Origin of the sequence: Panacibacter microcysteis (assembly GCF_015831355.1) — a bacterium.
Taxonomy (GTDB): Bacteria; Bacteroidota; Bacteroidia; order Chitinophagales; family Chitinophagaceae; genus Panacibacter; species Panacibacter microcysteis.
The window spans coordinates 2,422,203-2,652,888 of record NZ_JADWYR010000001.1 but is presented as its reverse complement, the minus strand read 5'-3'; the positions used below and the strand labels follow the sequence as shown (position 1 = coordinate 2,652,888).

The following is a 230,686-nucleotide window of genomic DNA, read 5'->3' as shown; positions in this document are numbered from 1 at the left end:
AACTGATCAGACCGAAAAAAAAACCAACACAGAAAATCAAAACAATTCTGCCACTAATAACGAAGGCGGAAATAATATAGTATATAATAACGATGACAAGTATAAAAGCATCTGGGGTGTATGGGGAGGTGGTGAACTCACCTCTGACCAGGTATCGCAATACAAATTTTTAAAAGGCTGGTATATTGTTTACCAGTGGAAAAAACTGGAACCTCAAAAAGATAATTTCGACTGGAACTATTTCGACAGCCAGGTAAAGTTTGCAGCAGACCATAATCTCGCTATCGGCTTTATGATTTGGGTAGGCCCCCATAGCCCGGAGTGGATATACAATAACGGGGTGCCGAAAGTAACTTCCCAGACCGTTAAAAGATCTGGCGAGTTTCCTTATTACCTGGATAAGACATACAAAGACAGGTATTATAATATGATAGACAAAGTATCTGATCATATCAAAAAAATGCCTCCCAAAATGCGTGACCAGATTGTAATGTGGATGGCCGCAGAAGGAAGTACCGGAGACCCTCAGCCTTATAAAGGATTACTGAATGATTCCAGGTATACCATTTCTGAACAGCAATGGTTCGACTTTAAAAAAGATGTGTGGACACACATGTATAACCTGAACAAAAAGGAAAACCCTAATGTTCACCTGCTCGTAAACCAGGCCAACGACGGGAAATACTTTAACTGGCTGGTGAATAACCTGCCCGGTGTCTGGATGAAAGCGGGCGACATTTCGCACACCTATCAATTCAATGGCGAACTGGATTTTTACGACAGGATGAAAAAGCTGGAGGCCAGGACCCAACAAGACCTGAGTGCCAGCAGGCTACGGGGCGAAATAACAGTACAAGGCACCTGGTTTAACCAGAACGAAAGCTGGAATATGTATGCCCTGCTTACATCATCTCTTCATTTTGGGCTTGATATATTTAACGCCGCACCGAAGTACCTGCAAAACCCCGGCGATACATCCACCTTCAACTTCTTTAATTTTTATGCCGGCCAAAAAGTACCGTCCGAATCGCCAGGCGCATTCTGTGTTTTCAAAGATGCATTGGATGCCGCCGATACCCGGCGTTTCCCTGAATCAAAATACGGACCTGTAGTAGACCCTTCCAAACAGTCTACTTATGCACGTGAACTGGAACGCAAAAAAATGAAAGCCATCAGAACGGGCGAGGCCGAAGATGAAGATAATGACGGTGAAGACCAGGGTGCCATTGAATCCAATGCAAAAAACAACAATCTTTCAGACCAGCGCATACAGCGAATCTTGCAGGAATATGCGCCATACGGTGCAAAACGCGGCGACTTTTTGAGCGACGGAGGTGATAACAATGAAGCCGGTGCCGCAGAAGAGGATGTAAGGACAACCAATAAAAAAGGCAAGCCGATCAATCCCAAAAGGCAGCAAAAAATGGCGCAGATACAACGCAAAGGCGGTGGCAAAGACCAATCTACGAGTTACCAGAAAAAACGCGAGGCAAACATGGTTGTGAACGATATTGGTGTAAACCTTATTCCGGGCAATTATTACCGTTATCTTTCCCAATATTCGCCCAATACAACCAGTCGTGGTTACTGGCGTATCGGGCCAACAGACCAGCCATACGGCCGGTTTGCACGTGGTTTCGATGCGAAAAACGGTATGACAGAGATGTTCTTCACACTTGACAAAGATTTTTACAAAGGCAGTTCTGCCAAACAGAATGCTACGATCAGGATAATATACCTGGATAAAGGCACCGGCACATGGTCGCTTAATTATAGCGACGGAACAGCTAAAAAAGAAGCCTATAAAGTTACCTGTGGTAATACCGGCCGCTGGATCATTAAAAGTGTTCCGGTAAGCGCAGTGTTTGCTCAAAAGCTTGAACACCAGTGCGATCTATCTATCAAATACCTGTCGGGAGATAATACAATCTTCAACTCCATTGAAGTGTTGAGATAAACGAACCGCTTGTTTTTGAAACGACCCCGTTACCAGTTAACGGGGTTTTTTTATGGTGTTTGCAGGCTATAGTGCATGCATCAACATCGTTGTGTCACTCACTTGTACGCCTTCCTAAAGCCCGGCTTGTGCACAACCGCCATTCATCCCTCCTAATTACCGTTCGACTCAAAACATGGTACTATGCGTTACATAGTACCTATCTTTGAACTGTAATAATCAAAATAAAGTACTAAAAATATAGGAGGTTACTATGAAAAAGAACTTAATCATCGCCGGCCTGGTTACTGTAGTTATCGCTTTAGGCAGCATCGCTTACAAACCAGTTATGAATGTTTTGACAGAAAAGCCCGTTGAAAAAAGCATTGCGCTAAACGTTTACAGGGCAAACACATATAATGGAGATATCTACAACCAAACATCTGCACGGGTACATGTAATTGTAGAAAAAGTAAGCAAACGTGGCCGCTCTATCGTATTTGAGAAAACACTGGATGCAAAGCTGCTTAAACAATACCCTACAGCAGACCAGCCAATAATCGAAAGAATTATTGTGCCTGGCATCAACGACAGGAAAGAACATCTAGAGGTAAAATATGTGCTTACTTACGATACAAAAGGCAGCCAGCTCGAAATGCAAAGTGGAACGGTAATGTCAAAAGGCATAAGTACAGAAAAACTTGATATCAATATTTAAAACAAGCAACCATGAAACACAACAATGGCGGCCTGCGGTCGCCATTGTTATTTAATAACTGTAGCTGTATAATATGATCAGTGATTAATTTGTCTTTGCGGAGTGATCATGTTCGTTTTGAAGAAGCAACATTGTGCCCGGAGTGCTGACTAAAGTTTTGCCGTACAAGTGTGCGACGCAACAGCAGCCTCATGCATGTTCTACAGTTGGGTGCATAAAAAAATCCCCCATAGAAATGAGGGATCATTAACCCTTAAAACAACCAACATGAAAAATAATTCAACGATAATATAACAAGAACAAAGCCACAATTGTTTTGTGGCATTATTAATAATTATACCAGCGCAATTTCTAAAACCTGTTGCATTGTTTTTACATAATGAAATTGTAATCCTTTTATAAAATCACCGTCGATTTCTCTAACGTCTTTCTCATTTTGTGCACACATCAGTATTTCTTTAAGGCCTGCACGCTTAGCTGCCAGTACTTTTTCCTTTATACCACCTACAGGCAGTACCTGCCCGCGCAAAGTAATCTCTCCGGTCATAGCCAAATATGGCTTTACTCTTCTGCCCGTAAACGCAGAGGCAAGCGAGGTTAACATTGTTACACCTGCACTAGGGCCATCTTTGGGCACTGCGCCTTCGGGCACATGTATGTGTGGATTTTTTTTACCAAACATGGTGGGGTCTATGTTGAGTTTTTTGGCGTTTGCCTGCAGGTAGGTGTAGGCAGTTGTTGCACTTTCCTTCATTACATTGCCCAGGTTTCCGGTAAGCAGCAGCTCACCTTTGCCTTCGCTTAAAACTGTTTCTATAAACAATATGTCTCCGCCAACGTATGTCCATGCAAGCCCCACAGTAACACCCGGCATATTGGCCGTTTTATAGATCTCGTTACTGTATCTTGGAGAGCCGAGAATTTTTTCTACATCCTGCAGTGTGAGGGCGGGTTTTATCTTATTCTTTGTGGCGTATTCTTTCGCTTCAAACCGCATGATGCTTGCCAGTTGCCTGTCCAGCTCACGCACACCACTTTCCCTGGTGTAATTTTCAATGATCTTTTCCAGTACTTTATCGTTGATCCTGAAATTGATTTTTTCCAGGCCATGCGCCTCTTTTTGTTTGGGCACCAGATGCCGCCTGGCAATTTCAATTTTTTCTTCAACAGCATAGCCGCTAAGGTCAATGATTTCGAGCCTGTCTCTCAGCGCCGGCTGAATATTCTGCAGGTTGTTGGCAGTAGCGATAAACAATACTTTACTCAGGTCATATTCCAGCTCCAGGTAATTATCATAAAAGCTGTTATTCTGTTCCGGGTCCAGCACCTCGAGCAAAGCAGAAGAAGGATCTCCGCGAAAATCATTACCAATTTTGTCAATCTCGTCAAGGATCATTACAGGATTGGAAGATTTGACCTTACGGATGTTTTGCAATATTCTGCCGGGCATTGCGCCGATGTATGTTTTACGGTGACCACGAATTTCACTCTCATCGTGCAGGCCACCCAGGCTAACCCTTACGTATTTGCGCCCTACAGCATGTGCAATACTTTTACCGAGTGAAGTTTTGCCGATTCCCGGAGGGCCGACAAAACAAAGTATCGGGCTTTTCATATCCCCCTTCAGTTTAAGCACGGCCAGGTATTCGAGAATACGTTCTTTAATTTTTTTCATGCCATAATGGTCATGATCGAGCACTTTGCCGGCATGCTTAAGATCGTAATTGTCTGTGGTATAATCCTGCCATGGCAGGTCAAGCATAAGATCGAGGTGATTGTATACTACAGAATAATCCGGCGTGCTGGGGTGCATACGCTCCAGTTTTTCAATACCGGATTTAAACATGCTTTTCGCGGCATCAGGCCATTTTTTTGCTTCTGCCTTTTTCTTCATTTGCACCACCTCGCGTTCATTACTATCCCCACCCAACTCTTCTTTAATGCTCTTCATCTGCTGCTGCAGAAAATATTCTCTTTGCTGCTTGTCTATTTCTGTACGGGTCTTGGTGGTTACCTTGTTTTTCAGTTCTGCAAACTGCAGTTCCCGTTGCAACAGGTGTACGAGTTTTTCGGCACGTAGCTTTACATCGTCGGTTTCGAGCAACGCCTGTTTTTCGGTCAGTTCACTATTTATATTGCTGCTTACAAAATTGATCAGGAAAGAAGCATTTTCTATGTTCTTTAAAATGATAGATGCTTCGGTAGGCATGTTGGGTGATAACTGAATGATCTGCGATGCGAGGTCTTTTATTGTAGCCGTGTATGCATCAAAATCATCGCCTGATAAAGACTCATCTTCCTGCAATAATTGAATTCGTGCTTTAAAATATGGTTCCTCCTCCACCAGCGACAGCATTTGAAAACGCTTTTTGCCCTGTATAATGATCGTTGTACCACCATCGGGCATCTTGATCAGTTTAACGATTTTGGCTACGGTGCCTGTTGCGCACAAATCCTTCAGTTCAGGGTCTTCAACGTTTGCATCATTTTGTGCAACTACGCCAATTAGTTTATCGTCTTTATACGCATCATTCACAGCTTTAATGCTTTTATCTCTGCCAACAGTTATTGGCAGAACTACGCCCGGGAAGAGCACTGTATTCCTTAATGGCAACAGTGGTAAAACATCTGGTATTACAAGGTTTTTATCCTGCTCGCTGTCATTTTCGTTGATTGGAATGATCGGCAAAAAATCGGTGTCCTCATCTGTTCCAAAATTTATTCCTCTATTCTTCATATTATTTGGCTTAAAGTCAAATTGTCATTTACCCACACGATTTTATCGTTTACATGGGGGCGTACTATGGGTCAATTTGAGTGCCAAAGGAAAAGAATTAAACTACTACGAACAAATTGACGTAAAAAAGGCGCAAAGCATGCTGCTTTGCGCCCCTGGTCATTCTATACTTATCCAATTACAAAATTTTAAACCCTACACCCAGTTGTATAGCCTGGTTTTTCCATTTTTCCTGGTCAACAACATCGTTTACTTTAGACAGGCCAACGTTATATCTTCCATAAATTCTCAATGCGCCCACATTTACCTGTGCACCCGCAACCATGCCGAAGTCTCCGCTCTTGAAAGCATCTTTACCATTTTGCAATAAAGTTTCTTCGTTGTTCATCAAAATGCCAAACTGAGGACCTACATTAAAAGTCAGGATTTTACCCGCATTAATTCTCAACAATACCGGAATGCTCAGGTAGTTAAGTTTAATTTTTTTACCAGGGGAAAATACGTCGTTCGGATCGTCGGTAACCTTTGTGTTGGTCTGGTTAAATAATACCTCGGGCTGAATACCGATGTGCTCATTAAAATCGATCTCCGCAAAACCACCGGCGTGGTAGCCAAGTTCAAAGCCGTCTTTGAACGTTTGTCCGTCGATCTTTGAAAAGTTAGCACCAACTTTTGCACCAACATGAAAACCCTGTGCACTTGCAGCAACGGTAAATCCTAAAATAACCGCAATTGATAATAAGGTCCTTTTCATAGCTTGTTTGTTTTAAAATGTTTGTCAGCCAATTCCTGTGCCATATCAACGCAAAAAAACGGCACCAATTAAATATGTATTGTTAAAAGAATTACGAATTAACAATCATACATGCCTGAAAACATGGTGGTACGTGTAAAACATAAAAATGTTACAACACCATAAGTAAGCAAATGAACCAGGACACCATAGTGCACATACGTCGCAATATTTGTGTTTTTGGTCTATTAATTTTACGACTAATGAAGGATTTACTATATTAGGAGAAATATTTTTCCCATGTTCACAACCAACAAAAAGAAATTAACCGTAATCGCGGCATTATGCGCCATCTCCTCCATGGGCATTTTTGCATATACGCCGGATAAACCACAGGAGGGCTTTAAAAACCTCCAGGTTTTACCAAAAGACATTTCAAAAGATGACCTTGATAAAGTGATGCACAGCTTTAATGATGCGCTGGGCGTAAAATGTATTTTTTGCCATGTGCATGAAGGCGAAGATTTCAGGCAGGGATGGAAAATGGACAGCGATGACAAGCCGGAAAAGAACATCGCCAGGCACATGATGCGTATGACCATGGGCATAAATGCTACCTACTTTAATTTTGAAAACTCTACCAAGCCCGATACAATCAGGGTAGTAACCTGCAATACCTGCCACAGAGGCATACCACACCCTGATGAAAAGGGTATTGCGGAACAACTGGCCAATGGCGGCATGAAAACTCCGCCACCACCACCGCCACCAAAAAATTAATTATTGTGAGCCCGGCTGCAGTCTAAGCATCAGGCTTCCGTTGCGTCGCACTCTTGTACAGCAGTACAAGGGGCAACAACAATACTGCAACCTGAATGTGCAGCTTAAACCTGTAGCCTCCAATAAACAAATTATTGCAACTCAAAACCGGCAAATTGCCGGTTTTTTTGTGCCGGTAAACTACCCTGAACATTACAATTAATATTTGTGTATTTATTACACAATACTTATTTTAGCCACATTATCTCAGCTGCCGTTGATGAATATATACGATTGCCTGGCCTTGTTTACGATGTCTTGTCCGGATCGCTGAAGTTCATAAAGGATACTACAGTACAAGTGTGCGACGCAACGGCAGTTGAAGAGCATTACCAATGCCGGCTACCAAAATAACAACTGTTATTAAAGCATTTTTAAATAACATGGTTGTAATGCCTGTGGCTGCTGCATCTTACTTAATTTCGCAACTCCAAAAATTATGAACCTGGCATCTGAAAACAATAAAATGAGCAAAGCAAAAAAAGTTGAGATTAAGAGCGCTGCATCTTTAGGCGAAACAGGGAAGGAAACAAAAAAAAGTGAACCAAGAAAAGATGCCCCGCAGCCAAAAAAAGCAGTAAAAGCCGGTACCAAAAAAGAAAACACAGAAGCAGTTCCAGACATACCTGCAACGGAACAACCGGCAATTAACCCGGTGCTTCCGGCAACTCCAAAACCTGCCACTACAGAAGCGGCAGCCAATAAAGAAGTGACGCCTGTAAAAAAAGCTGCTGCAAAGAAAGCCGCGGTGAAAAAAAGTGCCGGTAAGAATGCGCCGGCGAAAGCAGTAATACCTGGAGCAGCAGCGCCTGCTGCTAAAGTAGCCAGGAAAGCTGCCGCAAAAAAGATTACGGTGAAGGAGGCTTTGCCCGCAATCTCAAAAGTAACTTTTGTTGTAAGGTTTCATACCAACTATGGCCAGTCATTATTTATAACCGGCAAGCACCCATTGTTCGGCGGAGAAACAGCAGCATCTGCATTACGCATGCAATACCTCAATAATGATCTCTGGACGCTAACAATTGACGTTGACAAAAATGCACTACCCAAAGAAGGCATCGTTTACAATTATATGGTACAATACGAAGATGGTACTGTGAGTTATGATTGGGGCAGCGACAAGGTTTTAAAAACAGGAGACCTGGCTTCAGAAGAAATACTGATCATAGACGCATGGAATTTTGCCGGGTATTTTGAAAATGCTTTCTACACAGAACCTTTTCAAAACGTGTTACTCAAACACCGTCATAAACCTGCCGTGCCGGCACCCAAAACATACACACATACTTTCAGGATAAAAGCGCCGCTGCTTAAAAAAGATGAAACAATCTGTTTAATTGGCAACGATGAAAAACTCGGAAACTGGAACGAAGCAGCAGCATTGCTGATGGAGCGTAATGACGGTGACAGCTTTTACTCGGTGCGTGCTGACCTGTCCAGGGCGCATTTCCCGGTGGTTTACAAATACTGTGTTTTTGATACTTCTGCCGGCCGCATTGTACGCTATGAAGATGGCAATAACCGCGTACTGTACGATGCATTTGTAAAAAACAAAAAAACGATTGTAAATGATGGTTTCGCGGTACTGCCCTCCACCAGTTGGAAAGGTGCAGGTGTAGCAATACCTGTTTTTAGTTTGCGTGCAGAACAGAGTTGTGGCGTAGGAGAATTCAGCGACATAAAGCTACTCGTAGACTGGGCAAAATCTGTTGGCCTTAAGCTGGTACAAATACTGCCTGTAAATGATACCACTGCCACACATACCTGGACGGACAGCTATCCCTATGCAGCCATATCAGCATTTGCATTGCACCCCATGTATCTCAACCTTGCAAAAGCTGCAGGCGAAAAGCATGCACAACTGGTAAAAGACGTTGAAGCAGAAAGACAACGCCTGAATAAGCTGGACGCGGTAGATTATGAAGGGGTAAACAATCTCAAATGGCGCGTAATTAAGCAACTTTACCCACTGCAGCAAGAGGAGATTTTCTCCTCTGCCGGTTACAAAGAATATTTTGAACTCAATAAACACTGGCTGGTTCCCTATGCTACATTCTGCTATTTCAGGGATAAATACAACAGTGCCGATTTCAATACCTGGCAGACACATAAAACCTACGATGCCGCAGAAGCTGCCGCATTGCTGGAAACCGGTGCCGGCACATTCAACGACGTGGCCATTCATATATATGTACAATACCTGTTGCATCTTCAGTTGAAAGAAGCTGCCGAATACGCGCATCAGCATGGTGTGATCGTTAAAGGAGATATACCAATCGGTATTTACCGTTTTGGTGTGGATGCATGGCAAAACCCCGAGCTGTACCACATGGAAATGCAGGCCGGCGCACCGCCAGATGACTTTGCAAAAACCGGCCAGAACTGGGGCTTTCCTACGTATAACTGGGAGAAAATGCAGGAAGATGACTTTACCTGGTGGAAGCAGCGCTTTGAACAGATGAGTTATTATTTCGACGCATTTCGCATAGACCACATTCTGGGTTTCTTTCGCATATGGAGCATCCCTATAGATTCCGTTGAAGGCATCATGGGCCATTTTGAACCGGCCATACCCGTACATATCAATGAATTTTACGAGCGTAATATGTGGTTTGATTATGCCCGCTATTGCAAACCATATATTACAGAAAGGTTATTGAACGATACATTGGGCGATCAGAAGGAACACGTAAAATATACATTCCTTAATTATGATGGCTTCGAAAAATACCAGCTAAAACCTGAATTTTCCACGCAGGCAAAAGTGGAAAACTATTTTTCGTGGCAGCAGGATAGTGAGCATAACCGCTGGCTTAAAAAACAATTGTTCAGCTATCTCTCCAATGTGTTGTTATTCGAGGTAGAAGGCTCGCAGGGGCAGCAGTTTCACTTCCGTTTTGGCATAGAAGAAACCCCGTCGTTTAAAGACCTTGATCCGCATTTGCAATACCAGCTAAAACAGCTGTACGTAAATTATTTCTTTGAGCGGCAGGATGATTTCTGGATGAAAAAAGCCATGCAAAAATTACCGGCATTAAAACGTGCTACCAATATGCTTGTATGTGGAGAAGACCTCGGTCTTGTGCCGCGCAGCGTTCCAGAGGTCATGCGGCAGCTAGGTTTGCTCAGCCTCGAAATTCAGCGCATGCCCAAAGATCCCAATAAGCAATTCTTTCATCCTGCAGATGCACCATACCTCAGCGTGGTTACACCATCTTCGCACGATATAAGCACTATTCGTGGCTGGTGGGAAGAAGACCGCAACTTATCCCAGCAATTCTTTAACGATGAGTTGGGGCAGTGGGGACTGGCGCCTTATTTCTGCGATGCATGGGTAAACAAAGCCATCGTGGTGCAACACCTGTACTCACCCGCCATGTGGAGTATTTTCCAGTTGCAGGATATACTGGGTTGCAACAGGCAGATACGCAGGCCCAACCCGCACGAGGAACGCATCAATGTGCCCGCAGATTCCAAACATTACTGGCGCTACCGCATGCATTTAACCCTCGAAGACCTGCTGAAAGCTTCGGCGTTCAACAGTGAGTTTTCATCTATGGTTAAAGAAAGCGGCAGAGCGTAACAGTGCATATACAGGTTTGCTTACCCGGCTGCGCAGGTTTATGTACCAGGCAGCAGGGTAAGCATTAAGCTTTCGTTGCGTCGCACTCTTGTACTGCACAACGCCTGGCGGCTGCAGCTATGCTAAAGGTTCATCCTTTTTGCATAAACCAGCAAGCGACAACACCCACATTCAAATGCTTTTTCCCGCTTTACAACCGGGCAGTGTAAAAACCATCCCATGAAGCTTTATTATCATCAGCTTAATCTTCCTTTTGAATACCCGTTTACCATTTCCGGTGGCAGAACAAAAACACACCAGCCATCTTTACTTGTGGCATTACAATTGGGCAACCTGGTTGGTTACGGGGAAGCGCCTGCAATTACCTATTACAACATTACGGTTGAGCAAATGATTGCAGATATTGAGCAGAAGAAAAAGATGATTGAAAAGTTTGCTTTCACAGAACCGGAACGTTACTGGCATTATTTGCACCATCTTATACCCAACAATCCATTTCTTGTTGCTGCGCTGGATATGGCAGGCTGGGATCTTTATGGCAAACTGAAAGGGCAGCCACTATATAAACTCTGGCGCACAACATTTGAACAAACACCGGTTACCGACTACACCATTGGCATTGATGCCGTTGAAAAAATGGTGCATAAAATGAAAGCAAAACCATGGCCGGTTTACAAAATAAAAGCAGGCACAGCAAATGATATTCAAACAATCGAAGCATTACGAAAGCATACTGATGCCGTGTTTCGTGTAGATGCAAATGCCGGCTGGACGACGGAAGAAGCCATGCATAAAATTCCACTGCTGAAAGAACTTGGTGTTGAACTTGTGGAACAACCACTTGCCAAAGACGATTGGGATGGTATGAAAATACTATTCAGGGAATCTCCGCTGCCGCTGTTTGCAGATGAAAGCTGCGTGGCAGAGCACGATGTAGAGAAATGTCATAACCACTTTCATGGTATTAACATTAAGCTCACCAAATGCAGCGGTATTACACCAGCCATACGCATGATTGCAACAGCAAAAAAAATGAACATGCAAATAATGATGGGCTGTATGAATGAATGTACAGTAGGCAGCGCTGCTGTAGCACATTTTTTACCACAGCTCGATTTTGTAGATATGGACGGACCTTTACTATTGGCGCAGGATGTTGCAACCGGTATCAGCTACGATTTTGGTAAAGTACAGGTTTCAAACGGGCCGGGACTTGGAATAAAAATGAAACAGTAAACGCGTATATAAATTACCTGTCATTCCACAGATCGTATTTTCAACCCATGCAGCCGAAACACAACGCTGCAGCCGCCATACAAACCGAACGTACAAGTGAGTGACACAACCGCAGCTTAACAGAATTCCCAATGCCCGAACACCCAATCTTCTTACACTTCACTTACCCAGCTGTCACGATCATCGGGTGAGAACTTCCACGGTGCAAAATTGTTTTCTGTATTGCTGAACATACCATTCCATTCCTGCGGCGCACTGCTTTCTTCCATTACGAGAAAACGGCGCTGCTGTAAAATAATATCGAGCGGGTTGATGCTTACAGGGCAGGCTTCCACGCAGGCATTGCAGGTGGTACATGCACGTAACTCTTCAGCGGTAATGTAATCGTGCAACAGCGTTTTGCCATCGTCAACAAAAGATTTGTTTGCCGTAATATTCTTGCCAACCTCCTCTGCCCTGTCACGCGTCTTCATCATAATCAGGCGTGGGCTTAGTTTTTTGCCGGTCATGTTTGCGGGGCAGGCCGCACTGCACCTGCCACATTCTGTACAGCTATATGCATCCAGCAGGTTCTTCCAGCTTAGATCGAACACATCTTTTGCGCCGAACTTTTTATGGTTCTCCGCCGCTTCGGCGGGTATCAGTTCAGGCTGCATGGCATACAACACTTCCTTTTGTATGTCGGGCATATTTTCCATTTTGCCCTGTGGTTGTAAACGCGTGTAATAAGCGTTGGGAAAAGCAAACAGTATATGCAGGTGTTTTGAATAAGGCAGGTAATTGAGAAACGCCAAAATACCGGCAATGTGCAGCCACCAGCACGTTCTTTCGATAAGAGTTAAGGCGTCTGCAGACAAACCACCGAGCAACGGATGCAGAAAAGAAGAAAAAGCAAAATTTCCTGTTGCCGAAGCCGCATAATGTTCTGCACCGCGCTGCTGCAACAATGTATCGCAGGCATTCATGGTAAGGAACAGGCCCATAAGCAATATCTCGGTTATAAGAATATAATTTGCATCACTCCTTGGCCAGCCGTTAAGGTCTTTACTCATAAACCTTTTCAGCTTAAGCAGGTTCCTTCTTGCAAGAAATACAACACACACAACAAGCACACCAACAGCCAGTAATTCAAATGCATTGATAAGAAAACGGTACAAGCCCGCAGGCAATACAGCGGTAAACAAACGGTGCTTGCCCAATATACCATCCAGCACAATTTCAAGTACTTCCAGGTTGATGATGATAAAGCCGGCATAAATGATAAAATGCATGATGGCCACCAGCGGGTTTTTAAACATTTTCTTTTGCCCTAATGCCAGCAGCAGCACATTGTTCCACCGCACGGCGGGCTGATCTGTAAGATCCTCATCCCGGCCAAGCAAAATATTCCTGCGTATCTGTAAAATATTTTTACTGAAGAGCCATGTGGCGGCACCTGCCAGTAAAATAAAAGCTACCTGAAAAATTATTTCCATAAAATCAAGCTTATACTGCTAAGATAGAGCTTTGTTTATATGCGGCGTGTTTTTGAGTAAGCAGGAATGATGAACCCGGCTGCAGCAACAGCGTGGAGCTTTTGTTGCGTCGCACTCTTGTACTGCACAGCAATGTGCAGCAACGATGCGTGTTTGCGTGCACCATGCAGTGCAGGTGTACACAGCAGAAATATTTACATGTTATGTATTCAGTCATTACTTTTGGTTTCATTTTTACACCAACGATATTATGGAGCAGACAAAAAATTTTTTGAGCAAAGCAATAGCAGAACAAAAACTTCACCGCCTGGCACTTGAGGTTGCTGAAACTTTGAGTGGTGATGATGCTCCCCTGATACTGATTGGTATAAGAAACAGTGGTATGGTGGTAGCTGAGAAGATCGGTACATTTCTTAAACCATATATCTCCACCCCTATGGAGATCATCTCTGCTTCTTTTGATAAACATGTGCCTAAGGAAATAGTGATGAGCAAAGAAGTAGATTTCAACGATAAGAATGTTATCATTATTGATGACGTATCCAACTCCGGCAAAACACTGCTGTATGCATGTAAACCTTTGCTAAACTTTTACCCGCGCCGTATACAAACACTGGTGCTTATAGAACGCATGCATAAACTGTTTCCTATAAAACCTGACTACGTTGGGCTTTCTATGGCCACCACCATGCAGGATCATATTCACGTGGTAGTTAGTGAAGGTGAAGTAGCAGGTGCGTACATCGAATAAAGCAGCTGCCATGAAAAACGGAACCCTGAACTGAGCGTAGCAACAGGCGATGCCACAACGTACATCTGCCGGCCTCATAAAAAGATTTATTTGAGTATTTTTAAGCATGGAACTGTTGTATGCACTGCTTACCATTAACAATGTGGTTTTCTACATTGCTGCAGGCTATATTGCTCTTCTGTTGTTGCTATACTTTTTACAGGAGAGGTTCATTTTTAAACCGGAAAAACTTCCCAAAGATTTTGTATACAAATATGATGTGCCTTTTAAAGAACTTTTCTTTGATGTGGCCACAGGTGTTACCATCAACGGGCTTCACTTTTACTGCAAAAAGCCACATGGGCTTATACTATACCTGCATGGCAATACCCGCAGTATTAAAGGCTGGGCAAAATATGCCAGGGATTTTTACCGGTACAACTACGATGTGGTGATGGTTGATTACCGCGGTTTTGGCAAAAGCACGGGCAAACGCAGTGAGCGGGACATTAAACAAGACCTGCAGTTTGTGTACGATACACTGGCAGTACAATACCACGAACACCATATTCTTGTATATGGGCGGAGCCTTGGCAGTGGCTTTGCTACGAAGCTTGCTGCAGATAACAAACCACGTTACCTCATTATCGATTCTCCTTATTTCAGCTTTAAAAAAGTTGCGGAAAGGTTCCTGCCATTTCTACCACATCAATATGTGTTGCGGTATCATTTGCGTACAGATAAATGGATTACAAGGGTTAACTGCCACACGTATATTATTCACGGTACAAAAGACTGGCTTATACCCATAAGCCACAGCGAAAGACTGCGGGCACTTAACCCGAACAAGATTACGCTTATTACGATACATGGTGGCGGGCATAACAATCTTCCTTCATTCCCCGAATACCATAATTTTATCCGCGATATATTGCGCTATTAAACCTGCACGATGAAAAAGAAGATCAGGAACTGGATTGGTATTATTGTGATCATCTACGTGGTATGTGGCATAGCTTTGTACTTTCTGCAGCCGGTGTTGCTTTTTCACCCGGAGCCTTTACCGCAGGATCATACTTTTTCTTTCAGCCAGCCTTTTGAAGAGAAAAAAATTTACTACGACAGCAGCACCATGTTTGATGTAGTGCGGTTCAGGACCGGCAATGACGCACTGCGCAAAGGTGCCGTACTCTACTTTCATGGCAACATGAACAATATTGAATACTATGCCCATTTTGCACCATACTTTACGAAGAACGGCTACGAAGTCTGGATGATAGATTACCCCGGGTATGGTAAATCTACCGGTGAAAGAACAGAAGCAATGTTTTACACGCTTTCTGACCAATTGTATAAACTATGCCGCGCCGCTGGCTTTGCGGCTGACAGCATCATTATTTATGGCAAATCCCTGGGAACAGGTATTGCCACGCAACTGGCCTCTGTAAAGAATTGCAAACGGCTGATACTTGAATCGCCGTATTACAGCATACCACAGATTGCAAAACATTATGCATTTATGTACCCGGTAGAGTGGATGAGCGAGTTTACCATTCCCACACACGATTTTATTACGAAGGTAGTTGCGCCTGTTACTATCTTTCACGGCACCGACGATGGCACCATACCTTACAGCAACACCGGGAAACTACAGCCCCTCTTAAAGCCGGCAGATGAAGTGATCACGATAGAAGGCGGTGGCCATAACGACCTGTATAATTTTCCTGTTGTACCAAAGAAAATAGACAGCCTGCTAAACGGGCAATAGAAAAAGTAACCGTATAATAACAGGCATAACGTTTCAGTTTGTATCTTACCAGCTCATCAAATTGCTTGTTAGCCGATGTCTTTCCTAATACTGGCGCTGGGCATACTTCTCCTGATCTTACTGATAACATTGGCAAAACTGAATGCTTTTTTATCATTCATCATTGTATGTCTTTTTGTTGGCCTTTGTAATGGGATGGACGTAATTGCCATTTCCAATGCGGTGCAGAAAGGCATGGGAGATCTGCTGGGCACTTTGATCATTATTATCGGTCTTGGTGCAATGCTGGGTAAACTGGTAGCAGAAAGTGGCGCAGCAGAGCGTATAGCGGCTGGTCTTATAAAATTTTCAGGAAAGAAAAACCTTGTGTGGGCATTGCTCATTACTGCCTTTATTATTGGCATACCGCTTTTTTATAATGTTGGTTTTGTGCTCATACTGCCGTTGGCTATCAGTATTGCCACCAGGTACAAAATACCACCTGTTTATCTTGCATTGCCGGCCGTATCTGCCTTATCTGTTACACATGGATATTTACCGCCGCACCCCTCACCTACAGCGCTGGTGCAGCAATTCCATGCAGATCTCGGGTTAACCATGCTGTATGGTTTTATCGTCTCCGCACCATGTATCATTCTGGCCGGGCCGGTATTTGCAAAAACACTCAAAAAATACAACAACAGGCCGCTCGAATCTTTTATAGCTCCGCCAAAAGATGAAGCATCATTGCCGGGTATGTTCATCAGTATACTTACCGCATTTATGCCCGTTATCCTTATTTCTGCTGCCACACTTACCAAAATGTTTTTCAATACAGCAGGCACCTTTGGTAAAATTGCCACAGCAGTAGGCGAACCGGCTATTGCCATGCTCATTACAGTGTTGTTTGCAATTTATACGTTGGGTATCAGGCAGGGCAGAAAGATGTCGCAGATCGGTAATTCACTGAATGATGCCGCAAAAGACATTGCTGTGATCCTGTTTATTGTTGGTGGCGCAGGCTCGTTAAAACAGGTGCTGACAGATACCGGCATCAGCAATGAAATCGCAGCTTCTTTACAAAACCTGCACATCAATCCTTTGCTGGCTGCATGGAGCATCAGCGCAATCATTCGTGTGGCAATAGGCTCTGCAACTGTTGCCGGCCTTACTACTGCGGGTATAGTGGCGCCATTAATTGCCTCTACCGGTGCAGACCCAAACCTGATGGTATTGGCCACGGGCGCAGGCAGTTTATTCTTCTCTCATGTTAATGATTCGGGCTTCTGGCTCTTTAAAGAATATTTCAACCTCTCCATCAAGCAAACCATGAAAACATGGAGTATTATGGAAACAATTGTTTCAGTTGTTGGTATTATTGCAGTGCTTTTACTGAATTATATCATTCACTAAACACGACACAATGACTCCCGAAGAAAATTTTGCTGCACTTGGTCTTCAACTTCCGCCGGCCCCGGCACCAATGGGTGTTTATAAACCTTGCCTTGTAAACGGTAATCATTGCTATGTTTCAGGCCATGGACCGGTACAAAACGACCAGACACTGATCGTTGGCCGTGTGGGCAAAGACCTTGATATAGAGCAGGCCAGGCTGGCTGCGCAGCAGGTGGGTCTTACCATATTATCTACACTAAGAACCAATCTCGGTTCGCTTAATAAAATCAAAAGAGTGATCAAAGTGCTGGGCATGGTAAACTGCACAGCAGATTTTGAAAAACACCCGTACGTAATCAACGGCTGCAGTGAATTATTTGCAAAAGTGTGGGGAGAAGAAGATGGTATTGGTGTAAGAAGTGCAGTTGGTATGGGTACATTGCCCGGCAATATCCCTGTAGAAATCGAAGCACTTTTTGAATTAAGCTAATTTTATTTTTTTGAACCCGGCAGTAGCGCTACTATTACGCTGTCGTTGCGTCGCACTCTTGTACTGCAAAGCAGTATTCAGCTGCAGCGATCAGTAAACAAGCTGGTTGACAATACTCAACCTTGTATTTATATCAGTAACAAACGCCTGTTTTTAATATATCCGGAAACCGGTGATGAACGTTTATAAAAGCCTGCTTTCAAACCAATGCCGTTGCCCGTTACAGCACTCCTGCATGTAATAACCGTACCCAAATACACCATCATAAAATATACTTCAACAAAACACTATGTATGAGTTGGTTTGAGATAGAAAACATTGACACAACTGATTCTCCTGCGTTGGTTATTTATAAAGAACGCGTAGAGGAAAATATCAGGCTGGTAAAAAGCATGGTAAAAGATGTAAGCTTGCTCAGGCCGCACGTAAAAACAAATAAAATTGCTGAAGTGTGCCAGATGATGATGGCGCACGACATACAAAAATTTAAATGCGCTACCATTGCAGAAGCAGAAATGCTCGGTACCATACAGGCAAAAGATGTGCTGCTGGCCTACCAGCCGGTAGGCCCCAAAGCATTGCGGTTATTAAAACTGGTGGAAGCCTTCCCGGGCACCCATTTTTCCTGCATTATAGATGATATTGGCGCTGCCAGCAACCTTTCCGACATTTTCCTGGAAGCAGGCAAAGTAATAGACGTTTACCTCGATCTTAATACAGGCATGAACAGAACGGGCATCAGGCCATTTCATGCTGTACAGCTAATCGAATTGTTCAGATCGCTTGGCGGCATTAACATTATTGGCCTGCATGCTTACGACGGACATATAAGAGATAAAGATTATTCGGCCCGTAAATTCAATTGCGACCGTGCATTTCTCCAGGTTACTTCTTTGGCAGAATCATTAAAGAATACAATGCACAAAGAGCTTGCAATTGTAGCAGGCGGCACTCCTACCTTTCCCATACATGCTCACCGCGAAGGTGTGGAATGCAGCCCCGGCACATTTATATTCTGGGATTGGGGTTACCAGCAAATAATGCCAGACGAACCTTTCTTATTTGCCGCACTTGTTGTTACCCGCATTATTTCTATAACAGACGCAGATACCATCTGTACCGACCTGGGCCATAAATCTGTGGCTGCCGAAAATCCTTTTCCACGGGTGCATTTTCTTAACCTGCCGGGCGCAGAGCCAATAGGCCAGAGTGAAGAACACCTGATACTGCGCGTACCAGACACATCACTGTTTACTGTAGGAGATGTATTGTACGGCGTACCTGTGCACATATGCCCTACCGTTGCACTCTACGATACTGTAAAAGTGGTGGAAGACAAAATAATTACCACAGCCTGGCGCGTAGTGGCAAGAGACAGGTCGATCTCTGTTTAGCATCGTTGCCCAAAAAAGTGCTGAACGCTGAAGTGAGTGACACAACAGGTGCCCCATTGAAATACTGTTGCCGGCTAACAATATTTCTTTCTTTTTTATTTACACTACCGCGTTTATACATATTCTAAAAAAATTTACATAATGCCGGTTTGCATATGAAATAGGATGCATGTGTTGTGCTTACATAAGCAATAAGATGAATACTTAAGCTTTTGAGAACCCCAAAAACTAATTTCTAAGTTTAATTTAATACTGTTTATTTCTGCATAGTCTAAAAACAATGAAATTTTGTATAAATCCAATACATGGAAAGCCGCAATCTCATCATTGTTTCACACAAGAGCTGTTTTGATAGAACAATTACAGGTGCTGTAGCTTCTCCGCGATTTTCTTTTCATTCATCAGTTTGTGGCATGTAAGACTACAGTCCCTGGCCAAAGTGTAAAGAAAAAAGATCTGATCATTTGCTATCCGTGTTTTGGATCTATTAAAAAAATCAGGAAAAACCTTTAAGTGCTTTACTACACACACCATTATTCATTATTACTATTACCGCCATTTGTTATGCGCCTGGTTAAAGGAAAGCATTTGCTGTAAACACAGACTGCTGGCCGGTAAATGTATTACGTGTAGTTATCCATACCCCAAAAAATGAAAGCAACGCAGTTACTATGGTGCGGATGCAACAAAATTTTGACGAAACTGCCAGTGCTTTGCAAATTGAACCATCGCAGTTAGACCGCCTGTTCGCCAGCTATATTCTCGCCGGCAAAGACTTTGTTATTTGCAGGCACAGCAATACGGTATCAGAACACTTCGGCAGCCTTGCAGGCCTTTTACTATTTGATTTTTTTACCATTAGTGCAGGCACATCTGTAATTGCTGATACAGAAACATTGTTGCTCCACTGCGGCAACGTTATAACACTGGCAGGCACAGGCATTTTCATGAAATGCCGGTTTGAATGTATGCAACCGGCAGGCTATCTTTTTGTAATTGAGCATGATTTTACCAATAACAATTTTACGGAAAACATTGAACAGGTTGCAGACAATATCTGGGAGCACAACTTTACCACCGGTATTACCAGGTTTTCAAAAAAACAATCAGAACTACTGAATGCGGGTATTGAAGACGATAATGTAACACTGTGGTGGAACAGTATTCACCCGAGCGACCGCCCTGTGCTGGAAGCAATAGATGCCCGGTATAAAGAGGGTACAATTGACCATCATTGTCTTGAATACCGGCTGCTTTGCAAAGACGGTTCTATAAAATGGGTGCTTGATAAAGGCGTGGTCGTAAAGAAAAATGCCGCTGGTAAACCGCTAATAACAGCCGGTACACATACAGATATTACCAGCATTAAACAGGCAGAAAGTGCCTTACGGCAGAGTGAACAGCGCTTTAATTCGTTATCGGAAAATTTGAATGATGGTATACTGGTAGAAGATGAATACAGGAATGTAATACTAAGCAACCAGCAGTTCTGCACCATGTTCAATATCTCGTTTACACCGCAGGCGCTGAGTGCACTTGGCGCTGCTGAAGTGATCAATCACTGTGGCAAATCTGCTAAAAGTGCGGCACTGTTTACAGACCTGGTAAAGAACCTGGTACAGCAACGCAGTAAAGTAACAGGGCTGATCATTGAACTTTTCAACGGGAACATTTATGAGATAGCCCATACACCTGTTTTCATAGATAATGAGTTCAAGGGCATACTGTGGAAGTTCTCAGATGTTACTGACCGCATTAACGCCGATAAAAAACTTGAAGCCCAAAAGAAATTTTATGAAGATGTTTTGAATGAGATACCTGCAGATGTTGCAGTGCTGAATGAAAAACGTGAATACCTCTATGTAAATCCCTACGCAGTAAAAGACGATGAACTGCGCAGGTGGCTTGTGGGCAAAAAAGACGAGGACTTTTGCCTTCAGCGCAATAAACCACTTGATATTGCCCTTAGACGAAAACAATTATTTGAACAGGTAATCGAATCCGGAAAACAACTGGAATGGGAAGAGAAAAATATTACCAGGGATGGTAAGGCACTGCATTACCTGCGCAAGCTCTACCCCGTTATAGATGACAATGGCAGGGTGAAATTCATGATTGGTTATGGCATAGATATTACAGACCGCAAGCAGTTTGAAGATGACCTGAGCCTTAGTGAAAAAAGATACCGGGATCTGTTCAATTTCAGCCAGGCACTCATTTGCACGCATGATATGCATGGCACGATACTCACAATTAACCCGGCTACATGCAGGCTACTAGGTTATAGTGAAGCAGAAATGATTGGCCACAAGTTGTATAGCTTTATTCCGCGGGAAGACCTGGTATTATTCAAAGAAAAATACCTCGATGCTTTTTCTCATGGTGGCAGCCACAAGGGCGTCTTTTGTGCGGTAAGTAAAAGCGGCAAAAAGAATTACCTCCTGTACCAGAATTACAAAGTAGAAGAACCCGGTAAAGAGCCTTACGTAATAGGCTTCTCGCAGGATATTACAGAAAGAAAAAAAATAGAAGAAGCTATACGCAACGGCGAAGAAAAATACAGGAGCATCATCGAAAACATGAACCTTGGAATGGTAGAGCTGGACGCAGATTCCACCATACTTTTTGCCAATGAAAACCTCTGCCGTATGAGTGGCTACGATATGCCGGAACTCATTGGTAAAAAATTATACAACGTTTTTTCAGAAGGCGAAAGCAGGCTTTTCATTAAACAGAAAATGTACCTGAAAAAAGAAGGTGTTTCTGAAGTATATGAATTTGTTACACGCAATAAAGCCGGTGAGCCACGCTGGTGGCTGGTAAGTGGCTCGCCGCTGCACCTGCATACGGGTGAGTTCAAGGGTTCACTCCTTATCTGCCTGGATATAACCAACCAGAAAATACTGGAGCAGGAACTGCGAAAGGCCAAACAACTGGCTGAGCAATCTTCCAAGGCCAAAGACCTGTTTCTTGCAAACATGAGCCATGAAATAAGAACGCCGATGAATGCAATTCTCGGCATGGCCAAACAGTTGGAAAGAACCGTGATGGATGGCCAGCAGCAATTCTATTTGAACGCCATTAATAATGCTGCATCCAACCTGCTCGTTATCATCAATGATATCCTCGACTTTTCTAAGATAGAAGCGGGTAAGATGACATTGGAAAGCACAGCATTTGAGCTGGAAGCAGTGGTGGGAAAGGCTTTGCAGGTTATTGTACACAAGGCCGAAGAAAAAGGTCTTGCGCTGTACTCAAAAATAGATACTACCATTGCGCCTGTTCTTATCGGCGATCCATACCGCATAAACCAGATCCTCATCAACCTCTTGGGTAACTCTGTAAAATTTACAGAAAAGGGAAGTATCAGTATTTACTGCAGCGTATCTGCTGAAAGGGAATCGAGCCAGCTCATCAACATAGAAGTGGTAGATTCAGGCATTGGCATGAGTGATGATTTCCAGCATTCATTGTTCAACAAGTTTGAGCAGGAAGACGACAACAACGGCAAACGGTACAGCGGCACAGGCCTGGGCATGAGCATTGTGAAAGAACTCATAGAACTCATGCACGGCAATATCACGGTGCAAAGCAAAAAGAATATTGGCACCATCGTTAGTGTAAACATACCATTCAACAAAGGCATAAAAGAAGACCTTGCACAAACAGAAGCCAAAAAGATCAGTTCAAATACACTGCGCAATAAAAGGATATTGCTGGTAGAAGACAATGAGATGAACCGTGTGCTTGCTACTATTATCCTCAAACAATACAGTGCAATTATAGACGAAGCCATCAATGGTGAAGAAGCCATTGCCGCTCTCAAGACCAATGAATACGATCTTGTATTAATGGATATGCGTATGCCTGTAATGGACGGTATAGAAGCTACACAGGTCATCAGGCAGGAAATTTCTAAAACCATACCCATTATTGCCCTTACCGCAAATGCTATCACAGGCGAAAAACAGAAATGCCTTGAGTCTGGCATGAATGATTTTCTTGTAAAACCATTCGAAGAAGAAGAGCTGGTACAAATGCTGGCAAAGTGGTTAGGCATCAATAGCCTGTACGAGCAGACAAATAACCAGGCCGGCAGTGCATCGCTTGTTTCAGAACCGCTGTTCAGCATAGAAAACCTCAAAAACATAAGCCGTGGCAATAAAGAATTCATTGAAAAAATGCTGACCATTTTTGTCAAAGAAGTAAAGCTTGCATTGCAGGAGATCCGTTTGGCAGAAGAGAGCAGCAATATCGATAAAATAAGGTCTACCGCCCATCGCATAAAACCATCGCTTACCAATATGGCGGTAAATGCTATCAGGCAGGAAATTCTCGATCTCGAAGTGTTTGAACTGGCAGGAGAAAAACTGTCGCAGCTCCCGGAAATGATCAATAAAGTAGAAAATGTACTAACAGATGTGATAGAGCAAATAAACGAAGTAATTATATCTAAAAATTATTAATACAATAGCGTGTAAAACATTACGTTATTATATAAACAAGAAAGTTTTTACAGAACCATCAAGTGTATACAGGCCGCTGGAATATTTATTGAACCAGGCATTGGAATAACTATTAAGCTTCGTTGCGTCGCACTCTTGTACTGCAACAATACTATTCGGCAGCTTAGAGTATACCTACTTGTGAACTACTGCAAAACGTCATAGTAAAATCCAATATCATGCAAGCTCCAGAAAATTTACCTGTTGTCGTTATTGTTGAAGATGATCTTTACATGCAGGGAATACTCTCTCAATGTTTAAGCGGGCCTTTTGCACCGGTAGTTTTCCAAAACGGAATGGAAGCATTCAGCTACCTGCAGCAAGGCAATATCCCCGACATTATTATTTCAGACCTCAACACACCTGTGCTCAATGGTATACAGTTTCTTGAGCAGGTGAGAACAAGCGGCTTCTTCAGCGCCATTCCATTTATTATGCTTTCGGGTGTTGATAATACAGATACAAGGATCAAATGTCTTGAAGCTGGTGCAGACGATTTCATTGTCAAACCCTTTAATCCCCGCGAACTCGAAGCGCGTTTAAAAATCATTTTAAAAAGAGCCGGTAAACTCGTTTTAAACTAAACCAACATGGAAAACCAATCTTCAACTGTTGCACTTATTGCTGCAGATGAATTACTCATACAGGCAGCAGGTAAGCTGAATATACCGGGGTGTACTATACTGCAATTTGAAAATGGTATAGACCTGAGTAATAACTGGTCAAAAAAGAAGTTGAATATCGTTGCTATTCTTTCCCGCTCCGAAATTATTGGCCCAAATGGCATCTCACTAAAACATGCATTACAGGCCAGGAAATTTGCAGACGTTCCGTTCTTTATTATTTCCGATCATGTAAACGATCACCTCAAAGCTATCGCGCTAAAAGAAGGCATTGCAGATATTTTTCATAAACAACAGTTGCAGTACAACCTGCAAAAACGCCTGCCTTTTATCATCAGCAACTGGCATCATATTAAAACAAACAACGCCGTATCTGGCCAGTCAGCTTACAAAATACCGCTCGAAAAAAGAATTTTTGACGTTGTTTTTTCTTCGCTGGCGCTGCTGTTACTTTCCCCTGTCTTACTCATTACAGCACTGGCAGTAAGGCTGGAATCAAAAGGCCCGGTATTTTATTATTCCCTGCGCGTGGGTACAGGTTATAAAATCTTCAAATTTTTCAAGTTCCGCTCCATGTATGTAAATGCAGATGCACGTTTGAAAGATCTGAAACACCTCAACCAGTACGGCGCTGCTGCAGAGACCGAAAAAGTTGATACTGCAGGCTTCCGCTGCGATGATTGCAAACAAATGGGCACATCATGCCAGGCATCATTGTATGCAGATAAACATTCGTGGTGCGAAAAACAATATGCGCTTACCAGGAAAGCAAGTGCTGGTGCAGCGTTCATTAAAATAAAAGACGACCCGCGCATAACCCGTGTGGGAAAAATTTTACGTAATACAAGTATGGACGAACTGCCGCAGCTTGTTAACGTGCTCATTGGAGATATGAGTATTGTAGGCAACCGGCCATTGCCTTTATACGAAGCGGAAAAACTTACTACAGACAAATACGCACAACGCTTTATCGCACCTGCAGGCATTACAGGTTTGTGGCAGGTGGAGAAACGCGGCAAGTCTGCAGAAATGTCTGAGGAAGAACGCCTGATGCTGGACAATACATACGCGGAAAATCACAGCCTCTTAAATGACTTCCGGCTTATTTTCCGAACCATACCGGCACTGTTTCAAAAAGAGAATGTGTGATGAATATGTTATCAAAAAGAAAACCGATCGTAATGCTGCTCGTCCTGTTGAGCAGCATATCCCTAAAAGCCCAGCAAACCGATTCACTGCTTGTCAGGGCTATTGAATCAGGCAGGCTGCTGCCTATGCTCATCGACTCAGCTATCAAAAACAATCCTGAAGTAAACAGGGTTGACAACAGTATTGGGTTTGCCAGAGAAAACCTGGCGCTTACAAAGAAAAACATTTACAGCGCTGTGTCTTTGTTCTCTTCTTACAACCATGGCAACAATGCCAATGTTATTTCGGGCACGGTAAGCAATGTAAGCCTGGTACAATCAAACTTTTACAATGTGGGTGTTTATTTTCAGTTGCCGCTGACACACGTGGTATCCCGCAAAAATGCCATCAAAGCAAGCGAGTACCAGGTAAAAATGGCTGAAGCTGAAAAAGAAGGCGCAGCAAAGTACATTACACAGGAAGTAATACGGGTCTACCAGGAACTAAGGCTTGCGCTTAACCTGGTAAAAGTGGCTACAGACAGTAAGCAGACAGCGCTGGTCAATTACCAGATGTGCCAGAAACAATATTTGAACAACGACATACCACTAACAGAGTTATCAAGAATACAGGACATCTATTCCAAGGCTTCCATTGAATATGAGACAGATCTCAACAGGTTTCAAACAGCATACCTGCAGCTTGAATCTTACACAGGCGTTCACCTATCAACAATTATTGCATCCATCAGATGAGTTTAATTCATTTCATACGATTACTGTTAAAAAACTGGAAGCTGCTATTGCTGGTACCAATGGCCATGGCAATTTCTATTTACTATTTCACCAGGAATGAAAAGAAAACATTCTCTTCTGAAACAGTTGTGTACACAGGTATTGCTTCGGGATACACACTGAATGGCAGCAACAAAGCAGATTATTTTGAAACAAGTAATGCTTTTGATAACCTCTTAAACATCATAGATTCGAGAGAAACAAAACAGGAAGTTGCCCTTAAACTGCTGGCCGAACACCTCAGTTTAAAAAAACATGATCCTGCAATAATGCAATGGGGCTCTTTCGATGACTTGCATAAAATTGTTCCTGACAGTATAAGAAGCATGCTGGTAAAAGACAATGTGGATTCAACTTTTGCAGCACTGGAAAAGTTTATGCAAACAACAGAAGGAAATGTTATCTACAACATCATCAATTCTGATCATGCATTGTATTCTATCAATGCGCTGAGAAGTATTAAAGCCTCCCGTCTCAATTCAAGTGACCTTATTAAAATCTCTTACTCCACGCAGGATGCATCAGTTTGTAAAAGAACACTGGAGCTGCTGGAAGAAACTTTTATGCGTAAGCATAAAGCATTGAGGGAAGGGCAAACAGAAACAGTAATTACCTATTTCGAAAATGAAACAAAAAAATCTTTTGCCAGATTAGATTCCGCAGAACAAATGTTCCTTGATTTTAACAGGAACAATGACATCATCAATTACTACGAACAAACCAAAGCAGTGGCCGGTGCAAGAGAAGACTTATTTGCGCTCAATCATACACTCGAGATGGACCGTATGGCAAACCAGGATGCATTGGGAAAAATTGATAATGAGCTAAGAGACCGTGCCAAACAGTCTATGTACGGCAGTAAAGTGATCACACAAAGAAACCAGCTTTCTGATATATATGGTAAGATCGCCGTGTTTGAAACATTCAGCCAAACGGATCCTTCAAACAAAAAAATTATTGATAGCCTGAAGAGTGTAGCCTCTTCCGTAGAAAATAACCTTCGCAGTGCGGTAGATGACCTGTATGTACAAACTACAACACCGGGCGGCATTCCATCCAAAGACATGCTGGAAGAGTGGATAAAAACTACTATTTCTTATGAGCAAAGCAAGGCAAGGCTTACTGTAATGGACAAACGCAAAAAAGAATTTGATGAAGAGTACAGCAAATTTGCACCGCTTGGGGCAATGCTGCAAAAAATCGAACGCCAGATATCTGTTGCAGAGCAGGAATATCTTGAAATGGTGCATGGATTGAATCTTGCAAGGCTTACCCAACAAAACAATGAGCTTACATCCAAACTTACCGTAATTGATCCGCCATACCTGCCGCTAAAAGCAAATCCTTCTACAAGAACTGTAATGGTGGCAGGCGGTTTCATGGCGGGCTTTATCGTTATTCTTTCTTTATTGCTTACAAGATTTTTAATTGACAAAAGTCTGAAAGAACCAGCAAGGGCTTCGAAGATTACAGGTCTTAAACTACTCGGTATTTATCCATTATTGAAAGAACAAAATGATGTATTGCAAAAAGCGGCCTTGCGTTTACTACAACAAACATTATCTGTTACTGATACTTCCAGGCAACACATCAACATAGGTTTTATTTCTATTGAAAACAAAGAAGGTAAAAGCACTATTATAAACATACTCAATGCAGGTTTTAAACAGATCAATACCAGCAATGAAATTGTTCAATGGCCTGCTGAAAACTATGCAGGATCAGCGCGAATAAATATGATTGAGTTGCCTGCACTTGACAGTTACATATATACTGCCGGGACACTGCCGAAACTCGACAATCTTTTTATTGTTTGCCGTGCAAACCGCATCTGGACAAAAGTTGACCACGAATTATTGAATAACTTTTCAAAAGCATGTGGCATAAAAGCAACCATCATATTGAATGGTGTGGAACTTGATTTTGCTGAAGATTATATCGGCGAAGCACCGAAGAAAAGAACAGTGATAAGATCGTTGCTTAAAAGACTGATGAAGTTTGAGTTTGGCAACAAGAAATATCTGGTTAAAACAAAAATGAGAACAGGTTTCTAAACAGTATGCGCTGTATGACGTTGAGCCATAGCTGCCAATTGATTTACAGTACAAGTGAGTGACACAAGGAACGATGCCACAGCGTACAAATGCCGGCCACAAAAATTTATACACCGGCAATTTATTAAACGTGTAAAAAAGTGCTGTAATAACTACACAGCAAACATTCAATATCTATGAGCAACAAAAAAAATGCATTATTACAGGCACAGGCATTTGCAAGCCAGTTACTGCCCGCAATAATTGGCGTATTGTCTTTTATGTTGCTCGTAAGAAACATACCACAAGAAGTATTGGGCGAATACCTGATTTATATGGCCGCAGTGGTTTTGTTTGAAATGATCAAATCTGGTGGTTTACAATCTGCGCTGGTAATGCGTTTGGCAGGCGCAAAAGAAGAAGAAGAGCGCACGATAATGGGAAGTGCATATTGGCTTGGCGCTTTACTTGCAGGCGGCATATCATTGGTGCTTGCAGTGTTGTATTTTACCAATGTATTTAAATCAAACCCGGGCATACAGGTGTTTTGCGGCTGGTACGCATGTGTGGGCATCATCACACTTCCGCTACATATTGCAGAGGCTTCTGCGGTTGCAAAACAGGACATCAGATTCCTGCTGTGGTTACGCATATTACAAAGTTTAAACGCATTCAGTATTGCTGTGTATGCTTTCTTCTTCAAAGGTTCGCTTGAAGCGTTTGCAACCATACATCTTTGCTTTAATGCAATATTATTGCTGGTTGTGTTGCTTTCAGGCAAAACAAATCCGCTCTTTATTTTACGCAAAGCAAGAGCAGAAGTAAAGGAACTGTTTGCACTTATCCGATACACACTGGCTACCCTTGCCACAACAAACCTTTTAAAAAGTGCAGACACATTTTTGATAGGCAGTTTCTTAGGACCCAAACTTGTGGCCGCCTATGCTGTGCCGCTTAAACTTACTGAACTATTCGAGATACCGCTTAGAAGCCTTAGCACCACTGCATTTCCACAACTTGCTGCAAAAAACAACGGTAATGACAAAGCAGGTTTCAATAATCTTTTTACACAATATATTTCATGGGCTTACATGCTGTATATACCCGCACTTATAGCAGCATTTATCCTTGCACCTTTCCTGGTAACATTTATCGGTGGTCATGACTATGCTTTTACGGCTCCTGTTTTTCGTGTGTTTATTTTATACGGCCTGTTGCTGCCTGCTGACAGGCTTACCGGCATATCGCTCGATGCACTACAAAAGCCCAAACTCAATTTTGTAAAAGTGCTGATGATGGCAGTGATCAATATACTTGGCGACATAATGGCCATACAATTCAGCGGAAAACTTGAGTGGATTGCATTTGCATCTGTACTGAATGCAGCCACCGGTGCTTTCTTTGGCCTGTGGATGCTGAATAAGCTACACATCATACAATCAAAAAAACTATATACGGAAATGTGGGCATACAGCTTTGGGTTTATGAAAAAAAGCTGGCAACATGTAAAAGGAACATTGTAACAAATGCAGGAAAATCTTTTCTATACAAGCGTTAACAAAGACTACAAAAAGTGGTTACTGCCGGCATTACTGCTTGCGGTTTTCTTTGGCTGGCTTATAGCAGGAAAAGGAATGACCATTAGCCTGATGCTTGTTGCCATACCTTTTGCTGCAGGCTTTCTCACCATCGTTTTTTATTATCCACGCTTCGGTTACATCTTTCTTATCGCTTATTGTTTTTTGGTACCGGGCCTCGGCAGGCACATAGAGGGGCCGCAATTTGGTTTGGGGCAGGATGGGTTGCTGTTACTTACATGGCTTGGTGTAATTTTTCACAGAAGCGGCAAATTTCGTTACAGGCATTTGAATAATGATCTTGTATGGTTAAGTGTAGTGTGGTTCATTATTACAGTACTCGAAATAGGCAACCCCGAAAGACCCAGCATTCTCGGCTGGTTTTATGAAATGCGTTCTGCAACGCTTTACTGGGTGTTGTCTGTACCGCTGGGATTTCTTGTATTCAATAAGAAAAAAGATCTGGACCTTTTTATCTATATCATCATCATATTGTCTGTCATCGGCTCGTTCTGGGGAATGAAACAATTATATATCGGGCTCGATGCATCAGAAAACCGGTGGATGGAATCTGGCGCAAAAAAGACACATTTACTATTTGGTAAACTACGTGTATTTTCTTATTACACAGAAGCCGCACAGTTTGGTGCATCACAGGCAATGCTGGCCGTTATATGCGGCATACTGGCATTTGGCCCTCATACAAAAGCAAAGCGCATATTCTTTGCCATTGCGGCATTGCTTACCTTTTATGGTATGCTAATTTCAGGTACACGTGGCGCCATGTTCGCATTGGTGGGTGGTGGTTTTGTATTTCTTGTTTTGAGCAAACAGATTAAAATACTTCTTATTGGTACGCTGTTCGGTCTTGGGTTTCTTGGCATTTTAAAATATACCACCATCGGTAATACCAACGCGCAGATTGTAAGACTAAGAACATCACTCGATCCCAATGATCCATCTTTAATGACGCGCCTGAACAACCAGAAAGTATTGCAAAGTTATCTTGCGGATAAACCTTTTGGCACCGGTGTGGGAACACTTGGTATGTGGGGTGTAAAATACAACCCCGGGAAGTTTATCTCTACTATTCCGCCAGATAGTTTGTATGTAAAAATATGGGCCATGTATGGCATTGTTGGCTTTATCATCTGGTTTGGCATTATGCTGTATATATTGGGTAAATCGGCTGGTATTATATGGAACACAAGGGATAAAGCGTTACGTAATAAACTAAGTGCATTATGTGCCGGTAGCGCAGGTATATTGCTTTGCAGCTACGGCAACGAGGTAATGAACCAGATGCCATCATCAATAATTGTGTATACAACATGGGTATTAATATGGCTTAGCCCGCGGTGGGATGAGAAGCCCCTTGCTGGTGCAAAGTAGTAATTGTGTGGAGCCCGGCTGTATTACTACTATTGGGCATCGTTGCGTCGCACTCTTGTACAGTTGTACATGTAGCAGCACGGTGCAACCTTGCTCACTTAAAAATATACAGCACAAGAGTGCGACGCAACAGGAGCTGATGTGTATTCCACTGCCTGTTACATCATAAAACTTTTTAAAAAATAACGTGTAATGTTATCAGCAACAGGATCAATTATTGAATATGCCATATTGGTGTACCTGTTTATACAAATTGGCTACCTGTTTATTTTTTCTATTGCAGGAAGTATTGCAACCAGAAAAAAAGTAGTAACAACAGGTAAGCTTAACAGTATACGGGTCTTTATTCCAGGTTACAAAGAAGACAGTGTGATTATAGCGACTGCAAAGGCGGCAATTGCACATGACTATCCGAAAGACTTGTATGAAGTAGTGGTGATTGCAGATTCATTTGCGCCTTCTACAATTGCTGCGCTAACTGCATTGCCGCTAAAACTGGTAGAAGTAAGTTTTGATAAAAGCACCAAAGGCAAAGCGCTCACCAAAGCACTGGAAGCCTGCGCCGATGATCCGAAGGACCTGATAGTAATTCTGGATGCCGATAACATCATGGCTCCGGGCTTTTTGCATGCAGTAAACGATGCATATAATGCAGGCTACAACGCTATACAAGGCCACAGAACAGCAAAGAACATGCAGACTGCTTTTGCTTTTCTTGATGCCTGCACAGAAGAGATCAATAACCACATTTTCAGAAGAGGGCATGTAGCGCTTGGGTTATCATCTGCATTGATCGGTAGTGGGATGGCTTTTAAATACAGCTTGTTTACATCATTGCTGGAAAACATTGGCGAGACTGCAGGTGAGGATAAGGAAATAGAATTCAGGCTTGCGCACAGGAGAGAAAAAGTTGCCTTCCTCGATGGTCATTATGTATATGATGAAAAGGTTGCCAACACAGCCGTGTTTGCCAGGCAGCGCAGCCGCTGGCTTGGTGCACAGGTGGAGTTTTTTGAAAAATACTTTGTTGAAGGCTGGAAGCAATTGTTCAAAGGCAATAGAGGATTTTTTGATAAGGTAACGCAGACTTTCCTGCTGCCACGTGTAATGCTTGTAGCATTAACATGTCTGTGGCTGCTGTTTGTATTATTCTTTGCAAAACCATTGCTTTATGTATCTGCGGTGCTATTTGCGGCATTGACAATAGCATTACTGTGCGGCATACCTGCAAAGTGGTACAATAAAGAACTGGTGAATGCGCTGCTGCAGATACCAGGCGCAGTGCTTTCTATGATAAAGGCAATGTTGAACATTGGCAAAGCACGCAAACAATTTATTCATACACCGCATGGTGAAATAAAACACTAAACAATGCCGTGGAATATTATTGCAATACCCGCCATTATAGCACTTATATGGGGATTTAAACAAGGTTTAAAAACAAAAAAACGAAGCGATGTTTTTAAAAGAAGTTGAACCATACATTGTAATTGCCCAACAGGAATGGAAACTAAACCTGGGCAGTAATGCACGCAACCTTGCTGTTGAATTCAGCAAAACGAGGCCTGTTATGTATGTTAACCCGGCTATTGACATTAAGACGTCACTGTTATCGGTAAATACTGCAGCAGGCAGAAAGCGGCTACACATTGCATTGGGTTTGTACCCGAACACAATACAGGTGGCCGATAACCTTTGGGTGCATACACCTTCGTCTGTGAATATTTCCATCAACTGGCTGAAGCAGGTTACACTATATAACATGCTGAACAAAAGCAATGCAAAAAGATTTTTCAAAAGTCTTAAAAAGGCAATAGATGAACTGGGATGGCAAACCAATAAATGCGTAGTATTCAACGATAGCCAGATGTTTACCGGATTATATACAAAAGAATATTTACAGCCGTTGCTTAACTTTTACTACATACGGGACAACCTGATCGAGCATCCTTATTTTAAATTTCATGGCAGCAGGATTGAACCAAAAACAATACAACATGCAGATTCCGTTTTCGCCAACTCTTCTTACCTGGCGGAATATGCACGAAAACACCATAGCCTTAGCATTGATATAGGCCAGGGTTGTGAGCTGGAGATATACGATGCAAAGAAACATTACACTTTACCTGATCAATATAAGAGCATACCACATCCAAGGATTGGCTACATTGGTTTTCTTACCGGCGAAAGACTGGATATTGCTTTACTCGAAGAGCTGGCAATGAAAAAGCCGGAATGGCACTTCGTGTTCATAGGTCCCGAAGAGATCATGTTTCAGCAAAGCAGGTTACATGCCATGAAAAATGTTCATTTTCTTGGCGCTAAAAAACCCGAAGATCTGCCCGCTTACATGCAACACCTGGATGTATGCCTGAATCCGCAACTTATTAATCCTTTAACAGTAGGCAATTACCCAAGAAAAATAGATGAATATCTTGCGATGGGTAAACCGACCGTTGCTACAGATACACCAGCCATGCAAATGTTTTTGCCGCATGTGCACCTTGCGAAAGGTGTAAGCGGGTATATATCAGCAATAGAAGCAGCACTGAATGAGCAATCTGCTGCAGGCGCTTCTGAAGCAATCAGCTTTGCGAAGGCGCATACCTGGCAGGCCTGTGTGGAGAAGATTTACCAGACACAAAAACAACTCTTACATGTATAAATACATTAAGCAATTGTATGCGGTACAAGGCAGCGGCATTGGTAAAGTATACCCTGGCTTAAATGCTGCAAAGGGCACATTGATATTACTGGTGATCTTCACGCACTCTTTACCGGATGGAATGTTGTTGTACTTCAATTACTTTTTTCACATGCCGGTATTCCTGGCTGTAAGCGGTTACCTGCTTAAGGCATCTGCTTTTAAATATGGTTTGCGCAGTTACCTGAAAAGGCTGACGCAGCGCTTATTTATACCATGGCTTATTGCATCTTTGTTATACCTGCCTTTTAGTTTACGCGGCAGGTCCTTATATGAACTGACCCCAACAGATTTGCTTTACCCTTTCTTTCATCTATGGTATGTACCAGCATATTTTATGGGCGCAATGCTATGTTATGTTGTAACGAGGTTTAAAATACCCGTAAAGCCTTTAGTATTTTTAACCGGTTGTATTACGATTTGCTGGTACATCTTTTACAGGGATAACCAGTTGCCCGTTTCTGAACAACCATTGTATTGGTTTGGAGAAAAAAGACTTTATGCCTACCTGTTTTTCTTTCTTACAGGTTTTAGTTTGAGAAATGAGCTGGTAAAGTTTTTCCCGCACCCGCTTTTTTTGCTTGCCACCATTGTTATTGCTTTCACTTCGATCGTTGTATTTGTTTACAGCCATGTACCAGACTTAGCAACTGTAATACCTTACATGATATTCAATAGCAGCCTCGTATTGTTCCTGCTGATCTATGCGGCGCCACAAAACTGGTTTCAAAACAAGCTGATATTGCTTACCAATAAACAATCGCTTGGTATTTACTTATACCACCCAATGATCATTTTTATTATCTACAGAATAATTGGTGACCCTGAGAAAAAACACGCAACCAACCTGCAGGGTTTTGGTGTAGGACTTTTAACGCTTGCTACAATTCTTACTTTAGTTTGGCTGATACAAAAATGGAGCTTCACCAACAGGTATTTACTGGGCATTGTAAAGGAAACAAAAGAGCCGGTATTAAAAGTGGTGAATATTGCCACAACATAACGTTAGCGTTTGTACAATCTTACATATGCTTCTTTTGTTAACTGCCACAGATTTACTTCCTGCTCAGCATTTAAAAAGCCAGGTATAGTACGGTATTGCTTTACGAAATCAAAGCCTGCTTTGGGTAATGTTTTATTGGGAGCAGGATTTAAAGCATACGGCTCGCAGTATAATGTATCGAGCTGATAATTTTTAAAGTAATAAGGCAAAGACATTTGTATAAAACGCACACCACTACCTTTTGCCCTTGTGGAAACATTCCACAGATGCAGGTGCATATACGCTTCTTTCCCAAATTGTATTTTGTTGATGTTGGAATGACCAACAGGCACACCATCTATAAGCCAGATGATGCAGTACGCTTTCTTTTGCTTGTAAGGCTGGTTTAACTGGTCATACAACATTTTCTTCCATTCTGCTGCGGAGGGCATTTTATATACATCTACTCCCATAGCATTCAGATGCGAAGCTGAAGCTGTAAGCCAGTAGTTCGTTATTAATGGCACATCGTTATGCGTAATTTCTCTTACAGACAATACATTGCTCATGTGCAGTATTCATGTAGCTATAAAAACAGCGGATGATCTTTTTAATGACCTTCTTTTTACCACGTGTAACCAATTGTAACGTGACGGTACCCGCAAGTGCTGCATAAAGATATGCCGTACAAGAGTGCGACGCAAGGAACGATGCCATAACAAACCGGTGTTGGGTACACACAAAAAAAGCCGCTCATTAAAAGCGGCTTCCTGAGTTGTTATAAGTGGTTAGTGTTTATAGATAAGATCGTTCTTCCTGTTGCCTGATACATTTTTGTACCAATCTACATTTTGCATGCCGCCGGTTTCTGCCCACTTAAGAAAGTAGTTGTAAACTTTGGAAATGTTGTTACCTTCTGAAGGATATTCGAAATCTTCTACAAAACTTAGTGCCCATGGCCAGTTGTTTGCCGTGAGATAATATTTTGCTTTGGCAGCAGATGTACGGTCTTCTCCTGTACCAAACAATTTTGCATCTGCAAGATCTGTTGGAAGTTTACCGGGCAAATGCACTTCGTAACCTCTTTGCTGGCTAAGAATAATGAAAGGGTTAAAAGGCCCGCTGCCAAGCTCGGCCGCAGTAAGCGCGCTTGCAAGCGTAACAACAACATGTGCTGTATCGCTCTTGGCATACGGCCCGCCAATGGTAGTGTTTACATAAAGATCTGAAACCATTGATTTGGGATCATCAAAAGGAACGATCACTGCATTCTTCTGCCCTGCTTCTGTACCATTTACATTTTGCTTAATGTAACCCGCTTTGAGTACCTGCCCTGTAACAGATTTTACTTTATCCTGTGTAAATGGGAACTGCACAGCGAAACCATTTTTCTTTGTTGCGCCAAGGCCTTTGATGGTATAGTCGGCATTTATCTGTACGGTTTTGTTCAGTGCATTATTGATAAACGTGTACTGGTAATTAACCACGAGGTCGTTAAGATCATAATCTCCTGTAGAAGGCCACAGATCTTCAAATGCAAGTGTGCCCCAAACATCTTTGGAAGGGAAATACTGGATGTATGCTTTGGTAGCATCATTTGGAAATTTATCATACACATCTGTAACGCCGTCGCCATCTGAATCGATCGGCTTATCGATGGGATTTACTTTATCTACAGAAATACCATCTACAGGATTGGATGTTGCATAAAAAATAAGATCGTTAAAATCATTATCAGAACTGCCATTGTCGCGCTGAAGATCTTCGAAGCCCTGTAAAAACAGTTTGTTTTTATCATCGTACAACAACACCGTATGCCTTTTGTAGCCTGCTTTTTCATTGTTGAGCAAATCATCGCCAAAAAACTTGGTGGCATCTGTGTTTACTTTTCTTGTACTGCTGTTCCATGCATTTTGCAGCAACACAAACCCAATAGATGTACCCGCATCGAATCTGCCGATTTTGATTTTATCGCCCGAACGCATAGCACCACCCGAACCGGAAAGCGATGCATTGGGTATAGCGATCTTAATTGCATCGATATCACTTAAAGATTTTGGCGGATTGGCCGTTTTGTACGTGTAATAGCCGAGTGAATTGTAATACCCTGCACCTTCGTGCACAAACGTAACCCAAACATCTGAAAGCTTTTCGATGCTGAGGTTGGTTGCAGCGCTTTCAGTTAAGAAATCCGGGTGGTAGGTAGGAACAGGTTTTTGCTCAGGTAAAGATGCATTGATGAAGGACAATAGTTCAGCAGAAATAGCAGCTGATGCTTCGCGGTTATCCGGCCTGCCATTGTTGTCATAGCCGCCGAGGTAGCTATAGGTGATACCACTTTCTTTACCGGTAACTGAATGATCGTATGACAAAGTACTTGCTACAAGCTGATCGCCGATGTTGGTTTCATTCGCTTTGATGTCTCCGCTGTAACCTTCGCTGCCACCAATCGTGCATGAGATACTGTTTCCATTGATGATACCGAGTGCATTTCTTAATAAGCCAATGTACGATGGATCGATCAATACAGTATCCATATAAGCAGGTACCACGATCTTTGCTGCAATGTTTCCATTGGCATCGCTCAACGCGGTAAACAGCGCACTCTTCACATTTGTTGTACTGTAAAAGTTTACCAGTACTCCGCTTAGTGGCTTATCATCATTTGTTTTAAGTGCAACGTTTACACTTACTTCTTTTGATGTTGTAAAGTTGAAGCCGTCGGGAGCAATGGGGTTTGTTTCAACAGGGTCGACAGGCTCCTGCGGAGCATTATCAGTCTTCTTGCAGGATGCCATAAGTGCCACACAAGCCATGGCGCACAGTAATTGTCTTTTCATATAAAGGATTTATTATTACGAAATTAGAAGCGTAAAGCCACAGCGACTGTAGTAGCAACCACTACAAGCGCTTAAATTCCCATAAAGATGTAACGCTTATGAGAGTGTGTGGTATACATCGACCACTTCTTTTGCTGTTTTGCTCCAGGAAAAAGAAGCTGCTCTTTGTATACCGTATGCAACAGTATTTTTTCTTAATGTATCATTATTCAGCAACTGTAGTATGGTTTCTGCTATCTGTTCTGCTTTCAGCGGGTCTACCAGCAATGCATCTTTACCGGCTACTTCGGGCATGGCAGAAGTATTGCTGGTTATAACCGGCGTGCCACATGCCATCGCCTCAAGAATAGGTATACCAAAGCTTTCGCGCAATGACGGATAGAGGAATATTTCTGCAAGCCGGTACAGATCGGGCAATTCATTATTGGGAATATATCCCGTAAGCATAATATGATCTACCAGGTGTTCATTGTGCTGTTGCTTCAGGATATTCAGCAATCCATCGCGGCCAAAATCGGGCATTACCAGTTTAAAATCGAGTTTGCCCTTACTATGAATGATGCCCAGCGCCCTTATTACATTCGGCAAATTTTTCTTGGGGTCGGTATTACCGAGGAATAAAATAAACCTGTCGGGCAACTTCATTTTCTCCTTAAACGCTTTCAGCTTTACGCTATCGCGCTCAGGCGTAAAGTGCGTGCCGCAAGCATTATAAATTGTTCGCACTCTTTCGGGCTTTATATGCAGCCCGTCTATAATACGTTCTCTTTCATAGTCGCTTACAGTAATGATCATTTCAGCACGGTCGGCAATCTTCGGCACATTCCATCTCCTGTACAGGTTACCAAACCGCTGGTACCAGCTTCCTTCGCGTATCATCCATTTTTCCAGGTAAATAATATCATGTATTGTTACCACCAGTGGTACTTTTACTGTAACAGGTGCGGTATTGCTGGTACAATGCAGGAGCTTCACCTTATCTTTTTTTACAGATGCAGGCAGCACTTTCTGCTCCCACACCGGGTACGATGCAGGCCCCGCCATTTGCAGGTTGATGTTATGGCCGTTGGTTAAAGTTTTGGTATCACTGTCTGGTTGCGCATATACAAAAAATTCATCAGCCGATTGCAGGTGTTGCAACTGTTTCAACACTTCAAGAATCACAATATCCATCCCGTGTTTTTTAGGACGAAAAATTCTTTGTGCCTCTATTCCTATACGCATACTGTTCGTTTTATTTTTATTATGAGACGGGCTGTATACCGCTGTGCAGCTTTGGTTGTGTCACTCACTTGTACTGCAGCGCTGTATGCAGCTGCAGCGTGCTGCTTTCCGGCATGCCGCCAAAAGCCCTGCTATTACATTATTGATCATGCACGTCTTTTGTACCATGAGAGAAGTTCCATACAAACCCTTTCCAGAAGACATTCATATGGTCCCATTCTCTTTTGCTTACAAACTGCAACATATTTTTTGGTACAGCAACCGCATAGTAATACAGGTACATCAACAACTTCTTTAAGCCAGATGTGTTCCTGCGCAGGTACAATAACCTGTTGCGGCTATAGTAGTACGTTTTAAGTACAGAGCCTTTGCCGGTACTGATGGATTCTTTATGCCACACCACGCTTGCCGGTTCGTACCAGATCGTATAACCGGCTCTTTTAAATCTTTCGCAGTAATCCATTTCTTCGTAATAGAGAAAGAAAAGCTCGGCCATCATTCCAACTTTTTTAAATGCCCGTCGGGAGAACATCATGGCTGCACCGTGTGCCCTCGATGTTTCTTTTGCGGTATTGTATTGTCCTTTGTCCTGCTCAAGATAACCGATGGTAAAGCCCCTGCCTGTAACCGGGTTAATAGGCGAGAACCCTGCAAATTGTATAACATCCGGCTGATCAAAATATAATAGTTTGGGGCACACCACGCCAATGCGTTCATCCTGTTGCATACGCGTAACAAGTGGTGCTAAAAAATCCGGCGCTACTTCTGTATCGTTGTTTAATAACAACAGGTAATCGCCTTCTGCCACTTCAATGCCTTTATTATTGCCACCGGCAAAACCAAGATTGGCACCTGTTTCAACATATTTTATCCAGCTAAATTCTTGTGCTAAAATATTGCAGGGGGTTCGGGAGCCATTGTCTACAACAATTACTTCCCAATTGGGCCAGGTTAGTTTTTCGAGCGAGTGTAATAATGCCCTTGTTACTTCAGTTCCGTTGAAGTTAACTGTAATGATGGACACTTTAGGATATTGCTGATTCATTCGTCTGGTCAAAAAAAAATTTATTACAACACTAAGAGATCATTGCTTTGCTTCGGTCTTCGCAGTTGCTGCTCAAAGATTCAACAGTACAAGTGAGTGACACAACAGGAGCCCAATGCCTGTACTGCAGCCGGTTTCATCATCCTTTACTTTTTGCTGCTAACGGCTTCCCAGTCTTTCAACTGGTGGTTGTAACGCCTGATTACTCTTGCAGGGTTGCCAACAGCTACGCTGTATGCAGGTATATCTTTTGTAACAACCGCGCCGGCTGCAATTACACTGTGCTTACCGATGGTAACGCCGGCAGTAATGACTGCATTTGCACCTATCCAACATTCATCTTCAATAGTAATGAGTGCCGTTGAAACCGGCTGCTGGTGAATAGGTATACTAACATCTTTATAACCATGATTGAGACCGCTGATAACGATATTCTGTGCAAGAATAACATCGTTGCCAATATTTACCGGGCCAATTACCACATTGCCGATACCGATGCGTGTGTTGCTTCCTATATGCACGGGGCCCACGCCATTGTTCACTGTTGCAAAATCTTCAATTGTGCTGTAATGCCCGATACTGAAGGGATTAAAAGGCAACACATCCATGCGTGTACGCCTGCAGATGGTAACGCCTTTACCCTTTTTGTGGTACACGGGGTTTACAAAAAACTTTACCCATGTGCGTGGCCTTGCCTGGTGTTTGGGTATAAGCAGCCAATGCACAAAGTTCTTTAAGCGGTCGTTGGATTTGATGGTGTGTACAATTGACATGGCTTAAATTTTTAGCAGGTGCTTTTTTACACGCAGGGTTAATGCTTTTCTTAAACCACCATCAATTTCTATACGGCGGTCGCTCGTCCACACTTTTGCTGCTTCATTATATACAGCGGCTATCTTTCCACCGGCTTCCTGTAAGCGGAGCGCCATCATACCGTCTTCGCAGGCATTGCTATCGCCGCCGGCCACACCGCGAAAAGTTCGTTGCACCGCAATATCGTAACCGTTAACATCAATACCTTTCTGGCGTATAAAGCCACTGTTGTAGCCCAACACGTTTAAAAATGGCTGTTCTTTTTCTTTCTTCTTTATAACATAACTGCTCAGCATTTCGTAACAGCCATATTGCCACCGTGGTGTATGTATACCCGGTAAAAAGGAATAACTTCCATGCACACAGTACACGTTACTATCGCCAAGCATAGGGTTTACCATGCTGGTGATCCACCCCGGCGGATAAAGCGTGTCACTATCTCCGGTAAGAATATATTTACCTTTTGCATAATGTAACCCTGCTGTTCTTGCATGGCCTACACCCTGCTTTGTTTCGAGTAAAGTTTTTATACCAAGTTTCTGCAGCAATGCGGCTGTGCCATCAGTTGAATTATTGTCGACAACAATGAGCTCAACGGGCAGTTGTGTAGAAGTGTTTGCCAGCGAAATGAGTGTATGCAGTATACCTTCTTCTTCGTTCCACGCGGGAATAACCACACTCACTAATGGATTGGAAATATTAAACCGTTGAAGCTTTTGCTGTAGTTCGCTTACAAAGGCGGGATCATTATTTTGTAAACGTAACGGCTTTTCTAATATTTCTTTAACCCAAACCGGTAAAGAAAAATGGATCATTGGATTTATGTCTTTATAAATATAACGCCGTAGTTTCCATAATATTACCTGCAACAAAAACTCTATAAAAAATTATTTGTTTTTTTACGGCAGCACGCAAAATTATTTCGGCACACACAGCGTTATACAAACACGCAGCACATCACTGCACAACCAGCTAATTCAATATCCATGATATTCTTCTTTTGGGCATCACTGCTAATTGTTTTCTATACATTTATTGGTTATGGTATTTTATTATTCGTGCTGGTAAAACTGCGCCGCCTGGTTATTGGCCGCAGGAGAAATAATGCTGACATCAACGATCTGCCCACCTGCACACTCATCATTGCATCGTATAACGAGGCAGACATATTAAGAGAAAAAATATCCAACACACTTGCACTTAGTTATCCTGAAAAAAAATTATCCGTGGTATTTGTTACAGATGGCTCGTCTGATCATTCGCCCCAGATCATTAATGAATACAGTACAATAAAGCTGCTGCACTCGCCGGAACGTAAAGGCAAGATACACGCCATGCACCGCGCCATGCAGCAGGTAACAACAGACATTACCATTTTTACGGATGCCAATACATTTTTAAACAAAGATGCGCTCATCAATATTGCACGCCATTATGCAGACAGCTCTGTTGGTGCAGTTGCCGGGGAGAAGCGTGTACAGATCAATGAAAGTGCAGATGCTACGGCGGCGGAAGGGTTTTACTGGAAATATGAATCTGCGCTGAAGAAGTGGGATGCCGAGTTGTATTCTGTTGTAGGTGCAGCCGGCGAACTGTTTAGCATACGAACAGACCTGTATATTCCTGTAGCGCCGGATACAGTGCTGGATGATTTTATGATATCGCTGCGCATTGCAGAAAAAGGTTACCGCATTGTGTACGAGCCGGAAGCTTATGCGCTGGAAACACCATCGGCCAATATAAAAGAAGAACTGAAAAGAAAGATACGCATTGCAGCGGGCGGCATACAGTCTGTGTTGCGGCTCAAAAGTTTACTCAACCCGTTTGAAAATTTTGTGTTGTCGTTTCAATACATCAGCCACCGCGTATTGAGGTGGACCATTACACCATTCCTTTTGATACTTGCGTTTATACTAAATATCATTATCGTTTTTGAAACCAAAGCCCTTTTTTATGAACTACTTTTAGCTGGACAATTCTCCTTTTACCTGCTGGCCTTTTCAGGCTGGTTGCTTGAGCAGAGAAGTATCCGCATAAAGGTTTTGTTCATTCCTTATTATTTCTGCGTAATGAACTACGCAGTACTTGCCGGGATCTGGCGCTACATTTTCTCCGAACAAAAAGTTACGTGGGAAAAAGCAAAGCGGAAGTCGTAGACTTTTGCACCAGGTTTCGGCAAGCCAATAAGGAAGCACATTACAGGCGCTGCATACAATCTGTTTTTTATGAAACAGGCAGTTGTTTTTTATGGCACCGCCTGTTGTGTCACTCCCTTCAGCGTTCTGTTGTTATGGCATCTGTGGCGTTCTGTTTCTACAAGCTTGTTGCAGTTACATTGCTTCACTTTTTATTTTCCATATAACCATGTGCAATAATACAAGGCGTGTTGTGCACCGTGCGCTGCCTGCTGAATAATGCCTGGAAAGTACAAGTGAGTGACACAACAGGCGCTTAATAGCAGCGCTGCAGCCGGCAACAAAAAAATTCATTGTATTTATAAGACTACGTTTATATTTAGCATCTGGTATAAAGCTGTATGAAAGATAGTATTGCTGCACTCATTCATCAACTGCAAAACAAAGAAACTATACTGCCACAGAAAAAAGTGGCTGCAGGTTTCGATGGTTTTATAGATGCTATTGTGCGCATCATAAAAACAAAAGACGACGCGCAACAACCATCGTTTTTTTCATCTACAGGAGAATTGGGAAACTACATAACAGCCAAAGCTGGCAGCAGCTTTGGTTTGGAGCTGGAACCGCTACAGGAAAAGATCGGGGGTAATATGCCGATAACTGCAAAGGCGCTATACAATGTTGGCGTTCAGGTAAATTGTATCGGCGCGCTTGGCTATCCATCAATACACCCACTGTTTAAAGAGCTGGTGGATAATTGCCGCTGCTACAGCCTGGCAGAACCAGGCACAGCAACGGCGCTGGAATTTGATGATGGAAAAATCATCCTGTCTCAAATGAAACAACTCAATCACCTGCAATGGAAGGCGATAAAAGAGATCATTGGCATTGAAACACTCATCAGCATTTATGAAACAAGCGATGTTTATGCACTGCTTAACTGGAGTGAATTAGCGGCAGCTACAGGTATCTGGAAGGGCTTGCTGGAAGATGTATTACCGCATTGTACAGGAGAAGGGAAGACTGCATTCTTTGATCTTTGCGATTGTTCCACACGCGCTGATAATGATGTATATGAAATGCTTTCCTTGCTGCAACAGTTTTCAAAATACTGCAACGTGGTGCTGAGCCTGAATAAAAATGAGAGCCGGCGCATTTATGAAGTGCTATACCACGAACCGTGGAATGGTTATATTGAAGATATAGGTACACCTATACAGGCAAAGCTTCAAATAACTACACTTATACTGCATACAGCCGCATTTTCCATTGGCTATACTACGGCCAGTGCTTATAAGGCCACTACTTTTTTTATAGAACAGCCGGCATTGTTAACGGGTGCAGGCGATAACTTTAATGCCGGCTTTATGGCAGCAACTTTATACGGGCTTTCGTTAGCAGAGTGCCTTGTGTTTGCCAACGCAACAGCCTCGTTGTATATGCAAAAAGGCTTTAGTGCAACGCTGCAGGAAATAACCGCATTTTTAACTGATCAAATAAACTGATCTATGGAAATATTGATTGATAAAGATTATGAAGCGATGTCGTTACGTGCCGCCAATGCAGTAGCAGAATGTATAAAACGTCAACCCGATGCCGTTATTTGTCTTGCATCAGGCGATACACCTAAACGCATGTGTACCTTGCTGGCAGAAAAAATACAATCAACCGGTATCGACATCTCTCAATGCAGTTTTATAGGGCTGGATGAATGGGTGGGTATACCGCCGGAAAACGCAGGAAGCTGCAGTAATTTCTTCCATACTTACCTGTTTAACCCACTACAATTACCTGCTTCGCAATACTACCTCTTCGATGCAATGGCCGGCGACCTGCAACAGCAATGCGACCTGATGAATGCACATATTGCAGCAAAAGGCGGCATAGACCTGATGATGGTAGGTGTGGGTATGAATGGCCATATTGGATTTAATGAACCAGGTGTTTCAATAGACAATCACGCACACGTAATAGTACTGGATGAACTTACGCAGACAGTAGGACAAAAATATTTTAACGGGCCTGTAACCATTGATAAAGGCATAACCTTAGGCTTACAAAATCTGCTTGAAGCCAGGCAGGTAATCATGATTGCCAACGGGGCAAAAAAAGCACCCGTTATTAAACGTGCAGTGCATGATGAAATAAGTACTTCTTTTCCTGCAACGATCATGCGTATGCATACCAACAGCATACTGATGTTGGACGAAGCAGCGGCCGCAACCATCTAATGATACACCTGTTTACCCCAAAACGCCTCCGCCACCACACGATATACCACTGAGGACAAGCAGGATGGCCGCGTTGATCAAAAAAACACTGCGCCATACACGATTACCGGATAACAGGAACAGGATGCCGGCCAGTAAATTCAGTATGCCCAGTATAAGGCAGATGATACCAAAGCTTATAGCGAAATCTGCCGCATTGGAGAAGTTTGCACCATTGGCAAACATGATGATAACAGTGATCACGATTGCAATGGCAATATTGATCAGCAGAAATTTGGAAGATAGTCCCATATAGGTAGTTTGTGGTTTATATTATAAGGTACAAAAGGGCAAAACCAATCAGCAAAGCCGTACCTGCATGTATCACCCTACCAATTCTATTACGCATTTTGCTGCTGGTATTTTTTTACAATATGCTCCTTATCATCGCGGTAAAACATATTCATTGTTTCAAAAGGAATAATGCGGTTGTCTTTGCTTACAATGTGCACACAGCTTCGTTTAATGGCACGTACATCAAAATCCCATGCATCTATAAAGCGCATAATGACGATCCGGAATAAATTATTGTACGTAAGGCCCGGTGCATGTACCTGTGGCAGGCAACAAAGTAATTCTTTAAAATTGTCTTCTACCCTGTCAACAGAAATACCGGTGCTGAAAATTTTGATCATGTGCGCATGCAATTGTTCATCCTGTTCATACACGATGGTGTTGCGGCTGTTATTCAGCAGGTGAGCGGGGTCTATGTAACGTGTCATCGGGAAAACCTGGCCGGCCAGTTTTAGCGCATAACCCATCACCAGTGCATCGGGGTTACAAGGCACAGGAATGAGATCGTTTGGCTGGAACACATTGGTTTGTTCCAGGATTTTCTGCCGTACATCCGTTAACGTAATACGATCGGTTGCCGGGTTAAAATCCTGCAACCTTCCTGCTACCTGCGTAGGCTGAAAAGTTACGCCACGCACACACGGTTGCTGAACCGCGTAATCTATGATATGGCCTATTTCATCATCATTTAGGCCTTTCTGCAAGGTAACCACCAGCGTGGTTGATACATTGTAAGCATTGAGGTTTTCCAGCGCTTTCTTTCGTACCGTTGTAAGATCTTCCCCGCGCAGCGTTTTCAGTACTTCGGGCCTGAAAGAATCAAACTGCAGGTAAATTTCAAAATCGGGCATATAGGAAGCGAGCTTTTCAACAAATACTTTGTCTTTTGCTATGCGTATGCCATTCGTATTGACCATCAGGTGCCTGATGGGTTTTGTCCTGGCAATATCAAGTATCTCAAAAAACTGCGGATGCACAGTGGGCTCTCCCCCACTGATCTGTACTACATCAGGCGTGCCTTCATTTGCAACGATTACATCCAGCATACGCTCTACTTCTTCCAAAGTTCTGTGTCTTCCATAATGCGGAGAACTCATGGCATAGCAGGTGGGGCAGGTAAGATTACAGCGGTCTGTAATTTCCAGCACGGTTAAGCAACTATGCTGTTCATGATCGGCACACAAACCACAATCGTACGGGCAGCCATAATGCGTTTGCGTATTGAATTTTAAAGGCATCTCACTGGGCTTGTTGTAATTCCGGATATTCTTATAGTATTCCCGGTCGGTAGCAATCAGCACTTTGTGAAAGCCATGATCCGGGCAGCTTTTGAGCATAAAGACATTGTTGTCTTCAAATACAATCTTTGCATCTATCCTTCTAAAACATTCAGGGCATAGGCTGACAGTAAAATCGTAGTAGGTATATGGCCGTTCGGGCATGGTATAAAGTATATAATGGTGTAATGAACAATCCTCTTACTGAAATCAATCATCATCACTACTTCACAAAATCCTGCAACGGGCTGTGTAAGTTTTCCTTCTTCGCAAAATGTATACTTAAGCATATCGCCGTCTGCGGTTCTTACAACACAATACGTGATGCTTATCGGATAGCCTGCTGCACCATTTGCCGTTTTTGCACGATAAGGCTTGCAGGCTGTACCATATAACGGTAATAATAGAGCAGGCCCAGCAGGGCCGTAACCTGTATAGTTGATAAACCAAAGCCGAATGTGTAATGCGGTTTTACAAAATCGAGCATAAACCTGAACAGGCAGTAGGCTATCATAAATAACTTGAAACGGGCTCCATTCTGCAATGCATACCTCACTTCCAGTTGCAATAAAGTAAACCATAATAAAACCAGGAACAACACCTCGTATAAAGCAACAGGGTGACGGTAGAACGCATCGCCCAGTTTTATGCCCCATGGCAAAGTGGTGGGCAATCCATACGTTTCTTCATACACACCCATACTGAAACAGCCAATGCGGCCAATGATTAATGCAAGGATGATGGGATAGGTAAAAAGGTCGCCGGAAGCAGTACGTTCCCCGATAATCTTTTTTACAAGTTCTACGCTGAGCAGGCCACCTAAAAACCCACCCAATACGGTTTTCTGCTGGTAGAAATAAACAAAAACATTGTCAGCGGCAATCATTTTCACCGGGTCTTCCAGCCCGCCAACCAGGCGGCTCCCGATAAAGGCGCCGAAGATGGCAGCAATAAGTATAGACACCCGATTAGGCTGCCCGATAATATCTCCCTGCTTCTTACGCAGGTAAAGAAAATAACGAAAGCCAATAAAGAAGCCAAGGAACTCGGTTATGTTATGCAGTAAGATCTTTGCGGGGCCTATAGCTATGTCAACTGGAAAGTGCAAGCTGCTTTATTTACAGTTAAGTTAGTTGTTTATTGTGATGTATTATTTGACAATAATCAAAAAAAATGGCGCAGCCTTCGGCTGCGCCATGTATATGCCTGAAGAACAGGAGCTAATTTCTCTTTTCAATTTTGTCGTAAAAACCGCCAAAATTGTTTTGCCTTACACCATCTTCTTTGAAGAAATTACCCGGAAAACCGAGGTCTATTTTGCTGGCTTCGTCAAGCCTTTGCATATCTTCTGCTGAAAGCACCAGAGCTGTTGTTTGAAGATTTTCTTCAAGCTGACCTGCTTTTGTTGCGCCAACAATTGGTATAGCTGAAACGCCTTGCTGCATCGTCCATCTGAGCGCTACATGCGAGGGCTGTACACCCAGTTTATCTGCAACAGCCATTACTTCTTTTGTGATGCGCTGGCTGTTTTCATTTAAGCGGTTGCTGCCTTCTTTAATGCGGCCCTTATCCCCACGCAGGTATTTACCGGTTAATGCGCCACCGGCAAGGGGCGCCCATGGGGTAACCGTCATACCAAAATGTTTTGCCATAGGTAACAGCTCTCTTTCCGGTGTACGCTGCAACAGGCTGTACTCTACCTGCAATGCAACAAACTGGCTCCAACCCATCAGTTCAGCCATTGTATTACCTTTTGATACGATCCATGCCGGCGTATCGCTGATGGCAGCATAATTTACTTTACCCTGTCTTATCAGATCATCAAGGCCGCGCAATACTTCATCTATTGGCGTAAGGTCATCCCAGATATGCAGGTAGAGTATATCTATAAATGCTGTCTTCAACCGCTTCAGGCTCTCTTCCACGCTGCGCATCATGTTCTTGCGGTTGTTACCACTCGCATTGGGATTTGTTGTATTATCCCTGAGCGAATACTTTGTTGCGAGTACCCAGTAATCCCTGTCCCTGCTGCTCATAAATTCCCCGATGATCCTTTCACTGGTACCAAGTTTATAAATGTTGGCGGTATCCATAAAATTACCCCCGGCGTTGCCAAAGGTTTCCATGATCCGGAAGCTTGTCTCTTTATCTGCACCCCATCCCGCTTCCGTGCCAAAGCCCATGGTGCCCAGGCATAATTCAGATACTTTCAGCCCGCTTCTTCCAAGTAGTTTATATTTCATCAGTTATTTTTTTGTACAACAAACTTAAGTATTTGTTGAGCCGCTCCCTCTGCCCCACACCGGAGAAGATGGACATTTAAAAAACATGTTTGCGCTGTTTATTTTTTATGATAAACTTTTCCTGCTGCTAAACGTGGCACACGCTTTTCCTGCTGCGCTATAAAGTTGTTTGTGATCTTTTTGCAACTTCGCACTTGCTGAGTATAGAACTGAACGTACAAGTGAGTGACACAACCAAAGCTTAATAGCAGCAATATAGCTTAGCCCTATAAAAAAAGCACTGAATTGCTTCAATGCTTTTAATCACCATACCAACCCTTCTATATATTTTCCAATAATGCCAGGATATCTTTTTGTATGCTTACTGTTTTATCCTTTGCATACCATTTATGAATCTCTTCTTTAATTACATCATTGTTCATGGCATTTGCTTTCATGTGGTAGTACAGTTCCTGCAATGCAGCCGGCCGCGGACCCCAGCTAAACAGCTCGTTGTTGTTTTCATCCAACACAACCAGTTTTGGAATACTGCGGCTGATGCCATTGGTAAGGTATTGATCCATCAGCTCCAGGTTCTCATCTCTCAGCAAACATTTTAGCTGAATGTGATTGTTCAGTGCCGTCATTTTTTGCAATACCGGAATAATCTGCGCCGCATCACCACACCATCCCTCTGTAAGTATCAGCCACGTTTGCGGCGCAGTTATCGCACGTATCCTTTCTTCCAGTTCCGGTATGATTGCTGTCGTTTTATCAAGCCGGTTCATCCGAACCACATTTAGCTTGCTGTATTCTACCAGGCTCTCGCTTTCTTTTTTGGCGGTAGATTTACCCACCATTAAAAATGCATCGATCAGCCTGCGGTATTCATCATAGTACATGCCGCGGTCAGTATATTTTTCGCTTACATGTTTTCTTATTGCTGCTGTTATCATAGCTTCCATAATTATGCAGACGTTGTGTTTGCTTAATACTTACAATTTATTACCAGGGCAGTTCTTCACCAAGGTGTATATATTTTCCGGACGGCCCGTCTTCGCCGGTTAGTGCAAGCTGTACAGATGTTTTGGCGCCATCTGCAACATTCATTGGTGCTGCATCTGTACCCATATCTGTCTTAACCCAGCCCGGGTGTGCTGCATTTACTTTAATGTTTGTAGCTTTCAATGCATGCGCAAGGTGAATGGTATAAGCATTCAACGCTGTTTTGGAAGTGTTGTATGCAAATAGTTTCGAATCATAAATGGGCGAAGCAGGGTTTGCATGCAAGTTGAGTGAACCAAGTATACTGCTGAGGTTAACAATACGGCCGGCATTACTTTTTTTCAACAGCGGCAACAACGTATTGGTAAGCTGCACCACGCTGAAGAAGTTTGTATCGAGCGTTTCTCTTAGCACCTGGTCTTCAATTTTTGGCGCAGTATTCTCTCCCCAGCCGTTGCTCTCCAGTTGCACGCCGGCATTGTTGATCAGTATATCCAGCCTGCCATATTTCTGATCGATATAATCGTACGCACGCTGTATATCGGCCGCGTTGTCTACATCCAGTTGCAGAAACTCCACATCAAAACCCTGTTGTTGTAATGCTGCGGTGGCAGCTTTACCTTTTGCTTCGTTTCTTGCGGCTGCTATTACTATAACGCCTTCCTTTGCCAGTTGCCTGGCGGTTTCAAAACCAATGCCCTTATTGGCACCGGTTACCAATGCAATTTTCTTTGACATAACCTTTCCTGTTTAAGGATAATGTGTAAATGTTTTTTAACTGCCGGCTGTTTTATAATACCGGCTATGGTTTTTCATGGCATCTTCGTTGCGTCGCAATCACTTCATCTGCAGTACATGTGGCATCTGCAGGCTGCAGTTTGGCGCTCTACGCAACAGTAAGGATTACTTTTCCTCTTGTTCTGCCCAGGTGTACATATTCAAGTGCAGCTTTGGCATCTGTAAGGGTGTAAGCCTTATCAATACATACTTTTACAATACCCTGTTCAACCAGTTCAACAATTTGCTTCAGTTGTACGGGGTTAGAGATAAATAAAAACCTGGTGGCGCTGATGTCAAATCCTTTCAATAATTCTTCTCTTGGCCCTGCTGTTATAGAAACGTATTTTCCACCAGGTTTTAAAGCTTTGAACGATTCAAGCTGTACTTCAGGTGTGGCAATGCTGTCGAGCACCAGGTCTGCATTGTTTACCTTTTCTGTAAGCCTGTACGCTGTATAATCTACTACTTCATCTGCACCTTCTGATAAGAGGAATGCCCTGTTTCTTTCCGATGCTGTGGCTATAACGTATGCGCCTTTCCATTTTGCAAGTTGTAATGCGAATAAGCCAACGCCACCGGCGGCTGCGTGTATTACGACCCGCTGGCCTTTTTGCAAATTACCATGGTCAAACAAGGCCTGCCATGCGGTTAGCGCTGCCAATGGTATTGCCGCAGCCTCTTGTAAAGAAAGATTAGACGGTTTGTGTGTAATGTATTGTTCTCCTGTTGCCACAAACTCAGCAAAAGCGCCCTGCTTTGCCCATTCCAGCGAGCCTATTATTTCATCGCCTGCCTTAAAATGCTTTATATCTTTACCCACCGCTTCTATTGTACCAGCTATATCACTGCCTAAAACATGTGGCGGATTAAAATAACCATTCAATACTGCTTTCCAGTCTACCGGGTTTACGCCTGCCGCTGCCACCTTTACCAATACTTCACCTGCTGCTATAGCAGGTATTGCTGCTTCTTTTACTATTACGTTATCGAATGTTCCTTTCTCTGTTATAACGATCGTCTTCATTGATTTGCGCTTTTGCCGAGTAATGATTTATAACCTGCTTATCGTGTGTTGGGTGCTTTAACTGCGTACATTGGTATGCAGTATCGTTGCTGAAAAAAGCTATAGTGTACAAGTGAGTGACACAACAGGTTCCGGGCTTTGTACCATAGCCTGTAACCCAATCCTAGCCTGCATTATAGGCTGTTGCAAATATTTTGGCAAAATCGTGCAGTTTGGTTTTGCCGGACACGGGTGTATGATTTTTCCAATAATCTTCGTACATGGTGCCGGAATTTACAGCGTGGCCCATTTCTGTATAATTGGCCGCAATTTCTTTGGAAAGGCCAGCCTGCACCATGCCTTCAAAAGCCTGCTCATCTGTAAAAGGAACCCATGGCAATGCCGGTTTACCGATAGCATTGCCAATTGCGCCTGCAATGTCTGCTGTGGAAACTTCATCACTGGCTATATACTCGTAGCTATGACCTGTAAAATTCAGCTCCAGCAATGCTTTTGCTGCTACGGCTGCAATATCTGCTGTATCTACGAGTACGAATTTTTTATCGTTCACATTAAAGTTAGAACCGATAATGCCGGCCTGTTTGATAAGCCCGATATTGGCGTAAAGATTATCGTAGAAATAAGCGGGACGAAGGTGTTTTACGTTTACATCAGACAACGTATTCAATGACTGCTCAACAAGGTATAACCCGCTAACAGGGCCTACGCCGTCAGGCAGGTGTGCGCCAACACTGCTAAGGTTTACAACATATTTTATACCTGTTGCTTTGATAGCTTCTGTATAGTTCCGGCCTATACTGCCGATCCATTTTTTCCATTCGGCAGCGCCAAAGTTGGGCGGTACCATGGTATACACTGCATCGGCACCGGCGAATGTGTCTTTCAAAAACTGTACATCTTCTACCGAACCAACGGCTGCTTTTGCACCAAGTGCTTCAATAGCGGCAACATTGTTTTGCCTGGAAGTGATGACGGTAGCAGTATGCCCTGCAGCAATCAATGCTTTTGTGAGTGGTGAGCTAATGTGGCCTGTGGAGCCTGTGATAATGTAATGCATTTTACTTGTGTTTGGTTTGTGATTATTATATTTGTATATACAAATGTTAAGAGAAAAAAAATCATTCTTCCATTTTATCAGCCATTTTATTCATGATGGCTACCAGCTTACAGCTTTCCTCTTTACCGATTATGCCTGTGCATGCATCATTGAACTTTTTGGTACACTGCTTTAATGCTGTGTGCAGTTCTTTTGCCTTGGGTGTAGGGTAAACATTGGCTATTTTACCTTCTGTGGTACGAACCACGAGTTTCTTTTCCTCCAGTTTTTCAATCAAACGTGTAATGGTACTGGGCTGCAGCTGCAACTGGTGTGCAATACAACCAGGCTGCATACCCGGCTCTTCCAAGACACATAAAAGCAGGTAACCATGGCTGGGTGAAAGCCCTACGGACTTCCAGCTTTCTACGGCTATCTTTTCTATCTTACGGGCAAATGCCGAAGAAGAAAAATAAACACACTGGCTAAACCTGCTTTCTGACGTTTTCATTGACAGCACAAAGATAAAGGGGTTTTATTTGTATATGCAAATATATTTTAGAATTAACTTCATAAAAATTTCTTAAAGCATACAAATACGCACATATTTGTAGTATTCAAAACTGAAGTGTACATGAAATACCTGCTGATGTTTTTTACATTGCTCACCGGCGCTATGGTTCCTGTACAGGCCATACTAAATGCGCGTTTGGGAAAAATAACGGGCGGCCCGTTGATGGGTTCGCTACTCAGTTTTTTTACCGGTTTTATTTGTTTGCTGGTATTAAATATTGCAACCAACCACCCCGCCGTACTACAGGTAAAGGATAACGCGGCCGGGCCGTGGTATATATGGCTGGGTGGACTGATAGGTGCGATATTCGTGGGCTACATCACCTGGGTTAACCAGCAACAGGGCGTGGCACTAACATTTGCGCTGGTAGTAAGCGGACAGATTTTTATGAGCCTGCTGGCAGACCATTACGGCATGTTTGGATCTATGGTACAACCTATAACTTTGCAAAAGGCTGCAGGTGCAGCATTGATCATTGCAGGTTTGATATTGATAAAGAAATAATGAACAATCCCAATTTAAATACGGACAAAACACAACTGAGTGCTGCTGAAAAAGAGTACGAAAACAGTATAAGACCCAAAGAACTGGATGAGTTCTCGGGCCAGCCACAGCTTATTGAAAATCTTATCATATTTATTAAGGCTGCCAAAATACGCGGAGAAGCACTCGATCATGTGCTTTTCCACGGACCGCCCGGTTTGGGGAAAACAACGCTTTCGAGGATTGTAGCAAACGAACTGGGTGTAAACATCAGGGAGACCAGTGGCCCGGTAATTGAAAAACCTGGTGATCTTGCCGGCCTGCTTACCAATCTTCAGCCTAATGATGTGTTGTTTATAGACGAGATACACCGGTTAAGTACGGTAGTGGAAGAATACCTCTATGCTGCAATGGAAGATTACCGTATTGATATAATGATAGACAGCGGGCCCAATGCCCGCAGCATTCAACTTACTTTAAATCCTTTTACATTAATCGGCGCCACTACGAGGAGTGGTTTACTTACAGCCCCGCTGCTCTCCAGGTTTGGTATAAAATCCCGCCTTGAATACTACCATGCGGAAACATTGAAAAAAATCATTCAGCGAAGCGCGGCTATTTTAAATACGGCTATTTCAACCGATGCCGCTTTTGAGATAGCACGCAGAAGCCGCGGTACGCCACGTATTGCCAATGGCCTGTTAAGAAGGGTAAGAGATTTTGCCCAGGTATTAAACGACGGTACTATAGATATCGGCATCACACAACATGCATTGCGTGCGCTGAATGTAGACGAGCACGGACTTGACGAAATGGATAACCGTATATTAAGTGCGATAGTGGAAAAATTCAAAGGAGGACCGGTAGGTCTGACTACCATTGCAACAGCAGTAGGTGAAGAACCTGGTACACTCGAAGAAGTGTATGAGCCATTTCTGATACAGGAAGGATTTATACAACGCACACCAAGGGGCAGGGAAGTAACACTGAAAGCTTATGAGCACCTGGGCAAAAAGCCCGGCAATACGTCAGGAACATTGTTTAGTTAAAAGACCCGTTGCTCCTGTTGATTTCGGAGCTTGCAGAATCCTGCACAATTTCCTGGTTTTGCTTATTTATATTCACCAGGTGTTGCATATCGTTTTTGGTAAGAAAAGCGATCATCGTCATCACAAGCGCCACAAAAACGGTAGTGAAAAAGGATACATAAATGCGTTTCATAGTTTACTCCTGTCTTTAGTAATTCAATCAATAACAGTATTGCAAAGCTAGTGCCTGATTATTCCGGACGCAAGCGTGTTTTTACCTGAAATGCCGTGATTTTTAACATCCCGTCTCCTTTTCATTTTACTAAAACAGCATCATCCTTTAACGATTCAGGTAAAGTTTTCCCCGCATCGCTTAATTTTTTATGGGTATTTTCGCGGCATGCAAAAAAGAATACAATACTTGGCTTTACTGTTTCTTTTTGCGCTTGCAACATCGGCATTTGCAACAAACGGGCAGTGCTTTAAAATATGTGCGGTGCCGGCTCTCAGGCATGCATGCATTCACAACATTAACACTACCAAACGCAATGTTAATACGTCTCTTTGTCATAATGACAGCGACGAAAAATTTGCCAGCAATACTCCTGGTGAAAAGCCAATAATTATAAGTGTTTTAAAATCTACGGCATTTGTACCTGTAAAAGATGTTGCAGCTCCTGCAACGGACTTTGTAAGCTTTCCTGTTCCCCGGTACAGGTACAATATTCTTATACACCGGCTTAAATACATATACCTGTTCTCATTTCATTTTTTTTGGTAAAGCCTTCGCTTATTCTTTGGTTTTGTTAATCATTTTTCAAACAAATAACCGGGTTTAATAACCCTGCAGATAAGCCTATGACACATTTACCACATCTTATTACAGATCTTGCGCTGATACTTGGCGCAGCGGCTGTTACAACATTGATATTTAAAAAGCTTAAGCAACCACTTGTACTGGGGTATATTATTGCTGGTTTTCTCGTGGGACCAAATTTTCACGTTTTCCCCACCATCACAGATATAGAGAATGTAAAAATTTGGGCCGATATAGGAGTTATATTCCTGTTGTTTGGCCTTGGCCTGGAGTTCAGTTTTAAAAAGCTCGTCAAGGTTGGGGGTACAGCAGCCATAACGGCAATTATTGAAGTTGGTGCCATGCTCGTACTCGGTTACCTGATGGGCACCATGATGGGCTGGTCGCTCATGGATAGTCTTTTCATGGGTGGTATACTCGCTATAGGCTCTACAACCATCATCATCAGGGCATTTGATGAACTGGGTGTAAAGAGCCAGAAATTTACCGGCGTTGTGCTGGGTGTGCTGGTAATTGAAGATCTCGTTGCAGTAGTATTACTTGTGTTATTATCTACTATCGCCGTAAGCCAGCAATTCTCCGGTGGAGAACTCGCTACTTCTGTACTGAAGCTGATATTCTTTTTGATACTATGGTTTGTGGCGGGTATCTTCTTTATACCAACACTGCTTAAGAAAAGTCATCATTTAATGAGTAATGAAACCATGCTTATTGTGGCACTGGCATTGTGCCTTGGTATGGTGGCACTGGCAACTTATGTTGGTTTTTCTTCTGCACTCGGTGCTTTTATCATGGGTTCTATACTGGCAGAAACATTGCAGGGGCAAAAAATAGAGCACCTGTTGCAACCGGTGAAAGATCTCTTTGGTGCTGTCTTCTTTGTTTCTGTAGGTATGCTGATAAACCCGGAATTAATGTTAGAGCATTATGTACCTATACTGATCGGTACAGTTTTATTGCTGATAGGGAAACCACTGTTTGTGACCATTGGTGCACTGGTTTCCGGGCAGCCGCTCAAAACCGCTGTTCAGTCCGGTATGAGCCTTTCACAGATCGGAGAATTTTCTTTTATCATTGCTACGTTGGGCATAACGCTGGGTGTAACAGCAGATTTCCTATACCCCGTGGCTGTAGCCATCTCCGTACTTACGGCTTTTACCACCACTTACATGATAAGGTTTTCTGAACCTGTGTATGGTTTTTTATCAAAGAAATTACCCGCCCGGTGGACATCCGGTTTAAGCCGCTACAGTTCCGGGATGCAAAGCATCAATACCGCAGGCAACTGGAAAAAAGTATTGCGGTCTTATGGCATCAATATGGTTGTTTATTCGGTGCTTATTCTGGCGGTTATTTTTCTGTCAACCAGGTATATCCAGCCGTTGTTCAGAGATTCTACCTGGAACAGTCTCATCACGCTATCGGTTACACTCCTGCTCATTGCACCATTTTTATGGGCATTGTCTGTAAGAAGATTTCAGAAAGAAGCGCACGCCAACCTCTGGCTGCGGCCCATCTATCGTGGCCCGCTCATTATGCTGGAAGTATTGCGCATCGGGCTGGCACTTTTTTTCATTGGTCTTTTATGCGATACATTGTTCTCTCCCACTACCGCATTTATTGTTACCATCATCATTATTGTATTGCTGGCTGTTTTTTCACGAAAACTACAGGCCTACTACGATAACCTCGAAAAACGCTTTCTTACCAACCTTTACCAGAATGAACTGGCAGGCGAAGCACAGGATACAGATGTACTTGCACCATGGGATGCACACATTGCCTATTTTGAAGTACACCCGGATTCAAAGCTTTCCGGCCAGTCGCTGGAAACACTGGCACTCCGGGAGAAGTTTGGTGTAAACGTTGCCATGATAGAAAGAGGCAGCCGCTACCTTATGGCGCCGGTAAGGGGCGAACTGCTTTTCCCGGGCGATGTGCTTACTGTAATCGGCACCGATGAACAGCTAAACCAGTTCAGGCCTTATGCAGAATACAAATCCGGCACAGGTAACAAGATCAGGCAAAAAAGAGAAGTGGCATTAAAGCAATTGTCTGTACAGCAACACTCGGAGTGGATTGGTAAAAGCATCCGGGAATCTGCCATCCGCGAAAAAACAAAGGGTATCATTGTAGGTATAGAAAGAAAAGGCGAACGATTACTCAACCCTCCTTCTACCCTTATTTTCGAAGAGCATGATATTGTGTGGATCGTTGGTAATGTACAGCGCCTGCTGGTGGTTGCGGGCGAAAGCAAATAGTTATCTTTTTGATTTCACAACATTCAAGCGCAGGTCTGTTAGGCCTGCGCTTTTTTTATAACCATGAATATGCTTGCTCACCATAAAAACTAACACTTGTTAAACATTATATAAATGGATTGCTCCAACAAATCTTTAAGAGAATCTGGCGAAAGAGTTGCATTCACAGCGTCAAACAACAATTTATTTGACAACTTTTAAAATAACCTTTTATGAAATCAATTCTACGCTTAAGTACTGTTACCATTCTCGCTATCTTTTTGCTAAGCAGTTGCGTTAAAGTAAACGTTACACCAGAAAGCCCTGTCACCGGTTCATGGGTCATGAACAGTGCGGCAGAAGGCGATTCTTACGGCTGGTCTCCTTTTTATACAGGTCTCGAAAACGGCGTATTTACCATGTACAGCAACGGTTCCGCCACGTATGAAGATGCAGATGTAAGCATGACAGGTAGTTGGTACATCACCAGTGTATCGGGTGGATACTTCGATGCAAACGGCAATTACTACAATGGCGTGCATAACGCTTTACAGTTGAAGCTGAATGATCCATACACACATAGTTCCATCAATCTCAACTTTGACAACGCTGACTTTTACGGCAACAGTTTTACCGCAACTTATTTCAATGGCGACCTGATAGAACGTTACAATTTTGTGCGCTACTAATCAGAAAAACTATAGCATTATTCGCAGCAGTTGCACCCAATTACTATATTGATTTTTGTTTACCAGCATTCGCTTTGCATGGCATCGCCTGTTGTGTCACTCACTTGTACTGTATGTTTTCATGGCAGCAGCAGTCTGCGGGTTAATCTTACAAATCAACATTCAAACCACTTTGTAACCCAACGTTCATTATTCAACAACTATACATTCCGAATGCCTGCGTGTAATAGCGCGGGCATTTTTTATTTTTGCAGCTATAAACAGGAACCCGCATGTTCGCCATAACTGATATTGCCATTATACCTTACAACAAAGCGTATGCAACAGATTTTAAAAAACTCAACCTTGCATGGATTGAGCAATACTTTGTTGCAGAGCCACACGATGTAGAAGTGCTGGATGACCCTGAACATTTTATTATTCACCCCGGCGGAGAAATTTTGTTTGCCAAACATGGCAATAATATTGTGGGCACCTGTGCCCTGGTAAAAACAGCACCACAGGAATTTGAGCTTGCCAAGATGGCTGTTGCAGCAGACATGCGGGGTAAAAAGGTAGGCAACCTGCTGGGTGAAGCTGCGCTTGAAAAATGCCGTGCAGCAGGTGCCAGGCGTATATGGCTGGAATCTAACAGGCAGTTGGTGGCAGCCATAACATTGTATAAGAAACTTGGCTTTACAGAAATACCAATTACCAATACACCCTATGCACGTGCAGATATAAAAATGGAACGATGGCTGTAAATGCCCGTAACAGGAACAGCAAAAATATAGTACGCCGCAACTTCAATAAGGCAGCTGGTATAACGCATAAAGGTGCACCCGGAAATGTTGCATAGCGTGATGCAGTACAAGAGTGCGACGCAACGAAAGCCACACGCTTATTCAAATGCCGGGCTCCATACATTCCTTTATACAACCACTTAACGGGCCTGTAAGGCAGCTAAAAAAATTTGATGCATTAACTATATTTCACTTGTTTTGCCCTCTTAACTTTCGGCTTAAATTAATATTCATATATGATAGCAGTAGGGGGTAAAACGCTTTCTTTAGAAGACTTTGCCAGCATCGTTTATAAAGACAGTGGTGTGCAACTGCAAGCCCAGGCACTTGAAAATGTAGACCGGAACTATGCATTTTTGAAACAGTTTTCAACTGAAAAAGTGATCTACGGTATCAACACCGGTTTTGGGCCAATGGCACAATACAGGGTTGGGGAAGACAAGGCGCTGCAGTTACAATACAACCTTATCAGGAGCCACAGTTCGGGCAGCGGCAAACTGATGCCCGCCCTGCTTGCTAAAGCTGTTATGGTGGCCCGTTTAAATACACTGATGCAGGGCTACTCCGGCGTGCATACAGAAGTGGTGGATCTGCTGGCAGAACTGATCAATAAAAATGTGGTAGCCTGTATATATGAGCACGGCGGCGTTGGCGCCAGCGGAGACCTTGTGCAGCTTGCTCATCTTGGTCTTACACTTATTGGTGAGGGTGAAGTGATCTATGAAGACAAGGTACAGCCGGCCGCAGAAGTGTTTGCAAAACTTGGCATACAACCGTTAAGCATTCATATACGCGAAGGGCTTGCCATACTCAATGGCACATCTGCCATGACGGGTATAGGCATGCTGAATATTATACAATCCAGGAAACTGCTGGACTGGCTGATAATACTCTCTTCTATTACCAACGAGGTGGTTTGCGCATTTTCAGATCACTTCTCTTACGAACTGAATATTGTAAAACATCATAAAGGACAAAACTGGGTAGCATCCGCCATGCGTACTGTTTTAAAAGACAGTAAAATGATCCGCAACCGTAATGAACACCTGTATGAAGCAGACCATGTAAAGCAACAGGAAATTTTTGAAGACAAGGTGCAGGAGTATTATTCATTACGCTGTGTTACACAGGTACTCGGCCCCGTGTACGATACCATTGCACATGCACAGAAGATCGTAACAGACGAATTGAATTCGGTAAATGATAACCCGGTGGTTGACCATCATAACCAGAACATTTTTCATGGTGGAAACTTTCACGGAGATTACGTAGCGCTGGAAATGGATAAGCTGCGAACCGCTATTACAAAACTTTCTATGCTATCTGAAAGGCAACTGAATTACCTGCTGAATGATAAACTCAACAAGAAATTTCCGCCTTTCTTAAACCTTGGCGTACTTGGTTTTAATTTTGGTATGCAGGGTGTGCAGTTCACCGCGGTATCTACGGTGGCAGAAAACCAGAGCCTCTCCTTCCCTGTTTACGTGCACAGCATTCCCAATAATAATGACAACCAGGATATCGTAAGCATGGGTTGCAATGCTGCCCTGTTTACAAAACGTGTAATAGACAATACGTTTGAAGTGCTGGCCATACAAATGATGACGGTATTGCAGGCGGTGGATTTCCTCGCCTGCGATGAATTGATGTCTTCCAAAACAAAAGCGGTGTACAAAGCCATCAGGGCTATCTTTCCAAAATTTGTGGAAGACACACCAAAATATAAAGATGTGGCGCGTGTAAAGCAGTACCTGGAGCAGCAGGACCCGCTTGCATTCATCAACGATTTTGTAAACGTAGAATCTGCTACAGGCACGGCCAGGTAAATAAGTTAATAATACAGGTAAAGTAATTCATTTATGAAATGTGCATTAGTAACAGGCGGGTCCAGGGGTATAGGCAGGGCAATATGCGTAAAACTTGCAGAACTGGGTTACCATGTATTGATTAATTACAAAGGCAATGAAGCTGCAGCCGCTGAAACACTGGAACTGGTTAAAACAAAAGGTGCTACGGGTGAAACACTGCAGTTTGATGTAGCTGATAAAACAGCGATTAAAGAAGTGTTGGGCTCATGGATAGAACACAACAACGATAAAACAATAGAAGTACTGGTAAACAATGCCGGTATAAAGAATGACGGTCTTATGTTCTGGATGAAAGACGAACAGTGGGACGACGTTATACGCACCAGCCTCGATGGTTTCTTTTATACTACCCGCCTGGTAATAAACAACATGCTCACCAAACGCTATGGCAGAATTATCAATATCGTTTCCGTTTCCGGTTTAAAAGGCACACCGGGACAGGTTAATTACTCTGCGGCAAAATCCGGTGTTATTGGCGCTACCAAAGCGCTGGCGCAGGAAGTAGGCAAACGAAACATTACCGTAAATGCCATTGCACCCGGGTTTATTAAAACTGATATGACCGAAGACCTTGATGAAAGCCAGCTAAAAGCCATGATACCTGTCAACCGTTTTGGCACCCCTGAGGAAGTGGCGCATGTAGTAGGTTTCCTGGTTGCAAAAGAAGCCGCATACATTACGGGTGAAGTTATTTCCGTAAACGGTGGCTTATACTCATAGTGCCATTTTGCAAAACATCTGTAAGAAATTGCTGGTTTTACAACATCTCATTAATTACTGTAGTAATTTAAAGCTTCATTTATAAACCGTTTTGCATGAAGCGCTGTAAGTTACTGCTGCCACCCCTCTGCTGCATCATAAGCTTTCTCGTATTTATACATCCTACAACTGCCGCTCAACAGGCTGCAGTACCATTATTTCCCGATAGTCTTGTAACACCAAGAATGCGTATCATCATCGACAATGATTTTGGTGGTGACCCCGATGGTTTATTTCAACTGGTGCAGCACCTGCTTTCACCTTCGGTGGAAATACGCGGTATCATTGGCTCTCACCTACGGCCCGGTGATGGCTGGGACCCCTCCAATGAAACTGCCACACATGCAAAACAAAAAGCCGAAGAGCTGCTACGCATTATGCATCTCGAAAAAGCATATACTGTTTACCAGGGCTCCAACTTTCCGCTGCAAAATGACAGTACCCCGCAAAAGTCTGATGCTGCCGGTTTCATCATTAAAGAAGCAATGAGAGATGACACCAAACTGCCTTTGTATGTGGTGTGTGGTGCAGGCCTTACAGATATTGCAAGTGCTCTTTTGATGGAACCTGCAATTGCAAAGCACTTAACGTTGATCTGGATTGGCGGGCCCGAATATCCTGGGCTGGCAACACCGCCGCCCGGCTATACCACCATGGAGTACAATCTTGGTATCGATCTTACCGCAGGGCAGGTAGTGTTCAATAAATCGGCAGTGCCCATCTGGCAAATTCCCCGCAATGTGTACAGGCAGGTCATGATGCCTTATTCCTCCATGTTGCTGAAAGTAAGACCACAGGGTACAATTGGCGAATACCTTACTACCAATATTGAACGCATTATGAAAATGGGTATCAAATTCAATTTCAATGTTGGTGAAGTATACATTGTTGGTGATAGTCCGCTTGTTCTGTTAACCGCTTTGCAGTCTTCTTTCGAGCCCGATCCTTCATCCAGTTTTTATGTATTGCGCCCATCGCCGCTGATCAACAACCTGGGCATTTACGAAATAAACCACAAAGGCAGGAACATACGGGTGTACACAGCACTGGATGTGCCTTTGCTGCTGGATGACCTGTATGCTAAACTGGCCTTGTATAATATAAGAAAGTTGTAAGTGTTAAGTTGTAAGTGTTAAGTTGTAAGTGTTAAGTTGTAAGTAATTTTTGGTAACCGGCAGCGGTGCAGGTGGCATCGCCGGTTGTGTCACTCACTTGTACGGTTGGAAGTTGTCTGAGCTTTTCGATGCGCATGATCAGCCAGCAGGATGTTGCCAACAGTTGTGCTGCTAAATCCGCAGACTGGAGATGCCATTTTTGCTACAGATGAACGTAATGCGACGCAACAGGCGATGCCATGGAAAACAACTGCCCGTAACCAAAAGAAAAAATAGCCTGTTCAATATTGATGCAAAACATACTTACGGTAAAAATATATACATGAAAAAATTACTGGTATTGCTGCTCTGCATTTGCACGTTTGCAACAATTGCGTGGCCACAGTCAACGGAAAAGCGTCGTGTACTTGTACTTACAGATATTGAAGCAGACCCAGACGATGCACAATCGCTTACCCGTTTTCTTTTGTACTGCAACCAGTGGGATGTAGAAGGTCTTATTGCCACCACATCTATTCACCAGCAAACGATGGTAGCCCCGGAAACCATCAGGAACATTTTATCTGCATACAAAAAAGTGCAGCCCAATTTATTGCTGCACGAGAAAGGCTACCCGTCTTATGAACTTTTACTTTCGAAAGTGAAGCAGGGGCTTGCTGTATATGGCATGCAGGGCGTGGGTGCCGGTAAAGATTCTGAGGGTTCGGAATGGATCGTTAAAATACTCGAACAGAAAGATGAAAGACCATTGTGGGTATGTGTGTGGGGCGGCGCCAACACATTGGCGCAGGCATTATGGAAAATAAAAAATACAAAGCCGGCAGCAGAAGCGGAGCAATTGTATAAAAAATTGCGTGTGTACACTATCTCAGACCAGGACGATAGCGGCCCGTGGATCAGGAAAAATTTTCCGGCTATATTTTTCGTGGTTACACCAGGATATAACTATGCAAACGCAACATGGCTTGGCATGTCATTTCCAATGCCGGGTTCCGATGTGGCATGTGTATCGGCAGAATGGCTGGCAAAAAATATTCAGCAGGGGCATGGTCCGCTGGGCGCCATCTATCCTGATGTGGCGTATGGTATGGAAGGTGATACTCCGTCGTTTCTAAATTTGATCGATAACGGTTTAAACGATCCTGAACACCCCAACTATGGCGGCTGGGGTGGCCGTTACGAATTGTATCTGCCGGAATTTGAAGATTCTAACACGGGCATGTTTAAAAGATTAAACTGGCCACAGGATGAGCCCGAAACAAGACCGGTGTGGACGAATGCCAGTGACGCTGTTGTTTCCCCGCTGGATAAAAAACCGTACACCGGCAACCGCGAGACCATCTGGCGCTGGCGCACAGAATTTCAAAACGACTTTGCCGCACGTATGTTATGGACCACAAAAAAATACAGTGAAGTAAATCATCCGCCGGTGCCCAGGCTCGCACACAGCGATCGTCTTACCGTAAAATCAGGTGCCGTATTTTCTTTAAGTGCAGCGGGTACAACAGACCCCGACGGTGATTCTATGAGTTATCTCTGGTTTCAATATGAAGAAGCAGGCACTTATAAAGGCGATGTTTCCCTGCGGCCTTTTGCACCAAATATGTATCGTATACCCGCCGTAACAGCACCGGTAGTAACTGTACCGCAAACCATTCATTTTATTTTGAAAGTGACCGACAAAGGCACGCCGGCCATTACAAGGTATAAGCGTTGCATTGTAACGGTGATACCATAGCGCTGCACACATAGTTTGATGCGGTAAAATTTCCCGTTGTGTAAAGATGATTTATGCGTGATATTATTCTTTTCAACAAAATATTGCTGTTCTGCCAATTCATACTACATTCTCTACTGTTAATCAGGTTTAAATGTCATAATTCACGGTATCTCATTAAATTCGCGGCCATCTAATGAGTATGAATCGCGTTGTGATAACTGGTATGGGCATCTACTCCTGCCTTGGTAAAAACCTTGATGAGGTACGTGATTCTTTGCATGCAGGTAAATCTGGAATTATACTCGACCCTGTACGTAAAGAGTTTGGCTACCGCTCTGGTCTTACCGGCTATGTAGATAAGCCAAACCTCAAAGAATTGCTTGACCGCCGTGCCAGGATAATGCTGCCCGAGCAGGGAGAATATGCTTACCTGAGCACACTGGAGGCGTTTAAGCAGGCAGGTATCGACCAGGATTATATCAATGAAAAAGAAATAGGTATTCTGTTTGGCAACGATAGCTCCGCTAAGCCTGTAATAGAAGCAACAGATATTATGCGGGAAAAGAAAGATACCATGATGGTAGGATCTGCATCAGTTTTTAAAACCATGAATTCTACCGTAACCATGAATCTGTCAACAATATTTAAACTAAGGGGTGTAAACTTTACCGTTAGTGCTGCCTGTGCCAGTGGCTCGCACGCCATAGGTTTAGGTTATATGTTTATCAAAATGGGGTTGCAGGATTGTGTGGTTACCGGCGGTGCCCAGGAAATCAACCATCTTTCCATGGGCAATTTTGATGCACTTTCGGCGTTTTCTGTGCGGGAATCGATGCCTGCACTGGCATCCAGGCCGTTTGACAGGGACCGCGACGGGCTTGTACCAAGCGGTGGCGCCGCAACGGTCATTTTAGAAAGCCTGGAATCAGCGCAAAAAAGGGGCGCAAAAATTCTCGGCGAAATAATCGGGTACGGGTTCTCATCCAACGGTGAGCATATTTCAAACCCAACAGTAAACGGCCCGGTTCGCTCTTTGGAAATGGCTTTAAGAGAGGCTGGCATGGCTGCCAGGGATATTGATTACATCAATGCACATGCCACCTCCACGCAGGCCGGCGATACCAGCGAAGCAAGAGCCATACACGAGGTTTTTGGTACGGCTTACCCGCATGTAAGCTCAACAAAATCTATGACGGGGCATGAATGCTGGATGGCAGGTGCCAGTGAAATAGTTTACTCCATGCTCATGATGGAAAACTCTTTCATTGCACCCAACATCAACTTCGAAAACCCCGATGAAGACTCGGCAAAACTGAACATTGTCAAAAAAACCATGGATAAAAATATAAATGTATTTTTGAGTAATTCTTTTGGTTTTGGAGGCACAAACTCATCTATCATTGTAAAAAAACACTAAACCTAGGCTTGTTATGAAGAGTAAGGAAGCAATCATAGACAGAATCAATGAATTCCTGTCTGAAGAATTTGAAGTGAGCCCCGAAAAAATAGTGCCGGGTGCCAGTCTCAGGGATACACTTGAGCTAGACAGTCTTGATTATATCGACCTTGTTGTGGTAATAGAAAACAATTTCTCTTTTAAAGTAAAACCAGGCGATTTTACGCAGATCGATACATTCACAGATTTCTATGAGTATATTATTTCAAAAGTTAGTGTAAAGGAACCTGCATAATGCCATCCTGGCAAGGAAAATCTAAAGGCACTCCACTGGGTTACCGCATTTTTGTAGCAGTAATAAAAAGAGCAGGCGTATTGCCTGCATATATCTTACTAAGGTTTGTGGCTTTCTACTATTTCCTGTTCTCATTCAGCTCCTCAAAAATCATTTATCGTTTTTACCGGTATCGGCTCCATCAACCGGTGTTGAGGTCTTTGCTCAACCTCTATCGCAACTATTATATTTTCGGTCAAACGCTCATTGATAAAATAGCGGTAATGGCCGTATCAGAAAATAAGTTCACTTACAATTTCGACGGAGAAGATATACTCCGCCAGGTAACCGCGCAACAAAAAGGCGGCATGTTGCTGAGTGCGCACATTGGCAACTGGGAAATAGCAGGCTTCCTCCTCAGGCGCCTCAATACAAAGATCAACATCGTTATTTTCGATGGCGAGCATGAACGCATCAAACAATACCTCGGCTCTGTAACGCAACAATCTGCCGCAAAATTTATCATTCTCCGCAACGACCTTTCCCACATTTACGAAATAGCGGCCGCACTTAAAAACAACGAACTGGTATGTATGCATGCAGACAGGTTCCTGGAAGGTAATAAAACACTTACGGTAGATTTTCTTGGCCGGCCCGCCAAGTTTCCGCTGGGCCCTTTCCTGCTGGCCGCACAGTTTAAAGTGCCCGTTTCCTTTGTCTTTGCCATGAAAGAGTCTGCCTTGCATTATCATTTCTTTGCCAGCCCTGTAAAGAATCTTACCGCCACAACAAAAGAGGCCGCTATGCAGCAGATGCTCCATGCATTTTCAACTGAGATGGAACAAAAAGTAAAAACTTACCCTCAGCAGTGGTTCAATTATTACGATTTCTGGCAATAATTTTTTTTGAGCCCGGCAGCAAAACGCTGCGCATCGTTCCTTGCGTCGCACACTTGTACAGCATATCTTTAAGCAGCAATGGCACAACCTTGCTTTATTCAGCACAATTTGTTACAATTGCAGTCTTATGCCAGAACTGAATATTTTAGACCTCGTACCACAAAGAGCCCCCTTTCTAATGATCGGTGAACTCATTGCATCAGATGATAAAACAACAACCACTACTTTCGAAATAAAGCCAGGCAATATTCTTACAGAAAACGGTAAATTCTCCGAGGCAGGTCTTATAGAAAACATTGCGCAAACTGCCGCGGCAAGAGCAGGCGTAACCGCCATCAGGAAAAATAAACCTGTTGCAGTAGGTTATATTGCCGCTGTTCAAAACCTCGAAGTGTTTTCACTTCCATCTGTAAATTCAACAATTCATACAGAAATAACGGCCGATAATGAAATACTCAACGTACTCTTGATCTCCGGCAAAGCAACCTGCAATGGTGAACTACTGGCAAAATGCACCATGAAAATTTTTATTGATCAAAATAAAAAACCGCAAACATGAAACGCACATTCATATCTGCAATCCTGATTGCATTATCAGTTGTATGTACCGTGGCAGCAAATGCGCAAACGATACAGGATGTATTCAAAGCTGAAACAAATCTTACCTGGCTCGGAATAGATTTCTCGGGTGTAAAAATCCTGGGGCATACAGATATTGAAGTGGAAGATTTCACCAACAGGCAATTTGCGGGCATTAATGAACTGGTATTAAACGAGCCTAAAAAATTCGACCTTCCAAAAGCATTTCACAAAGCAGGTGTTGAAACCGATCTCTCTGTGGTGAAAGCAAAAAATAAAGGTTTAGATCCTGACAAAATAAAATCTGCCAACGACGCAGACAGGTCAAGGTTTACCAATAAAACCATTGAAAAAATGGTAAAAGGCTATAATATCAGCGGCAAAAAAGGTGTAGGTGTTGTGTTCATTATGGAATCAATGAGTAAAACAGCAGAAAGGTCGTCTATGTATATCACCTTCATCAATATGAGCACTGGAAAAGTTATTCATACCGAAAGAATAGAAGAAAAAGTGGGCGGTTTCGGGTTAAGAAACTACTATGCAAAGTCGATCTACGAAGCACTGAAAGACATTGAGAAAACAAAATATAAAGACTGGAAAGGATAATCTTTGTTTGCAGCGGGTTGCAGCATCAGCGCCTTGCAAAAACGGTGCGGCCTGTGTTAAAAACAAATGGTTCAATTTATTGTTTCACTTATCCTGTAAAAAACCAGGCACCAACCAATGAGTATATCTTTAACTGAAAGAACAGAGGTAAGAGTTAGGTTTAATGAAGCTGATCCGCTGGGTATTGTATGGCATGGCCACTACATCCGCTACTTCGAAGATGGCCGCGAAGCATTCGGAAACAAATATGGCATTGGTTACCTGGATTTTTATAATAAAGGTTATGTTGTGCCGGTTGTAAAAGTGGAATGTGATTATAAGCGGTCATTGCGCTATGGCGACAGTCTCGTTGTGGAAACCACGTACGTACCGTGCGAGGCTGCAAAACTCAGGTTTGAATACAAATTGTACAACGCAGGAAACGGCCAGCTTGTAGCCACCGGTTTTTCTGTACAGGTATTTCTTGATAAAGAACATTCATTACTCCAGTTAACCAACCCACCTTTTTTTGAAGAGTGGAAAAATAAATACGGGCTATAGCTTAATACATGAAAGAAGTTTTTGTTGTTGCCGATAACATTGTTTCGCCAATTGGTACCACATCTGCTGAAAACTTTCAGCAATTACAAAAAGATGTTTCCGGTATACGGCAGCAGCGCTCACTTGCCGATCAACCTGCCTATGCTTCATTGTTTGCAGCCGATGTTATAAAGCCGCAAAACAATGTTACCAGGTTTGAGCAACTGGTTATAGATGCTGTAGCAGGCGCACTGGCCAATACCTCGCTGGATGTAACAGGCAGCAAGACCATCTTCATCCTTTCTTCCACGAAAGGAAACATCAGCCTGCTCGAAAAAACAACTTATACAGACACTCTCAGGGAAAAAATTTCATTGCCGCATTCAGCAAAAATTGTGGCAAAGCATTTTGATTTTTATCATACACCACTGGTGGTGTCTCATGCCTGTATTTCAGGTGTACTGGCATTGATTACTGCAATGAGACTGCTGCGTACCGGCGCATATGACCATGCCGTTGTAACAGGCGCAGACCTTATAACGAAATTTGTGTTCTCAGGGTTCGCATCTTTCCAGGCCATCAGCAATGAACCTTGCAAACCATTTGATGCAGACAGGAAAGGTGTAACACTTGGCGAAGCTGCCGGAACAATCATACTTTCTTCCAATAAGGCGTTCTCCAATGGTATACAGCTTTGCGGTGGTGCAGTAAGCAATGATGCCAACCATATATCCGGCCCGTCCAGAACAGGCGCAGAACTGTATGCGGCCATCAGCCAGGCATTGTCTGAAGCGGGCATCACCAGCCCGGAAATCGATTTTATTTCCGCCCATGGTACAGCAACTGTTTACAACGATGAAATGGAAGCAAAAGCCTTTGATCTTGCACACCTCAACGATACGCCTGTGAACAGTTTGAAAGGTTATTATGGCCATACACTTGGCGCGGCAGGCATCATTGAAACGGTAATGTCTGTACACGCATTACAGGAAAACATCATACTTCCAACAAAGGGTTTTTTAAATCCGGGAGTTTCAAAAAACCTGCATATTTGCAGGGCTTTGCAAAAAGGAAATTATAAGTATTTTTTGAAAACAGCATCCGGCTTTGGCGGTTGCAATGCAGCCGTTGTTTTTAAAAAAACAGATCACCAACTACAATAACATTCATGCAGTTTTTTTCTACAGATAAGAAGTCGGCATTAGAGGCAAAGAACATGGCGCAGTTTATTGCATTCGGTCCTGTCATTTTCCAGGTAGCCAGGATCATGCGCAACTCCGGCATATTGCATGAAATTGAAGCCAGCGGTTCTGCGGGCCTTACACTGCAAGAAATTGTAGCAAGGGTACAACTACCCAACTATGGCGTGCGTGTGTTGCTGGAGTCGGGCCTTGGCATTGGCCTGGTTATCATCAACGATGAACGATACCGCATTACAAAAACAGGTCATTTCATTTTGCATGATCCGCTTACCATTGTAAACATGGATTTTATGCACGATGTAAACTACAACGGCATGTTTTACCTGGAAGATGCTATCAAAAACGAAAGGCCCGAAGGCCTGAAAGTTTTTGGTAACTGGCAAACCATTTATGAAGGCCTCTCCCAGCTACCCAAACATGTACAAAAAAGCTGGTTTGCATTTGATCACTTTTTTTCAGATACAGCCTTCCCCGCTGTTTTGCCGCATGTATACAATAAGCACAACCACATAAAAAAATTACTCGATATTGGCGGCAATACAGGCAAGTGGGCTATTGCAAGTACAACATTCGATCCCGAAGTGCATATAACAATCATGGATTTGCCGGGCCAGTTGAATGTAGCCAAAACAACGATTGCAGAAAAAGGGCTTACAGACCGCGTAAGCTTTCACCCGGCAAATATCCTGGATGCAACCCAGCCGTTTCCAAAAGGCTTTGATGCCATCTGGATGAGCCAGTTTCTCGATTGTTTTTCTGAAGATGAAATTACCTCCATCATGCAGCGTTGCCACGAAGCAATTGATGAAAACGGTTTCGTTTATGTACTCGAGGCATTCTGGGATAAACAACGTTTTGAAGCCGCTGCTTTTTGCCTGCAACAAACCTCTGTTTATTTTACAGCATTGGCCAATGGCAACAGCCAGATGTACAATTCTGAAATATTTAAAAATGCAGTACTTAAAGGTGGTTTTGAAATAGTGGAAGAAATAAACAACATTGGTTTAAGTCATACACTCTGGAAACTGAAGAAACGAACAACAGTTACTGCATAGATTTTTTATGAGCCCGGCATTTGTGCAGGTGGCATCGCCTGTTGCGTCGCACTCTTGTACGGCAGTATATAAAGCAGCAGGAAAAGGCAAAATATTCAAGCGGTAATGTTTACGCATCGCATAGCTCAGTATAGGTACAGCCGTACAAGTGAGTGACACAACCAAAGCCCAATAGTAATTCAACAGTTGGTTACATAATTTTATATACACCCTTAACACAACCATAATGAAAAAGAGTAATGTTGATGTACTGGTAATTGGTGCCGGTCCGGCGGGAACCGTTGCCGCATCTATTGTAAACAAAGCAGGCTACAGCGTAAGAATTGTAGAAAAACTGCAGTTTCCAAGATTTGTAATAGGCGAAAGCCTCTTGCCGCGGTGCATGGAAGCGCTTGATGAAGCCGGCTTTTTAGATGCTGTAAAAGCAGCAAATTTCCAGGAAAAATACGGCGCTCTTTTCGTAAAAAACGGTGTAAAATGCGACTATTCTTTTGCAGACCGCTTTACCGAAGGCTGGACATGGACCTGGCAGGTACCGCGTGCTGAGTTTGATAAAATTCTTGCAGATACAGTAGTTTCAATGGGTGTACCGGTAAGTTATGAAACCACCGTTACAGGTATCGTGTTCAATGGCTCAGATTCTGTGACCACGGTTGAGCAAGCAAACGGAGATAAAGAGGAAATTGAAGCAAAATTTATCATAGACGGCAGTGGCTACGGCAGGGTTATACCCAGCTTGTTTAATATGGACAGGCCTTCTAACCTGCCGCCACGCAAGGCTGTTTTTGCACATACGCAGGATGTTAAACGTTCAATGGCCGATGAACCAAACAGGATAACGATCATTGTACATGAACCGGGTGTCTGGATCTGGGTAATACCCTTCTCTACGGGTATTACTTCTGTTGGTTTTGTGGGCGACCCTGCATTCTTTGAAAAGTATGCAGGCAACATGGAAGAACAGTTTCGCGGCCTGGTAGCCTCGCAGCCACATCTTGCCGAAAGGTTTAAAGATACCGTACTGGTTTTTGAACCGCGTGTGTTACAATCGTGGAGCAAAACCACCGACAAGTTTTATGGCGATGGTTTTGTACTCACCGGGAATGTAACAGAATTTTTAGACCCGGTATTTTCATCGGGCGTTACTTTGGCTACGGTTAGCAGCCAGAAAGCTGCCAGACTGGTGCTGAAGAAATTAAAAGGAGAAGACGTTGACTGGGAAGCAGAATATACACAGCCAATGATGCAGGGTGTAAACACCTTTCGTTCGTATGTTATGCGGTGGTACGATGGCACACTGGATACAATATTCTTTGCAGACGACCAGGATGCGGAGATCAAAAGAAGAATTTGCTCTGTACTGGCCGGCTATGTATGGGACACGGAAAACCATTATGTAAAAAATCATGATACAGCCTTATTTAAACTGGCTGCTACTATAAAAACGAGAGATAAATTCAGGGCATTGAATAAAGAGGCTTAAACAATCAATCATTTGACGGATCTTTTAAAAATAACAGCATACAGCTTCGCCGGTAACAACACGGTTGGTAAAAACGGCAACACGGTTTTTGAGGTTTCACCGGCAATGCAACCCGAAGATTTTTTGCAGGCTGCTTACCAGCACCTGAACATTGGTTATCCAAAATTTTACAAGATGGATAATCTTTGTAAGCTGGGGTTTTTAGCTACCGAGGTGCTGCTGCAGGGTGCAGGCAAAATAACTGACCCCTTTGCCACGGCCATTGTTTTAACCAACGCAAATGCAAGCCTGGATGCAGACATCAGGTACTACGATTCTCTTGCAAACATTCCCAGTCCTGCATTGTTTGTATACACATTACCCAATATTGTCATTGGTGAAATAAGCATCAGGCATAACTTGAAAGGTGAAAATGCGTTTTTTATCTTTGAAACTTTTGATGCCTCTTTTATAGAAACGTATGTAACCAATCTTTTCAGCACCACAGCCATTGAAAGATGCATTTGTGGATGGATAGATTTTATAAAGGATTCGTATGAAGCCGTTTTATTTCTCGTGGAAAAAGACCACAGATCAAACGAGGCTAAAGCGTTTACAAAAGATAATCTTAACAACATATATTTAAAGCATACATGGAAAAAGCAACATTAATGGAAGATCTGAAGCGCCGGATCATTACCCAGCTCAACCTGAAAGATCTTACACCCGAGCAGATAGGTGATGAGCAGCCGCTTTTTGTGGAAGGTCTTGGGCTGGATTCTATTGACGCCCTCGAACTGATTGTGCTTTTACAGCAGGAATACAGGATAAAACTTTCCAATGCCGACGACGGACCGAAAGTGTTCAAATCTGTAAGCACAATGGCTGATTACATACTCGCACATCAAGCGGAGAAAGCCTGATGAACAGCGGCGTTTTTGTAGCGGGCACCGGCGTAGTTTCAGCCATTGGCAACAATGTAGCTGAGCACCTGCTTGCGCTGGAACATGGCAATGCCGGCATGGGCAATATGACGTTGCTTGATTCTGTTCACCGGTCAAGCCTGCCCGTAGCTGAAGTAAAACTCAGCAACAAAGAGCTGGCAAAGCGCACAGGACTGGCAACAGGTATTACCCGCACAGCACTCCTGAGTGCGCTTGCAGCGCAGGAGGCAGTAAACGATGCAGCCATCGATCTTAAAAACCTGAGAACCGGTTTTATCTCTGCCAATTCTGTTGGCGGCATGGATAAAACTGAAAATTTCTACGCACAGTTTCTTGCCGATACATCGGCGGGCCGTTTACGCAACGTGGTAAACCACGAATGCGGCAGACCTACAGAAATCGTTGCAGACCTGCTGGGCATCAGTCATTTTGTTACGACCATCAGTACCGCCTGTTCTTCCTCTGCCAATGCTGTTTTTCTTGGTGCCAGGATGATCAGGCATAACCTGCTCGATGTAGCAGTAGCAGGAGGTGCAGACGCGCTTACAAAATTTACGCTCAATGGTTTCAACAGCCTCATGATACTGGACAATGAGTTTTGCAAACCTTTCGATGAAAATCGCAAAGGACTTAATCTTGGCGAGGGTGCCGGCTATATTGTACTGGTTTCTGAAAAAATTGCCAGGCAGTTGCCCAAAGATGTTTATTGTGCCATCAGTGGCTGGGCAAACGCCAATGACGCCTACCATCAAACGGCATCTTCACCCGCAGGCACCGGTTCTTTGCTGGCCATGAATGGCGCACTGCATAAAGCAGGCATTCAGCCATCAGCAATCAGTTACATTAACCTGCATGGTACCGGCACACAAAACAACGATATTGCCGAGGGCACGGCCATCAACACTTTATTTGCCCCTCACTTCCCAAAACTCAGTTCTACCAAATCTTTTACCGGTCATACATTGGGCGCTTGTGGTGGTGTTGAAGCTGTATTTTCTGCATTGTCGGTAAGGCACGGCCTAGTCTACCCAAATTTGCGTTTCCATACACAAATGAAAGAGTTGCCGTTTGCACCGCAGACTGTATTTTTAAAAAACCAGCAGATCAGTCATGTAATGAGCAATTCGTTTGGTTTTGGCGGCAATTGTTCCTCTTTGATTTTTTCAAAAGTATGAGGCCGGCAGCAGTTTTTCATGGCATCGCCTGTTGTGTCACTCACTTGTACGTTTGGAAAATATGGCAACAGGGCGAAGAGGCTACAGGCATGGAAGCAGTAAAGATGACGTTGTATTTGCAGTGAACGGTTTGTTGAATTTTGATTTATTTACATGAGTATTTATATACAATCAGCATACGGCATTACTCCACAACCATTGTATGATGGCAGTGAACTGCTGCCTGTTATGCACAACAAAACAGGCAACCAGTTGCGGTGTGTTGAACCCGATTATTCGCGATATATAGATGCAAAGCTTATAAGGCGCATGAGCCGCATTATAAAGATGGGCAGCGCAGCCGCCATGCAATGCTTACAAGACGCAAATCTTGCCATGCCCGATGCCATTGTTACCGGTACAGCGTATGGCTGTTTGCAGGATACAGCAATATTCCTGAACAGGATGGTAGAGTTTAAAGAAGAATTGCTTACACCCACCGCTTTTATTCAATCAACACACAATACAGTCAGTGCACAAATAGCATTGATGCTGCAATGCCATAACTACAACAATACTTACGTACACCGTGGTTTTTCGTTTGAGTCTGCGTTGCTTGATGCCATAATGATGTTGCAGGAAAAAGAGATCAGCAACGCATTGGTTGGCGCAGCAGATGAGATAACAGATACAAGCCATGCTATACTGTCAAGGTTTGGGTTATATAAGCACGGTGCTGTTTCAAATACCCGATTGTTTGAGGACAAAACAAAAGGAACTATTGCAGGAGAAGGTGCTGTTTTTTTTACATTGCATACAACTGATGCCGGCAGTAACCTCGCAAGACTGGATGCAGTAACCACTTTCTACAAGCCTGCTGACGCGGATGTGGTAAAAGAAACAATAGCCGCGTTTCTTGCGGGCCAGTCGGCAGATATAGAAGAAATAGATTTGATCATTACCGGCAGAAACGGCGATATTAGTAACGATGCCATTTACGACGTTTTGGCTGGTTCACTTTTTTCGGCTACACAGACCATCCATTTCAAGCAGCTTTGCGGAGAGTACCCTACTGCCTCTGCATATGCATTATGGCTTGGTGCCGCTATCATTCAAAACGGGAAAATTCCTTCAACACTTCTTCCTGCACCAAACAAAAAGCCCGTTAAACGTGTCTTGATCTATAATCATTACCAGCATACCCATCACGCATTATACCTGCTCTCTGCATGTTAAACTTCAGGAATACCAATATTGTTTTCGTGTTACTACTGGTGATACTTGCATGGTTACATATCAGCTTCGGCATTCCATACTGGTATTTTGTGGCGGCACTGTTGGTTTACTCTCTTATCTTGTTTTGGGGTTGCTATTATGTTGGCTCAAACTTTTTTATTGACATTACCTGTAAAGGCACAACCGAAAAAAAAGAAGTTGCTATTACGTTTGATGATGGCCCTGCACAAAACCACACTGCGGATATACTGGCCATACTTGCAAAAAACAATATACACGCCGCTTTCTTTTGCATTGGGCACCACGTAGAAAAAAATGAATCCTTGCTGGAGCAGGTACATTTACAGGGTCATATAGTGGGTAATCACTCGTATTCGCATGCACACTTGTTCGACCTGTTCCCAGCCCGAAAAATGTATGCAGATCTTGCAGCAATGGATACTGCAACACTGAAGGCCATTGGTGTAAAGCCGCGGTTGTTCAGGCCGCCATATGGCGTAACAAACCCAACGGTTAGAAAAGCGATCATCAATGGCAACTACATACCCGTTGGCTGGAGTATCCGTTCATTGGATACGGTCATCACGGACAAACAAAAACTACTTGGCCGGGTGGCAGGTGTAAAGCCCGGCGATATCATTCTCTTTCATGATACGAGCAAAACAACGGTTGATATTTTACAAACATTTATAGACCATGTACACAGGAGTGGATTTACATTTGTAAGATTGGATAAACTTCTTAACGTAGAACCGTATGTTTAAATACCTGTTTATACTTTTCCTTTTTGTTACCTCCACCCTGATGGCACAACATACAGGTTATACACCTGTTGCAGATATAAGCGGTTTTCAACAGCAGTTTGCTGCAGCATCTCAAAAAATAACCAGTATAAAAAGCGATTTTACACAGGTAAAAAACCTGAGTATGCTTGCAGAAAAGATAACCTCGAAAGGGAAATTCTGGTTCAAGAAAGACAACATGGTGCGTATGGAATACAACCAGCCATTCCAATACCTTATGATCTTAAACAAGAATGACATCTACATTAAGGACGGGCAAAAAGAAAACCGCGTTTCCACCAAATCCAATAAACTATTCCAGCAGGTTAACCAGCTTATGGTTGACTGTGTACGCGGTACTGCTTTTGCAAATAAAGACTTTACAGTAAAAGCATATCAAAACACCACAGGGTATCTTATAGAAATGAGCCCGGTAAATAAAACCATGAAGGAGATGTTTAAAACCATTAACGTGGTGGTTGACAAAAAGCAGTTTTCAGTTAACTCCATTGAGATGGTTGAGGCATCGGGTGATAATACACTCATTACTTTTGTAAACAAGGAACTAAACACCAGTTTACCGGATGCGCTATTTACTCATTAGCATGATGTTTCTTTTCAGTGCATGTGCATCGCAGTACAGGCACCTGCAGCAAGCAACCGGTAATAGCAATTGCCTGGAAAAATTTAAACCTGTCTTTACACGGGCTTTGTACTACACCCAGGTGAATGTTACCGGTAAACACTTAAGCGGCCTGTTACTCATTAAGCAAATGCCTGACAGCAGTACAAGAATGGTATTCTCCAATGAAGCTGGTTATAAATTTTTCGATTTTGAATACACACAAACCGGCGATTTTAAAGTTCACCAGGTTATTGATCAGCTTGATAAAAAACCAGTGATTACAACACTGCGGAAAGATTTTGAACTGGTGATGATGCACGCCAATGTAATGCAGAATGGTTTTGTTAAGAAAGACAGCAGCGGCCTGGTGTATTACGGCTTTCCTGAAGAAAAAGGCTATAACTATTACATTACAGATGCTGATTGCAGCAAGCTGGTAAACATGGAAAGGGCATCAAACCGTAAGGCTGTGGTAAAAGCTGTTATGAAAGATTACCGGGATGGAATACCTGATACTATTGGCATTAGTCATACAGGTTTTCAATTTGATATTGGCCTTAAAAGACTCGAACAGGATAACCTGTGAATCGTCCGGGAACATTACGAATTCATTTGTATTCAGAAATTTCAACCTTCCCGGGCATTACTTGCAACTGTAGTTTCTCTACACATGTTTAAGGCTTGGTCTATTGTTTACGTGGGTGCTGTGTGGCGTCTGCATGCTGCATAGCGATATGCAGTACAAGAGTGCGACGCAACGAAAGCTTCATTGAAAAACGATAGCCGGGCTCCAAAAAACTTACTTTGATCTTATTGCCACCACGGGGTTCATTTTAGCAGCGATTGAGGCAGGAATAATGCCTGATAAAACACCGAGGATTACACATATTGTAAATGCAAGTGCCATAATATTTGTGGAAATAACGATGGGGAATGGCAGGATACCACTGAGTACCAATGCAAGGCCGCCAACCATTAGTAAACCCATTATGCCACCAATGATACAGAGAAAGGCACTTTCGAGCAGGAATTCTAATAAGATGGTTTTGCGTTTTGCCCCAATGGCTTTCTTTAAACCGATCTGGCTGGTACGTTCCCTTACGGTTACAAACATGATGTTGGCGACACCAAAGCCACCTACCAGCAAGCTTAGAAAGGCTATTACCGCACCGCCAATATCTACCTGGCCAAAGAAACCACTGAGCTGCTGGCTAAAGAGGTTAATGTCGTTCAATGCAAAATCATCTTCCTCCGTTGGGCTGAGACGGTGTGCCTGCCGCATGATGCCCCTCAGTTCATCAATAAGCGCGGTGGTAGCAATGCCGTCTTTTCCGTTCACCATAATAAAGGGTTGGGTATTATCGCTGTTTACATCGTAAACAGCGGCATACGCACGATAAGAGAGGATTACACACTCGTCGTAGTTGAAACCGCCCACAAAACTCTGTCCCTGTTTCTCAATTACACCAACTACATTAAACTTATGACCGTCGAAAGTGATGGATTTATCAATAGCACGTTCAGGCTTATCAAACAGTTGTGTGGCAACCCTGTCGCCTATTACACAAACCGGGTTACCGCGTGTGAATTCTGTAGCGTTAAGATAACGGCCAAAAGCAATACCAATGGTTTGCATTTCAGAAAACTCATCGCTTACCCCATAAATACCAACATTGTTTACCTGGTTGTTTTCGTAAGTAACATTGGAACCGGTAGAATTAAAATAACTTACAAATTTGGCAAGCGTGCTGGCATTTTTTATAAATGCCACTTCTTTGTATTTGGGTGTAGGGCGGTTTACAAACTTCCACCATGGATAATCTTCGCCGTCATCGCCGCCGCCATATTGCCATTTGTCTATGTATATTGTATTGGAGCCAAGTGCGGAGATGTCTTTCTGCATTTTTGCTTCGAGGCTGCCTACCGTTGCCAGCACACCTATTATGCAGAAAATACCAAAAGCGATACCAATAAGGGATAATGAACTGCGCAGCTTATTGTTGTTTAACTCCTGCACACTCATTTTAAAGCTGTTCCAGAATATGGAGAGCGTTTTTAGCATATTTCAAAAATAACAAAGGCTGCAGTACAAATTACTTTTTTTAGATAAGCGGACTAAAAATAAGATGAGGTAGTACAAACAGGCCGGCTTTGGAATTTGCTGATGGTATTGCGCTGAACATTTACCGGGTATCTTGTAACAAACAGGTAAAGCGAAGCCTGACAATATTCTTAATAAAACAAGGTTTGTGAAGCATCAGCGGGTAAAATTTATTTGTATTTCCGCAATACAGTATGAGATAATAATCGTGTTACCAGCCGAACAAAATTTTACTGTGGTTGTTTTATAAGATGATGAAGCTTTGTATTTTAAAAAAACATTTTAAAAAAACATAAACTGGCAATCGTGCCGTACTTTTGCACCGATTTTCTAACATATAACCAAGCTATATGACCTGGAAACAAGTCTTCGTCTCTTCTATCGGCAGAAAATTAGTAATGGCATTTACCGGAATCTTTCTTGTTCTTTTCCTGATCATTCATGTGGGTTTAAATGCCTGTATATGGGCAAATGATGGTGGCGAAATGTTCAATGCCGGTGCACATTTCATGGGTGGTAACTGGGTGCCCAGAATCCTTGAGATTGGTTTGTTTGCAGGCTTCATCCTACATATTGTGCAGGGTTATATGCTTACTGCATACAATCAGCAAAAGCGCAAACAGGGGTATGCAGTAGATTATGGAAACCGGGGAAGCAGGTGGTACAGCCGCAGTATGGCTTTACTGGGCACAATTATATTGTTGTTTCTTGTTGTGCATATTGGCGATTTCTGGTTGCCCAACCGCTCTCACCAGGGTTTTCTTTTAGGTGAAGAGATCAATCTTTTTGAAAAAATGAAAGAAGTATTCAGCCAGCTATGGGTAGTTATACTTTATGTAGTGGGTTGTATATCGCTTGGCTATCACCTCGCACATGGTTTCCAGAGTGCCTTCAGAACATTAGGCGTTTACAACAAACGCTACAATATCATGTTAACTTCTTTAGGCTATGGTTTTTCAATCATCGTTTCCCTGATGTTTGCCATGATGCCTGTTAGCTTTTATTTGGGTTGGATCAGGTAACTGATTCTAACCAGTTACCGGCACTGTAAATAATAATCATTCTAATCAGATAAATACACTGGTTTATGTTGAACGCAAAAATACCTGCAGGACCATTAGACGACAAGTGGACAGATTACAAAGGACACTGTAAACTGGTTAACCCTGCCAATAAGCGTAAGATTGAGGTGATTGTAGTGGGAACAGGCCTGGCAGGTGCTTCAGCAGCTGCGTCTCTTGGCGAACTTGGTTATAAAGTAAAAGCATTTTGCTTCCAGGATTCGCCGCGCCGTGCGCACTCTATTGCTGCGCAGGGCGGCATCAATGCTGCGAAGAATTACCAGAATGATGGAGACAGCGTATTCCGTTTGTTCTACGACACTATAAAAGGCGGTGACTATCGTGCCCGTGAAGCCAATGTACACAGGCTTGCAGAAGTAAGCGCCAACATTATAGACCAGTGTGTAGCGCAGGGCGTTCCGTTTGCACGTGAATACGGCGGGCTGTTAAGTAACCGCTCATTTGGTGGCACGCAGGTACAAAGAACATTCTATGCTGCAGGCCAAACCGGCCAGCAGTTACTCATAGGTGCTTACCAGGCACTCGAAAGACAGGTAGCTCTTGGAAATGTGAAAATGTATACCCGCCACGAAATGCTTGAAGTAGTGAAGATCGACGGCAAAGCACGCGGTATCATTGCCAGGGATCTTATCAATGGTAAACTGGAAAGACATTTTGGGCATGCAGTACTGCTTTGCTCGGGTGGATATGGCAACGTTTTTTACCTTTCTACCAACGCTATGGGCAGTAATGTAACTGCTGCATGGAAAGCACATAAGGCAGGTGCCTATTTTGGTAACCCTTGCTTTACACAGATACATCCAACATGTATACCTGTAAGCGGAGACCACCAGAGTAAGCTTACCTTAATGTCTGAGTCTTTGCGTAACGATGGTCGCATATGGGTACCTAAAAAACAAGGTGACACCCGCAGGCCAAACGAGATACCTGAAGAGGAAAGAGACTATTACCTGGAAAGAAGATACCCTGCATTTGGTAACCTCGTACCAAGAGATGTGGCCAGCCGTGCTGCCAAAGAAAGGTGCGATGCAGGTTATGGTGTCGGATCAAGCAAACAGGCTGTTTACCTTGACTACGCTGCAGCTATTGAACGTTATGGTAAAATAGAAGCCGGCAAACAGGGTAACGACAGCGCAGGCAAAGAAGAAGTTATTACCATGGGTAAAGAAGTAGTAAAGGAGAAGTATGGTAACCTTTTTGACATGTATGAGAAGATTACCGGCGAGAACCCTTACGAAGTACCTATGCGTATTTATCCTGCAGTACATTATACCATGGGTGGCTTGTGGGTTGATTACGAACTGATGACAACAGTGCCGGGTTTATATGCACTGGGCGAGGCCAACTTTAGCGATCACGGTGCAAACCGCCTGGGTGCAAGTGCGCTTATGCAGGGCTTGGCAGATGGATATTTTGTTATTCCTTACACACTAGGTAATTACCTGGCAGACGATATCCGCACTGCCGCTATACCAACAACACACCCGGCATTTGAAGAAGCCGAGAAAAAAGTATCAGACCGCATCAATACCTTAATGGGTATACAGGGCAAGCAAACCGTTGAAAGCTTGCATAAACGCCTTGGCAAGATCATGTGGGACAAGTGCGGTATGGCACGTAATGCAGATGGCCTTAAACAGGCAATAGCTGAAATACAACAGTTGAAAAAAGAATTCTGGAGCGATGTTAAGATACCGGGCAGCATCAATGAAATGAACCCGGAACTTGATAAAGCCGGCCGGGTAGCAGACTTTATAGAACTGGGTGAACTGATGTGCCTCGATGCGCTGAACCGCGAAGAAAGCTGTGGTGGCCACTTCAGGGAAGAACACCAGACAGATGAAGGCGAAGCAATGCGCCATGATGACCAGTTTATGTATGTTGCCGCATGGGAGTTCAAAGCAGAACACCAGTGGGAACTGCACAAGGAAGAACTGAATTATGATGTCGTAAAACCAAGCCAGAGAAGCTACAAATAATCTTTGCCTGTACAGGGAAAAGACAAAACAAAAGCAATCGTTCTTTATATAATTAAACTTTAATTCCCCTTTTGGGGTTAGGGGCTTTATTATGGAGCATTACAATATGAATCTCACACTGAAAGTGTGGAGACAAAAAAACAGCAGCGATGCAGGACATTTTGAGACTTACCAGGTAGGTGATATTTCATCTGAAATGTCTTTCCTTGAAATGTTCGACGTCCTGAATGAAAGGCTGATCAGCGAGGGTAAAGATCCCGTTGCATTCGACCATGATTGCCGTGAAGGTATTTGCGGTATGTGCTCTATGTACATAGATGGTAAGCCACACGGGCCATGGCAGGCAAATACAACCTGCCAGTTGCACATGCGTGCCTTTAAAGATGGTGATACCATAACAGTGGAACCATGGCGCGCCAATGCATTCCCTGTTATCAAAGACCTTGTAACAGACAGAACGGCATTCGACCGCATAGTGCAGGCAGGTGGATATATTTCTGTAAATACCGGTAATGCTGTTGATGCCAACGCAATACCAATAGAGAAAGATAAAGCGGATGCGTCTTTTGCTGCTGCAGCCTGTATTGGTTGCGGTGCCTGCGTGGCAGCATGCAAAAACAGTTCAGCTATGCTGTTCCTGTCCGCCAAAGTTTCTCACCTTGCACTTTTACCACAGGGCGAGCCTGAAAGAAAAGTACGCGTGGTAAACATGGTAGCACAAATGGATAAAGAGGGTTTTGGCGCCTGCACCAACACCGGCGCATGCGAAGCTACCTGCCCCAAAGAAATCTCGCTGCAAAACATAGCAAGGTTGAACAAAGAATACCTTGTTGCCAGTTTAACGGCAGATAAATAATACTGAAGTCCCACCATGTAATAGAAGCTGTTTCTTTTTTTACGAAACAGCTTTTTTATTATAGCATAATTATGTACCCAGCTGCAGTACATGCATTGAGCCCGGTTGCGTCGCACACTTGTACTGTATATCTTTATGCAGCAGTTCCGGTACTATCGCCGCATGTATCAGCAGTCATCGATTACGGGGTTGTCACTTACTGGTGATCGTTTAGCTCATCAGCAATAAAAAATTCGTCTCATTCGTGCATTTCACTTAATTCGCGCTATAAATATTTGTACTGCGCATGCCAAACAACTTCTTCCGTTTTAAAGAATTTACGGTTCACCAGGAACTTTGTGCCATGAAGGTGTGCACAGATGCCTGCCTGTTTGGTGCATGGCTGGCCGGGAAGCTAAAAGACAAAGCGCTTAAACAAATCCTTGATATTGGAACAGGTACAGGTTTGTTATCACTCATGCTGGCGCAAAAAACCAATGCCTTTTTCGATGCTGTTGAAATTGATACCAACGCTGCAGTACAGGCGCAGCAAAACTTCCGGGCTTCGCCGTGGGCGGACAGGCTGAGGCTTTGCAATGTAGCGATACAGGCGTTTAAACCCGCACATCAATACGATTGTATCATCAGCAACCCACCGTTCTTTGAAAATGACCTGAAGAGCTTAGACTGTAAAAGAAACCTGGCCCTGCACAGTGCAGCATTAAGCCTGGAAGAGTTGTTGCAATTTGCCGCAGACCATCTTGCAGCAGATGGCTTATTTGCGGTGCTGCTGCCCTTTCACCGCAGTGCATATTTCGAACAAATGGCGCAACGCAGGCTTTACCTGCAACAAAAGGTATTGGTGAAACAAACAATGGAACACCCTTACTTCAGAAGCATGTTATTGTTCGCAACTTCACAAAAGACCTGCACACAGGAAGACACCATCACCATCCGTGACAACAAGCGGGAATACAGTGAAACTTTTGCATCGCTGCTTAAAGATTATTATCTGTACCTCTGATCAGTCAGTGTAGTTTTTACAATGAAGGTTGCTATTGCAGATAAAAGGAGTAATCAGGAAAAAGATAACACTTTGGAGTTTGTAAGAAGGCTTTGCCAGCCTGAAGCTATTCCTGTAATCTTTAGCCAGCCTGAGTTTTTGCAACAAAGAAGTGCTTTGTTGTTTTTGTGCATTATCCATCGCAATGCGGCTGGCACATTCAAATAAGTATTCGGTGTTTAATGCAGGTGTTACTTTCCAGTTTGCAACGGCATTTGCGTTACCGCTGTTCCACATGGCATGTGGCTCATGCTTTGGTATATGTATACAATCTCCCTTTTGCAATACTTTTATGTCGTTACCTATTCTTACAGTTAAAGTACCAGAGGTAACGTAAAATTCTTCTGACTGAAAAGGATGGTAGTGCAATGGTGGTTGTGGCGAATGTGCGCCCCATACTGATACCATCTCGAGTAATGCGCCACCGGTACCTGCAGCAGTTTGTATAAAGGTGATCTGCTGTTTGTTTTCGGGGTTATAGATCACCTGGTTTTGATACGCCATACAGTCAAATTTTTGCTGGTGTAAATTTCCTGTATCAGTCATACATGCCAGACGATGAAAGCGATGAACTGCATCAATACCTGCATGAAATGCCTGTAAACACATGGTTGTGCGGCGCCTTTCTGCTGCGGGACTGCACACAACTTTTGAAGACTGTGCCTGGGCTGAGAAAAGCTATACAGCACAAGAGTGCGACGCAACCGGGCTTAATGCATGTACTAATGCCGGGTTCACCATCTTTATTGCATAAAAAAAACCCCGCTTTCGCGGAGTTTTTTTATGCTTGTGTAGCAGGCTTAATTTTTGGGAAAGTTGGGGTCAGCTTTTACTTCTTCTATCTGTGCTGTGTGGCGTTTGCTGTGTGCGGCAATAAACAACACCAGCTGGTAACTGTCGTACGTTCCAAAAGGCAATGTTGCCACATGGCTGCGCAGATCATCATTGGTGGTCTTTACGTATTCTATAAGCTTTCCACGATTTGTCTTAAAAGATTGTAAAGCATCATCCATTGTTTTGTATTCTGTGTTCTGCGGTTCCATTGTTGGTGCAGTTTTTACTTTATGCTCGCGGCTTTCGATCATTTGTACCACCTGGTCATCCGTAGCCTTTATTTCGGCACGTTTTTCAGGATTGGGTGCGGCTTTTATGGTGCCTTCAGTCATTTGCCATAAGCCACCTTCCGTAACGGCAATATGCTTTACACATTCTGCCACACTCCATTTGTCGGGAGCCGGTTTAAAATTTAACTGTGCTTCACTTAAGCCTGCAACTGCTTTTATAACGCCATCTTCAGTTTGCTGCAGCAGGTCGACAGCCATTGTTCTTTCTGCATCGGTAAGACCGGCAGGTTTAATTGCGAAACTTAACAGGACAAGGCCCATAAAGAGCGTGGATAATTTTTTCATACAATGTAGTTTTACGGTTAATGTACTATGACGTTTTAAAAATGAGTAAGCGGACAAATATTTCGATAAGGTATAAATAATATGATAAGAAAGCAAGTTAGTATACGCCGTTAACTGAAAAATCTGCTAACTTGTATAATCTCAAAAGCACAATTCTTCAATACAAAAATCATGTCAAACTTTATGTCTTGCCGTAAGTTCTTCCCTTTAATAGTGATTGGTATACTTTGCTCGTTTGGCAGCTTTGCACAAACACTGGTACGCAGCGAGCCTGAAGCACAGGGCGTATCATCAAAAGCGATACTGGAATTCCTGGATGCAGCAAATAAAAGCAAAACAGAATTTCACAGCATTATGATTGTAAGACATGGAAATGTAATTGCAGAAGGTTGGTGGAACCCTTATAAGCCAAACCTGAAACATACTTTATACTCCTGCAGCAAAACATTTACCGCAACAGCGGTTGGCTTTGCCGTGCAGGAAAAACTTTTATCTGTTAATGATAAAGTAACATCGTTCTTCAAAGGCGAGTTACCGGATACGATAAGTGCAAACCTTGCTGACCTTACTGTAAAGGATGTATTAATGATGTCTGACGGGCAGGAACCCGACCCAACTTTTAAAATAGGTGTAGACAGCAACTGGGTGCACGCTTTTCTTACCACGCCGGTAGTGCATGATCCCGGTACAACGTTCCTGTACAATTCGCTTGGTACCTACATGCTGTCTGCCATTGTACAAAAAGTAACAGGCCAGAAAATTGTTGACTACCTGAAGCCGCGGCTATTTGACCCGCTGGGCATTACCGGTGCAGACTGGGAAGAAGATACAAAGGGCATAAACACCGGCGGCTGGGGCCTGCGTGTAAAAACAGAAGACATTGCAAGATTCGGGCAGTTGTTCCTTCAAAAAGGTATGTGGAACGGTAAACAAATACTGCCGGCCTCGTGGGTTGAAGAAGCTACCACCGCACAGATCATGCAAAAGCCTGGTGCAATGCCGGAAGAGAAAGCAGCCAATGATTGGATACAGGGATATTGCTACCAGATGTGGCGCTGCAGAAACAATGCAGTACGTGGTGATGGCGCATTTGGGCAATACATGATTATTATGCCTGAGCAGGATGCTGTAGTTGCCATAACAGCAGAAACCCCGGATATGCAGGATGAGATAAACCTTGTTTGGAAATACTTGTTACCTGCCATGCAAAAAAATGCATTACCTACAGATAAAGCCGCTGCAAAACTGCTGAAAGAAAAGCTTGCAACGCTTGCACTGGCGCCACCTGCAAAAAACAATACTGCAATGGCCACAACTATTGCCGGCAAGCAATATGTGTTTACCGCAAATGACAGGCACCTGAAAAACATCTCTTTTACTTATAAAAAAGACATGTACCATGTAACGCTAACGACAGACACGGCAAAGTATGAGTTTGATTTTGCAGCGGGCAAATGGCAGCCGGGCACAACCGATAAACCCGGGCCCTCGCTTACAGGTGCGGGGTTTGAAAACCGTGCCATGCTATACCCCGCAAAAACAATGGCCGGCTACACCTGGGTAGATGATAACAGTTTACAGTTGAAGCTTCGTTATATAGAAAGCCCGCATACAGAAACATTTACCTGCCATTTTGATGGCAATAAATTAACCATGGATGTGGAAAGAAGTTTTGACTATGGCAAAAACACAGCAACGTTAACGGCGGAAAGTAAATAGATTTTTTATGTAGCAGGCTGCAGTGCATGGCTCAGCGCCTGTTGTGTCACTCACTTGTACGTTCTTACCCATATGCAGCAACGATGCTTCGTGTGCGAAATGATCTTGCATAAAAGGTTGCAGGGATAACCGCAGGATGACTGTGCCTTGCTGAAATATTTGTTGCCGTACAAGTGAGTGACACAACAGTTGGCGATAGTAGTAATGCAGCCTGTAAACAATTATTCTTAGTCTGTCAATGCATTTCACGGTTTTATAAATCACATACCAATAAAGCCCATTACTTTTTCTTTATAGTTTACGCCAATGGGTAAGGTTGCCTTACCAATATCGATCGAATTACCAAAAATGCTTTTTACATGGTTGAGTGCAATGATATAAGATTTGTGTATGCGCATAAATTTACCTGCAGGCAATAACTGCTCCATCTCCTGCATGGTTTGGTGCGTCACCAGCATGTTTTCGTGCGTATGTATTTTTACATAATCTTTCATGCCTTCTACATAAATAATGTTATAGAAATCTACTTTATAAAACCGGCTGCTGCTTTTAATAAAAATATGTTCGTTGTGTTTGTTGATAATGGTGGGCTGCCGGTCGTCTAAAAACTTTCCATCTACAATTTTATTCAATGCTTTGCTAAACCTGTCGAATGATATTGGCTTTAGTAAGTAATCAACCACGTTATAATCATAACTCTCCAATGCATAATCTGCATAAGCGGTGGTAAGCACTACCAGCGGCGGATCCTGCAATGTGCGCAACAAGCCCAGCCCGGTGATGCCGGGCAGTTGTATATCGAGAAACATTACATCTACTTCCTGCGTGCTTAGCAGTTGCTGCGCTTCTTTTGCATTGCTGCACACCCCCACGAGTTGAAACCTTTCAACCTTTTGCAGGTGGCTTTGTATAACCTGCTGCGCCAGCACTTCGTCTTCTACTATTATACACCTGATCAAGCTGCTTTTCTTTTTATAATGAGTGAAACGGTAAAAACATTGTTTTTTAAAATTACATCCAGCGTATGAGCATCTGGATAAAAACTCTCCAGTCTTTCCTTTGCATTTTTTAAACGCACTTTACTCTCCTGCCGTTCGTCTTTGTTTGTTTGAATAATATTCAGCTTATAGGCAGACGGGTATAGTAACTCAAGCAAACTTTTGCTGCCCGAAATGCCTTTGCCATTTATGCGCTTGGCCTGCGTTTCAAGGTCAATGTCTGTATTATTGATAACGTTTAAAACAATTTCTTCTTCGCGCACTTTAATGGTGATGTAAATGAAGGGTTTTATTTCCGGGTTGTTCATAGCATGCTTGAAACCGTTTTCAATAAAGGAGATAAACAGAAAAGGTTCTATCAGAATGCCTTCCGTTCCACCTTCTACAGTAAACTTTACATCGGCATTGAAACGGATCTTTTCAATCTCTATGTAATTTTTGATAAAGTCAATTTCTTTGGAAAGCGGTATGTGCTCTTCGTTGCACTCATAAATAAGGTAGCGCATTACATCTGCCAGCCGAATAACGGCGCCCGGTGCATTATCTGACTTTTGAAGACTTAAAGAGTAAATGCTGTTGAGCGCATTGAATAAAAAATGTGGGTTTAACTGTGCACGTAAATAACGAAGCTTGTAGAAATTATTCTCTTTGCGCAATGCCGCTGCCACATCTTTTTCAGTCATGGTTTTTCTCAGTAAAAAGATGCCCGCTGCCAACGCAAGATTGATGATGATCCACAAACTTTCCCGGAGAAAGGTGGACGTTGCGTATATAAAATAATCTGACTGGCTTTCGTCTGTTTGTACCTGCCTGAAAAAATAATAGAGTAACATCAGCAACAGGTGAGCTGCAATGAAAATGGCAACACCTGAAAGTAGCAGCCATACTTTTCGCTTTTGCAAAAAGACGGGCAAAACCCATACAGAACAGGTAATGTAAAGTGGGAGTACAATTACTGCCGCGAGTGCCACAAATATTGCAGCAGTGAAGTTATTGGTGAATAAAGTGAAGATATTTACCAATGGATAAAGCAGCGCAGCCAAAACCCAGTAAAAAACTTCGATCTTATTTTTATGGCGGATTATCCTGTCGTTATCAAATTCCATAGCAGCAGTTCATTTGTATAAAGCTACTGCTTTACCCAGGGCAACTTTCTGCATTTCGACCAAGTATAAAAAAATTTCGATCAATTTCAGGTGCGTTCTATTATATCGCCCGTTGCTACTATACCATTGCCTTTGTACAACAGGTTTTGGCCAAACAACACTTTGTTGTTCTGCATACGATAAGTGCTGAGTGTTTTTAATGGCTCTTTTCCTTTGATGCCGTTTTGCTGATCTATATTGGTTACAACACAGCGTGCACAGGGTTTGGCACAAGAGAATTGAATGCCGTTGATCTGAAAGGCAGTGATATCATCTTCCTGGAATGGATACCCGCCTGTAAAAACGATATTCGGCCTGAACCTTTCCATAGATAACGGCTCTCTGAGCCTGCTATTCAAATCATCCAGAGAGGCCTGGCCGATCATCAGGAGAGGATAGTCATCTGAAAAACTGGTAATTTCATGATTGTGTGCGTAGCGTTGATCTACCAGTCTTTTCACATCATCCGGCATAAAAACCAGCCTGCATTGTACGGAGAGCATATCTGAAAACCATGCATCAGCATAGTTACCTGCGTTTACCGCAATACATTGATCATTCCATACGCGTACAACAGACCGCTCTGTTTGGTTGCTTTCGTATGCAATAAAAAAGCGTTCGGCTGGTTTAGCTGCGTGGTACACGTCAAAACCACCTGGCTGCATATCTATTTTCAGCAACGACATCCGCGGCATTTCGCGCTGGCTAAGAAAAACATTATCCCTATCTACAAGCATCCAGCGGCGGTCATGCTCAAAACCGCGGTCAGTAAGCATCGCCTGCTGAATTTTAACACCTCCCAGCGATTTTACGGGATAGATATATAATTCACTCACATTAAGCATATCAGGTATCAAATGGTATGTATGTTGTAAAGATTTCCAATTTACAAATATTGCTACATTATGGTAGCCGCCTTACTAAAGCATAACACAAATACCGGCGCAACATATGTTTATAAAAATCATTGTTTAATTTCAGTTATCAAACTGTGCTATGGTCAATAAGATTATCATCATTATACTTGCTGTAACATTTTTTGCCTGCTCATGCAATCCATATACTGCTACTAATAAGCTATACAAAAACCAGGCAAAAGCTTACGGGAAGGTAATGGCTGCATACCCAATTGAAGATACCATGCAAACAGCGGCATATTTCGTTGGTACAACCAATTTCAATATGCGCAAGCCAAACTTTGTCATTATCCATCACACCGCGCAAAACAGTTGCGAACAAACCTTAAAGACATTCACACTACAGCGTACACAGGTAAGTGCACATTATGTTATATGTAAAGATGGAACGGTACATCATATGCTCAATGATTATCTGCGGGCATGGCATGCAGGCGCAGGAAAGTGGGGTAACGATGCAGACATCAACAGCAGCAGCATTGGTATTGAATTAGACAATAACGGCTTTGAATTTTTTCCCGATGCGCAAATGCAAAGCCTGTTAAGGTTACTGGCTGCATTAAAGAAAAATTATAATATACCGCAGGCAAACTTTATAGGTCATGCAGAAATTGCACCTGCACGCAAAAACGATCCCAATATTTTTTTTCCATGGAAAGAACTTGCCGGCAGGGGATTTGGTTATTGGTATGATGACACGACCAATGTTATTATACCACCAAATTTCGATAACATGAAGGCACTGCGCATCATAGGTTACGATGTAAAAGATTCTGTTGCAGCCATCAAAACTTTTAAAAGACATTGGCTGCAGGATACATCAGCAGTGCTTACAGAAGCCGACAGGAAAATACTTTTCCTCGTAGAAAGAAAATTCAATTAATACCGATAAATACATTGCTATGGAATTTGGCCGGGTAGATGGATCGTTACTCAACAATATTGACTTCACTTTGCCGGAAGAGCCAGCATCTAATCAACACGTGCTGAAAGGCAAGACTGCACACAAGCCCAAAGTTTATATCGGTTGTGCCAAATGGGGCCGGCCGGAATGGGTTGGGAAAATATACCCGCTTAAAACAAAAGAAAAAGATTTCCTGCAGCATTACGTGGAACACTACAATTGCATAGAGTTAAACGCTACGCATTATAAAATTTATGGTGCTGCCGGTATAGCAAAGTGGGCAGAAAAAGCAAAAGACAAGGACTTTCTCTTCTGCCCTAAAATGTACCAGGGCGTTACACACCGCGGAAGTTTAAAAGGCAAAGATTTTATAACATCAGAATTCTTTCGCGGTATCGTTGCCTTCGAAGACCACCTTGGGCCAATTTTTGTGCAGGTGAGCGATTCATTCAGCCCGAAGAGAAAAGCAGAATTGTTCGATTACCTCGCATCGCTGCCAACCGATCTGCAGTTCTTTCTTGAAGTACGACACCCTGACTGGTTTAGCGTTGACGCGATAAGGGAAGAACTCTTCGATAGGCTGCGTTCATTGAATATGGGTGCGGTTATCACCGATACAAGCGGCAGACGCGATTGCGCTCACATGCACCTCACCATTCCAAAAACGTTTATACGGTATGTTGGCAACAGTTTGCATCCCTCCGATTATACAAGAACCGATATGTGGATCGATCGCATGAAATACTGGCTGGATAAGGGTTTGGAAGAATTGTATTTCTTTATGCATATGCACGATGAAACTTATTCGCCGGAGTTAACCGTGTACCTCGTAGATAAATTAAATGCTGCCTGTAACCTGCAACTGCAAAAACCAGTGTTTATTAAAAACGATCAAAACCAGGTGCCACTTAAGAAACAGCAAAGCCTTTTTTGATTGGTTTTATGTAGCCGGCATTTGTTTTTCATAGCATCGCCTGTTGTGTCACTCACTTCAGGGTTCCGTTGTTATGGCGACTGTAGCGTAACAGTTTTATAGGTTCGTATAAAGCCGTACAAACTCAAATGCAACAATCTTATTCAAAATATTAACTGCCATAAACCTTCATTCATTACGCGTTGATCTTCGCTGTTGCCCCATATTGTTTCAACAGTTGAAGAGTGCGACGCAACAAAAGCTTAATACTTATGCTGAAGCCGGGTACATACATAAAAAAAGGCTGTTCCTACGAACAGCCTTGAATATTGTAAAGCGTTTTGCTTATTCAAATTTAAGATCGAGACCCAAGCCACGTAATTCATGTACCAATACATTGAATGATTCGGGTACACCTGCTCTTGGAATGTTATCACCTTTAACGATTGCTTCATAAGTCTTTGCACGACCAATGATATCATCGGATTTAAGTGTAAGCAATTCCTGCAGAATATTTGCAGCACCGTAAGCTTCAAGTGCCCAAACCTCCATCTCACCAAAACGCTGACCACCAAACTGTGCTTTACCACCGAGCGGCTGTTGTGTAATAAGAGAGTATGGCCCGATAGAACGTGCGTGCATCTTATCATCAACCATGTGGTGTAGTTTAATCATGTAAATAACACCAACCGTGGCTTTCTGGTGGAAGCGCTCGCCTGTTTCACCATCGTACAGGAATGTGTGGCCCATTGAAGGGATGCCTGAATCCTGGCAGTACTGGGCGATCTCTTCAACAGTGGCACCATCAAAAATTGGCGTAGCGAACTTAACACCAAGGCGTTTGCCTGTCCAGCCGAGAATGGTTTCGTAGATCTGTCCGAGGTTCATACGGGAAGGTACACCAAGTGGGTTGAGGACAATATCAACCGGTGTGCCGTCTTCCATAAATGGCATGTCTTCTGCACGTACGATTTTTGCAACAATACCTTTGTTACCGTGGCGGCCGGCCATTTTATCACCCACTTTCAACTTACGTTTTACAGCGAGGTAAACTTTGGCAAGTTTCAATACACCTGCAGGCAGCTCATCACCAATAGAGATGTTGAATTTCTCTCTCTTGTAGCGGCCAAGTTCTTCGTTGTATTTGATATTGAAGTTGTGTAATAAAGTATTGATCTGGTCGTCAACTACAGCATCACCAGTCCAACCTAATGGATTTACGTTTTGATAATCGATAGCGCCAAGGTTCTTTACATTGAACTTAGCAGTTTTACCGATCAGCATTTCTCCAAAGTTGTTGGTAACGCCTGCAGAAGATTTATCGCGGAGTAAGGTTTGCAGTTTGCTTAACAGTACTTCTTTCAGATCTTCCTCGTTCTTCTCATGCACTTTCTCTACTTTTTCCAGTTGTGCTTTTTCGCGAATCTTCGCGTTCTTATCTTTTTTCGCACGCTGGAAAAGTTTCTTATCTATCACTACGCCTTCTGTACCATTTGGTGCCTTCAATGATGCATCTTTCGCATCACCGGCTTTATCACCGAAAATGGCACGCAACAGTTTTTCTTCAGGCGTTGGGTCACTTTCTCCTTTTGGTGTAATTTTTCCAATCAGGATGTCACCTTCACGAACCTGGGCACCAATACGGATGATACCATTTTCATCAAGATCTTTGGTAGCATCTTCTGATACGTTTGGAATATCTGGTGTGAGTTCTTCTTCACCAAGTTTTGTATCGCGAACTTCGAGTTCGTACTCGTCAATATGTATAGAAGTGAAAAGATCTTCACGAACAACGCGCTCGCTGATTACAATCGCATCTTCGAAGTTGTAACCTTTCCAGGGCATGAACGCAACCTGCAGGTTTCTACCTAATGCCAGCTCACCATTTTGTGTTGCATAACCTTCGGTAAGAAAATCGCCTTTTGCAACCTTCTGTCCTTTCTTTACAGCAGGTCGAAGGATGATACAGGTTGACTGGTTTGTTTTGATAAACTTGGTGAGTTTGTAGATCTGGAGATCTTCCTCAAAGCTTACCAGGCGATCCTGGTCATTCCTGTTATAACGTACATGTATTTCTCTTGAATCAACATACTCAACCACACCCTCACCTTCTGCGTGTATCTGGATACGCGCATCACGTGCAGCTTTTCCTTCCAGGCCTGTACCCACAATCGGAGATTCAGGGCGAATCAAAGGAACTGCCTGGCGCTGCATGTTTGATCCCATCAACGCACGGTTGGCATCATCATGCTCTAAGAATGGAATCAGCGAAGCACTTAGACCAACGATCTGGTTAGGCGCAACGTCCATATATTCAACTTCTGCTTTATCCAGGATAGGAAAATCACCTGTTTCGCGGCTGACAATCCTGTCTTCCACGAAATTACCTTGGCCATCTATCACAGAATTAGACTGTGCAATCTTTGCTGTATCTTCTTCTTCCGCACTCAGGAATGTAAGCTGATTCATATTCACCTTACCCTCTGTAACCTTACGATATGGTGTTTCGATGAAACCCATATCATTGATCTTCGCATGCACACAAAGTGTAGAGATAAGACCGATGTTCGGACCTTCCGGTGTTTCGATTGTACAAAGACGACCGTAGTGAGAATAGTGCACGTCACGAACCTCAAAGCCTGCTCTTTCACGGCTCAGACCGCCGGGTCCTAATGCGGAAATACGACGTTTGTGTGTAATTTCAGACAATGGGTTTGTCTGGTCGAGGAATTGAGAAAGCTGAGACGTACCGAAGAATGAGTTGATAACGGAAGACAATGTTCTGGCGTTGATCAGGTCAACCGGTGTAAACACCTCGTTATCACGCACGTTCATCCTTTCACGAATGGTACGCGCCATACGGGCAAGACCAACACCAAACTGTGCATACAACTGCTCGCCCACTGTACGTACACGACGGTTGCTCAGGTGATCGATGTCGTCTATTTCAGCCTTGGCATTCGTTAAACGCACCAGGTATTTAATGATCTCAATGATGTCTTCTTTTGTAAGAACCTTATTGGTAAGCTTTTGGTTCACGCCAAGTTTACGGTTGATCTTGTAACGACCAACCTCTCCAAGATCGTAACGCTTATCACTGAAGAATAATTTATCGATAATACCGCGGGCAGTTTCATTATCCGGGGCATCAGCACCACGCAATTGACGATAGATGTGCTGCACCGCTTCCAGTTCACTGTTAGAAGTATCTTTATTCAAGGTGTTATAGATAATAGCGTAATCTCCACCCACGTCATCACGCTGTACGAATACGCTCTTTATATCCAGTTCACCAATCGTATTTACTGCATCTTCATCCAGAACGGTATCACGCTCCATCACGATTTCGTTACGCTCAATACTTACTACTTCACCGGTATCTTCATCCACGAAATCTTCTACCCATGTACGGAGTACACGAGCAGCCAATTTTTTTCCAAGTTGGTTTTTGAGTGATTTTTTATCCGCAGGAACCTCAGTGGCCATTCCGAAAAGCTCCAGGATATGTTTATCGGTCTCAAAACCTATAGAACGCAATAAAGTTGTTACAGGGAATTTCTTTTTGCGATCGATGTAAGCGTACATTACATTGTTAATGTCTGTAGCAAACTCCATCCAGGCACCTTTAAACGGAATAACTCTTGCAGAGTAGATCTTTGTTCCGTTCGGGTGAATAGACTGGCCAAAAAATACACCTGGTGAGCGGTGTAACTGAGAAACTACCACACGCTCGGCACCGTTGATTACAAAAGTACCACGGGGTGTCATATAGGGAATATTACCCAGGAATACATCCTGAACAATAGTCTGGAAATCTACGTGCTCTTCGTCATTACAGCTCAAACGCAATTTTGCTTTAAGCGGTACAGCATATGTAAGACCACGCTCCATACATTCTTCAATAGTGTAACGGGGCGGATCGATAAAGTAATCCAAAAACTCCAGTACGAAGATGTTGCGGGTATCTGTAATAGGAAAGTTTTCCTTAAATACTTTAAACAAGCCCTCGTTATTACGTTTGTCAGGAGTGGTTTCTAACTGGAAGAAGTCTCTGAATGATTCTAACTGAATGTCTAAAAGGTCAGGAGTTTCAGCCAGGTGTTTGGTCTTACCGAAACTTACCCTGCTTTGCATTGTAGTTGATGACATATCTGTAATTAACCGGTTTTACTGTACAATAAAAAGAATCCTATGATTCTCAACCTTTTCGAATAGTTTACCGCGGATCAGCTGGCCAGCCGAAGTAAATATTGCTAATTAGCCCTAAATTAAAGGAGGGCAAAGGTAATGATAGTGGCTGAATTGTAAAAACAATTTTTAATGCCGGTTCCGGCCGGGGAGGCAATTTAACAGTATTCATTTTAAACCTTTCAGACGATTGAAAATCTCACCCCAAATCAAACTTGATTATGAAAAAACAGCTTTTCCTGATTGTCCTGCTCTGCAGTGCCGTTGCTTTTGAATCGGAGGCGCAATACCGTTACCACTACGGAAGACCAAGAGTAAGAACGCGGGTGAGGGTTTCACCGGCACCCAAAAGACCGGTTCAGCGTATTCCGCAGGCAGCTTTTCAGCCAACGCTAAACATCAGTCTGGGGTATGGTTTCCCAAACCTTGATAAAATGCAACTTGTTGATTTTTACAATGCACAAAAGGGAAACGGTACGCAAACAGGGCCTTTTACCGGCGCAATCGATTACCAGTTCAGCCGCAATATGAGCATTGGTGTAATGGGTACCTACGGCAAGGTTTCAGCTCCTTATTATGATTACGCCAATAATTCCAACATTCCCGATTTTACAGGTAAACTGGAAAACTGGAGTGCCATGCTGAATGTGATGACCTATTTTCCTACTTACAACCGTAAAGTAGAACCCTACCTGAGAACTGCCATAGGGGTAAATAGCTGGCAACAGGATTACACCGATACAGAAGGTAACAAGGTGTACAATGGAGAAAAGCCCACACAGCTTGCTTACCAGGCATCCCTGGGGGCCAGGTTTAATATTACAAAGGGAGCTGGCTTGTACGTGGAAGGTGGTTACGGAAAGTATATACTCAATGGCGGTTTAACATTTAAGTTCTAATCTTCGCTTACTGCTGCTTCATGGTCTGCAGATGAAAGAAATGCGACGCAAGGGACGATGCCATGAAAACCTATAGCTGGTACCAAAATAAAAAAGCCCGGATCTTTATGAGCCGGGCTTTTGTAATACTATGAGGCACCTGTTGCGTCGCACTCTTCAACGTTTAGACCTTTATTGGACAAATGTGAAGATCACGTTTTGTTATAACTGCAACTTTGCTGCTATATACTAAATGCTGTTTGAATAATCTCTTCCTGCTCCTGCTTATGTACTTTGGCATAACCTGTAGCTGTGGCGGCACTTGGATTACGGCTTATTACACCATAATTCAGGCTTTTTAAGTTCATTTGAAGAAATGAGGCCGCACCCATATTCAACGGTTCTTCCTGCACCCAAAACCAAACGGCCTTATTGTATTTCTTATATAAATCTTCCAGTTGTTTCAACGGCAGTGGATAAATCTGTTCCAGGCGTACCAGTGCAATATCGCTCCTACCCTCTTTTTGTTTTCTCTCAGCAAGGTCAAAATACAATTTACCGGAGCAGAACAACACTTTCTTTACCTCATTAGCATTTGCAGCTTCGTCGTCTATGACTTCCCTGAAACCACCGGTTGTAAACTCGCTGATATGGCTGTAACTGCCGGGATGCCTCAGGTTTGCCTTTGGCGCAAAATTGATCAGCGGTTTTCTGAAAGGCCATGCCACCTGTCGTCTTAATGCATGGAAAAAGTTTGCCGCCGTAGTAATATTAGTAATAATCATGTTGTTCTCAGCACAAGCCTGCAGGTAGCGTTCCAAACGTGCACTGCTATGTTCCGGGCCCTGCCCTTCGTAGCCATGTGGTAACAACATAACAACGCCATTCATCCTGTTCCATTTCTGTTCGCCTGCGCTTATGAACTGGTCTATCATGGTTTGCGCGCCGTTGCTGAAATCGCCAAACTGCGCCTCCCAAAGTACCAAAGCATGTGGGTTTGCCATAGCATAGCCATATTCAAAACCCAATACACCATACTCGCTCAGTAAGGAGTTATAAATTCTGAACTGACCTTTGGCACCTTCAATCCTGCTTAACCTGCTGTATTCTTTGTCAGTATTTTCATCTCTCAGCACCGCGTGGCGATGAGAGAAAGTTCCTCTCTTAACATCCTGGCCGCTCATGCGCACATCATTGCCGTCAAGCAATACACTTGCATAACCCAACAATTCGCCGGTTGCCCAGTCAACTTTATTTTCGCCCTGGAAAAGCTTTATTTTATCCTGTATAATTTTTTCGACCTTTTTCAATGGTGTGAAATCACCTGGCCATACCATCAATGCATCGAATAGCTTTTTAAAATTTTCTTCGCTTATTGCAGTATTGGGAGATTGTACAAAATCTTCTGAAGTTGCTTTTCTAAGGCTTTTCCACCACAATTCCGGTTGCTGGTAGTTATAAGGAAGCGGGTTTTGCTTTATTTCATCGAGGCGTTCCTGCAGATCTGCCCAGAATTTCTTTTCCATCTCTTTGGCAAGATCTTTTGCATCAGCTTCGCCATTGTCAAGCAGGTAACTGGTGTAAATTTCTCTTGGGTTCTGGTGTTTGTCGATCAATGCATACAAATGTGGCTGCGTAAACTTCGGATCATCGCCTTCATTGTGGCCATGTTTACGATAGCAAACCATATCGATGAAGATATCTGCATTAAACTGCTGGCGGTAACGGGTAGCAATCTCCACGCATTTAACAACGGATTCTGCGTCGTCTCCGTTTACATGCATAACCGGCGCCTGTATGGCACCAGCAAGCGAGGTACAATAATCAGAACTGCGGGCATCATCAAAATCTGTAGTAAAACCAATCTGGTTATTGATTACAAAGTGTATGGTGCCACCGGTATGGTAGCCTTTCAGATCGCTCATCTGCAACACCTCGTAAACTATTCCCTGGCCTGCAATAGAAGCATCTCCGTGTATGAGTATGGGAAGTATTTTATCGAAATCGCTGGCGTACATTACATCTGCCTTTGCTCTTGCAAAACCCACCACAACAGGATCAACCGCTTCGAGGTGCGAAGGATTGGGCATTAGTTTTAAGTGAATTGTTTTATTGCCGGTCGTCGTTACCTCGCTACCATATCCCATGTGGTATTTTACGTCTCCGCTACCCATGGTCTGGTCGAGTTTGGCGGTGCCTTCAAATTCGCTGAAGATCTGCTCATAGGTTTTACCCATAATGTTTGCAAGTACATTCAGTCTTCCGCGGTGGGCCATTCCAATAACCACCTCCTGTACATCGTGGTCTGCGGCAGTGTTGATAATGGCATCAAGTGCTGCAATAGTTGTTTCTCCACCTTCCAGTGAAAATCTTTTCTGACCGATATATTTGGTATGGAGGAATTTTTCAAACATAACGCCCTGGTTCAGTTTTTCAAGGATACGTTTCCTTTTTTCAAGCGGCAATGGATCATTGAATTTTTTCTCCATTTCGTTGTATAACCAGTCTACCCTTTCCTGCTCGCTGATGTATTTGAATTCAACACCTACATGGGTTGCATAGGCTTTTTTGAGGTAGTCGATGATATTTTTAAGGGTAGTTTTTCCCAAACCTACCAACTGGCCGGCATAAAATTCTTTATCAAGATCAGCTTCGGAAAAGCCAAAAAAGCCAAGATTCAGGTTAGCACCGCGATCTTTTCTTTCCCTGATGGGGTTTGTTTTTGCAATGAGGTGCCCCTTGTTCCTGTATCCGAGAATCATCCTGTACACCCGGATTTCCCTCATCCAGTCTACATTTTCAGATGGTGTAGCAGTGGAAGGTGCTGAAGCGCCATTACCATTGACGGCAACACTGCTTACAGCAAAGTCGAAACCTTCGAAAAACTTACGTAGTTCTGGGTCTACACTTTCAGGGTTTTTGGAAAAATCATTGTATAAACTTTCAACAAATGCGGGATGTGAGCTAGTGATATAGGAAAAATCTTTCATCTTCAGTGCTTTTAAAAAGATATGGCGGATGCAAATATCGCTTATTGAGACCATATTGCAATTGCCGTATTAAAATTTGACATTTGCAAAAACGGATTGCCCGGGAGTAAAATTTTAGGATTTCCCAGCAATTTTTTTTCTTTTTTTAATGGATATACATACCTTTGCCGTCCGAAAAAAATAAAAATGGCAAATCATAAAGCTACAAAGAAAGATACACGCCAGGCAGCGAAACGCAGAGACAGAAATCGCTACTACGGTAAAACTACCCGTAACGCTATTCGTGATCTGAAAGAGGTGAAAGAAGAGAAAGCTTATACCGATGAGCTTCCTAATGTAATCTCTATGATTGACAAACTCGCTAAAAGGGGTATCATTCATAAAAATAAAGCCAACAATCTGAAAAGCAAGCTTTCTAAAAAAGCTGCTTTACCAAAAGCTTAATTAAATTAGTTGTTGAATTATAATTTAAGCTGTGTTATTCATAACACGGCTTTTTTTATTTGCACTAAACCATCGCTTTGAAGGCACGACTGGTTTTAGTGCACATTCAAATACAATCGGGCAGCTACAAAAAAAAATGCGCCTGCAAAGACAATTGAAAATGCTGTGACCAATTGTTGACCATTAACAAAAAAGTTTACGGTTTAACGGCTTTAACTTATATACGGCGGCCGGTATGCAGTAGTGTTGCTGCACAGGGCTTTGCAGTACAAGAGTGCGACGCAACCATAGCTAAATTCTTATTCAAAAGGCGGGTTCATCAATTAAATAACACTGAGGTTTAATTATCATTGCACATCAAAGGAAGCGCATGCATTATTTTATTATTTTCTGGGTTGGCTGGCTGGTGAGTTTTTTAGGACAACTTCCCCTTGGCACCATGAGCATTACCTCTACACAGATTGCAGTACAGGAAAATTTTAAAAATGCCTGGTTATACGCGATTGGTGTTGCAATCGTTGAGATCATATACCTGCGGCTCACACTTTATGGCGTAAACTGGATAATACAGCATAAGCTTCTGTTTGAGGTGCTTGGGTGGCTTACGGTGGCAGTTTTCCTGGTATTGGGCGTCATCAGTTTTATAAGCGCAAGAAAACAGCACGCAGAAAAGAAAGCGCTTTTGTTAAACAACAAGCTTAATCGTTTCTTTCTTGGCCTGAGTATGAGTGCTTTGAACCCGGCCCAGGTACCATTCTGGTTTATCTGGAGTTCTTACCTGATTGACAACAAGGTATTGTCCACAAACTTTACCGAGTTTAATATTTTTACCGCAGGGTGCGGCACCGGTACAATAAGCGGCCTCGCATTATATATGTATGGTGGCAACTGGCTGATAACAAAGATGAACACAAGTACCAAAACGTTAAACAGTATAATGGGTGCAATCTTCGTTATTGCAGCACTGGCGCAGCTTTACCGCATGTTATGGGGCAAGTTTGTGTAGCATTTATTTATTGGTTACTTCAACTACCAGGAATTTAAGATAATTGGTATTTTCCATACCCCATACAATGGGATGATCGCTGGCCTGTGCACGAAAGGTTACCTGCTTTATTTTTTTCCTTGCATCTTTGGCTGCCATATCTATGATCTGCAGAAATAGTTCCGGCTGCACAAGGTTGGTACAACTTGAGGTTACCAGAAAGCCCCCGTTTTTTATCAGCTTCATACCACGCAGGTTAATTTCTTTATAGCCTGTTATGGCTTTCTGAATGGTTTCGCGGCTCTTGGTGAATGCCGGCGGATCGAGCATAACCACATCGTACTGCCTGCCTTCTCTGGCCCATGTTTTAAGCGCATCAAAGGCATTTACTGCTTCAAATTTACAGACATGCTCCAGCCCGTTTAGTTGAGCATTTTTATTAGCCTGCGCTACCGCATTTTCTGAGATATCGATTCCGTAAACACTCCTGGCACCGTAATGCGCAGCATGAATCTCAAAGGTGCCGGTATATGTAAATGCTCCTAAAACGTCAGCCCCTTTTACAATATGTTGTATCTGCCTGCGATTATCCCGCTGATCTAAAAAGTAGCCGGTTTTCTGGCCGTTTTCTATATCTACATGAAATTTCAACCCGTTTTCGGTAATAACAATACTGGTATCGAAAGGAGCAGATAAAAAACCTTTTTGCTGTTTCAACCCTTCCAGTTCACGCACAGGCACATCATTTCTTTCATAAATGCCTTTGGGGGAAAAGATATCTTCCAATGCTTTGATGATCGCCGGCTTCCACACATCTATACCGAGCGCCATGGTTTGTATAACAAAGTAGTCATTGAATTTATCAATGATTAGCGCCGGCATTTCGTCTGCTTCGCCAAAAATGAGCCGGCAATTTTCTGTGTAGCCAATCTTTTTCCTGTATTCCCATGCTTCGCTTATTCGCCTGTGAAAGAATTGATCGTTGATCTCCTCTTTTTTGCGGGTTAAAAGTCTTACAGTAATCTGCGATTGCGGATTAACATAGCCGCGACCTGCAAATTTTCCGTCATGAAAATAAACGTCTGCAATTCCACCGGCATCAAACGCACCTTCTGTCTTATCTATTTCATTCGAAAAAATCCATGGATGGCCGTTCGCTATGCGTTGTGCTATCTTCTTCTTAAGAATCACTTTTGACATGCGGCAAAGATAACCGATGCGGCAATAAATGATGAAAAGCAATACCCATTGTAATCCAATGCAACAACACAGCTTACATTAAGCTTAATTCATATATTTATTTTTTAACAGGTTGAAAAACAATTATTAAAAGCTCATTAAATGTAAACGTCGCTAAAATCAAAAGACAACTTAATTCGTTTTTTTGTAGCAAGCAGATGTCGCAAAACATTAGCTACTTAAAAAAACCAATATCCATGACTAAATTGTTCCTGCCAGGAATATGTATCATATCCTGCTGTCAATTTTCATACGCACAACAAAACCTGCATTCGTTTATCAACGAAACTGTTTCAAACACTTCCATAACTGAATACGCAAAAAATAATATTGGCCAAAACGTTTTATTTACAGACCATACAGAAACCAACAGCAATACACCTTATACCACAAACCCAGACAACACTTTTACACCTGCCAGAGAGCATTACACGAAACTTACAGCAAGATTTATTTACAACAACGAACCGGGGGCACTGAGCGAAGGCTTCAATAATATTTTTGAAAGCGTTGCCGGCAGCAACCCTAATGCAAATAACCAACCAGATACTTATAAAGGCATTTATTGGTATACGGGTGTAAAAGATAATGGCGGCGTACATACCAACAGCAGCGTGCTTAACTTCTGGTTCTACCTGCTTTCAAACGGCGGTAAAGGCACCAATGATAAAGCAGCAAAGTATGATGTTACAGCTATTGGCCACGCAAAAGCAGAGGCTATTGCTTACAGAACCCTTCAATACTATATGCAGCCTGCATCCGGTTATAATGAAGCAAGAACATTTTCGATTATGGCCGCACAGGACCTGTTTGGTAAAATATCAGATGAAGTATTGCAAACAATAAATGCATGGAACGCTGTTGGTGTTGACAGTGCTGCCTTGAAACAAAAAACTTCTTCGCTGTATGAAATACCTGCAGATGCAGACATCACCAATGCGTACACCGTTATAGCCACACACATTGAAGTGAATGCAGCAACCAACCAGTTAACCGTAGAACTTTCCGATAAAAAACCAGCTATAAGAAATATAACTGTGTGCGACCCAAACGATAAAATAATTTATACGAATGATATAAAGACAGTGCAAGGAAACAACCGTTTACAAATCAATCTGCCATCATTGGCTGATGGCACGTATGTTTTAAAGGTTGATAATGTGCATTCAGGGAATTTCCCTGTTAAACATTGATTCGGTTTTTCTTTTGATAACTCGGGCTGCCTTTCTAGGCGGCCCTATGTTTTATTATGTAGCCGGCAGAAGAACTTTGGGCATCGCCTGTTGTGTCACTCACTTGTACTTCCGGTTTTTCATGGCAGCCCGGGCGATCCGTTTTATAGAAGTGCTTTAGAATATGTACAACATATTTTACACCTGTTACTATAATGCCAGTACCCTGCTGAAGCGTTTTACATCAGCAAGCGGTTCCAATAGATGACCATGTACCAACTGGTTTGCAAATTGCTTTGCAAAATATGGCGCCAGCGAACAGCCTTTTGTACCCATACCATTAAAAATACCAATACGGCTATCAGACGGATGCAAACCAACAAATGGCCTGCGCTCCAAGGTAGCTGGCCTTACAGCAGCAACATGATCCAGTACAGAAAAAGGTATACGCAAAACATGCTGCAGTTGTGTTGTTAGCTGTTCCCGGAAAACCGCAGTTGGTTCTGCCGTTTGAAATTCATTTTCGTAACTGCTGCCTGCCCACCATAAACCATCATACCATGGCACCAGTGATAAAGCACCATATTTATACATGTTAATGTGAGATAGACCAGGAATATCCAGGATGAGCGCCTGGCCTTTGTTGCAGACAAAAGGCAGCTTATTCCAATACGCACTTTCAAATGATGTAATGCCGCTACAAAAAATGATCTTATCTGCAGTAATACCATTATAACTGACCGTATTGCCTGCAAAAGAAAGCGCCTCTTCTATAAATATTTCTTCCAAAAGACACTGCTGGTGTTGTAATTTTTTTCGCCAGCCTTTTAGTAACGGGTGAAGGTTTACAAGATATGTTGGCGCAATAAGGTAACAACCAAAGAGGCTGTTAAAGTAGTCTTTCCATATCACCGCATCGGGAAGTTCCTGTATGTATGAGCCGGTTTCCTGCATACGTTTCCGATACGTTTCGTCCATTTGCAGCGACGGAGAGAATGTAATGGTGTTCTTCTTAAAAATGAGCGATTCATTAATAGCGTTACCAATTTCGGTATACGCATCAAAACAAAAAGGCAGCAGTGTTTCGATCATCCATGTAGTAACAACACGCCTGCCGGTTACAGGATTGATAACACCACTGGCCACCCTGCTGGCAGTAAAAGGTTGCGACTCGTCTATAACCAACACCTGTTTGCCAGCCTTTTGTAAGTAATAAGAAAGCATGGTACCACAAATACCCTGGCCTGCTATAATGTAATCCACTTTCATGCGGCGAATATAATTTAGCTGGAATGATTTGGTAACAACACTGCATCTGCTGGCTGCAAAAACACCACCTGACTGCCTACTGCGTGCTGCAAAAAGCGATACAGTACAAGAGTGCGACGCAACAACAGCCTGATGCATATTCTTTAGCCCGGCCCAAAAAATTACTCTTCTTTCTCTGCCACATTAATCCGCACACCTTCGCTATGGGCGGAAAATTCCGGCGCGTACATACATTGAATATTGGCAACGCCTGCTGAAAAATTTCCGGTATGTGTGATGTATACAGGATATTCAAACACATAGGTTCCTTCGGGTAAAAAACCGATAAAGAAATCTGTGGCAATATCTTTTGTGCTTTCATAATAACCAAGTCCATCCTGCCATTTATACGCGCTTAATACATTTACGGGTTCCATTGCTGCGGCGCGCATATCTTTGAGGTGCAGGTATTCCATATCACGATCGCTTTTGAGTATTACCTGCATCACCACTTTATCACCCACATGCAGGGTAGCATTTTCGGCAACAGGTGTTAATACTTTTCCAGTTGCTGAATTTTTTTCGATGAACAATTTTTTACTTAGTGAAAGTGGCGTCTGCGCAGGCGTTATTTTATCGAAATCTTCAAAATATTGCCAGTAAACCGCACCCCATGATGGCGGGTACGATGCACTTTTACCAACCGGGTTCGACACTGCTACAGAGACATTACCCATGGACGGCACCACGTCTTTTGCTTCAATACGTTCTTTGAGATAGCCGGTGCCGGCCTGTTGTTGTTTTTCAACAGAGCTGATCGTATGATCACCCAAATTTATGGTTATTGCAAGTGGCTGATCGCTTAAGCCATTGCCGGCTATCAACAATGCATAAAATGCATCTGCTGTGGCTTTGGTGGTTTGCCAGTTGTTGGTTTGCTTGTTTAGCAACAACCATGTCTGCATATCGCTGATGCGCTGTTTTATATTGTGGTCGCTATTTTGCTGCGCAATTTCATGCATCATTTCAATGATCAGTGCCTGTTGTTCTACCGGCGACTGGTACCAGTAATAACCCCATTTGTTGTTTCTCCAGTACATGCCTTTTGCGTCATCTGTAACTGCACTCTCAAATATTGATGGAATGATGTTCTTTTCGGCAAAGGCTTGCTCTTTATTTCCAAGCATTGCTGCTGCTATCATGGCCTTGAAGTAAATACTTTGCTGGTTCCAGTATTGCATAGCCTGCTGCATGTAATATTTTCCTTCTGCGGAAGGTTTGGTACCAATATTATCACCTGCAAAAAAACTACGCATGTATAGATATTGAATCTGTATACTGCCCAGGTTGTTTTTAGAAAGGTCAGCTTTCCTGATGCGTTTCATATCCTGTTGTATGGCGCGGTCTGCAAACTGCAATGCTCCTGACTCTATGCCTGCCAGCAATGATGCATCTACATTATTAAGTGCTCCCAGCTTCCTGAGTTTGCCAATACCCGTTAAGATGTACTGTGTAATATACCTGTCTTCGTACCCGCCTTTGAACCACGGGAACGCGCCATTACTCAGCTGCATTTGCTGTAGTTGTTGTAAAGACCTGCTGATGCCGCTACTCATATTTGCCACATCGAAAAGTAATGCGATGTTTTTTCGTTGCTGAGCTTCGTTTTGTGCATCTAACACCCATGGCGTTTCTGCCAACAGTATTTGTTTTAATTCCGGGTTCTTTTCGAGATTACCGGCAAATGCTGTTGTGTCTTGTTTCCACTGCTCTAAAACTTCTTTTATACCCGGGTGCCTGTTGATAATGTAAAAAGCAAGTGCATTTGCGTAAAAGCGGTTAAATGTTTGCTCGGCACATTCATAAGGGTACTCCATTACAAATGGCAGGGCCTGCACCGCATACCAAAGCGGTTGTGGTGTATATTCTACCGTAATGCTTTCATTGGTGAGCGTTGGAGATGCATTGGCAAGGAGCTTACTAAACGTAAATTCTTTAGTACCTTCTCCCTTCATGTATAAAGGCAGGGTTTCTGTTACAAGCATCCTGTTCGAAACCACCGGTAATGATTGCTCCTCGCCGTCTGTGTAATTGCCAGCTTTTGCATTAATCGTTATTGTGATCGGGTTGTTATAGTTGTATGGTATAACAACAGGGAACCTTACCACGGTACTTTGTTTGGCTTCTGCAGTAAAATACTGATCGGGAAAAACACTTTGTAATAATCCATCTATAGGCTGGCCGGTGATGGCATCTGCTAATTGTAAGGAAGCAACACCGGTTAAAGCTGTATCTATAAGGTTACTGATCTTTGCAGTAAGTTCTAATTGATCCCCCTGTCTTAAAAAGCGTGGCAGGTTTGGCTGAACCATCAGTTTTTTTTGTGTAATAACTTTTGCCTGCTGCATTCCGAATGCAAGCTCTGTGGTATGGGCGAAGCTTAACCACTTCCATTCTGTTAACGCTTCAGGTATAGTAAAACTAAATGAGAAATTACCCGATGAGTCGGTATGTAACTGAGGAAGGAAAAAAGCGGTCTCATTAAAGTTCTTTCGCGGCAGCACAGATGGCGGATTTTGCGGTTTGTTTGGAGACGCTGCAGTTACACCTTCTGCCACTGAGGAATCTGGTGTGGCTACTTGTTCATCGCTGACAATTTTTGGAGCAGTAAATTTATCCATCTTAATTTGTGGTGCTGCGCCCATTCTGGTCTCTTTCATGCCGGAACTGCTCATAACACGTGAAATACCATCAGCACCATTGTATATAGCTAACTTTAACTGGTCATATACTTTTGCAAATTCTTCCGCAGATGTTTCAAAATAATTTTCTTCACTACTAAGTATGTCGAAATCTTGTCCTGCCTGCCATGTATTGTAACTATAGCCATTCTGCCATATGGCCGGCACATTCCAGCTATGTGGTTTAAACTGATCAAGCGATGCGTCATACATTGCTGTTAAAAGTTCAGCCGATACACTTTCTTTGCCCTTACCCTTTACGGTCACTGTCCATACTTCTTTACTACCCGGCTCTGTTTTATTGCGGTATGTAGTATAATCAACCTGCAGATCTTTATACAAATAAGGCACCTGTATACCTGTACCGCCTGTATAGAAACGATTGTGTTTTACAAATACGTACCATAATCCTGCGCCGTTACGATCTTCTTCTTTTGCAGTATAAGTGAACAACTGCTTTTTGTTATCGATCGGATGCAAAGTATAAACACCTGTGTCTCTGTTACCGGGTAATACCTTGCTCGTATATAGCACCAGGTTGACAGCATCATAAGAAGATCCCACCAATAACCTGGCTACACCTTCCGGCTGCACAACATTTTCTGGTACTGCCTGCCAGTTGGGTTGTGCAGAAGGCAGCCCTGCAGAAGCACCGTTATACAACTGCACATATTTAAGGTCTTTAACAACAAAACCTTTATCATCTGCGGTTGTAGCTTCAACAACATACCATCCTTCTTTAAACTTACCTGTTTCTATATTCAACACTGTACTATCGCTCGTATTGATTACAGCTTCAAAAACAGTCCCGGTTTTTTGCCATGATTGCGGGTCGTTCTCCCGCTCATACAAGTCAAAAGGAAAGGTTGCTTCATATTCCTGCCTGCTAATAACGTGCTGATCAGGTTGCTCCCACAACCTTTCCCGGTACACCTTACCAGGCGCAACCAAAGGGGCTATGTTTACCTCGACCTTTGCAGGTACCTTTTTACCTGCCAGATTTTTTGCACTAACCACGATTGTTTTAAATGCATTGAGATCTGCTTCTTCGGGCGCTTCAATAATCAGTTGTACAGCTGTGTACCCAACACTTATCCTTGTAGTACCATTTCTTGTTTCGCCACTTTGATCAGTAACTGCAGCTTCTACAGAAAAATCAAAAACAGGTGCAGTTGACTTGTCAACCCGCTTGTCAGGTGTAGCTATAAAGCTGAATTCAAACTTTCCTGCTGCATCGGTTTTTATACTGCCATTTTTTATTTGCTGTTTATTGTCCCGCTGCCAGCTTGTACGCCAAAACATCCACGGGTAAAGAAAACGCGTGTTACGCTGTACATTGAATGTTACCACCGCATTATCCAAAGCGTTACCTGCATAACCTTTTGCATAGCCTGTAATAGTAATGGTATCATTCAGCTTATAAGCGGTATTCAGCGTGTCGAATTCAACATAAAACCTGGGTCGTTTATACTCTTCTACGCTAATATTAGCCACTCCCTGGCAATGCTTTGCTGCAATCGAAAAATTTCCCGTCAATACGTTTTGCGGTATGATGAAAGAACCGGAAAACGAGCCATACTCATTTGAAGCAAGATTAGCCGAATCTACCTGTTTTCCATTTACATCATTTAAAAACACAGTGAATTGCTTCCCGGCCTTTGCAATACCTGGCTCACGCTTTGTTTTATCCCTGGTAATACTGATACCCTTAAAATATACTTTTTGTAAGGGCCTGTAAATACTTCTGTCAGTAAAAAAATAGACCGTTGCGTTGTCATCCTCTCCGTTTACCACGTTCAGATCATTCGTGCTGTACAATGGTTCATAATAAGGTTCAGTCCTTGTTTGCAACTGGTCATCGCCATATGTAAAATATAGAATTTGCCGGCTGGCGTTTTGTTTTACTACCGGCAGTGTGAACATACCGTTTTTATCTACCGCTAATCTCACTGGCACTGATGGAACATATTTACCCTTTTTATTGTCATACAACTCATAGCTTAACCTTACTTCTGTCTTTGCAAGTGCCGCACCGGTTTCCCTGTGCAGTACGAAATAGTCATTCCCATTTTGCACATAGCTTATGTTGGATACATCGAAATGCTGCAGTATCATTTTGTCTGTTGATGCATCAAAACCACTGCCTTCCGAAGCCAGTATTGCATAACTACCAGGCTTTAATGCATCTATTTTTATTTCTACCGTGTGCTGCTGGTAATCATTTGGCTGAGGCAGCGGCTGTACATAGGTTTTGATAAAAGATAACCTGCCTGCCTTTTGCCAGAATTTTTCGTCCCATCTTTCCAGCTTTGCAATTGCATCAGCATTAAGTATCCTTATAAATATTTTGTCCGCATTCCGGTAGCGCACCAACATTCTGAAAGGCTGTTCCGGCACGTTGATTTTTTCAACCTTGGATGATAATTCTACACCGGTAATTTCGTGCAGCAATTCCTGCATATTACTTCGGCCTTCACTTTCAGTGGTATCAGCAGACAGTCTTGCATCAATAATCTTTTTGGCGGTCTCGTAGTCAAACCTGTGCACTGTATCTTCAAATGGCTTATACGTAGCGGCGCTATCAGCATACAATCGTGCAATTAAGTACCAGGCCTGCGCTGCTGCATGGTTACCGGGATGCGCTGTTGTAATATCTTCCAATGCTTTTTTATACAGTGTCTCTTTACCTTCCACGATCGCTTTATCGTTTACCCAGGTAATGCGCTCAATGTTTACATCAATAAAAGCCGATGGGTCTTTGTCTCCACGGTGAAACTTCATCAACTGCTGAAACAGTTGCAATGCTCTTAGCATATTCGCTGTTGAGTCATCGCTGCTGAATGTGTGCTGCATAAATGCATCAGCAGGCAAGAGTGCTCCTGCATCATCAATTTCAAAAGCGAATGCAGGCCTGGTAATGTAATTGTTATCGTTCTTGAAATAGTCGATCGCCTGGTGTGCAACAAGATCGTATAATGTGGGTCTCAAGCCACGAACATTGCCTTTAATGATTACAGGATCATATACACTTACTGATGTTTGCTGCAGGGCTTTTACAGGCTCCAGGGCTGCTTCATACAATGTTGTAATGGTTGTACGAAAATCATCTGCATTCCAGGTTTCAATATCATCTTTTTTATAACCGGCTGTTTTACTCCTGCTGCGCAACTGCCATACATGCTCTTCGTAATATGCTGTGTATTGATGTGCCAGCAACAATTGTAACACACTTCTCTGTACTGGATCTTTTGCGTCAGTAATTTCTTTTCGCAGCGTTACTGCATCAAATACCTGCTGATCGCTTAACTGTTTTTGCAGTTCAGTCATATACACCAACGATTTTATCAAATGAGCGCTGTTATTCTTATCCTTTGCATCTTTGTAAAGCATCCGTACTTTCTCCAGGGCAGTTTTTGGCAGCCCTTTCACCGTTATCAATGAATCGATCGCGTTCCATTTCCTGGTATAATCGTCTTTGCTTTGTGCATTTGTCATGATCGCTGCAATTGAAAATATGATGAGTAAGCAGATTCTTTTCATAAAACCATGTTAGTAGTACAAATTAACTGATATTACTACAGATGCAACTGCGAAAGAATTACATAAACCGCTAAAGATGCGATAAAGTTATTGCCGGCACCTGGCTATAGAATAAGCATTGTGCTTTCGTTGCGTCGCACTCTTGTACTGCAAAACCACTGGCAACAACGATACTGCATGCCAGCCATCCTTTGCATAAGATTGTAAGATGAGTTATGTGTATCCGCAGCTTCGCCGTCAATAACTCACGATCATATTGTTACAACTATTTACTTTAATTTGTCAGATAATTTTTTTTATGGCAAAAAAGCGTGGTTTCCCTGCACCGTTAACCATTATTATGATCGTAATTGTGCTTGCTGCAATTGCTACATGGTTTGTGCCTGCAGGTTCTTACAACAGGCTATCATACGGGGAAAACCATTTTGTACTTACTTCGAAAGAAGCTGCAGTTACGTTGCCTGCCACGCAAGAAACGCTTGACAGTCTTGGCATAAAAATAGCCTTGGAAAAATTTTCCGGTGGCGATATTCGCAAACCCGTTGCGGTGCCGGGTACTTATAACCATGAACCAGCAGAAAGGCAAGGCATTATCAGTGTTCTCCAGGCGCCATTCAAGGGCATGTACGACACCATAGACATTATTTTATTTATACTTGCTACCGGAGGTTTTATCGCAATATTTTACGAATCAGGTGCGCTGGAAAAAGGCATTCAGGCTCTTGGGAGAAAAATGACAGGCAAAGAAAACAGCCTTATCATCATTTTCACTTTCCTGTTTGCATTAGGCGGCAGCAGTTATGGTATGGCTGAAGAAACAATAGCATTCTATCCCCTGCTGGTACCCATATTTCTCGCAGCCGGCTTCGATCTGCTGGTGCCCGTGGCTGTTATATTCTTAGGCTCCACTATCGGCACCATGGCGGCGGTCACCTGTCCCTTCTCTGTTATCATTGCATCAAACGCGGCAGGCATCAACTGGGTTGCGGGCACAGGTGGCCGCATTATCATGTTTGTACTTTGCACGGCAGTCACGATATCCTATATCCTTTATTACGGCAAAAAGGTAAAGCGTGATCCTTCCTGCTCTTTTGTGCGCAGGTTTGATGGAGACGTGAAGCCAAAATTCACCGTTACGGAAAATAACGACAACAATGAACTAAGCCTTCGCGATAAATTTGTTCTGTTACTTTTTGCTTTAACCTTTGGCATGCTGGTATATGGTGTGGTGGCATTAGGCTGGTGGCTGCTGGAAATGAGTGCATTGTTTTTTGCATCTTCACTGTTATTGGCGCTCATCATACGTACGCCCGAAAAAACATTTGTTGCTAAATTTATCCGTGGTGCAGAAGACCTCTTGTCTGTTGCATTCATAGTTGGCTTTGCCCGCGGCGTTACCATCATTCTCAACGATGGCCATATAAGTGATTCTATACTGTATTATGCCGCAGGCATTATACAGGGCATGCCTCCGGCACTGTTCATCATAAGCATATTTGTCTTATACCTTTTTTTAAGCATATTCATTGCTTCATCATCTGGCATGGCTGTGTTGACCATGCCCATCATTGCACCACTTGGCGTTATGATAGGCATGGACAACCTCCACATCGTAAACGCATACCTCTTTGGCATGGGCATTATGAACATTATTACGCCTACAGGCCTTGTGCTGCCTGCGCTTACCATGGTAAATGTCAGTTATAAAACATGGCTGCGTTTTATATTGCCTCTTTTGGTAATACTATTTTTCATGTCGATTATTTACCTGCTGATTGGTGTATTATTTTGATGACATAATTATACCGAAAGACAATTTTTTGCCTCAACCTGCCGAAAATCATTTTTTAATAATTTGCTGCTATTATCTTTGCGGCATGTTGAAACAGGTAGTAGCAAGCTTCATGTTGGTCATTTTTATGATGCAGACATTCAGCAATGCTGTTATTGTTGCAGACTATTACCTTAATACCACTGTGTTTGCTGCAAACTGCGAAAACAAAGACAAACCGCAGCTTCATTGTAACGGTCATTGCCAGATGGTAAAAAAAATAGACAGCGAGGGCAAAAAAGATCAGTCTAACCCGGATAGAAAAGCAGAAAACAAACTCGAAGTAATTTCTTCCAAAAATTTTTACCCTTCAGTAACCATCGTTTCACAGGAATCATTGCAGCAATTTGCTGTTTACAATGAGGGCAAACCCATACACCGCTCATCAGCAATCTTTCATCCTCCCTGTATTGGTTAACACCATTCGTTCAACCAATTTCTATCAACAAAAAAAATCTTCTATGACACGTCAGTATCATTGGCGTGATCCTGATGCGCTGCGCAAAGTACGCATACGTGTAAATGTGCTGCTTGTAATTGTTATCGGCACCATGATATGGTTGCAATATGATAACATCACCAGGTTCATACAACTGTTAAAATAACTGATCACAGAGACTATGCCCGCAACGATGACTACATGCAGCATCGCTGCTGACCAGGGCGAAAGCGTACAAGTGAGTGACACAACAGGAGCTGATGAAAGTATCAACAGCCGGTAAATAAATATTTATGAACCCGGCTCTTGTACCCTGGTTAAACTTCTGTTGCGTCGCACTCTTCAACGGCAGGAACTTTTCTGAACAAAGCGGAGCCTTTGTACATGCTTTATCTGTACCGGGCATGAATGATTACTGCATACAACTATTTAAGAACAACAAAACACACCATAAAAATTTTGCAATGAAAAAATTACCTGTTATTGCTGTGGCGCTAACCATACTTATGTTTTCCTGTAAAAAAGAAAGTAACACGCCGGATTTTTCTGCTACAGACAAGGGCGGCATCGGGATTGAATTTGATAATGTAGCAGGCGATGCAGACCTGGTACTTAACACGGCAGCATATACGAATGCTGTGGGTGAAACCTATAACATAACAAAATTCAACTACTATATAAGCAACATTGTTCTGCTCAATGAAAACGGGTCTGAATATACTGTTCCGAAAGATGAGAGTTACTTCCTTGTGGAAGAAGATAACGAGGCAACGCATGTGGTTGAACTTGAAAATGTGCCCGCAGGCAATTATACCGGCATAAGGTTTATTGTTGGTATTGACAGTTTGAAATGTACAGCGCCTGTTGAGGAACGTACCGGTGTGCTGGACCCCGCAGCCGGTGGCGCAGATATGTACTGGAGCTGGAACAGCGGCTATATCTTTTTGAAAATGGAAGGTACATCTTCAGCATCTGCAATGGGTGATTATATGTACCACATCGGTGGCTTTGGTGGTTACAGTTCGGCTACCATCAACAATATCAAAACCATTTCGCTTACGGTACCCGCAGGCGGAAAAGCTACCGTAAGAAAAGACATTACACCCGACATGCATTTACTTATTGATGCAAAAAAAGTGCTTGATGGCACTACCAATGTAAGCATTGCAGCAAACAGCATGGTAATGTTTAACGACTACTCGGTAAACATTGCCAACAATTACGCAAACATGTTCAGAATAGACCATGTACACAATGACTAGAATAATAAAGCCATTGCTGAAAAATGCGGCGCTGATAGCAGGCTGTGCCATATTAATCACTGCCTGTAACAAAAACGACAGCACATCACCAAAGGCAATGCCTTTGGTGATGCCTGCTAACTTTCCACCGCTTGTTTACGATCTTTCGGCTAACCCCATAACGGAAGAAGGTTTTATGCTGGGCAGAAAGCTGTTTTACGATCCTATATTATCTGCCGACAATACCATCAGTTGTGGGTTTTGCCACATACAGGGCAGCGCATTTACACAACATGGTCATAAGGTTAGCCATGGCATCAATGATAAAGTGGGTGTACGTAACTCACCACCCATTATGAACCTTGGCTGGTATACCAGCTTTTTCTGGGATGGCGGAGTATTCAACCTGGACCTGCAGCCGATAGCACCAATTGAAAATCCTGTAGAGATGGGTGAAACCATGCCCAATGTGCTTGCCAAATTAAATGCCAGTGCAGCTTACAGGCAACTATTCAGTAAGGCATTTGGCAGCAGTGAAATTACCAGCGGCAATATGCTGAAAGCATTATCTCAGTTCATGTTGCAGTGCATCAGCGCGAACTCGAGGTACGACAAATATGTGCGCAACGAAGGCGAAACCTTTACGGAAGATGAGAAGGCGGGTATGCAAATATTTCAGCAAAAATGCAGCAGTTGCCATAGCACCGATCTTTTTACAGATAATGATTTTCACAACAACGGGCTGGTGCCAACAATAGTGAATGACAGCGGCAGGTTTAAAATAACGCTGAACCCGGCAGACATGTACAAATTTAAAACACCCAGCCTGCGCAATGTGGCCAATACGCCACCCTACATGCACGATGGGAGGCTTTTTACACTTGAAGCGGTATTGGACCATTATAGCAGCGGTATGGCAGACAGCCCAACGCTTGACCCTTTACTTAAGCAAAACGGTACACCTGGAATACCATTGCTACCGGCTGAAAAAACACAACTGATCGCTTTCCTGCATACACTTTCAGATGAACAATTTTTAAGAGACAAAAAACTCAGTGAACAATGAAAAAGACAATGCTTTATTTGATTGCAACGGTATTGTGCTCCTGCGGTAATACCGTACAGGAGAACACAGCTTCTGCAGACAGCAGTATGCATATGGCGCATGATACTGCGGCACATCCCGATTTCAGCCGTGTTACTTTTGCTTCCCGGCGAGATACTACCTGCCGTATGCCGCTGAGCGCGGGCATTGCAGACACTGCAATTGTGGAGGGTAAGGTGTATGGATTTTGCTCGAAGGAATGCAAAGATGAGTTTGTAAAAACACTGAGCGCCAAAGCTCACCATTGAACGGAACGATGAACGTAATGCGACGCAACAGGAGCTCAATCTGTGTTACTGTTGCCGGTAACCAACTAATTAAATATGAAAAAAATTATCACGCTTACAGTATTGTTACTGGTAGCCGGCAATCTTCTTGCCTGCGATATTTGCGGCTGCGGAGTGGGCAGCTACTACCTGGGTATTTTGCCCGATTTTAAAAAACGCTTTATCGGCTTACGGTACCAGCACAAAGGATTAACAACACACATTAGTGCAGACGGAAGTGTAAGTTACCTTACCAGCCAGGAAATATACCAGACTGCAGAAGTGTGGGGTGCATTTAATATTGGTAAGCGTTTTCGCATAATGGGTTTTGTTCCCGTAAACTTTAACGAGCGGCTAAACCAGGGTAAAACAACATCGAAAAGTGGTATGGGAGATATTGCTGTGCTTGGCTATTTTAAATTACTTGACCGCCAAAAAACAATTGGCGACAAACGTTTTGCTCAGTCGCTTTGGGTAGGTGGCGGCATCAAACTGCCTGTTGGAACTTACGACCCTACAGATGCCAACATTGCTCAAAACACACAAAATACGTTTCAGCTTGGCACCGGCAGTGTTGATTTTACGGTCAATGCTATGTATGATGTGCGTCTGCAGGACGCAGGCATCAACACCAACGTCAGCTATAAAATAAATACTGCAAACAAATATGATTACCGCTATGGCAATAAATTGACAGGCAATGTACTTGCTTACTATAAGTTCAACATCAAAAACAAACTAACCATCGCACCAAACGCGGGTATTATGTACGAGACTGCACAAAAAGACCTGAATGCACGTAAACACTTTGTAGACGAGAGCGGGGGTTACAGCATGATGGGTATTTTAGGCGTAGAATGCAATATCAAAAACATTGCTTTCGGTGGCAATTATCAATCTCCGCTGGCGCAAACGCTGGCCGGCAACAGGGTAAAAGCAAAAGACAGGTTTATGGTGCATGTGTCTTTTAGTTTTTAATGTTATGGGCCCGGCATTGGAATGCATGGCAACACCTGTTGCGTCGCACTCTTCAGCGGTGGGAACTTTATTAGGCCAACGCGAAGAATGAAGCGAGCAACAACGCTTTGTTACAGGCTCAGTAACTGACCGGGCGTTGAGCGTATATAACAAACTTTTAAAATTACGCTTACCCAAAGTGATGAAAAAAGTACACACGCTTTTCATTTGTGCTGTATAATACCTGCTGGCGTTCTTTTTGCCAAATGATGCATAAATAACATATATGGCAAAAAAGAGAGAAAAGGACTTTTACATTTCTGCAAAGACAGATTCCTTTTTTCTTGACATTTATGGCGCATATCAGTTCATAAAGCTTTTTTTTAAAGAACTTTTTCTGCCGCCTTATGAAGGCAAAGAAATATTGCGTCAATGTTATGATATCGGTTACCGCTCCTTAGGACTTATTACCCTTACAGGCTTTATTACAGGACTTGTATTTACAAAGCAATCAAGACCGTCACTGGCAGAGTTTGGTGCTACTTCATGGTTACCATCGCTTATTGCTATTGCAATTATAAGGGCACTTGCACCGCTTGTTACGGCATTGATAGCTGCCGGTAAAGTAGGGTCTAATATTGGCGCCGAACTGGGCTCTATGCGTGTAACAGAGCAAATAGATGCAATGGAAGTTTCTGCCACTAATCCATTTAAGTTTCTGGTTGTTACACGGGTAATTGCTACAACAATCGTAGTACCTATACTGGCAATCTATTCAGGCTTTGTAGGCATGGCAGGCGCCTATCTCAATATTGCAGCAAATGAACACATCAGCGTAAAAGCGTTCCTGCAATCGGCTTTCAACAGCATTAATTTTCTTGATATAACAACCTCTGTTATCAAAGCAGTGGTATTTGGTTTTACAGTGGGTATTGTGGGTTGTTATAAAGGTTATTACACAACACAAGGTACGCAGGGTGTTGGTAAATCAGCCAACTCGGCTGTGGTAATTTCCATGTTTCTCATATTTATGGAAGAGATGATCATTGTGCAAATCGTAAACTTCTTCAGAACCGGCGGATGAAAAAACATACACCACATATTGATAAGAATGAAACGGTCATTCATATAAAGAACCTGCAAAAGTCTTTTGGCAATAACCATGTTTTGCGCGGTATAGACCTGGATGTATACAAGGGAGAGAATGTTGTGGTGCTTGGAAGATCTGGAACCGGAAAATCTGTACTGATAAAAATCATTGCCGGCTTACTGATGCCTGATGCCGGGCATGTTGAAGTGTTGCAACAGGAAATTGAACACATCAGTTTGCAGGAATTAAGGGCGCTGAGGTTGCATATAGGCTTTTCATTTCAGAACAGTGCATTGTATGATAGTATGACCATTTATGAAAACCTGCAATTTCCGCTGGTAAGAAATATGCGCAATCTTTCCAGAAGTGATATTGACAAGGCCATTTATGATGTACTGGAAGCAGTGGGACTATTGCAAACCAAAGACCAGCGTCCTTCCGAGCTGTCTGGCGGCCAGCGAAAAAGAATAGGTATTGCCAGAACACTTATCCTTAAACCAGACATTATGTTGTACGATGAACCTACTGCAGGTCTCGATCCTATCACGAGTATGGAGATCAATAACCTGATCAATGAAGTACAGGAGAATTTTCATACAAGTTCGATCATCATTACACACGACCTTACCTGCGCAAAAACAACCGGTGACCGTATTGCGGTACTGCTGGACGGCACTTTTACCGCACAGGGCACTTTTGAAGAAGTGTTTGCCCAGGCAGACGAAAGGATACAAAGTTTTTATGACTATAACTTTATTAACGGCAAATGAAAAACGCAAAAAATAAAAGAGCAATCATTGTTGGCATATTTATCTGTGTTGGCATTGCCATATTTATCACAACCATCTTTACCATTGGCGGAGAGAAAAAATCTTTCAGTAAAAAATTTCCTGTGAAAGCAATTTTTACAGACATTAATGGTTTGCAGGAAGGAGATAACATTTGGTTTTCCGGGGTAAAGATTGGTACAGTAAAAAAGATAGACCTGCAGGGCAATGCAAAAGTGGAAGTAACAATGAACGTAGATGAAAAGGCTAAACCCTTTATTAAAAAAGATGCAAGAGTAAAAATTAGTTCTGATGGCTTTATTGGCAATAAATTGCTGGTAATATTCGAAGGCACGCCAAACACCCAGCCTGTTGCAGAGAATGACGTTCTACAAACGGTTACCATGCCCAGCACAGAAGATCTTTTTACAACACTGCAGGCTAACAGCCAGAACCTGCTTGCCATTACGGGCAACTTTAAAGAGATCAGCAAACGAATCAACGACGGTGATGGCTCTGTTGGCGCGCTGATCAACGATAAAACGTTATCTGTTAAGCTCAACAATACATTAGAAAATTTCAGAAAAGCATCCCTTGGTTCGCAAAAAGCTATTAACGATATACAATCTTTTACAGCAGCATTGAATAACCCCAACCATGCAGTACATCAACTGGTAACAGATACTATTATGACCGATCTGCTACGAAGCAGTATTGTACAATTGCGGGAAGCAACCTATACCGCGTCTAATTTTGTAAATGAACTGGAAGCTGCTTCTGAAAAACTGAATGATGCAACCTCACCGGCAGGCGTTTTACTAAACGACCAGCAAACAGCGGAAGCACTAAAGGCAACCATTCTCAACCTGCGTTCAGGCAGTAAAAAGCTGGATGAAGACCTGGAAGCATTACAGCACAACTTTTTACTGAGAGGCTATTTTAAAAAGAAAGAAAAAGAAGAAAAGAAAAAAGACTAACCTTCCGCCGCAGCTTTGTATGATAGCTGTACATAGTTGTACAATGCATAAATCCATAACTTTAGCTGCTATAAAAAGCTACGTATACATATATGGAACAACAACTTTTTGAAGCAGTAGACCAGTACATCTGCAACCTGGTAGCGCAGGAAGATGAAGCCCTGCAGGCCACGGTGGAGTCTATAACAAACAACAACATTCCGCAGATAAGCATTTCTGCGGGCCAGGGAAAGTTTTTACAGGTAATGGCCAGGTTATGCAACGCAAAAAAAATACTCGAACTGGGTACACTGGCCGGTTATAGTACCATATGGATGGCAAGGGCATTACCAAAAGATGGAAAACTTATAAGCCTGGAGTATGAAGCACTGCATGCAAAAGTTGCAACGGAAAATATCAGCCATGCCGGCCTTGGTGATGTGGTTGAAATTCGCTTAGGCAGCGCCATAGATCTGTTGCCGGTATTAAAACAGGAAGGGCATGTATTCGATATGATTTTTATTGATGCCGATAAACCACCATATGCTGAATACTTCCAATGGGCATTGCAGCTCTCTCACCCGGGTACATTGATCATTGCAGACAATGTAATACGCGAAGGCAAAGTGTTGGAAAGTGATCATGAAGATGAAAGGGTAAGAGGTGTTGATCGCTTTAACCGCCTGCTTGCCGAAACAAAAAGCGTAACAGCATCCATCATACAAACAGTAGGTGCAAAGGAACATGATGGAATGGCCATTGCTGTTGTAAACCAACATATATAAAAACATAATAAATGCGCCGGCTTTGCCGGCGCATTTATTATTGATGCTACACAAAAAATTCTTCTGATATCACTTTGCCATCTTTTACCTTGTACATACAAAGCTCCGTCATGTCCATCTCCCCGCCCTGTTTCATAACTACATGCATGCGTATGGTACATGCAAACACATTACCTGCTACCAGAGGCTCAGATACTTCAATACCTTTCATCTCCTGTACCATAGAAGCCCATATTTTACCCTTCTCTTTAATAGCTTCTTTGCCCGTTGTTTCTTTTTTGAATTCAGGTGTAGCATAAGGTTCAACGCTTATGGCATCTGCTGCATAAAGTTCTTCCTGCGCAGTTTCAAAATCGCCTTTACGGCATAATTCCACCAATCGGCTGGCAATTTCTTGTGTTGTCATAAATTAGTTTTTAATGTGTGTAAGTTATCAAAATTCTAACGCCGCTGAAGTTATATAATAAAAAATAATCATACATAATATAAATATAACATTTACCCGAACTGCATAAGCCGATTATTGGTTTGTGGCCCTGGCTGCACTGCTACTATCGGCACCTGTTGTGTCACTCACTTGTACTGCAACAAGTATTGCAGCACAGGCTATCTTGCAGTGTATATGCCCAACCTGCTTTGGCAATGATATAGCAAAAGATCCAGGCTTGCTATACAAACATGCCGCACTGCCGGAACGCTGCAGCCGCCATAACAACCGAACCCTGAAGTGAGTGACACAACCGCCGATGCCATGAAATACCAGAGTTGGCTACAAAAAAATTACCTTCACGCCATAACGGGTAATAATGAAAGCAAAAGCACTTAACCTCTCTCCTATGCTGGAGACAAAAGATCTGCCGGCAACAAAAGATTTTTATACAGCCATACTGGGCTTTAATTGCGATACGTACAGTGAAGAATGGGGCTGGGCGCACTTTTCGAAAGATGAGATAGCGATCATGTTTAGTAAACCCAATGAAGAAAGAAATATTCCTGAACCTATCATGAGCGGCTCGCTATACATAACTGTAGACGATATAGACAGCGTGTGGGATGAATTAAAATATAACTGCAGCATTTGCTACCCCATAGAAAATTTTGAATACGGCATGCGTGAATTTGGAGTATTTGATAACAACGGTTACCTGCTGCAGTTTGGTGAAGTGATCAACAAGAATATTCCGTTGGATTAATCTCTTGCCCAGTAATCTACTACAAGTGCTTTATCAAGATAAGGCTTTAGCACTTCTACAAATGCCTTGTGGTCTGCGTGAACAAGATATTCATCGCGGTCTTTTTCGCTTGCAAACGTTACAAAGAAACAGTGTGTAAAGCCCTGGTTAATGTTTTCGGGGCTGTTGTTTTTGCCAAACTCAAAATCTTTGATGAGTTTAATTTTGCCCTTCAGTGCCCGGAAGGCATCTTCCACTTTCTGCACGTCTGCAGCTTTTGCATCATCTTTAAATTTGAATAATACTACGTGTCTCAATACTTTTTCTTTTTCCATACTTTTTTGTGCAAATAATGCGGGTGTTGCAAGCAATACGAGCAATACACAGGTAACGATCTTTTTCATTGTTTACTTTTTATTTGTTTTGTTGTGGCAGGTTCTTTTTGATAATGTAGATGACCGAACTGCAGCGCTTTACATTGTTCAGCGTGCGCATATTGGAGCGCAGGCCAGACCAGAAAGCCGCAACCAGGTTGTTCTTTCCTGTTTTATATTGCTCGCTAAGCATACTTACATAAAAACTGTCGAACCACATAGGCTTGTATTCAACAATTTTAAAACCGTGCTGCTTTACCAGTGCATTAAGGCTTTTGGGAGAAAAGTGATAGAGATGCCTTGGCACATCGTAAGCCGCCCACATATCATCGTACTTTTTTGCATCGTAACTGGTATAGTTGGGTACAGCGATAAACAGCGTACCGTCTTTTTTCAGTATACGGCTGAACGCTTCTATGTATTCATGCAACTGGTGTACATGCTCTAATACATGCCACATTGTAATAGCATCAAATGTTTCAGGCTTGTAAGAAAAGATGGCACTCATATCGCCCAGTTGCAGGCTGTAATTTTTCAGCGCGTTTTCCTTAGCCGTTTTATCGGGTTCCAGCGCCACCACCTTCCAGCCTGCATCATGCATCTCATGTGCAAAGGCGCCGGTACCGGCACCTACATCGAGCAAAGACGCTTTTCTTTTACCGCTTTCTTTTTCCACCATGCGCCGCTTTGCTTTCAGTGTGTAATTTCTTACCGTATGGTATAACCTGTTTACAAGACCCTGCTTTGTGTCGGAATGTGAAACGTAGGCAGCAGACTGGTAATATTTGCCAATGGCTGATGCTTCGGGAACATCCTGCGTAAACCTGCATGAGCAATTATAGCAATGCCATACCGGGAACACTTCCCCGCTTACGGTATGGTCTTTGGCCTCTAATGCATATGAAATGTGATTACTCCTGCAAACCGGGCACTGGCTATATGTTATGGTTTTGCTCATGTTGCAACAAAGAAAGTAAAGTTTCAGTTAAAAAATACCGTGCCACAGGTACTAGTTTTTTTATCCCACACATGTTTCTTTACTTTAACTTTCATAAATAATGGGCAGACTATTCAAAAATATCCGCGGCCTTGCACAACCGGCCGTTTTCTTCATACCATTTACCTTTTACTTTATCTTGTTTACGGTGGGGCTGGTATTTGCAAATTACTGGCTGCATAACAGGTTACTTGCACCTGAAAGTTCCTTTACGGCTATTTTACAACTGCTCGTTAAAACCGGCACATGGTTTCTTATCATTATACTATGGGTGGCTCTGCTTTCGGTGGTTATTTCATTCCTTATTTTCCTGGCGAAAAAAAGAAGCAATCACATCAACGTATCCATCAAAACATTACCGGCGCTCCACAACAACCATCCTGCACAAAAGATTCATATATCAGTAAACCCTGTTGTAAAGCCATTGCTTGGTTTTATCAAACTTCGTTTGCAATACGATCATAACCTTTATTCAGATAAATTTTTATTGGCTGAGGCAAAACAACAACAGCTTTTTTCCACCAGTTTTTCCGGCGACTACGAATGGAAGCTGCCCGAAATAAAAGAATACCATGTACAAAAACTGATCGTTTATTTCGAAGACTTTTTCCAGTTCTTCTCCTTTACAGTCTCATTGCCTGTACAGGATCGGTTTCATACACATCCCTTCGCACCGCCGGTAAAGAATGTACAGCTTACACCGCGCAAGACAGAAGATACTGCTACAAGAATCGAAGAACTGAAGCGGGTAGAAGGTGAATACATCAACTATAAAAATTTTGAAGACAATGATGATGTGCGCCGCATAGTGTGGAAAGTATATGCTAAAAACAAAGAGCTTGTTGTGCGTATTCCTGAAGTGCTCGATCCCTATGCATCACATGCATATATCTACCCTTCGTTTTATACAGGTTTTGATATTGCCGGTAGCCCCACAGCAGAAATATATTTTCTCAACTATTACAAAACGGTTTTGTGGGGCATTTATCAGCAACTGCAAAAGCAGGGTTTTGAATTGAAATTTATACAGGACCAGCAAACCCCCGTTAAACATTTCAATGACCATGCGCAAATGGTTCAATATGCCATTACCACCAGTAAATGGCAAAACGATAAAGCATTAAAAGAGTTTGTAAACAACAAAGATGCATCACTGGTTATTGTATCGTCTTTTAGTATAGCAGATGAGTTGCAAAACATGCTGGACTCAGTTGGCGGCAATACCGTCATTGTATTTGTAAAGCTTAGCAGAAGCCTGCACTATAGTTATTTTACAGGCATACTCAAATGGCTTTTTGTACAGGCCGAAAAAAATGAGCTCGACGTGTACAAATCAAAGTGGCAATTGTCTTTACTAAGACCGAAGGTTATGCAGAACGAAAGAAGAATAGAGGCCATGCTGGAAAAGTACAGTAAAACAATGGTTATATAATTATCAGGCAGGCAATGGAACAAGTGCCAGGCTTCGTTGTGTCACTCACTTGTACGCCTTGTCCGCTATGGAGCGATAGCGATCAGGTTACAGCAACGTCTAAAAAAATTTGTACAGCATTTCACCTGCAAGAAGAAATTGGAGATCAGATAACACAGGCAACATACCTCGTCAACACTTAAGAGTAAGGTATACGGCACATTAAACAATAACAAATGCCAATTGGAAAGGTACATAGCTGGAAAAAAGTAGTCGCACAGATCATATTGCTGGCAATACCTTCTGCTGCGCTGATGTATTATATTGTCTGGAAGGCCAACAGTTTCTACAATATCCTGCAAAACGACTGGCTCATGCAAGGCAGTTATTTTGCTGCGGGCATTATTGCAGCCATCATATTTTACAGTTACAGGTTCAGGTTTATTACCACAACACTTGTATTACTTATCATCTACTGGATAGGTTACCAGGCAATCGGCAATTACGCTGTTGGAGAATTTGATGCATTCTTTGCGTCCATAAAATTTTTGCTCTTTGCTATCTTGTTCACCATTGGCTGGCTTACCGGCTTCGGGCTTTCGCGAACAAGATTTTACACTATTTTCTGGAGTGTTTTTCTGCTTGCCTCGCAGGCCATCATTGTAAGTAAAACATCAGATTTTAAAGCCGCAACCATTATCGGCAATTTTGCACCAATACTTGCGTATGCTTTTTATATCATTTTTACTGCAGAGCTCATACGCAACATGAATGAAGATGAAAAACGCTTCGGCTGGTTCATCATTAAAAGACTGGTTGGGTTTGCAGTAGTATTGATGGCTATTCTTCTTGGCATACTCATGACATTCAACGCAGACTTTAAAGCGATTGAAAAAGAATGGGGCAATGCAAAAGCCAATTACGACGATAAGAACAGTGGCAGCGAAAGCATGACTAAAAAGAACAAGGATGGCAGTGTAAGCAATAAAGACCAGACCCGCTTGACCAGCTCTTTAAGCAAAGGCAAAAGGCTGGTGTTTGTGGCCAAACTGGATAACTTTTTTAGCGACAAGCGCACCCCGAACCCGCTTTACTTCACAGCTTACTATTACACAAAATTCGATACGCTTACACAAACATTCGAAACAGACCCGGCAATGCCGGCCAACGACCTGTTCAGGCCCGACCCTTCAAAAATACCAATCTACTTTGCCAAAACTGATTCTGCCGTAATAAAGAATACCAATGCTACACTTAGCAGGAAAGTAGTTACGGCAGAGGTATATAAAGTATTGCTGGCACCGGATGAATACATAGCGCCCTCCACTGCATTCTTTTGCCAGCCCATTCCTGTTGGTGAAGAGTACAAAGAACAATACAAAAGTGCTTATCGTGCAAAAATGTGGGTAAGCGATTTAAACAGCGCGTACTTCATCTATAATCCCGCCGGTAACCCGGTACTGGAACAATTCCAGGAAGCACGCTTCCAAACGTTGCGTAACGTGAAAGATTTTTCAGCACTTGATAAAAAGATGAAGGACTACTACACCTTCATGCCATCGAATAAAGAATATGATAGCCTGAAAGCATTGGCGCTGCGTATTACAGCAAACGCAAAAACACCTGTCGATAAAATGATTGCTATCCGCGATTACTTTTTGAGCAAGGATGAATTTGATCAACCCTTGTATAAGTATTCAGACAATCCCGGCATACCAGGCATACCGAGCGCAAGCAAGCTCAACTATTTTCTGTTTGAAAACAGGAAAGGATACTGTGCATATTTTGCCGGCGCCACATTGTTTATGCTGCGGGCCATTGGTGTTCCATCAAGAATTGCAGCAGGTTTCCTTACGATCGACAGAAGCAGCAAAAACCCGGGCTGGTACTGGTTTTACGAAGACCAGGCACATGCCTGGGTGCAGGTATACTTCCCCGGTTATGGGTGGATAGATTTTGATACCACAATCCCCGATGTTAATACACAACAGGCCCCTCAGCCAGATGAGACCCCGCCACTAAATATGCAGGATGCTTACTTTGTGGCAGATGGATTCGTTACCGCTGTTGATACAGTAGCCAAAAGAATTAAGCTTGATGTAAACCGCGTGTTGTTTCACGATAAAGATTTTGAAACCAATACAGCAAAAAATATAGAACTCGATGTGTCCATTGCATCCATCTCCAAGGATACCGGCACTGTACCTCTCGGTACTGTCAAAAAAGGCATGCATATTACAGCAGCTTCGTATGCAGAAGCATTGAAAGATATCAGGCCTGCTGATGATGACAGCCTGTTATCTGTGCTGGCAAAAGTGCCCAACCCCGCTCCGATTGACCAGGTAAAAATTATTGAAGAAGAAAACAAGCAGAAACAAAAAGATGCTCAACAGGCAACGGCAGATCAGCCCACCGACTGGATCAAAGTATTGTGGCTCTCTTTGGCGGTTATCGGCGGTTTCGCAATACTTGTTTTACTTACGCCATGGTTTATCTGGCAATATTATCATGCAGCAGCACGTGGTGCAAAAGATGGCAAACAGAAAGCATTTAACAGCCATAGGGCAGTAATGTTTTACTTAAACCAGCTTGGCTACAGCAGAAACAATACCGGCCCGCAAGGGTTCGCATCAACAATAGATCAACAATTCAAAACAAATTTTGCATCGTTTAGTAATGTGTACCAGAAATTGAAATACAGTTCTCTGCCGCTCACTAAAGCGGAAGAAAAAAATGTGCAGGATTTTTACGCGCCGTTTATACAAAGCATACGCCGCCAGGTGCCATTTAAAACAAGGGCATCCAGGTTCATCAATATTTATAATACAATCGCATACTTTACCCCAAGTAAAAACAAATAACTATGGAGCAGGAAATTCAACTGGAACAGGCATTAAACAATATTCAGCGACTGATAGACAATATCGAAAGAGTTATACGTGGCAAAAAAGCACAGATACAGTTTATATTGACAGCCCTTCTTGCAAAAGGCCATATTTTAATGGAAGATAACCCTGGTACAGGAAAGACCGTTATGGCCAAAACACTGGCACAAAGCATTGCCTCGGCAGATCAGCATGGAGCAAACTTTAAACGTATACAGTTTACACCCGATCTCTTACCAATGGATCTTATCGGATCTCATATTTTTGATGATGTGCAGAAAGAATTCATCTTTAAAAAAGGACCACTGTTCTGCAATGTGTTGCTGGCAGACGAAATAAACCGCGCTTCACCAAAAGTTCAGTCTGCCCTGCTGGAATGTATGGCCGAAAACCAGATCACAATGGGAGATATTACTTATAAGCTGGAAAACCTGTTCTTTACTATTGCAACACAAAATCCTGTTGAAATGGAAGGTACTTATCCATTGCCCGCAGCACAGCTTGATCGCTTTTTTATTAAGATCATCTTTGGCTATGTTGATGAAGCAACCGAACTGGATATATACAAAGATTACCTGGGTATACAAAACAACCTGCAACATATAGAACAGGTGCTGAGCATGGAAGAAATATTGTTCCTGCAGCATGAAACAGAAAAAGTATACATACACGAAGAGATCATTACAGCAGTACGCAATATCGTATGGGGCACACGTAAACACAACGATATTATCCTTGGGGCTTCTACACGTAGCGGCATTACCTTTTTAAAATGTTTAAAAGCATTTGCACTGGTAAACGGCAGAAGCTTTGTTACAGAAGACGACATAAAAACACTTACAATTCCCGTATTGGACCACCGGCTTATATACAGGAACAAAGAAGCAAAACAAAAGGCACTTGCAACTATACTTGACAGTGAACTGGCAAGATTGAGCAGGTTAAATATTCGTAATTAATTTTTTGGAACCAGGCATTTGGAACAATATTAAGCTTCGTTGCGTCGCACTCTTGTACTGCAACACACTACTCAGCCAAAGCGAAGAATGAAGCGAAAAAAACCAGTGTAGTCTCGTTACCAAAGAACTTACCGGCAAACATTAACTGGCAATCAGGTATTGCATGCAGGCGCTCAACAAATATTTAATGACAAGATCAATCATATATCATCTCTTATTCATTGCACCATGTTTTTTTATCGTAACACATTGTTGCGGGCAAAGTCTTTCAATGACGTCAAAAGACAAAGCCGCAGCACGCTACGAAATAGATGCAAAACGTGCAGGTGTTGATCCCTCTTCAAAAGATGCACTGCCACGCAGCCGTGAATTTATTCGCCTGGACAGCACTTATTATGTAGGCTGGATGTTTGAAGGCATGTATAAGTACGACAGGAGTGCAGATTATCTGGGTTATAAAAATGCAGCAGTACCGCTTCAAAAAGCCTTCGACCTTATGGAGAAGGATTATGACAAAACATTCCGCAGCATCTTTAACAATGTTAATACCCTTATTGCCAACTTCAACCGCTACCAGGATCTGTATGTAATCTTTTCTGCATTAAAATTTTGCTACGACAATATAGAAATGCCGGATAAATCGATGCAACTCATTCAGCGTATAGAAGCCTATCGTTTTAAAAACGATATCGGTTTTGAACTCTGCTATCAACGTTCCTGGCTGTTTCACCGCAACCGTTTTTTTACTTCAAAAGACCACAGCTTTCTTAAAAATTCTGTAGAAGAAAATGAACGCATGGCTTTTCAATGGTGTTACAACGGCCTTGCGTTTATCAACAGGTACCGAAATGACAACGATGCTATCTGGGGGCAGGCGCAAAGCGAAGAAAGAAAGATGACACTGTATCACAATCTTGCGTTGTTACATTGCTACAATAAAAATTACGACAGCAGTGAGTATTACTACCAGCGTCTTGTAGAGGGCGGACGTGTGTCATGGAACAATTTTGGCGGCATGCAAAGCGAGATTGGCAATTTTGCCATTGCGCAACAGTACTTCAGCGAAGACAAAGACAAAAGTTTTGAAAGATTTTTAAGAGAACCTTACTATTACCTTCCGGAGTTGTATGTATACGCAGGCAGAACCAAAGATGCCATAAAAATGTGCAACGACATTATTGCTGCAAGTGGCTCTACCCCCGGCTTTGGGTGGTACAACATTGCGCTTGCAAGAAGTTACATGTACGATGCCCAGCTTGACAGTGCAGAAGCAGCATTGACTAAAGCAGCAAATTTTAAAGAGCTGCATATAGGCACCACCCTTACGCAAAGTCAGTACGATCTTACCATTAACCTGCTGAAAGTGCAGTTGTTTGATAAAAAAATAGACCAGGAGAAATTTCTTAACAGGGGTTGGTGGTATTCTCCTACCAGCTTATACAACATTGCTTCATATAAAGCGCAAAAAGCAAGCGCGGAATATGTTGTGGTAAATGAGTTGAGTTATAACCCTGAGCGTAACAGATTGCTATACGACCTTTTTTGTGCGGAAGCTACTACCAGTTTTGATGAAGCCTGGTATCTGATGAAAGATTTCAGCACTAAATTTTTCATCGAAAAGTATGCTAACTACCAGCAAACAGACAAGCGTGTAAACATTCAACGTTATTTCAAACTGTTTACTGCAAAATTTAAATGGGTGAAAGGAGATGAAAAACAGGCATTGCAGAATTTTGAAAACCTGGATAAAACTTCTTTTGTAGATACCGCAAATGAAAAATTGTTTATTGCAAGATTATATGAAGGGCTGATCAGGGGATATGATGATAATGGAGATAAAGACAAATTCGACAACTACAATAATGCACTTTTTGAGGTATACCCGCAACTGATACCATACATGAATATCAAAACGCCTGTTAAACTTACCATATCCGGCGTAAATGATGCCGTAACCAGGGAAGTAACGGCTGAGATAAAAGATTGCAACATTTACACAGGCAAACAACTTTGCCCTGCGGCTTCCATCGTTTTTAACAAAAAAGGCAATGCTTACGAAGCGATCATCAACGTTCGCAGCGCAACAGGCAGGCCTGTTATCATCAACCAGCGACTGATATTTAAGAAGGCCCCAGGCGCTGGTAAGGAGATTGCACTGCGTATGTTTGGCAAAGGCGGAGCTGCAATGTACGACCCGGAACCACCGGTAGTAAACAGTAAGCCTGCCAGTGGCCGAAGTGCCCGGTAATGTACAGCAGTACAAGAGTGCGACGCAACAGGCGATGCCATATGTACTGGTGCCTGGCTCATAAAATCTTTAATGCAGAGAATCGAGCACCGACTGAAAATATGTTGCTAATTGCACCTGCTCTGCAGTTCTGCGGCCTGGTTGTATGTTGTTTAGTTCAGAGGGGTCGTTTACAATGTCGTAAAACCTGTTGGTAGAATCATACAATTTGTATTGCTGGTTATGCACATAACGATAGAGTGGTTTATCTTCTGTGCGGTCGTTATCGTAATGACAAAACACCCAATCCCTTATTTTGGTATTCGGATCTACCAGGCTATTCAAAAAACTCACACCATCCAACTGCCCGTAAGTAGTAGGTTTTGGCACTTGCGCAAGATCTGCAAAAGTGCTGAGGAAGTCAGTAAAGTCGATAACGTTATTATTAACTGCGTTGCCTTTAATGCGGCCTTTCCAGTATGCAATCATTGGTACATGCGTGCCCCATACATTTGTCTGCATTTTGCCACCCCGCACCAGTTGCCCGTTGTACCATGAAAAAATTTGTGGCGGCGTGCCATTATCGCCGATAAAAAAGAAAATGGTATTCCTGGAAAGTCCCATACTATCGAACCTTGCCAATACCTGCCCTACTTTTTTATCCATGTAACTGATCATAGACGGGAAAAACGCTGTATCGCTGTTGGTAGCACGGTTATCCCATGTAGCATACGCTGCATCGTCGGGTGTTGGTGAAAAAGGATCGTGTGCCAGGCTCATAGAATAATACACAAAGAAAGGTTTCTGCTGCGCCTTACTTTTAGACGCGTAAGCGGTAATGGAATCAACCAGTATATCATCGCAATATTTTCCAATAACGGTTGCAGGATTGAGATACTTACCGTTAACATACAATTCGGGACTTTTATAACGTCCACGGGTTTCCGTACTTTCATCATGATTGTTTGCCTGGTCTTCATACGGATTGAAAATAATGTATTCATCAAACCCGAAAGTACGTACAGCAAGGTCGCCACCATCTAATTGCCACTTCCCCGCCACATAGGTATTGTACCCCGCAGACTTCAACATGTTGGCGAAAGTTTTTTCAGTAAGTGGCAATGCGCCCCAGCCGCTGTAATTCCTGAAATTGTATTTGCCTGTTAACAACATAATCCGCGATGGCGAACACATTGGCGATGCGTAACATTGTGTAAACTGCATACCATTACGGGCCATGTTATCAAGGTTTGGTGTAAGGTACGAGAGGCCACCGGCATAACGTGGCACTTCATAGCCTACATCGTCGCACAATATCAGTACAATATTTGGCTTACCGATTCGTGCTTCATCAATACTGACAGATGTAACAGGCTCTGCTACATTTTGCTCTTTCATTTCTTTGTTGCACGAACAAAACAGCAGTACCGTGCAAACAATTAATCCATGATAAAATTTCTTCATAAGGATTTTGTTTTGGTATTTATTGGCAGACAATAGCCGGGGGTTAATCTCCTGTACACTCTTCACAGGTTTGACAGGCCGCATTGAAAAATACAAATTACAAACGGGTTTAAAAAATATTATTGTGTAGGTTTGAGCCAATTCTATACGGCATAATGAATTTACTAAGCTACATAAGTGCTTTCCGGCAGGTTTATAAAGAAGTGAACATTCAAAAGCAATATAATAAGACATACCTGTTGCCGTACCTGCAGGAGCTTGAAAACAGGTACCATGGCAGCTTTCAGCCCGAACAACGCAGGAAGATAACAGATTACTATGGCTTGTTTATTACTTCGTTTTTGTGCAGCAGCTACAAAAAATTATATGGTAAAATACTTACTGGTGCGGAACGAAAAAGGGCAACATTATTTGGTATTTTAACCCCTGTTGGTGATGATCTTTTCGATATAGACCAGCTCAACCATGCTGACATAGAACGCATCACTTATGAGCCGGAGAATTATACGGCCACTACCTTTTCAGCACATGTAGCAAAAGAAATTCAAACCAGTCTTTTAAAGGAAGTGCCGCATAAGGCTGCCTACCTGGAGGCATCAAAAAACGTATTGGACATACAGGTTGAAACCGCCAGGCAAAAAAACGCATCGATTACAGCAACCGAAATCGAACATATTACTTACACAAAAGGTGCTGTATCTGTTATCATTTATCACCAGTGTTTGGATGACGCCGCAAGTGAGCAGATGCTTGATGCCCTGTTTTACACCGGCAGTCTCTACCAGCTTGGGAATGATTTATTTGACTTGTATAAAGACGTACGTGATAATATATACACGCTGATCAATAAGTGTGACGATTATGCCGCTCTGCAACAGAAATTTACTGAGCGTGTTACACTACAAAACCGGAAAATAATGGCGCTGCCATACGCGAAGAAAGACAAAGACATTTTCTGTATCATCATGAATACCATCAATGCCAGGAGTATGGTGGCCCTGGACCAGTTTGTGGCATTTGAAAAAAAGCATGGGAAACCGGATTGGTGGAAATTGAAGCGGAAAGACATGATCGTTGATATGGAGAAACCCATCAATCTTTTAAAATGGTTTTATTATATATGGAAACTACCACGACTGATTTAGAAAACACATAATAAGGAAATGCAATGCAGCGGTTCGTTTTGCTAATACTTCTTTCAATATTTTCATACACTGGTTTTGCGCAAAAATCAACGGCTGATTCTTTGCTCATCAACAGCCTGGTAAAGAATATAGCTGCTATGCAGGTTACAGCAGATGGTGAATTTTATAAAGGTATGTTCCCTTCATTCAGGGAGTGCGGCGGGGCGCCACATAACTACCAGCCTGATAACAATATTTTTTTTACCGCTATCAGTGCATTTGCATTCAGGAACATGCTGCCGTATTTATCTGGCTATGATAAAATAACTGCAGAAGATATTATAAAAAAAGCGACTGCTGTTTACCCTTATTACAAAAACCAGTATGGCGATCCATTTTATAATTTCTGGCCTACCGATGCGCCGATAATGCCGCACACTTATTATTTTAAATATTTAAAAAGCGTTTTTGGCCAGGGCGAAGATGCTGATGATTCCGTAATGATCTTGATGACAGGTGACAATGATGACAGCGCAAACACAATATTGAAACAACGCCTCGTAGAAGTTGCCAACAAAAGCAACAACCGCAACATTATTTCCACCTACAAAAGATATAATGATCTGCCTGCCTATAGTACTTATTTAGGCAAACGCATGACACCCGATTTCGATTTTGCGGTGCATTGCAACATCCTGTATTTTATGTACGACAAAGGGCTGGCATTTAACAAACAGGATAGCGCCACGTTGCAGACAGTAAGCCAGATGATAAAAGAGAAGCAGTATATGAAGGCACCGGTCTACCTCTCGCCATATTATGTAAAATCTTCGATTCTTATTTATCATGTAGCCAGGCTGATGGGTGCTTTTAATATTCCGGAATTGAATATTTATCGTCAACAACTGGCAAACGACATCAATACGCTGCTGGCTAAAAGCTTTAATGTGATGGACCAAATCATCTTGCGTACGTCGTTGCTGCGTTTGGGTTTTGCTGCGCCAGCGCTGGAGTTGCATTCCATTGATGCGTTTGAAACCAGTAATCAGCAGCAATATATCTTTTTCCAGGCACGGGCTGCTTTCTCCTATCCTACACCCTTTAAACAGGTGTTCCTGCATTGGAGTTATATCTGCTATTACTTTTATTGTCCCGCTTATAATAAAATACTTTGGCTGGAATACCTGGTGGAGAAAAGAAAACACTAACTGCTCAAGCTGCCTCATTGCAATCTTCCATGTTCCAAAGTTTTGTTTTTACATCGCTTACTGCACCAGCTTTCAAATCACTCATCCTCCTTACTCGCCATCAAATATGCTTTAATGAAACCATCCAGTTCACCATCCATTATTGGCTGAACATTACCAACTTCATGGTCTGTGCGGTGGTCTTTGATCATTTTGTATGGATGAAAAACATAGCTCCTTATCTGGCTACCCCATTCTATTTTTTTCTTGCTTGCGTTGCTTGCATTCTTTGCTTCTTCTCTCCTGCGCAGTTCCTCTTCATACAAACGGCTCTTCAGCATCTTTAATGCCAGTTCACGGTTCTCGCCTTGTGTACGGGCCTGCTGGCATTCCACAATTATACCACTGGGCGCATGTTTTAAACGCACAGCCGTTTCCACTTTGTTTACATTCTGGCCGCCCTTGCCACCGCTGCGGTAAAACTCCCATTCAAGGTCGGCAGGGTTTACTTCAATTTCAATGCTGTCATCAATCAGCGGGTATACAAACACACTCGCAAAGCTGGTATGTCTTCTTGCATTACTGTCAAATGGTGAAATACGCACCAGGCGATGCACACCACTTTCAGCCTTCAAAAATCCGTAAGCAAATGCACCATCAAATTGTAACGTAGCCGTCTTTATGCCGGCGCCATCACCTTCCTGGTAGTCAAGCTCTGTAACTTTCCAACCCTGCTTATCGCCATACATGCGGTACATACGCAGCAGCATTTCGGCCCAGTCCTGGCTTTCGGTACCACCTGCACCAGGGTTGATTTGTAATACCGCAGGCAGCTCATCTTCAGGCTGGTTAAGCGTGCTTTTAAACTCTGCATCTTCTATGGCTGCAATAGCTGCTTCGTATGCAGCTTTTGTCTCCTCTTCCGTAGCATCGCCACTTTTCCAGAAATCAAACAGCACGGCAAAATCTTCCACAGCAGTTTCAACCTGCTTGAACATTTTCAGCCAGTACTCATTCACTTTTATTTCTTTCATGATTGCCGTGGCACGGGTATTATCGTTCCAAAAACCCGGCGAAAGCGAGAGTGTGCGGTCTTCTTCTACTTTATGAGAGCGGTTATCAACGTCAAAGAAACCTCCTTAGAACACTAACGCGGTCCCGTAAAACTTTAATTTGTTCGATTGTCATAATGCTGCGAAAATAATTTGAAAATCTGAGAAAGCGAAGATTGAAAATTCAAAGCAATGTTATGGGCCAGGCTGTATTGCTGCTATTGAGCTGCTGTTGCGTCGCACTCTTGTACATTTTGAACAATACTGAACAACGGGAAGATTACAGCATCCGGCACTTTATTATTTTATTGAATCTGTTAACACATCCATCAGTAAAAAATTGTCTTAAATATTAATCCCACTCCTCCTCGTAAACAAACTGTGGCATTTGCCATTTATACCGTATTGCAAACAACCTTACAATTAAGCCTGTAATGGCGGCTACAATGGCTGCGGTTTCTGTTGTCATCCCAAGTCTTTCAATTCCTATATACAACACGCCGGTAAGCAGCGATGCGGTTGCGTAAATCTCTTTCCTGAACAATAACGGTATATCGTTACATAAAATATCTCTTAGCACACCGCCGCCGCAACCCGTAATTACACCACTCAGCACAACGATGAGTGATGGCATGTGTAACTGTTCGGCAAGCTGGCAACCAATAATGGTAAATACAACAAGCCCCAAAGCATCGAGGAAAAGAAAAACACTTTTCAGCTTTTTCATAACAGATGCAATTACACCTGCCAGTAATGCGCCGCCTATGGTGATAAGGATATACTCAGGATGTGCAATCCAGGACATAGGATAATGACCCAATAAAATATTCCTGATGGTGCCGCCACCCAAAGCTGTTACACAGGCAATGATGCAAACGCCTACCCAATCCATTTTTCTGCGGCCGGCAGAAAGTGCGGCAGTCATTGCTTCTGCAGTAATGGCAATGATGTATAATACCTGTTCCATATATGGTTTGTTATGGTTCTGAAATTACAACTAATACTTACCCGTTAGCATATGTAAAATAAAAAATGCGAAGCTGTGAACTTCGCATTTTTGTTGCCCTATGCATTGCAGTACAAGAGTGCGACGCAAGGAACGATGCCATTATAAACTGCTGTCGGGCTCCATACTAATTTCCTATAATTTCAAATTCTGTTCGTCTGTTCATCTGCCTGCCTTCCGGTGTTTCGTTTGTATCAATCGGAACTTTTTCTCCATAACCGTGTGCCTTTAACCTGTCTTTTGCAATACCATGTTCGATAAGGTATTTTACCACGCTTTCGCAACGTGACTGTGATAAGCGAATATTATACTCATCTGAACCATAACTGTCTGTGTGGCCGCCTATTTCGATCTTAACTGTTGGGTTATCATTCATGAATTTCATTAAGCGCTGCAATTCATTAATGGATTGCGGCCGCAACGTAGACTTGTCAAAGTCGAAGAAGATATTCTTTAAGATGATCTTGTTACCCACTGCTACTTTTTTCAACTCCACATCTTTAATGATTTCCTGGAAGCCGTTTGTTTTGGGAATATTAAAGTTCTCTGAATGGAACAGGTAACCGGGCGCCGTTACCGCTATACCATAGTTGTGACCATCCGGTAATGTTACAAGATATTTACCTGTTGCGCTGTTCGACTTAAATGTTGCGATCAGTTCATTCTTATCAAGATCGTTTAACTCAATCGTTGCCTCCAATGGTTGCTTTGTAATTTCATCTGTGATCGTTCCTTTAAGAATGGTAAGCGATGGCTGCTGCAATTCTACCGGTGGTGCCGGTTGTATAGTTTTTACGGGGGCTGTAACGCTTGCTATCAGGTTATCTTCATTGCTAAGCAAAAAAGGCTTATCATCTCCAAGAAAGGTAATGGAATAAATGTCTTTATCACCATAACCACCTTCTCTGGCAGAGGAATAATAACCCCTGCGTCCATTACCCGCAACTACGAAAAATACATCATCATCAGGACCATTGATAGGCCAACCCAGGTTCTCAGGTTCAGACCATTTGCCATCGGTTAACGTGGATTTGAAAATATCGTAACCACCCATTGAGCCATGGCCCTGGCTGCTAAAATACATGGTTATGCCATCGGGGTGCATAAACACACCTTCTTCGTCATATTTGGTATTGATAGTAGTGCCGATATTTGTAGGATTGACCCAGTTATCTTTTGCATCTTTTGTGCAGTAGTAAATGTCCCGTGCGCCAATGCCTTTGTCCCTGTCGCTGATGAAGTAAACAACTTTGTTATCGAATGATTCGGAAATAGTAGACTCGTGCGCTTTGGTGTTGATGTTTTTATTCATATGCTCGGGAATCTTCCATGCTGTTCCCTTCAGTACACTTTCATAGAGGTCTCCACCATCTCCTTTCTGATTTTCATAAATATACAAGGTAGTGCCATCGTTAGATAAACCGGCTGTAGCATCATGCCCGGGTGTATTGATGGGTGCACCAAGGTTTTGTGCCGACCCCCATTTTTTATCTACCTTATTGCTCAGGTAAAGATCTTCGTAATAGCCCCCGGAAAGCGGATCGAGCTTTTGACCGGTTGAATTATTTCTTCTTGATGTAAACACCACCATCGATTCATCTGTTGTAATAAACGCACTGTAATCAGGAAAAGATGAATTTACACCATCGCCAAGGTTATTGATGCGTACGCGTTTTGGCTTTGACATCAGTTCCTTACCCGTGTTACATTCTGCTATCTTCTTGTTAATATCTTCCAGTTTATACGCAGGTACTTTCGACTGCGTTTTAAGTGAGGTTAGATAAAGATTATAATACTTTAAAGCGTCGTCCCACTTTGCCTGTAAATGATACGCCCAGCCTGCGTAGTAAGAAAACTCAGGAAAGACATTTGGGTTTAACTGAGAAGCTTTTTCAAAATATTTTAATGATGCATCACTCTGGCTGTTGATGGCAAACTTACAAAAGGCAATCATCCAGTTCACATCTGCATTGTCAGGATTGAATGCATTTGCTGCTTCAAGCGGTTTCAACGCGGCACGAAATGCAGCCTCGCCGGCATGGTTATAATCATGGCGGCTTACGGGCATATACTCATGCGAAGAAAGAAAAAAGTCGAGCTCACTTAAATATATTTTATAGCCGCTTAAAAATATCGACTTCCCTTCTTCATAATTTTTCTTTGCTTCTTTGAAGGCATCTTTCTGGTCTGGAAAATTTTCTTTCTCAAATGGTTTATTTACCTGCGCTACTGATGTAATACCTGTTATGAGTAAAACAAATAGTAATATTTTTTTCATAAAGCTTGTTTCTTGGATAAGTGGATTATTCGCACACTACGGATTTATATTGCTTTGCTATCTTAATACCGAGTTCGGCAGCCTTCGTGTAGTCTTCACAGGCACCTTTATAATCGCTGAGCATTTCCTTGGAGATACCACGGTTTAAATATGCTTCGGCGTATTCTGCATTTAACCTGATGGCGGTATTGCAATCTTCAACTGCAGCCTGGAAATCCCTCTTTTTATATTGCACAGATGAGCGGTTATTATACGCAAATGCATAATCCTTTTTTAATTCAATCGCTTTATTAAAATCAGCCATAGCGCCATCAACATCCTGGTCTTCAACTTTGGCCGCTCCCCTGTTATTGTAGGCGACATAATAATCCGGTTTCAGGCCAATTGCTTTATCGTAACTAGATATGGCGTTTTTGTACTCTTTCTTTTTCCTGTAAGCAGTACCAAGATTATTGTAGGTAAATGCAAGGCTCTGATCGGCAGCCAATGCTTTTTTATAATCATCTATGGCATCGTTAAGACTATCTATTTCCATTTTAGCACTGCCCCTGTCGTTCAGCGCATAGGCATAGTCAGGTTTTACTTCAATAGCTTTTGAAAAATGGTCTATAGCAGCAATATAATCCCTGCCCTGGAAAGCAATCAGGCCCTGCAGATAATAGGCTTCTGCCTGTTTGGGATTTATTTCGATGGTTTTACGCAGATCAGCCATAGCATTAGCTGTATCATTTGTATTCCTGTAGGTTTGCGCACGCAGCATATAGCTGTAATCTGCCCCGGCATTGAGTTCTATCGATTTGGAAAGATCTGCGAGTGCCTCAGCCGTTTTGCCTGCTTCAGCATAAGCCAGCCCGCGGTTATAATAAGCTTTCTCTAATGTGGGTTTTAGCGTAAGTGCTTTGGTAAATGCTGCAATTGCTTCATTGTACTTTTTAGATTGCAACAAGCTGTTGCCATTGTTATATGCTTTCTCTGCTTCCTGGTTTGGCTGAATCACTAACCTTACAGTATCAGTTACTGCAAGCCTTACGGTGTCTGTCTGAGCAAAGAGTTGAGAGTTTAAAAGCAGGGTTACTACAAAAAAAACTGATCTTCTCATGGATACTTTTTTGCATTAACGACAAACGATATTATATATTATCACTATATTATTGATTTAAGCGAATCTTAAATACTTTAATTAGCACTTCGCTTGTCAACTGCTGTATTATCAAAATGTAAAGTGCCTGAAAGGGGGAATTCGGCCAAACCTGTGGTTTTGTACATCATTTTTCGCATTACTATTTTAGTATCTTGCTACAACAATTGTTTGAACATGCACGATACACACCTGCATCATGAAGATCATTTGGAAAGTTCAGCATTACTGAAAGATATCGTAATAGGTATGAGCGATGGTTTAACGGTACCTTTTGCATTGGCTGCAGGTCTCAGTGGTGCGGTGGATAATACCAGTGTTATTGTACTTGCAGGTATTGCAGAAATTGCCGCAGGTTCAATAGCAATGGGTCTCGGTGGTTTTCTTGCAGGTAAAACAGAACAGGATCATTACAACAGCGAATTGAAAAGAGAGTACTGGGAGGTTGACCATCTGCCACAAAAAGAAAGAGAAGAAGTAAAAGATTTCTTTGCAGGCCTTGGCTTAAGTGAAGATGTGCAGGAAAAAGCTACAACCGAACTTATAAAAGATAAAGACCGATGGGTGGAGTTTATGATGAAGCATGAACTAAACCTTGATAAGCCAGACCCTAAGCGTGCACGAAAAAGCGCATTTAACATTGGTGTTTCTTACATTGTTGGTGGCCTTGTACCATTAAGTCCTTATTTTTTTGTAGATGAAGCTACAGAAGCGTTGAAATTTTCAGTTGTCATTACCCTCGCCTGCCTGTTTATTTTTGGGTTTTTTAAAAGTAAAATTACAGGCGTAAACCCATGGAGCGGAGGCTTTAAAGTTATGCTTATTGGCGCCGTAGCCGCAGCAACTGCTTTTGGTATCGCAAGACTTATAGAAGGAAAATAATATTGCCCGGCATAGCCGGGCAATAATTAAATTTTGTAAGTCGGCTGCAATACTGCTATTAAGCTGCTGTTGCGTCGCACTCTTGTACGTCTGAATGGTTATTCAGCACTCCGGGCTCAGGCATCCTGCCTTTCCTGCACCACCACAAGATCTGCCATATCAACATTCATTGGTAACAGGCCTATTTGCACAATAGCACGCTTACCACGTATTTCTTTTACTTCGCCTACCTGGTGGTTTTTTTTCATTTTCACTTTTGAGCCAACAACAATATCTGTCTTTACTTCCTTATATTTTGCATCAATCTTTTTGGCAAGCTTGTTTGCCACTACGTGTTCCTTTTTTTTAAACAACAGGTTTTGAATATTCTTTATTACATCTTCCTTGTCTTCAGCCTTGCGCCATTCAATTACGATCTGTTTAAGCTTTCTTTCTGTTTCCTTCATCTGCTCAATACGATCTTCTGTAATCTTGTTTTGGTGTTTCAAAACTTCTACCTGCTGGCGGTGTTTCTCACGGCTCATCACGCCTTCCATTTCTTTTCGCAGCTTATCATTTTCCTGCAACAGTTTGGCAAGTTCTTTCTTGTCCTTATCCAGTTGCTGTTGGTCCTGCTCCGTGCGGTTTAGCAATTTATCCAGCCTGAAATGATCTTCATCCACCAGCTGCCTGGCACGCGTAATCAGTTGCTTTGGCAAGCCTATTCTTTCAGCTATAGCAAATGTGTAAGAACTGCCTGGTTTACCAACCATCAGTTTATACATCGGTTGAAGATTAACTTCATCAAATGCCATGGCACCATTAATTATTCCCACTGTTCGGTTGGCCATCACCTTCAGATTTAGGTAGTGCGTTGTTACTATACCAAATGAATGTTTGCGGGCAAGTTCTTCCATAATAACTTCTGCAAATGATCCACCCAGGTTGGGGTCACTACCGCTACCCAGTTCGTCTATAAAGAACATGGTTTTGCCATTGGCGTTCTCTATAAAATATTTCATGTGCAACAAGTGAGACGAGTAGGTACTTAACTCAAATTCTATACTCTGCGTATCGCCTATGTGTATGAAAAGTTGCTTGAATATACCCATTACAGAAGTAGGATGCACTGGAACCAACAGCCCACTCTGCATCATCATCTGGTTGAGCCCGATTGTTTTCATGGTAACCGTTTTGCCACCCGCGTTAGGGCCGCTGATTACGAGAATCCTTTTTTTATCATCCAGTTCAAGCGTAACGGGTATGGTTTTACGCTGCGAATTTTTATTGTACAAATACAACAACGGGTGATACGCATCCCGCACTTCAATGTGTGCTTTATCAATCACATTCGGGTAATTACCATTTACGTCTACGGCAAGCTTTGCCTTACCACGTATAAAATCATATTCACCTAGTACTGTATAGTAGACATGTAACAAGGCGCTGTAAGAACTTAGCTGTGCGGTAAGTGCTTTTAATATGCGCATTACTTCTTTTCTTTCATCACTCTCCAGCGCAAATACATCATTGTTTATTTCAATGGTTTCTTCTGGTTCAATATAAGCTGTTTTGCGGCTGTCGCTCTCTCCATGAAGAATACCTTTTACCTGTCTTTTATGCTCTGAGAATACTGCCACTACCCTGCGGCCATTGCTAAAGCTTTCTTCTATATCTGCTGCATAGCCCGCTTTATTTAACCGCGCCACCACTTTTTCAAATGCGCGTCTCAGTTCATTTCTCTTACGGTAAAGGCTTGCCCGTATCTTCTGCAGTTCAGGACTGGCTGTATCTTTTACATTGCCATATTCATCCAGTATATCATCTATGAGTTCTGCAATGACTTTTTCATAGTAGGTATCTTCAATAACTTTTGTTAGTGCAGGATAAGCCGTTCTCCTTTCATTATCAAACCACCGGAATATTTTTTCAAGGCTGCTTACCAGTTTTCTTATAAGCATAAATTCATCACCGCTGAGTGTACTGCCCGGTATACCAAGCAGCTTTATTTCACGTGCAATATTCAATACATAATCATTAGGAAAATACTGGGCATGTTGTAACAGTAATTTGAATTCATTGGTTTGTTGCAACTCTAGTTCAATGAATTCTTTTTTGGTATGAATGCGTAACTGTTCTGCTTTTTTCTTTCCGTATTCACTATTGCAATGTTCGGTCAATAAGGCCTTGATCTTATCAAACTCTAACTGCACTGCTGCCGATTCTGGATATAACTTCATGCTTCCCCGAAAAATTTTGTTTGCAAAGGTAATAAACTAACCGCCTGCTATATTAGAACAACATTAGAGTTTTGCGCACCCTGCCGCTATACTTGCTGAAAGTACAAGTGAGTGACACAACAGGCGATGCCACCTGCACTACAGCCTGTTAAAATAATTCTTCTTTTTTAAATCTTTGCTTCTTAACATTTCGTAAGTAGAAAAAACTATTACGATGAAAACATCTACATCAATTCAGAAAACTTTTGCGTTTGCCATTTGTGTAGCATCATCTTCTTTTATGCTCACCAGTTGCCAGAAAAACAATTTTAAAGAAGAAGTACCACCTGCCGTTGCTGCAGAACAAAGCGACGAGCTTTCGGCAAAATCTGCTATGCAGGGATTATTTGTTTCTGCTGCTGATACTGCAGCAAGCGTGGATAACCTGTATAAATATGGCTTACTTAATTATCAAACCGTATTGATGAGCCAGTTTACAACGGGTGCCAAAGATGGTAATGGCGTATTATACAACAAAAAAACTGATGAGGTTTTTCAGCTAAGCCGCCAGAAAAAAACATTGTATGTTTTTGCCAACGGTTCAGATATGTCTAACCCGCCAACATTGGTAAGATCATTTACTGATACTTCGTTAAGTAGCGGAAGAGAGCTTGCTTACGATAAGAAAAATGATGTACTGTTTATTGCCAACAATACAGACAGTACCATCAGGCTTTACAGGAACTTCAATAATTTATCCGGCAATGTAACAGGCGAAAAAGTGAAAATAAGCGGCCAGCCATGGGGCATTATTTATGATGAAATGATGGATAAACTGGTTGTAGTGATAGACCTGGCCGCTATGCGCCTGGATATATTTGATAACCCGGCTATGTTACATACCGGCAATGCTGCTGCCAGCAGATCGCTCGACATAAAAGACAGGCCAAACGGCACTTTCAGCCGCCTGCATGGTATTACTTATAATGCAGAAGCAGATGTGTTGATCGTTACTGAAATTGGTGAGGCTGCTGCTCCCGTTACGCCTACACCTGGCAAACCGGCTTTCAATGCAGATGGTGGTATTTATGTGATCAACAATGGCGCAGCTAAACTTTCATCTGGCGGCAGTGTATATGCAGACGCGGTGATCTATGGCGCAAATACAGGGCTTGGAAATCCTGTGGATGTTGCGAGCCGCTGGTTAAACGGTAAAGGATTTATTTTTGCTATTGAAAAAGCGAACAAGAAAATACAGGCATTCAGAATAACAGATATGGGCGATGTAATGCCTGTAACAACAGTAACCACGCCTTACTCACCGGAAGCAGGCGACCTTACCAAATAAACAGATCATATATTTACGAATAGTCCTCAAACAAGGCAGACCGTTTGGTCTGCCTTGTTTTATTTAAACATAGTGCTTTGCCTGCAATGAGTATCTTTAAATAAAAAATATGCAGACTTATGATACACTGGTTGATGCTTTGAATGATCTTAAAAAACAAGGCTACACAACAGATTTTAATCTTGCTTTTGACCAGCTCAAATGCCATGAGACCGGTGTTTGCCTTGCACCTTCACAATTTGAGATAACCAGCTTCTATCGCTTTGAGGGTATGACCAACCCTGATGATTCATCAATTTTATACGTAGTAGAAGCCAAGGACGGCAGTATGAAAGGAACGCTGGTTAGCGCGTACGGTGTATACAGCGATCCCGTAAGTGACGAAATGCTTAACAAACTAAAGATCCACCAGCAATAGCGTGCAAACTTTGTTGAAATAATGGCTCTTATTGTATGCACCAGAATAGTAACTGCGTGTTACCTTCAAAGCAATTTACAAAACATATTGCAGCATGTTACAACGCCGACGCTTTTTACAAATGGGGTCTTTGGGGGCAGGATCACTCTTTTCAGCAAAACTTTTTGCAGGCACTGCCGGCACCGGTAAGGTGCCTTTGGTTATTTCTACATGGGATGCCGGCATTAATGCAAACAAAGGTGCATGGGAAGTATTGAAAAATGGTGGCACCGCTCTTGATGCCGTTGAAAAAGGTGTGATGGTTACAGAAGATGAGATCAGTTGCTGCGTAGGTCTTGGTGCCAATCCCGACAGAGATGGCCACGTTACGCTCGATGCCAGTATTATGGATGAAAAAGGCAACTGTGGTTGTGTAGCATTTCTTGAACGCATAAAACATCCTATCTCTGTTGCCAGGAAAGTAATGGAAAAAACACCGCATGTAATGCTGGTAGGCAGCGGTGCGCAACAGTTTGCTATAAGCGAGGGCTTTCAACTGGAGCCCGACAGGTTATCTCCCGATGCTCAGAAAGCTTACGAAGAATGGCTGAAAAAGTCGGAATACAAACCACAGATCAATGTAGAGAATACAAAGAACGACCAGTCATTTGCCCCCATCAAATTGCCAAACGGCGCATGGAACCATGATACTATCGGAATGCTAGCCATAGATGCAAAAGGTAACCTCAGCGGCAGTTGTACAACAAGCGGTATGGGTTTTAAAATGCGTGGCCGTGTAGGCGATTCGCCTATTATTGGTGCAGGCTTATTTGTAGACAATGAAATAGGTGCGGCCGTATCTACCGGTCTTGGCGAGGAAGTTATAAAGGTTTGCGGCACACACCTCGTAGTAGAGTTTATGCGCCAGGGCAATTCACCTGAAAATGCCTGTAAACTAGCCGTTGAGCGAATAGTAAAAAAGAATCCCGCCAGGGCAAAAGATTTCCAGGTTGGCTTTATAGCCATCAATAAGAAAGGGCAGTACGGCGGTTATTGTATACAAAAAGGCTTCAACTACGCAGTTTGTTATTCCAATAACGGCAGCGAACTGGTTGATGGCAAATACCTGTTATAATTTTTTTTGAACCCGGCAGCAGCATCGCTACCCGGCACCTGTTGCGTCGCACGCTTGTACGACAACAATACTATTCAGCAGTTCCAAAGTACGGTATGACATTAGAAATAGCAGTCTTCAATATTCAATCGGCAATCATTGCGGCAAATGCAGGCGCAGACAGAATTGAGCTTTGCGAAAATCCTGCAGACGGCGGTACTACTCCATCTTACGGCACCTTGAAAACAGTAAGGGACAAAGTATCTGTACCTGTATTTCCTATCATTCGTCCACGTGGTGGCGATTTTCTGTATACACAGGAAGAATTTGAAGTTATGATCCGCGATGTACAGCTCTGCAAAGAACTGGGGTTCGAAGGTGTAGTGTTGGGCCTGTTAAATCCTGATGGTAGTATAGATGTGCCGCGTACAAAAATGCTCGTTCAGCTCGCCTACCCGCTGGAAGTTACTTTTCACCGCGCTTTCGACCGTGCAGCCCGGCCTTCCAGGGCTTTGGAAGATGTTATCGATTGCGGCTGCCAGCGCATACTTACCAGCGGCCAGGTTCCCAATGCTTTCGACGGAAAATTGCTGATTAAACAATTGGTGGCAGATGCTGCAGAACGAATCATTATTATGCCGGGCAGTGGTGTAAGAGCCGGCAATATCGCAGCGCTCGCCGCTTTTACAGGCGCCACCGAATTACATTCCTCCGCCCGAAAAACGATCGCCTCCCAAATGCATTACTACCCATCGTCTATGGAAGAAGTGCTTGAAAACATAATTCCTGATATTGCCGAAATCAAAGCCATGAAAGCAAACGTTCGTTAATTTTATTACCCCGGCCGGTCTTTTTCCTTTACTTTTGCCCGGCACGCCTGATATATTTTTTTAATATCAGATGGCGAATAGCTATTATTAATATTACCTGGACATTTCTAAATTTTAATAATAATTCTGTAGTTGAATTTCAGCGGTTTAGAAAATCAACTAGTTATCGGGCATAATTATTGCCAACTCTTTGGGCTCGCGGAAACGGATATAAACTCCCGACGAATCAGAAGAAAAGCAGAAAAGCAATTTTCTAATCACGATCAGCAATGATCTAAAAAAGCTATTGCAATGAAGACTTTTTATTCAATTCTTTTGGTCTTAATTTTTATCATGCATGGCAATGCCCGGCCTGAAACGTATGTTTTCCGCCCTCACTTTATCCAGGATACGACTGATACAAATATTACCTTATTACCAGATTCAGTTTTAGCTGTTGCAGAAGAAAAAAAGGTTACCAAAAAAGTTGCTCCTCTTTTAAAGGGCACAGCAAGCTTCTACAGTAAAAGCCTGGAAGGCAGCGAGACCGCCACAGGCGAAGTTTTTAGCCACGCCAACTATACAGCAGCAAGCAACAATTTACCACTTAATGCATGGGTGAAAGTTACCAACCTTCGCAATGGTAAAACTGTTGTAGTACGCATCAATGACCGCATGCACCCAAAGATGGCAAAAAAAGGACGGGTAATAGACTTAACGATTGCTGCTGCTAAAAAGATAGGCCTCACTACTAAAATAGGCCTCACGAAAGTATCGCTTGAAGTAATGGATAAAAGCGATGTTGATGAAACGAATGCTCCCATCATCGCTACTTTATCAAAATAATTGAATTTTCCCTTTATTACTACTCGTAACGTAAAGCTATTATAGGGCTTAGCTTTGACGCTTTTATAGCCGGCCACAAACCTGCCAGCAAGCCTACCACGCTACAAATCAATACTCCTGCAATTACCCAGGCCCATGGCACAACGAAGCCCGTTCCAAAAATCAGCGATGCCACATTGCCCAGTAAAACACCAAACAATATTCCAAAAAAGGCACCCAGTAAACTTATAATGGTCGACTCAAACAGGAACTGCTGACGAATATTCCTTCTTTTACCACCAAGTGCTTTTATCAGCCCTACTTCACGTGTGCGTTCATTTACCGCAACAAGCATGATATTCATTAAACCTATGGCGGCACCTATAAGGGTTATTAAGCCTATGGCACCTGCAGCCCCCTGGATACTACCCAGCAAACCGATAAAAGTTTCAGCTAGTTTATCACTCTTTTCCGCCACAAAATTCTCGTCCTCGCCTGGTGTTAACCGCCTGATACCACGAAAGATAGACGTGGCTTCTGCCACAGCGCCATCCAGTAAACCAACGTCATTTGCCATAACACCAATAGTAAAGGAAGGAGAAGAATTACCCATTCTTCTAACGTTGTTATAACTGGTAATGACCACATTGTCTGCACGCATCAATGCGCTGGAACCTTTGCTTTTTAATATCCCGATTACACGATATGGCACACCTGCCACGCTTACTATTTTGTCTACGCCTTTTTCTTTACCGGTTTCGCCAAACAATTTTTTAGCTACATCGCTGCCCAGCAAACAAACATTCCGGCCGGTCTGCACATCGAGCCTGTTGAGGTTTCTGCCATACTCCACCGCAAAGCCGTTTACCGGCAGGTAATTTTCATCTCCGCCGCTTACCCTTACATTAGGATTTGTTTTCTTGCTTTTATACCGTAATTCTGTTGAGCCCGGACCGCTAAGAGCCACACTTACAACCGCCGGAAAATTGAATGCAGATTTAAACAGTTCAGCTTCTGTAAGCTGTATAGGTTTGTCGAGATTAGATTTTTTTTGCTTTTTGCCCTTTTCCACTTTCTCTGTCTGGTTATCGTTTCCAAACCGGAAACGCTCCTTGTAAGAAATGGTAAACCCGTTGGCACCCATAGTGGAAAAGCTCTCTCTCAAACTTCCGTTCATGGCGTCTATGGCCGTAATAATGCCAATAAGTGCCATAATACCAAATGCAATTATTGCAACAGTAATACCTGTTCTTAACCTGTTACTACGCACAGTGCGGTATGCTAGTGAGAAGGAATCTTTCAACGTCATAGTGCAATATAGATTTTTATGTACCCGGCTTTTGTACTGGCATCATCGTCCCTTGCGTCGCACACTTCAACCGGTGAATGATAAATGAGCAAACGCGAAGACCAAAGCGAAGATTTTAAGAGCAAATTATATAGCTTGTAAGCAGGTATGCCCGCGCAGAACTATGCTGTAATCAAAATACACCGTCTCACCAACCTGCGGTACATGCATATGCAGTGCGCTTCAGCTGAAAATAGTTCCGAACGTACAAGTGAGTGACACAACCGGCGATGCCATGAAAACTACTGCCGGGACAATAATTAAACCTGCTTTGCACGAACAGATGCTACCACTCAATATATTGCTGCTCAAAAAACCACGTCTGCAACGAAAGTGCTGCCTGTATAATAGTTGATATAATATCGCTTTCTACAATGCAACAGCCTGTACAATGCTTATAAAGGTAAAGCCATTCAGCGGTTTGCATTTAAAAATAACACGGATGGAAAACAATTGGTTTGAGTGGTTAGAAATACAACCAGTTGAGGATGGCAGTAGGCAATATACCAAGCAATACAATAATTGCTGCCACCGCTACCAGGCCAAATTTGAAAGAGGAGGTTACAGGTTCGGTTTCAGGATTTCCCTCTTTAAAGTACATAGCCTGTATAACGCGGAAATAGTAATAAGCACTAACTGCTGCAAATATAACACCCACAATAACCAGCCACAGGTATGTTCCTGTTTTTACCAGCGATGCCAGCATAAGGTATTTGGCAAAAAAGCCTGCTGTAAGCGGGATACCGGCAAGTGAAAGTAAGAATATTGTGTTCGTTGCCGCAAGTACGGGTTGAGTTTTGCCCAGGCCGTTGTAACCTTCGAAGGTGTGGTCTTTCATTTTTACGAGTACTGCAAAAATGCCTATGGTAGCAAGGCTGTATGCGGCCGCATATAATAACAATCCTTCATGGGCGGTATCATTTACGCTCATAAGCGCATAGAGCATGAAACCGGCCTGTGCAATGCTGGAGTAAGCAAGCATTCTTTTTACGCTTTGCTGAAAAACGGCGGTAATATTTCCTACCAGCAGTGTAGCAACGATCATGATAGACACAAGTAACTGCCAGTCTATTGCTTTGGCGGTGGCCTCCATTCTTACATCAAACAGGCGGATAAGCGCCACAAAACCTGCTGCTTTAACAATGGTAGCCATAAACGACGTAAACACACTGGGAGCACCGTCGTAAACGTCTGGCGTCCAGAAATGAAATGGCGCGGCAGACACTTTGAACGCCATGGAAACAAGCAGGAATAATAAACCTATAATTTCGAGAAAAGAAGCGACGTTAAGGTAAAGCCCCTGCGATAACCTCATGGTAGTAAGGCTGAATGTACCTGTACCACCATAAGTAAGTGCTATACCCATAAGCATGAGCCCTGTAGAGAAAGAGCCCATCAAAAAATATTTCAGGGCCGCTTCATTACTTTTCATATTTCTTTTGTCGCTGCCGGTGAGAATGTACAACGGAATTGACATGATCTCTACACCCAGGAACAATGTTAAAAGATTATTGTAACAGGTAAGCATGGTTATACCGCACAGCACAAAGAAAATAAGTGTAAAATATTCAGCCGTGTATTTGCCATACTTTTCGATCTCCTTACCTGTGACAAGCACGTACACAAGGGTAGAAGCGAGCATAATGGAGTTAAAAAGATAACCGAACTTCGAGAAGGCCAGTAAGCCGTGCGTATCAATAGCAAACAAGTGCTTACCATAACTATCGGCGATGTTTGCAATGAGCAATAACAACAAACCAACAGATGCTATGTGTCTTAAGCTTTCTTTGTTTTTCAACAAGAAGCTGCAGAACATCATGATCATTCCAAAAACCGCCGAAAGTATTAATGCATTCATATTTGAGATCTATACTTCTTAAACTATTACTTTAAACCCGCTAAAGCTGCCTGCACAGCATCATTTGTTAATTGCAGCATTGGCTGCGGATATACACCGAGCACAATCACGACAATAACCAGTATTACCAGCATAATCTTTACGCCATTGGAGACTTCCACCGCCCCGTCAGTAACGATTGAAGTGTTTCCATAAAATGTCTTCTGAATCATATTGAGTGTATAAACGGCTGCAAGGATAATGCTGACACCGCTTATTGCGGCCATCCATATATTGTACCTGAATAACCCGTTAAACATCATAAACTCGCCCACAAAAGCATTGGTAAGTGGTAACGCAATATTGGCCAATGCCATTACTACCAGTAAAACAGCCAGTGCGGGTGCTTTCTGTGCAAGACCTCCCAATTCGCTGAATTTACGCGTACCCAACTGTGTTTCGATGGCGTCTGCCACTATCCACAAACCAATGACATTAACGCCGTGGTTAAACATTTGTATTATTACGCCCTGCATACCCACCTGCTGGTTTGAAAAGATAGCAGCACACATTAAACCAATGTGCGCAATAGAAGAATAGGCGATCAACCGCTTGAGATCATCCTGGCGGATAGCGATCAATGACGCGTACAACATGCCTGTTACGCTCAGAATGATAATAAGACTGCTAAAGTGAACGGTAGCATTTGGGAATACAGGTACCAGCCAGCGGATAACAGCGAATATACCCATCTTGACCATTACGCCGCTCAGTATCATAGTGACTGCCGTAGGCGCCTGCTCATATGTATCTGGTTGCCATGTATGGAATGGAAATATGGGCATTTTGATGGCAAAAGCAATAAAGAATAACCAAAATGCAAAGTTTTCTTCGCCGGCAGACAGCCTGATCTTATAAAAGGATTGCAGCGCAAATGAATGTTCCGGGTTCTTATAATACAGGTATAATATACCTACCAGCATCAGCAGAGAACCGAGGAAAGTATACACGAAAAATTTGAATGTAACGGCTATACGCTTTTCTCCGCCCCAGCCTGAGCAAAGGAAATAAGCGGGTATTAAAACAATCTCCCAAAAAAAGTAGAAGAGCAACATGTCTGTAGCGAGAAACACGCCCATCAGGCCTGTTTGCATCAAAAGCATAAGCCCGTAAAAAGTACCTGCCTTTTTATAGGTATTGTCATACACGGCCCCAAATACCAGCGGAAAGGCAATTGCTGTAAGCAGGCAAAGCATTTTCCCCATACCATCGAGACCAATACTAAACCTTGCCCCTATAAAAGACAACCAGGAAGTATTGAAAGTATTTTTTTCAACGCCTAACAAGTCGTACACACCTGCAAAAGCAACAGCCAGTGTGATGATGGCTGTAAAAAGCGACAGGCTTTTTGCGTCTCTTTCACTTTTGGTGAAGAAAGTCAATAAACCGCCAGCCAAAGGAATTAATATCAGTAATAATGCGATCATATCTTTTGCTTTACGCTTGTAGTTTTATTGCCTGCTGCCAGCCACCGCAAACAGTTGTGAATGCCTTGGCGAACGTGGCACTTGCCGGGTATTGAACCAACCGTACAAGTGAGTGACACAACCGAAGCTACATAGTAGCAATGCAGCTGGTTACTAAAAAATCTTCTGTAAAAAACCAACGATCTCCTGCTGATGCCAGAAGACAATAAACAATACTACAATAGACAATACCATGAATAATACATAACTGCCCACCTGGCCACTTTGCAACAGCCTCAGTTGTCTTGATGAATAATTTACAAACCTGCCTGTACCGTTTACAATGCCATCGATAAATTTCTCTATGCCAGATTTTAGAAAGCCGGCCAGTGCGTTCAAAGGTTTTACGATAATTGCATCATACAACTCATCGATATACCACTTGTCTGCCAGCACTTTTTTGATGCCGGTATAAGTGCCATCGAATGCCTTTACCGCAAAGAACTTACGTGCGGCTGCATACACAACAATCAACGCTACCACAGTACCGCCAAAAAGCGCCCATTCAACTGTATGGATATTTTCAATCTCGTGTGCCTCTGCAGGTACCACCGGTGAAAGATATTCATTGAAAAAAGGGTGACCGCCAAACATTTCGGGGAATTGAATAGCGCCACCAACCAAAGACAGTATGGCCAATATAACCAGCGGAATAGTCATTGGTCTGGGTGATTCGTGCAGATGATGCTCCTGCTCATGCGTGCCCCTGAAGCCGCCGAAGAAAACAAGCATCATCAGGCGGAACATATATATCATAGTGAGCAATGCAGCAAAACAGGCCAGGTAAAACAAAACCGGGCTGTGTGCGTACGTTGCTATCAGTATTTCATCTTTTGAAGCAAAGCCTGACGTGAAAGGAAAACCTGCAATAGCAAGAACTCCGATTACGAAAGTCCAGGTGGTAACAGGCAATTTTTTGCTTAGACCGCCCATTTTGGTAATATCCTGCTCCCCGCCCATTGCGTGTATTACAGAACCTGCTCCAAGAAACATCAAAGCCTTGAAGAAGGCATGCGTCATGACATGAAAGACGCCTGTTGTGTAAGCACCTACGCCCAGCGCAAGAAACATAAAACCAAGCTGGCTTACCGTGGAATAGGCGAGTACTTTTTTAATATCGTTCTGGTATAGCGCAATCGTTGCAGATAATATAGCCGTTGCAAGACCCACAACCGCAACTACGGTTTGTGTAAGTTCGCTAAGAGAGTATAAGACATTACTTCTTGCAATCATGTATATACCAGCTGTAACCATTGTTGCGGCGTGGATGAGGGCGGAAACAGGGGTAGGACCAGCCATTGCATCGGGTAACCATGTGTATAGAGGAATTTGAGCACTTTTACCCATAGCGCCTACAAAGAACAGCAGCGTTATGGCGGTTACATCACCCGGGCTAAGGGTATCTGCAAGATCAAACACTTCACTGTATGTAGCAGTACCCAGTTTATTCAGCAGCCAGAAAATAGCCAGTAAAAAACCAAGATCACCAATACGGTTCATTACAAAGGCTTTTTTGGCAGCGTAGTTATAGTTGTTATTCTTAAACCAGAAACCAATCAGCAGGTAAGAACAAAGCCCCACGCCTTCCCAACCTATAAACATGATAACATAGTTGGCACCAAGTACCAGCAGCAGCATGGAGAATACAAAGAGGTTGAGGTATGCGAAGTACCTGCCAAAATGCTCTGCAGGTTCATCATGCATATACGAGGTGGAGTACAGGTGTATTAAAAAACCGATGCCTGTAATAATAAGCAGGAATAACGCAGACAAGGCATCTACCTGGAATGCAAACGGGATCTGGAAGTCTGCCACATTGATAAAATCGAAAAGGTTGCTAACGAAACCGCCGCCTGATCTTACCTCGGAAAATAATACTACACTTACGATAAAGGAAAGAAGAATAGAACCACTGCCGATTATACCGATTGCGCCTTTCGACAACGATTTCCTGAAAAGACCGTTGATCAAAAAACCTAGCAAAGGAAATAATGGTACCAGGTAAACTAAATTATCCATAAGCCCCAAACCCTTTTACGGGTAATATTTATAAGTGTTTTAAAATAAAATCCGCCTTCCGGCAATGCAGGCCTAATTCTTTAACCTGTTTAAAAAATTAATATCAACAGAATGAATATTCCTGTACATCATTACAATAATGGCCAATCCAACACTTACTTCTGCAGCCGCAACCACCATTATGAAGAACACAAACAACTGAGCATCTGTACCTGCTGCACCCATAGAACTGTTTACGGCAGCAACCGCAGGACTCATTTTAGAAAATGCTACCAACATCAGGTTAACAGCATTCAGCATTAATTCTATGCACATAAAAATGATAATGGCATTGCGGCGCGTTAGTACCCCCGCTACACCTATACAAAATAAACATGCCGCTAATGCTACGTAATACTGAATTGACATTTGCTGCCTCCGTCTCCCCACCAGGGGAAAGTTTATGATAAAAAGTTGAGAATTCCTGCTACTGAAAAGATTATGCATGGTACACCCCTGGTGCAATTGCTTAATCTTTCTTACCAATAACCACTGCACCAACCATTGCACTTAAAAACAAAACACTGCTTATTTCAAATGGCAATGCATATTCTGTAAACAATACTTTTCCAAGATTTTCGATAAGACCGGCATCGCCGGAATTTGTTTCTACCGTTTTGCCGATCATATCCTGCGATGAACGCAAGGCAGATACCAGCACTGTGAACAATAATCCGCCTGATACTACGCCAAAGAACTTCATCCAGATATTACGCTGGGGTTCCGTTTCTTTATTCAGGTTCATCAACATGATCACAAACAGGAACAATACCATGATTGCACCGGCATAAACGATCATGTTTACAATAGCCAGGAACTGTGCATTTAAAAGAAGGTAATGACCGGATATGGCAAAGAATACAACAATCAGCCATAAAACACTATGGATGGGGTTTTTACTTACAAGCACCATTATTGCACTAAACAATGCCAGAACACTTAAGACCCAAAATAATATTTCAGTAGTACTCATGTATAATTCATCAATTTGACCATCTGAATATCTGACAATCCTAAAATCTGCAGGTTATATCAAACGTTCAGATTATTGCTAATCCAGGTTATAGTCTCTCACCCCTTGCTTTTGCAAATTCTTCCGGCTGTGTTTTAGGATCGGGAATAAGCAAATCGTCTTTTCCGTAAATAAACCCTTTACGGGCATAGCTGGCAGGTGCAAAAGTTTCACTCAGGTAAATAGCATCTTTCGGGCAGGCCTCCTCACACAATCCGCAAAATATGCAACGCAGCATGTTGATCTCGTACTTGGCTGCATACTTCTCTTCCCTGTACAGGTTTTCTTCCCCGGCCTTGCGTTCCGCACCTTCCATTGTAATTGCTTCTGCAGGGCATGCTACAGCACACAAACCGCACGCTGTACAACGTTCTCTTCCTTCTTCGTCCCTGTTCAGCACGTGTAATCCGCGAAATACAGGACTAAATGGTCTTGTTTCTTCAGGATAATTTATGGTAGGCCTTTTCTTAAACATGTGCTTAAAAGTAATGGACATACCTTTCAGCACTGCCGGCAGGTAAATCTTCTCTCCCAGCGTCATCGGCTTCCTGTCTACTTCCTTTACTCTATTGGTTAATGGTTGCATATGTTTTATGTGGTGCCATTGCTGTAAGCGCCGGCTAAAGGTTTGCAAAAATATTTTTATAAACTATAGCTGCCAATTTTATCTGTTACACACGTACTGTTTTATTTGGTAGCCGTCATTTGTACGCTGTGGCATCGCCTGTTGTGTCACTCACTTGTGCTTTCTGCTTTTATGGCGACTGCAGCGATCCGTTTTACCTGGCTTCTTCCGAGTTCATACATTTCATCAATAAAGCATGTTTCGTAACCGGCACATTTGCTGCTTCCATCTTCGCACCAGCCCAATTATATTCCAACTGTTGAAGAGTGCGACGCAACGGCAGCTTAATACTTATACTGCAGCCCGGCTCACCATTATTGTTGCAGGTACAGCACTACTGCGCCGGTAATAATAAGGTTTGCCAAAGCCAGTGGTATCAATCCCTTCCACCCAAGGTTCATCAACTGGTCGTAACGAAAGCGCGGCAACGTCCACCTGATCCACATAAATACGAAAATGAAAATGAAAATCTTGAGCAGAAACGCTGCTATGCCAATAACGGCTGCAATATTTGGTGATAAGGTGCTTTCATCAAGGAAAGGCACATCGTACCCGCCAAAAAATAACGTAGCCATAATTGCGCTGCTGATGAACATATTGATGTATTCCGCAAAAAGATAGAACCCCAGTTTCATAGATGAATACTCCTGGTGATAACCCATGTTCAATTCATTCTCTGCTTCGGGTAAATCGAACGGTGCACGGTTACACTCTGCCAGTGCGCAAACAAAGAATATCAGGAAACCTATAGGCTGGTACAATATGTTCCAGTGGCCTGCAATTTGTGTGTCTACCATTTCCCTAAGGCTGAGTGAGCCTGTGATCATGAGCAACGCAATCAGCGAAAGACCCATGGGTAATTCATAGCTGATCACCTGGCTTGCGCCACGCATGGCAGCCATTAATGAAAACTTATTGTTAGAAGCCCAGCCACCAATCATTATTCCATATACTCCAAGGCTTACCACAGCAAAAATGTAAAGAATGGCTACATTAATATCGGCTATCTGCAGGTTGATTTTCCTGTCGAACAATTCAATATGATCGCCCCACGGCACAACTGCACAGGTCATCATTGCTGTAAGCATGGCAAGGGACGGGCCGAGAATGAATAACAGTTTGTTCGAAGTATTCGGAATGATCTCTTCTTTGAAGAACAATTTTAAACCGTCTGCCAGTGGTTGCAAAAGACCAAAAGGACCGGCGCGGTTTGGGCCACGGCGATCCTGCATCCAGGCTGCTACTTTACGCTCTCCGTAGGTTGCATACATGGCTATAACAAGTGATGCGGTGATGATGATGGCTATCAATACCAGCTTTTCAATTACCAGGCCCCAGTCTATAGTAAGCAGTGTCATGATCAGTTAATCGTTTTTGTTTGCGTTAAAGGTATCACTGGTAGCCGGCCCGTTGATCAGGCTTAACTCAATCGCAGGCTTATTTACTTCACTTACTTTATGAATATCCATAAACAAGCGCGGCTTTCTGCCATCCATTACCCTTTCTATTGTTTCTGCAGGTTTTACAGTATTTACATAATGCCCCTGCGAAATAACCGAATGCCGGCTTATTTTGGTTGGGCCTTCAATCGTCCAGTCGCTGATATGTTTTTTATCAAAGCGGCAGGTATTGCAGATCCACCCCGTAGAGCCTTTACTGCTTTCTGTTATTTCGCCCCATTCATCTTTACGTGCGGTTACACGGAAAACTTCGTCGCCACGCATCCATAACTGCACTTCGCCGCAACAGGTTGGGCAATCTCTGTGTGCATCTACCGGTTTGGTAAACCACACGCGGTTTTTAAAACGGAATGTTTTATCGGTTAATGCACCCACGGGACAAACATCTATTACATTACCTATAAATTCATTATCGAGATTCTTCTCAATAAAAGTCGCGATCTGCGCATGATCTCCCCTGTCAAGCACACCATGCTCCCTGGAGTCTGTTAACTGGTCTGCCGTAAATACACACCGGTAGCATAATATGCAACGGGTCATATGCAGTTGTATCTTGTCGCCCAGGTCTACTTTATGAAAAGTTCTTCGCTGAAATTCGTAACGTGTACCGGCTTTACCATGTTCATACCCGAGATCCTGGAGATGACATTCGCCCGCCTGGTCGCAGATAGGGCAATCAAGCGGATGATTCAACAACAGGAACTCTACTACACCGGCTCTTGCTTCAATAACCCTTTGAGAGGTAATATTTTTAACCTCCATACCATCCATCACCGTAGTGCGGCAACTGGCTACCAGTTTTGGCATGGGACGCGGATCTTTCTCACTGCCCTTAGACACCTCAACAAGGCAGGTGCGACACTTGCCGCCACTACCTTTTAGTTTGGAGTAAAAGCACATGGCCGGAGGCGCTACCTCGCCACCAATCTGGCGTGCAGCCTGCAGAATGGAAGTGCCTGGCGCTACCTCTACGGTAATATTATCAATTGTTACTTTAAATAGTTGGTCTGACATATATAGAAGTCAAAAATTCGAAATTAAAAAGTCGGAAATACTATGCAACTACAGCTCTTTCATCAGCATAGTGAGCAAGCCCGTAGTTGCGGCGCATGCTTTCTTCCGGGTTCAACACATGCCATTCAAATTCATCACGGAAATGCCTGATGGCAGCAGCTACAGGCCATGCAGCAGCATCTCCCAAAGGACAGATCGTATTACCTTCAATCTTACTTTGTATATCCCAGAGTAAGTCGATATCGGTCATTTTACCTTTGCCGTATTCAATGTTGTGCAATATCTTTTCCATCCAACCGGTGCCTTCCCGGCAGGGAGAACATTGACCACAACTTTCATGACGGTAAAACCTTGCCAGCGTTAAGGTATGGCGCACTACACACTGGTCCTCATCCAACACTATGAAACCACCGGAACCCATCATGCTGCCGGTTGCAAAACCACCATCACTTAAGCTTTCGTAGTTCATGTAACGCGTTTCTCCTTTCGCTGTTTTCAATAAAAGACTGGCCGGTAATATAGGTACTGATGAGCCGCCGGGAATACAGGCCTTTAGCTTCTTACCGTTAGCTATACCCCCACAATAGGTATCAGAATAAATAAACTCTTCTACCGAGATCGTCATATCTATCTCGTACACGCCCGGTTTATTCAGGTTACCACACGCTGAGATCAGTTTTGTACCTGTTGATCTGCCCACCCCTATTTTTGCATACTCTTCACCACCCATGTTAATGATCGGCACTACAGCAGCAAGTGTTTCTACATTGTTTACTACAGTCGGCCTGTCCCATACACCCTTCACAGCAGGAAAAGGAGGCTTAATTCTTGGATTGCCGCGTTTACCTTCCAGCGATTCAATGAGTGCGGTCTCTTCTCCGCATATGTATGCACCTGCACCGCGCTGTACGTAGATCTGGCAGTCGAAGCCTGTGCCCAATATATTTTTACCCAGCCATCCGTTGTGGTTGGCTTCTGTAATTGCTTGCTCAAGTATATCAACAATCCATGCGTACTCGCCGCGTATGTAGATGTAAGTAGCATTACTACCCAATGCAAAAGAGGAAACAATTAATCCTTCTATTAAAAGGTGCGGCAGGAATTCCATCAAATACCTGTCTTTGAAAGTTCCCGGCTCACTCTCATCTGCGTTACAAACCAGGTGGCGGGGAACGCCTTCCGGTTTAGCAATAAAGCTCCATTTCATACCTGTAGGAAAACCTGCACCACCGCGGCCACGCAAGCCGCTTTTCTTCACTTCTTCCACAATGGCTTCAGGGCTCATTGTTTTCAAAGCCTTCTCCACACTGCGATAGCCCCCTTCTCTACGGTAAACATCGTAAGAGCGTATCCCGTCTACATGTGCTTTCTCTAATAATAATTTTACTGACATATTGTATTAGCTTTCGGCATTCAGCTTTGTGCTTTCAGCTTTAATTTTATCTGCTGGCTGCGCAGTATTAATTTTCGGGCCCATCTGCAAAGACCGCTTTCCTGCACTAATTATTCACTGCAGCGTGCTGTCTGCATTCATTAATGATGGCATCAACTTTTTCTTTGGTCAGGTGTTCACGATAATATTTACCCATCTGCATCATTGGCGCGTAGCCGCATGCACCCAGGCATTCAACGGTCTTAAGCGTAAACAAGCCATCTGTCGTTGTTTCACCGGGCTTTATACCCAGTTTTTCTCCTATATATGCAATGATGTCGTCACTCCCCCGCAACATACATGGGCCTGTCTGGCAAACCTCGAACATGTATTTGCCCACAGGCTTCAAGTTGTACATGCTGTAAAATGTTGCTACTTCATACACTTCGATTGGCTTAATATTTAGCAGGGAAGCTACATAATCCATTACCTCTGAACTGAGCCAGCCACCAAAACTTTCCTGGGCCAAATGCAATACAGGCAGTAAAGCACTTTTTTGCTTTCCTTCCGGGTAACGGGCCACCAGCCTGTTAAATTCTGCCATCTGCGTTTCTGAAAACTGTGCCATATAAGTAAGAAGTCGAAAGTAAAAAATCAAATAACGTTTTGGCTTTTTACTGTTGTTTAGAATTTTTATGCGTCCATTTCACCTGCAATCAGGTTCAAACTGCTCATGGTTAATATTGCATCACTCAGCATACTGTTTTTAGTCATTTCAGAGAATGCCTGGTAATAAATAAAACATGGTCTTCTGAAATGCAGCCTGTATGCAGCCCTGCCACCATCACTGATCAGGTAAAAACCAAGTTCCCCGTTTGCACCTTCTACGCTGTTATATACTTCGCCCTTTGGAATCTCTGTTTCTCCCATAATGATCTTGAAGTGATAAATAAGTGCTTCCATCTTGGTGTAAACATCTTTTTTATCAGGCAGGTAATACTCCGGTAACTCGGCATGGAAAACCTCAGCCTCTGCACCCTTAAATTCCTGTATTTTCTGGTAAGCCTGTGTAATAATGCTCATGCTCTCCCACATTTCCAGGTTTCTGACAAGAAACCTGTCATAGGTGTCGCCTGTTTTACCAACAGGAATATCAAACTGAAAATCTTCGTAACTGCTGTACGGGTTGTGCACACGAACATCATAGTCTACACCGGCGGCTCTAAGGTTAGGGCCTGTGAATCCATAATTCAATGCTCTTTCAGCACTTATAGGGCCTGCACCAATTGTACGCTCCATGAAGATGCGGTTACGCGTAAGCAGGCTTTCAAATTCTTTCAGCACTTTAGGGTACTCATCTAAAAACTTTTCCAGCTTTGTAAATGCTGCGTTGCTAAAGTTGCGTTCAAAACCACCGATGCGGCCAATATTCGTGGTAAGCCGCGAACCGCAAACTTCTTCGTATATCTCGTAAATCAACTCGCGGTACTGCATTACGTACAGAAATACTGACAGCGCACCGGAATCTACCCCTACAATGGAATTACAGATCAGGTGATCTGCAATACGCGCCAGTTCCATAATGATCACACGCAGGTAATCTACCCTTTTTGGCGTTTTTACACCCAGCAATTTCTCGCAGGTAAGGTGCCAGCCCATATTGTTAATAGGTGCGCTGCAATAGTTTAACCTGTCTGTAAGCGGTGTAACCTGGTATAATGGCCTGCGCTCTGCAATTTTCTCAAACGCACGGTGTATGTAGCCAACCGTTTGTTCAGCAGAAACAATACGCTCACCATCTACCTCAATAATATTTTGAAAAACCCCGTGTGTAGCAGGATGCGTAGGCCCAAGATTAAGCGTGGTCGTTTGCTTTTCTATGGAACCTTCGGGAAGTTTTACGTGACTTGTTGTAAGTTGATCAGACATTACTGTCTTATATTTTTATGTATTGAGCAATTGAATTTCTATTAAGCTTTTGTTGTGTCACTCACTTGTACTTTCTGTTCTCTATTGGGCAAGTGCACAACCAACCTTACAAAATATCGCTGCCTGTCGGTCTTGTCTTCTCTTCTTCTGCAATCGTGGCTGCTGCTGCCTGCGCTGCGGTTGCGGTACCAAAACCAAACGAACCGCCCCGCCCAAACATTTCATCGTCTTTGTCTATCCTTGTCTGGTCTTCCAATGGATATTCTTTGCGCATAGGAAAGTAATCCATCTCATCTACATTCAGAATTCTTTTTAAGTTGGGGTGGCCAACAAAATTGATTCCGTAAAAGTCGTATGTTTCTCTCTCCATCCAGTTGGCTGATTCGTATACTGCCGTTGCAGATAAAACATCCGGTGTATTGATATCAGTAAATACTTTAAACCGAATGCGGATATTATCGTAAAGATTATGCAGGTGATAAACAACGGCCAGTTCCCTGCCTTTGAGATCAGGATAATGAACTGCTGTAAGATCTGTGAGGAACTGAAAGCGAAGCGTTTCATCATCAAAAAGAAAACGCAGCAACTCCACGTTCAAAGCTTTGGGAGCCTCGAATGTGAGCATGCCGTAAGGTTCCTCCACGTTGGTTAACTGTTCTCCGAAGCGGGCAGTTAGTTTTTCCCTGATAATATCGTTTGTTAAACTCATATGCTAAATCCCTGCTCTAAAAGCAAAAGGTTATGTTTTCTTTCATAAAGACCAGCTTCACGCACTCTGTTGTTACAACACCCGATCTCTTACATTGTTACAGAAAAAGATCGCTGCAGCCGCCATAAAAAGGAACGCACAAGTGAGTGACACAACAGGCGATGCCATTTGCGCCGCAGCCGGTAACAAAATTTACTCTATTCCGTAACTGTTGAGCAATGCTTTATAATGCTCACTGTTTCGGCGGCGCAGGCTCTCGTTGTGCACAAGATCCTGTATACGCATGAAGCCATCCAGGATAGCTTCGGGGCGTGGCGGGCAACCCGGCACATAAACATCAACCGGTATTACCTGGTCTATACCCTGCAACACACTATAAGAATCGAATATACCGCCGGACGATGCGCAGGCGCCTACCGCCAACACCCAGCGTGGCTCTGCCATTTGCAGGTAAACCTGTCTTAGAACAGGTGCCATTTTTTTGGCAATTGTGCCCATTACCATCAGCAGATCGCACTGGCGCGGGGTAAAACCAAGACGCTCAGAACCAAAACGCGACAAATCGTAATGAGAACCCATTGTTGCCATAAATTCAATGCCGCAACAGGAAGTGGCGAAGGGCAGCGGCCATATGGAGTTCTTTCTCGCCAGGCCAACCACGCTTTCCAGCTTTGTTGCAAAGAAGCCATCGCCCTGCATACCTTCCGGCATATCTGAGATTGCTACGGTATCGTGCAGGTTTACTTCTTTTGGATGTATATTAAATCTTACGGGACGTGCCATAATTCTGATAGTTATTTGTTATTGTAAAAACATAATCCATGCCTCAATGTTCAACTGCACCAGTTTTTTACATTCGCTTTAGTCTTCCCACTTAAGTGCACCGCGCTTAATAATGTAAATAAAGCCTACAAGAAAGAATCCCACAAAGAGGAGTATTTCTACAAAACCTGTCCAGCCGAGGCTTTTAAAGTTAACAGCATATGGATAGAAGAAAATTACTTCCACATCAAACAACACAAAAAGAATTGCTACAAGGAAATATTTAATAGCCATGGGCTGGCGCGCATCTCCATGCGTTTCAATACCACTGGCAAAGGTTTCGAGTTTATCTTTTGTCTTTCTTTTAGGACCAAACATGTGTGTTAACACCATCATGGTAGCAACAAAACCTACGGCAAAGATCAATTGTATGGCAATCGGCAGATAATCTGAAGTGGTTCCGGTGGCTTGTGTATCTAAAAGAAAGTAGGGAATACTCATAATATTGAATTGCTCCGCAAAAATAAGGGCATGTGCTGTCAAAAAAAAACTCCACTTTAAAAGTGGAGTTTTTATTAATCATTTTGATTGTTATTTTTTTCCTGCGCCGTTACCGGTCTTTGGTTTATCGGCAGTTTCTTTATCAGATTTGGAACCGGTGCTGCCTGATGATTTGCTTTTCGCTTTTTGCAGGATGTCTATATATTTGGTAGCGTCAGCATTTGTTGGATCATACACAAGAATCTGCTGCAAATAGTAGATAGCAGAATCTGCGTCTTTCTTTGTGTTTGCATAATATCCTGCCAAAGCACCATTTACCTGCACTAAAGTGCTTTTGTATTTCACAGTATCTGCTTTCAGGAAACTGATATAATCAAGAGCAGGTTGTACAGCCGTTTCAAAAGTTGTATCTGCAGCCTGCGCTGTTTTATAAATCCACATGGTGCCATAAACCTGGTCAGGGAATTTGTCTTTATAAATCCTGAACATAGAATCGGCGAGCTGATAATTTTTTGCCATGTATGCCGCTTCTCCGTAATCGTAGATATCCCTGTTTGTTGGATTAGCATTCAAAGCATAGCTTTTTGAAACCCACTCCAATCTTTTCGCATGATCTTTCGCCCTTTTATAAACTGCGGAGATGCTGTCTATATACCCGATTTTGTTTTTCTGAACTGTATCAGTATTGTATGCTTTAATAAGATAGTTGACTGCAGCTTCACGTTGTGTACTGTCTTTTGATAAAATAGTTGACGCGATCACGTAATCAGTAGGCGCTATTTTATTTGTATCTGCAATAGAGAAATATTTTTGAATTGCTGCCTGTGCAGATGCCTGGTCTCCTAATTTATTATAGTTATATGCGTAGATGATGTTGATTCTTGGATAGTCTTTACATGCGCCGCTTTCCATTTCTTTGGCTTTTGCTATAGACTCCTGGTTTTTACCTGCACGATACAGGTAATCTGCTACGAAATAATCTGTTTCGCAATCTTTATCAGCATTGGCTACAAATTTATCGAGGTATTCCTTCGCAGCATTAACATCTCTTTCTTTATAGTAATCAAAATAAGTAAGATACACTGGTGCATATGCTGGATCAGCAGCAATCGCTTTTCCGTACCACTCGTTCATATACTCTGTGTTATTTTGACTCTGGTATATTCTGCCTATTCTATAGAAAGCTGCAGCATACTGCGGGTTTCGGCGTGTGGCATCCATGAATGCTTCCACCGCTTCGCCCCCCTTATCTGATCCTAATTTAAGATAGCTGATACCTAAATTAATATCAATACTTGGATCAGTTGTGTTAAGGGTCTGCGCCTGCTTTAATTTTTCAATGGCATACAATGGATCTCCCTGCGCACTGCTGCCATCAGCGTTTGCACGGCCAACAGCGTTCAATATGTCAGCATCAGGATTGCCTTTGTTTTTGCCTTTGGTTGGCGTGGCAGTAGTTATGGCCTGGTCAAATTTTTGACGCGCAGCATTTTTATCGCCGTTTTCCAATAACTCAATATGACCTGAACCAACCCAAATATAGGGGTCATTCACACCATCAGTCAATGCCTTTTGATACAGTGCTTTCGCCTTTGCAAGGTCTCCACTGTTTATATAAGCCTGGCCCAGCCAATATATACTTTTGGCATCTTTCGAATTTGAAGCCACGACTTTCTCTAATGTTTCAACCGCGCTTTTGTTTCGCTGGTAATACAAAAACTTGATTCCCTCGTCCAAACTTTGAGCAACCGTTATTGCTGTTGCCAGTACAACCGAGAATAGCGTTAAAGTTGTTTTCTTCATTTTCTACGTTTTATTCAGGTGTTATATGTTTACTCGATATTACTTGCTCTGATTCTAAAATACATTTTCGCCGGTACAAGATAACTTCTTCTGAAAACCAACTGACCTCTTTCAAGATTGAGATAGTTGGTAAACCCCGTACCAAGACCTGTTGATTTTTCTTTGAGGATATAATACAAAGGACGTACCAAAGGATACTGCCCGTAGCTGATGGTGGCCTGACTTGGCTTTGCAAAACTTCCGGAATCACAATTCCTGTTACATTCCAGTAAGGCAAACCGTATTTTTTCTCTGTAGGCCAATTGTTCAGGGTCCTGGTCGTTTGTAACCCAACTGGAACCTACAAAACCCAATGCGTTTTCATTTTTGGCTACATAATCCACTACTGCTTTGCTGCCGTTGGCTGCCATTACATTTGCGCCAAAATTTTTACCCTTCAACACAGAATCGAGGAGGTACCTTACGGTACTTGTGGCATTGTTTCCATCAACAACCAAAGTTTTAGAACTATCTTTTCCACTCAGCAAATCATGCAACTGAGATAATGTGAATACACTGTCTTTCGCGTTCTTATTTATAATTGCACTTACTGCATCATAAGCAAGAATATCATACTGTGGCGGAAAGGAAAGTTTATCTGCATAGATTTTTCTTTCTTCCTCTGTTAAACCCTTTGCCACTATGATCATTCTTGTACTGTCTTTTTGAAGGTCACGAAAACAATCCGCTTCAGATTTATAACTTGCTATGATCTTTGCATCAGGGTAAGAAGACTGGTACACTTTTATCTGTTCGCTGATAACCGGCTCAAAACTTTCATCTACACTGATATAAATGGTGCCTTCTTTGGGAGAGTCGTACACTTTCTTTTCACCCTCATTGTTACATGCAAAAAACAATACTGCAAGAAGAATGAGATACGGAAATAAAACTACCCTGTTTTTACTGATTTGCATGTTAATCATCTTTCTTGATTCCCCTGTACAATCTAAATCCGCCATACAACAAACACAACCCGCCAAATGCATAGATTAGTACCTGGTCAAATTGTTCAAACAAGCTTAATCCTACCTTATCACTAAAAAACATCAGCAACCCAATGCCAAGAATTAATATACCCATTGTAATATTATACACCTGGCGCATGGTATTGTAATTCTTCTGCTGCCTGTCTCTGAAATCGTTCTCCATTAATTCTTTGTTTGGATCAGGGTTGGCAATATAATAATTTTTATTTGTGTTCATCGGTCTTTTATTACAAAATGAATGAAAGTGATAAATGACTATGCTGACTGATTTTAACAACCTTTAAACTTATGAATAGTAGTTTGTTTACCCGGCAACAGGAATGCTTTTTAACTGTTGTTGCGTCGCACTCTTGTACGGCAACAAATAATTCAGCTTTTACCAGCGCACGTGTGCAGACTTATTTCCGGGGAAAGACAAGCGTGTTTATTAAGCAATCCAACCAACATTAAGAAAGAGATGCTGAACCAGCAAAAAATCCATAAATAAAAATATCCGGAGGCAACGGCTTAACAGTTTGTTGCGATTTTTAAAAGCAATGCAATAATGCCTCTGCTGCTTTACGAAAACCAGGCCTGGATGCTGCGCAACGATATACAGTACAAGAGTGCGACGCAACGAAAGCTGAAAATTGTTTTACAGCCGGGCTCCTGAAAATTACTTGCAATGCAAAGCCTGTGGCTAATATATCTTTGCCGCCGAAATTGAATGCATGAATGTTTTAATGGTGTGTTTGGGCAATATTTGCAGAAGCCCGCTGGCTGAAGGTATATTACAATACAAAGCTTCTGCTGCCGGCCTTTTATGGAAAGTTGACAGTGCAGGAACTGCGGGTTATCATATAGGAAAACCACCACATGAACTTTCGCAAAAAGTGTCGAAAATAAATGGCATTGATATCAGCAGCCAGCAATGCAGGCAATTTAAAAAAGAAGATATGCTGCATTACGATAAGATATATGTAATGGACAGCAGTAATTACCTTGATGTAAAACGCATCAGCGGTGATCTTTGGAACGAATCAAAAACAGACCTGCTGATGAACGAATGCTACCCTGGCCGGAACATGGCCGTTCCTGACCCATGGTATGGAGCGGAAGATGGCTATCATACCGTGTATAAAATGATCAGTGAAGCATGCGATGTAATTATTGCCAGGTATGGCTCAATAAACATGTAATTGTATTTAACAGATGGCAAAACCAACATTACCACAAGGCACAAGAGATTTTAGCGCCGAAACAGTGCGCAAACGCAACTTCATTTTTAATACTATAAAAGTAGTATTTGAGCTTTATGGTTTTCAACCGCTTGAAACCCCGGCCATGGAAAACCTCGAAACATTAATGGGTAAATATGGCGAGGAAGGCGATAAATTGATTTTCAGGATTTTGAATAACGGGCTTGACAAACAGGAAAAGCATGATAAAGCAAAAGCTGATTTCGAAAAAATACTGGAAGGCAGGAATGTTACGGGTATTACTGAACGGGCGTTGAAATATGATCTTACCATTCCTTTTGCCCGCTACGTGGCCATGAATCACGGCCAGTTGACATTTCCTTTTAAACGCTACCAGATGCAGCCCGTATGGCGTGCAGACCGGCCGCAACGTGGCCGCTACCGCGAATTTTACCAATGCGATGCAGACGTGGTGGGCAGCAGTGCATTGATAAATGAAGTTGAGCTGGCAAATATATACGCCACCGTATTTGATAAATTGGGCATAGCAGTAGAAATAAGAATCAACAATCGTAAAATACTCGCCGCGCTTGCCGAGTTGTGTGGTGGTGCTGATAAACTTACAGCCATAACGATTGCGATTGACAAACTGGATAAGATTGGTTTGGATAAAGTAAAAGAAGAATTACTGCATAAAGGTCTGCATACACAACAGGTAGCAATCATTGAACAATACTTATTGATAGAAGGCAGCAACGAACATAAACTTGCAACACTCAAAAACTTACTGGGCACAAATGCCACAGGTGCCCAAGGGCTGGCAGAACTGGAATTTATTTACAACTTTAAACCCACGAATAATAAACTTGTTTTTGACTTTACACTGGCAAGAGGCCTTAATTATTACACGGGTACAATTTTCGAAATAAAGGCTAAAAAGGTTTCCATGGGCAGCATTGGCGGTGGCGGCCGGTACGATGACCTCACCGGGTTATTCGGCGTTCCAAACCTGCCGGGTGTGGGAATAAGTTTTGGCGTTGACAGGATTTACGACGTAATGGAAGAGCTGCAGCTATTTCCTGAAACCGTGCAGACCGGAACACAGGTATTATTCTTTAATCTTGGCAAAGCCGAATGCAGCAAAGCTTTTGAGCTGATGCAGCAGCTAAGAAACAATGGCGTAAAATGCGAGATTTACCATGAGCAGGCAAAATTTGACAAACAGTTTAAATACGCTGAAAAAAAGAACATACAGTACGCCGTAATTATCGGCAGTAAAGAATTGGCCGAAAATACCTGCGTGGTAAAAGAACTGCTGAAAGGCGAACAACAAATTATAAAGCAGGATATGCTGCACCTGTTTGAATTCTAAACAAAAAACCCCGCTTTTCCGCGGGGCTTTTGCTTATCTACAGTCCTTCGTAAATTACCGCGGCACCCTGCCCCACACCTACGCACATGGTTGCAAGACCATATTTACTTTTTCTTCTGTACATTTCATGAATAAGTGTGGCAGATATTCTTACGCCACTGCAACCTAGCGGATGCCCGAGTGCAATAGCACCACCATTTACATTTACTTTTTCCTGCGCCAGCTTAAGCTCCTGCATACAGGCAATTGACTGAGATGCGAAGGCTTCATTCAACTCTACCAGATCGAGGTCTTCTACACCAATGCCGGCTCTCTTCAATGCCTTGCGTGTTGCAGGTACCGGGCCAATTCCCATAATGGCCGGATCTACACCGGCTACACCCATGCTTACCACCCGTGCAATAGGTTCCAGCTGAAACAATTTTACCGCTTCCTCACTTGCCAGCAACATGGCTGCTGCGCCATCGTTAATACCGCTTGAGTTACCCGCGGTTACTGTTCCATCTTTTGCAAAAGCGGGCTTTAAGCCTGCAAGCTTTTCCAGGGAGGTTTCCCGTGGGTGTTCATCCTGTGCAAACCATGTAATCAATCGGTCGTTCACCATTTCTACAGGTACAATTTCATCTTCCCATTTTCTCTCATTAAGCGCTGCAAAATATTTCTGCTGGCTCTCCAGTGCAAAAACATCCTGCGCCTCGCGGCTGATGTTCCATTTTTTGGCAACATTTTCTGCCGTTTCACCCATGGAGTAAGGGTGATACATGTCAGCTAAAAATTTATTGGTAAAACGCCAGCCTATAGTAGTGTCATATATTTCATTTTTGCGACTCCATGCGCCATCGCTTTTGGCCATTACAAAAGGTGCCCTGGTCATACTTTCCACACCTGCCGCAATGTATAACATGCCTTCATTGCACATTATACCACGGGCTGCATCCATTACTGCCTGCAGGCCACTTGCACACAAACGGTTTACGGTATTACCTGCAACACTTACAGGCAAGCCTGCAAGCAAAGCAGCCATACGGGCTACGTTGCGGTTATCTTCACCTGCCTGGTTGGCATCTCCTGCTATAACGTCTTCAATGGCGTTCAGGTCTATGGTATCGTTCCTGTTTACCAAAGCTTTGATGGCGTGCGCAAGCAAATCATCCGGTCTTATTGTACTCAGTTTACCGCCATAACGCCCGATGGGCGTTCTTACAGCATCAATTATATATACAGGTTTCATGCGCTGATTTTAGCTGCGCAAGTTAACAGATACCGGTTGTATGTAACAGATATTTTTATGGGCCGGGCTATCGTTTTACATGGCACCAACTGTTGCGTCGCACTCTTGTACTGTTGGTCTGTGTGCGGCAGAAAACGCCGTGCGGTAGTAGTTTCTCCGCACCGGCAGAAGCCAGGAAAAAAACACCGGCAGTTTGCCCTGTGCCCACATATTTGCTGCAGTACAAGTGAGTGACACAACAGGTGTTGATAGTAGCAATGCAGTTAAGTTCAGCATTATTCTTTCAACATCTGACGCCTCATAAACATAAAAAAAGGTTACTGCTCATCGCAATAACCTTTACAAGAATCTTATTCTTCAATTATACGTTTGCCTTTTCTTCGGTACTCTTAAAGTCGAACTTTAGCTTGCCGTTTTCTTTATCAAGATCAGCAATTAACACATCGCCGCTTTTGATATTCATATTAAGAATTTCTTCCGCCAAAGGATCTTCCAGGTATTTCTGAATGGCCCTGTGAAGTGGTCTTGCACCAAACTGTGAATCGTAACCCTTTTCTGCAATGAATGATTTTGCATCAGGTGTTAACTCGAGACCAAAACCTAGCGTGCTAAGGCGTTTCAATACACCTTTCATCAAAATATCGATGATCTCGAAAATATGATCCTGTGTAAGTGAATTGAAAATTACCACATCATCCACACGGTTTAAAAATTCAGGCGAGAAAGTACGTTTTAACGCTTTTTCAATTACGGCTTTATTGTTCTCATCCTGGTTTTGAATACGTGCAGCGGTTGCAAAACCAACACCATCTCCAAACTCTTTCAACTGGCGTACGCCTATGTTAGAGGTCATGATGATAAGTGTATTCTTGAAATTAACCTTGCGGCCTAGACCATCGGTTAACTGCCCATCGTCAAGTACCTGCAACAGGATGTTGTAGATATCAGGGTGCGCTTTTTCTATTTCGTCCAGGAGGATTACGCTATACGGCTTACGGCGCACTTTCTCAGTAAGCTGGCCACCTTCTTCATACCCCACATAACCCGGAGGTGCTCCAATTAAACGGCTTACGGTGAATTTTTCCATGTACTCACTCATATCCATCCTTATAAGCGCATCTTCACTATCGAACATATAACGGGCCAATGCCCTTGCAAGTTCCGTTTTACCAACACCTGTAGGCCCAAGGAAAATAAATGTTCCAATTGGCTTTTTGGGATCTTTCAAACCAACGCGGTTACGTTGTATTGCTTTCACCACTTTACTGATGGCTTCATCCTGGCCAACCACCATACCTTTCATATCTTCACTCATCTTACGAAGCTTCTCCGTTTCTGCCTGTACCATACGCTTAACAGGGATACCTGTCATCATACTCACTACTTCAGCAATAGCTTCTTCATCTATAGGATAACGCTTGTGTTTACTTTCTTCTTCCCAGTTATTTTTCGCTTTTTCCAGTTCTTCGCCCAAACGCTTTTCTGTATCTCTTAATGCTGCGGCCTCTTCGAAACGCTGGCTTTTAACAACTTTATTTTTCTCCTGCTTTATATCTTCTATCTGTTTTTCCAGTTCGATGATATTCTGCGGCACGTTGATGTTTTTTAAATGCACACGTGCACCTACCTCATCGAGTACATCTATTGCTTTATCGGGCAATAAACGGTCTGTCATATAACGGTCGCTCAATTTTACGCAGGCATCAATTGCTTCATCGTTATAAATAACGTTGTGGTAGTCTTCGTATTTAGATTTGATGTTATTCAGTATCTGAATGGTTTCGTCAACCGTAGGTGGCTCTACCAATACCTTTTGGAAACGACGATCAAGTGCTCCGTCCTTTTCAATATACATCCTGTATTCATCCAGTGTTGAAGCACCGATACACTGCAGTTCGCCACGAGCCAGCGCAGGTTTAAATATGTTGCTTGCATCAAGCGAACCACTTGCCCCGCCGGCACCAACAATTGTATGAATTTCATCTATGAAAAGAATCACATCACGGTTTTTTTCCAGTTCATTCATAATGGCCTTCATTCTTTCTTCAAACTGACCGCGGTATTTGGTACCCGCAACCAATGCTGCAAGATCAAGACTGATTACCCTTTTATCAAACAACACCCTGCTAACTTTGCGTTGTACAATTCTTAATGCGAGACCTTCTACGATGGCTGTTTTACCAACGCCGGGCTCGCCAATAAGAATCGGGTTGTTTTTCTTTCTCCTGGAAAGTATTTGCGATACGCGCTCTATTTCTGCTTCTCTGCCAACGATGGGATCGAGCGAACCTGATTCTGCAAGTCTTGTTATATCTCTGCCAAAGTTATCCAGGACAGGTGTTTTACTTTTTGCAGCGCCTGCCTGTTTGCCTTTTGATTGCTGGGAATAACTTTTCTTTTCTTCATCAAAATCGTTGTCGTCATCTTCTGTGTACTCGCTGCGTGTTTCATTGCTTCTTACCATACCTAATTCGTTTCTGAAAATATCATAGTCCACATCAAATTGTCCGAGTATTTGTGTAGCAATATTTTCTCTGTTTTTTAAAATAGAAAGCATGAGGTGCTCTGTTTCAACGAGCGGACTTTTTAAGGCTTTTGCTTCAAGTACAGTAACACGTATGACTTTCTCTGCCTGTTTTGTTAACGGAAGGCTGTTAATATTGGCAATATTTTTTCCTGTTTTATCTTTTACAGCCAATTCAACTTCTTTGCGCAATTCGTATAGATCTACATTTAATTGCTTTAGAATTTTTATGGCCATGTTCTCCCCTTCCCTTATCAGTCCGAGCAACAAGTGCTCAGTACCGATAAAATCATTTCCCAGTCGCAGTGCCTCTTCCCTGCTAAACGAAATGATCTCCTTTACCTGCGCTGAAAAGTTGTTATCCATTTAATTTAGTATTTGTACAAGTATAACGAATAAATTTGAGCAATCTTTCCGTGCAATTATGCACATCTGTTAATGTTTAATAAAGGTATATGAATTTCAAAATTGATACCAAAGAGAAATTTACGGTAATAACACCATTAGCGCCTGAATTGTCTGCCAATTTAACAGAAGAGCTTGCTCAGATTTCCGTGGATTGTCTGCAAAGCGACATAAAGAATGTAGTGGTTAACCTTAAGAATGTGGATTCAATACCTGAAACCGCTGCTACAAATCTTCTTACGCTGCAGCAATCGTTCTATGAAAATAACAATTCTTTCGTTATTTGCGAAATGCGTGCTACAGTTCAGGAAACAATTGAACAACTGGAATTGTTTGAATCGATGAATGTAACACCTACAGAAAGTGAGGCATGGGACATTGTGCAAATGGAAGAGATCGAAAGGGAGTTGATGAACGGCTTTGATGAGTGATTAGCATAGCGGGGAACTCCGCCGTTTTCGACGGGTGTTTTGTTTTCCCCTTCATCAGGTATTGGAGAGTCTAAAACCCAGTTGTTCATACATTGACAGAAAATCGAAACCGTTCCATCCTTCTACGAGTTTACCCTCTATAAATCTTGCGATGGTTACACCGCTGAAGTTTGCTTGTTTACCGTTTGCATCGCTTGCTGATACGATGCATTGCGCAGCCTGGAATTCGCCATTTGAAAAAATTGGCTCAAGTTGTACATGTACACGCGGAAAATTCTCCCGGAAAGAATTGTAAAACGGTTTAAAAGCTTCAATTCCTTTTTTCTCACTGTCGGTTTTAAGACCATGTATTACAGCACCTTCATACAACATTGTGTCTATGAACCCCTCATTTGCATTGTTCCACACCTCATCGTACCATTGTTGCAGCAGAGAAATGTCTGTCATATGTTTTCTTTTTAAGTTAAGTCAAATTATCCGTAGCGCATAATTTTTTTCATATGTATTTGGCGCCGGAACGGGTGTTCCGTTGAATACACAGTTTACCTGCCATATAACCCAATAGTATGAAAAACCTATTGTACAGTTGGGATGATATGCCCGGTTTGCCTGGCTATGCTTTGCCGTACAAGAGTGCGACGCAACAGCAGCCTCATGCATGCACTACTGCCTGGTACATTATCTTACAACGACGAATAAGACGGCTTGATATCTGTTTAATATTTAATACTGCATGGCTTGGCGGCATCAATTATATTTGCAGCCAATTTAAACAGCACGGAAAAATGACCATCTCGTATAACTGGTTGAGTGAATATTTGCCGGAAAAGATTGAGCCGGAAAAACTGTCGAAGATCCTTACATCTATTGGCCTTGAGGTGGAGAGCCTTGAAGCATACGAAAACATAAAAGGCGGATTGAAAGGACTGGTAACAGGTGAAGTGCTGGAGTGTGAGAAACATCCCGGCGCAGATAAATTGTCTTTGACGAAAGTGAATATCGGACAGGGAGAACCATTGCAGATTGTTTGTGGCGCCCCAAATGTTGCTGCAGGCCAGAAAGTGGTTGTTGCTACTGTTGGTACTACCATTTATCCAACAGGTGGCGAACCGCTAACGATGCGCATCGCAAAAATACGTGGTGTGGAAAGCCATGGAATGATCTGTGCGGAAGATGAAATTGGTATTGGCGAAAGTCATGCAGGTATTATGGTATTACCTGCTGATGTAAAACCCGGTACACCTGCGGCGGAATATTTTGGCATTTACACTGATTACATTTTTGAGATTGGTCTTACACCAAACCGTATGGATGCAATGAGCCACCTTGGTGTTGCAAAAGATGTATGCGCTTATCTTTCTCATCATGTAAAGAAAAAAACAAAACCTGTTACACCATTCAGCAATGGCTTTAAAGCAGACAATAACGAACTGCCCATAAAGGTTACGATTGACAATACAGACGCCTGCCAGCGTTATTCGGGTATTTCAATTAAAAATGTAACCATTAAAGAATCGCCGCAATGGCTGCAACATAAGCTGAGGGCAATAGGCCTGAGACCCATTAACAATATTGTGGATGTAACCAATTTCGTGTTACACGAAACAGGGCAACCATTGCATGCGTTTGATGCTGATGCAATAAAAGGTAATCATGTTATTGTGAAGAATCTACCTGCTGGCACAGTATTTAAAACACTTGATGATAAAGACAGGATTTTAACAGCCGAAGACCTGATGATCTGTAACGGGGAAAGTGAGGCGATGTGTATTGGCGGTGTGTTTGGCGGAATACAAAGTGGCGTATCTCAGAATACCACAAATATTTTCCTGGAAAGTGCCTGGTTTAATCCCGTAAGTATAAGAAGAACATCTGTACATCATGGGTTGAGAACAGATGCTGCCACAAGGTTTGAAAAAGGTGTTGATATTTCTAATACAGTAAATGTTCTGAAGCGTGCGGCGCTGTTGATCAAAGAAGTTGCCGGTGGACAGCTGGCCAGTGATGTAGTGGATATTTACCCGGATAAGAAAGATAAAATGCAGGTAGCCATTAAATACCACTACCTGAAAAAGCTGAGTGGCAAAAATTATCACCCGGATGCCATCAAAAACATTTTAGAAAGCCTGGGCTTTGAGATTGTAAAAGAAGGTATGGATGAACTGCGTGTAGATGTTCCTTACAGCAAACCCGATATTAGTTTACCCGCAGACATAGTGGAAGAAATTATTCGCATAGACGGGCTCGACAATATTGAAATACCCAAAAATATTCACATCACACCATCTAATGACACCAGTGCTTTTAAAGATGGCCTGAAAGAAAAAATGGCTGAATACCTGGTTGGACTTGGTTTTAACGAAATACTTACCAACTCCATTACCAACAGTAAATATTACAACGAAGAAGTATTGGCATCTGCAGTAAAAATGGTAAACAACCTGAGTGCTGATTTGGATATTTTGCGGCCTTCTATGCTGGAAACAGGTCTTGAAACGATTGCTTATAATCTCAACAGGAAGAACAGTAACCTGCGCTTCTTTGAGTTTGGCAAAACATATTCTTCTGCTTCAACCGGCAACTACAAAGAAGAAGAGCAGTTTGCAATATTTATTACCGGTAATGACGAAACCGAAAGCTGGAGAAAAAAGTTAACAGGCACTGATTTTTACACAGCAAAAGGTATTGCTGCGGCATTGCTAAGACTTTGTGGCCTGCAGGGCATACAGTTTGACGAACCTGTAACCGGTTATGCGGGTAACCATTTTGCAATAAAACAAAAAAATAGTATTGTCGGAAGCCTGGCTGTTGTAAGCGCAGAACGGCTCGGCACTTTTGATATTAAACAACCTGTTTATTTCATTGCGTTTAACTACGCAGTTTTACTTACGCTTGTAGCAAAACAAAAGATCACCTACAAAGAGGTGGCAAAATTTCCTGCCGTACAGAGAGACATTGCCATGGTAGTTGATATGGCGGTAACATTCGGGGAACTGGAAAAGACGATTAAAAAATTAAACATTTCCAAACTGCAGGATATCAAACTTTTTGACGTGTTTGAAAGTGATAAAATTGGTGCAGGTAAAAAATCTCTTGCCATTAATTTTACCTTTGTCGACGAAGAAAAAACATTAACAGATAAAGAGATCGATGGTATGATGCAAAAGATCATGCAGGCATGCGAAAAAGATCTGGATGCCGCCATCAGGAAATAAGTTATGGATCAGCAACTGGACATACAATTAAAAAACCTGCAAACAAAACTTCAGTCGTTACTGAAGCAAAACCAGTTGCTGCAAAAACAGGCAGCGGGTCTGCAAAAGGAAAATACCAGTTTAAAAATAGCGTTGGAAGAAAGGGACGATAGTATTGCCAGGCTTCGCCAGCAGGTAGATGTTTCCCAATTAAACACTGCGGGTTTAAGCGACAAAGAAAAACTGGAATTGCGTAAAAGAATAGATGTATACCTTGCCGAAATAGATAAATGTCTTGCACTCATCAACGAATAATATGGACGCGTTAATACCTGTTACAATTCTCATTGGCGACCGCACTTACCGCTTAAAAATTGATGCGGAAGATGAGGAGCGGGTACGCAAATCTGTAAAACTCATCAACGAAAAAATTGCGGAGTTCAAAAACAATTTTGCCGGCAAAGACATGCAGGATTTTATTTCCATGGTTTTGATCTGGTTTGCTACAGAGCAAATGAAAAACAACGGAGAAACCACCATGCTGCATGACACCATTAGCAGACTGGTACAAATGGAAGAAATGATCGACCGTGCATTGGATGAGGGTAAGTGATTAAAAGATTTGTTTATCATTTAAAAGACCTGCATGGCAGGTCTTTTTTTATTATGTTACCGGCAGCATTACTACTATAATGCTGCGGTTGTGTCACTCACTTATGCGTTCTGTACGCTGTTCGGCAATAACCCACCATACACCCTTATACCAGCCGGTTCATTTTTATAGTTTATAACGTTTTACTGTTGATGCTGATGAAGTTTTACAGAATGATCGCTGCAGTTGCAAAAAGTTATACAGCACAAGTGTGCGACGCAACAGGCGATGCCATTAGTACTGATGCCAGGTTCATAAAAACTACTGTAATTGCGCAACCAGTTCGCTTTTCTCAATAACACCCTGCTTACGCCACGTTTCTTTACCATTGCGGTACACAATAAAAGTGGGTAGCGCTTCTACTCCCTGCAATTTCATCATGTTTGTATGTATGCCGCCATCTATTTTTACCAGCCTGAATTTATCTTTTAGCTCAGTTTCCAATTCGCTGATAACTGGGTCCATCTTTCTGCATGGCGGGCACCACGCTGCACCAAAATCTATCAATACAACAGGCGCTGCATTAACCTGTGCAGCATAATCCTGTTCGGTTATCTGTGGTTGTGCAGAAGTGCCTTCAACAGGCTTATTTTCAATCTTCCATTGCGTGATTCCGCCCCTTAGATTTTCAACAGTTGTAAACCCGTTATCTGCCAGCCATTGAGACGCTTTACTGCTTCTGCCTCCGGAAGCACAGTAAACCAACACTGGTTTAGATTTATCGAGGTATTGAACCCTTTCTTTGAATTGAGCCTGGTTTAACCAATCTGCCAGCATTGCATTTTTTATGTGGCCGTCCGCAAATTCTGTTGGCGTACGAACGTCCAGCACCTGCACATTTTCTTTTTGTATATCTTTTTCAAATGTGGTTGCATCTACATCTTTATTCCCCTGTTGTGCATTCGAAGAGCAGGAAAATAACATAACAGCGAGTAGTAGCGACATTATATTTTTCATACGTGCTATTCTATTGATAATACTGAACAGATAAAGGAAATTTATCGCCCTGTACATTGAGCGCAGCGGCAGCCGCTTCGCTAATTCGAAATTGTAACCCTTTATTTTCTTTCATATCATCGAGACGCCATAAAACTTTTGCATACACAACATTGCCATTAGATGCACTGATTTTAACAATAGAGCCGGAAGGTGCTTCGTTCATCAGCACGTAATATTTTTTGTCGTTCCAGCCACTGGCCGTCTTAAAGATCATTGCAATGCCATTTGCACCTGATGCGTTTCCTGATAATGTAGCAAAATCTTTTGCGAAAAAGTTGTCGCTGCCATCCGGAGCTGCATTGCCGGCAGGCCTTTCTTTTTTGGTTTCAGTAACTACCGGTGCTACGGGCTTCACTTCTTCTTTAACAATAACTTCTTTCGCCGGCTCCTGCGCTTTTTTCTGTTGAGTGGCGTTGTCAATCACCGGCTCGTTAACAATAAGCGGTGGTGATTGCTGAGGTGGCGATGATATTGCCTGCGATTGTAATGCCTGCCTTTGTTTTACAGCTTCCGGAATGCCGTTTACACTTACAGCCAGTATCTCTCCTATCTCCAGGCTATTGTCCTTTTTATAATTCCATTGTTGTAACTGGTCAATCGTTACTCCATATTTTTTACTGATACTGTACATGGTTTCTTTAGGACCCACCACATGCGTTATTGCTTTGGAGGAACCCTTTGGCGGAGTGGTGGTAACGGGTTTGGCCGCTGGTGTAGATGTTTTTGTTTCTCCCGGTCTTGTAATCGGCTGGCCGCTTCCCGGTATTTTTATCTTTTGGCCGATTACCAGTTTGGTATCGGCATGCATACCATTCAGCCGCATAATATCACCTACCGTAGTTTTATATTTCTCAGCAAGCATAGAGAGTGTTTCGCCCTGTGCAAGCGTGTGCTCCGTATATTTTTGCGCAAACACATTCATCATCAAAACAGTACAGCTAAATAACAACAGGAACATCTTTTTCATTGATCAAAGATTTTCGGTAGCAGTAAAATTAATCTTTTAAAATTCTCCAGTTGACGGGGTAATAGTTATTGATGCGGTTGTGCAAAACTTTAACCCATCCAATGCTTATTCCACAATAACGCAAAAGGTTCCAGCCTTTTGGGGCATTTTCCAATCGAAAGTCCTTTCTTTTCAGGTAGCTTAAGGCTGTCTCTTTATTTACCCCTGTTACATTAATGTTTGCGTTAATAAGCAAGCTTAATGCCAGTTCATGGTCAGGAACCAGGTCTTTGCCTTTTAATGCCCCCACTGTTACACCGGCTTTGCGGAGATATAACTGTTTCTGCAGTATAGCGAGGTCGTATTTCCAAACTTCAGGCAAAGCAATAATATTTTCGGCCTGCCTGAATAGAAACAATGGGCTCTTTGTAAGCCAGGCCTGTGTAAATGCTTGCTCTGTTTTTGAAACTTGCAGAACCGTAGCGGCCTTCAATGAGCGTTCGACGCCATCCGTTTTCCTGAAAGCCGCAATAAAAAATCCTTCGCCTTTTACTTTATCCGGGTAAAAACGGTAACCATAACTTTTGTGTTTGCTGATTGTTTCTACAATGTTCCAGTCATCGTGCAACTTTAGCGGCAAACTTTCGACCTCAAAGGTTTTACACATGAAGTCGCCAATATTTTCATCTTCAGCAGCAGAATAAGAGCAAGTGGCATAGATGAGTATGCCATCTTTCTTCAATGCAGGAAATACATCGGCAAGAATTCTTTGCTGGCGCTGACAACAAAGCGCTACATTATCCTCACTCCATTCGTTGATAGCTTCAGCATCTCTCCTGAACAGCCCACTGCCGCTGCAGGGTGCATCTACAATAATAACGTCAAAATAATTTTGTAGCGCAGCAAAATCTTTGGGATCGTTGTTGGTAACAATCACATGGTCACTGCCCCATTTGTTAAGATTTTCAACCAGTATTGATGCCCTTGATTTAATTACTTCGTTGGAAACCAGCAATCCACCAGTAAAATAGGATGCGAGTAAGGTACTTTTCCCGCCGGGCGCAGCACAGAGGTCGAGGACTTTCAGGCCTTGCGTTGCATTACCAACCGTTTGATGCAGTACCGTCCACAAAAACATACTGCTGGCTTCCTGTACGTAATAGGCACCGCCGTGCAGTAATGGATCGTGTGTAAAAAAAGGTCTTTCTTTCAAATACCGGCCATGTTCGCACCACGGAACTGCTTCTTCATTTAACATTGACCATTCACCACTGACGTGCTTCGACGGATTTAATCTTACACTTGTTACCTGGCTGCCCGAAGCATGCACGCGAAGAAAAGACTCTTTATCAAAGCCTTTAACCCCTTCTAAACTTTGGATTAACTGTACCGGCAACATGGCCGCAAAAATACCGTAATACAAATGGGTGGATCGCATTTTGGGGAGATTTTATACGATTAACCGGGTGTATTCTTGCTGCCATTATTTATACAGCTGAAGTGATTGCGACGCAAGGGACGATGCCATGAAATACAAAAGCAGGTATTAAAATAAATTACTCTACTTTAATCCTGCTCTTTCTTTATAAGTTTAGCAATCCTGCTATGGCGCTTAGTTCACGTTCAACCTGATTAGGTTGATGAAATCATCAAACAAGTAGCGGCTGTCATGTGGACCCGGCGTGCTTTCCGGGTGATATTGCACACTGAAAGCAGGTTTACCTTTGATGCGGATTCCCTCTATGCTGTCGTCATTCAAATTCACATGCGTAATCTCTACATCGGGGTGGTTTCGAACAGCTTCAGGCAGCACACCAAAACCGTGGTTCTGCGTGGTTATCTCGCAACGGCCCGTAATAATATTCTTTACAGGATGATTTAACCCGCGATGACCGTGGTGCATCTTGAATGTTGGAATATCATTTGCCAGTGCCAGCAACTGGTGACCAAGACAGATACCAAATACCGGCTTGTTTTCTTTCAGTATTTCTTTTAATGTCTCTACAGCATATGGCATGGCTGCAGGATCACCGGGGCCGTTTGATATGAAATATCCATCCGGGTTAAATTCTTTAACCCGGCTTAAAGGCGTTTTTGCCGGGTGTACTTTTACATATACTCCGCGATCTGCAAGGCAGGTAAGAATATTTCTTTTTACACCATAATCCATCACCGCAACTTTAATTGGCGCGGCAGGATCTCCCAGCTCATATTCCTCCTGCGTGCTTACAACACTGGCCAGTTCAAGACCATCCATATCAGGCACTTTGGCAAGTGCTGCTTTCAATTGCTCAACATCTAATATCTCTGATGATATAATACAGTTCATAGCCCCTTTGGTACGTATATGTGCTACCAATGCCCGTGTATCAACCGCTTCTATCGAGACAATTTCATTTGCTTTCAGGTACGCATCCAGGCTGTCTGTTGCCTGGTAGCGGCTAAATTTATCTTCCAGGTTTCGGCCGATAAGACCTCGTATTTTTACGCTGCTGCTCTCCGTATCTGCATCTTTTACACCATAGTTTCCTACATGCACGCTATTCATTATCAAAATCTGCCCGTAATAGCTCGGGTCTGTAAACACTTCCTGGTAGCCCGTCATGCCGGTATTAAAACATATTTCGCCGGTAGTGGTACCAATTTTTCCAAAAGCCTTACCATAAAATACATTTCCATCAGCTAACAATAAAACGGCTGGTTGTTGTGAATTTGGCATTGTTTAATTTTCTGGTTTCAGTTTGCAAAAAAAGAATATGATTTTCAAAAATTGTCAAAAAGTTTGTCACAGTTTTTCAGCCGGATCAATATGCTTATGCCAAAGACTGATCTCCGTCTTGCTCAAATGTCTTCTACAGTTGAAGAGTGCGACGCAACAAAAGCTAAATACTTATTCTACAGTCCGGCTAATAAAGAGCTCTTTATAAAATAACACGCAACAAAAAAGGCAAAACCGGTAAACGATCTTGCCTTTTGTATTTTAAAACTGCTTCATTTCTTATTCAGCAGCTTTTTCTTCTGTTTTTGGTTTTTCAACCACTTCTGCTTCAGTTGTTTCAACAGCAGCTTCAGCTTTAGGGCTGTCTGCTTTCTTTGCAGTACCTGCTCCACCGCGACCACGACGTGTTTTCTTAGCTGGTTCAGTAGCTTTATCAGCACCTTTACCGTAAACATCGTTGAAGTCAACCAGTTCAATCATTGCAAGTTCTGCATTATCACCAGGGCGAATGCCTAATTTAAGTATTCTTGAGTAACCACCCGGGCGGCCGGCAACCTTTGGTGCAACTACAGTAAACAGTTCTTTTACTGCTATTTTATCACCAAGATAGCTAAACACTACCCTGTGCTGGTGCATAATCTGCTCTGGAGAAGCAGTCTTCTTGGTTTTTGTAATCAATGGCTCAACATAACCACGTAACGCTTTAGCTTTTGCCAGAGTAGTTACAATACGTTTGTGAACGATTAACTGGCTTGCAAGGTTTGCAAGCAACGCTTCTCTGTGTGCCTTTTTACGGCCAAGATTGTTGATTTTGTCTCCGTGACGCATGACGTTTGTTGTTTATAGCCTTGTACCGTGTCAAGGAATTACAAGACTGTTATGAATTGTACGAGCTAAAAGCTCAGCACATTATTATCTGTCTAAATCATCAAGACCTAGTTTGCCAAGATCCATACCGAAGTGCAGACCTCTTTCGCTAAGTACCTGTTCTATTTCGCTTAAAGATTTCTGACCGAAGTTGCGGAACTTCATCAGGTCTTCCTGCTCATACTGTACCAGTTCGCTTAAAGAATTAATTTTGGCAGCTTTCAGGCAGTTGAAGGCACGTACAGAAAGATCAAGGTCTTCAAGTGGTGTTTTCAATACTTTGCGTAACTGAAGCACCTGCTCATCAACAACATCTTCTTTCTTGTCTTCTTTGCTGTCGAAAGTGATGTTTTCATCAGTAATGATCATCAAATGCTGGATCAATATTCTTGAAGCCTGTTTTACAGCTTCTTCAGGATGTATGGTACCATCTGTAGCCACATCAAGAACCAATTTTTCATAGTCGGTTCTTTGCTCTACGCGGTAGTTTTCTACTGCGTATTTTACATTCTTGATTGGCGTATGAATAGAGTCGATAGGAATGTATCCGAAAGGAGCATCTTTAACTTTATTCTCTTCAGAAGGAATATAACCACGTCCACGGGCGATGGTCAATTCTATATCAAGTCTTGCAGATGTATCCATGGTGCAGATGGAAAGCTCAGGATTCATTACCTCAAAGCTTTGGGTACCTTCACCAATCATGGCTGCAGTAAATTCAGTTTTATTTTTTACGCTGAGTAAAACTTTTTCGTTGATCACTTCATGATCAACTTTTTTACGAAAACGAACCTGCTTCAGGTTGAGGATCATTTCAGTAACATCTTCGGTTACACCTTTGATGGTTGCAAACTCGTGGTCTACACCTTCTATTTTAATGCCGGTGATAGCATATCCTTCCAAACTATTCAGTAACACCCTGCGCAATGCGTTACCGATAGTTAAGCCATAACCAGGCTCTAAAGGACGAAATTCAAACTGACCTTCAAAATCGGTTGCTTTTTGTAAAACGATTTTGTCTGGCTTCTGAAAGTTTAATATGGCCATATTAAAACTTGGGTTTTATTGTTTGCCCCAGGTCGGCAAAATGACCTGGGAAATTTTTGACTATTTATGATACCGGCTTTTGTTCCCTGTGGCATCGCCTGTTGCGTCGCAATCCGTTCATCATTCTGTACACTTTTCAGCTTCAGCCTGCGGATCGAACTCCCCCGGGAAAATGCAGGATTACTTAGAGTACAACTCTACGATCAGTTGTTCCTTAATATTTTCAGGAACGCTTTCTCTTTCAGGATAAGTAATGAAAGTACCCTGCTTCTCAGTATCATTCCAATCCAACCAGCTAAACTTAGGGTTTTTACCGCGGATCATGCTGGTAATAGCACTGTTACCATTGCTCTTGTCTTTAAGTGCAATAATGTCACCCGCCTGTAACTGGAAAGAAGGAATATTCACGATCTCACCATTTACAGTAATGTGTTTGTGGCTAACCAACTGGCGTGCAGCGGGGCGTGAAGGAGCAATACCCAGGCGGAAAACAGTATTATCCAAACGTGCTTCAAGCAGTTTGATAAGGTTTTCGCCGGTAACACCTTTAATACGTGCAGCCTCTTCGAATGTATTGCGGAACTGACGCTCCAATACACCGTAAGTATATTTAGCTTTCTGTTTTTCTTTCAGCTGTAAAGCATATTCTCCTAACTGTTTACGCTTTTTTGCAGCGCCATGCTGACCGGGAGGATTGCTGTTTTTATCTAACCATTTACCATTTCCAAGAATAGGTTCGCCAAATTTTCGGCTGATCTTGGTTTTAGGACCATTGTAACGTGCCATAATCTTTTAAATTTTGATTTTTTGATGACGATGTATAATCAGTAAAAATCTTAAAATGAATTATACATCCGGTTATTGATAAGCAGGTTTTACCTGTATCGTGTTGAGGATGAAAACATCCGTTACAGCACAGGTAATAAACCATATTAACTATACTCTTCTTTTCTTTGGAGGACGACAACCATTGTGCGGCAAAGGGGTAACGTCTTTAATCATTGATACTTCAATGCCGTTTGTAGCCAGTCCGCGGATGGCGCTTTCGCGACCTGCGCCAGGACCTTTTACAAAAACGTCCACTCTTTTTAAACCTGCTTCAGAAGCAACTTTAGCTGCATCTGCGGCAGCCATTTGTGCTGCATAAGGAGTGTTCTTTTTAGAACCTTTGAAACCCATTTTACCGGCAGATGACCAGCTGATAACCTGGCCTTGCTTGTTGGTAAGAGATACGATGATGTTGTTGAAAGTTGCATTGATATGCGCATCGCCGTGTGCATCAACTTTTACAATTCTTTTCTTGGCAGCAGCCTTTGCGCTGTTCTGTGCCTTTACTGGTTTTGCCATAATACTTTGTTGAGGTAATCTTCTGTTATTAAAATGTAGCCCCTCCTTTTTCCTTTTTGCAGGAAACTATCCAGCGGCTTTATATAAAAATGCAAAAAAACAATCCCGATACAGATCGGGACTGCTTTTTTGCAAATGTTTATTTCTTAGGTGCCTTCTTTTTACCGGCAACTGTTTTACGTTTACCTTTTCTTGTACGGCTGTTGGTACGTGTACGCTGACCACGAACCGGCAAGCCTTTACGGTGACGAAGACCGCGGTAGCAGGCAATATCCAGTAAGCGTTTAATGCTCATCTGAACTTCGCTGCGTAACTGGCCTTCTACTTTGAACTCATTTGTGATGAGGTTACGGATAGCAGCCAGCTCATCATCGTTCCACTCACTTACTTTCTTATCGTAGCTGATTTCAGCATTATCAAGTATATAACGAGCAGTAGAGCGACCTATTCCGAAAATATAGGTTAAACCAATTTCGCCTCTTTTATTCTTTGGTAAGTCTATACCGGCAATACGTGCCATAGTGTATTAATTTCTGATTTTAAGATTTCTGATTACAGATTGCATCAGTTGCAACCTGTCATTTTTTTATCCCTGTCTTTGTTTGTAACGGGGATTCTTTTTGTTGATAACATACAGCTTGCCTTTACGACGAACGATCTTGCAATCTGCGCTGCGCTTTTTTACTGATGCTCTGACTTTCATGACTTAAAATTTTAGCTTTCCAGCTTTCAGCGTAAGCTGTAAGCTTTTATTTATACCTGAATATAATTCTGCCTCTTGTAAGATCATAAGGACTCATTTCCACACCTACCTTATCGCCGGGAAGAATTCTTATGTAATTCATTCTCATTTTCCCTGAAATAGTAGCCAAAATCTCGTGACCATTCTGAAGTTTTACTTTGAACATAGCGTTGCTCAAAGCTTCAATAATTACTCCATCCTGTTTGATCAATGATTGTTTAGACATAATTTTTGGGAGCGCAAAGATAGAAGTTTGCAACTGAATAATGAAAAAATTATCAGATTTTTTCCCCGTATTGTGGAAAAAGAAAGCAAAAGTAGGTGTTTTTTACTTCGGATGATTCGATTTTGATCGCTGTAGTGCAATAATGCTCTACAGATGAACGGATTGCGACGCAACAGGCGATGCCATGAAATACCACTGCCGGTATCAAAAAAAATTTCAGGATTTGATGTGTTGCCAAAAAGATATCTGACATACTGGGCATGTATTCCATTGCTACATTTGCGCGATGGAACTTGCAGCAAAAGACCGGCTTTATGTATGGCACCCGTTTACCCCGCAAAAAGATATGATTGCCCCCGTGCCGATTGTAAAGGGAAAAGATACATTGCTAATAGATGAAAGTGGCAACACTTATATTGACGCTATCAGCAGTTGGTGGGTTACATTACATGGACACGGCAACGAGTACATAGCAAAGAAAATATATACGCAGGCCCTCAAGCTTGAACAAGTGATTTTTGCCGGATTTACCCACGAACCGGCTGTTGAACTTGCCGAAAAACTGATACGCATTCTTCCCGCGGGTTTTGCAAAAGTGTTTTATAGCGACAACGGCTCTACTTCTACAGAAGTTGCCCTTAAAATGGCATTGCAGTATTGGTGGAACACGAAAACAGAAGGCAAAGCAGTAGATACAGAGAACAGTCCACCGGATGGAGTAACCAGGAGCCATAATAAAAGAAACAAAATTCTTGCTTTTAGAAACAGTTACCACGGAGACACTTTTGGGGCAATGAGCGTAAGCGACCGTAGCGTTTTTACGCTGGCTTTCCATGACCTTTTGTTTGAGGTTACTTTTATTGATACGCCTTCTAAAGAGAACCTAAGGCAAAGCCTGGACTTGATTAACAGGCAAGGCAATGAAATCGCTGCTTTTATTTATGAGCCTCTGGTGCAGGGTGCGGGTGGAATGAAAATGTACGATGCTGGCCTGATGAATGAATTACTTGCAACAGTAAAAAGGTATGACATCATTTGCATTGCAGACGAGGTTATGACAGGCTTTGGCCGGACGGGAAAACTTTTTGCCAGTGAATTCCTGGCTCATAAACCTGATATTATTTGCTTGAGTAAAGGCCTTACCGGCGGAACGATGGCCCTTGGCGTTACAGCAAGTACGGACAGTATTTACCAGGCATATGTAAACGATGATAAGCTCAAAACTTTTTTTCACGGTCATTCTTTTACAGCTAACCCTTTAGCATGTACGGCTGCCATAGCCAGCCTGGAACTTTTCGAACAATACAGTGTGCAGGATAAAATAGCCTGGCTGGCAAAAGAAAATGAACAATTTGGCAAAAGATTACAATCTAACTATGGAAGCATATGCCGGAACATTCGTGTATTGGGCACTATCCTCGCTTTTGACCTTGCCATAGGAAGGAATGAATACCTGAACAACATTGCTGGTGTAGTGACGGACATGGCTATGAAGGCGGGTGTTTACATAAGACCGTTGGGAAACGTGGTGTATATAATGCCGCCCTATTGCATTACAGCTTATGAACTGGAAAAAGTGTATAACACAATCGAAGCTATTATCAGTAGTATTTCAACAAACGCTTAACTGTTGCTAAACAGGGTGTCTTTAAAGTAGTCTGACAGGTTGGTTATTTCTCCTTTTTCGTTAAACAGTATTTCAGTAACAATCCTGTTTTTGTAGTTGCTGCCATTACGGAATGCGCCCCATGAACTGGAAAAGTAAACACACTGGTTATCGGCCACCTCAAAAATCTTTTCAATTTGCCAGTTTAACTCTTTATAACGTGAAAAAATAGCCCGGAACAATACCAGGATTTTATTTTTTCCTTTTACAGGGTTTGCAGGCGGTATCCACACAACACTTTCAGGTGTAAACCATTTTTCCAGTTGCTGCGGATCTCTTTTCTGAAGATCATGCATAAAAGCGATACAGTAATTTGAGGTTGGTTGCATACCCCATGTACGAAAACATGATGCAACAGGTTTTCACCATTTGGCCACAATTTTAAAATTTAAAAGTCTTGGCGTTAACCGGTTTGGCATGGCAAAAGTGTTATTTGAAAAATCTTTAATAAGCTGGTAACTGATTGTATTTGCACGATCCACCACATTGAAAATTTCCAGGGATGCCCATATATTCTCAAAATTTTTAAAAGGAGAATGGCTGCGCCGTTTACTTTCAGCCGCCAGCAACTGTGCACTGAAACCAATATCAACACGGAGATAAGGAGGTATTTCCAGCGCATTGCGATAGCGCGCATTACCGGGAATATTAAATGGCATGTTACTGCCAAACAGTGTACTGAAGTAAACTTTAAAGTTTTTATTTGTGCTCAGGTAATCCTGGAAAAACATGCCAAATGTAACAAGCCGGTCTGTGGGGCGACGCAGGTAGCCTATGCTGTTGATAACACTGTCTGCGGGAACTTTGTCAGGTGTGTTCGGGCCAATAATATCGCCATTCGCGTTTTTATAAACAGTGTACGTATCGCCTTCGAGGTCTTCTTTTGTACGCATGATACCAAGACTGATCCAGCTTTCAGCATCTTTCACCAGTTCTCCGAATAATCTTGTTTCAATGCCTGCTGCATATGCCTTTGCGCTGTTTGCGCCGTAATAACGCAAGCGAACGTTGTCTATGTCATAAGGCACTACATCTGTCATGTATTTGTAATATGCTTCGGCCGTAAATCTTGCAGGACGTTTAAACAATGTAAAATGCTGATCTATGCCCAATGTAGCCTGGTAACTTTTCTGAGATTTCAGATTGTAGTTGATAGTACCATCATACCTGCGCATTTCCCTGTAAAAAGGCGGTTGTACATACACGCCCGCCGCACCTTTGATAACTACATCTTTCCGCCAGCTTTTTGGCTTTAGCGAAAAACCAATACGCGGCGAAACGAGCAGCTCCTTGTTCAAAGTATTGTAATTGTATCTTATACCCGCGTTGAGCACAAAACCGGCAGAATCCTTAAAACGGATATTATCCTGCACATAACCGCTAAACCTGGTTACACCAAAATCTGCGCTGCTTTTTATTGAGCTGGACAGGTTGAGACTACCTGGCACATAAGGCAACGAGTAACCCGCAGAATCATTGTACACCCATTCATGCAGTTTATCGCTGATCATTTGTCTTTCTATTGTATTGCCCCATTGTATAAAGTGACTGCCTTTATCCAGGCTACCTTTATGGGCCGCACTCCATATATTTATGTTCAGCGCGTTTCGTGCGTAAAGCTGGTTTACACCGGCACCCAGCGGATTTATTACCCCGCCTGTTGTACCGGTTGATGGATCATACTCTCTTTCGCCAAAAAGATAAGCGCCAGTTATGTCTATATTCTCTGCTTCATTGTCATTAAAGTAACCCAACATCCATTTTAGTTGTAATCGCCTGCCTGGCTGGTTTACCGCGGTAAGACCAACAAAACTGGTACTGTAACGGTCTTTTTCATGCCCCTCAAAAAAAATATCGAGGCCAAGGTTTTGGGAATACAAAGGAGAAAATACAGAAGACGTTAGCTGGCTTTCTGTTGGTGTTAAACTAAACTTTGCCTGAGACAAATTAGCCAGTGCTTCAAAGCGCCATCTATCACCCGCCTGCCAGGTTATGAGTGTTTGAAGATCTGCAGATGCAGGAATGTAATTTCCTTTCGTTTGCTGGCTGCTTACAAGGTTCTGGTTGGTTCTGTTGCGCACCCCTAAGAGATAGGTAACTTTACCTTTGTTCGCCACACCTTCCAGGTGAAAACCCTGCTCCAGTAAACCAAGATAAGCAGAGCCGCCATTGCGTGTTGGCTTTTTATATGTAACATCAAGTACTGAGCTCATCTTATCACCGTATCTCGCCTGGAAGCCTCCATTATAAAATTTTACGCCACTGGTAAGTTCAGGGTTAATAAAACTAAGTCCTTCCTGCTGCCCGCTTCTTACAAGGTAAGGGCGGTACACTTCAAAATCGTTTACATAAATAAGGTTCTCATCATAGCTGCCACCGCGCACTGAATATTGGGAAGTAAGTTCATTGTTACTGCCAACAAAAAACTTTATCAATCCTTCAATACCACCAATGGGCGATGGATTAAGCAATGCCTTAGACGCATCTATATTAATAAGGCCCGCCTGCTTCCTGTCGCGCTCATCTTTTACAGTTACAGCTTCGAGTTCTTTTACTGCATGCAAAAGCTTTATGTTTACCCGTTCTTCTTCCCCTACACTTAAATAGAATTTTTTTTGCACACTAATAAAACCTGTAAAGCTAAACACGAGCGCTACCGCTTTATTAGGCTGAACTTCCAGTTGAAAATAACCGGAATCACTGGTAATAGTATTTTTTGTAAGGTTAAGTACCTGCACCGTAACACCTGCAAGCGGCTGATCGTTTTCATCGGTTACTTTACCGCTGACCAAAGCTGTTTTCTTTTGTGCAAAAAGATGGATGGAAATTAAACAACAGGCAAACAGTAAAACACGCTTACTCAATTCACTTAACATGCAGTTCATTTGGGTTTGAAGATAGGGAGATATTTTTGTTTACAAGCCAGTGGAACCAGTGGCATCGCCTGTTGTGTCACTCACTTGTACGTTCCGTTTTTTATGGCAACTGCGGCGATGTGTTTTAGGCTAAGTGCTTCAGCCTGCTGTGTCAATTTTTGTTGGTTAGTGGCATGGCGGCACTGTTATCAATACGCTTCAATCTTCGCGTTTGCTGCATATAGCATCTACTGTACAAGAGTGCGACGCAACAAAAGCCACATACTTATTCTTTTGCCGGGCTCATATAAAAACACTACAAGTTATACAACGATTCTATGATTGCTTTGGGATCTTTTGCATTGAACACCGTACTACCCGCCACCAGCACATCTGTACCGGCGGCAACAATACCTGCAGCGTTTTCCATTGTTACGCCTCCGTCTATTTCAATGAGCGTGGAAAGGCCGCGATTGGTGATCATTTGCTTTAATTGTTTTATTTTATGTAGTGTGTAGGGAATAAATTTTTGGCCGCCAAAACCTGGATTTACACTCATCAGGTTTACGACATCTACATCCTGCAGAATATCTTCGAGAAGTGCCACAGGTGTATGCGGGTTAACGGCTACACCGGCCTTCATGCCCAGTTCTTTGATCTGCTGAATGTTGCGGTGCAGGTTGGGGCAGGCCTCAATATGAACAGTCAGTACATCAGCGCCGGCTTTTTTAAATGCTTCTGCGTAGCGGCCGGGCTCAACAATCATTAGGTGCACATCACATATCTTCCTGGTTGTTTTCCTGATGTGCTCCACTACGGGCAAACCATAACTGATGTTGGGTACAAAGACACCATCCATTATATCCAGGTGAAACCATCCGGCTTTACTTTCATCAACCATTTTACATGCCTGTTCCAATCTTAAAAAATCTGATGCCAAAAATGATGGTGCTACTATTGCCATGTGTATAAAATTTCAGGTTACAAGATACAAAAGATACGATGGAAGCGCCGGTAACCAAGGTTGGGAACAGCGTAAAAAGGTTGCAGTTATTATTCCACCCTTTTTAGCGCCTCAGTAATCTTGGCATCACCTTTTTCCAGGTTCAATGCCTGTTTAAATCGCAATGCTGCGCTGTCTTTTACCTGCATCATCTCGTAACACCGGCCCTGCCAATAGTAAGTATCTGCATCGAGGGCATTAATGGTGGAGGCAAATTTAAAAACGCTCAAGGCTTCCTGGTATGCTTTGTTATCAAAATACACCAGGCCTTTTTCAATGTATGCGGGCATGTAAGTGTAGTCATTGGCTATGCAATTGTCGAAGAAAGCCAATGCTTTCTCTTTATTGTTTGTGCGTGCATTGTAAATGCCTGCAATAAAATCTGCATGCGCATCGTAATCGCGGCCAAGAGCCAGCCGTTTTACATTGGTACAAATCAGCAATGCTCTTTCATTCTTCTGCTCTGCGTATAAGTTGGCAAGACCGAGCATTGCATCAGCCGAAGGATATATACGTAACGCTTTGTCATAACTCTCCATAGCCATTATGGTGTCGCCTGCATCTTCAGCTATGCGTCCTTTGGTGTACCACAACCCATAATTGGTGGTATCTTTCATAATAAGACTGTCCATATGTTCAAGCGCCGGTTTATACGCCCCAATACTGTCCAGCGCTGCAGCCAGTTTCAGGCGAAGTCCCGCACTGTCGGGGTTGGCTTTTACGCGGGACTCCAATTCAACAATGTAAGGTGGAAGTGGTTTACCTGCGGCAGCAGTTGTATCATCCTGTTTGCCCGCTGAATCTTCTTTTTCTGCACAGGACGCAAACAAGGATATACCTAAAACTATGATGATGCTTACTCTGGTCATGCTGCAAAAATAATTGTAGTTTCTGTTTATGACGATTTTCTGACCAATGCCATCTAACCATAACCATATTTTTGCAAAAAAATTTAATATGACGTTCTACTGCCAAAAAGCTATTGCGCTTTTTTGTGTACTTAATACGATTGCCGCTTCTTCGGGTGCCCAGGTCGTTTCAGACACACTGCACTACACGGATGAAAAGCATTTTAAAAACATACAGCAACTGACTTTTGGCGGTGATAACGCAGAAGCATACTGGAGTTACGATGGTAAGCAAATTATTTTTCAGCGAACCAATGCAAAAGAAGGCGTACTATGCGACCAGATGTTTACCGGTGCATTACCTGCCATGGGTGAAAAGTTTACCTACAAAATGGTAAGCAGCGGTAAAGGCCGCACAACCTGCGGTTATTTTCTGCCCGATGGCAAACATGTTGTTTATGCCTCCACTCATAAGGGTGCAGATACATGCCCACCCCCACCCGACCGCGCTAAGTTTGGCAACCGGTATATATGGCCGGTATATGAATCGTACGATATTTTTCTTGCTACCACAGATGGTAAAATTGTGAAGCAGCTAACCACGGAACCCGGCTACGATGCAGAGGCAACGCTTTCTCCGGATGGTAAGACCATGCTTTTTACATCTATACGTAATGGTGATCTAGACCTGTACACCATGGACCTGGAGACCTATAAAGTAAAACAACTAACCACTGAACTGGGTTATGATGGCGGTGCATGGTTTAGTTCCGATGGTAAAAAAATTGTATGGCGTGCAAGCAGGCCAAAGACCGGAGAAGAAATTAAAGAGTACAAAGAGCTCCTTGCACAAGGCATGGTGGCACCAACAAAAATGGAAGTATTTGTTGCAAATGCAGATGGCACAGGTGTAAAGCAGGTTACTCAACTTGGCCAGGCAAACTGGGCACCTAATTTTACGCCAGACAGCAAACGCATTATCTTTTGCAGCAATCATGAATATAAAAGAGGTTTTCCTTTCAACATGTACCTTATAAATTTTGATGGCTCCGGGCTGGAAAAAATAAGTCGCGACAAGGGTTTTGACGCATTCCCTATGTTTAGCCCTGATGGGAAAAAAATCATTTTTGCTTCTAACCGCAACAACGGTGGCACAAGAGACACCAATCTTTTCGTTGCAGATTGGGTGGAATAACGATAATGTTTACACCATAATAATGCTTTAGAATTTTTTATTTGGGGTGGCAGGTTTAGATTTGCCAAAACACAAGCATCATGTATACAGGATTATTACACCTTCATAATGTACTGCGCTGGGTTATATTGATACTGCTGGTAGTAAATATCATCAAGATTGCAACAGGCACAGGCAAAGCAACTTTTAGCAAATGGTTATTAATTGCAGCACACACCACGTTGCTGATCGGCTTATACCAATATTTTGCCGGCGGCAGTGGTTATGCATACATCGAGCGCTATGGCATGGGTGAAGTAATGAAAACACCGGAATACCGTTTCTGGGCAGTAGAGCACATTACAGGAATGATCGTCGCCATCATCTTTATTACAATTGGTCACGTGGGTCTTAAACGGGGCAACACCAAAAAAGCAAATATGTTTTTTGTGCTTGCGTTGATCCTTATTCTTGCAGTTGTTCCATGGCCGTTCAGAGATGGCATTGGAAGACCAAGGCCACTGTTACCGGGTATGACACCTGCTGAAACATCAATGATTGTTTCGCCGGCAGCAGCGCAACATACTTCGCTGTAATCTTCGCATTGCTCCACTACTTCCTGCAGTTGAAGAGTGCGACGCAACGAAAGCTCAATAGCAATTCAACAGACTGGTTCATAAAAAAAATCCCGCTACAATAAATAGCGGGATTTTTTTGTGTTACCGGCAGCAGTATTTTATGGCATCACCTGTTGCGTCGCACTCCTGTGCTGTAAATGTTATGGCAGCTGTTACGCCGGGAACATGGTTTTCATAACTGCAATAAACTGTTTCATATCGTCCATGTTGCCAAAGCTAACCCTGGCCCATTTGCCATCAGGGTAATCATTGGAGCGCACCAGTATATTGCGCTGCAACATATCTGCCGCAAAGTCTCCCTTGTAGTTACCAAGATTGAAGAACATAAAGTTGGTATAAGATGGAATGCAATGAAATTTCATTTGCACCAGCGCATCGTAAGTATATTGTCTTGCTGCAGCATTTTTCTCTCTGGTCATGGTGCGGTGTGCCGCATCTTTTAAACTTGCCATGGCGGCATATTGAGCAAGGTTACTCACGCTATACTGCGGATTATCAAAATAGCCTGCCTGCAATTTTTTGATGGTATCTGCATGCGCAAATACATACCCTATACGCAAACCTGCCATACCATGAATTTTAGAGAACGTACCCATCACAATGATGTTGGGATGATCTTCTATAAGGCCCAGCATTGACTCGTTATACGGCGCATCAGGAAAATCTATGTAGGCTTCATCAATTAATACCATTGCTTTCCCGGAAGCTTCTATGCAGAAGTTCTTCAAGGCATCAGGCTTTAATACCGTGGCCGTTGGATTGGCGGGGTTGCAAATGTAAACCAGTGAAGTCTTGGCTGTAACAGCCTTTTGCATGGCCTCGAGATCGTGTACTTTACCTGCGGTTAACGGTACTTCAATTACTTCCATGCCCAGCTTCCTGGCAGTAGTTGGCAAAATGCCAAAGGTGGGTGTGGCTGTTACAAGATTTCCGTTACTGTATTGTCTTGCCAGCAAACGCAGGCCTTCGCCAGAACCGGGCATTATGATGGTTTGCTCCGGTGTTACATGGTAAAAATCAGCCAGCTCTTTTTTAAATGTTTGTATTAATGGAACATTGCCGGAGTAGCGGTTAGCGTAGGGCATTATTTCTTTGATTGCTTCTTTTGCCTTTTCACTAATGCCATATGGATTTTCGTTTGCACCAAGAATGACAAGGCCCGTCTGCGGCTCAAAATTATATGGCATATAATCTTCGCCTGCTATAGAGCGAAGCGAGAAACCAAGACCCAAAGCTGCCAGCGATGAATGTTTCAACCATTTCCGTCTTGCAAAGTTTGTCATAAGCCGTTATTTATATTTATGGTTTAAGTTACAAAAAAAGCCACATGCATGGTTTACATATGGCTTTTAGTTAGTATCATTAATCGTTCTACAACTCCTCTATCTTAATATCTTTCCAACGCACTTTTATACCGCCTCCATCATGTATCTGCAATGCAATAAAACCATTGCCTTCTCCAATTTTGGCATCTTTCAAATAGACCATTTTATGACCATTTAACCATGTGGTTACTTCATCGCCTTTTACTTCCAGTTTGTATTCGTTCCACTCGCCTTCCTTCAAATATTTTTCATCTTCAGCTTTTGGCTGAATAAGCCAGCCACGTCCATATGATTCGTAGATACCGCCGGTGTGCTGGTTGAGCGGTGCTACTTCTGCCTGCCACCCGCTGATCTTTGTACCTTCAATAGAAGAGCGGAAGAATACCCCGCTGTTACCGTTTGCTTCCTGCTTAAACTTTAATGTAAGAACAAAATTCTTATAATTTTTAGCGGTAGATAAATAACCATATCCCTTATCAGGTCCACTTTCACAAATCATTTCTCCGTTCTCAACGTACCATTTTTCAGTTCCATGTATGTTCCAGCCCGTTAAATCTTTACCATTAAAGAGGGAAACTTTTTTCTGTGCCTTAACAACCACTGCAAGCGAAAACAACAGACATACAGCGAGCAATTTTTTCATAGTAAAATAATTTTGAGAAAGGTAAAGCATTTGAGGGTATCAAACTTGTTGAATATTATCAAATACCACGCAGCAGATGCACTAACAGGCGATGCGATTGTGCCATTACAAATACTCCTGTAAGGCCTCCGCAATTTTTCTGTCATTGCTCAGGCGCGGTAATTTATTTTGCCCGCCAAGTTTACCGATCGATTTCATATAATCAATAAACCCGTTTTTCCTGACTGGTGTAATTTTTAGTTTCTGAAGGATGTTGCCTGTAATAAGATCGTCGTAGTAAACATTTTTTGCACGCAGGTTATCATCGACCTTTTCTAAAAAACGCCCAAGGTCTTCGGGCCTGTTTTCGAATTCTATAAACCATTCGTGAAAGCTTTTCCCTTTACCCTGCTCTACCATGGGTGCAACGGTAAATTCAATGATCTTTACATTTTCCTCTTCTGCAGCTTTCATCAGCGCATGTTCCACTTCTTCGCCTATTACGTGTTCGCCAAAAGCTGATATATAATGTTTGGTCCTGCCGCTTACCACAAGCCGGTATGGTTTGGTAGAAATAAATTTTACAGTATCACCAATGTTATAAGCCCACATACCGGCATTACTGCTTACAATAAGTGCATAGTTTTCGCCCTCTTTTACTTCTGCTAGGCTTAACCTTGTTGGGTTTTCATTAAATATTTCGCCGGCCGGCACAAATTCGAAAAATATGCCTGAATTGGTATTGAGCAACAAGCCCTGTTCGCGGTAATTGTCCTGGAATGCAAAAAAACCTTCGCTTGCGGGGTAAAGTTCAACACAATCTACTTTGCGGCCTATGCTTTCATATAATTTGGCTTTATATGGCTCAAAATTTACTCCACCCTGTACCATTACACGAAAATTCGGAAACAGGTCGCCAACCTTCTTCCCAGATCTTTCCACCAGCTTGTCAAAATACATCTGCATCCACGGTGGAATACCGCTTATCAGCGTCATATTTTGGTCGATCGTTTCATTAATGATCGCATCCAGCTTTGTTTCCCAGTCTTCTATACAGTTGGTCTCGTAAGATGGCAGCTGGTTACTGCGCAGGTAGCGCGGCACATGGTGATTTACAATACCGCTCAGCCGCCCGGTTGGTATACCTGCTATCCTGTCCAGCACAGGCGAGCCACTCAGAAAGATAAGCTTACCACTCGCAAATTCAACGTTGCCCGAATGCATCATATAGCATAAAAGGGCATTCCTGGCAGTGTTGATATGATTTGGTATCGACTCGTTGGTAATAGGAATGTATTTCACGCCGCTTGTTGTACCACTTGTTTTAGCCAGGTATATAGGTTTGCCTTTCCAGAGTACGTGTTGCTTTCCTTCTTTAATTTTCTCAATATATGGCTTAATCTCTTCGTAATCCCGGATGGGCACCATTTTCCTGAAGTCGTCGTAAGACGAGATATTATCAAATCCATGATCCTTACCAAAAACAGTGTTACGGGCAGTTTTGATCAGGCTTTTGAAAATATCCTGCTGGTCTGCCACCGCAGTTTCCATTCCCCTGGTGATCTTGTTATATATGTGCCTGGCAAACGGACGGGCTAAAATCGACTTTACATTCATGATAGCAGGATAAAACAATACACAAAAAACAAAATTAACGATACCGTATCAGCAAAATGCAAATGACCGTTAATTTTGACGGCTTTCATAACTTTTTTGGAGCCGGCATCAGCACATTACCCGGCACCTGTTGTGTCACTCACTGCACCGTTTGGGCCATTTTTCGGCTGCAGCGTTGCGGTTTAAGGCTCCTGAAAAAAATTAAAAGGCCAAAAAGCCAGAATTTTGAAGAATTTTCCTGCGCGAATTGCTTTCCATAATCACTAAACCATTACCTTTGCCGTCCTAATTTTGGAAAGTTATGTTTGCAGTAGTAAAAATAGCAGGTCAGCAATTTAAGGTTCAGGAAGGTCAAAACCTGTACGTTCCTCACCTGCAGGGCAAAAGCGGTGACAAAGTTGAATTCAGTGAAGTGTTGCTTGTAGATAACAACGGCAGTTTTACTGTAGGAAGCGATGTAAAAGCAATCGTGAAAGCCGAAATCGTAAGCGATCTTGTACAAGGCGATAAAGTGATAGCCTTTAAAATGAAAAGAAGAAAAGGCTTCCGTAAAAAACACGGTCACAGAACGCACTACACACAAATCAAAATCGAAAGCATAGCATAAAAAGTATAGGCCTTAGAACAAATTATCTGTTTGTTTCAGACTTTACTTTTTATTTAAAACTCATTTTATATGGCACACAAAAAAGGTGAAGGCAGCGTTAAGAACGGACGTGACTCACAAAGCAAACGCTTAGGCGTTAAAATATTCGGCGGTCAGCCGGCAATTTCAGGAAACATTATCCTGAAACAAAGAGGAACAGTTTATCATCCTGGCAAAAATGTTGGTGTTGGCAAAGACTATACATTGTTTGCCTTGACGGATGGTGTGGTAGAATTCAAAAAAGGTAGAAACGACAAGACAACTGTGTCAGTTTTACCGGTTGAGGCTACTGCATAAGTTTTTTTTGGCAGTTATCATAAGTTTTTTTTATTTTTACGATTATTTACTAACCATTTAAATTTTAAAAACATGGCAACTGCAAAAAAAGCAGCTCCTAAAAAGGCTGCTGCAAAAAAAGCTGCTCCTAAAAAAGCTGCTGCAAAGAAAGCCGCTCCTAAAAAAGCCGCTGTTAAAAAAGCTGCTCCTAAAAAAGCTGCAAAGAAAGCTGCTCCTAAAAAAGCCGCTAAAAAGTAATCTTACAGCTTTCAAAAGCACAATAGATTTAAAGTCCCGGGGGTTAGCTCCGGGATTTTTATTTTATCCCACATCACTTGCCATCCTCACGTGCAAGGTCTTTCAACGTCTAAAACTTTACTGCAAAGAATATTTCTATCCATCTCATCAGGCATTCTAGCCGGAGAAAATTACTTTTGATTCTTTCAACTAACGTTTATGGATAATTACACAATTGCTGATAATTTCTCTCTGCTGGCAAAACTCATGGACATACATGGTGAAAACAGTTTTAAAACCAAATCATACTCATCTGCTGCTTTTACCATAGAAAAACTTCCGGTCGAATTAGCAACACTACCAGCCGAAAAGATCTTTGCCATAAAAGGGGTTGGTGAAAACATTGGAAAAAAAATCATTGAACAAATAACGACAGGGCGCCTTGAGCTGCTGGATGAATACATAGAAAAAACGCCACCCGGCATACAGGAAATGATGACCATAAAAGGTATCGGACCAAAAAAAATAGCGGTAATATGGAAAGAACTGGAAGTGGAGAGTCTGGGAGAATTACTGTACGCCTGTAATGAAAACCGCCTGACCTTGTACAAAGGCTTCGGAGAAAAGACACAACAGAACATTAAAGAATCAATAGAATTCTTTTTGAGTAACAAAGGCAGTTATCTTTTTGCCCAGATTGAGCAATACGCAGCTCAGGTTGACGATAAACTAAAGACCGTTTTCAAAGATCAGCAGTTTGAACTGGCAGGAGACTTCAGGCGGCACCTTGAAATAATAGAAAAAATTGAGTGGGTTACAACGACCGATACAAAAACGTTGCGTGATTTCTTTATAGCCAACGAATTTGAAATTGTTGTGAATGCAGCAACAGAAAGCGCCTTTAAAGGAAAGGAAAATGTTTTATTGGTTTTTTACCATAGCACGCCCCAAAAATTTTATCAAACGCTTTTTGAAAAAAGCTGTTCACCTGAATTTCTGGAAGCATGGGTTGATATGACCGCCTTTAATGAAACATACACTTCTGAAGCTGACATATTTTTGAGTTGCAATAAACCTGTAGTGCCTGCCTTTTTGCGTGAAAGAAAAACAATACTTAACAGCACCATACCTGAAGTAATACAAGCTAATGATATAACCGGTATTATTCACTGCCACAGTAAGTGGAGCGATGGAGCGAATACGCTGGCTGATATGGCACTTGCTGCAAAAAACAAAGGGCTGCAATTTCTGGTGATCAGCGACCACTCAAAAACCGCCTTTTATGCACAGGGCCTAACAGAAGATAGATTAATTGCACAACACAAAGAAATTGACGAACTGAATGCCCGGTTGTTACCGTTTAAAATATATAAAAGCATAGAGTCTGACATTCTTAATGATGGCAGCCTTGACTATAGCAAGGATGTGCTGGAAAGTTTTGATCTTGTAATAGCTTCTGTACACGCTAACCTGAAGATGAAGGAAGACAAAGCTATGATGCGACTGATCAATGCTATTGAAAATCCTTATACTACGATCCTGGGACATATGACAGGCCGTCTCCTGCTAAGCCGGAGTGGCTACCCGGTGGACCATAAAAAAATAATTGATGCCTGCGCGGCAAACAATGTTGTTATAGAATTAAACGCACACCCCAAGCGTCTGGATATCGACTGGCGCTGGCTGCATTACTGCCTTGAAAAAAATGTACTGATCTCAATCGACCCGGATGCGCATAGCATAGAAGGCTTTAATGATGTCCGCTATGGAGTAATGGCTGCACAAAAAGGTGGCATTACAAAAGAGCGTAACCTAAGCAGTTTTTCCCTGGCTGACTTTGAAGCATTCCTTGCGCAGCAACGCACTAAGCGCACATGATGTAATCATTATCAATATTGATTGACCATGTATATTTTGCTGCAGATAATTGTGCAACAGGACAGCCGTTGCAGAACAGGGTACCGAACGTACAAGTGAGTGACACAACCAAAGCTTAATAGTAGCAATAATGCCTGTTACCTAAAACTATCACTCATCATTTGCAAGTGGCAATGAAACAAAGAAAGTAGTACCCTCGTTTTCTTTTGTTTCGAACCATATATGGCCGTTTGCTTTTTCTACAATGCCTTTGCAGATTGCAAGCCCAAGGCCGGTTCCGGAAGATTTGGTGGTAAAATTGGGTGTAAAAATTTTCGGACGCATGTGTACAGGAATGCCGTGACCATTATCAGCAATAGCGATAAGCACTTCATTGTCTCTTAACGTTTGCCCAATAGTTATGTTAGTATTTTCCACTTCTTCATGCGCTTCAATTGCATTTTTGATGAGGTTGGTAAACAGGCGGTTGATCTGCGTTCTGTCTGCCCTGATAAGATAAACACCTTCTTCTTTATTCCATGTTAACTGAATGCGCTCATCTGAACTGTACAATTGCACGATCATTTCTATAACAACGGAAAGATCGAACACTTCAATACTTACGTTGGCTATGTTGGCAAACTGCGAGAAATCGCCGGCTATCTTTGATAACTGATCAATTTGCTCTACCAGTGTACTTGCCACCTGCCGTGAAAGGTCTTTAACGTTTGGCGCATTGTTGTCGATAGCGCGTTGCAGGTATTGAATGCTCAGTTTCATTGGTGTTAGCGGGTTCTTGATCTCATGCGCAACCTGGCGTGCCATTTCTCTCCAGGCACCTTCGCGTTCGCTGCGTGCAAGGGCCTGTGCGCTCTCTGCAAGTTTTTTCACCATCTTGTTGTATTCTGTAATGAGCTCGCCGAGCTCATCATCTTTTTTCCATTCTATTTCTTCGTTTACAGCACCAAAACTGATGGCTTTCATTTTATCGCCAATCAATGTGAATGAAGTGGTAATTCTTCTTGTGATCCAGATGGCGATGGCACCGGCCATAATAAAGATCAACGCATTCAGATCGAGAATGGTAACAAGGAAATTGGATATTTCCTGCTTGAGATCTTTTTGTGTACTGATGGAGGGGATATTGAGGTAAGCTACGGTTGTTTTGTCGTAGCCATTTATAGGCACATAAATGGTTTGAAATTTAAAGTCTACAATCTGCTCTTCATGAATATACTTGGTGCTATGCTCGTAATGCATGGAATAGTAGGCTTCCGGGTTCATTTTACGGCTTAGAATGGCATTGTCATATACATAGCGCTGGGATGAAATGAGCAGGTTTCCGTTGAGGTCGTACAGGTTAATATCTATATGATGATTATTGGCAATCTGCAGTATCTGTTGCTGAAATTCGAAACGCAGGTCTATCTTGTCAATGCTTAAAATATCATCTGCAGTAAAACTGTTATTGGCCGCCTGCTGTATTTCCTGTACAATAATCTCTGATGTACTCATCAGTCTCTTCTCATTGTTTTCCCTGAAACTGAAAATGAAAAAAGAGATAATAGCTATACCTATAATTACAAAAGAAATGATACTTACAGAAATGATGATCGCCTGTATTTGCCCTCGTATATTAAACCTGAATATTTTCTGCAACTCGTGCCACCTGAAATGGGTTTCAAAAATCAAACCGCCAAAATGCTGCAGTGCCACCAAAACAATAAGCAGCCCAAACAGGTAAGCAAAAAATGTAATGGCCTCTTTACCCCAGATATTTTTTCTTGCAACAACCACTACCCTGTTATCGGCCGTTTTGTACCATAATTCAGAATAGCCGGGTTTATGCACATATTCTTCTCCAAATTTGGGTACCTCTTTTATAGATATACTGTCTTTAAAATTGTAGTTGCCACTTGTTTTAATAAGCTTGAATTTTTTATACACTGCATAGGCATAATCTTTACCGATCAGCGTACCGTCTGGCAGCAGTTGTTTAAATAGCTGTGGTGAAAAAGCTTCGTCGGCATACTCCCGTGGTCTTATAACAAGGAAGATATGGCCCTCCAGGAGGTTTTGCCGCACCGAATCTTTTGAGTAAATATCTTTTTCATAAATATAACTGAAACTCGATGTTGCATTTTCGTAATAATACAGGTCGGGAACGTCTGTTTGCGTAGACTGGTTGGCGATGATTGATTTTAATACATTGTATGAAGTGGAGTCATCGTTATACAGCGGTTGCTGCCGGTTATCGAACGTATAAATACGTGTATAAAAATTATTAAGATAGCCCTGGAAGTTGTTGTTACTAAGGCTTTCCTTTACAGCAAGGTTTTTCTCTCCATTGTAGAGGTCTGCAAAGTTTACCTCTTTCATAAAATTAGAAAAGCCTGCCATGGCAACACTCAGTATGGTTGCACTGGTATAATCGCTTTTAAGGCTTAAACCATCAGCAATCGTTTTTCTTTTGCGGTGCTCCAGTTGCCCGTTTTGAAAAATGAGCAGTGCAGAAACGGATGCCATGAGAAAGATACTCCATGGTATAAAATATGATGAACGATAAAACGATTGTGCAATATCTGCAGACCCAAGTTCGAGAAAGAAATATAACAGGATGATCCATGCGATGATCGAAAAATTAAGCAGTGTATCATTATCGCCCGACAAGGTAAAACTCAGCAGGAACAGGGAGAATGAGAGCAGGATAATTACACGCCAATACAAGCCCGTATGTACAAGTTTCGAAAGCGCTGCCAGCATTTGCGCTACATAAAAATAACTGAGCAGTAAAAAGCAGATTATAATAAAACTTACAACTGTATAAATATTCAGATCAAAAAAACTTGTTACATCAAAAGATATCCTGGAAGAATCCAGCACAAGACTACTCAGCGTATCTGATACAACCATTGTGCAGAGCGGCAAAGCAAGCAATGCCAGCGCGCCGGTTATCTTCCTGGCGGTAACACCCAGGGTTACTTTACCAAGATTCTTGTGATTGAATTTAATAAACCACACGATCCAGAAAAGCAATATGGTGTTGATGAGCAGATCGCCGAGTGACGGATGCAAAGCGCTCGATGCAAATACCTCGGGACCGAACAAAGGGTACTTTTTTAAATCGAACGGGAAAGGGAACATATAAACAAACAACCGTGACGTTACCACTACCACCAGCAAAAATGATAAACCCGTAACGAAGCCACGCTTCCTGGAAAGTACCAGCGCCAGGGAATTAATAAAGATAGCCATCAGTAAAATGGCCAATACACGCAGCACAATAGAAATAGTTCCCTGCTGCTCCAGTGAAGCGGCATCTTCTTCAGCTACAAAAAAAACGGGTTGATCCTGCGAGTTGGTAATGGTTGCACCTCCACTTACAAAAGACAGGTTATAACGCCCATCTATACCAGGTACTACAAACTGCCTTTTCAGATCATTTGTTTCAATAGAATAGTCCCAGTAAACCGGCACAAGCATAGCTATAACGTGCGCATGGTTATCGAATACAACAGTTTTTTTCAGTAGCTCAAAAAAACCATTTTTATATTTTACAGGGTGGTAGCCGTCTATGCGGTTAAGGTCTTCACCGGCAACAGACATCAGGTTGGTGTTCCAGAATATTTCAATAGGATTGCCAATATCATTAATGGCATACACAAAAAGACCGTAATCTTTTGTAGACATTACCTCTCGTTCGCCGGCAGGTTCTGCAATGGTTATGCTTCTTAAAAGCTGTGTATCCTTACAAATTTCTTCAAACGCTTCTTCCCGTGCTGTTAAATATTGCGTAAGCACTTTTGCCACTTTGGAAGGGCTTGAATCAGGCGCAAAATAATTAGAGAAAAGAAATGAAATAGTGTACAACCAGGCGGCCGCAATAACAAGGTACCCGTATTTGTAGGCAATTTTTTTAAGTATCCTGATCAAGGGGTTTTGTTTTCAAGTTTTACAAGGTTCCAGATAGCATCCATTTCTTCCAGGCTCATTTCAGTAAGGTTTTTGCCTTTGGAAGCTGCGTGGGCTTCCATTTTCCCAAAACGCTGCAGGAATTTACGGTTTACTTTTTCTAAAGCAGTTTCGGCGTCTATCTGCAAAAACCGTGCATAGTTTACAAGGCTAAAAAGCACATCGCCAAACTCTTCTTCTATGTGTGCGGTATCATTTTCTGTAATGGCTTCCTTTAGTTCGCTTATTTCCTCTTCTACTTTTTTCCATACTTCTTCTTTGTTATCCCATTCAAAACCTACCTGCTTTGCCTTTTCCTGTATGCGTGTTGCTTTTACTACAGACGGCAATGATACAGGCACGCCCGTCATTACAGACTTTTTACCTTCCTTCATTTTAATGGCTTCCCAGTTACGTTTTACATCTTCTTCATTTTCCACTTTCACGTCGCCATAAATATGCGGGTGGCGTTTAATGAGCTTTTCACAAATGTCATTCGCCACATCACCGAGCGTAAACTGATGTTGCTCTGTTGCAATCTTTGCATAAAATGTAATGTGCAGCAGCAAATCGCCCAGCTCTTCTTTTATGTTTTGCCAGTCTTCATGCAGTATAGCATCTGCAAGCTCATACGTTTCCTCTATCGTCATCGAACGCAGTGTATGAATCGTTTGCTTTCTGTCCCACGGGCATTTTTCCCTCAGGTCATCCATTATGCTTACCAGCCTTTCAAATGCTTCACCTGCATTGGTCATTAGTTTATGTTTTGCTGTTGTATGCTGCCAGCTTCATCATTTACACGGCAGCTTTATAAAATCGTTTTAAAGATAATGATACCAGCTCCTGCGCTGGTGGCATCGCCTGTTGCGTCGCAATCCTTTCATCTGCAGCAAATGAGGCAGCAGGTGCGCAATAACAATACCTTGTACAGAAAACCAGCCTTAACGCAACGTAATAAATGCATCAGTATAAATAACCGGTGTAATCTTCGCTTCCATCTTCGCGTTGCCCAATAAAGCTATAGTGTACAAGAGTGCGACGCAACGAAAGCCTGATAGCAGTACAAATGCCCGGCTCATAAAAATAATGCTTTCGCAAAAGTGTGGTAAAAAAGCTGTAAAAATAAGCCACACCTGAATTTTGACTAAAATTACACAACTGTAGTAAGGCGCTAATTAACCGTTTTACCTATGTTTGATGCCGAAACATACACGCAGTGTATCTTTGATCATAAATTTTTGCCAGATGCGGATTGTATTTCTCTTTGCTTTTATTTGTGCATTTCAATATGTAAACAGCCAGTATTATTACAATGATATTATTACCACCAGGCAAACCAACAGGCAATACAAATTATTAAAAGATAACAATGTGCAACTGGTAACGGGCAAAAGCTTTGAGGCAGATGGCACACCTGCAGAAGGCTTTGGGCTTACGCAGCAGCTTGCTGAAGGCAGCACTGTTATTACCACAGTTACAGAACATGCCGGAACGGGCAAAACTATTTCTACCTCGTGGTACAACAATAACCGCATAAGAAAAACATTGGATAGTACGGAAAATATCAAGAGCACCGTTACATACAGTTACAACAACAACGATATTGTAAGCATTACAACACTTACAGAAGATGTGTTTATGAATAATGCCTCCACAGAAATACACCAGTGGACATACGACAATGGAACACCGGTAAAAATGTTACTCATCAAAAACAATGTTGATACAACAACCGTTGATTTTATAAAAGATTCTACCGGGAATATTGGCGAAGAACGCTGGACAAAAAAAGGGCGCCGGCTGGAAACATATTTTTACTATTACAACGCCAAAAACAATCTTACAGATATTGTGCGCTACAACCTTCGAGCACAAAGACTGTTACCCGATTTCTTGTTTGAGTACGACGATAAAGGCGTACTGACACAGTCTATACAGGTTCCGCAGGGTTCTGCCGATTACCTGGTGTGGCAGCATATCTATAACAGCAATGGCCTTAAACAAAGAGACCTTTGTTTTTCCAAGACTAGACAACCGGTAGGCAGCATTGAATACAGCTACAGGTAATTAACACTCATGACAGGCAGGGATAAAAAGAAAAATATTGCAGACCATGTGTTCAATGGTTCCATAACCATGTCTGGTGTATGCGTAACAATCATAGCGTTGTTCCGGGTGATGAAACTTGGTATTCTTACATATGCTGATGAAATGCTTGCCCTGAATACATTTATTTTTCTGGCTTCTGCCATGCTCTCTTATATCTCGCTGAGGAAAGAGGAAAATACCTTATCGGAAACCATTGCCGACATTTTATTTTTTATTGGCATGACGGGTATGCTTATAGTAGGCATCATCATTGTTTTTACAGCTTATTAAAATTACTTTTTATATCGAAAGGTTTATTACTTGCAGATACGTGTGTAATTTGCGGTATGAGCAAGTATGATATTTTGATTGTCGGCGCAGGCCCCATAGGCCTGGCTTGTGGTATTGCAGCAAAAAAAGCAGGCTTAAGTTATGTAATTGCAGAGAAAGGCTGCCTGGTAAACAGCCTGTACAACTACCCGGCAAACATGACGTTTTTTTCTACCCCCGACAGGCTCGAGATCGGCGATGTACCGTTTATGAGTTTAAACAATAAACCCACCCGGGCTGAGGCGTTGGAATATTACCGCCGCGTAACACAGTCATTCGATCTTAATGTGCATTTATTTGAAGAGGTAACTTCCGTTTCGGGAGATGCAACTACACATTTTACCATAACCACCACCAAACAGCAGTATACAGTAAGTAAAATAATTATTGCTACAGGGTTTTATGATATTCCTGTATTACTTAATATTCCCGGAGAAAACTTAGATAAGGTGGTGCACTATTATAAAGACCCGCATTATTATGCCTTTCAAAAAGTGCTGGTAATTGGTGCCCAAAACTCAGCGATAGATGCAGCACTGGAAACATGGCGCAAAGGTGCCACAGTTACCATGGTGATAAGAGAAAAAGAAATTGGTGAGCGTGTGAAATACTGGGTAAGGCCTGATATCGTCAACCGCATAAAAGAGGGAAGCATAAAAGCTTACTATAACAGCACCGTTGCGGCCATACGACCGCATGAAGCAGACATCAACACACCGGATGGAATGATAACAATACCCAACGACTTTGTTATAGCCATGACGGGCTATAAACCAGGGTTCAATTTTCTCAAAAAATTCGGCATTCAATTGTCTGATGACGACATTCAGTGCCCCACTTATAACCCCGAAACGATGGAAACAAATATTACCGGTCTTTACCTGGCAGGAGTAGTATGTGGGGGCATGAACACGCATAAATGGTTTATTGAAAACTCCAGAGAGCACGCAGATAAGATCATTACGCACATCACTAAAACTGCGTAATAAAATCCCCATTACTGTATCCATGTTCCCAGATCTTTTGATTGCAAACATGAAAAATCTTTTTTCCTCTATTGCAAAAGCATAGGAAAGCCAGTGTAAGTGCTAACCTCTGGGTTTTAACAAATTATCGTCCTCCTCTGGCATAGTTTTCGGCTTATGGGGTGCAAAAAAACTTATGAAAAAATTTCGTATGCTGCTGCTGGGAACAACCTTGGCTGCTGTTGCTGGATTGGGATGTAAAAAAGATGACACGCCACCTTTGGCATCTGCAAATTATACCCTGTACAACTACTCCTCCGGCTCTGCGGTAAACGCAGGCTCGTTTACTGTGAGAGAAAACAGCGATGGTAATGCTTCTATCAGTATCAATCTTAGCTCAGGTTACCTGGTGCCAGGTGTAACGCTTAAATCTTATGTGGTTATTGCAGACACAACAGCAGGCACAGAATTTATTCTCTCTAACCTGCAGGATATAGATGGTGGAAGCGGCCAGGCAACAACTTCTCCTGTAGTCAACAACAGCACCAACACACCTGTACCTTACGCAGAACTGACTTCTGACAAAGGTTACGCCGTTAAGATCCTCAATAATACAAACGTTCAGGCCACCGGCGTTATTCAATAACTTATCTCAAACATCGTGTATGACAAGAATTTTAAAACTGTTTATCGCAGCGATCGTGTTTTCTGTAAGCGCATCTGCACAAGGCAGTGCATCTCTTACAATCGATAAATCGAAGCAAAGTGCCCAGAGTATAACATTGCCGGATAATAGTGACCTGGTGAAAGACTTCCTAGAAGACCTGATAAAAAATTCAGGCGGTAAAGCCAAACGTTCTGATGGCTATTTATACGGCCAGGGAATAAAAAGCGCTGAACTGGAAGGCACAAAAAAAGTAAACGCTTACTTCGATATCGGGAAAACAAAAAATGACGGGAGGGAAATAAGCGTTGTAACACTTGTTGTAAAAGATGACAATGAAAAATTTGCCAGCGATACTTTAAATGCTGACTTATACCGGAGTGCGGGCAAATGGTTAAACTCCTTCCAGATGAAAATGGAAGTTTATAAAAGAGACCGTGAAATTGCATCTCTTACTGCACAGTTAAAAGATGTAAACAAAGAACTAAGCGCACTCAGGAAAAGGGTTCGGAATAATAAAGACGATAATATCGCAGCAATTAAAGACAATGAAAAAAAGCTGGATGATCTAACCAGGAGACTGGAAGAACTACAGAAAAATTAGCATAAAAAAGGCGCAGAGATTTATCTGCGCCTTTTAATTTTTTGGTGCAACAACCCTGCTATTTCGGACTTAACACTGATTGCCTCGGATCCTGTCGTATTTCATACACGCTGTCTACTACATATCTCTGCATACCACGCCAGGGTAATGCTGCAAAATATTCTTTGTACCGCAATTCTACTTCACGGCCCGAATTGGCCAGTAATATCTGGGCTACTTTTTCGTCTGTTACACTAAACTCAAATTCATTGCTTTGTACGTTGGCCTTAAAACCACTTTGAATGATCTTTCCTTCATACGTTTTAAACATATAACCTTTCTTCATAAACGTATTCAACACACCGGCTTTGGTACCCACGCCAAATTCCCAGAAATAACGCACGTATACAAAAATACCCAGCCCGAGAAAGAGGATAATCAATGTGTACCTCAGAATTTTCCGTTTCATATTATAAACCATATTTATCTACAAGATACAATAAAGCAGCCATGTTCACGGCCCCCAGTTTCATCTCTCTTATGTTCACTGCTTCAAACACATCAGACACTGCATGGTGCACATCAAAGTACCGCTGCGAGTCCGGACTAAGCCCTGCAAGCGCTGTTCCAAAAGTTTCTTTGAGCGGACCTATATCGGCACCGCCGCCACCCCTTACAAACATATCACCGCCATAAGGCGTAAACAGCTTCTTCCAGGCATACAACTTGTTCCATACACTATCAGACACGCTAAAGCCAAATCCTCTTGGAGTAAAACCCCCTGCATCGCTTTCCAGCGCAAACAACATGGTTAAATTATTTGCTTTGGCATCTGCAGCATATTTTAAACCACCCCTCGTTCCATTTTCTTCATTGGCAAACAATACAAACCTAATGGTATGTTTGGGCTTGTAGCCAAGTGCTTTGAATGCCCGTAATATTTCTATCGTTTGTACCACACCTGTACCATCATCGTGCGCACCTTCGTTTACATCCCAGCTATCCAAGTGGCCGCCTACAGTAATAATTTCTTCAGGATGCTCAGTACCCGTAAGTTCCCCTATAACGTTGTGCCCGATTGTGTCAGGCAATTGTTTTCCATGAGTAATAAGCTTTGCATTCAGAACAAATTTCTTATCAATTAGTTCATTCATTTTTGCCACATCCTGTATACCAATTGCCACCGCAGGAATCTTTGGAAAAGAATCGTTGTATTTCAATGAACCTGTATGTGGATGGTTATCTTCAGCATTGGTCATCGACCTTACCACAACACCAGCCGCACCATACTTTGCAGCACGGCTTGCACCGGCACCGCGGTAAACCACGTTCTTTCCATAAGCCCTGAAAGTCTCAATAAATGTTTCTTCAAAAGGCACATTGTAAAAAATAATCTTTCCTTTCACAGCATCTTTCTGCTGCTCCAGTTCATCAAAGCTGTTCACACGCAGCACAGTTCCTTCCACGCCTTTCGCACCACTTCCAAGAGAGTTACCGATTGCCAGCGCATTCAAGGCAAAACGCTGTACTCTGCCACCCGCATCTTTGTAATTTACAGAAGCCTCATCTTTACCGCCACGTACCCAATGCGGCACCATACATTCCTGCATAATTACTTTATCTGCCCCTGCCGCTTCCATCGCTTTTTTACCCCAGTTCTCTGCCATAACCATTTGTGGAGAGCCCGCAAGCCTGCCGCCAACTTTCTTCGTTAAATCATGCAGGTTGTTATACGGCGTTCTGCTAACCATAATATCATCTGCAATCAATTTAATAACTGCAGAATCACTCATCGCATTGTTGTAAGATTGCTGCGCATGAGTAATGGCAGGAATCAATCCAAACAGTAACACTAATTTTTTCATCGTTATAATTTTATAGCTGTTTATGATGAACCCGGCTACAGAGCCTGGCTCATCGTTCCTTGCGTCGCACACTTGTACTGCAAAACATATAGCAACAACGATACTGCATATTCCAAATCGTTTTTACATAAGCAGGTAAACAAAGTACGCTCAACAGTTTACGGCCAGCTTCCTGCTCATCAGTGCCCAAGTTAAGCAAATGTTGTATGTTTTCGATATTGGATAAAAGGTTCAACCAAATGAATAAATGATTGTTACTTTGCTCACTCAAACTGCAAAATATGCGTATAGGAATTGTCTGCTACCCAACCTTTGGCGGAAGCGGCGTATTGGCAACAGAACTTGGTAAAGCACTTGCCGATAAGGGCCATAGCGTGCACTTTATTACCTACCAGCAACCAGTAAGATTAAATGTATTCAACACCAATATATATTACCACGAAGTAAGGGTACCAACATATCCGCTGTTTGATTATCCGCCTTACGAAATCGCGCTGGCCAGCACAATGGTGGATGTAATTAAGAACCACAAGCTGGACCTCCTGCATGTACACTATGCCATACCACATGCATCGGCAGCATATATGGCCAAGCAGATCATACAAAAAGAAGGTGGTAAAATTCCTTTTATCACTACGCTGCATGGTACAGATATCACGCTTGTTGGTAAAGACAAAACATATGAACCTGTAGTTACCTTCTCCATCAATGAAAGCGATGTTATTACAGCAGTGTCTGAGAATCTGAGGGAAGAAACATACAAGTCTTTCAAAATAACCAAAGACATAGAAGTGATCTACAATTTTGTAGACATCAAACGCTTTAGCAAGAAGCCGATAGATGCCTTTAAAAAAGTGATTGCACCAAATGGTGAAAAAGTGCTGGTGCATGCTTCCAACTTCAGGAAGGTTAAACGTGTGCAGGACATCGTGAAAATATTTGCAGGCGTAAGAAAAGCAATGCCTGCCAAACTGTTGATGATTGGCGACGGCCCTGAACGCTCTGCCATGGAAGTACTGAGCAAAGATCTTGGTGTGCAGGATGATGTAAGGTTTGTTGGCAAACAGGAACAAATAGAAGAAATATTACTCGTAAGCGATCTTTTCCTGCTAACGTCTGAGTACGAAAGTTTCGGGCTTGCAGCGCTGGAAGCGATGGCTGCCAGGGTACCGGTCATAAGCACTAACGCAGGTGGTTTGCCTGAGGTAAACATATACGGCGAAACCGGCTTCACCGCAAATGTGGGCGATGTTGCCACCATGACGCAACAGGCCATTGAATTACTCAGCAACGAAGAACTGCTCGAAAAAATGCGGGAAGGTGCATACAATAATGCTGTAAAATACGATATCAATAACATTGTGCCACTGTATGAACAACTCTACAGCAGGTTCTGCTCCATGGAATGCAGCAGCCAGAAACTTAACCCAGTACTTACTGAATCTTAAAATATTCTCCGGCTGTATAAATACTCATTAACACATCATCAAACTGTATAAGGCCGTCTTTATTGGCCCGTATGTTTGTTGGTTGTTTCATTACAATTACCTGGCTGTCTCCCGCAACAGTAATTTTGCCTGCATGCACAATAATAGCTGTTGATTCATCTATGCCTATACATGTATAAGATGGGTAAGCTTCCAATGCAGACATCATCCTGTTATACCGGCTTCTTACAACAAAATGCTGATCGATAATAACAGAATCCAGCAAACCAAGCCCTGGTTCAAATTGTATGTTCTTATTCCAAATCCTGTCGAAAGTAGAATGATACACCGTATCTCCCCTTAGCTGGTTGCCGGTAACCATGTGCTTACTCATTACAGCGGCGCCTGCACTTGTACCGGCAATGGTTGCACCGTTTTTATACGCCTCGTGTATAGCATCAAATACGGGTGTATGTAAAACCGCTTTCATAAAGTGGCTCTGATCGCCGCCGGTAATAAAAATCAGTTTCGCGGTTTTTAGTGAATCGAGCCATTGCCGGTCGTTTACTTTATCCCTGGTAAAATTGAGCATGGCAATCGTATTACTGCACAACGGTTTCAGATCCTGGCTGATGTAGTAAAAAGAAGTATCCGGCTCTGCGCCGGACATCGGCAATATGGCGATATGATCTGCTTTACCAAGTGCAGCCGTTTGCATCATTGCCTGCATAACAGCAGGTGTTCTGTCGCCACCACCAATAATAAACAGGCTGCCTTTTTGTGCCTTGCTGAAAAAACCGGTGAATGTAATAAGTACAACAAAATACCATTTCATAATTAGTACGGTTTAATATTTTAAACGGGGTTGCATATGCCGCAAAGAGCACCTGGCGTACAAGAGTGCGACGCAACGAAAGCCTTATAGTAGCAATGCAGACCGGCCCAAACAGCAAAAAAAATCAACTGTTCCACCAGTACGTAAACTTTAGCACAAAGGCACGGTTACGCACGGAAAGTGGTGCCGGGTAATAATTGTCTGTATATACCAGGAAGAGATCGCTTGCGGGCCTGTAACGCCATTGCAACCTTGTATTGAGATTAATGTTTTGCTGCTGGTTGTTGTACTGCACAAATGTTGTAAAGAAGAGTTTATTCGTAAACGTAATATCTATGCGCGGACCTATTAACCAGAAGTCTGTAATATTCCACGGAGCCGGCATTTTGATATGGTTGTAACTTGCGCTTAGCGCTATGCTTGCATATGGCTGAAAACGATAGCCGATATCTGCAATAAGGTTGGCACGCGTACCTTCTGCATAATAACCACCAAAACGTGCAGAAAGGTTATAGGTGAGCAATTGTTGCGGTCTTGAAAAATAATCGAGGCCCCAGGCATTCCAGCGGTGTTGTGTACCGGTGGCAAGAGTGTCTTTGTTACTGTTGGTTGGGTCGAACGGCTGCAAGAGCTTTACATAAGAATTACCTGCCCATACGTCAAACACTGTCTGGTCCCGTTTGTTGAAGATATACTGCAAAATTGTTTCATCATCTGTATGCCCGAAGCTGCCATTAAAGAAAACAGTTGATGTTATTTTGGGACCATGACTTAATATTTTGCCATATGTTTTTGGAAAGAAAAGATAGGCAACAGAGGGGTTTACTTTTACGTAATCTCTGCGCGGCACATAACCAACTTCTGCATTAAAATTTTTGCCAACGATCTCGTGCTGCCAGGCTACGAGCCAGTGCCTGCTTGCATATTGCAGGTTTGCAGCGTGCGTAAAATCCTTATCGGCCTTGCCGGGGCTGAATGATTTCATGAGCATTGCTTTACCATTCCACAGGTTGTTGGCAGAAGCAAGGTTATATTCTACACCAATGTTCCTGTTATACCGGCTGTATAACGGTTTGGTAGTGTCTTTGCCTGGATCGTAATTAACAGACTGCTTGTTTACAAACATAAAGCGGATGTTGGATCTTGCAAACACCCTTCGCTGTAATGCAAGCACGGCAAAGTTTTGCGCAGGCAAGCCGGTCTCATCCACATGCTTTGTTTGCATATCCATAAGACCAATGCGCCAGTTTTTATTTAAGCTGCCGCTTAATCTTGCACCAAAGTTGATGGGTACACCCAGGCCAATTCTTCTCGAGAAGAAAGGACGAACATTGGCATAGCCAAAATTGGCAAAAAGGTCGTTGTTCTCAAGAAAGAACTGCCTGCGTTCGGGAAAAAATAATTCAAACCTGTCGAGGTTGGTAACCTGCTTATCTACTTCTACCTGTGAGAAATCAGGGTTTACTGTAAGATCTAAATTGAGTGATGAACTAAGACCAATCTTGGCATCGGCGCCGATATCTTTACGGTAAGCGGCTTTGTCTTCTTTATCATATGCTTTGGAAACGCCACCCAGCGCGTAAGGTATTACCGCGAAATTGGCGCCTGCTTCTGGTGGTGCGGCATCCCAGATAAGATTGCCGGTATAGGCAAGGGATGCAGTAGGAAATTGTCTTGGTACAGGTGCCCAGGCAGATTTTTCTGCTACAGAAATATCCAGCCTGCTAAAGTTTATGCCCCACGTGGTGATGCCTTTTTTATAACGGATACTTTTAAAAGGAATGGCTGCTTCAAACACCCATTTTTCATCGTCATTTTTTACAACCGATATCCATTTGTTGTCCCAGTTAAGATCTGCTTTACCGCCTTCGTATAACATACCATCCCATTGTGCACCGGCAGCATTTGCACCAAATGTGAACCCATTGGTAAGATCGTTGAACGGGTCCATGAAGAAGATAAAGTTATCATTCTTGCCGAAGTTAAAATCTCTCCGTAACGATTCCACCATATATGGCGTCTTCTTCAAAAGGTAACATACCGCAACAACATATATATTCTCGTTATCGTATGTCATGCGTATTTCAGTGGCTACCCTGGCGTGGCTGGTATCCATTGGCAACACCATAAAAAAGTTTTTGGCAACATCTGCCTGCTGCCACGCGCTTTCATTCATTATTCCATCAATGGTTACAGCAGAGGCGGCTTTTTGGATATGTAGTTGAAAGGCTGCATTCTTTTTTTGTCCATATACAATGGCACTACAGGCTACAAACACAATCAGGAAGAGTCTTTTCAAAACAGTCGGTTGGTTTTACTTGCTAAAGCATGTAAGATAGGTAATGTTAAGAATTTTATAAGCCCGGCTGCCCAAATAGCCAGTGTGTTTTTTTTTGAGATTGCCGCTTCGCTGTTCCCCTTCAGCATTCCATCTACGCCCCCAAAAAAATAACCTGCTCTTATACCATTCTCCTAATTTTGTTGCCCGATAAATAAAGCATATGCCGGAAAGAAATAAGCAACCGCAGATACTTGATGCAGTGGACCTGGATTTAAAATTAAAACAGTGTACTCAATTTACGCTTGATAATGGCCTGCCCGTGTATACTGTAGACGCAGGCGAGCAGGATGTATTAATGGTGGAATGGGTATTCTATGCCGGTAACTGGTACGAGCAAAAAAACATTGTTGCAGCCTCGGCAAATTACCTGCTGAAGAACGGCACAAAAAAGCGCTCTGCCTATGAGATAAACGAACATTTTGAATATTACGGCGCATATCTCAACCGCAGTTGCTACAATGAAACGGCGACCGTTACGTTACACTGTTTAAACAAACATGTAAATACCTTACTGCCCGTGGTGGCAGAGATTTTTACAGAGAGTGTTTTTCCCGAAGAAGAACTGGCCATTTACAAAAAGAACCAGAAACAAAAACTGGAAGTAAACCTGAAGAAATGCGATTTCGTTGCAGGCAGAATCATCGACGAATTACTATACAGTAAAGAACACCCATATGGTAAATATAGTTCTGCAGAAGAGTATGATGCCATCAACAAACAGGAGTTACTGGCTTTCTATAAACAATATTATACAGAGGGCAAATGCATACTCTTTGTTGCAGGTAAATTACCGGCAGATATACAGCAACAACTCAATAAACATTTTGGCAGCTTGCCTTTTAACCCTGCGTCTGTGCCCGCTGTTGATCACGCACAGGTGCCGGCAACAGAAAAGAAACACCACGTAATAAACGATGCAAACGGCGTGCAGGGTGCTATAAGAATTGCGCGGCCTTTTCCCAACAGGCATCACCCGGACTTCATGAAGGTGCAGGTGCTCAATAACATCTTCGGCGGTTTTTTTGGTTCGCGCTTAATGAGTAATATTCGCGAAGACAAAGGTTATACCTACGGCATATACAGCTTTGTTCAAAACCATATCCACAATACCGCATGGGTGGTAAGTACAGAAGCCGGACGCGATGTTTGCGCCGCAACCATTACAGAAGTTTTCAAAGAAATGAAGATCCTGCGCGAAGAATTGGTTGATGAAGAGGAACTGCACCTCGTACGCAATTATATGATCGGCTCCATCCTTGGAGATCTGGATGGCCCTTTCCAGATCATAGCCCGCTGGAAAAATTATGTGCTCAACAACCTTACTGATGCGTATTTTTATGACAGCATACAAACCATCAAAACGATCAGTGCAGAAGAATTAAGGGCACTGGCGCAAAAGTATCTCAACGAAGATGCTTTTTATGAACTAACCGTAATTTAAAAGCAATGAAATTCCTTGGCAAACTATTGGTATCAGCCGTTGCAGCCATCATTGCTGCGTATTTCTTACCCGGTGTAAACATCGACAGCAGTGTTACAGCCATTTTTCTGGCACTGGTACTGGCGCTGCTCAATAGTTTCATAAAGCCATTACTCATTATACTTACCATTCCGCTAACAGTTGTTACACTGGGCTTGTTCCTGCTCGTGATCAATATTCTCATCATCAAATGGGCTGCAGACATCGTCCCCGGCTTTACGGTAGACGGGTGGTTCTCTGCCCTACTGTTTAGTATTTTACTATCACTGGCCACCGCAATTATCGAAAGCCTTATCGGCGCAGGAAAGCGGGAAGACTAATTTGGTCACCGGCTTTTGGAACAGGTGGCATCGCCTGTTGTGTCACTCACTTGTACGTTCCGTTTTCATGGCAGCTGCGGCGATCAGTTCCCGCCGGCACGCTGATTATCCTTCCCCATTTCACCTGTATTCATCCATGTTCATAACGAGAAAGCCCTGTAGGTAAACATATTTTTTAGCTTTATGCAGCCTGCATTTCAGCACTTTTCATATGCTGTATAAAAATATTGTTAGCCTGTGCATAGCTTTGTTCAATAATTGACGCCAAAAATCTGTTTTATATACAACAAGCCCACCTTCATTTTACTCCGCATCCTCCAAAACAATCATAACCAATTCAATCCGGTTTTTAAATGACATATTCATCACACTTAAAAAACAAACTGTGAACAGATGTTGGCTATTATGTATTGTAACAATCTTCTATAACATTTCACAAGCGCAAACTACCGGAATAGTAGTGGGTACCAATACCATAATCAGCGGTGGTGCAAATGTGTATATGCATCTGCCCGGTGATGTAAGGTGCGATGGCCTTATAAATGCCGATGTTGCCGCTATATGGAGTTTTGAAGGAAGTACAGTACAACAAAGAATTACCTGCGTTGCAGGTACAGGCTGTGCAAACGTATTCAGCACTGCAAACTATGGTGTAAGACTGGGTTCGGTATACCAGCGCAACAGTTTTGGCATTTCGGTAGAAGTCAACACTATTCTTAAAGGCATACACTATTTTTATAACGGCGCCACAGAAATAAAAGAAGGTAATTACTGGCTCACACAAACCAACGCTTTACCATATACGCTCAATGATAACAGTGGTAAATTTTTTATTACAACCGGTCATGGCTTACTAAAACAAAGTAAGGTTGGTGTAACCGGTACATTTTATCCTGTAGGCACTTCTGCCGTGGCAAATCACTATACACCTGTTACCATAAAATATGGAGGTACAGCAGATGATTTTGGTGTAAGGGTTTTTGACAATATTTATTTTCCACATAACCCTGCAAACGGCGACCCGCAGGGTAGTAATACCAATTACCGCAGCGTTAAAAAAACCTGGATTATCAACAAAGCAAATCCCGTTACGGGCGATTATTTCAACGTTACACCGCAATGGAACCTGGCAAATGAAGATGCTGGTTTTACACCAAGACGGCCGTATGATATCACCATTATGCGCAATCATAACTCCACATGGTTTCCCGAAACCGGCCAGGGTCCTGCATCTCCGCCAAACGGCTCCGGACCTTTCACCTATACAGGAAAAGTTACGTACGATAATGCACCATGGGCTTATTACCCCGTTGCAGTATCTGCATTAAACATTGTTTTAGCCAACGAAAAAATAAAACTCGCCGGCAGAATCCATTCGTCAGAAGCCGTTTTACAATGGCAGACCACAGCAGTTTTCAACACAGCATTTTTTGAAGTGGAACGTAGTACCGATGGTTCAAACTTCAGCAAAGCCGGAACGATATATGTTCGTGACAACAGTGTTCTTGGTTATACATACACGGATCAATCATTGCCGGTTGTACAAAAAGTTTATTACAGGGTAAAGCGGCAATATACAGACAACACTTCTGTCTGCTCAAACATTATCTCACTCACCAAAGTCCAACAATGTTCCGCTATTACATTTCCTAATCCTTCAAACAATTTTATAAACATCGTCATGCCAGCTGCGCAGCAGCATTACATGGTCAAACTTGCAGACAGCGGCGGTAAAATCTTATATTCTTATAATGCCCCGGCAGGTATGCAAATAGTGCGCATTCCGGTGTCAAACATCCCTTCCGGTTTTTATTATATCACACTGTCCAGCCCGGATAATACATTCAGCCAATCTTCGAAAATTTCTATACAACACTAAACCTTTCAATATGCAAAAAAGAAACTACCAGCCAGCACAAACACTATTTTTTATTTGTCTCTTATCATCTTTTAATCTTTATTCCCAGGTAACCGGCGTGGCCATCAATGACGATAATGCATCTGCCGATGTAAGTGCCGTGCTCGACATCAATATAAATACCGCAACAACAAAAAAAGGCCTGTTAATACCGCGTATCAGCACTACGCAGCGAAATGCAATAACCACACCGGCAAACAGCTTACTTATTTTCGATAATACCACTAACTGGTATGAGTATAATGCCGGCACAGGTATTTCGCCCAACTGGGTGCCTTTGTTATCGTCACAAACCGGTTGGACAACCACCGGTAATTCAGGTACAACGGCTGGCACAAACTTCCTGGGTACTACAGATAATATGGCCCTGCAATTAAAGGTGAACAATACAACTGCAGGATATATTGATAATATTACGGCTACCAACAACCTCTACCTTGGGCTATCAGCCGGCAATTATGGCGTATCAGCCGGTGCACGTAATCTTGCATTTGGGTACAAGGCATTGGGAGCAAATACCAGTGGCAATAACAATACCGCTTTGGGCTTCCAGGCATTATCAGCAAATACTACCGGTGCAAATAATGTGGCCATTGGCTACAATGCCACCAGTAACAATAGCAATACTGTTGTTATAGGCGCGGCGGCGCAGGCCAACAACAGCCAGGCCACAGCAATAGGTAATGCAGCGCAGGCAGACGGTGCAAACGCTACAGCTATCGGCAACGGAGCTTCCACAACACAGGATAATGCTTTGATACTCGGCAACACAAGTGTTAATGTAGGCATTGGCACATCCACACCAAATACTTTAGTAAAGCTGGATGTAAATGGCGGCTTTAAACTGGGAGCAAATGGAACTGCTCTTACCAATGTATATAAAACAAGTGCCACTGTTAATATCCCTGCCATATCGCTTTTAAATACATCATCCGTAACATTCGCCGTTGCTAACGCCCCACTTAATGCTACCGTAATCGTAAATCCACGAACAGCACTACCGGCCGGTATGGTAGTAGGCAGCAGTTATGTAAGCTCTGCCAATAATGTAACTATTGTATTTGGTGCACTGATAGCCCTTGCAATCGGCGTGTCCCGCACGTTCGATGTAACGGTTGTCTATTGAATAAACACGCATATACGGGTGACAGCAATTATTTTGTAATCTTACATTATTCCTGCTGTTACCTGTTTTTACTGCCTGGCCTGGTTATAAGTGTAAAAATATCTACTCCATATATTTTGTTTCTTTCTTTAACTTCATCATCGCTTTAAGTGTGATTGATTGGCTTGTTTTTGCATCAGATCCTTTTCGAGAAGAACCAGTTATAATCAAACCTCCTGTCCCGGTATGGAATTAACAGAAAAAAAATTTCCTCCATTTCTTTCGGGTGGAGGTGAAATGGGTGAGCGTATAAGAAACTTTGATTGGAGTAAAACCAGCCTCGGTGAGCCACACCAGTGGGATGAAAGCCTGAAGACGTGCATACGCATCATGCTGTCATCAACACAACCCATCTGGATCGGTTGGGGATCGGATCTTATTAAATTTTACAATGATCCTTACAAAGCAATCGTGGGCGGCAAGCATCCCCATGCACTGGGCATGCCTGCAAGAATAGTGTGGAGCGATATATGGAGCGATATAGAACCCATGCTTAAAAAAGTAATGGAGGAAGACACCGGCACATACGTAGAATCACAACTGCTGATCATGGAGCGGTACGGCTATAAGGAAGAGACCTATTACACGTTTTCGTATACGCCTGTACTGGGTAATGATCTTAAACCCGCCGGTATGATCTGTTATAATACAGCAGATACCGAGCGCATACTCAACGAACGTGCGCTGGAAACACTTAAACAGTTAAACGCGCTCATTCAGAAAGATGCGGAAGATGAAGTATATCGCCAGGCCATCAACGCAATCTCTTCCAATACGAGGGACTTTCCATTTGCGATAGTTTATAAAATTGCAGAGGACATGTCTTTTGCAGAGGCGATAGCCTGGACTGGTTTCGAACCCGGGAATATGGAATCACCGGTTATAATTGATTTGCGTAACAGCGATTTACCTAATTTCAGAACTGCTGTATTTGAACAGAAGACCGTCGTTTCGAAAAACACCGGTCGCTGGAAAGATCTGCCGAAAGGCACATGGGATATAATGCCTGATCATTATGTCCATGTGCCGATAAAGTCGGCTACAGAAACACACCCGCTGGCAATAATGACCTTTGGTCTAAACCCATACCGGAAGTTTGACGGCAGGTTCGAAAACTTTATCCGGCAGATTGCGGACCAGGTAACACTGAATGCCAACAACGCATTGGCTTACCAGGCCGAGAAAAAAAGAAAAGAAGCGCTCGAAGAACTTGACCGGGCAAAGACAATCTTTTTTACCAATATCAGCCACGAATTCAGAACACCACTTACGCTTATACTCGGCAACTTAGACGAAATTGTAGCAGACAAATTCGTTACTGCCGGAACACTGGATAAATTGATTGTTACGCGGCGCAATGCCCTGCGGCTTCTTAAACTGGTTAATACGCTGTTAGATTTCAGTCGTATAGAAAGCGGCAGGCACCTTGCCAGTTTTACAAAAACAGACATTGTTGCCATTACAAAAAATCTCACGGCAAACTTCACCTCGGTAATAGACAAAGCCGGCCTTTCGTTTGAAATCAATGCTCAGCCCATTCAACAAGCTGTTTATGTAGACAGGCAAATGTGGGAGAAAATCATCTTCAACCTTCTTTCCAACGCCTTCAAATACACGCTTACCGGCGGTATTAGCGTAAAATTATTTACGAAGGAAGAACAACTGGTGCTGCAGGTAAAAGATACAGGCGTTGGCATACCCCAGCAGGAATTGCCCCTGATATTTGACCGGTTTCATCGTGTACAAAATGTTGTTGGCAGAAGCCATGAAGGAACAGGTATTGGCTTGTCTCTCATTAAAGAACTTGTGCAGTTACATGGAGGTTCAATAACGGCAGAAAGCGAGCCCGGCAGAGGCAGCATTTTCACAGTAAATATTCCGCTCGGCAAAGATCACCTGCCGGCATCCCAGGTTAATGCAGTCCTTACTGAAGAAACAGAGATACCGGAAATGGCATTTGTTGAGGAAGTAAATGTATTGGTGCGTGAACATACATCCAAAGATCTGCCTGCACGGGATGTCAGTAACAAACTGCCTATCCTGGTAGCAGACGATAATGCAGACATGCTGCATTACCTGCAATCGTTGCTGGAAAATGAATATACTGTAATAACGGCAGTCAATGGTGTAGATGCGTTACAAAAAGTAGAAGCCCACAAACCATACCTGGTGTTGTCTGATGTTATGATGCCGGTAATGAATGGTATTGAACTCTTAAAAACAATAAAGGCAAATGTAGAAACAGAAAGTATACCGGTAATCCTGCTCACTGCAAGAGCGGGTGAAGAGTCGATGATAGAAGGTTATGAAATTGGTGCCGATGACTATCTTGTCAAACCATTTTCTGCAAAAGAGCTGCTCGCAAGGATTCGTGCACACATAAAAATCATCAAAACCAAAAGACACCTGCAATCTCATTTACGCGAATTCTTTATGCAGGCACCTGTTAGTATCGGCGTTGTTAAAGGCCCGAATCACGTATGGGAAATCGTGAACCAGAATATGCTTAAAATATCCGGCAGGCAAACCATAGAAGAGCTCCTGGGTAAGCCATTGTTCAAATCCATACCAGAAGGAGCCGGACAGGGTTATGAAGAAGTTTTTGACAGTGTTTACAAGACGGGGCATCGCGTTGTGTTTGAAGAAACATCACTGGATCTTATCCGTAAAGGCAATAAAGAAACCGTCTACCTGAAAATAATTTTTGAACCTTACCGCAATGAAGATGGTGTAGTAACCGGTGTAATGTTCATTGCGTATGACATCACCGAACACGTTACAGCCAGGAAAAGGGTGGAAGAAAGCGAGTATCGTTTCAAAGGCATGGCCAATGAAGCGCCCATCTTTGTCTGGCTTACAGACAAAGATCTCCGGACAACATTCCTCAACAAAACCGGTCTTACTTATTTTGGCTATCCTGAAAATGCTGATATCAGCAAGCTTTCCTGGAAAACATTTATTCACCCGGAAGACCTTGCCCACGTTTTAGATGCTATGCACCAGTCGGCGATTGACAAAACGCCATACAGTATTGAAATAAGGCTGAGAAACGAAGAAGCCGGTGAATACAGGTGGTTTCTCGACAAAGGCGTGCCACGTTATGAAAACAACAGCTTTATAGGTTTTGTAGGCACCAGCATGGATATACACGACCAGAAAATAAAAGAACAGGCTAAAGATGAATTTATCAGCATTGCCGGGCACGAACTAAAAACTCCGCTTACCAGCGCCAAAGCCTATCTGCAGATTGCATGCGATGCACTGAATAAAGAAAAAGCCAACAGCGTAGAGTATGTTGAAAGGGCAGCAAATTCACTGGACAAGCTAAACAGGCTTATTGCTGAGTTGCTTGACATGAGCAGGATACAAAACGGCAAACTGCAGTTAAACCTGGCACCCTTCAATTTTCAAACACTGATCAGTTCTGTTCTTGAAAGCGTACAACCTACATCAAAGCACCACATACTGCACAACGGCAACGCTGATGTAACTGTTACCGGAGACAGGGAACGGCTTCAGCAGGTGCTGATCAACCTGTTAAACAACGCCATCAAATATTCACCAGGCGCAGGCTATATAACGGTACACACCATTATTGTTGATCACAACATACGTGTAGCAGTAAAAGACTCAGGTATTGGTATTGCACGCAATAATCTCAATAAAATTTTCCAGCGTTTCTATCGTGTGGATGAAACAGGCAAAGCATTTCATGGCCTTGGTATCGGCCTGTATGTGGCTGCTGATATTATTCAGCGGCATGGCGGAAAACTATGGGCAGAAAGTGAACTGGGCAAAGGCAGTACGTTCTTTTTTGAAATTCCCCTTAACTGATTGGCGTGCTGCGCCTGTTATTACGCCAGGTGCAAATGCTGCAGGCTAATGCTGGGGCCGGCATTATAACCAATGGCATCGCCTGTTGCCACGCTCGGTTCAACGTTCCACTTTCATGGCAACTGCAGCGTTCAGTAACTGTAATGCCGCATAAACGCCAACCATATTCTCCGTGGCCAAAGACACCAATAATCATTACTAGGCAAAGGCACATACGTTACAACATATGTTGCAGGTAGCCTTGCAGGCATCAGGAGGTGATCCTGTCATTTTTTTTGCCTTTCCTGGCAGCACTATCAATGCTTTTGCCAAAAAGATAACCAGCCAGTGCACCAGCAACGCAGGCTACAGCAAGGAGCACAAGGCTATTTTTATTGGCAATATAACCGACCAGCAGCCCGGCAAGGGCGCCTGCAATAAGCAGCGGCATAGATGCACTTGCCGCAGCTCTTTTTACCATTGCATGTTCGTGTTGATGATGTTGTTGTGCCACATGCTTGTGGTGCACGTAACTTTTATGCTTTGCACGATGATGGGGATTGGCCATAACTTTTTCTTTTGAAGTTAGGCTGTATGTGTTGGGATTACTATGATGAAGATCAGCAAAGAAATGTTGTAAACAAATCAACGGCGTGCACAGCACGCCGTATAAAAGATATGCCTGCAGAAATAAACAATACGTGACTGTACACTGCGTGCCGGGCAATGGCCTGAATGCTGAAGTGTGCGACGCAACAGGCGATGCCACCTGCACAAATGCCTGGCTCCAAAAAATTATTGTTCGATATTAATGGAGAATGTGATCATGCGCGACTGCAATTTATCAAACACGCTGGAATATTTTAGGTTGGGGTCCCTGGCGTGCAGATCGGCCATACCGTAAGTAAATTTTATTTCGGGCGATAACGTTACATATTTCATGTAAAAATTGAACCCTATACCTGTTTCTACACCGAAATCATTTTTTTTAAGTTTGATCAGATCTTCTGCATTGCGGTTGCCGGCGTTTGCCATAAGATCTGTTGCCACGTATGCATCTGCCAGCAGGTACACGCGAAAGTTATTGATCCTGTCGGAATTAAATTTAAACTGCAATGGAAAGGTAAAGATGGATGAAGGCAATGTTTTCTTCTGCGTCAGATCTTCGCCCGGAGCAGGATTTTTGAGTGTATAGGAAAAGTATTTTGCCCCGCCTATTACAAGGTTTGGGTTTAGCCTGAACTCAATACGGTCTGTTAGTTTAAACGTGGCCAGGAAACCCAATGCCACACCGCCACTGGCGCCCGGCTCTGCTGTAAGCACGCTGTCATCCTGTATAAACTTGTAGCTTTTGGATGGGTGAAGATAGGTATTGTTGTAAGCTAAATAAATGCCGAAATAGTAAGGAAGCTGATCATGATCGGGCCTGTTCAACTCTTTAAATTGTGCATTGGCAGAAACGCACACGCTTGTAAAGGCCACCGTAAGAAGCAATAAACTTTTGCACAAAAAAGACCCCGGTCTGCCCTGCATTAATTTTCCTGTCATTGTTTGTATAAATAAGTTGGGTACAATTAATGATCAAATCAGAAGTCTTTTGTTTTAGAATAGTATTGTAAACCTTTCGGTTTAAATAACGTTTGCTGTACCTTTTTATTTTCGCCCTTGCAAAATAAGGGGTTTCTGCGTAATTATTTTGTACCGCAATAAATGCAGCAAATACCGAGGCTAAGGGGCTTAAAATACACGTTGCGGTAACCGGTTTGCAATAGTATTGCAGTAAAATTTTCCCTTTCCGGAAAAGCCTGTACAGAATCGTTTAAGTATTTGTATGCACCCTGGTTTTTTGAAAACAGTTTACCCGCCTGTGGTGCAACAGTCTTCATATAAAAATTATAAAAACCTTTGAAGCTTTTCTGCCTGGGCCTTGAGAACTCCAGTACGACCAGTTTACCGCCCGGCTTTAGTACGCGCAGCATTTCGGCCAATCCTTTCTCGAGATGCTGGAAATTGCGCACACCGAAAGCTACTGTAATGGCATCAAAAGATCCATCCGGGTAACTGATGTTTTCACTATCGCCATTATACAGTGTAATATGGTTATCGAGCCCCTGCCTGGCTATTTTTTTACGCCCCAGTTCCAGCATACCGTCGGAAATGTCTATGCCTACGATCTTTTCCGGTTTTAGCATTTTGTATGTCATCAAAGCTACATCTGCTGTGCCGGTTGCTACATCGAGCACGGCTTTTGGCTGCAAGTCTTTTAGTTGAGCAATGGCTTTGCGGCGCCAGCTTTTGTCTATGCCGCCACTGAGGAGCCTGTTTAAGAAATCGTATCGCTTTGCTATGTCGTTAAACATGCCGGCTACCTGCTGTTTTTTTTCCAGGTTGCTTTCATTATCCGGCAAAATACTATCGTGCGCAAATTTTGTCATACGCCGGCAAAGATATTACGGGGAAAGTAAAAGCATATTTTATGTTTACCATTACGTTATTTACTACGTATACTAAATATAGTATTAACAGACTTTTATTTATCCAAAAGAAGATTTTCTTTCCTGTAAAACAAGTACTTAAAATAACCGGTTTTGTAGGGTTAAGTTACACGCTATGGATGCAGCAATTATTCAATACTCATATTAGCTATCTTTGCATATTATAAATCCCAATACCTAAGTAATGAAACGCATGATTTTTGTGCCTTTGGTTTTCCTCTTCATGTTACTATCACTTATTATCTACGATGCTTTTGATGCATATAGTTTAAGGAAAGACATGCTGCTTAAGCAAGACCGGATCCGCTTTTCCGCTATTATTGTGAAAGCTGCCCATGCACACTACCCGCTCAAAATTGATAGTTTTCATTACATCATTTTTACACAACGTACCACGCATGATGACCGTGTGAAGATGTTCAACGATGTGGAATCCCGTATATCTGTATATGCAGAAAATGGTAAATAGTACGTAAGTTTAATTGCAGCGATATGTAACCTTGATGAAAAAACACTTCCTGTTCGTTTTACTGCTTGCCGCATATTTTCCGGCAATGAGACAGGATAACCTGGCTGGCCAGACGATTTACAACACAGATTTTATCATTGACGGGATTCCAAGAAATTGCCTGTTTTATATTCCACAGCACCACAATAAAGAAGTTAACCAATACCGGTTGCTGATTGTTTTACACGACAGTGGCAGCACATCTAAAAATGTAGTAAGTAGGTACGGGGATGTACTGCATGCACAGTCAGACAGCTTGCAGGCAGTAGTGCTTTATCCCGATGCAGCAGGCAAAACATGGAGCACAGGCAACGCACCCGGCAGTGTAAATGATGCAGGCTTTATATCCATTATAGCAGACTATTTTGTTCAGCGCTACGGCTGCAATGCAAAAGAATTATTTGTAGCTGGTTTGGGCCAGGGTGGTGCCATGGCACGCAAACTGGGCTGCGATTTACCATCAAAACTGGCGGGTATTGCAGATTTATCGGCATCGCTGCAACCCTATACCTGTACGGTGCCTTTGTTGCCGCCCGACCAGGTGCAGCTTTTACAGAATGGCCGGCCAGACACCACTGCTTTTTTAAAAATGTGGCAGTTCTTTAGCAAATAAAAAACGCTGCAGACAATGCCGAAGCGTTCCTATATCAAATATCGGTTTGTTCTTATTGCAGTTCACTGGTATTAACCCTTGTAGGGGTATCTTTCCCCGAGATAATAGACCTTGAACTTATGGCAATGGATTTAATGATCTCTGCCATATTATTCATATCGAGCGTACCTATTTCATCGCTTACCTTATGATAGTTTGGCTCATTATCCATTTTTGAAGTGGAAATGGTATGCGCCGGCACTCCAAGCCTTGCAAGGGTGGCATTGTCTGACCGGTAGAACAGGTTTTCCTCCGTATAAGGATCGGGGTAAAAAGTAAATCCTGAACCGTTAAGATTGGCCTGCAGAATTTTACCCATGTCCGTTTTTTCATAACCGGTTATGTAGGCTGAATTTTTACCCCACTTAGAGTCTGTGCCGATCATCTCAATATTAAACATGGCCATCACTTTTGCAGGATCGAATTTCTCTGAAAAATATTTTGATCCGAAGCCGCCACTTTCTTCGCCGGTAAATGCAGCAAATACAAGTGTGCGCTCGTTATTTTTCATTTTGGCAAAATATTTTGCCAGCATAATTACGGCTGTTGTTCCGGCAGCATCGTCGTTGGCGCCGTTGTAAACAGAATCACCATTTTCCGGTTTGCCAATACCAAGGTGATCGTAATGGCCGGAGAAAATCACCAGCTCATTAGGCCTCGATTTGCCGGGCAACACACCCACCACGTTGGCCAGCCTTAATGTATCGAAATTATGTTTTGCCTCTAGTGTAAGTTCTGCGGGAGTGGCAGATAACACAAAAACCACGCTGGTTTCTGTTGGGCTAAGCTGCCTCTTAAAATATTGCAGCCTTGGAAACATTTTCGCAAAAGATGTATCTACTGTAACCACATAGTTTTTGTTACTGCTTACATACTCATATGCTTTGGCAAAAATGTTATCCCCTTTGTTGATGTTTACTTTTTCAAAACCGGCTGTATTATTAACGGTCAGTTCCGGTTTTGTAGTAATAACAATGATGTTATTTTCTGCAATTGCCTCACCGTTTGCATTTGCCGAGATGCTTTGCTGCAAAGGCTTTAACATGTAAAAAGATTGCAGGTAGCTTTGAGCGCCATCCAATTTTTGCAGCCCCGCCTTACCAAATTCATCGCTTATAAAAGCTGCTGCTTTTTCAATACCCGGGGTAAACAAAGCACGGCCCTGCATATCGTCTGCAGAAAGGGTTTTCTCTATACGCTCAACTTCTTTTGCGTTGATCAGTTTGTCGATTTTCTGGGAAAAACAAGTGGTGGAAATTGCTGATAAAAGCAGCAAGCTGATTTTCTTCATGTGTATTTTTTTGTTGTCGGCTATAGATTCTTTGGGCATCGCCTGTTGCCACGCTCGGTTCAACGTTCCGCTGTTATGGCGGCTGCAGC

Annotated in this window: 198 protein-coding genes (1 of these 198 running past the window's edge); 110 read left to right on the top strand and 88 right to left on the bottom strand. The window is 42.6% G+C overall.

What is annotated here, in order from left to right; all coding sequences use genetic code 11:
- Nucleotides 1-1,957, top strand: partial view of a hypothetical protein gene (locus I5907_RS10815; protein ID WP_196990726.1) — the 3' portion only. Its footprint begins 80 nt before the window's first position; only the last 1,957 of its 2,037 coding nucleotides appear in the window; the start codon falls outside the window, past its left edge; it ends in the stop codon at nucleotides 1,955-1,957.
- 253 nt (nucleotides 1,958-2,210) lie between these two features.
- Nucleotides 2,211-2,654, top strand: coding sequence for a hypothetical protein (locus I5907_RS10810; RefSeq protein ID WP_196990725.1), 444 nt, complete (start codon nucleotides 2,211-2,213; stop codon nucleotides 2,652-2,654).
- 334 nt (nucleotides 2,655-2,988) lie between these two features.
- Here the strand turns inward: I5907_RS10810 and lon are convergent, their stop codons facing one another.
- Both lon and I5907_RS10800 read right to left on the bottom strand, forming a co-directional pair.
- A complete protein-coding gene (lon, locus tag I5907_RS10805; protein WP_196990724.1) occupies nucleotides 2,989-5,391 on the bottom strand; it encodes an endopeptidase La in 2,403 nt (800 codons plus the stop codon).
- Between the two features lie 178 nt (nucleotides 5,392-5,569).
- Nucleotides 5,570-6,145, bottom strand: a complete 576-nt coding sequence (locus I5907_RS10800) for a porin family protein (protein WP_196990723.1) — start codon at nucleotides 6,143-6,145, stop codon at nucleotides 5,570-5,572.
- Between the two features lie 279 nt (nucleotides 6,146-6,424).
- On the opposite strand from I5907_RS10800, the gene I5907_RS10795 reads away from it, so the two are divergent.
- The 3 genes from I5907_RS10795 (at nucleotide 6,425) to I5907_RS10785 (ending at nucleotide 11,762) form a co-directional block, all read left to right on the top strand.
- Nucleotides 6,425-6,904, top strand: a complete 480-nt coding sequence (locus I5907_RS10795) for a c-type cytochrome (protein ID WP_196990722.1) — start codon at nucleotides 6,425-6,427, stop codon at nucleotides 6,902-6,904.
- A gap of 478 nt (nucleotides 6,905-7,382) precedes the next feature.
- Nucleotides 7,383-10,526, top strand: a complete 3,144-nt coding sequence (locus I5907_RS10790; protein ID WP_231402021.1) for a 4-alpha-glucanotransferase — start codon at nucleotides 7,383-7,385, stop codon at nucleotides 10,524-10,526.
- 219 nt (nucleotides 10,527-10,745) lie between these two features.
- Nucleotides 10,746-11,762 (top strand): dipeptide epimerase, encoded by a 1,017-nt coding sequence (locus I5907_RS10785; protein ID WP_196990721.1) that lies wholly within the window; start codon nucleotides 10,746-10,748, stop codon nucleotides 11,760-11,762.
- A 152-nt stretch (nucleotides 11,763-11,914) separates the two neighbouring features.
- On the opposite strand, the gene I5907_RS10780 is transcribed toward I5907_RS10785, so the two are convergent.
- Nucleotides 11,915-13,237: a 4Fe-4S dicluster domain-containing protein gene (locus I5907_RS10780; protein ID WP_196990720.1), complete on the bottom strand. Its 1,323-nt coding sequence runs from the start codon at nucleotides 13,235-13,237 to the stop codon at nucleotides 11,915-11,917.
- A gap of 250 nt (nucleotides 13,238-13,487) precedes the next feature.
- On the opposite strand from I5907_RS10780, the gene I5907_RS10775 reads away from it, so the two are divergent.
- The 16 genes from I5907_RS10775 (at nucleotide 13,488) to I5907_RS10700 (ending at nucleotide 34,752) form a co-directional block, all read left to right on the top strand.
- Entirely contained in the window at nucleotides 13,488-13,988 is a 501-nt protein-coding gene (locus tag I5907_RS10775) for a phosphoribosyltransferase family protein (protein WP_196990719.1), read from the top strand.
- A gap of 106 nt (nucleotides 13,989-14,094) precedes the next feature.
- Entirely contained in the window at nucleotides 14,095-14,910 is an 816-nt protein-coding gene (locus tag I5907_RS10770) for an alpha/beta hydrolase (RefSeq protein WP_231402020.1), read from the top strand.
- Between the two features lie 9 nt (nucleotides 14,911-14,919).
- Complete coding sequence (locus I5907_RS10765) at nucleotides 14,920-15,735, top strand: alpha/beta hydrolase (protein ID WP_196990718.1); 816 nt, start codon at nucleotides 14,920-14,922, stop codon at nucleotides 15,733-15,735.
- Between the two features lie 75 nt (nucleotides 15,736-15,810).
- Nucleotides 15,811-17,127, top strand: coding sequence for a gluconate:H+ symporter (locus I5907_RS10760; protein WP_196990717.1), 1,317 nt, complete (start codon nucleotides 15,811-15,813; stop codon nucleotides 17,125-17,127).
- A 10-nt stretch (nucleotides 17,128-17,137) separates the two neighbouring features.
- The gene (locus tag I5907_RS10755; RefSeq protein WP_196990716.1) at nucleotides 17,138-17,599 is read left to right on the top strand and encodes a RidA family protein; all 462 of its coding nucleotides are present in this window, start codon (nucleotides 17,138-17,140) and stop codon (nucleotides 17,597-17,599) included.
- A gap of 293 nt (nucleotides 17,600-17,892) precedes the next feature.
- Complete coding sequence (locus tag I5907_RS10750) at nucleotides 17,893-18,993, top strand: D-TA family PLP-dependent enzyme (protein ID WP_196990715.1); 1,101 nt, start codon at nucleotides 17,893-17,895, stop codon at nucleotides 18,991-18,993.
- A 680-nt stretch (nucleotides 18,994-19,673) separates the two neighbouring features.
- Nucleotides 19,674-23,459, top strand: a complete 3,786-nt coding sequence (locus I5907_RS10745) for a PAS domain S-box protein (protein ID WP_196990714.1) — start codon at nucleotides 19,674-19,676, stop codon at nucleotides 23,457-23,459.
- A 218-nt stretch (nucleotides 23,460-23,677) separates the two neighbouring features.
- On the top strand, nucleotides 23,678-24,082 hold the full coding sequence (locus tag I5907_RS10740) for a response regulator transcription factor (protein WP_196990713.1): 405 nt from the start codon (nucleotides 23,678-23,680) through the stop codon (nucleotides 24,080-24,082).
- Between the two features lie 6 nt (nucleotides 24,083-24,088).
- Complete coding sequence (locus I5907_RS10735) at nucleotides 24,089-25,270, top strand: sugar transferase (RefSeq protein WP_196990712.1); 1,182 nt, start codon at nucleotides 24,089-24,091, stop codon at nucleotides 25,268-25,270.
- Nucleotides 25,270-26,004: a TolC family protein gene (locus I5907_RS10730; protein WP_196990711.1), complete on the top strand. Its 735-nt coding sequence runs from the start codon at nucleotides 25,270-25,272 to the stop codon at nucleotides 26,002-26,004. The genes I5907_RS10735 and I5907_RS10730 overlap by 1 nt, the downstream gene beginning before the upstream one ends.
- A complete protein-coding gene (locus I5907_RS10725; protein ID WP_196990710.1) occupies nucleotides 26,001-28,097 on the top strand; it encodes a GumC domain-containing protein in 2,097 nt (698 codons plus the stop codon). Before I5907_RS10730 ends, I5907_RS10725 begins: the two co-directional genes overlap by 4 nt.
- Before the next feature lie 176 nt (nucleotides 28,098-28,273).
- The gene (locus tag I5907_RS10720; RefSeq protein WP_196990709.1) at nucleotides 28,274-29,599 is read left to right on the top strand and encodes an oligosaccharide flippase family protein; all 1,326 of its coding nucleotides are present in this window, start codon (nucleotides 28,274-28,276) and stop codon (nucleotides 29,597-29,599) included.
- A 3-nt stretch (nucleotides 29,600-29,602) separates the two neighbouring features.
- Nucleotides 29,603-31,045 (top strand): O-antigen ligase family protein, encoded by a 1,443-nt coding sequence (locus I5907_RS10715; RefSeq protein WP_196990708.1) that lies wholly within the window; start codon nucleotides 29,603-29,605, stop codon nucleotides 31,043-31,045.
- A gap of 192 nt (nucleotides 31,046-31,237) precedes the next feature.
- Nucleotides 31,238-32,413 carry a glycosyltransferase family 2 protein gene (locus I5907_RS10710; RefSeq protein ID WP_196990707.1) on the top strand — a complete coding sequence of 392 codons (1,176 nt, stop codon included), beginning with the start codon at nucleotides 31,238-31,240 and terminating at the stop codon, nucleotides 32,411-32,413.
- Between the two features lie 88 nt (nucleotides 32,414-32,501).
- Nucleotides 32,502-33,710, top strand: a complete 1,209-nt coding sequence (locus I5907_RS10705; protein ID WP_196990706.1) for a glycosyltransferase — start codon at nucleotides 32,502-32,504, stop codon at nucleotides 33,708-33,710.
- Nucleotides 33,703-34,752: an acyltransferase family protein gene (locus I5907_RS10700; RefSeq protein WP_196990705.1), complete on the top strand. Its 1,050-nt coding sequence runs from the start codon at nucleotides 33,703-33,705 to the stop codon at nucleotides 34,750-34,752. The genes I5907_RS10705 and I5907_RS10700 overlap by 8 nt, the downstream gene beginning before the upstream one ends.
- A 2-nt stretch (nucleotides 34,753-34,754) precedes the next feature.
- Here I5907_RS10700 and I5907_RS10695 read toward each other — a convergent pair whose 3' ends face one another.
- From I5907_RS10695 to I5907_RS10670, 6 genes are all read right to left on the bottom strand, one after another.
- Nucleotides 34,755-35,300, bottom strand: a complete 546-nt coding sequence (locus I5907_RS10695; protein WP_196990704.1) for a GNAT family N-acetyltransferase — start codon at nucleotides 35,298-35,300, stop codon at nucleotides 34,755-34,757.
- 219 nt (nucleotides 35,301-35,519) lie between these two features.
- The gene (locus I5907_RS10690) at nucleotides 35,520-37,571 is read right to left on the bottom strand and encodes an LruC domain-containing protein (RefSeq protein ID WP_196990703.1); all 2,052 of its coding nucleotides are present in this window, start codon (nucleotides 37,569-37,571) and stop codon (nucleotides 35,520-35,522) included.
- A gap of 96 nt (nucleotides 37,572-37,667) precedes the next feature.
- Nucleotides 37,668-38,795 carry a glycosyltransferase family 4 protein gene (locus I5907_RS10685; RefSeq protein WP_196990702.1) on the bottom strand — a complete coding sequence of 376 codons (1,128 nt, stop codon included), beginning with the start codon at nucleotides 38,793-38,795 and terminating at the stop codon, nucleotides 37,668-37,670.
- A gap of 139 nt (nucleotides 38,796-38,934) precedes the next feature.
- On the bottom strand, nucleotides 38,935-39,852 hold the full coding sequence (locus I5907_RS10680) for a glycosyltransferase family 2 protein (RefSeq protein WP_196990701.1): 918 nt from the start codon (nucleotides 39,850-39,852) through the stop codon (nucleotides 38,935-38,937).
- A gap of 134 nt (nucleotides 39,853-39,986) precedes the next feature.
- Nucleotides 39,987-40,613 (bottom strand): acyltransferase, encoded by a 627-nt coding sequence (locus I5907_RS10675; protein ID WP_196990700.1) that lies wholly within the window; start codon nucleotides 40,611-40,613, stop codon nucleotides 39,987-39,989.
- Between the two features lie 3 nt (nucleotides 40,614-40,616).
- Nucleotides 40,617-41,468 carry a glycosyltransferase family 2 protein gene (locus tag I5907_RS10670; RefSeq protein WP_196990699.1) on the bottom strand — a complete coding sequence of 284 codons (852 nt, stop codon included), beginning with the start codon at nucleotides 41,466-41,468 and terminating at the stop codon, nucleotides 40,617-40,619.
- A gap of 171 nt (nucleotides 41,469-41,639) precedes the next feature.
- Here I5907_RS10670 and I5907_RS10665 point away from each other — a divergent pair, with 171 nt between their 5' ends.
- The 3 genes from I5907_RS10665 (at nucleotide 41,640) to I5907_RS10655 (ending at nucleotide 45,019) form a co-directional block, all read left to right on the top strand.
- Nucleotides 41,640-42,809: a glycosyltransferase family 2 protein gene (locus I5907_RS10665; RefSeq protein ID WP_196990698.1), complete on the top strand. Its 1,170-nt coding sequence runs from the start codon at nucleotides 41,640-41,642 to the stop codon at nucleotides 42,807-42,809.
- 380 nt (nucleotides 42,810-43,189) lie between these two features.
- On the top strand, nucleotides 43,190-44,293 hold the full coding sequence (locus tag I5907_RS10660) for a PfkB family carbohydrate kinase (protein ID WP_196990697.1): 1,104 nt from the start codon (nucleotides 43,190-43,192) through the stop codon (nucleotides 44,291-44,293).
- A gap of 3 nt (nucleotides 44,294-44,296) precedes the next feature.
- Complete coding sequence (locus I5907_RS10655) at nucleotides 44,297-45,019, top strand: 6-phosphogluconolactonase (protein ID WP_196990696.1); 723 nt, start codon at nucleotides 44,297-44,299, stop codon at nucleotides 45,017-45,019.
- Between the two features lie 12 nt (nucleotides 45,020-45,031).
- On the opposite strand, the gene I5907_RS10650 is transcribed toward I5907_RS10655, so the two are convergent.
- The 9 genes from I5907_RS10650 to I5907_RS10610 all read right to left on the bottom strand — a co-directional run bounded on the left by I5907_RS10650 (nucleotide 45,032) and on the right by I5907_RS10610 (nucleotide 53,207).
- On the bottom strand, nucleotides 45,032-45,310 hold the full coding sequence (locus tag I5907_RS10650) for a hypothetical protein (RefSeq protein WP_196990695.1): 279 nt from the start codon (nucleotides 45,308-45,310) through the stop codon (nucleotides 45,032-45,034).
- 89 nt (nucleotides 45,311-45,399) lie between these two features.
- Nucleotides 45,400-46,794 carry a radical SAM protein gene (locus tag I5907_RS10645; protein WP_196990694.1) on the bottom strand — a complete coding sequence of 465 codons (1,395 nt, stop codon included), beginning with the start codon at nucleotides 46,792-46,794 and terminating at the stop codon, nucleotides 45,400-45,402.
- 163 nt (nucleotides 46,795-46,957) lie between these two features.
- A complete protein-coding gene (locus I5907_RS10640) occupies nucleotides 46,958-47,737 on the bottom strand; it encodes a prolipoprotein diacylglyceryl transferase (RefSeq protein WP_196990693.1) in 780 nt (259 codons plus the stop codon).
- Between the two features lie 112 nt (nucleotides 47,738-47,849).
- Entirely contained in the window at nucleotides 47,850-48,872 is a 1,023-nt protein-coding gene (locus I5907_RS10635; RefSeq protein ID WP_196990692.1) for an aldo/keto reductase, read from the bottom strand.
- Nucleotides 48,873-49,192: 320 nt separating this feature from the next.
- Nucleotides 49,193-49,807 carry a thioredoxin family protein gene (locus I5907_RS10630; RefSeq protein ID WP_196990691.1) on the bottom strand — a complete coding sequence of 205 codons (615 nt, stop codon included), beginning with the start codon at nucleotides 49,805-49,807 and terminating at the stop codon, nucleotides 49,193-49,195.
- Nucleotides 49,808-49,856: 49 nt separating this feature from the next.
- On the bottom strand, nucleotides 49,857-50,594 hold the full coding sequence (locus I5907_RS10625) for an SDR family oxidoreductase (protein WP_196990690.1): 738 nt from the start codon (nucleotides 50,592-50,594) through the stop codon (nucleotides 49,857-49,859).
- Between the two features lie 148 nt (nucleotides 50,595-50,742).
- Nucleotides 50,743-51,660 carry an NADP-dependent oxidoreductase gene (locus I5907_RS10620; protein WP_196990689.1) on the bottom strand — a complete coding sequence of 306 codons (918 nt, stop codon included), beginning with the start codon at nucleotides 51,658-51,660 and terminating at the stop codon, nucleotides 50,743-50,745.
- A 163-nt stretch (nucleotides 51,661-51,823) separates the two neighbouring features.
- Complete coding sequence (locus I5907_RS10615; RefSeq protein WP_196990688.1) at nucleotides 51,824-52,717, bottom strand: NmrA family NAD(P)-binding protein; 894 nt, start codon at nucleotides 52,715-52,717, stop codon at nucleotides 51,824-51,826.
- A 61-nt stretch (nucleotides 52,718-52,778) separates the two neighbouring features.
- Nucleotides 52,779-53,207 carry a MarR family winged helix-turn-helix transcriptional regulator gene (locus I5907_RS10610; protein ID WP_196990687.1) on the bottom strand — a complete coding sequence of 143 codons (429 nt, stop codon included), beginning with the start codon at nucleotides 53,205-53,207 and terminating at the stop codon, nucleotides 52,779-52,781.
- A 123-nt stretch (nucleotides 53,208-53,330) separates the two neighbouring features.
- Here I5907_RS10610 and I5907_RS10605 point away from each other — a divergent pair, with 123 nt between their 5' ends.
- Both I5907_RS10605 and ruvB read left to right on the top strand, forming a co-directional pair.
- Nucleotides 53,331-53,774 carry a DMT family transporter gene (locus I5907_RS10605; protein WP_196990686.1) on the top strand — a complete coding sequence of 148 codons (444 nt, stop codon included), beginning with the start codon at nucleotides 53,331-53,333 and terminating at the stop codon, nucleotides 53,772-53,774.
- Nucleotides 53,774-54,802, top strand: coding sequence for a Holliday junction branch migration DNA helicase RuvB (gene ruvB, locus I5907_RS10600; protein WP_196990685.1), 1,029 nt, complete (start codon nucleotides 53,774-53,776; stop codon nucleotides 54,800-54,802). The genes I5907_RS10605 and ruvB overlap by 1 nt, the downstream gene beginning before the upstream one ends.
- Here the strand turns inward: ruvB and I5907_RS10595 are convergent.
- The gene (locus I5907_RS10595; RefSeq protein WP_196990684.1) at nucleotides 54,795-54,974 is read right to left on the bottom strand and encodes a hypothetical protein; all 180 of its coding nucleotides are present in this window, start codon (nucleotides 54,972-54,974) and stop codon (nucleotides 54,795-54,797) included. The genes ruvB and I5907_RS10595 overlap by 8 nt on opposite strands.
- A gap of 665 nt (nucleotides 54,975-55,639) precedes the next feature.
- Here I5907_RS10595 and I5907_RS10590 point away from each other — a divergent pair.
- From I5907_RS10590 to lolB2, 23 genes are all read left to right on the top strand, one after another.
- Complete coding sequence (locus tag I5907_RS10590) at nucleotides 55,640-57,859, top strand: monovalent cation:proton antiporter family protein (RefSeq protein WP_196990683.1); 2,220 nt, start codon at nucleotides 55,640-55,642, stop codon at nucleotides 57,857-57,859.
- Between the two features lie 212 nt (nucleotides 57,860-58,071).
- A complete protein-coding gene (locus I5907_RS10585; RefSeq protein WP_196990682.1) occupies nucleotides 58,072-58,527 on the top strand; it encodes a hypothetical protein in 456 nt (151 codons plus the stop codon).
- 272 nt (nucleotides 58,528-58,799) lie between these two features.
- The gene (locus I5907_RS10580) at nucleotides 58,800-59,270 is read left to right on the top strand and encodes a GNAT family N-acetyltransferase (RefSeq protein WP_196990681.1); all 471 of its coding nucleotides are present in this window, start codon (nucleotides 58,800-58,802) and stop codon (nucleotides 59,268-59,270) included.
- A 275-nt stretch (nucleotides 59,271-59,545) separates the two neighbouring features.
- On the top strand, nucleotides 59,546-61,135 hold the full coding sequence (gene flxA, locus I5907_RS10575; RefSeq protein WP_196990680.1) for a flexirubin biosynthesis tyrosine ammonia-lyase FlxA: 1,590 nt from the start codon (nucleotides 59,546-59,548) through the stop codon (nucleotides 61,133-61,135).
- A gap of 33 nt (nucleotides 61,136-61,168) precedes the next feature.
- A complete protein-coding gene (flxB, locus tag I5907_RS10570) occupies nucleotides 61,169-61,897 on the top strand; it encodes a flexirubin biosynthesis SDR family reductase FlxB (protein ID WP_196990679.1) in 729 nt (242 codons plus the stop codon).
- Nucleotides 61,898-61,992: 95 nt separating this feature from the next.
- On the top strand, nucleotides 61,993-63,051 hold the full coding sequence (locus I5907_RS10565) for a nucleoside hydrolase (RefSeq protein WP_196990678.1): 1,059 nt from the start codon (nucleotides 61,993-61,995) through the stop codon (nucleotides 63,049-63,051).
- A gap of 322 nt (nucleotides 63,052-63,373) precedes the next feature.
- Entirely contained in the window at nucleotides 63,374-64,789 is a 1,416-nt protein-coding gene (locus tag I5907_RS10560; protein WP_196990677.1) for a DUF1593 domain-containing protein, read from the top strand.
- Between the two features lie 181 nt (nucleotides 64,790-64,970).
- Nucleotides 64,971-66,188: a beta-ketoacyl-[acyl-carrier-protein] synthase family protein gene (locus tag I5907_RS10555; protein ID WP_196990676.1), complete on the top strand. Its 1,218-nt coding sequence runs from the start codon at nucleotides 64,971-64,973 to the stop codon at nucleotides 66,186-66,188.
- Nucleotides 66,189-66,201: 13 nt separating this feature from the next.
- Nucleotides 66,202-66,462, top strand: coding sequence for a phosphopantetheine-binding protein (locus tag I5907_RS10550; RefSeq protein ID WP_196990675.1), 261 nt, complete (start codon nucleotides 66,202-66,204; stop codon nucleotides 66,460-66,462).
- On the top strand, nucleotides 66,462-67,340 hold the full coding sequence (locus I5907_RS10545) for a lysophospholipid acyltransferase family protein (protein WP_196990674.1): 879 nt from the start codon (nucleotides 66,462-66,464) through the stop codon (nucleotides 67,338-67,340). Before I5907_RS10550 ends, I5907_RS10545 begins: the two co-directional genes overlap by 1 nt.
- Before the next feature lie 127 nt (nucleotides 67,341-67,467).
- On the top strand, nucleotides 67,468-67,899 hold the full coding sequence (locus tag I5907_RS10540) for a hotdog family protein (RefSeq protein ID WP_196990673.1): 432 nt from the start codon (nucleotides 67,468-67,470) through the stop codon (nucleotides 67,897-67,899).
- Nucleotides 67,896-68,525 carry a hypothetical protein gene (locus I5907_RS10535; RefSeq protein WP_196990672.1) on the top strand — a complete coding sequence of 210 codons (630 nt, stop codon included), beginning with the start codon at nucleotides 67,896-67,898 and terminating at the stop codon, nucleotides 68,523-68,525. Before I5907_RS10540 ends, I5907_RS10535 begins: the two co-directional genes overlap by 4 nt.
- A 117-nt stretch (nucleotides 68,526-68,642) precedes the next feature.
- Nucleotides 68,643-69,065 (top strand): acyl-CoA thioesterase, encoded by a 423-nt coding sequence (locus I5907_RS10530; protein ID WP_196990671.1) that lies wholly within the window; start codon nucleotides 68,643-68,645, stop codon nucleotides 69,063-69,065.
- 8 nt (nucleotides 69,066-69,073) lie between these two features.
- Nucleotides 69,074-70,207 (top strand): beta-ketoacyl synthase N-terminal-like domain-containing protein, encoded by a 1,134-nt coding sequence (locus I5907_RS10525; protein ID WP_196990670.1) that lies wholly within the window; start codon nucleotides 69,074-69,076, stop codon nucleotides 70,205-70,207.
- Nucleotides 70,208-70,212: 5 nt separating this feature from the next.
- The gene (locus I5907_RS10520; RefSeq protein ID WP_196990669.1) at nucleotides 70,213-71,301 is read left to right on the top strand and encodes a methyltransferase; all 1,089 of its coding nucleotides are present in this window, start codon (nucleotides 70,213-70,215) and stop codon (nucleotides 71,299-71,301) included.
- A gap of 226 nt (nucleotides 71,302-71,527) precedes the next feature.
- Nucleotides 71,528-72,784: an NAD(P)/FAD-dependent oxidoreductase gene (locus I5907_RS10515; protein WP_196990668.1), complete on the top strand. Its 1,257-nt coding sequence runs from the start codon at nucleotides 71,528-71,530 to the stop codon at nucleotides 72,782-72,784.
- Nucleotides 72,785-72,796: 12 nt separating this feature from the next.
- On the top strand, nucleotides 72,797-73,435 hold the full coding sequence (locus I5907_RS10510) for a hypothetical protein (RefSeq protein ID WP_196990667.1): 639 nt from the start codon (nucleotides 72,797-72,799) through the stop codon (nucleotides 73,433-73,435).
- Complete coding sequence (locus I5907_RS10505; protein WP_196990666.1) at nucleotides 73,417-73,686, top strand: phosphopantetheine-binding protein; 270 nt, start codon at nucleotides 73,417-73,419, stop codon at nucleotides 73,684-73,686. The genes I5907_RS10510 and I5907_RS10505 overlap by 19 nt, the downstream gene beginning before the upstream one ends.
- Nucleotides 73,686-74,882, top strand: coding sequence for a beta-ketoacyl-[acyl-carrier-protein] synthase family protein (locus I5907_RS10500; protein ID WP_196990665.1), 1,197 nt, complete (start codon nucleotides 73,686-73,688; stop codon nucleotides 74,880-74,882). Before I5907_RS10505 ends, I5907_RS10500 begins: the two co-directional genes overlap by 1 nt.
- 153 nt (nucleotides 74,883-75,035) lie before the next feature.
- Complete coding sequence (locus I5907_RS10495; RefSeq protein WP_231402019.1) at nucleotides 75,036-76,097, top strand: beta-ketoacyl synthase chain length factor; 1,062 nt, start codon at nucleotides 75,036-75,038, stop codon at nucleotides 76,095-76,097.
- Nucleotides 76,091-76,861 carry a polysaccharide deacetylase family protein gene (locus I5907_RS10490; protein WP_196990664.1) on the top strand — a complete coding sequence of 257 codons (771 nt, stop codon included), beginning with the start codon at nucleotides 76,091-76,093 and terminating at the stop codon, nucleotides 76,859-76,861. The genes I5907_RS10495 and I5907_RS10490 overlap by 7 nt, the downstream gene beginning before the upstream one ends.
- Entirely contained in the window at nucleotides 76,854-77,483 is a 630-nt protein-coding gene (gene lolA2, locus I5907_RS10485) for a flexirubin biosynthesis/transport protein LolA2 (protein ID WP_196990663.1), read from the top strand. Before I5907_RS10490 ends, lolA2 begins: the two co-directional genes overlap by 8 nt.
- 1 nt (nucleotide 77,484) lies before the next feature.
- Complete coding sequence (gene lolB2 / locus I5907_RS10480) at nucleotides 77,485-78,090, top strand: flexirubin biosynthesis protein LolB2 (protein WP_196990662.1); 606 nt, start codon at nucleotides 77,485-77,487, stop codon at nucleotides 78,088-78,090.
- 213 nt (nucleotides 78,091-78,303) lie between these two features.
- On the opposite strand, the gene I5907_RS10475 is transcribed toward lolB2, so the two are convergent.
- Nucleotides 78,304-79,566 (bottom strand): ABC transporter permease, encoded by a 1,263-nt coding sequence (locus I5907_RS10475; protein WP_196990661.1) that lies wholly within the window; start codon nucleotides 79,564-79,566, stop codon nucleotides 78,304-78,306.
- Nucleotides 79,567-79,955: 389 nt separating this feature from the next.
- Between I5907_RS10475 and I5907_RS10470 the strand changes: the two genes are divergently transcribed.
- From I5907_RS10470 to I5907_RS10455, 4 genes are all read left to right on the top strand, one after another.
- Nucleotides 79,956-80,627 (top strand): succinate dehydrogenase cytochrome b subunit, encoded by a 672-nt coding sequence (locus I5907_RS10470; protein WP_196990660.1) that lies wholly within the window; start codon nucleotides 79,956-79,958, stop codon nucleotides 80,625-80,627.
- Nucleotides 80,628-80,692: 65 nt separating this feature from the next.
- Nucleotides 80,693-82,666, top strand: coding sequence for a fumarate reductase/succinate dehydrogenase flavoprotein subunit (locus I5907_RS10465; RefSeq protein ID WP_196990659.1), 1,974 nt, complete (start codon nucleotides 80,693-80,695; stop codon nucleotides 82,664-82,666).
- A gap of 106 nt (nucleotides 82,667-82,772) precedes the next feature.
- Nucleotides 82,773-83,522, top strand: a complete 750-nt coding sequence (locus I5907_RS10460; protein WP_196990658.1) for a succinate dehydrogenase/fumarate reductase iron-sulfur subunit — start codon at nucleotides 82,773-82,775, stop codon at nucleotides 83,520-83,522.
- 286 nt (nucleotides 83,523-83,808) lie between these two features.
- Entirely contained in the window at nucleotides 83,809-84,525 is a 717-nt protein-coding gene (locus I5907_RS10455; RefSeq protein WP_196990657.1) for a tRNA1(Val) (adenine(37)-N6)-methyltransferase, read from the top strand.
- On the opposite strand, the gene I5907_RS10450 is transcribed toward I5907_RS10455, so the two are convergent.
- Both I5907_RS10450 and I5907_RS10445 read right to left on the bottom strand, forming a co-directional pair.
- Entirely contained in the window at nucleotides 84,526-85,068 is a 543-nt protein-coding gene (locus I5907_RS10450; protein WP_196990656.1) for a cupin domain-containing protein, read from the bottom strand.
- A gap of 296 nt (nucleotides 85,069-85,364) precedes the next feature.
- The gene (locus I5907_RS10445) at nucleotides 85,365-85,973 is read right to left on the bottom strand and encodes a DinB family protein (RefSeq protein WP_196990655.1); all 609 of its coding nucleotides are present in this window, start codon (nucleotides 85,971-85,973) and stop codon (nucleotides 85,365-85,367) included.
- Nucleotides 85,974-86,156: 183 nt separating this feature from the next.
- Here I5907_RS10445 and I5907_RS10440 point away from each other — a divergent pair, with 183 nt between their 5' ends.
- Nucleotides 86,157-87,692 (top strand): serine hydrolase domain-containing protein, encoded by a 1,536-nt coding sequence (locus I5907_RS10440; protein ID WP_196990654.1) that lies wholly within the window; start codon nucleotides 86,157-86,159, stop codon nucleotides 87,690-87,692.
- Nucleotides 87,693-87,952: 260 nt separating this feature from the next.
- Here I5907_RS10440 and I5907_RS10435 read toward each other — a convergent pair whose 3' ends face one another.
- The 3 genes from I5907_RS10435 to I5907_RS10425 form a co-directional block, all read right to left on the bottom strand.
- Nucleotides 87,953-88,651, bottom strand: coding sequence for a LytR/AlgR family response regulator transcription factor (locus tag I5907_RS10435; RefSeq protein WP_196990653.1), 699 nt, complete (start codon nucleotides 88,649-88,651; stop codon nucleotides 87,953-87,955).
- Entirely contained in the window at nucleotides 88,648-89,796 is a 1,149-nt protein-coding gene (locus I5907_RS10430; protein WP_196990652.1) for a sensor histidine kinase, read from the bottom strand. Before I5907_RS10430 ends, I5907_RS10435 begins: the two co-directional genes overlap by 4 nt.
- Before the next feature lie 86 nt (nucleotides 89,797-89,882).
- Nucleotides 89,883-90,692, bottom strand: a complete 810-nt coding sequence (locus tag I5907_RS10425; RefSeq protein WP_231402018.1) for an MOSC domain-containing protein — start codon at nucleotides 90,690-90,692, stop codon at nucleotides 89,883-89,885.
- A gap of 139 nt (nucleotides 90,693-90,831) precedes the next feature.
- Here I5907_RS10425 and I5907_RS10420 point away from each other — a divergent pair, with 139 nt between their 5' ends.
- Entirely contained in the window at nucleotides 90,832-91,635 is an 804-nt protein-coding gene (locus tag I5907_RS10420) for an N-acetylmuramoyl-L-alanine amidase (RefSeq protein ID WP_196990651.1), read from the top strand.
- Between the two features lie 19 nt (nucleotides 91,636-91,654).
- Nucleotides 91,655-92,590, top strand: coding sequence for a DUF72 domain-containing protein (locus tag I5907_RS10415; RefSeq protein WP_196990650.1), 936 nt, complete (start codon nucleotides 91,655-91,657; stop codon nucleotides 92,588-92,590).
- Nucleotides 92,591-92,914: 324 nt separating this feature from the next.
- Here I5907_RS10415 and rpoB read toward each other — a convergent pair whose 3' ends face one another.
- The gene (gene rpoB / locus I5907_RS10410) at nucleotides 92,915-96,718 is read right to left on the bottom strand and encodes a DNA-directed RNA polymerase subunit beta (RefSeq protein ID WP_196990649.1); all 3,804 of its coding nucleotides are present in this window, start codon (nucleotides 96,716-96,718) and stop codon (nucleotides 92,915-92,917) included.
- 260 nt (nucleotides 96,719-96,978) lie between these two features.
- Between rpoB and I5907_RS10405 the strand changes: the two genes are divergently transcribed.
- Nucleotides 96,979-97,656 (top strand): outer membrane beta-barrel protein, encoded by a 678-nt coding sequence (locus tag I5907_RS10405; RefSeq protein WP_196990648.1) that lies wholly within the window; start codon nucleotides 96,979-96,981, stop codon nucleotides 97,654-97,656.
- Between the two features lie 221 nt (nucleotides 97,657-97,877).
- Here the strand turns inward: I5907_RS10405 and I5907_RS10400 are convergent, their stop codons facing one another.
- Nucleotides 97,878-100,625: a 2-oxoglutarate dehydrogenase E1 component gene (locus tag I5907_RS10400; protein WP_196990647.1), complete on the bottom strand. Its 2,748-nt coding sequence runs from the start codon at nucleotides 100,623-100,625 to the stop codon at nucleotides 97,878-97,880.
- A 186-nt stretch (nucleotides 100,626-100,811) separates the two neighbouring features.
- On the opposite strand from I5907_RS10400, the gene rpsT reads away from it, so the two are divergent.
- Together rpsT and I5907_RS10390 are read left to right on the top strand one after the other, a co-directional pair.
- Entirely contained in the window at nucleotides 100,812-101,069 is a 258-nt protein-coding gene (gene rpsT, locus I5907_RS10395; RefSeq protein ID WP_196990646.1) for a 30S ribosomal protein S20, read from the top strand.
- A gap of 370 nt (nucleotides 101,070-101,439) precedes the next feature.
- Entirely contained in the window at nucleotides 101,440-102,075 is a 636-nt protein-coding gene (locus I5907_RS10390) for a LysE family translocator (RefSeq protein WP_196990645.1), read from the top strand.
- Nucleotides 102,076-102,078: 3 nt separating this feature from the next.
- On the opposite strand, the gene I5907_RS10385 is transcribed toward I5907_RS10390, so the two are convergent.
- Nucleotides 102,079-103,254 (bottom strand): class I SAM-dependent rRNA methyltransferase, encoded by a 1,176-nt coding sequence (locus tag I5907_RS10385; RefSeq protein WP_196990644.1) that lies wholly within the window; start codon nucleotides 103,252-103,254, stop codon nucleotides 102,079-102,081.
- A gap of 236 nt (nucleotides 103,255-103,490) precedes the next feature.
- Between I5907_RS10385 and I5907_RS10380 the strand changes: the two genes are divergently transcribed.
- The gene (locus I5907_RS10380; RefSeq protein WP_196990643.1) at nucleotides 103,491-104,486 is read left to right on the top strand and encodes a M4 family metallopeptidase; all 996 of its coding nucleotides are present in this window, start codon (nucleotides 103,491-103,493) and stop codon (nucleotides 104,484-104,486) included.
- Between the two features lie 189 nt (nucleotides 104,487-104,675).
- Here the strand turns inward: I5907_RS10380 and I5907_RS10375 are convergent, their stop codons facing one another.
- Together I5907_RS10375 and I5907_RS10370 are read right to left on the bottom strand one after the other, a co-directional pair.
- Nucleotides 104,676-105,734 carry an NAD(P)/FAD-dependent oxidoreductase gene (locus I5907_RS10375; RefSeq protein ID WP_196990642.1) on the bottom strand — a complete coding sequence of 353 codons (1,059 nt, stop codon included), beginning with the start codon at nucleotides 105,732-105,734 and terminating at the stop codon, nucleotides 104,676-104,678.
- 161 nt (nucleotides 105,735-105,895) lie between these two features.
- The gene (locus I5907_RS10370) at nucleotides 105,896-111,994 is read right to left on the bottom strand and encodes an alpha-2-macroglobulin family protein (protein WP_196990641.1); all 6,099 of its coding nucleotides are present in this window, start codon (nucleotides 111,992-111,994) and stop codon (nucleotides 105,896-105,898) included.
- A 298-nt stretch (nucleotides 111,995-112,292) separates the two neighbouring features.
- On the opposite strand from I5907_RS10370, the gene I5907_RS10365 reads away from it, so the two are divergent.
- From I5907_RS10365 to I5907_RS10315, 11 genes are all read left to right on the top strand, one after another.
- On the top strand, nucleotides 112,293-113,786 hold the full coding sequence (locus I5907_RS10365; protein ID WP_196990640.1) for a YfcC family protein: 1,494 nt from the start codon (nucleotides 112,293-112,295) through the stop codon (nucleotides 113,784-113,786).
- A gap of 85 nt (nucleotides 113,787-113,871) precedes the next feature.
- Nucleotides 113,872-114,243: a hypothetical protein gene (locus I5907_RS10360; RefSeq protein ID WP_196990639.1), complete on the top strand. Its 372-nt coding sequence runs from the start codon at nucleotides 113,872-113,874 to the stop codon at nucleotides 114,241-114,243.
- 43 nt (nucleotides 114,244-114,286) lie between these two features.
- Complete coding sequence (locus I5907_RS10355; protein WP_196990638.1) at nucleotides 114,287-114,430, top strand: hypothetical protein; 144 nt, start codon at nucleotides 114,287-114,289, stop codon at nucleotides 114,428-114,430.
- Nucleotides 114,431-114,728: 298 nt separating this feature from the next.
- Nucleotides 114,729-115,526 carry an MbnP family protein gene (locus I5907_RS10350; RefSeq protein WP_196990637.1) on the top strand — a complete coding sequence of 266 codons (798 nt, stop codon included), beginning with the start codon at nucleotides 114,729-114,731 and terminating at the stop codon, nucleotides 115,524-115,526.
- Nucleotides 115,519-116,571 (top strand): cytochrome-c peroxidase, encoded by a 1,053-nt coding sequence (locus I5907_RS10345; RefSeq protein ID WP_196990636.1) that lies wholly within the window; start codon nucleotides 115,519-115,521, stop codon nucleotides 116,569-116,571. Before I5907_RS10350 ends, I5907_RS10345 begins: the two co-directional genes overlap by 8 nt.
- The gene (locus I5907_RS10340) at nucleotides 116,568-116,858 is read left to right on the top strand and encodes a hypothetical protein (RefSeq protein WP_196990635.1); all 291 of its coding nucleotides are present in this window, start codon (nucleotides 116,568-116,570) and stop codon (nucleotides 116,856-116,858) included. Before I5907_RS10345 ends, I5907_RS10340 begins: the two co-directional genes overlap by 4 nt.
- 75 nt (nucleotides 116,859-116,933) lie before the next feature.
- The gene (locus I5907_RS10335) at nucleotides 116,934-117,854 is read left to right on the top strand and encodes a transporter family protein (protein WP_196990634.1); all 921 of its coding nucleotides are present in this window, start codon (nucleotides 116,934-116,936) and stop codon (nucleotides 117,852-117,854) included.
- Between the two features lie 265 nt (nucleotides 117,855-118,119).
- Nucleotides 118,120-118,917: an MlaE family ABC transporter permease gene (locus I5907_RS10330; protein ID WP_196990633.1), complete on the top strand. Its 798-nt coding sequence runs from the start codon at nucleotides 118,120-118,122 to the stop codon at nucleotides 118,915-118,917.
- Nucleotides 118,914-119,693, top strand: a complete 780-nt coding sequence (locus tag I5907_RS10325; RefSeq protein WP_196990632.1) for an ABC transporter ATP-binding protein — start codon at nucleotides 118,914-118,916, stop codon at nucleotides 119,691-119,693. The genes I5907_RS10330 and I5907_RS10325 overlap by 4 nt, the downstream gene beginning before the upstream one ends.
- Entirely contained in the window at nucleotides 119,690-120,667 is a 978-nt protein-coding gene (locus tag I5907_RS10320; protein ID WP_196990631.1) for an MlaD family protein, read from the top strand. Before I5907_RS10325 ends, I5907_RS10320 begins: the two co-directional genes overlap by 4 nt.
- A gap of 92 nt (nucleotides 120,668-120,759) precedes the next feature.
- Nucleotides 120,760-121,431, top strand: coding sequence for an O-methyltransferase (locus tag I5907_RS10315; protein ID WP_196990630.1), 672 nt, complete (start codon nucleotides 120,760-120,762; stop codon nucleotides 121,429-121,431).
- A 46-nt stretch (nucleotides 121,432-121,477) separates the two neighbouring features.
- Here I5907_RS10315 and I5907_RS10310 read toward each other — a convergent pair whose 3' ends face one another.
- Complete coding sequence (locus tag I5907_RS10310; protein ID WP_196990629.1) at nucleotides 121,478-121,837, bottom strand: SnoaL-like domain-containing protein; 360 nt, start codon at nucleotides 121,835-121,837, stop codon at nucleotides 121,478-121,480.
- A gap of 400 nt (nucleotides 121,838-122,237) precedes the next feature.
- On the opposite strand from I5907_RS10310, the gene I5907_RS10305 reads away from it, so the two are divergent.
- Nucleotides 122,238-122,624: a VOC family protein gene (locus I5907_RS10305; protein WP_196990628.1), complete on the top strand. Its 387-nt coding sequence runs from the start codon at nucleotides 122,238-122,240 to the stop codon at nucleotides 122,622-122,624.
- On the opposite strand, the gene I5907_RS10300 is transcribed toward I5907_RS10305, so the two are convergent.
- Together I5907_RS10300 and I5907_RS10295 are read right to left on the bottom strand one after the other, a co-directional pair.
- Nucleotides 122,621-123,007 carry a Dabb family protein gene (locus I5907_RS10300; protein WP_196990627.1) on the bottom strand — a complete coding sequence of 129 codons (387 nt, stop codon included), beginning with the start codon at nucleotides 123,005-123,007 and terminating at the stop codon, nucleotides 122,621-122,623. The two genes, I5907_RS10305 and I5907_RS10300, sit on opposite strands and share 4 nt — an antisense overlap.
- 10 nt (nucleotides 123,008-123,017) lie before the next feature.
- Nucleotides 123,018-123,935 carry a class I SAM-dependent methyltransferase gene (locus I5907_RS10295; protein ID WP_196990626.1) on the bottom strand — a complete coding sequence of 306 codons (918 nt, stop codon included), beginning with the start codon at nucleotides 123,933-123,935 and terminating at the stop codon, nucleotides 123,018-123,020.
- Between the two features lie 100 nt (nucleotides 123,936-124,035).
- On the opposite strand from I5907_RS10295, the gene I5907_RS10290 reads away from it, so the two are divergent.
- The 4 genes from I5907_RS10290 to I5907_RS10275 all read left to right on the top strand — a co-directional run bounded on the left by I5907_RS10290 (nucleotide 124,036) and on the right by I5907_RS10275 (nucleotide 131,477).
- Complete coding sequence (locus I5907_RS10290; RefSeq protein ID WP_196990625.1) at nucleotides 124,036-125,406, top strand: DUF58 domain-containing protein; 1,371 nt, start codon at nucleotides 124,036-124,038, stop codon at nucleotides 125,404-125,406.
- Between the two features lie 215 nt (nucleotides 125,407-125,621).
- A complete protein-coding gene (locus tag I5907_RS10285; protein WP_196990624.1) occupies nucleotides 125,622-128,246 on the top strand; it encodes a transglutaminase-like domain-containing protein in 2,625 nt (874 codons plus the stop codon).
- Between the two features lie 2 nt (nucleotides 128,247-128,248).
- Complete coding sequence (locus I5907_RS10280) at nucleotides 128,249-129,229, top strand: AAA family ATPase (protein ID WP_196990623.1); 981 nt, start codon at nucleotides 128,249-128,251, stop codon at nucleotides 129,227-129,229.
- A 271-nt stretch (nucleotides 129,230-129,500) separates the two neighbouring features.
- Complete coding sequence (locus I5907_RS10275; protein WP_196990622.1) at nucleotides 129,501-131,477, top strand: tetratricopeptide repeat protein; 1,977 nt, start codon at nucleotides 129,501-129,503, stop codon at nucleotides 131,475-131,477.
- 69 nt (nucleotides 131,478-131,546) lie between these two features.
- On the opposite strand, the gene I5907_RS10270 is transcribed toward I5907_RS10275, so the two are convergent.
- A complete protein-coding gene (locus tag I5907_RS10270) occupies nucleotides 131,547-132,920 on the bottom strand; it encodes a sulfatase-like hydrolase/transferase (RefSeq protein ID WP_196990621.1) in 1,374 nt (457 codons plus the stop codon).
- A gap of 155 nt (nucleotides 132,921-133,075) precedes the next feature.
- On the opposite strand from I5907_RS10270, the gene I5907_RS10265 reads away from it, so the two are divergent.
- A complete protein-coding gene (locus I5907_RS10265; RefSeq protein WP_196990620.1) occupies nucleotides 133,076-134,065 on the top strand; it encodes a hypothetical protein in 990 nt (329 codons plus the stop codon).
- A 23-nt stretch (nucleotides 134,066-134,088) separates the two neighbouring features.
- A complete protein-coding gene (locus I5907_RS10260; protein WP_196990619.1) occupies nucleotides 134,089-135,252 on the top strand; it encodes a hypothetical protein in 1,164 nt (387 codons plus the stop codon).
- A 77-nt stretch (nucleotides 135,253-135,329) separates the two neighbouring features.
- On the opposite strand, the gene prfB is transcribed toward I5907_RS10260, so the two are convergent.
- The 4 genes from prfB to I5907_RS10240 all read right to left on the bottom strand — a co-directional run bounded on the left by prfB (nucleotide 135,330) and on the right by I5907_RS10240 (nucleotide 140,666).
- Nucleotides 135,330-136,419, bottom strand: a protein-coding gene (gene prfB, locus I5907_RS10255) for a peptide chain release factor 2 (RefSeq protein WP_196990618.1) whose coding sequence is annotated in 2 segments (ribosomal slippage) — nucleotides 135,330-136,370 and nucleotides 136,372-136,419 — 1,089 coding nt in all. Because the reading frame shifts where the segments join, the coding sequence is not laid out codon by codon here.
- A 216-nt stretch (nucleotides 136,420-136,635) separates the two neighbouring features.
- Entirely contained in the window at nucleotides 136,636-137,250 is a 615-nt protein-coding gene (locus tag I5907_RS10250; RefSeq protein WP_196990617.1) for a trimeric intracellular cation channel family protein, read from the bottom strand.
- A 166-nt stretch (nucleotides 137,251-137,416) separates the two neighbouring features.
- Nucleotides 137,417-139,567, bottom strand: coding sequence for an OmpA family protein (locus I5907_RS10245; protein ID WP_196990616.1), 2,151 nt, complete (start codon nucleotides 139,565-139,567; stop codon nucleotides 137,417-137,419).
- Nucleotides 139,568-139,592: 25 nt separating this feature from the next.
- Nucleotides 139,593-140,666 (bottom strand): tetratricopeptide repeat protein, encoded by a 1,074-nt coding sequence (locus tag I5907_RS10240; protein ID WP_196990615.1) that lies wholly within the window; start codon nucleotides 140,664-140,666, stop codon nucleotides 139,593-139,595.
- Between the two features lie 216 nt (nucleotides 140,667-140,882).
- On the opposite strand from I5907_RS10240, the gene I5907_RS10235 reads away from it, so the two are divergent.
- The gene (locus I5907_RS10235) at nucleotides 140,883-141,587 is read left to right on the top strand and encodes a VIT1/CCC1 transporter family protein (RefSeq protein WP_196990614.1); all 705 of its coding nucleotides are present in this window, start codon (nucleotides 140,883-140,885) and stop codon (nucleotides 141,585-141,587) included.
- A gap of 116 nt (nucleotides 141,588-141,703) precedes the next feature.
- Here the strand turns inward: I5907_RS10235 and I5907_RS10230 are convergent, their stop codons facing one another.
- A complete protein-coding gene (locus I5907_RS10230; protein WP_196990613.1) occupies nucleotides 141,704-143,806 on the bottom strand; it encodes an endonuclease MutS2 in 2,103 nt (700 codons plus the stop codon).
- A gap of 214 nt (nucleotides 143,807-144,020) precedes the next feature.
- On the opposite strand from I5907_RS10230, the gene I5907_RS10225 reads away from it, so the two are divergent.
- The 5 genes from I5907_RS10225 (at nucleotide 144,021) to I5907_RS10205 (ending at nucleotide 148,299) form a co-directional block, all read left to right on the top strand.
- Nucleotides 144,021-145,133 (top strand): hypothetical protein, encoded by a 1,113-nt coding sequence (locus tag I5907_RS10225; RefSeq protein ID WP_196990612.1) that lies wholly within the window; start codon nucleotides 144,021-144,023, stop codon nucleotides 145,131-145,133.
- A gap of 109 nt (nucleotides 145,134-145,242) precedes the next feature.
- Complete coding sequence (locus I5907_RS10220; RefSeq protein ID WP_196990611.1) at nucleotides 145,243-145,551, top strand: phosphoribosylpyrophosphate synthetase; 309 nt, start codon at nucleotides 145,243-145,245, stop codon at nucleotides 145,549-145,551.
- A gap of 94 nt (nucleotides 145,552-145,645) precedes the next feature.
- Nucleotides 145,646-146,665, top strand: coding sequence for an isoaspartyl peptidase/L-asparaginase family protein (locus I5907_RS10215; protein WP_196990610.1), 1,020 nt, complete (start codon nucleotides 145,646-145,648; stop codon nucleotides 146,663-146,665).
- 95 nt (nucleotides 146,666-146,760) lie between these two features.
- On the top strand, nucleotides 146,761-147,474 hold the full coding sequence (locus I5907_RS10210) for a copper homeostasis protein CutC (protein ID WP_196990609.1): 714 nt from the start codon (nucleotides 146,761-146,763) through the stop codon (nucleotides 147,472-147,474).
- A 291-nt stretch (nucleotides 147,475-147,765) separates the two neighbouring features.
- Nucleotides 147,766-148,299, top strand: a complete 534-nt coding sequence (locus I5907_RS10205; RefSeq protein WP_196990608.1) for a septal ring lytic transglycosylase RlpA family protein — start codon at nucleotides 147,766-147,768, stop codon at nucleotides 148,297-148,299.
- Nucleotides 148,300-148,318: 19 nt separating this feature from the next.
- Here the strand turns inward: I5907_RS10205 and I5907_RS10200 are convergent, their stop codons facing one another.
- The 18 genes from I5907_RS10200 to I5907_RS10115 form a co-directional block, all read right to left on the bottom strand.
- Complete coding sequence (locus I5907_RS10200) at nucleotides 148,319-149,587, bottom strand: ABC transporter permease (RefSeq protein WP_196990607.1); 1,269 nt, start codon at nucleotides 149,585-149,587, stop codon at nucleotides 148,319-148,321.
- Between the two features lie 505 nt (nucleotides 149,588-150,092).
- On the bottom strand, nucleotides 150,093-151,484 hold the full coding sequence (locus tag I5907_RS10195) for an NADH-quinone oxidoreductase subunit N (RefSeq protein ID WP_196990606.1): 1,392 nt from the start codon (nucleotides 151,482-151,484) through the stop codon (nucleotides 150,093-150,095).
- 26 nt (nucleotides 151,485-151,510) lie between these two features.
- Complete coding sequence (locus I5907_RS10190; RefSeq protein ID WP_196990605.1) at nucleotides 151,511-152,950, bottom strand: complex I subunit 4 family protein; 1,440 nt, start codon at nucleotides 152,948-152,950, stop codon at nucleotides 151,511-151,513.
- Between the two features lie 153 nt (nucleotides 152,951-153,103).
- A complete protein-coding gene (nuoL, locus tag I5907_RS10185) occupies nucleotides 153,104-155,008 on the bottom strand; it encodes an NADH-quinone oxidoreductase subunit L (protein ID WP_196990604.1) in 1,905 nt (634 codons plus the stop codon).
- Between the two features lie 72 nt (nucleotides 155,009-155,080).
- The gene (gene nuoK / locus I5907_RS10180) at nucleotides 155,081-155,416 is read right to left on the bottom strand and encodes an NADH-quinone oxidoreductase subunit NuoK (RefSeq protein ID WP_196991055.1); all 336 of its coding nucleotides are present in this window, start codon (nucleotides 155,414-155,416) and stop codon (nucleotides 155,081-155,083) included.
- Between the two features lie 100 nt (nucleotides 155,417-155,516).
- A complete protein-coding gene (locus I5907_RS10175) occupies nucleotides 155,517-156,020 on the bottom strand; it encodes an NADH-quinone oxidoreductase subunit J family protein (protein ID WP_196990603.1) in 504 nt (167 codons plus the stop codon).
- Nucleotides 156,021-156,108: 88 nt separating this feature from the next.
- Nucleotides 156,109-156,645 carry an NADH-quinone oxidoreductase subunit NuoI gene (gene nuoI / locus I5907_RS10170; RefSeq protein WP_196990602.1) on the bottom strand — a complete coding sequence of 179 codons (537 nt, stop codon included), beginning with the start codon at nucleotides 156,643-156,645 and terminating at the stop codon, nucleotides 156,109-156,111.
- Between the two features lie 353 nt (nucleotides 156,646-156,998).
- Nucleotides 156,999-158,042, bottom strand: coding sequence for an NADH-quinone oxidoreductase subunit NuoH (gene nuoH, locus I5907_RS10165; RefSeq protein ID WP_196990601.1), 1,044 nt, complete (start codon nucleotides 158,040-158,042; stop codon nucleotides 156,999-157,001).
- A 6-nt stretch (nucleotides 158,043-158,048) separates the two neighbouring features.
- Entirely contained in the window at nucleotides 158,049-159,158 is a 1,110-nt protein-coding gene (locus I5907_RS10160) for an NADH-quinone oxidoreductase subunit G (RefSeq protein WP_196990600.1), read from the bottom strand.
- Between the two features lie 40 nt (nucleotides 159,159-159,198).
- Nucleotides 159,199-160,551, bottom strand: coding sequence for an NADH-quinone oxidoreductase subunit NuoF (gene nuoF, locus I5907_RS10155; protein WP_196990599.1), 1,353 nt, complete (start codon nucleotides 160,549-160,551; stop codon nucleotides 159,199-159,201).
- 106 nt (nucleotides 160,552-160,657) lie between these two features.
- Nucleotides 160,658-161,158 carry an NADH-quinone oxidoreductase subunit NuoE family protein gene (locus I5907_RS10150; RefSeq protein WP_196990598.1) on the bottom strand — a complete coding sequence of 167 codons (501 nt, stop codon included), beginning with the start codon at nucleotides 161,156-161,158 and terminating at the stop codon, nucleotides 160,658-160,660.
- Nucleotides 161,159-161,223: 65 nt separating this feature from the next.
- Complete coding sequence (locus I5907_RS10145) at nucleotides 161,224-162,459, bottom strand: NADH-quinone oxidoreductase subunit D (RefSeq protein ID WP_196990597.1); 1,236 nt, start codon at nucleotides 162,457-162,459, stop codon at nucleotides 161,224-161,226.
- A gap of 106 nt (nucleotides 162,460-162,565) precedes the next feature.
- Entirely contained in the window at nucleotides 162,566-163,168 is a 603-nt protein-coding gene (locus tag I5907_RS10140; protein ID WP_196990596.1) for an NADH-quinone oxidoreductase subunit C, read from the bottom strand.
- 192 nt (nucleotides 163,169-163,360) lie between these two features.
- Nucleotides 163,361-163,951: an NADH-quinone oxidoreductase subunit B gene (locus tag I5907_RS10135; RefSeq protein ID WP_196990595.1), complete on the bottom strand. Its 591-nt coding sequence runs from the start codon at nucleotides 163,949-163,951 to the stop codon at nucleotides 163,361-163,363.
- A 78-nt stretch (nucleotides 163,952-164,029) separates the two neighbouring features.
- A complete protein-coding gene (locus tag I5907_RS10130; RefSeq protein ID WP_196990594.1) occupies nucleotides 164,030-164,431 on the bottom strand; it encodes an NADH-quinone oxidoreductase subunit A in 402 nt (133 codons plus the stop codon).
- Nucleotides 164,432-164,521: 90 nt separating this feature from the next.
- A complete protein-coding gene (locus tag I5907_RS10125; protein WP_196990593.1) occupies nucleotides 164,522-166,234 on the bottom strand; it encodes a tetratricopeptide repeat protein in 1,713 nt (570 codons plus the stop codon).
- A gap of 29 nt (nucleotides 166,235-166,263) precedes the next feature.
- Nucleotides 166,264-167,190, bottom strand: a complete 927-nt coding sequence (locus I5907_RS10120; RefSeq protein ID WP_196990592.1) for a PstS family phosphate ABC transporter substrate-binding protein — start codon at nucleotides 167,188-167,190, stop codon at nucleotides 166,264-166,266.
- 1 nt (nucleotide 167,191) lies between these two features.
- The gene (locus I5907_RS10115; RefSeq protein WP_196990591.1) at nucleotides 167,192-167,479 is read right to left on the bottom strand and encodes a hypothetical protein; all 288 of its coding nucleotides are present in this window, start codon (nucleotides 167,477-167,479) and stop codon (nucleotides 167,192-167,194) included.
- Between the two features lie 493 nt (nucleotides 167,480-167,972).
- Here I5907_RS10115 and I5907_RS10110 point away from each other — a divergent pair, with 493 nt between their 5' ends.
- Together I5907_RS10110 and hisS are read left to right on the top strand one after the other, a co-directional pair.
- Nucleotides 167,973-168,440: a low molecular weight protein-tyrosine-phosphatase gene (locus tag I5907_RS10110; protein WP_231402017.1), complete on the top strand. Its 468-nt coding sequence runs from the start codon at nucleotides 167,973-167,975 to the stop codon at nucleotides 168,438-168,440.
- A gap of 13 nt (nucleotides 168,441-168,453) precedes the next feature.
- Nucleotides 168,454-169,812: a histidine--tRNA ligase gene (hisS, locus tag I5907_RS10105; protein ID WP_196990590.1), complete on the top strand. Its 1,359-nt coding sequence runs from the start codon at nucleotides 168,454-168,456 to the stop codon at nucleotides 169,810-169,812.
- 37 nt (nucleotides 169,813-169,849) lie between these two features.
- On the opposite strand, the gene I5907_RS10100 is transcribed toward hisS, so the two are convergent.
- A complete protein-coding gene (locus I5907_RS10100; protein WP_196990589.1) occupies nucleotides 169,850-171,043 on the bottom strand; it encodes a thiolase family protein in 1,194 nt (397 codons plus the stop codon).
- A gap of 361 nt (nucleotides 171,044-171,404) precedes the next feature.
- A complete protein-coding gene (locus I5907_RS10095; protein WP_196990588.1) occupies nucleotides 171,405-173,933 on the bottom strand; it encodes an ATP-dependent Clp protease ATP-binding subunit in 2,529 nt (842 codons plus the stop codon).
- Nucleotides 173,934-174,022: 89 nt separating this feature from the next.
- On the opposite strand from I5907_RS10095, the gene I5907_RS10090 reads away from it, so the two are divergent.
- Complete coding sequence (locus tag I5907_RS10090) at nucleotides 174,023-174,403, top strand: STAS domain-containing protein (RefSeq protein WP_196990587.1); 381 nt, start codon at nucleotides 174,023-174,025, stop codon at nucleotides 174,401-174,403.
- A gap of 54 nt (nucleotides 174,404-174,457) precedes the next feature.
- On the opposite strand, the gene I5907_RS10085 is transcribed toward I5907_RS10090, so the two are convergent.
- Nucleotides 174,458-174,850 (bottom strand): ester cyclase, encoded by a 393-nt coding sequence (locus I5907_RS10085; protein ID WP_196990586.1) that lies wholly within the window; start codon nucleotides 174,848-174,850, stop codon nucleotides 174,458-174,460.
- 119 nt (nucleotides 174,851-174,969) lie between these two features.
- Here I5907_RS10085 and pheT point away from each other — a divergent pair, with 119 nt between their 5' ends.
- The 3 genes from pheT to I5907_RS10070 are packed head-to-tail and all read left to right on the top strand — an operon-like array spanning nucleotide 174,970 to nucleotide 178,210.
- A complete protein-coding gene (gene pheT / locus I5907_RS10080; RefSeq protein WP_231402016.1) occupies nucleotides 174,970-177,618 on the top strand; it encodes a phenylalanine--tRNA ligase subunit beta in 2,649 nt (882 codons plus the stop codon).
- Nucleotides 177,619-177,621: 3 nt separating this feature from the next.
- On the top strand, nucleotides 177,622-177,912 hold the full coding sequence (locus I5907_RS10075; protein WP_196990585.1) for a hypothetical protein: 291 nt from the start codon (nucleotides 177,622-177,624) through the stop codon (nucleotides 177,910-177,912).
- A gap of 1 nt (nucleotide 177,913) precedes the next feature.
- Nucleotides 177,914-178,210: a cell division protein ZapA gene (locus tag I5907_RS10070; protein WP_196990584.1), complete on the top strand. Its 297-nt coding sequence runs from the start codon at nucleotides 177,914-177,916 to the stop codon at nucleotides 178,208-178,210.
- A 300-nt stretch (nucleotides 178,211-178,510) separates the two neighbouring features.
- Here I5907_RS10070 and I5907_RS10065 read toward each other — a convergent pair whose 3' ends face one another.
- The 11 genes from I5907_RS10065 to infA form a co-directional block, all read right to left on the bottom strand.
- The gene (locus tag I5907_RS10065; RefSeq protein WP_196990583.1) at nucleotides 178,511-179,206 is read right to left on the bottom strand and encodes a thioredoxin domain-containing protein; all 696 of its coding nucleotides are present in this window, start codon (nucleotides 179,204-179,206) and stop codon (nucleotides 178,511-178,513) included.
- A 10-nt stretch (nucleotides 179,207-179,216) separates the two neighbouring features.
- A complete protein-coding gene (locus tag I5907_RS10060) occupies nucleotides 179,217-180,215 on the bottom strand; it encodes a LysM peptidoglycan-binding domain-containing protein (protein ID WP_196990582.1) in 999 nt (332 codons plus the stop codon).
- A gap of 28 nt (nucleotides 180,216-180,243) precedes the next feature.
- Nucleotides 180,244-181,632 carry a methyltransferase RsmF C-terminal domain-like protein gene (locus tag I5907_RS10055; RefSeq protein ID WP_231402015.1) on the bottom strand — a complete coding sequence of 463 codons (1,389 nt, stop codon included), beginning with the start codon at nucleotides 181,630-181,632 and terminating at the stop codon, nucleotides 180,244-180,246.
- Nucleotides 181,633-181,806: 174 nt separating this feature from the next.
- The gene (gene carA / locus I5907_RS10050) at nucleotides 181,807-182,913 is read right to left on the bottom strand and encodes a glutamine-hydrolyzing carbamoyl-phosphate synthase small subunit (protein WP_196990581.1); all 1,107 of its coding nucleotides are present in this window, start codon (nucleotides 182,911-182,913) and stop codon (nucleotides 181,807-181,809) included.
- A gap of 279 nt (nucleotides 182,914-183,192) precedes the next feature.
- Nucleotides 183,193-183,741: a 50S ribosomal protein L17 gene (gene rplQ, locus I5907_RS10045; RefSeq protein ID WP_196990580.1), complete on the bottom strand. Its 549-nt coding sequence runs from the start codon at nucleotides 183,739-183,741 to the stop codon at nucleotides 183,193-183,195.
- 84 nt (nucleotides 183,742-183,825) lie between these two features.
- The gene (locus I5907_RS10040; RefSeq protein ID WP_196990579.1) at nucleotides 183,826-184,827 is read right to left on the bottom strand and encodes a DNA-directed RNA polymerase subunit alpha; all 1,002 of its coding nucleotides are present in this window, start codon (nucleotides 184,825-184,827) and stop codon (nucleotides 183,826-183,828) included.
- A 180-nt stretch (nucleotides 184,828-185,007) separates the two neighbouring features.
- Nucleotides 185,008-185,613 (bottom strand): 30S ribosomal protein S4, encoded by a 606-nt coding sequence (gene rpsD / locus I5907_RS10035; RefSeq protein WP_196990578.1) that lies wholly within the window; start codon nucleotides 185,611-185,613, stop codon nucleotides 185,008-185,010.
- Between the two features lie 150 nt (nucleotides 185,614-185,763).
- Complete coding sequence (gene rpsK, locus I5907_RS10030; protein WP_196990577.1) at nucleotides 185,764-186,174, bottom strand: 30S ribosomal protein S11; 411 nt, start codon at nucleotides 186,172-186,174, stop codon at nucleotides 185,764-185,766.
- A gap of 139 nt (nucleotides 186,175-186,313) precedes the next feature.
- Nucleotides 186,314-186,694, bottom strand: coding sequence for a 30S ribosomal protein S13 (gene rpsM, locus I5907_RS10025; RefSeq protein WP_196990576.1), 381 nt, complete (start codon nucleotides 186,692-186,694; stop codon nucleotides 186,314-186,316).
- Nucleotides 186,695-186,760: 66 nt separating this feature from the next.
- Complete coding sequence (ykgO, locus tag I5907_RS10020) at nucleotides 186,761-186,877, bottom strand: type B 50S ribosomal protein L36 (protein ID WP_196990575.1); 117 nt, start codon at nucleotides 186,875-186,877, stop codon at nucleotides 186,761-186,763.
- A gap of 46 nt (nucleotides 186,878-186,923) precedes the next feature.
- Nucleotides 186,924-187,142, bottom strand: a complete 219-nt coding sequence (gene infA, locus I5907_RS10015) for a translation initiation factor IF-1 (RefSeq protein WP_196990574.1) — start codon at nucleotides 187,140-187,142, stop codon at nucleotides 186,924-186,926.
- A 286-nt stretch (nucleotides 187,143-187,428) separates the two neighbouring features.
- Here infA and bioA point away from each other — a divergent pair, with 286 nt between their 5' ends.
- Nucleotides 187,429-188,769: an adenosylmethionine--8-amino-7-oxononanoate transaminase gene (gene bioA, locus I5907_RS10010; RefSeq protein WP_196990573.1), complete on the top strand. Its 1,341-nt coding sequence runs from the start codon at nucleotides 187,429-187,431 to the stop codon at nucleotides 188,767-188,769.
- Here bioA and I5907_RS10005 read toward each other — a convergent pair.
- The 4 genes from I5907_RS10005 to I5907_RS09990 form a co-directional block, all read right to left on the bottom strand.
- Nucleotides 188,766-189,104, bottom strand: a complete 339-nt coding sequence (locus I5907_RS10005) for a nuclear transport factor 2 family protein (RefSeq protein ID WP_196990572.1) — start codon at nucleotides 189,102-189,104, stop codon at nucleotides 188,766-188,768. The genes bioA and I5907_RS10005 overlap by 4 nt on opposite strands.
- A gap of 66 nt (nucleotides 189,105-189,170) precedes the next feature.
- Nucleotides 189,171-191,684 carry a TonB-dependent receptor gene (locus I5907_RS10000; RefSeq protein WP_196990571.1) on the bottom strand — a complete coding sequence of 838 codons (2,514 nt, stop codon included), beginning with the start codon at nucleotides 191,682-191,684 and terminating at the stop codon, nucleotides 189,171-189,173.
- 295 nt (nucleotides 191,685-191,979) lie between these two features.
- Nucleotides 191,980-192,627 carry a ribulose-phosphate 3-epimerase gene (gene rpe / locus I5907_RS09995; protein ID WP_196990570.1) on the bottom strand — a complete coding sequence of 216 codons (648 nt, stop codon included), beginning with the start codon at nucleotides 192,625-192,627 and terminating at the stop codon, nucleotides 191,980-191,982.
- An 89-nt stretch (nucleotides 192,628-192,716) separates the two neighbouring features.
- A complete protein-coding gene (locus I5907_RS09990; RefSeq protein ID WP_196990569.1) occupies nucleotides 192,717-193,535 on the bottom strand; it encodes a tetratricopeptide repeat protein in 819 nt (272 codons plus the stop codon).
- Between the two features lie 88 nt (nucleotides 193,536-193,623).
- Between I5907_RS09990 and I5907_RS09985 the strand changes: the two genes are divergently transcribed.
- Entirely contained in the window at nucleotides 193,624-194,709 is a 1,086-nt protein-coding gene (locus tag I5907_RS09985) for a TolB family protein (RefSeq protein WP_196990568.1), read from the top strand.
- 80 nt (nucleotides 194,710-194,789) lie between these two features.
- Nucleotides 194,790-195,284, top strand: coding sequence for a hypothetical protein (locus tag I5907_RS09980; RefSeq protein WP_196990567.1), 495 nt, complete (start codon nucleotides 194,790-194,792; stop codon nucleotides 195,282-195,284).
- 194 nt (nucleotides 195,285-195,478) lie between these two features.
- Here I5907_RS09980 and I5907_RS09975 read toward each other — a convergent pair whose 3' ends face one another.
- The 3 genes from I5907_RS09975 to I5907_RS09965 all read right to left on the bottom strand — a co-directional run bounded on the left by I5907_RS09975 (nucleotide 195,479) and on the right by I5907_RS09965 (nucleotide 198,890).
- The gene (locus I5907_RS09975; RefSeq protein WP_196990566.1) at nucleotides 195,479-196,609 is read right to left on the bottom strand and encodes a pyridoxal phosphate-dependent aminotransferase; all 1,131 of its coding nucleotides are present in this window, start codon (nucleotides 196,607-196,609) and stop codon (nucleotides 195,479-195,481) included.
- 88 nt (nucleotides 196,610-196,697) lie between these two features.
- Complete coding sequence (locus I5907_RS09970) at nucleotides 196,698-197,294, bottom strand: 3-keto-disaccharide hydrolase (protein ID WP_196990565.1); 597 nt, start codon at nucleotides 197,292-197,294, stop codon at nucleotides 196,698-196,700.
- Between the two features lie 105 nt (nucleotides 197,295-197,399).
- Nucleotides 197,400-198,890: a GH3 auxin-responsive promoter family protein gene (locus tag I5907_RS09965; protein ID WP_196990564.1), complete on the bottom strand. Its 1,491-nt coding sequence runs from the start codon at nucleotides 198,888-198,890 to the stop codon at nucleotides 197,400-197,402.
- A 301-nt stretch (nucleotides 198,891-199,191) separates the two neighbouring features.
- Between I5907_RS09965 and rplU the strand changes: the two genes are divergently transcribed.
- The 4 genes from rplU to I5907_RS09945 all read left to right on the top strand — a co-directional run bounded on the left by rplU (nucleotide 199,192) and on the right by I5907_RS09945 (nucleotide 201,927).
- Nucleotides 199,192-199,497: a 50S ribosomal protein L21 gene (gene rplU / locus I5907_RS09960; protein WP_196990563.1), complete on the top strand. Its 306-nt coding sequence runs from the start codon at nucleotides 199,192-199,194 to the stop codon at nucleotides 199,495-199,497.
- 69 nt (nucleotides 199,498-199,566) lie between these two features.
- Entirely contained in the window at nucleotides 199,567-199,833 is a 267-nt protein-coding gene (gene rpmA / locus I5907_RS09955; protein ID WP_196990562.1) for a 50S ribosomal protein L27, read from the top strand.
- Nucleotides 199,834-199,905: 72 nt separating this feature from the next.
- Nucleotides 199,906-200,070: a hypothetical protein gene (locus I5907_RS09950; protein WP_196990561.1), complete on the top strand. Its 165-nt coding sequence runs from the start codon at nucleotides 199,906-199,908 to the stop codon at nucleotides 200,068-200,070.
- Between the two features lie 198 nt (nucleotides 200,071-200,268).
- The gene (locus tag I5907_RS09945; RefSeq protein ID WP_196990560.1) at nucleotides 200,269-201,927 is read left to right on the top strand and encodes a DNA polymerase/3'-5' exonuclease PolX; all 1,659 of its coding nucleotides are present in this window, start codon (nucleotides 200,269-200,271) and stop codon (nucleotides 201,925-201,927) included.
- Between the two features lie 150 nt (nucleotides 201,928-202,077).
- On the opposite strand, the gene I5907_RS09940 is transcribed toward I5907_RS09945, so the two are convergent.
- Complete coding sequence (locus I5907_RS09940; RefSeq protein WP_196990559.1) at nucleotides 202,078-205,839, bottom strand: sensor histidine kinase; 3,762 nt, start codon at nucleotides 205,837-205,839, stop codon at nucleotides 202,078-202,080.
- Entirely contained in the window at nucleotides 205,836-206,612 is a 777-nt protein-coding gene (gene mazG / locus I5907_RS09935; RefSeq protein ID WP_196990558.1) for a nucleoside triphosphate pyrophosphohydrolase, read from the bottom strand. The genes I5907_RS09940 and mazG overlap by 4 nt, the downstream gene beginning before the upstream one ends.
- A gap of 490 nt (nucleotides 206,613-207,102) precedes the next feature.
- Between mazG and I5907_RS09930 the strand changes: the two genes are divergently transcribed.
- The 5 genes from I5907_RS09930 to I5907_RS09910 all read left to right on the top strand — a co-directional run bounded on the left by I5907_RS09930 (nucleotide 207,103) and on the right by I5907_RS09910 (nucleotide 210,508).
- Nucleotides 207,103-207,924: a hypothetical protein gene (locus I5907_RS09930; protein WP_196990557.1), complete on the top strand. Its 822-nt coding sequence runs from the start codon at nucleotides 207,103-207,105 to the stop codon at nucleotides 207,922-207,924.
- A gap of 9 nt (nucleotides 207,925-207,933) precedes the next feature.
- A complete protein-coding gene (locus I5907_RS09925) occupies nucleotides 207,934-208,236 on the top strand; it encodes a hypothetical protein (RefSeq protein ID WP_196990556.1) in 303 nt (100 codons plus the stop codon).
- Nucleotides 208,237-208,292: 56 nt separating this feature from the next.
- Complete coding sequence (locus I5907_RS09920; RefSeq protein ID WP_196990555.1) at nucleotides 208,293-209,261, top strand: YpdA family putative bacillithiol disulfide reductase; 969 nt, start codon at nucleotides 208,293-208,295, stop codon at nucleotides 209,259-209,261.
- A 175-nt stretch (nucleotides 209,262-209,436) separates the two neighbouring features.
- Nucleotides 209,437-209,886 carry a hypothetical protein gene (locus I5907_RS09915; protein WP_196990554.1) on the top strand — a complete coding sequence of 150 codons (450 nt, stop codon included), beginning with the start codon at nucleotides 209,437-209,439 and terminating at the stop codon, nucleotides 209,884-209,886.
- Between the two features lie 19 nt (nucleotides 209,887-209,905).
- Nucleotides 209,906-210,508, top strand: coding sequence for a hypothetical protein (locus I5907_RS09910; RefSeq protein ID WP_196990553.1), 603 nt, complete (start codon nucleotides 209,906-209,908; stop codon nucleotides 210,506-210,508).
- A 58-nt stretch (nucleotides 210,509-210,566) separates the two neighbouring features.
- Here the strand turns inward: I5907_RS09910 and I5907_RS09905 are convergent, their stop codons facing one another.
- Nucleotides 210,567-210,956 carry a hypothetical protein gene (locus tag I5907_RS09905; RefSeq protein WP_196990552.1) on the bottom strand — a complete coding sequence of 130 codons (390 nt, stop codon included), beginning with the start codon at nucleotides 210,954-210,956 and terminating at the stop codon, nucleotides 210,567-210,569.
- A gap of 1 nt (nucleotide 210,957) precedes the next feature.
- Nucleotides 210,958-212,352, bottom strand: a complete 1,395-nt coding sequence (locus I5907_RS09900) for a M20/M25/M40 family metallo-hydrolase (RefSeq protein WP_231402014.1) — start codon at nucleotides 212,350-212,352, stop codon at nucleotides 210,958-210,960.
- A gap of 281 nt (nucleotides 212,353-212,633) precedes the next feature.
- Between I5907_RS09900 and bshA the strand changes: the two genes are divergently transcribed.
- Nucleotides 212,634-213,800, top strand: coding sequence for an N-acetyl-alpha-D-glucosaminyl L-malate synthase BshA (gene bshA / locus I5907_RS09895; protein ID WP_196990551.1), 1,167 nt, complete (start codon nucleotides 212,634-212,636; stop codon nucleotides 213,798-213,800).
- Here the strand turns inward: bshA and I5907_RS09890 are convergent.
- Both I5907_RS09890 and I5907_RS09885 read right to left on the bottom strand, forming a co-directional pair.
- Nucleotides 213,787-214,614, bottom strand: a complete 828-nt coding sequence (locus I5907_RS09890) for a cyanophycinase (RefSeq protein WP_196990550.1) — start codon at nucleotides 214,612-214,614, stop codon at nucleotides 213,787-213,789. The genes bshA and I5907_RS09890 overlap by 14 nt on opposite strands.
- Before the next feature lie 124 nt (nucleotides 214,615-214,738).
- Complete coding sequence (locus tag I5907_RS09885) at nucleotides 214,739-216,913, bottom strand: carbohydrate binding family 9 domain-containing protein (protein ID WP_196990549.1); 2,175 nt, start codon at nucleotides 216,911-216,913, stop codon at nucleotides 214,739-214,741.
- Between the two features lie 202 nt (nucleotides 216,914-217,115).
- On the opposite strand from I5907_RS09885, the gene I5907_RS09880 reads away from it, so the two are divergent.
- The 5 genes from I5907_RS09880 (at nucleotide 217,116) to I5907_RS09860 (ending at nucleotide 225,672) form a co-directional block, all read left to right on the top strand.
- Nucleotides 217,116-218,396: a M16 family metallopeptidase gene (locus I5907_RS09880; RefSeq protein ID WP_196990548.1), complete on the top strand. Its 1,281-nt coding sequence runs from the start codon at nucleotides 217,116-217,118 to the stop codon at nucleotides 218,394-218,396.
- Nucleotides 218,397-218,401: 5 nt separating this feature from the next.
- Nucleotides 218,402-218,755: a phage holin family protein gene (locus I5907_RS09875; RefSeq protein WP_196990547.1), complete on the top strand. Its 354-nt coding sequence runs from the start codon at nucleotides 218,402-218,404 to the stop codon at nucleotides 218,753-218,755.
- A gap of 385 nt (nucleotides 218,756-219,140) precedes the next feature.
- Complete coding sequence (locus tag I5907_RS21905; RefSeq protein ID WP_196990546.1) at nucleotides 219,141-220,634, top strand: T9SS type A sorting domain-containing protein; 1,494 nt, start codon at nucleotides 219,141-219,143, stop codon at nucleotides 220,632-220,634.
- Between the two features lie 10 nt (nucleotides 220,635-220,644).
- Nucleotides 220,645-221,799 carry a hypothetical protein gene (locus I5907_RS09865; RefSeq protein WP_196990545.1) on the top strand — a complete coding sequence of 385 codons (1,155 nt, stop codon included), beginning with the start codon at nucleotides 220,645-220,647 and terminating at the stop codon, nucleotides 221,797-221,799.
- Between the two features lie 225 nt (nucleotides 221,800-222,024).
- Nucleotides 222,025-225,672, top strand: a complete 3,648-nt coding sequence (locus I5907_RS09860; protein ID WP_196990544.1) for an ATP-binding protein — start codon at nucleotides 222,025-222,027, stop codon at nucleotides 225,670-225,672.
- A 250-nt stretch (nucleotides 225,673-225,922) separates the two neighbouring features.
- Here the strand turns inward: I5907_RS09860 and I5907_RS09855 are convergent, their stop codons facing one another.
- From I5907_RS09855 to ubiE, 3 genes are all read right to left on the bottom strand, one after another.
- Nucleotides 225,923-226,219: a hypothetical protein gene (locus I5907_RS09855; RefSeq protein WP_196990543.1), complete on the bottom strand. Its 297-nt coding sequence runs from the start codon at nucleotides 226,217-226,219 to the stop codon at nucleotides 225,923-225,925.
- A gap of 227 nt (nucleotides 226,220-226,446) precedes the next feature.
- Nucleotides 226,447-227,199 (bottom strand): type IX secretion/gliding motility protein PorT/SprT, encoded by a 753-nt coding sequence (gene porT / locus I5907_RS09850; protein ID WP_196990542.1) that lies wholly within the window; start codon nucleotides 227,197-227,199, stop codon nucleotides 226,447-226,449.
- Between the two features lie 143 nt (nucleotides 227,200-227,342).
- Nucleotides 227,343-228,086, bottom strand: a complete 744-nt coding sequence (gene ubiE / locus I5907_RS09845) for a bifunctional demethylmenaquinone methyltransferase/2-methoxy-6-polyprenyl-1,4-benzoquinol methylase UbiE (RefSeq protein ID WP_196990541.1) — start codon at nucleotides 228,084-228,086, stop codon at nucleotides 227,343-227,345.
- Nucleotides 228,087-228,330: 244 nt separating this feature from the next.
- Here ubiE and I5907_RS09840 point away from each other — a divergent pair, with 244 nt between their 5' ends.
- Entirely contained in the window at nucleotides 228,331-228,615 is a 285-nt protein-coding gene (locus tag I5907_RS09840) for a hypothetical protein (RefSeq protein WP_196990540.1), read from the top strand.
- 85 nt (nucleotides 228,616-228,700) lie between these two features.
- The gene (locus I5907_RS09835) at nucleotides 228,701-229,267 is read left to right on the top strand and encodes an alpha/beta hydrolase family protein (protein WP_196990539.1); all 567 of its coding nucleotides are present in this window, start codon (nucleotides 228,701-228,703) and stop codon (nucleotides 229,265-229,267) included.
- 52 nt (nucleotides 229,268-229,319) lie between these two features.
- Here the strand turns inward: I5907_RS09835 and I5907_RS09830 are convergent, their stop codons facing one another.
- On the bottom strand, nucleotides 229,320-230,597 hold the full coding sequence (locus I5907_RS09830; protein WP_196990538.1) for a M28 family peptidase: 1,278 nt from the start codon (nucleotides 230,595-230,597) through the stop codon (nucleotides 229,320-229,322).
- Nucleotides 230,598-230,686: the final 89 nt, after the last annotated feature.

Coding starts and splice junctions, on each gene's coding strand:
- I5907_RS10810 (WP_196990725.1), top strand. CDS start 2,211: ATGAAAAAGAACTTAATCATCGCCGGCCTGGTTACTGTAGTTATCGCT.
- lon (WP_196990724.1), bottom strand. CDS start 5,391: ATGAAGAATAGAGGAATAAATTTTGGAACAGATGAGGACACCGATTTT.
- I5907_RS10800 (WP_196990723.1), bottom strand. CDS start 6,145: ATGAAAAGGACCTTATTATCAATTGCGGTTATTTTAGGATTTACCGTT.
- I5907_RS10795 (WP_196990722.1), top strand. CDS start 6,425: ATGTTCACAACCAACAAAAAGAAATTAACCGTAATCGCGGCATTATGC.
- I5907_RS10790 (WP_231402021.1), top strand. CDS start 7,383: ATGAACCTGGCATCTGAAAACAATAAAATGAGCAAAGCAAAAAAAGTT.
- I5907_RS10785 (WP_196990721.1), top strand. CDS start 10,746: ATGAAGCTTTATTATCATCAGCTTAATCTTCCTTTTGAATACCCGTTT.
- I5907_RS10780 (WP_196990720.1), bottom strand. CDS start 13,237: ATGGAAATAATTTTTCAGGTAGCTTTTATTTTACTGGCAGGTGCCGCC.
- I5907_RS10775 (WP_196990719.1), top strand. CDS start 13,488: ATGGAGCAGACAAAAAATTTTTTGAGCAAAGCAATAGCAGAACAAAAA.
- I5907_RS10770 (WP_231402020.1), top strand. CDS start 14,095: ATGGAACTGTTGTATGCACTGCTTACCATTAACAATGTGGTTTTCTAC.
- I5907_RS10765 (WP_196990718.1), top strand. CDS start 14,920: ATGAAAAAGAAGATCAGGAACTGGATTGGTATTATTGTGATCATCTAC.
- I5907_RS10760 (WP_196990717.1), top strand. CDS start 15,811: ATGTCTTTCCTAATACTGGCGCTGGGCATACTTCTCCTGATCTTACTG.
- I5907_RS10755 (WP_196990716.1), top strand. CDS start 17,138: ATGACTCCCGAAGAAAATTTTGCTGCACTTGGTCTTCAACTTCCGCCG.
- I5907_RS10750 (WP_196990715.1), top strand. CDS start 17,893: ATGAGTTGGTTTGAGATAGAAAACATTGACACAACTGATTCTCCTGCG.
- I5907_RS10745 (WP_196990714.1), top strand. CDS start 19,674: ATGCAACAAAATTTTGACGAAACTGCCAGTGCTTTGCAAATTGAACCA.
- I5907_RS10740 (WP_196990713.1), top strand. CDS start 23,678: ATGCAAGCTCCAGAAAATTTACCTGTTGTCGTTATTGTTGAAGATGAT.
- I5907_RS10735 (WP_196990712.1), top strand. CDS start 24,089: ATGGAAAACCAATCTTCAACTGTTGCACTTATTGCTGCAGATGAATTA.
- I5907_RS10730 (WP_196990711.1), top strand. CDS start 25,270: ATGAATATGTTATCAAAAAGAAAACCGATCGTAATGCTGCTCGTCCTG.
- I5907_RS10725 (WP_196990710.1), top strand. CDS start 26,001: ATGAGTTTAATTCATTTCATACGATTACTGTTAAAAAACTGGAAGCTG.
- I5907_RS10720 (WP_196990709.1), top strand. CDS start 28,274: ATGAGCAACAAAAAAAATGCATTATTACAGGCACAGGCATTTGCAAGC.
- I5907_RS10715 (WP_196990708.1), top strand. CDS start 29,603: ATGCAGGAAAATCTTTTCTATACAAGCGTTAACAAAGACTACAAAAAG.
- I5907_RS10710 (WP_196990707.1), top strand. CDS start 31,238: ATGTTATCAGCAACAGGATCAATTATTGAATATGCCATATTGGTGTAC.
- I5907_RS10705 (WP_196990706.1), top strand. CDS start 32,502: ATGTTTTTAAAAGAAGTTGAACCATACATTGTAATTGCCCAACAGGAA.
- I5907_RS10700 (WP_196990705.1), top strand. CDS start 33,703: ATGTATAAATACATTAAGCAATTGTATGCGGTACAAGGCAGCGGCATT.
- I5907_RS10695 (WP_196990704.1), bottom strand. CDS start 35,300: ATGAGCAATGTATTGTCTGTAAGAGAAATTACGCATAACGATGTGCCA.
- I5907_RS10690 (WP_196990703.1), bottom strand. CDS start 37,571: ATGAAAAGACAATTACTGTGCGCCATGGCTTGTGTGGCACTTATGGCA.
- I5907_RS10685 (WP_196990702.1), bottom strand. CDS start 38,795: ATGCGTATAGGAATAGAGGCACAAAGAATTTTTCGTCCTAAAAAACAC.
- I5907_RS10675 (WP_196990700.1), bottom strand. CDS start 40,613: ATGTCAATTGTACACACCATCAAATCCAACGACCGCTTAAAGAACTTT.
- I5907_RS10670 (WP_196990699.1), bottom strand. CDS start 41,468: ATGATCCATTTTTCTTTACCGGTTTGGGTTAAAGAAATATTAGAAAAG.
- I5907_RS10665 (WP_196990698.1), top strand. CDS start 41,640: ATGATATTCTTCTTTTGGGCATCACTGCTAATTGTTTTCTATACATTT.
- I5907_RS10660 (WP_196990697.1), top strand. CDS start 43,190: ATGAAAGATAGTATTGCTGCACTCATTCATCAACTGCAAAACAAAGAA.
- I5907_RS10655 (WP_196990696.1), top strand. CDS start 44,297: ATGGAAATATTGATTGATAAAGATTATGAAGCGATGTCGTTACGTGCC.
- I5907_RS10650 (WP_196990695.1), bottom strand. CDS start 45,310: ATGGGACTATCTTCCAAATTTCTGCTGATCAATATTGCCATTGCAATC.
- I5907_RS10645 (WP_196990694.1), bottom strand. CDS start 46,794: ATGCCCGAACGGCCATATACCTACTACGATTTTACTGTCAGCCTATGC.
- I5907_RS10635 (WP_196990692.1), bottom strand. CDS start 48,872: ATGAAATATAAACTACTTGGAAGAAGCGGGCTGAAAGTATCTGAATTA.
- I5907_RS10630 (WP_196990691.1), bottom strand. CDS start 49,807: ATGATAACAGCAGCAATAAGAAAACATGTAAGCGAAAAATATACTGAC.
- I5907_RS10625 (WP_196990690.1), bottom strand. CDS start 50,594: ATGTCAAAGAAAATTGCATTGGTAACCGGTGCCAATAAGGGCATTGGT.
- I5907_RS10620 (WP_196990689.1), bottom strand. CDS start 51,660: ATGAAGACGATCGTTATAACAGAGAAAGGAACATTCGATAACGTAATA.
- I5907_RS10615 (WP_196990688.1), bottom strand. CDS start 52,717: ATGCATTACATTATCACAGGCTCCACAGGCCACATTAGCTCACCACTC.
- I5907_RS10610 (WP_196990687.1), bottom strand. CDS start 53,207: ATGAAAACGTCAGAAAGCAGGTTTAGCCAGTGTGTTTATTTTTCTTCT.
- I5907_RS10605 (WP_196990686.1), top strand. CDS start 53,331: ATGAAATACCTGCTGATGTTTTTTACATTGCTCACCGGCGCTATGGTT.
- ruvB (WP_196990685.1), top strand. CDS start 53,774: ATGAACAATCCCAATTTAAATACGGACAAAACACAACTGAGTGCTGCT.
- I5907_RS10595 (WP_196990684.1), bottom strand. CDS start 54,974: ATGAAACGCATTTATGTATCCTTTTTCACTACCGTTTTTGTGGCGCTT.
- I5907_RS10590 (WP_196990683.1), top strand. CDS start 55,640: ATGACACATTTACCACATCTTATTACAGATCTTGCGCTGATACTTGGC.
- I5907_RS10585 (WP_196990682.1), top strand. CDS start 58,072: ATGAAATCAATTCTACGCTTAAGTACTGTTACCATTCTCGCTATCTTT.
- I5907_RS10580 (WP_196990681.1), top strand. CDS start 58,800: ATGTTCGCCATAACTGATATTGCCATTATACCTTACAACAAAGCGTAT.
- flxA (WP_196990680.1), top strand. CDS start 59,546: ATGATAGCAGTAGGGGGTAAAACGCTTTCTTTAGAAGACTTTGCCAGC.
- flxB (WP_196990679.1), top strand. CDS start 61,169: ATGAAATGTGCATTAGTAACAGGCGGGTCCAGGGGTATAGGCAGGGCA.
- I5907_RS10565 (WP_196990678.1), top strand. CDS start 61,993: ATGAAGCGCTGTAAGTTACTGCTGCCACCCCTCTGCTGCATCATAAGC.
- I5907_RS10560 (WP_196990677.1), top strand. CDS start 63,374: ATGAAAAAATTACTGGTATTGCTGCTCTGCATTTGCACGTTTGCAACA.
- I5907_RS10555 (WP_196990676.1), top strand. CDS start 64,971: ATGAATCGCGTTGTGATAACTGGTATGGGCATCTACTCCTGCCTTGGT.
- I5907_RS10550 (WP_196990675.1), top strand. CDS start 66,202: ATGAAGAGTAAGGAAGCAATCATAGACAGAATCAATGAATTCCTGTCT.
- I5907_RS10545 (WP_196990674.1), top strand. CDS start 66,462: ATGCCATCCTGGCAAGGAAAATCTAAAGGCACTCCACTGGGTTACCGC.
- I5907_RS10540 (WP_196990673.1), top strand. CDS start 67,468: ATGCCAGAACTGAATATTTTAGACCTCGTACCACAAAGAGCCCCCTTT.
- I5907_RS10535 (WP_196990672.1), top strand. CDS start 67,896: ATGAAACGCACATTCATATCTGCAATCCTGATTGCATTATCAGTTGTA.
- I5907_RS10530 (WP_196990671.1), top strand. CDS start 68,643: ATGAGTATATCTTTAACTGAAAGAACAGAGGTAAGAGTTAGGTTTAAT.
- I5907_RS10525 (WP_196990670.1), top strand. CDS start 69,074: ATGAAAGAAGTTTTTGTTGTTGCCGATAACATTGTTTCGCCAATTGGT.
- I5907_RS10520 (WP_196990669.1), top strand. CDS start 70,213: ATGCAGTTTTTTTCTACAGATAAGAAGTCGGCATTAGAGGCAAAGAAC.
- I5907_RS10515 (WP_196990668.1), top strand. CDS start 71,528: ATGAAAAAGAGTAATGTTGATGTACTGGTAATTGGTGCCGGTCCGGCG.
- I5907_RS10505 (WP_196990666.1), top strand. CDS start 73,417: ATGGAAAAAGCAACATTAATGGAAGATCTGAAGCGCCGGATCATTACC.
- I5907_RS10500 (WP_196990665.1), top strand. CDS start 73,686: ATGAACAGCGGCGTTTTTGTAGCGGGCACCGGCGTAGTTTCAGCCATT.
- I5907_RS10495 (WP_231402019.1), top strand. CDS start 75,036: ATGAGTATTTATATACAATCAGCATACGGCATTACTCCACAACCATTG.
- I5907_RS10490 (WP_196990664.1), top strand. CDS start 76,091: ATGTTAAACTTCAGGAATACCAATATTGTTTTCGTGTTACTACTGGTG.
- lolA2 (WP_196990663.1), top strand. CDS start 76,854: ATGTTTAAATACCTGTTTATACTTTTCCTTTTTGTTACCTCCACCCTG.
- lolB2 (WP_196990662.1), top strand. CDS start 77,485: ATGATGTTTCTTTTCAGTGCATGTGCATCGCAGTACAGGCACCTGCAG.
- I5907_RS10475 (WP_196990661.1), bottom strand. CDS start 79,566: ATGCTAAAAACGCTCTCCATATTCTGGAACAGCTTTAAAATGAGTGTG.
- I5907_RS10470 (WP_196990660.1), top strand. CDS start 79,956: ATGACCTGGAAACAAGTCTTCGTCTCTTCTATCGGCAGAAAATTAGTA.
- I5907_RS10465 (WP_196990659.1), top strand. CDS start 80,693: ATGTTGAACGCAAAAATACCTGCAGGACCATTAGACGACAAGTGGACA.
- I5907_RS10460 (WP_196990658.1), top strand. CDS start 82,773: ATGAATCTCACACTGAAAGTGTGGAGACAAAAAAACAGCAGCGATGCA.
- I5907_RS10455 (WP_196990657.1), top strand. CDS start 83,809: ATGCCAAACAACTTCTTCCGTTTTAAAGAATTTACGGTTCACCAGGAA.
- I5907_RS10450 (WP_196990656.1), bottom strand. CDS start 85,068: ATGGCGTATCAAAACCAGGTGATCTATAACCCCGAAAACAAACAGCAG.
- I5907_RS10445 (WP_196990655.1), bottom strand. CDS start 85,973: ATGAAAAAATTATCCACGCTCTTTATGGGCCTTGTCCTGTTAAGTTTC.
- I5907_RS10440 (WP_196990654.1), top strand. CDS start 86,157: ATGTCTTGCCGTAAGTTCTTCCCTTTAATAGTGATTGGTATACTTTGC.
- I5907_RS10430 (WP_196990652.1), bottom strand. CDS start 89,796: ATGGAATTTGATAACGACAGGATAATCCGCCATAAAAATAAGATCGAA.
- I5907_RS10420 (WP_196990651.1), top strand. CDS start 90,832: ATGGTCAATAAGATTATCATCATTATACTTGCTGTAACATTTTTTGCC.
- I5907_RS10415 (WP_196990650.1), top strand. CDS start 91,655: ATGGAATTTGGCCGGGTAGATGGATCGTTACTCAACAATATTGACTTC.
- rpoB (WP_196990649.1), bottom strand. CDS start 96,718: ATGTCATCAACTACAATGCAAAGCAGGGTAAGTTTCGGTAAGACCAAA.
- I5907_RS10405 (WP_196990648.1), top strand. CDS start 96,979: ATGAAAAAACAGCTTTTCCTGATTGTCCTGCTCTGCAGTGCCGTTGCT.
- I5907_RS10400 (WP_196990647.1), bottom strand. CDS start 100,625: ATGAAAGATTTTTCCTATATCACTAGCTCACATCCCGCATTTGTTGAA.
- rpsT (WP_196990646.1), top strand. CDS start 100,812: ATGGCAAATCATAAAGCTACAAAGAAAGATACACGCCAGGCAGCGAAA.
- I5907_RS10390 (WP_196990645.1), top strand. CDS start 101,440: ATGCATTATTTTATTATTTTCTGGGTTGGCTGGCTGGTGAGTTTTTTA.
- I5907_RS10385 (WP_196990644.1), bottom strand. CDS start 103,254: ATGTCAAAAGTGATTCTTAAGAAGAAGATAGCACAACGCATAGCGAAC.
- I5907_RS10380 (WP_196990643.1), top strand. CDS start 103,491: ATGACTAAATTGTTCCTGCCAGGAATATGTATCATATCCTGCTGTCAA.
- I5907_RS10375 (WP_196990642.1), bottom strand. CDS start 105,734: ATGAAAGTGGATTACATTATAGCAGGCCAGGGTATTTGTGGTACCATG.
- I5907_RS10370 (WP_196990641.1), bottom strand. CDS start 111,994: ATGAAAAGAATCTGCTTACTCATCATATTTTCAATTGCAGCGATCATG.
- I5907_RS10365 (WP_196990640.1), top strand. CDS start 112,293: ATGGCAAAAAAGCGTGGTTTCCCTGCACCGTTAACCATTATTATGATC.
- I5907_RS10360 (WP_196990639.1), top strand. CDS start 113,872: ATGTTGAAACAGGTAGTAGCAAGCTTCATGTTGGTCATTTTTATGATG.
- I5907_RS10355 (WP_196990638.1), top strand. CDS start 114,287: ATGACACGTCAGTATCATTGGCGTGATCCTGATGCGCTGCGCAAAGTA.
- I5907_RS10350 (WP_196990637.1), top strand. CDS start 114,729: ATGAAAAAATTACCTGTTATTGCTGTGGCGCTAACCATACTTATGTTT.
- I5907_RS10345 (WP_196990636.1), top strand. CDS start 115,519: ATGACTAGAATAATAAAGCCATTGCTGAAAAATGCGGCGCTGATAGCA.
- I5907_RS10340 (WP_196990635.1), top strand. CDS start 116,568: ATGAAAAAGACAATGCTTTATTTGATTGCAACGGTATTGTGCTCCTGC.
- I5907_RS10335 (WP_196990634.1), top strand. CDS start 116,934: ATGAAAAAAATTATCACGCTTACAGTATTGTTACTGGTAGCCGGCAAT.
- I5907_RS10330 (WP_196990633.1), top strand. CDS start 118,120: ATGGCAAAAAAGAGAGAAAAGGACTTTTACATTTCTGCAAAGACAGAT.
- I5907_RS10325 (WP_196990632.1), top strand. CDS start 118,914: ATGAAAAAACATACACCACATATTGATAAGAATGAAACGGTCATTCAT.
- I5907_RS10320 (WP_196990631.1), top strand. CDS start 119,690: ATGAAAAACGCAAAAAATAAAAGAGCAATCATTGTTGGCATATTTATC.
- I5907_RS10315 (WP_196990630.1), top strand. CDS start 120,760: ATGGAACAACAACTTTTTGAAGCAGTAGACCAGTACATCTGCAACCTG.
- I5907_RS10310 (WP_196990629.1), bottom strand. CDS start 121,837: ATGACAACACAAGAAATTGCCAGCCGATTGGTGGAATTATGCCGTAAA.
- I5907_RS10305 (WP_196990628.1), top strand. CDS start 122,238: ATGAAAGCAAAAGCACTTAACCTCTCTCCTATGCTGGAGACAAAAGAT.
- I5907_RS10300 (WP_196990627.1), bottom strand. CDS start 123,007: ATGAAAAAGATCGTTACCTGTGTATTGCTCGTATTGCTTGCAACACCC.
- I5907_RS10295 (WP_196990626.1), bottom strand. CDS start 123,935: ATGAGCAAAACCATAACATATAGCCAGTGCCCGGTTTGCAGGAGTAAT.
- I5907_RS10290 (WP_196990625.1), top strand. CDS start 124,036: ATGGGCAGACTATTCAAAAATATCCGCGGCCTTGCACAACCGGCCGTT.
- I5907_RS10285 (WP_196990624.1), top strand. CDS start 125,622: ATGCCAATTGGAAAGGTACATAGCTGGAAAAAAGTAGTCGCACAGATC.
- I5907_RS10280 (WP_196990623.1), top strand. CDS start 128,249: ATGGAGCAGGAAATTCAACTGGAACAGGCATTAAACAATATTCAGCGA.
- I5907_RS10275 (WP_196990622.1), top strand. CDS start 129,501: ATGACGTCAAAAGACAAAGCCGCAGCACGCTACGAAATAGATGCAAAA.
- I5907_RS10270 (WP_196990621.1), bottom strand. CDS start 132,920: ATGAAGAAATTTTATCATGGATTAATTGTTTGCACGGTACTGCTGTTT.
- I5907_RS10265 (WP_196990620.1), top strand. CDS start 133,076: ATGAATTTACTAAGCTACATAAGTGCTTTCCGGCAGGTTTATAAAGAA.
- I5907_RS10260 (WP_196990619.1), top strand. CDS start 134,089: ATGCAGCGGTTCGTTTTGCTAATACTTCTTTCAATATTTTCATACACT.
- I5907_RS10250 (WP_196990617.1), bottom strand. CDS start 137,250: ATGGAACAGGTATTATACATCATTGCCATTACTGCAGAAGCAATGACT.
- I5907_RS10245 (WP_196990616.1), bottom strand. CDS start 139,567: ATGAAAAAAATATTACTATTTGTTTTACTCATAACAGGTATTACATCA.
- I5907_RS10240 (WP_196990615.1), bottom strand. CDS start 140,666: ATGAGAAGATCAGTTTTTTTTGTAGTAACCCTGCTTTTAAACTCTCAA.
- I5907_RS10235 (WP_196990614.1), top strand. CDS start 140,883: ATGCACGATACACACCTGCATCATGAAGATCATTTGGAAAGTTCAGCA.
- I5907_RS10230 (WP_196990613.1), bottom strand. CDS start 143,806: ATGAAGTTATATCCAGAATCGGCAGCAGTGCAGTTAGAGTTTGATAAG.
- I5907_RS10225 (WP_196990612.1), top strand. CDS start 144,021: ATGAAAACATCTACATCAATTCAGAAAACTTTTGCGTTTGCCATTTGT.
- I5907_RS10220 (WP_196990611.1), top strand. CDS start 145,243: ATGCAGACTTATGATACACTGGTTGATGCTTTGAATGATCTTAAAAAA.
- I5907_RS10215 (WP_196990610.1), top strand. CDS start 145,646: ATGTTACAACGCCGACGCTTTTTACAAATGGGGTCTTTGGGGGCAGGA.
- I5907_RS10210 (WP_196990609.1), top strand. CDS start 146,761: ATGACATTAGAAATAGCAGTCTTCAATATTCAATCGGCAATCATTGCG.
- I5907_RS10205 (WP_196990608.1), top strand. CDS start 147,766: ATGAAGACTTTTTATTCAATTCTTTTGGTCTTAATTTTTATCATGCAT.
- I5907_RS10200 (WP_196990607.1), bottom strand. CDS start 149,587: ATGACGTTGAAAGATTCCTTCTCACTAGCATACCGCACTGTGCGTAGT.
- I5907_RS10195 (WP_196990606.1), bottom strand. CDS start 151,484: ATGAATGCATTAATACTTTCGGCGGTTTTTGGAATGATCATGATGTTC.
- I5907_RS10190 (WP_196990605.1), bottom strand. CDS start 152,950: ATGATCGCATTATTACTGATATTAATTCCTTTGGCTGGCGGTTTATTG.
- nuoL (WP_196990604.1), bottom strand. CDS start 155,008: ATGGATAATTTAGTTTACCTGGTACCATTATTTCCTTTGCTAGGTTTT.
- nuoK (WP_196991055.1), bottom strand. CDS start 155,416: ATGTCAATTCAGTATTACGTAGCATTAGCGGCATGTTTATTTTGTATA.
- I5907_RS10175 (WP_196990603.1), bottom strand. CDS start 156,020: ATGAGTACTACTGAAATATTATTTTGGGTCTTAAGTGTTCTGGCATTG.
- nuoI (WP_196990602.1), bottom strand. CDS start 156,645: ATGCAACCATTAACCAATAGAGTAAAGGAAGTAGACAGGAAGCCGATG.
- nuoH (WP_196990601.1), bottom strand. CDS start 158,042: ATGACACTGCTTACTATAGACTGGGGCCTGGTAATTGAAAAGCTGGTA.
- I5907_RS10160 (WP_196990600.1), bottom strand. CDS start 159,158: ATGTCAGACCAACTATTTAAAGTAACAATTGATAATATTACCGTAGAG.
- nuoF (WP_196990599.1), bottom strand. CDS start 160,551: ATGTCAGTAAAATTATTATTAGAGAAAGCACATGTAGACGGGATACGC.
- I5907_RS10150 (WP_196990598.1), bottom strand. CDS start 161,158: ATGGCACAGTTTTCAGAAACGCAGATGGCAGAATTTAACAGGCTGGTG.
- I5907_RS10145 (WP_196990597.1), bottom strand. CDS start 162,459: ATGTCTGATCAACTTACAACAAGTCACGTAAAACTTCCCGAAGGTTCC.
- I5907_RS10140 (WP_196990596.1), bottom strand. CDS start 163,168: ATGAGTTTAACAAACGATATTATCAGGGAAAAACTAACTGCCCGCTTC.
- I5907_RS10135 (WP_196990595.1), bottom strand. CDS start 163,951: ATGGCACGTCCCGTAAGATTTAATATACATCCAAAAGAAGTAAACCTG.
- I5907_RS10130 (WP_196990594.1), bottom strand. CDS start 164,431: ATGAGTATTCCCTACTTTCTTTTAGATACACAAGCCACCGGAACCACT.
- I5907_RS10125 (WP_196990593.1), bottom strand. CDS start 166,234: ATGAAGAAAACAACTTTAACGCTATTCTCGGTTGTACTGGCAACAGCA.
- I5907_RS10120 (WP_196990592.1), bottom strand. CDS start 167,190: ATGCAAATCAGTAAAAACAGGGTAGTTTTATTTCCGTATCTCATTCTT.
- I5907_RS10115 (WP_196990591.1), bottom strand. CDS start 167,479: ATGAACACAAATAAAAATTATTATATTGCCAACCCTGATCCAAACAAA.
- I5907_RS10110 (WP_231402017.1), top strand. CDS start 167,973: ATGAATGTTTTAATGGTGTGTTTGGGCAATATTTGCAGAAGCCCGCTG.
- hisS (WP_196990590.1), top strand. CDS start 168,454: ATGGCAAAACCAACATTACCACAAGGCACAAGAGATTTTAGCGCCGAA.
- I5907_RS10100 (WP_196990589.1), bottom strand. CDS start 171,043: ATGAAACCTGTATATATAATTGATGCTGTAAGAACGCCCATCGGGCGT.
- I5907_RS10095 (WP_196990588.1), bottom strand. CDS start 173,933: ATGGATAACAACTTTTCAGCGCAGGTAAAGGAGATCATTTCGTTTAGC.
- I5907_RS10090 (WP_196990587.1), top strand. CDS start 174,023: ATGAATTTCAAAATTGATACCAAAGAGAAATTTACGGTAATAACACCA.
- I5907_RS10085 (WP_196990586.1), bottom strand. CDS start 174,850: ATGACAGACATTTCTCTGCTGCAACAATGGTACGATGAGGTGTGGAAC.
- pheT (WP_231402016.1), top strand. CDS start 174,970: ATGAAAAACCTATTGTACAGTTGGGATGATATGCCCGGTTTGCCTGGC.
- I5907_RS10075 (WP_196990585.1), top strand. CDS start 177,622: ATGGATCAGCAACTGGACATACAATTAAAAAACCTGCAAACAAAACTT.
- I5907_RS10070 (WP_196990584.1), top strand. CDS start 177,914: ATGGACGCGTTAATACCTGTTACAATTCTCATTGGCGACCGCACTTAC.
- I5907_RS10065 (WP_196990583.1), bottom strand. CDS start 179,206: ATGAAAAATATAATGTCGCTACTACTCGCTGTTATGTTATTTTCCTGC.
- I5907_RS10060 (WP_196990582.1), bottom strand. CDS start 180,215: ATGAAAAAGATGTTCCTGTTGTTATTTAGCTGTACTGTTTTGATGATG.
- I5907_RS10055 (WP_231402015.1), bottom strand. CDS start 181,632: ATGCGATCCACCCATTTGTATTACGGTATTTTTGCGGCCATGTTGCCG.
- carA (WP_196990581.1), bottom strand. CDS start 182,913: ATGCCAAATTCACAACAACCAGCCGTTTTATTGTTAGCTGATGGAAAT.
- rplQ (WP_196990580.1), bottom strand. CDS start 183,741: ATGCGTCACGGAGACAAAATCAACAATCTTGGCCGTAAAAAGGCACAC.
- I5907_RS10040 (WP_196990579.1), bottom strand. CDS start 184,827: ATGGCCATATTAAACTTTCAGAAGCCAGACAAAATCGTTTTACAAAAA.
- rpsD (WP_196990578.1), bottom strand. CDS start 185,613: ATGGCACGTTACAATGGTCCTAAAACCAAGATCAGCCGAAAATTTGGC.
- rpsK (WP_196990577.1), bottom strand. CDS start 186,174: ATGGCAAAACCAGTAAAGGCACAGAACAGCGCAAAGGCTGCTGCCAAG.
- rpsM (WP_196990576.1), bottom strand. CDS start 186,694: ATGGCACGTATTGCCGGTATAGACTTACCAAAGAATAAAAGAGGCGAA.
- ykgO (WP_196990575.1), bottom strand. CDS start 186,877: ATGAAAGTCAGAGCATCAGTAAAAAAGCGCAGCGCAGATTGCAAGATC.
- infA (WP_196990574.1), bottom strand. CDS start 187,142: ATGTCTAAACAATCATTGATCAAACAGGATGGAGTAATTATTGAAGCT.
- bioA (WP_196990573.1), top strand. CDS start 187,429: ATGGAACTTGCAGCAAAAGACCGGCTTTATGTATGGCACCCGTTTACC.
- I5907_RS10005 (WP_196990572.1), bottom strand. CDS start 189,104: ATGCATGATCTTCAGAAAAGAGATCCGCAGCAACTGGAAAAATGGTTT.
- I5907_RS10000 (WP_196990571.1), bottom strand. CDS start 191,684: ATGTTAAGTGAATTGAGTAAGCGTGTTTTACTGTTTGCCTGTTGTTTA.
- rpe (WP_196990570.1), bottom strand. CDS start 192,627: ATGGCAATAGTAGCACCATCATTTTTGGCATCAGATTTTTTAAGATTG.
- I5907_RS09990 (WP_196990569.1), bottom strand. CDS start 193,535: ATGACCAGAGTAAGCATCATCATAGTTTTAGGTATATCCTTGTTTGCG.
- I5907_RS09985 (WP_196990568.1), top strand. CDS start 193,624: ATGACGTTCTACTGCCAAAAAGCTATTGCGCTTTTTTGTGTACTTAAT.
- I5907_RS09980 (WP_196990567.1), top strand. CDS start 194,790: ATGTATACAGGATTATTACACCTTCATAATGTACTGCGCTGGGTTATA.
- I5907_RS09975 (WP_196990566.1), bottom strand. CDS start 196,609: ATGACAAACTTTGCAAGACGGAAATGGTTGAAACATTCATCGCTGGCA.
- I5907_RS09970 (WP_196990565.1), bottom strand. CDS start 197,294: ATGAAAAAATTGCTCGCTGTATGTCTGTTGTTTTCGCTTGCAGTGGTT.
- I5907_RS09965 (WP_196990564.1), bottom strand. CDS start 198,890: ATGAATGTAAAGTCGATTTTAGCCCGTCCGTTTGCCAGGCACATATAT.
- rplU (WP_196990563.1), top strand. CDS start 199,192: ATGTTTGCAGTAGTAAAAATAGCAGGTCAGCAATTTAAGGTTCAGGAA.
- rpmA (WP_196990562.1), top strand. CDS start 199,567: ATGGCACACAAAAAAGGTGAAGGCAGCGTTAAGAACGGACGTGACTCA.
- I5907_RS09950 (WP_196990561.1), top strand. CDS start 199,906: ATGGCAACTGCAAAAAAAGCAGCTCCTAAAAAGGCTGCTGCAAAAAAA.
- I5907_RS09945 (WP_196990560.1), top strand. CDS start 200,269: ATGGATAATTACACAATTGCTGATAATTTCTCTCTGCTGGCAAAACTC.
- mazG (WP_196990558.1), bottom strand. CDS start 206,612: ATGACCAATGCAGGTGAAGCATTTGAAAGGCTGGTAAGCATAATGGAT.
- I5907_RS09930 (WP_196990557.1), top strand. CDS start 207,103: ATGCGGATTGTATTTCTCTTTGCTTTTATTTGTGCATTTCAATATGTA.
- I5907_RS09925 (WP_196990556.1), top strand. CDS start 207,934: ATGACAGGCAGGGATAAAAAGAAAAATATTGCAGACCATGTGTTCAAT.
- I5907_RS09920 (WP_196990555.1), top strand. CDS start 208,293: ATGAGCAAGTATGATATTTTGATTGTCGGCGCAGGCCCCATAGGCCTG.
- I5907_RS09915 (WP_196990554.1), top strand. CDS start 209,437: ATGAAAAAATTTCGTATGCTGCTGCTGGGAACAACCTTGGCTGCTGTT.
- I5907_RS09910 (WP_196990553.1), top strand. CDS start 209,906: ATGACAAGAATTTTAAAACTGTTTATCGCAGCGATCGTGTTTTCTGTA.
- I5907_RS09905 (WP_196990552.1), bottom strand. CDS start 210,956: ATGAAACGGAAAATTCTGAGGTACACATTGATTATCCTCTTTCTCGGG.
- I5907_RS09900 (WP_231402014.1), bottom strand. CDS start 212,352: ATGAAAAAATTAGTGTTACTGTTTGGATTGATTCCTGCCATTACTCAT.
- bshA (WP_196990551.1), top strand. CDS start 212,634: ATGCGTATAGGAATTGTCTGCTACCCAACCTTTGGCGGAAGCGGCGTA.
- I5907_RS09890 (WP_196990550.1), bottom strand. CDS start 214,614: ATGAAATGGTATTTTGTTGTACTTATTACATTCACCGGTTTTTTCAGC.
- I5907_RS09880 (WP_196990548.1), top strand. CDS start 217,116: ATGCCGGAAAGAAATAAGCAACCGCAGATACTTGATGCAGTGGACCTG.
- I5907_RS09875 (WP_196990547.1), top strand. CDS start 218,402: ATGAAATTCCTTGGCAAACTATTGGTATCAGCCGTTGCAGCCATCATT.
- I5907_RS09865 (WP_196990545.1), top strand. CDS start 220,645: ATGCAAAAAAGAAACTACCAGCCAGCACAAACACTATTTTTTATTTGT.
- I5907_RS09860 (WP_196990544.1), top strand. CDS start 222,025: ATGGAATTAACAGAAAAAAAATTTCCTCCATTTCTTTCGGGTGGAGGT.
- I5907_RS09855 (WP_196990543.1), bottom strand. CDS start 226,219: ATGGCCAATCCCCATCATCGTGCAAAGCATAAAAGTTACGTGCACCAC.
- porT (WP_196990542.1), bottom strand. CDS start 227,199: ATGACAGGAAAATTAATGCAGGGCAGACCGGGGTCTTTTTTGTGCAAA.
- ubiE (WP_196990541.1), bottom strand. CDS start 228,086: ATGACAAAATTTGCGCACGATAGTATTTTGCCGGATAATGAAAGCAAC.
- I5907_RS09840 (WP_196990540.1), top strand. CDS start 228,331: ATGAAACGCATGATTTTTGTGCCTTTGGTTTTCCTCTTCATGTTACTA.
- I5907_RS09835 (WP_196990539.1), top strand. CDS start 228,701: ATGAGACAGGATAACCTGGCTGGCCAGACGATTTACAACACAGATTTT.
- I5907_RS09830 (WP_196990538.1), bottom strand. CDS start 230,597: ATGAAGAAAATCAGCTTGCTGCTTTTATCAGCAATTTCCACCACTTGT.